Below are 230,686 nucleotides of genomic sequence, written 5' to 3' on the forward strand. Positions count from 1 at the left end.
CCCGGATAATTTCCTTGGCGGCGAGGTTAAGCTATATCCGGAAAGAGCCTATGAAGCATTGAAGAAGCAGGTCGCCGATCCGCTCGGATTATCTGTTGAAGACGCAGCATACGGTGTTATCGATCTGCTTGAGTCGCAACTGCGCAATTACCTTGAATCTATGATCCTTGGAAAAGGGTATTCGCCATCTCAATATGTATGCTTCTCTTATGGAGGCGGTGGTCCGCTTCATACTGCCGGCTACACAAAAGGTCTTGGCTTTGAAGATGTTCTAGTACCGGCGTGGGCAGCTGGATTTTCTGCTTTTGGCTGCGGTGCGGCAGACTTTGAATACCGCTATGATAAAACACTTGATATCAATGTAAACAACGGAGATGAAGACAGCAGTAAGCTGAAGGCAGGTAAAGAATTGCAGGATGCTTGGGATGAACTAATCGAAAAAGTGGCAGCTGAATTTGAGAAAAATAACTTTAAACGACAAGATGTGAGTTTCCGTCTTTATTTCCGCATGCAGTACCAAGGTCAGTTAAACGACCTTGAAATTGAATCGCCGATTCAAAAGTTTAAGGATATTAACGACTGGGAAGAGCTTGTCAAAGCATTCGAAGAAACGTATGCGAGAATTTACGCAAAAGCGGCCAAATCGCCTGAACTCGGTTACAGCATCACAGGAGCAATCGTACGCGGTATTGTTGAAGTGGCAAAGCCGAAAATTCCTGAGGAGCCTTTATCTGGAGAAACTCCGCCGTCAGAAGCGTTTCTTGGCCAGCGTGATGTGTATTGGAAGGGCGAGTGGATCAAAGCAAACATTTGGGAAATGGAAAAATTGAAGCCAGGGAACAAAATCGGTGCATTTTCAATTTTAGAATCACCAGCCACAACGTTTGTGATTCCACCTGGTTTTGAAACATATCTTGATGAGCATCGCATTTTCCACTTAAAAGAACTTTAAGGAAAAAGGAGGGTATTTTTTCATGACGATTACTGAAAAAACAATACAAAGCCAGAAAAATATTGGTTGGCACGGAAAAACACTCAAGCAAATGCGCAAAGAAATTGATGAAATCAGCCGAGAGACAGGACATTACGCAGGTTTAAAAACATTGCCATTAAAAGAGTCATATCCAATCCGCTATGAAAAGATCTTTTCAAAATTACGGGGAGGAGTTGTGCATGCAAGGGAAACGGCCAAAAGAGTGGCGGCCTCCCCGATTGTTGAGCAAGAAGGGGAATTATGCTTTACTTTATACACTCCGGAAGGAGATTCGATTGTAACTTCTACTGGAATTATCATTCACGTCGGGACGATGGGCGCAGCGATTAAATACATGATTAAAAACGATTATGAAGAGAATCCGGGAATTGAAGACGGAGATATTTTCTGTAACAATGATTGCCAGATCGGAAATGTGCACCCATGTGACGTTCATACAATTGTTCCAATCTTTTACGAGGGCGAGCTGATAGGCTGGGTTGGCGGAGTTACCCACGTAATTGATGTTGGGGCGACTGCACCAGGAAGTATGACCGTTGGACCAGTTAGCCGTTACGATGACGGTTATCAAGTGGCCTGCCGTAAAATCGGTAAAAACGATACGCTCTTAAAAGATTGGCTTATTGAAAGCCAGCGTTCTGTTCGAACAACAAAGTACTGGCTTCTTGATGAACGGACTCGCGTTGCCGGCTGCCATATGATCAGAGATCTTGTCCTTGATATTGTAAAGGAGGAAGGTGTCGACACTTATAAACAATTTATTCGCGAGGTAATTGAGGATGGACGGCGCGGTTTTGTCAATCAAGTAAAAACGTTGCTGATTCCGGGTAAATACCGCCAAGTTTCATTTGTGGACGTACCATATAAAAACCTTGATGTTCCTCCTTACGCTCGTGTAAACACGATTATGCATGCCCCAACAGAACTGACTGTTCACAAAGATGGCAAGTTCCAAATCGACTTTGAAGGCGTTAACAGATGGGGATGGCACAGCTACAATGCTACACCTGTTTCGATTACGAGCGGAATATGGGTCATGATGTCGCAAACGCTCATCCCGAACGATCGGGTTAATGATGGCGCTTATTATGCGAGCCAGTTCGACTTGCCTTACGGTTCATGGCTAAATCCGGACGATATTCGGACCGCTCACAGCTATGCATGGCACTTCCTTGTATCTGCATGGAGTCCGTTATGGCGTGCACTTAGCCGCAACTACTTTGCACGCGGGTATTTAGAAGAAGTTAACGCCGGAAATGCCAACACTTCTAACTGGCTGCAAGGAGGAGGATATAACCAATTTAACGAAAATCATGCCGTTAACAGCTTCGAATCAGCAGCCGAAGGGGTCGGAGCAAGTGCGGTAAGAGACGGTATTAACCATGCGGCAGCCATCTGGAACCCTGAAGGTGATATGGGAGATATGGAAATTTGGGAGCTCGCAGAACCGCTTCTTTATTTGGGACGAAGCATAAAACCAAATACAGCAGGGTATGGAAAATACCGGGGAGGCAGCGGCTACGAGACTTTGCGGATGGTATATGGTGCAAAAGACTGGACGATGTTCTTTATGGGAAATGGCTTTATGTCAAGTGACTGCGGTTTAATGGGAGGCTATCCAGCAGCATCAGGATACCGTTTTGAAGCACATGGAACGAATTTGAAAGAACGGATCGAAAAAAGACTGCCTATTCCTACAGGGGGAGACAGTGATCCAGATAATCCAGAATACGATACTTTAATGGAAGCAAAGGAAATTATCCGTGATAAGCAATCCATTACAACAGAAACAATTTTTGAAAATTACGATCTGTATTTAAATTACCTTCGTGGGGGTCCTGGTTTTGGGGATCCGCTTGAGCGCAAGCCGAAAATGATTGAGGATGATTTAAATGAAGGACTGCTGCTGCCGCGTTATGCAGAAAGCGTTTACGGAGCAGTTGTCAGCAAAAATGAAAAAGGCAAGTATATCGTTGATGAAAAAGCGACAGAAAAACGCCGCAAAAAAATAAGAAAAGAGCGTCTAAAGCGCGGGGTTCCTGTAAAAGAATGGATGGAGCAGGAGAGACAAAAAATTCTAAACAAAGAAGCGGCTGTGCAGGTTCGTCATATGTATGCCGGCAGCTTTGCCTTAAGTGAAAAATTTGCGAATGAGTTTAAACAGTTCTGGAATCTGCCGACAGAATGGCATTTATCAGAAGATGAGTTAGGTGTACCAACCTTTGGAGCAAAAATAAATCATCAGAAAAAAACGGGGTGAGAACATGGCACAATATGATCGTAAGACGATTGAAGAGCTGATCGACGGAACAATTGATTTTTACAAATTAAAAGAAATGCTTTCAAATTTTAAGGATACTGACCGATTTGATAAATATATCAGCATTTTGCAGGAAAGAGTTCCATGGGATGATCCAATTCTATTGCCGGCTGGACTTCACCTTTATATCGTTTTGAAGCCAGATGGCAAACGAGTCGTAAAGTGTGATTGCGGACATGAATTTTGTGAGGCAAGTGACAACTGGAAACTTCATGCGCTTATATACGTTCGTGATACAGAGGAAAAAATGGTGGAGCTGTATCCGAAACTGCTTGCTCCAGATCCGGAGTGGCAGGTTATACGTGAATACTATTGCCCAAATTGTGCAAGTCAACTGGAGGTAGAAGCTGTAACACCTTGGTATCCAATCTTAAAAGATTTTGAACCAGATATTGATGCATTTTACAATGAATGGCTGAAGCGTCCGATACCTCAAGTGAAATAAATCATCAATCAGGAGTTCGTTTCTGACTAAAGGCTGACACAATCGAACAGCAAGTGGATAACCTAGTGTTTTCATCACAAAGGTTATCCACTTTTATTTAAAGCAGTTTTAAAAAAACTATAGAAAGTTGACACATTATTTCATTTTTAGAGAGAATACCATAAAGAAACAGAATTTTTTACGACAAGCAGTTCAAAACGTATTGCTCAAAATTAATCTGTCGCATGCACACTTGAGCAAATGCGTTAAACATTTGACATCGTTTTGATAAAGCGTTGGTGAACGCATGAATTTGATTCAAAAGATTAAAAATGCGAATCTAGACACTTGATATCTTCGAGTAAATACGTTAATAATTGTGGTAACACTTGTCACTTCCTTGCTTATCATCACTGGTGTGTAATTCCTTAAGAACTACGGGGGTGGTAAGTTTTTTGCTTTTAAAGCCCCCGAATAAAGTATTTTTATAATTTATTTTCGAAAAATTTTGATAATATGTTCAAGAGGAGGGGGGAGTACATGGGCAATCCATATATATCTATTTTCTCTACGCACAACTTGCCAGATAAAAAAAGAGATTTGGAAACTTTATGGGAAATGTTTGTGGAAAGATCGTGGGAAGATAAAATATCGGGCAAAATACGAAAAAATGTTTTAGATTCTTGGAGCCGCTGTCAGGAAACTGGAGTTGACCCGATGCAATTGCAAACGAAGGCAGCTTTAACAGAATACGAATTAAATCATCTGTTAAAAGGATCTGAGCTATATCAAATTGCGAAACCGATTATTGATAATTTATTTTATAAGTTGAAAGGTACTCGGTATCTTATCACGCTGACAGATGAAAACGGTTGCATAATTTATTTAAAAGGTGAACCGTATGTTTTGCGGGAAGCGGAAAAAATGAATTTCACAGTTGGCATGGACTGGAGCGAAAATGCAGCAGGTACAAATGCGATTGGAACGTGTATCGTCACCCAAAATCCCATTCAAATTTTTTCTGCAGAACACTTTTGTCAAGGATGTCATCCATGGACATGTTCTTCAGCTCCTATCATTCATCCCTTCACAAAAGAGGTCATCGGTGTCATCGATTTTACAGGATTTTGGGAAGATGCTCAGCCTCATACACTTGGTTTAGCTGTATCCACTGCACAAGTGATTGAAAAACAGCTTGCATACGTCTATATGAAAGTGAACAACTATTTAATAGATTATTTTTTTCAATGTGCAAATAAATGGAAAAACGATCATATTCTAGTACTGAACCATGCCTTTTATGTTGTGAAGAGCAGTGAAAAGCTAATGGAATTATTTAACCTGAAACATGCAGGAGATTTGACGGTAAATCCTGATTTTCATCCTTTAATAAATGAGATGAAAAGAATGTCCAAATTCTCTGCGAAAAACGATATTTCCAGCGATTTGCTAGTTCGAGATTTCAAGGTTTTAGCAATCGAGCCGATTCATTTTAAAGGGGAAGTTGCTGGATATATGGTCGTGTTGAAGGATAACAAAAAGGTATTCCGTACCACTGCGCGATACATTCTCAAGGATGAGCCATGGAACGATATTATTGGGACATCGGATGCATTGTTAACAGCACTAAACAAATGTTATAAGGCTGCTCCTTCAAATGTTCCGATTCTTCTGTTGGGAGAAAGCGGTACAGGAAAGGAAAAAATTGCAAAATCAATACATCAATCCAGTCAGAGAAGAGATAAACCTTTTTTAGCAATAAACTGTGGCGCAATTCCGAAAGAATTGATTGGAAGTGAACTGTTCGGTTACGAAAGCGGAACTTTTACCGGAGGTTCGAAAGAAGGGAAGAAAGGAAAATTTGAGGAAGCAAACGAAGGAACCTTGTTTTTAGATGAAATCGGCGAGATGCCGCTAGATCTGCAAGTCCATTTGCTTAGGGTGCTGCAAGAAAAGGAGATTATGAGGCTGGGTTCATCTCAAACGATTCCAATCAATGTGAGAATTATTGCTGCAACGAATAAGAACTTATATGCCTTGTGTAAACAAGGGCTTTTTCGCGAAGACTTATTTTTTAGACTTAACGTTGTTACGGTTAATATTCCTCCTCTTCGTGAGCGAAGGGAAGATATTCCTCTGATTGCTGATTATTTCTTAAAAAAATTTGCAAAAAAGTATGCGAGAGAATCCCTTTCCATTGCGCAAGAAACTTTAAATTACTTTTTAGAATATTCGTGGCCCGGCAACATAAGAGAAATGCAAAATGTCATTGAGTATGCCGTCATATTTAGTGATTCTCCTGTTATTAGGATAGAAGACTTACCGGCATACTTTATTGAAAACAGAATGAGCCTCTCCATCAATAACCAGCTTAAAGATTTATCTTTAATTGAAATCGAAGAGCAAAAAGTGCTTGTCAGGCTTTTAGAGGAAACAGGCTGGAATTTATCAGCTGTCGCCAAAAAAATGAATATTGCCAGGTCCACTCTTTATCGGAAGTTAAAAAAATATCAGCTAAAACAAACATAAGCCGATTTTCTCGCGTAAATCCAATCATATTCACTAAACTCTTCACATGTCATCACATCTCAAATTTTTTAAAACAAAAAAATGCCTAGGCAAGGCGCTTTTTTTACGGTGTCATAGTTAATAGAAGCTAGTGTGTTGAAAAATAAAAAGATCCTCAAGCAAAATGAGCTATCATACCTTATCCATTCCTTCCATACAATTGAAATGAACGACGATCATGGGAGGATGGATGATGCAATTTTATTACGGTCAGCAAATGCCGCTTCGCATATTGGATGAAGCGGAGTTTTGGAAGCATCAAGAGGAAGAGCATACTGTTGTGATCCGAGAGCTTGTGGCAAATTTAGAGCAAAACTATGTAGATGCTTTGTTAAATTGGGAAGAAGAATTGTCGAAGACGCATCAAAAGGTTGTGCGCTATATTGAGTCTGTCATACGCTCCCCTTACTATATTCCAGCAAAGCTTTATCAACGAGTATTGAATTTGGTGTCATTTTGCTTAAAGCAAAGTCTCGATTTTATTAAATTATGCCGGCAAATTAAAACGGAAAGCGCTGCTGTTCGAAAAAATCCGACCGCCAAAGTTGTTTTGGACCATATTATTCGTGAATCAGAATATTTTGTCGGCATAGCGCAAGTGCTGTTGTATGGCAGCAAGTAAATTTTCAAGGGAATTCCTTTTTTGAAGGAGTTTCCTTTTTGTTTTCCTGGATTTTATTATTATATCTACGATGTGTAATTTAGAGAGTATGAGAATATTTTTACATACTCTAAGGAGTATGGAATACTAGTAAGAAAAAATTTTATTTATAAAAACCGCTGGAATATTGATTTTATACGGTTTTTACATTAACTAATTAGATATAGGAATAGTTATTGTTAGTTATAGGATTTAGTTAAAGACATCGGTTAGATTAAACCGGTGTCTTTAATTATAGAGGTTGTTATTTAGAAATGTTGGATTCTAAAATCACAGGGTAATTATTTTGGAGAGAATAAGGGAGAAGTTCAGTATTTTAATTAATTGGTACATGATTTGAGAAATGTCCGACATTTCTTTTGAAAAGCCGTTGACATTCTTTTATAGTTTCAGTAGGTTGATAGTAGATTACAAAGGGTGGGATGTCAGTGAAGGCTTTTTTATTCAGAGTGTTCGTTTTTGCTGTTTTATGGACGTACTTTTTATTTTCAGCTTTTTTGGATCATTCAGCACATCTCACCTTATTGGTATTTTTAAGTGCTTGTACAATTGGCTGCTATTTTTTTCTGCCTGTTGTCAAAAATACTCTTCTGTTGTACATCATCGTGGATCTTTTCATTTTGTCAGCGGGATGGCTTCAGTCTGCTGCAGGCAATCATGCCTCTCTTTTATTAATTTTATATCTTTATGTCGAAGCAATTTTTCAGCTAAAAAAACAGCCCTTTCGTCTGTTTGCCGTCATTCATGTTTCTGTTTCGATCCTGATCGCCTTATTCCTTCCTAATCCTTTTGAATGGCTGACGGTGTTTGCTATATTTACTTTCATTTCTGTTGTTTTAAATGAATATATCTTTGAAAGGAAGGAACAAAGGGAGCTGTATGAACAACTATTAGGAGAATATAGAGGATTAAAGCGTATCAGCTATGAAAACGAGCGGTCGGCCAGATTGGAAGAACGAACGAGAATTGCCCGTGATATTCATGATTCTGTCGGGCATAAATTAACGGCATTGCTGATGCAGCTTGAGATGCTTTCGATCAAAGAGAAAAGGAAGGAATATGAAGAATTAAAATCTTTAGTTCGCGAAAGTTTAGAGGAAACGAGACATGCAGTTAGGGCGCTAAAAATGGATGAAAGTGAAGGGATTTCGTCAGTGCTTCAGCTCATTCGTAAGCTGGAATCGGAAAGTCATATTATGGTGCATTTTACGACGAAGCAAGGGGTTTTGTCGGCCCGTCTTACTAATCAGCAAAATGTCGTTTTGTACCGAGTCATCCAAGAGGCGCTAACGAATGCGATGCGGCATGCGCAATCAAGGGAAGTGTATATCATATTAGGAAAAAATGCGATCGGTGACTTGGAATTTACGATAAAAAACCGGATATCGGATGCCAAACCGTTTCAAAAAGGCTTCGGTTTAACGAATATGAAAGAGCGTGTGAAAGAAGCTGGAGGAAGCTTGAACATATTTCAAACAAATGATGAGTTTGTTGTTCATGGGACTTTGCCAATAAAGGAGTATGAATGATGACCATCCGTATTTTACTTGTTGAAGATCAAGCCATTGTCCGCCAAGGCTTGAAAATGATGATCGAACAGGACGAGCAATTAAAAGTAGTCGCTGAAGCTGAGCATGGGTTAAAAGCAATCGAAATAATGGAAAAGACAATTGTAGACCTGATATTAATGGATATTCGCATGCCAGTTATGAACGGAGTGGAAGCGACTAAAAAAATAAAAGAGCGGTGGCCTGATGCGAAAATTCTTATTTTAACAACGTTTAATGATGAGGAATATGCCGTACAGACGTTGAAGGACGGGGCGAGCGGTTTTTTGCTGAAGACATCTGAACCGGCAAAGCTGATTGATGCGATACATAGCTGCATGAAAGGTGGGATGTCCATTCATGAAGATGTAGCGGCAAAAATGGTACCGAAGCTGCTGGAAAAGCCAAAAAAAGAGATGGTGAACGTGCCTTTAACACCGCGTGAGCTGGCGATTGTGAAGCTTGTCGGCGAAGGAAAAACGAACAAAGAAATTGCGTCTGACCTTCATTTGTCCATCGGAACTGTCAAAAACCACATGACGCAAATTTTAAATAAGCTTGGGCTGCGGGACAGAACACAGCTCGCCATTTATGCCATTAAACATGATATTTGCTAGCGGTTTGATTAGGATCGGCTATTTAGGCCGGTCTTTTTTTGTATTGAAATAATGCCGTGAAATTTCAAAAGCAGTATGTTAATGAAGCATTCACAATTGAAAAATGTTTGTTTCGACTCGGAATGTTTGCTGATTTTCAACGTTATTCCTAGAGACTTTGTAAATGTATGACCTAAGTCATAGTTTTTCAGTAAAAAGAGTGACTGCAGATAGTATGTGAGAAAGTGTGGACGCTGTAATATACAAATAGAACGTTGAGAGGGAGGATAAAAAATGCTGGAAGCTGTTGAAATAACGAAAAGGTTTAAACAAACGCATGCTGTAAACGGTGTGAATTTATTTTTGGAAAGAGGGGAAATCATCGGGCTTTTGGGGCCAAACGGCGCCGGCAAATCGACCACCATTTCAATTATTTCTACTCTGATTCCGCCGACAAGCGGTGATGTTCGTTTGCATAACGAAAGTGTCATCAAGAGGCCGGAAAAGCTCAGAAAAATTTTAGGGGTTGTACCGCAAGAAATTGCATTATATCCCGATTTATCAGCGCGGGAAAATTTGCTGTTTTTCGGCAAAATTTATCGGCTGTCAGGTTCGCAATTAAAACAGAAGGTAGAGGAAGTTTTGGAAATGATCGGTTTAACGGATCGCCAGCATGATCTTGTCAAAAATTTTTCAGGCGGAATGAAGAGAAGATTGAACATCGGTGCTGCCTTGCTGCACGAACCTGAATTGATCATTATGGATGAACCGACAGTCGGCATTGATCCGCAATCAAGAAATTATATTTTGGAAACGGTCAAAAGGTTAAATAAGGAGAAAAAAATGACCGTATTGTACACGAGCCATTATATGGAGGAAGTCGAATTTTTATGCAATCGCATTTACATTATGGATAAAGGGAATATTTTGGCGGCCGGTACTAAAGAGGAGATAAAAAATATTTTATCGGCAGAAAACACAATCCAAATTACTGTCGAGCGCGTGAACGATTCATTTATTCAAGCGCTGCGTGATCATCCGGTTGTCAATCGCGTGACTGTGCAAGATCGGGTAATTACCGTATTAACGCCAAAGGAAGCGAATGCTTTTTCCATATTGTTCAAAATTGCTGAGGAAACAAACACAATGTTGACATCTATCGAGATTAAAACACCTACTTTGGAAGATGTGTTTCTTCATTTAACTGGAAGAGCATTACGAAATTAAAAGGGTGATGATCATGATTGGACAATTTATTAAGAAACAATTTTTAATAATGATCCGCAATAAGCAGGAATTGCTTCTTCTATTAGTAATGCCGTTCACTCTTATATCTATTTTAGGTTTTGCGCTTACAAGTGTAATGGACAGCAAAAAAATGGATATTCAAGCGAAAGTAGCGATTGTCGAACATGGCAATGAACAAGAGGACTTCGAAAAATTTGCCAACGACGTAAAAAACGTGCAAATGCCGGATGAGGAAAAGGAATTTCTATTAAAACAAGTGGAAAAAATGATGCCTATTTCCATTTTAAAACAAGAAATTTTAGGCTCAAAAGAGCTGGAACCGTATATACAAATGGCAGAGTTTCAGCCTTCTGAATTGGAGGAAATCCGTGAAAATGACAAATATACAGTCATTGTTGAAGTGCCGGAGTATTTTTCATACACGTTGTTAAACCATTTAATATTTGGTGAGAAAACGAAGCCGAAGCTTAGTATATATGTCAACGAAGGCAAAGAAATTACAGCCCAATTTGTTCAAGAGCTCATCACTGAATTTCAAGAGCAATATTCTTTGATTTCTAAACTGGATCAGGCTGGCTTAAACGAATCACTTGAACTGCCTGTCGCAAAAGTAAAGGGAGAAATGGAAACCGTGACAAAACGGGAGCCAGTTAATTCTTTTACTTATTATACAGTCGGCATAAGCGTTATGTTTGTGTTGTATCTGGCCTCGTATATTTCGTCTCATGCTTTGCAAGAAAAACAGTCGAACGCATTCCATCGTTTGTTGCTTGCCAATGTACCGAAAAATTTATACATGGCTGCTATTTTCATAACTTCCTTGATCATTGCCTTTTTTCAGCTCTCCTTGTTATATGCTTTAGCAGCCGTTTTTTACAGTGTCAAGTGGCCGGATCTCGTCTCGTTTATCATTGTTACGCTTGCTCTTTGTGTGGCAGTCGGAGGAATAGGAACCTTTTTAACATCATTGAGCTATCGAATAAATTCAGATAATGTTTCCATTTTCTTCTCAAGCGGAGTCGTTTCTATTTTGGCTTTTCTTGGCGGCAGCTATTTCCCGGTTTCGCAAATGTCGGAATTTATGCACAAATTGGGGGATATGACGCCAAATGGAGCCGGCATGACAGCTTATTTAAAAATTTTGCAAGGCTATGATCTGTCGCAATTTATTTGGCCTGTCATATACTTATGTCTTTTCGGTTTTGTTATGTTTGTATTGAGCTTGCTAGTTTTCCCAAAAAGGGGTGAAATGGCGTGATCGGAGTTTTGACAGCAAAGCTGCGTCTTTTTATCCGGAAGCCTTGGCTATTTTTAATGGTGTCGATCCTTTCTGTCGTTTTTGCTATGCTCATCAGTTCCGTAAACAAACAGACTATAGTTGTTCCAGTATACAGCGCGCTGCCTGAAAGTGAAGTGAAGGAAATCATTCGCTCTCTTGAGCAGTATAATCTATTTTCGTTTAAAAGGATGAAAAAAGAGGAAGTTGAAAAGCTGGTTGGCGAAGGTAAGGCGGAAGCAGGTGTGGAGCTTAAAAAGGACGATTTCCGCATAATCGTTGCTTCCAATACCCCCAATAGCTATTTGGTTCAGCAAACGGTTCAAAAAGTTTACGCAAAAGCATTACAATCCAAGTCGATCATCGATCAGGTGAAGGAAAAACAAGGAGAATCAAGCGCAAAGCAAGTGGCAAAATCGCTTGCGGAAGCGAAAAACGATCCGGTGTTTACCATAGAGACAAAACATTTCCGTGCGGATGAAACTGTTATCATCAACAGCAAAATGCAATCGATTTTCGGCAGTGTCTTATTTTTTGTCATTTATACGATTGCGTACAACGTTTTTAATATATTAATGGAAAAGCGAAACGGCATTTGGGATCGAATGATTTTGTCGCCGGTCAAAAAATGGGAGATGTATGCCGGAAATTTAATTTACAGTTTTGCAACCGGCTATATTCAGGTGGCGCTTATTTTTGCAGTCTTTCACTTTGTGTTTGATGTAGATTTCAGCGATAAATTTTGGTTTGTGCTCGTATTGCTCATCCCTTATGTACTGGCAATTGTCGCAATATCAATTTTTATAGTAGGAATTGTCAATAATGAGCAGCAGTTTCATGCGGTGCTTCCGCTTGTTTCTGTCAGCATGGCGATGCTCGGAGGAGCTTATTGGCCGCTGGAAATTGTTTCTTCGGATGCACTTCTCTTGCTTTCAAAATTTGTCCCCGTTACGTATGGAATGGACCTGTTAAAAGGGGCGGTAGTTTACGGCTACTCATTCAGCGATTTGCTCTATCCGATGAGCATCCTATTCTTGATGGCTGTTGTGTTCATGGGGTTAGGGATCAACATTATGGAGCGGAAACGGGCTTAAGCGGTCAGCTTCCATTTGTAAATTATATGCGGCTCCCGCCTTAATCGTTGGCGGGAGCAAAATTTTGCATTTGTCGGCTGACAAGCTTTTGATACAACGGATGGGACTGCAACAGCTCATTATGTGTTCCCTGACCGGTAATTTTACCATTTTCGAGGACGATGATTAAATCTGCATTAATAATAGTTGAAAGTCGATGGGCGATGACAAATGTTGTACGATTTTTCATAAGATGAAGGAGAGCGTTTTGCACTTTTTGCTCGGAGTTGCTGTCTAAATTGGATGTAGCTTCATCCAGCAGAAGAATTTTTGGATTTCTCAACAGTGCCCTCGCGATGGCAATGCGCTGACGCTGCCCACCGGATAGTTTGATCCCTCTTTCGCCGACTTCCGTTTCATAGCCGTCTTGCATTTGTTCGATGAATTCATCTACATTGGCCAATTGCGCTGCTTTTCTCACTTCTTCTTCGCTGACTGTACGATTTAGGCCGTAGCAAATATTTTCACGAATCGTGCCAGACATAATCGGGCTTTCTTGAGAAACGTAACCGATCTGTTGGCGCCACTCAAAAAGCGGAAATTCGCGAATGTCGGTATTCCCTAATTTTATTGCCCCGTTTGTTGGCTGATAGAACCGTTCAATAAGGGAAAAAATAGTTGTTTTACCAGCACCGCTTGGTCCGACGATCGCGACGGTTTGGCCGGGCTTCACTTCAAAATGAACGTTTTGCAAAATCGTTTTTCCTTTTTCATAAGCAAACGAGATGTTTTGAAACACGATTGGTTTATGAACATCAATTCTTGTATTTCCATTATTATGTTCTGTTTCTGTATTCAAAAGCTGCTGAATTCGTTCTGTCGCACCCATTGCCTTTTGGAAAGCTGTAAAAAATCCTGCCATTTGGCTAAAAGGTACAATAATTTGCACCATATATATTATGATGGCAACGAGCGAACCTGCGGATAATTCCCCTCTGGCAACACGAATTCCTCCATAGCCGATAATGACGACTAACACCGCCATAATAATCGTTGTCATTAAAGGTGAAATAATCGCTTGGATTTTTGCTTCCTTCAAGCCGAATCGGAACAACTGCTGAATTTTTTGATTTCCGTTTTGTTTTTCGACAGGTTCGGCAATGTTTGATTTTACCAACCGGATATCGCTCAGCACGCGGCCTAGATTGCCGCTGAAAGTGGCCATTTCGTCTTGGGTTTGCATGGAAATTTTATAGATTTTCTGTCCAAGTGGAAGAACCAATACGATAGCAAGCGGTACAAAAATAAACAGAATGAGCGTCATTTTCCAATCAATGATAATTAAAATAGCGACAGCCCCTAAGACCGTAACAATTCCTGAAACGAAATTAGCTAAATGCTCGGTCACGAGCGACTTTACTGTATAAGTGTCCTGTGTTATGCGGCTCATCAATTCTCCAGATTCATGGCGGTCAAAATAAGGTATCGGCAAATACAGCACATGGTTCCAAAGCTTTAAACGGATTTTTGCCACAATATATTCGCCAATATAAGACATAAGATAATAGGAGAAGCCTGATGTGGCTGACTGAAGAATAAAAACTGCAATCAATAAAAAGATTAAATGAGTTTCAATACTTGAAGTTGAAAAACGATCAATCAAATCCCGTGTAAAGATCGGAACGACTAATCCTGTAGCTGCTTCCAAAAGACTTAATGCGATTGCCGCAACAAAAATCCAGAAAGGAGGGTTAGCCATTTTTATCAGCTTTTTAAAATTTTGCCAGGAAGTTTGATTTTTTTCAAAATTATCCACAATGAATCTCTCCTTTACGTTCGGGCCATTTTGAATCAGGATTGCTGGATAGCTTCTCTCCTTCTTAGTTTTATCTTAAAACCTGACGTAACGTTAGAATCAATATATTTTTTGAAAAAATGATTTAAATTTTGAAATTGTATGGAAAGGAAGAATTGCGGCTGTCTAAGTGGAACAGATTTGACGTCTCAGTCCTTTTCATATCGTTAAAACGGTTACATGAAGCCCGCCTCTAAGCAAGTGGGAGGGGGTAGTTCATCGAAATATTTTAAAGAAAGAATTAATGAATCACTAAGTGCAAGAGAGAAGAGTTTGGCTTTGTGTTGCGCCGGCTAGTATCCAGCAAGCCCGGCCAAACAACGAAAAGCGAGCGCGAATCTTGACCTTTGATTATTTTTTCAATTTGAAAGGGTTTTGCTTCTTGGTTGTCAAAATATATTTTTGTATCAATCATAGATGGGGAAGGAGAATTCATCATGAAAACTGCTGATTTATGCGATCAATATTTAGAAAAGCTTCAAGTTTGTAAATTGCCGCTTATCAGTTATGGGGGACAAAAGGAATTTTCAGGTCCAATTGCAACGGTTGAAGTGTTTGAAGATAATGTGCTAGTTCGTCAGGCTCTAGAAACGATCCCAAAAGGTTCAGTTCTAGTTGTGGATGGAAAAGGTTCACGAAACTGCGCGCTTTTAGGAGATCGTTTAGCTCAGATTGCATGTGAACGTGAATTATCTGGCGTGATTATAAATGGATGTATACGCGACTCCGCTGAAATTGCGACGATGCCGATTGGGGTAAAGGCACTCGGCACCTGTCCGGTTAAAAGTAAAAAAGAAGGGAAAGGAAGCCGTGATGTCGTACTTGAATTTGGTGAAGTGCACTGGATCCCAAATGCGTATGTGTATGCTGACAGTGATGGCATTGTTGTTTCGGAGGAGTCCCTAAATATCGATTCATTTGATTGATTCGCATACCGTCATTATGTAGGAATCATAGTAAAGGTACGCATAAGTGATAAGCAGTCAAATGATACAGAATACAAATTGAAAAAAATGTTTTTTTCTAAATACATGCGTGTACAGCAGCATACATAATAACAACAGTTCAGCAATGTAAGATTTATGGATATAAGTCAGATTTTTGAACACAAATTTTTTCATGAAGTTCCTGTCCGTATAAGTGTGGTAAGGCAGTGACACTCGACAATGAGCCTCTGCGGGCGTGATTCTTCTGTCAAGAAGGAGATGTGTAAAACATCGGCAGGCAATCATGTCCGTTGCTCCAGTAAAGTTGCTGTAATCTCCATTCTATTTAATGTATATTAAATGTACGTTTTTTATTGGTATTGACGATTTAAAAAAGAAATAAAAGATTTTCGGGTCGTTTTTACTGTAGAAGCGGAAAAACAAATTGACAAAAAATTCAATGTAACTAAGACATTTTCCATAAAAAGGGGTGTGATATACAAAATTACTCCTCAGAGCTGAAGGATTTCTACTTCACTTGATATGACGGGTACTAGCCCGTTCGCAACTTTATTATAGAGAGTAAAGGCATATATCCTTATTTGGTAAGCCCAAAATGCTTCAAATAGTCGAGAAGAGAATACTGGTGAGATGGCACATACATTCTAAAAAGAACATTGTAATTACTGTTTGAGGAAAGAATATACAAACTAGGGGGAAACAGAAGAAATTGAAACCATTTATGTACTTTTCGTAGTAGATTAATAGGGTAACTTGACAAGCTCTTTTATCGATTGTTACAGTTTATTCATAAAATATCAAAGCAGTGTGCTAGTAATTTTACTTTTTACTGTAGATGGGCAAATGAACTACATAATCTGTAGGTGAGCAAATTATCTAACAAATATTTACATCCAAATAAGAAAATAGGCATGCCCCCGCCTCCTTGGTTAAAATAGATGTGCCAACAAACCATTTATACAAGAAGGTTCATGTCTTATGAATAGATTAGCACATTGGCACTTTATTTATTAAAAACCTATCATGAAGCATTCCGTTCATCTTGAAGATGCGATGATTATGAAAGGCTTTCTAAAACATTTACTGATCACTACCTGGGAACTTTCACCGAATCATCGCTCGACACTTAGCCATTTTTCTCAAAAAAACCTGGAATGAAGAGACATTACTTCGCAAACTCAGTATCAGTAGGGGATGCTTCATCGCATTGAACGCATTGCTAAACATGAAAATCAATCCATTTTTGTTTCGCTCGACGATACAATTTGGCAAAAAAAAAACAAATCCTTCGTCACGGACAAAGCATATCATTCAAGGATGTTGATTGGAATGATTCTCACGCCGATAAATAGTTAATCTGGGTACATTCTCTCGCTTGGCTCACGGTTCATGTGATGACTCAAGACTTTCTCTTTCGTGTTTCGCCCCTACGACAATACGGCTGGGGAAAAAAGTGGAAACTTGCGGTTGAAATGCCTTCTTCTTTGGATGTGAACCGTCCCGTTTATGTGCTAATGGACTCTTGGTATCAATCTCAAACGCTCATGGAAGCTTGCTTGAAAAAAAGATTCCACGTGATTGCAACGCTCAAGACCAATCGTTTTTTATCCAAAAGACATGGCGGTTCAGGCAAAGGAGTTTGACCACTCTCTTTGAAAGACACTCATCTCGTCCATGGTGGGAGAAGAACGTTATCGCGTTGACCGCTACGAAGGGGCGCACAAAAGTATCAGATATGCCGTGGTGCTACTCTGCTTAAAAAGACGATCAACCATGACGCTTGACAATCTTCATTGCGTTTTGAGTACCGATCGAAAGCTATGTAACAAAGACATCTTTGCGCTACTATGTCGACGTTGGTCGATCGATTCTTTTTCCATCAAGCGAAAGACCACTAAGCCCGATGGGTACCGTATTAGCAGGCGTTGGGCGGTGAAACGGTATTGGATTCTAGTTTTATTAGTTTATGTGTACAGTATGACGAGAAATCCAACAGCGACTTTAACTAGAAGGGACGCATCTTTGTCGAGTTTATTTATCAGAAAACAAAGCAAGATACTCCCAAAAAAACAGTTTCATATAGCAAAAGGGATACTTGTTTGTTGTTTTTTTTAGATGACAATTGTTGTGTAATTTACATGGCGTAACTATAGTTATTTATTGTATTTTTAAAGTAAGGGAGTGACTTATTTGAAAGAAAAAGCATCTAGCCAAACATGGGCAATGATATTATTTACAATTGGCGTGTTTATGGCTGCTTTAGATAATGGAATCATTAGTGCTGCACTGACAACGATTAACAATTCGTTCGAAGTTTCTGCTAATTGGGGGGCATGGGGAGTTACCCTTTATACATTAGGATTAGCTATCAGTGTCCCGATCATCGGAAAAATATCGGATCGATATGGACGAAAAAAATTATTTATTGTTGAAATTGCTTTGTTTGGTTTGGGATCTTTACTTGTTGCTTTAAGCCCAAATTTTATTTTTTATTTAAGTGCTCGATTCTTACAGGCTCTTGGTGGAGGGGGAATCTTCATTATCGGTAGTTCACATGTACTAAGTACGATGCCGGTTGAAAAACAAGGAAAAGCCCTTGGAATGTTGGGTGGAATGAATGGGATTGCCGCCGTTTTGGGACCGAATATTGGCAGCATGTTATTAGATTTAACAGGTAAATGGCATGTATTATTTTTTATCAATGTCCCGATAGCGATATTTTTAATTATCTTTGGATGGGTAAAATTAGAAGAAACGAAAGACCCGGAAACTGGGCGTCTCGATTTGTTCGGAACGGTTTTACTATCTCTTTCCGTTTTAGGAATCATGTATGGATTGACGAATATCGAAGGTGTCGAATTTGTAGACAGCTTGTTGAGCCCAAATGTGTATGGTTTTATTTTATCGGGGATTGTTCTTTTCATTGCTTTGATTTTTCATGAAAGCAAACTCGAAAGAAATGGCGGCGACCCTGTTCTTCCTTATCGTTTGTTAAAACAACCTACGTACCTTTTAACTTTATTAATAGGGACTTTCTCTGGGGCGTTGCTGGCAGCCATGATTTTTATCCCGGCATTTACAGAACAAGTGCTCGGGATTGCGTCAGAAAATTCCGGGTATTGGTTAACACCCCTTGCAATAATGGCGGGAATCGGTGCATCTATGGGTGGAGCATTCGTTGATAAAAGAGGACCAATTTCAGCGGTGATATTATCGGGAATCATAACTTCCATCGGTTTTCTCTTGTTCCCGACATGGATTGATTCAAAATGGCAGTTCATTATTTCTTCGTCGGTTGCAGGTTTGGGAATGGGAATACTTCTCGGTGCCCCGTTAAATATTTTAGCGACAGAAACGCTGAAGTCGGATAAAGGTTCCGCACTTTCTACCTTATCGTTAAGCCGACAAATCGGTATGACCCTCGCTCCAACGATCTACGCAGGTTTCATCGCTAGGGGATTCAATCACATTCCCGAGTTATTTAAATCCCATTTTCCTATTATACTAAAGGAAAAGATAGGAGGGACGAGTTTAAGTTCGGAAGCCATGAAGGAGTTTTACCAACTATCTCAACAATTTGGTACGTCATCTGGGGAATTTTCCGAAAATCAGATGCTGGGAATCATCAATCAAGTCAAAGATCCAGGGTTAAAAGAAGTGATCCAATCGAGTGTCGATCAAATCACCTTAATGGCAGCACAAGATGGTTACAATGGACTCTTTTATTCTGCCGTAACCTTAGCGATCATGACAATTTTCGTTACTTTGATCCTAATTCCCATTCGCAAAAGAAAACTTGGGGAGACAAAGCAAGTTCATTCTTCATAAGCAGTTGATCATGTTTAAAGATGTTCACTTTTCATAAAGAATGAAGATCACCGGGAGGAGAAATGAAATTCGGTTAGTTAAGATGGTTTACATTTATCCGTTGGCTTTTACCTCCTAAATTCTTGCAAAAGAGAAATAACCTACAAAAATGTATATGACATTACCCATGGTGCTAGTTGAGCGTCAACGCTCAACTAGCCCAAGAACAACGAGCGAATAGGCCAATAAAATGGCATCAAGCGCCGTTTCAAATCCAGAGATCGAATTGGCGCGAATTTTCGTGATCCGAAATGAATCCACTAAAACCGAGAACGCGGTTTCGACGATTTTGCGTTTTCACTTCATCCATTGTTTCCATTCTTTTGATTGCACCACACGTTGATTTTTTCGGGCAGGCGTCCAAAAAGCGATCTTGTATTCATCGTACAGCTTCTTTTGCAGGGCTTGGCTCACATATCCTTTGTCGCCAAGTGTATACGGATGAGGAAGTTGAGTCATCACTGTTTCCGCAGCTGTCCGATCGTGGCAGGATGCCTCGGTCAGGACATATCCCATCGGAAGCGCTTGGTCGGTAATCTGAAGATGAAGCTTAAACCCATAGTAAACCATCTTTTTGGATGCACAATACCCAATATCTGCGATTCCTTGAAATCGTTTGACGCGATACATTCGTGCGTGGTGGCAGAGTTCAATGGGTAAGCTGTCCACTACCGCATAAGCGTGATGTTGTCCACGTTTGGCGAGTTGGTGACGAATCCATTTGATCGCCCAACGCAAAGAACGGCATCGACGGTTGTATCGAGAGCGCTCTAGGAACTTTTCCTTGGTGAACAGGTTTCCAATGACAAATCGATGCCAAGCCCGTTCCGAAGTAAAACCCAGCAATTTTCCAAGAACGTGAATGGCGATGATAACCTCATCCTCTTGCTTCAACAAATGACGATTTCGACGTTGCAAATACATCTGAATACAAGACAGTTGTGCTGATACAACGAATAAGATCGCGGTATATTGCTTTTGAATTTTTGCTTGGTTTATTGTAAAATGAAAGTGCTCTTGCATGGAACTTCTCCTTTTGAATGTTTGTTCGCACTTTCATTTTAAAGGAGATCCTCATGCAAGGGCTGTTTTTATGTCTCGAGATTTTATCTAGCACCACGGGTATATGACATTATCATTGTACACACATTTTAGCCGATTGTATCAATCGGCTTTTTTTTTGTATGTCATGTAAAGCCTGATTCAAAAGGTCAAGATGTTTTATGTTTTTATCTAAAATTTGTTGAACAAGTCTGTAGCTTTGGTCATCTAAAGTTCCATTTACAATGTTCTGTGATATTTCAATACCACGTTTTTCACCAGCTAGTGCATCTTTTACTATATGGTCCGGTTCATTGTTGTGGTCTGTTAACATTTTAAATATCTCCATACTTTTCCCTTTGATTCCAGGATGATCAACTGGTTTTCCGCCAAGATCTTGTATTCTTTTCGTTATCTCCATCGCATGTTGCTGATGATTTTGCTGTAACTGTTGTAACAGTAATTTAAGTTCCGGTTGCTTAGCACGATTTATATATTCATTATAAGCGTGAATTGCCATATAATTTCCTTTTAAAAATTCATTTAAACTGTTTATAGCACGTCTCACTTCATGTCCTCCGCAATTTATTTTTAAAAGTATTTATAGTTTGATTTGTGTGGTAAAAAAATATGCAAGCTTTATTGTAACAGTTGGTCTTATATGTATTTTCCGATTTATATTTGTTATGATAAGACAAAGAAGAAATGGTTGTATGATGTCAATATGAAAACTCCTAAAGGTCGCACAATTGAGACATCATTGAATTGTTCAAATTCGTTCAAAAAACGATCGTGGATATAACACAATAAGGTTTAAAGTATCGTCTAATAGGGTTTCCGTAACTAGGAGCTGACTGTCAGTATACAAATTCATATTTGTATAAAAACGGAGGTTGATATTAATGAAAATCGTTATTAACGATACTGAATTGGAGGTAATAAAAGGCGATATTACAAAGTGTACTGTTGACGCGATTGTTAATGCGGCTAACAACGGACTTTTGGGAGGCGGGGGTGTCGACGGCGCGATCCATAGAGCAGGCGGGCCGGAGATTATGGAGGAATGCAAAAAGATCAGGGAAAGAACAGGAGGATGTCCGACCGGGGAAGCAGTTATTACTACTGCAGGAAATTTGCCCGCCAAATACGTTATTCATACTGTCGGACCAATATGGAAGGGAGGAGCCTATCAAGAAAGGGAGCTGCTAAGAAATTGCTACATAAACTCCTTAAAGCTTGCGGAAGAGCATTTCGTGAAAACGATCGCATTTCCAAATATCAGTACTGGTGTTTATCGTTTTCCAAAGCATGAAGCGGCCCAAATTGCTTTAGAGACCGTTAAGGAGTGTATTCAAAATCAATTCATCCGAAGCATTCAATCAATATTGTTCGTTTGTTTTGATGACGAAAATTATCATATTTACAAGACGATGATCAGATAGGAAAAAACTCTTTTTTCGAATCAATGTCCACAATACAAAAAGCATTTATTCGTTGGCGAGCTTTAATAGTAAACAATAAGTTTTTGCGACATATTTATCAAAAACTAAGAAAATATGCAGCGTTGAGACGAAAATATCCATCGCCCGTTTCGTTTATAATGAAACTTTTTCAATGAATGCAGAAATTTGGAAGTCGGAATACAACATTTGATGATTTTCAAAGCGATCAACTTCAAAGGTCGCAATATTCCAAAAAATTTTTTCCATAAAACATCAAGCAATCGGCAGTTGTTTATTTTATGTGAAATGTGCACAGTGAATATGAAAATACGAACGACTTTGGAGATGAATTCAATGTATTTGAAAAGCCTCGAAATTTTAAGAAATAAAGAAATTGATTTAAATAGCTACCCGTTTTCGATTCCTGCAATAAAAAATTTAAAATCCATTTCGTTTCGTTCCAATATTACTTTTTTTGTCGGGGAAAACGGTTCCGGAAAATCAACGCTCCTTGAGGCAATAGCTTATCAGTGTGGCTTTAATACAGCCGGAGGAGGCAAAAACAATAATTTTCATGTAGATGCTTCCGATGCGGCCCTTGGGGAATACATACGGCTGTCATGGATGCCAAAAGTGACGAACGGGTTTTTTTTGCGAGCTGAGACCTTTTATCATTTTGCGTCGTATCTCGATACAATTCCTGAAAGTCTCCCTTATTATGGAGGCCGTTCTCTTCACAAACAGTCGCACGGGGAAGCTTTTCTCTCACTTTTAACAAATCGTTTTGGAAAAAAAGCGATCTATCTGTTGGATGAGCCTGAAGCAGCACTTTCACCTGCTAGACAGCTGACTTTATTAAGGATCATAAAAGATTTGGAAAACGATGCGCAGTTTATTATTTCTACTCATTCTCCCATTTTACTCGGCTATCCAAATGCCCAAATCTTAAATTTTGATGAACATCCGCTAAAGGAAGTAAAATATGAAGAAACTATGCATTATATTATTACTAGGCGGTTTCTCGAAAATAGAAAAAAGGTGTTAAGTGAACTGTTTAACGATTGAGACACAACAGCCTGTGTTGGGGATGCCGTCCATTTATATTTTTCATCACATCACTCATCCTAAAATATTCTGCTTTTGGAGAGGTATAAACAATGAACACAAAAACAAACGCAATGCGAATTCTTGATAAAGAAAAAATACATTACAACGTGATTACTTACGATGTCCAAAAGGGGAAGGTTGATGGGATTTCTGTTGCACAAATGATTGGCAGAAGCCCTGAATCAGTATATAAAACATTAGTTGCTAAGAGCAGCGCCGGCAACATTTATGTATTTGTCATCCCTGTTGAGGCAGAATTAGATTTAAAAAAAGCTGCGAAAATAACAGGAGAGAAAAAAATCGAAATGCTGCCAGTAAAAGATTTACAAAAATGGACAGGCTATATCCGCGGAGGCTGTTCGCCGATCGGCATGAAGAAACATTACCCGACGATTATCGATTCAACTGCATTGGAACACGAGCATATTATTGTCAGCGGGGGCAAAATCGGCGTGCAAATGGAGCTCAGCGTCAAAGATTTGCAGCAAGTAACAGAAGCGAAGCTGGAAGATGTGACGAAATAACAAAAATAGCCGAATTTTATAAGATGTGGCTGTTGTTTTACACTTCGAAAAGAAAGTGAAGGAATTTTACTGAATAAAATAGAAGATTAAGGTGATAACAAGGATAAAGCCTCGTGTTGAAATTCGAAAGAAATGGAGGGCAAGCATAATGGATTTATTCAAAAAGGGATTGGCGTTCGGACTTGGTTTAGCTGTAGCAAGCAAAGAACAAGTGAAAAAATTTGTAGATGAACTCGTGAAAAAAGGCGAGATATCGATTGAAGAATCAAAAGAAGTTTTTAACCAGCTAATCAAGCGCGGTGAAGAAGAAAAAACTGAACTGCAGCGTCTTGTTCGAGAGCAAGTGGCTCAGGTGATCAACAAACTAGATATAGCAACGAAGGAGGATATCCGAGAACTGGAAGAAAAGATTCGCAAATTGGAAAAGGAAGATGAGTAAAAGAGGACCTGTTAAAAGGTCCTTTGTTGTTGAGGAGGCGGTAAAGTGGTTGGAAAAAGGATGCGGCATATTGGCCGTTATCGGGATATCGCGTCTGCTTTAATTCGCAATGGATTTGGATTCGTCGTAGAGGAAATGGGTATTTCGCAATTTCTTTCTTTGCCGCAAAAAGCTTTTTTTGGCAGAAAAACTGAGCATCATTCCAAAACGATAGGTGAACGGGTAAGGCTTGTATTGGAAGAATTAGGCCCGACATTTATAAAATTAGGTCAAATTGCGAGCACCCGTCCTGATTTGCTGCCGGAGGAGATTATTAGTGAATTGGAAAAATTGCAGGATCGAGTTCCGCCTTTTTCTTTTGATGAGGTGCGTGAGATTGTTCAATCAGAATTGGGCGGTGAAATAGAAAAAATTTTTCGGCACTTTGATCATGCTCCGTTAGCTGCTGCTTCAATAGGACAAGTTCATCAAGCCGTTTTGCATTCGGGTGAAAAAGTGGCTATAAAAATTCAACGCCCTCATATTTCGAATGTGATTGAAACGGACTTAGAAATTCTTCAAGATTTAGCGGTATTAGCGGAGCATAGGCTAAAATGGGCTGCAAAGTATCAGGTCAGGGACATGATTGAAGAGTTTTCAAAGGCTCTTCGTGCTGAGCTCGATTATACCATTGAAGCCCGAAATGCAGACAAATTTTCTAAACAGAGTGCAAATGAACAAGCTGTCTACATTCCGAAAGTGTTTTGGGAGTACTCGACGAAAAGAGTATTAACAATGGAATATGTAGAAGGAATTAAACTAAATGAGATTGAAAAACTAAAAACAAATGGATACCATTTGGATCATATTACAGAAATTTTATCAAAAGAAATTTTCCGGCAAATATTTATGGATGGTTTTTTTCATGCCGATCCCCATCCTGGAAATGTCATCATTAAGCAGGGCGGAATCATTGCCTTCATTGATTTCGGAATGACCGGCCGGCTTACATCGGACATGAAGCATCATTTCTCATCATTAGTGATTTCTTTAATGAGACAGAGTACGGATGGCGTCATGAAAGCCATTTTGCGCATGGGCATCGTTCCTGAAGATATCGATTTAAAGCAATTGAGAGCGGACATCGAAGATTTACGGGAAAAGTATTACGGTGTTCCGTTACACCAAGTCAGCATCGGTGAAGCTGTGAACGACCTTTTTCGAGCAGCTTTCAAACATTCCATCAAAATCCCTTCTGATTTAACACTATTAGGAAAAACGCTTTTGACGGTTGAAGGCGTGGTCGAAAAATTGAATCCAGATTTTAGAATTATCGATGTTGCTGAGCCTTTTGGTCGCCGGCTGGCAAAGGAGCGCTTGCATCCGAAGTATATCGCTGAAAATGCATGGAAACACGTAACAGATTATACAGAACTGCTAATGGATTTTCCAGCTTATGTAGCAGAGATCGCTTCTTTAATGAAGCGGGGCAGACTCCGCCATGAGATCACGATTCCGGAATTAGATCTTTTTCTGAAAAAACTTGACCGCATCAGCAATCGGTTATCGTTCAGCATCGTGTTATTGGCATTCAGTATTATTATGGTAGGGATTATTATTGGTTCTTCAATGGGAAGGCAATCAACACTGCTTTGGAAAATTCCAGCGATTGAAATCGGTTTTGGCGTAGCAACGCTCATGTTTTTGTGGCTGTTATTTTCCATTTTTAAGTCAGGACGGTTTTAGTCAAAAAAGAGCCGTCCAGAAAGTCAAATCCCCATTGAAAACAAAAAATCATTAACGTCGATATTTCAACGTTTTCTAAAACATTAATTCATATCTCCAAAAGAATTTAAAAAAGTACTTGACTGAATGTAAGAAAGGGGTGTCAATAAGCCGAAAAAACGACTTATTAGACAAGCCCCTTTTATTAAAGCGGAGATGTGATGATAAATGTTTTTTGCCGCTCTTTATAGTATTTCGTACTTTTTATAAAAAGCTCCCAGCTCTCCTTTATAGTTTTTTTGCCAAGGCTTGTCTTTCCCGCAATAATGAATAAAAACAGTATTCTCTTTTATCCACTCCATCCCATGCTTTGCATTTGGAAGCAATTTAATAATTTCATAATATCTTGCATCATAATTGTATCGATAACAATCAACAGGTTTAATTTTATCCCAGTATAGAGCATTGAGCACATCTTGATCAGGAAGGACAAGCTTTAAACGGTTTTCATTAATAAATGCATATATATCTTCCAATTTTACTTCTTTTCGAATCCGTTCCAAATTCATAAGCAAAACGCCTGTATTAAAATATCCTTTCGCATTCGGGGTTTTAAGCCTTAATTTATTAAAAAGGTTGGCAACTTTTGTAGAGTGTGTATGTTCAGAAGCAATAAACAAGCAATTTTCAAAATCACTATAGTAAAAATCTTTGATGGGATTGATTACAACGATGTCGGGATCAAGGTACAGAATTCGGTCCAAATCGTCTGGCAAAAATTGATGGGAAGCTAATCGATAATACATTTCTGATGTATAATGGCGAAAAACGGGTGCATCTTCAAAGAGCTTAGGGTCTACGTATATTGGATATAAACTTTGGTTATGACGTTTTACAAATTGATCCAATTCGTGTAAATCTTGATCGGAAATATTTGAATACATGATATATATCGAAAATTTTTCTTCAATATTATTTTGGAATAATGAATTTAACATAACTTTCAGCGGGGGAATATAATTTGAATTCAGTGTGACAAGAATATTGATCATTTGTACCATCCTCGCAAAAGATCGTAGCAAAATTTTTAAAAGCGTGGATAAAGCCACAGCTATTTAACAAATTACCATCAACGTTTTCATTTTTCAAATAAAATTTGTACGCAGCATTTGTTTTTGTTTAAATTGAATTATAGCATGTTTTTCATTTTTTGAAATATTGACACAAGCTTCTTCAAAAAGGAGGAGTCCTCTTTGACAGAATCAAAACGGGAAAAATTAATGAGAAAGATTGAAAATCATTTGCGAAAAACGGCTAGACATCTAGTGAAAATTGATACGGAGGAAGAGGCATTGCAATTTTTGGCTGATTCCTTCCGCTCCCAGTTTTCATGTGATTTTGTCGGCATCATTTTACAAGAGGGAGAGGAGCTGAGTTTGAAAGTTTGGAGCGGAGATTTGCAGAAAATAACGGAATCCTTTCCGCTGCAGGTTCAAAACTGTTCGCCGAATCTCCTTCACCAAAGCTTAACATATGATAAAGCAGAGCAAGCAGGCGACTGTCAGTTTACCAATTTAATGAAAAAAGAAAAAGTAAAAACGTGGTTTACAGTTCCTCTCAAAGACGATATGAGCAGCTTGGGCTTTTGCATTATTGCCTATCTTGACTACGTACCTCTGTTGGATATGAAGGCACATTTTGATGAATTCGGCAAAGATGTAGCTGTTGCAATTGCAATGGCAAAACAAAAAGAAGCACAAATTAAAAAAATCGAAGGGATCGAGTGGATCAGCAAAAATTTGTCGCTTGATGTGCCGCTTGAAAAAAATATTGAAACACTTGTGGAACGCGCCGGAAAAGGAACTAATGCAAGGATGGCTTGTATTTATTTATATAACGAAAAAGAAAATCATTTTATTTTTCAGCCTCCATCCTATGGTCCATTTGAAAAACCGGAACGGATTAATATTGAAACAAATTATGTTTTAAAGGAATACTTTCCGTTTTTGGATACTCCAGGCGGGTCTGAACTGACCGTTCCATTAATATTTGATTTGAAAACAATCGGTGTGCTTCATGTAGAAGAGAAACAAAAGGGAGTTTTTAATGAAGATGATTTGGAGATATTAAAGCTGCTTTCCAATCATATTGCCGCTATTTTGGAAAATGCCCGTTTATATAAAAACGAAAAGGAGCATAAAGAACGTCTTTACTTTCTGCTTGATTATCAGCACGCCCTCGTGAAAGAAACAGTTGAACATGACAATTTTGACGGTATTACGTCTGCTTTAAGAAGTCTTTTTTCCAAATCCGTCCTTTTGTTCGACCGTTTTATGAGGCCGATTTCTTGTTCCTTCCATCATTATGATTTATCAAATAAAGATGTAGAAAGGCTGATGGGCAGCGGAAATAAAGAGAGATTGATAGAAAACGGAAGGAAACTCCACATCCAATTGGATGACGGGGAAGAGCTTCATTTCCGGCTGTGGAAGGTGAACGGCGGAGGAAATTTGCTTGGGTTTTTGGCTGTCGAAATTGGCGAAAATGACATGGATGAATTTGATCAGCTGACAATTGATTTGGCAAGAAATATTTGTTCGATCCAATTTATCAAGCAGAAGCTTGTTTTGGATACAAAAGAGCAGGTAAAGGATAGTTTTGTCAGCAAATTGCTTGTGGAACGTATAGAGGATCAAGAGCGGATTTTACAATATGCGAATTTATTCCAATGGAACTTATTTCATCAGCACCGATTAGCGGTGTTGTCGATTTTATTAGATGAGAAGGAAACGGAAAACAGTAATTTGCTTGTTCAACAATCTAAAAAAACATTGATTTGGGACCAGTTGAAAACACAAATTTCCCGTTTCAGCAAAGAAATTATCATGGCGACAAACGATGGAAACTATATATTGATTGTTCCGGTAAAAGAAGAAGGCAAGCATCCAAAAAACTATTGGAAAGTATTTTATAGAAATATAAAAAATTGGGTTCGAGAAGGCAATATTGAATGCCAAGTATTCATGGGGATCGGCGGTAAAACTGAAAATTTAAATGATTATTATATTAGCTATCAGCAGGCTATCCAAGCTTTGAATGTCGTGTTTCACAGGTTTCGCCACAAAGGGTTTGCTTTGTTTGAGGAATTGGGTGCTTACACTATTTTACATCATTTAGATAATAAAGAAGCGGTGGAATTTTTCATCAAAAGGCATCTTGAACCGTTATTGAATTATTCGGAAGGGAAAAGTATGGATTTATTCCATACGCTGCGAGCGTTCCTTTATAACAACGGAAATATTAAAAATTCGGCAGAAGAGCTGTTTATTCATCGAAGCTCCCTTCTTTATCGTCTTGAAAAGATTGAATCGCTGCTGGAAATTGATTTAAATGATGCTGATCATCGATTTAATATGATGATGGCTTATAAGCTTTATGACCTGTATTATTCAAAAACAACTGAAAGAATATAAAAGCGCCACAGCGTTTTTTCCACAAAATTGTTGATAGAAGAGAAGCTTTTTCCGTATTTTGTAGGTGTTTATTTCATTTTATATTTTCTATAATAATTTACAGAATATTAATAAAGTTATGTTTTTAAAAGGAGTTGTGACTATGACGATATCTAAAGTCGGGGTAGTTGGAGCAGGCTCGATGGGAAGCGGCATCGCCAATTTGGCCGCCATTTCAGGATTTCAAGTTATCTTGCATGATGTCGAACAAAAATTTCTTGATAACGGCTTATCAAGAATAAATAAATTTATGGAAAAAAGCGTTGCAAAAGGAAAAATGACCGAAGAGCAAAAAAAGGAAGTTTTGGAACGAATTCAAGTTACGACAAATTTGGAGGATTTTAAACAGGCTGATATTGTGATTGAAGCTGTTATAGAAGATTTGGAAGTGAAAAAAAGCGTTTTCGCGAAATTGGATCAAATTACATCTGACCATGTGATTTTGGCAACAAATACTTCTTCCATGTCCATAACAGAGATTGCGTCTGCAACGAACAGGCCGGAACGCGTCGCAGGAATGCATTTCTTCAATCCTGCGCAGATCATGAAATTAGTGGAAGTTGTTCGAGGATATAAAACAAGCGATGAAACAGTAGTAGAACTGAAGGAATTTGCGAAAAAGCTGAATAAAGAGCCGGTGGAAGTGAAAAAAGACACTCCAGGATTTATTGTCAACCGTATTATGATTCCGCAATTTATTGAAGCGATTAAGCTGCTCGAAGAAGGGGTAGCTACAGCGGAAGATATTGATAAAGCGGTTACGCTCGGGCTGAACTATCCTATGGGGCCGTTCACACTTCAAGATTTTGCCGGTGTTGATATCGGCTACTACGTAATGGAATATATGAAAAATGAGTTTAATGATAATCGTTTCGCACCTCCAATGCTTCTAAAGCAATTAGTAAGAGCAGGAAGACTTGGAAGGAAAACAGGAGCCGGTTTTTACGACTATGACTAATCATGAGAATGGAGGACTGAAGATGAGCTTGGAATTTTTAACATGCGATATTGAACAGCATGTAGCAGTTGTCACCATCAACCGCCCGCCTGTCAACCCGCTGAATTCAAAAGTATTTAAAGAGCTTGTAACCGTTTTTAACGAGCTGGAAGAAAACAGCCAAGTAAGAGTCATTATTTTAACAGGCAGCGGTGAAAAAGCATTTGTTGCCGGAGCAGATATTAACGAAATGGCTGATCTCGATCTTGTTGGCATGATGAATATGAACCGTGTGTCAAGGGAAGCTTTTTCAAAAATTGAAAACGCATCCAAACCTGTCATTGCTGCCATTAACGGTCTTGCTTTAGGCGGAGGCTTAGAGCTTGCATTGGCTTGTGATCTGCGGATTTGCTCGGAAAAAGCTAAATTTGCTTTCCCTGAAGTCGGTCTTGGCATTATTCCTGGCGGCGGAGGCACCCAGCGTCTGCAAAAAATTGTCGGTCAAGGCATTGCTAAAGAATTACTTTATTTTGGCGACATGTTTGATGCTAACAGAGCGTTGGAGCTTCATATAGTGAACAAAGTTGTACCTGGCGAAGAACTGCTGGCAACTGCCAAACAATGGGCAGAAAAGCTAGCCCAAAAACCGCCTGTAGCTCTTCGTATGCTGAAAATAGCTGTCAATGCTGGCAGCAATGCTGATCTGGAAACAGGATTGACCCTTGAAGCATCTAGTTTTGCCAATGCCTTTTCAACAGAAGATCGAAAAGAAGGATTGAAAGCGTTTGTAGAAAAGCGCAAGCCGGTTTACGTTGGAAAATAATAAAAGCGATACAACCGACTTCATGTTGAAAAGGTTATTTTATATAGAAAAAGTCATCGAACAAATCATGTAATTTCACGAAGTGTCCGATATGAAATGACTCAGGATGCTTCGTGTCTTACATGTTTTGAATATTTGCGTAAGAGGAGATGGCGAAGCAATGAACAATTATTTGTTTTCGGTGTACGAGTTGGTAGAACATACGGTGAAAGCCTATAAAGATAAAGAAGTGCTCTATGACCTGAAAAACAGATTGACCTATGGCGAATTTTTTCAAGAAGCTAACCGGCTGGCTGCGGGTTTGAAAAAGCTGGGGATCAACAAGGGAGATCGAGTCGCTGTTTGCTTGCCAAACTGGAACGAAACAGCCGTTATTTTTGTAGCAGCGGCCAAAATAGGTGCAATTCTAGTTCCGTTTAATCCGAAGTATAAGCATCACGAAGTGGAATACATTCTCAAAAATTCGGAGCCAAAAGTGTTGTTTGTAACGGAACAGTTTGATGAAAACATTGGATTTAAGCAAGCGTTCCAAGTTGTAAAAACTTTGATTTCTGTTCGTTTTGAACATCCTGATCTATTATCCTATCAAGAAGTAGCGTCTTCCGCGTCAGAAGATGCTCCAGCTGAAAAGCTTGATGTCAACAACGATTTGTTTTGTTTATTGTATACATCAGGAACGACAGGCATTCCGAAAGGTGTAATGATTAGCCATCGCGCCATTGTTCAATCAGCTAATATTATGGCTAAAACGATTAGATGTACTGAAAAAGATGTGTTTATCGTTCCTGCTCCTTTATTCCATATTTTTGGAATGGCCGTCAATTTGTTTTGTGCGATCTCTTGCGGCGCAAGAATCATTTTGCAAGAGAAATATCATCCGAAGGAAACATTAAAATTAATTGAACAGGAAAAAGTGACGATCAAACAAGGAGTTCCCGCCATGTTTATAAAAGAATTAGAACAAGAAGATTTTGAAGATTATGACCTTTCTTCATTGCGAGCGGGTATTGTCGGGGCATCACCTATTCCACCAAACAAAGTGAAAGAAATTCGGGAGCGGATGGGAATAAACTTGTGCCAATCATACGGAATTACCGAAACAGGATCTGTTACTGCGACTGACTATGATGAACAGGATGAACGAGTGATATTGGAAACTGTAGGAAAACCGATCGAAGGTGTAAAGCTGAAAATTGTAGACGAAAATCGGCAGGAGCTCCCTCCAGGCGAAGTTGGTGAAATTGCCATCCACAGCTTTGGCACCATGAAAGGGTATTACAAAATGAAGGAACAAACAGAGCAGGTTTTGGATAAAGAAGGATGGTTTTATACGGGAGATCTCGGAGTGTTGGATGAAAAAGGAAACCTTCGTTTCGTCGGGCGAAAAAAAGAAATGATCATTCGTGGAGGCTTCAACATTTATCCGCAGGAAGTCGAGGCAGTTTTAACTAAACACCCTCAAGTTGTCGAAGCAGCTGTCATAGGCTTGCCTGATGAAGTAATGGGCGAATCAGTTTGTGCTGTTATAAAGCTGAAAAAAGGCGCAGCTTGCACAGAGGAAGAATTAAAAGAGTTTGTTAAAGCGCAAATGGCATCATACAAAGTTCCAAACAAAATTATTTTCACAGAAGATTTTCCTGTCACAGCGAGCGGTAAAATTCAAAAGGTAAGACTGAAAGACCAAGTGATGGAAAAATTTAATTTCAATGCGTAAATGGTTCGATGAAAAGAAGAGTTTAAGAACAGCTTATCGGCTGAAACATTGAAACTCCGGCGATGATTTGGAAAATATCGGGATATCTTATGAAGTAAGCATCAATTCCATATAATGTTTCCTGTTGGTTTCTTTACACTGCCGGCCGGCATTATTTATGTAACTCGTCGTAACGGACAGTTTTGCCATGGTATTGAAGTCATTCATGCGTTTGATGTTCATGTGCGATTTGGAAGCTGGTTTATTGACTGAATAATTGAGTTAGAATTTCCGAAAATTCAGATAAAATAACAATATCTCAAATCTATTATTTTTACTTCCAATCTTTTGAAATTTGAAAACGATTGCAAAAAATGTTCATAAGCGTTTGATGATTGTGCATGCTCATTTGATTTCATTTGCGAGATCCGGATTTTCTTAATCTTTTGGCGGCTCCCTGCTTCTATTCTTGTCTTTTTTCGATATTGCAGCAGCAATTACTTACCTTCCATATAATTTGTCGTCTCTTGATGAGCTTTTCAGCCGTTATTTCGGCTGACTCCGCCTCTTTTTTTGGACGCAAAGGAAAATTGATGTATGATTTGGAATTTCCCGCTATTCTTTCGTGCCTTTAGCTTTTGTTCTTTCCATTATGTATGTGATGCCATTATGTTTTGCGCTTCCATTCAGCAAGCTTATACAGATGCCGGTGGTTATGGGGACTGTTTTCAGCTTATTGGTGCAAATGCACTTTTCTTGTTTTTGCTCTAATAACAGGTGAAGCAGCTTTGGGAGAAAATGAATGGTAAAAAACAGAGGTGTTATAAAATGGAACAATTTTCAAGCAACCCTTTTTTGAAAAAAGTGATTTCTTTAGATGATATATTTACACCGGAGAATTTTACTGAAGAACATCGCATGATAGCTAGCACTGCATCAGCCTATGTGGAACAAGAAGTTTTGCCTGTTTTGCCGGAAATAGAAAAACAACAATTTGATCAATCGATTGAGCTCTTAAGAAAAGCAGGAGAATTAGGTCTATTAGGATCAGATGTGCCTGAAGAATACGGAGGGCTTGATTTAGACAAAATCAGCTCGGTTATCATCATGGAGGAAATTGGAAAGACGAGATCTTTTTCAACAACATTTGGAGGGCAAATTGGAATTGGCTCCCTTCCGATTGTGTATTATGGAACAGACGAACAAAAGGAAAAATATTTGCCTTACGTAGTTAGCGGCGAAAAAATTGGTGCGTATGCATTGACAGAACCGTCGGCAGGAACGGATGCCTTAAGTATCAAAACGTCAGCACGATTGTCTGATGACGGCAAATACTATTTAATTAATGGCGAAAAACAATTTATTACTAATGCATCTTTTGCAGATTTCTTTATTTTGTACGCGAAAGTGGACGGTGAGAAGTTCACCGCCTTTATTGTCGATAAAAACAGTGAAGGGATTACAATAGGACCGGAAGAAAAGAAAATGGGTTTAAAAGGCTCTTCAACAACACCGGTCATTTTGGAGGATGTAAAAGTTCCGGTTGAAAATGTATTAGGGGAAATTGGCAGGGGACATTTGATTGCGTTTAACATTTTGAATAACGGCCGCCATAAAATATCAGCGGCAAGCCTCGGCATGGCAAAAAGAGCATTGGAGCTCGCCGTTCAGCATGTAACAGAGCGGAAACAATTTAATCGGCTGCTGTCGCAATTTCCGTTAATTCAAGAAAAAATAGCCGACATAGCTGCAAAAATATTTACGATTGAAAGCATGGTATATCGTTCTGCCGGCGAGTTGGATCGGGGATATCAGTACTGTAAAGAAAATAATATTCCGTATAGAGATATTTTAAAGCAATTTGCAGTGGAAGCTTCGATCAACAAGGTGTTTGCCTCCGAAGCGCTGGATATCATTGTGGATGAAGCGCTGCAAATGCATGGCGGATACGGTTATATTTCCGAATATGAAGTGGAGCACCTTTACCGCGATTCAAGGATTAACAGAATATTTGAAGGAACAAACGAGATTAACCGGATGATTATTGCCCAAACACTGCTGCAATCAAAAGCGGAATGGACGGATTTCAGAAAGCTGGATGAAGGTCCATCTGAAGAAATGGCGCAGGAGTGGGAGCTGCTGTCCAACTTGAGAAGGCTCGCGGGACAAGCGATGGAAATGATTTTACAGTCATCTGAAAATTATAAGGAAGAACAAGAAATTTTAGCATGGTTGGCAAATTTGGCTATTTCGATTTATGCAATTGAAAGCAATTTATTTCGAGTGGAAAAATTACTTGCAAATAAAGCTCAGAAAAAAATAAAAGAAAAGAAACTATTGGCAAAAATTTTCGCATATGAGGCATCTAGTAAAATTGTGTCGGAAATGTTCAAGTTCAGTGTGTTACACGATGAACAAATAAAGCAGCAAAAAGAAAAATTATTTAAAACGATTCAATCAAGCAACAATGATTTTGTTCATGATAAACGATTGATAGCATCTGCCGTTATATCTGCCGGAAATTATTCAGGCATTCACAAGCTATAATCGATTTTTTCTTACGTGGAAGTCCGATAAGTTCCAAAAATAATTCAAGTAGGGCTGTTCAGGAAGTCAATTCTCCATTGAAAACAAAAATCATAAGATCATATATAACGTTTCTAAAACATTTAAGGGGGCGTCATAAGCCGAAAAAACGACTTATTTGACAGCCCCCTTAATATATTTCGATTTTTGTTTGAAGGGGCTGTCCAAAAAGTCAGGGTTAACTGACTTTTTGGAGCCCCTTTATTTTAGGGACTTATCGGACAGACCATTTTTTCTATCTTGTTTATATCCTTCAGATGTCTTATGAAGGACTTTTCTTATGCTCTCTTTTTTAATTACGTTCTCCAAACGTTTTATGACGGACATTCAGCACATACAATTGCTTCTTGTTGAACTTCATTACCTATATGAAGGACATTTGCAAATTTTATTCGATTATTTTGTCCTTCACGGTAGTATTTCTCCCAAATCCTTCATTTTAGAAATTCATCGGACAGCCCCTTTCAGCATGTATGAGCTGATGCCGCAATCCCAAACTCAACATATACCTTATCGAGCTCCCGCAAAGAAAATCTGGCACCTTGCAGACGCGAGGGGCATTCAATTTAAAAAAATAGCAAAGGTATTTTATTTGTCCCGCATAGAGGAACAAATGAGTGACGAATAAAGAAAAAATGCCATTATAATAGAATCATAGTAAGCGTTTCCATCAATCAATCAATCCATCCATTTCATTTATGTAAAGGAGAGATATGTCATGAGCAACAAGCGTACAGTTGTCGTTGTAGGCGCCGGTCCAGTTGGCCTTGTAGCAGGATTGGCACTTAAAAAAAGAGGAATTTCTTCTGTCGTGATTGAAGCAGAGCCGAAAGGGCGGCCAAGACCTGGAAGCCGAGCAATTTATATTCATAACGCAACGTTGAAGCTGCTTGAAAGCATTGATGAAGGACTTGGTTTTGAAATTGCGAGAAATGGTGTTGTCTGGCCGATAAAACGCACGATTTATAAAGGGAAAGAAGTGTACGTAAGAAATTACGGTGTGACGGATACTAGTGATCCGACAAAGCTTCCGCCATTTACGTCATTACATCAAAATCATATTGAATCGATTATATATGATTATTGTGAAAAAGCCGGCGTTGAATTTGTATGGGATACCCCTGTGAAAGAAGTGATTTCAGAAGAAGACGGCATTAAAGTGGTGACAGAAAAAGGGGATGTTTGGGAAGCGGAATATGTGATTGGTTGTGACGGCGCTCGTTCTGTCGTCCGTGAAACAGCAGGATTAAAATTTGAAGGGCCAAGAACAAAAGATACATTTCTTGTCGTTGATGTTGAAGAAGATGAAAACGATCCGCTGCCGCTTGAAAGGGTTTTCCACTATCAGCATCCGGCAATGGGCGGGCGGAATGTGATGTTTGTACCGTTCAAAGGCGGGTGGAGAATCGACCTTCAACTGCTGGAAGACGATAATCCAGATGAATATTCGGAAGTGGAAGGAGTAAAAAAATGGCTTCCGAAAGTTATGGATCCTAAATATGCAGAACGGATTACGTGGGTATCATCATACAGATTTCATCAAGTTGTCGCCAATTCATATACAGACGAAAAACGAAGAGTTCTGTTGGCAGGAGAAGCTGCCCACTTATTTGCACCATTTGGTGCTAGAGGGCTGAATTCGGGGGTTCCTGATGCTTTAATTGCTGTTAAAGGAATTGAAAAGGCTCTTGATGCTTCAAGCGAAGAGAAAAGACGCGAAGCGATTGAAAAAGCGGCAAATGAACGGAGAATTGCAGGCTTGTGGAATCGCAACAGCTCTTCGACTGCATTGCATCACCTGCAAGGAAATTCTCCAGAAATGAATTTAAAAAGGGAAATTGCAGCATCTTTAACAGCCATTGTGCCGAAATTAGGAAGATGGCTTGATGAAGGTCCTTATGGCCCAAAATTTGGTCCGCCTGAATTAACAACAAAATATTAATCGCTTTTGATTTTATATAAAGGGGTGGAAAACATGTCAATTACGCTCATTGAGAACCATGCTTCATATGATTTCAAGCATGAACGAGTCAATCAAATGGCGGATCGTCTGCTAAACATTAACTGGTACCAGCATGTCGGAACAATTCATGATGACGTCCAGAATAAAGCAGAAAAATTTTTGCAATCACTGAATATAGAAAATTGCGAAATTAAGTGGATTTCAAAAGATGAAATTGGAAATATATACGATACCATTCGGTTAACTAACAGCTCTTTATGGGAAGCATTGAAGGTGCTGCCTGACAGGCTGAAAGAGAAAATTGATCAATCCGGACAAGAGGAAATTTTGAACGAAATCGTCTATCACTTGCCGGAAGCTGTATTTCATGAAGTCTATAAAGGTGCCTTCAAAACATTTTCAGATGAATCATTCATTCGATTTTTAGTTGGCCATGCCATGTACATCAGCGTGTTGGCATGCGCATGGGAATTGGCTGCAAATATAAACGGATGGGGAGAAAATCCATTTGCCTATTTAGTTGATATTTTAGAAATGGGACATATTCCATTAGGTTCAAACAACCAAACATTTTATATCATGTAGGGGTTCCATATGTGTGCGGCAGCCATATTTTCGTGCGAAAAGCATGTAAAGGAATCGCTGAAGCTGTTAGATGCACCGCATGTCATTATATTAAGTCATTACACGAAAAAGAAATGCAAGTTTTGTCAGAAAAAAGCCGTTTTTAAGTTTGAAGAATAAAATTATGCAAAATAGCAGCCTTGTCTTCTTACAGATGAAGCAAGGCTGCTTTATTTTTTGGAGATAAGAAAATCTTCATCCTTTTCTAGTTATGCGGAAAACGTTTTCAAAAATATATATGTGTTTATCTTTTTTTTCGATTGTCCACAACCCTTCTCGCTTTCATTGTAAAGCGAGGCAGCTCGTTGTCTGGAACTTTTTCAACTTGAATTCTTAAACCGACTCGTTCTCTTAATTTTGTTGCGAGGATAGGGACGATTTGTTCAGAATCGGATTCAATTTCCACTTTGATTTGATCCATCTCATTTTCTGTGTAGTACACGATGCGAAATTCTTTCACTTCTTTGAATTCTCGAATAATGGATTCGATGGAAGACGGGTAAATGTTAATGCCCCGTATTATGACCATATCGTCTGCGCGGCCGAGAATTCCTCCAGGGAAAAATTGATAGGAATTGCCGCATTCACATTGCTGATCAGACCGGATCACGATATCGCCTGTCCGATAGCGAATAACCGGATAGCTTTCTCTTCCTAAATTGGTTAATACTAATTCTCCTTTTTCACCAACTTCCACCGGCTCCAACGTGTTAGGATTGATCACTTCTACGATAAACTCCGATTCATTGACATGAATCCCTTTTTGTTCTGAACAAGAATAACCGTATGCTCCCATCTCTGTCATGCCTACTTGGTCATATAAAACGGCTCCCCACAAACTTTCAATTTGCTTTCGTGTAGAAGGGACAGAGGCTCCAGGTTCACCAGCCGTAATGATTTTTTGGACAGGGCCATTTTTTATATCAATGTCGTTTTCTTCCGCTACTTCCGCCAGATGTAAAGCGTAGCTTGGAGTACAGACTAGTACTGTTGCTCTGTTTTCTATCATGCTTCTCAATCGCTCAATCGAAGTTTGGCTGCCGGATGAAATCGAAAGGGCACCTAATCGTTTTGCTCCTTCAAATGCAGCCCAAAATCCAATAAAAGGACCGAACGAAAAGGCGAAAAATACTCTGTCTTTTTTCGTAACTCCGCTGGAGCGATAAACTTCCAGCCAGCATGTTTCCCACCATTCAAAGCTTTTTTTTGTATCTAAAATTTTCAGCGGTTTCCCTGAAGTGCCGGAAGTTTGATGGTATCTTACATATTCCTCTAAAGGGTATGAATGGTTTTTGCCGTATGGAGGATGATTGTTTTGATCGTCGACCAATTCCTTTTTCATTGTGAAAGGAAGCTTTTTCATTTCTTCCAAAGATTGCAGCGGAAGCTTTAAACCGGCAAGTTTTTCTTTATAAAATTCATTATGATTCAAAACAAAATGTAACAATCGATTCAGTTTTTGCAATTGCAGCGACCTAAGTTCATTTTCTTGTGTTTGTACTGTATGAACCATGAATATTCCTCCCTTTTAGACTTGTAGCTAGTTTCTTATCATAGTCAGAAAAGAAAGAAAAAGGAATATTCTAGTTCTTTTATACAAAACAAAAAATTCAAAATTTTAAAAAATGTACTCATTTTCCGTCGATATACCCTAAATGCTCTGATATGCTTTTAGCTGCTTGCGTAATATGTTCAATAAAGACTGGAAACCGATCATCTGTCATTCTGGCAGTTGAGCCAATCATGGACAGTGAAGACACCACTTTGCCGGAATAATCGCGAATTGGTGCTGCGATCCCGACATACCCGACATAAAATTGGTCTTTTGATATGGCAAATCCTTGTTTTTTAATTTTTTTTAACTCATTTTTTAAAATGTCTGGATCGGTGATCGTATAGGGAGTGTATGCATATAATTTTTTCGACAAAACTTTTTCAATTGTTCGTTTGTTTTGATAAGCCAGAATGCATAACCCTTCACTTGTGCAATGAATCGGATTTTTCCGCCCTATATATGTTAACAGCCGATCGGGCTGGCTGCTTTCAATTCGGAACAAATACACTACTTGATCCTCTTCCAAAAGACAAATATGGGCGGATTCATTTAATGTGTGAACAAGCTTTTTTACAATAGGCAGCGCTTCTTTGTATAACTCATGATTGCTGAAAATCACGCCTCCTAATGTTAGAATCGAAAGGCCTAATCGATACTTGTTTGTCCGGGGATTTTTTGATAAAAATCCTTCCTTTACAAGCAATGAAACAAGGCGATGGGCGCTGCTTTTGGAAATATTTAATTTTTTTGATATTTCGGTAATCCCTAGCTCTTTTTGTTTATGTGTAAAAAGACGCAGAATTTTCATTGCGTTCTTCACAGATGACAGCAAATATTTTTCGCTCATGTTAGTCCTCCAGTCTAGTCGTCATTTCCGAACAATTGCTTCGTTTTTCTCTGTTTTATTAATTCAGAAATTCTTTCTCCCGCATTCACCACTTTTTTTATAAGCTGCTTGATGTTAATGGAATTGATTCGCTTCGTAGAGCCGGTAATGTTCACTGCTGCAACCACTTTGTTATGTTCATTAAAAATGGGCGCACCGATTCCGATGATCCCTTTTTGGAACTCTTGATTGCAAACGGCGTAGCCTTCTTTTTTTATTTTCAAAAGTTTTTCTTTTAATTGCTCGGGTGAAGTGATCGTGTTCGGACCGTATTTTTTGAAGGGCTGCGAGCAAATTTTCTCGATTACTTCTTCGTCTTCAAAGGCTAAAATGGCTTGACCGGGACTTGTGCAGTAGACAGGATTCCTTCTGCCGATATGGGTATATTCTTTTTTTGAAGGATACGTGCATTCAATTTTTTGCAAATAAATAATTTCGGTGCCTTCTAATATGGAAATGTGCGAATTTTCGCCTGTCTCCTCTGTTAAAACATTTAGAACCGGCGTCGCCTCATTTAAAATTTTCAATTGGGAGCTAACGATGCTTGTTAATGTCAAGATCGAAGCACCTAAACTGTAATGATTTGTGTTTATATCTTTGTATACAAATCCTTCGCTGGCTAAGCTTGTTAAAAGTCTGTGGGCAGTGCTTTTTCCGATATTTAGCTTTTCGGCTATTTCTGACACACCCAGTTCCGGTTCGTCCATTGAAAAGCTTTTTAAAATTTTTAAAGCGTTTTCAACAGAAGAAATTCTTTTTTTATTTTGAGAAGTCATCCATATCACCTGTAAAAAATTTTTTGATTGATGAGGAAATCCATTTTTGTTCTGTATATAAGAAAAATAATGTATTTTTAGATTTTTTTCAATATTAAGATGGTAACAAGACCATAATCAATGAAAGGGGTTTCAATAGTGAAACTGATCACGTTTACAGAACAAGGCGTCACACGCATCGGTGCAATTGAGGATGGAAAAGTGATTGATCTGCATGCCGCATTTGAAAAAAAGCTGGAATCGGAAGGGAAATTGCGCTTCAAACAAATTGCTGAGGCGTATGTGCCGGCAGATATGAACGGATTTTTACAAGGCGGAAAGGAAAGCTTGGACTATGCAAAAGAAGCAGTTGCATTTGCTTTAAAACATGAAAAATATAAAGGAAAGCAGCTTGTGTTTTCCAAAGAAGATGTAAAAGTGGAAGCACCAGTGCCATCGCCGGGGAAAATGATTTGCGTAGGCCATAACTACAGGGAGCATATTTTGGAAATGGGAAGAGAGATTCCTCCATATCCTGTAGTTTTTGCGAAATTCGCGAATACTGTCATCGGACCGGAGGATGACATTCCTCATTATCCAATTTCCGATCAGCTGGATTATGAAGCTGAGTTTGCTTTTGTGATTGGAAAACGGGCGCGCAATGTTTCCCAAGCAGAAGCATTGGATTATGTTGCAGGCTATACAATTGTGAATGATGTGACTTACCGGGATCTTCAACGCCGTACGCTGCAATGGCTTCAAGGCAAGACAGTGGATGGAAGCGCTCCGATGGGACCGTGGTTAGTAACAACCGATGAGCTGTCAGATCCTTCTGGGCTGGAAGTAGTCTTAACGGTTAACGGTGAAGAACGTCAGCGTTCTAACACGAAAAATCTTGTCTTTTCCGTACAGTACTTGGTTGAATTTCTATCTGGACTTATGACCCTTGAGCCGGGAGATGTCATTTTGACAGGAACTCCAGGAGGTGTTGGTGTAGCGAGAGACCCTAAAGTATTTTTAAAAGATGGAGATGTTGTCCGCATCGAGATAGACGGCATCGGTGCATTAGAAAATAAAGTGAAAAAAGTGACGGGGGAGATCAGCGAATGACTAATATGAACGAAGCGATTGAAAGCATAAAACAATCCATTGACCAAATGATTGAAACTACAAAAAGTCTTTCAGAAGAGACCATTCGTTGGAATCCATCAGAAGAAGAATGGTCCATCATGCAAATTCTTTGCCATGTTGAAGAAGCGATTCCATACTGGTTAAACGAAATTGAGCGGCTGCTTGAGTCGCCGGGTGCAGAATGGGGAAGAGGACTTACGGATGAAAACAGGCTTGCTGCTGTTGCTAATACAGAAAAACGTGAAGTTTCAGACGTGCTAAACAAGCTTGAAAACGTAAAAGATCAAGTGGAAAAAGTGTTGAGCAAGCTGTCAGAAGAAGATTTAAAATCAGAGGCTCCGAGCCGCAATCCTCGTTTCGGAACAAAACCGATGTCTTTTATTGTCGACCACCTGCTTGTCGAACATGCAAGCAAGCATTATAGCCAAATTCAACGTAATTTATCAAAACTTTAAAAGAATAGAGGAGGTTAGTTCATCATGGCGGAAAAAAATGAGTTTTTTAAAAGTAAAATTGTCCGAGATTTCACAAAAGATATTGAGCAATACCATCTAGGACCGCTTTGGGATGCTATTCCAGATTTAATGCATCGCCAGCCAACTCCGCAAGCTGAAGCGTATCTTTGGAAATGGAAAACCCTTTATAAAAAATTGATGGAAGCAACTGAAATTTTTACTCCTGAGCGCGGCGGAGAAAGACGGGCGATTTATTTTCAAAATCCTGGATTGACTTATCGAAAGCCTTGGGGATGGGCATCAACAACACAAACGCTTTATGCTGCCGTACAATTAATTCTTCCCGGTGAAGTAGCGCCTTCGCATCGCCATTCGCAAAGTGCGCTGCGCTTTATCAGTCAAGGAAAAGGCGCTTATACAATTGTGCAAGGCGAGCGGATTTTTATGGAGGAAGGCGATTATCTCATTACTCCGAAAGGGCTTTGGCATGGTCATGGACATCCGGGTGATGAGCCGATGATTTGGATGGACTGTCTTGATATTCCAACTATCTATTCGATTGGCGGCACGTTCTTTGATCCTTATCCAGACGGAATTGAACAACCGAAAGTTCCTGATAATTACTCATCGCAAAGATATGAAGGTGGCATGGTTCGTCCAATTTCTGACCGTGAACCAAAAATCGCTCCGTTAGGGTCTTATAAATGGAAGCAGACTGAAGCAGCTATTCAAGGTTTAAAACGCTTTGATCCAGATCCGTACGATGGATATGCGGTTGAATATATCAATCCTTCAACAGGCAAACAAGCCAATCCGACGATTTCCGCTTGGATGCAATTGCTTCCAAAAGGGTTTCATTCAAAAGCTCACCGTCATACGCACTCAACTATTTACCATGTCTATAAGGGATCTGGGTACAGTATTATCAACGGTGTGCGCTTTGATTGGGAAAGCGGCGATTTCTTCGTTGTTCCGAATTGGGCGTGGCATGAGCATGTTGCCGAAAAAGATTCTTACCTGTTCTCTGCGAATGATTTGCCGATTATGGAAAGATTTGATGTGGAACGTGAAGAAGCTTATGAAGAAAATAATGGATTCCAACAAGTGACCGATGAATTTCAACCTGTATTCGTTTAAACTTAGCAAGCATAATGGAGCAGTTGACGGTCCAAATTAAAACTGAACCTTTTGACGAGGTTTTCAAAACCCCTTTTTCACAAAGCTATTGTTGAAAAAGGGGTTTTGTTTTTTAGCGCGCCCAGCTAAGGTGTAATGGAAGATGGACAGTTTCATAACACCGAAAAGGGTACCCCGCAGGGCGGAGTCATTTCGCCTCTTTTAGCGAACAGCTACCTGCATTATATGGACACGATATGAAAGAAGAAGTTCCTACACTTAGGAGAACTGGTGCGATACGCAGATGATTTCGTGATCATGTGCCGCACGAAAAACGAGGCGCTGGAGAGCATTCAAGTACTAAAAGCCATCATGAAGAAACTCGACCTTGAAATCAACACAGAGAAATCCAAACTGGTCAGCCTATGGGACGACACAAACGGATTTGACTTTCTAGATCTACACCATCGGAAATTTCCTGTGATGAACAAGGGTGGCTCGAAAGTTTATGTCATGTCTCACATTTCCAAGTAAGAAAGCCATGAAGAAAATGAAAATGAATTTAAGGAATATACGAGTCCAAGGAACAAGCTATTTATGGACATCAAAGAACTGGTGAAAGGGCTCAATCGAATTTTACAAGGATTTAAGAATTACTACAGTATTTCGTCCATCGCCAAGAAGTGGCTAAATAAAGTGGACTGGTATGTATTAGAAAGACTTACTCTGTACTGGAATAAGAAGAAGAACCAAAGGAAGAAACATGCGAGAATGAAAGAAGTTATAAAATTAACACAAGGCTTATTAGTGAAATTAGCAAGTTAGACAAGAACGAAAGCCAAAGGAAGAACGTCGGAAAGCCGTATGAGGGAAAACCTCACGTACGGTTTGATGAGGGGAAGCTGAGAGCAAAAGAGACAGCATAGGCTGTCCCTTTGAAAACAGTTCTACTCTACTAGTAAATTGGAAGGCTTACCCATCTTAAACGACCTAAGCTTTTAGAAGAATAAAAAATGGTTGTGTGGATTTTAAGCAGCCCTTCAGCTTACCGATTTCATAAACTCAATATTTTAAAAATTAAGAAATCATTTCAATAAAGTTATGAATGTTTTGTCAAAAGATGCTAAAACAAGGCAATTTTTTACCGATAAATAAAATAGCAAGAATTCCTCGGAGGAGAAGGAATATGGGAATACAAAAGATAACCGGTGTTAATAATAATGCTTTTTTGCAGGATATGCAAGGAAAAGAGGAAAAATTGTCAATGCCTGAAAACCAGCAGCCTGTCCAAGAAGAAGAAAAAAAAGCTAAAGTTACGCTGGAGGAAGCAATTGAGGATTTGAACAATTTTTTGAAGCCGATTAAAACATCGATTCAATTTGTACTTCATGAAGAACTGAAAGAATATTTTGTACAAGTTGTCAATGTAGAGACGAACGAAGTCATCAGGGAAATTCCTCCGAAAAAAATGCTTGATATATATGCGGCAATGGCAGAGCTGATGGGATTAATCGTGGATCGGAAAATTTAACTAGGGGTGGAAACAATGCGAATTGTCGGTTTGGCAAGCGGAATGGACATTGACGCTCTCGTAAAAGATTTAATGAAGGCGGAAAGAATTCCGCTCGATAAAATGGTCCAACAAAAGCAAATTTTTGAATGGCAGCGCGACAGCTACAGGGAAATCAACAAGCTGTTGGACGAATTGGACAGATTGATTTTTGACGGCGTATACAGACTGTCGAATTTCCGGCAAAAAAAAGTGACGAGCTCTGATGAGTCAGCTGTTGTGGCAAAGGCAATCAACGCTTCAGCTAATACGTCAACAGCGATTGAAGTCCAACAATTGGCTAAGGCTGCCACATATAGTGCAGCAACGTTAAATAATTTTACATCTGGTGCAAGAACGCTAAAATTTGAAGTGACCGATCCAGGTTCAACAGAAACGAGAGAAGTGACGATTAATATTGGTGAAAATGATACGCTTGATGATGTTATCTACAAAATCAACAGCTCAAATCTAGGCGTTACGGGGATGAAATTAAAGGATTCATCTGGTGAGGAAAGGCTCGTTTTAACGAATAATAAAACAGGTGAAGGCGGAACGATTAAAGCTGCCGATAATGAAACATTTGTTTTTTTGCAAAGCCTAGGTTTTTCACTTGAAACGTTTAACCTAATCCCCAAAACTGCGGGTCAAAATGCAAAAGTTAAAATCAACGGCTACGAAACTGTCCAAACATCTAATACATTTACGATTGCGGGGATTGAATATACAATTAAAAATGTAACGACAAGTCCTGTTACGATTTCTACATCAACAGATGTTGATGCAATTCTCGATACTATTGTAAAATTTGTTAATAAATATAATGAAGTGATTGAAAAGATTAATGGCAAATTAACAGAAGAGCGCTTCCGGAATTTTCCTCCCCTAACGGATGAACAAAAAGAGGAAATGACGGAAAAGCAAATCGAGCTGTGGGAAGAAAAAGCGAAAAGCGGCCTTCTTCGCGGCGATGCGATTTTAACAAGCGGTCTTAATCAAATGCGGTTGGATTTATATTCTCCTGTCGCCGGAGATGCTTTGAAAGGGTTTAAGCAGCTTACGGATATTGGGATTTCAACAACAGCCAATTATTTGGACCGAGGCAAACTTACAATTGATGAAAATAAACTCCGGGAAAAAATTCAGGAAAATCCAGAAGCGATCTATAAACTATTTATGTCTGACGGCGAATCTTACAATGATAAAGGGATTGCCCGCCGTCTCCGCGATTCTTTGAAAGGTATGATGACAAAAATCAAAGACAAAGCGGGAACGTCTTTGTCTACAAATGACCAGTTTACGATTGGAAAAAACTTAAAAGATTTGGATAATCGAATCAATGCCTTTCAAGATCGGCTTATACAAATCGAATCAAGATATTATCGGCAATTTACGGCAATGGAACAGGCGATTCAGCGGGCGAACCAACAGTCAGCATATTTGATGCAATTATTTGGAGGCGGCGCTTAATCGTCTGCCTTTACTATTTACTTTTTAATGGATATGATATCTGAGGAGTGTCTTAAATGGCAATGAACAATCCTTATCAATCTTATTTGGAAAACAGCGTACAAACTGCATCACCGGGTGAACTCACGTTAATGCTTTATAACGGGTGTTTAAAATTTTTAAAGCTTGCGAAAAAAGCAATAGAAGAAAAATCTATCCAACAAAAAAACGAAAATTTGCAAAAAGCACAAAGAATCATTTGTGAACTAATGGCCACGCTAAATATGGATATTGAGATTTCTAAAAATATGTACGCACTGTATGAGTACATGAATCGACGGCTTGTTGAGGCCAATTTTAAAAACGATGTCACCATTATTGAAGAAGTGGAAGGATATGTGACAGAGTTCAGAGATACGTGGAAAGAAGTAATCCAAATCAACCGGAAACAGCGGCATAGTGAAGGCGGACAAGCGTAATGGACGAAGTGGAAAAATTGTTGGAAATAACGGAAGAGTTAGTGGAATTGACAAAACGGTCTAAAGATCAACATCGCGACCGTGATCAAGTGATACAAAAAATAGAAGACTTGCTAGCAAAACGGGAGGAGTTAACAAAAAGCATGAATCCTCCCTTCACGCCCAAGGAGAAAGAAGCAGGAAGAAAAATTATCCAATTGAATCAAATTCTTGTTGAGCAGCTTAAACTAATAAAACAAGAGATACAACATGATATCGTCAAGATGAAAGCCCAGAAAGAGATGACAAAAAAATATATGAACTCTTATGCGAATGCCACTATTGATGGCATTTTTTATGATAAGAAAAAATAGCAATATATGTACAAAAAGACACGATCATGTAGCGATGGATGAAAGTGTGAAAATCGTTTTCCCCGCTCATCAGCATTCATAAAATGTTCACGATTTTTTTTATTTTGTGAAAGGAAAAACGAACGAAATATCGAACTATATATATATCCCTTAATAAAAGGAGGAGCTCAATATGAAATACAACATTAGAGGGGAAAACATTGAAGTAACTCCAGCATTAAGAGAATATGTACAAAAAAAATTATCTAAACTTGAACGTTATTTTGATAATGGAGTACAAGCCGATGCAAATGTGAATTTAAAATATTATAATGACAAAGAATCTAAAATTGAAGTAACGATTCCAATGACGCATTTAGTGATGCGTGCTGAGGAATATCATGAAGATATGTATGCTGCGATTGATCTTGTCGTTGATAAGCTTGAACGTCAGATCCGCAAGCATAAAACAAGAGTAAACCGGAAGCTTCGTGAACAACAAGTTGATGCTAAATATTTCATCAATGCGGAAACGAATGATGACACTGATGTGAATGAAGAGGATATCGAACTTGTAAGAACAAAACGGTTCAATTTAAAGCCGATGGATACTGAGGAAGCTATTTTGCAAATGAACATGCTCGGCCATAACTTCTTTGTTTTTACGAACTCTGATACAAATAGAACAAATGTTGTCTACCGCAGAAAAGACGGCCGCTATGGATTAATTGAACCAAATGAGTAAAATTTATTATATATAAAAAAGTGCAGCCTACCTTGGCTGTACTTTTTTTACCTTCAAGCAAATAAAATGTAGACAAATGGGACGGGTTTATGGAAAGACTTTCACACAGCAAAAGTTGTACGCTTGGAAAAGCAGTGATAAAATTTAAAAGAAACTAAAATAATAAAATAAATTAAGGAGCGTTAAAGATGCTTGGACTTTTAAATAAAGTGTTTGATCCGAATAAACGCACTTTAGCTCGTTATGAAAAAATAGCTGAAAAAATAAATGCTCTCGGTCCTGATATGAGAAAGCTTTCTGATTTGGAATTGAGGTCAAAAACAGCTGAGTTTGCGGAACGGCTTGAAAAGGGAGAAACACTCGATGATCTGCTTGTGGAAGCCTATGCAGTTGTAAGAGAAGCCGCTCACAGAGTGCTCGGCCTGTATCCATATAAAGTACAGCTTATGGGAGCTATTGCCCTTCACGAAGGCAATATTGCGGAAATGAAGACAGGTGAAGGGAAAACATTAACCTCAACGATGCCTGTTTACTTAAATGCGTTGACGCGGAAAGGCGTTCACGTCGTTACCGTCAATGAATATTTGGCAAGCCGGGACGCAAAAGAAATGGGCAAAATTTTTGAATTTCTCGGCATGACTGTTGGTTTAAATTTAAACGGTATGTCAAAAGAGGAGAAAAAGGCTGCTTACGAAGCTGATATCACCTATTCAACAAATAACGAACTTGGGTTTGATTATTTGCGCGACAATATGGTTTTATACAAGGAACAAAAAGTGCAGCGCCCTCTGCATTTTGCGGTAATCGATGAGGTAGACTCCATTTTAATTGATGAAGCAAGAACTCCGCTTATTATTTCTGGACAAGCACAAAAATCCACCAAACTGTATATTCAGGCAAATGCTTTTGTCAGAACGCTTCAAAAGGATAAAGATTATACTTATGATGAAAAAACGAAATCCGTTCAACTTACAGAAGAAGGGATTGAAAAAGCGGAGCGTGCTTTCCATATTGATAATTTGTTTGATTTAAAAAACGTCACACTAAACCATCATATCAGCAATGCGCTGAAAGCCCACGTCGTCATGCATAAAGACGTTGATTATGTCGTTGAAGACGGACAAGTGATCATTGTAGACCAATTTACCGGACGGTTAATGAAAGGCCGCCGTTACAGCGACGGTTTGCATCAGGCAATCGAAGCGAAAGAAGGCCTTGAAATTCAAAATGAAAGCATGACGTTGGCAACGATCACGTTCCAAAACTATTTCCGAATGTATGAAAAGCTGGCGGGAATGACAGGGACTGCGAAAACAGAAGAAGAAGAATTTCGCAACATTTATAACATGCAGGTTATTACCATCCCGACAAACAAGCCGGTTATCCGCGAAGATCGTCCGGACCTCGTTTACCGTACAATGGAGGGGAAATTTAAAGCGGTTGTAGAAGACATCGTTCAGCGGCACATGATTGGTCAGCCTGTTCTAGTAGGTACAGTCGCGGTTGAAACATCTGAATTGCTTTCTAATATGCTTAAGAAGCGGGGAATTCCGCACAATGTGTTGAATGCAAAAAACCATGCAAAGGAAGCAGAAATTATTGAACAAGCCGGACAAAAGAATGCTGTGACGATCGCGACAAATATGGCCGGACGGGGAACGGATATAAAGCTCGGCGAAGGTGTAAAAGAGTTGGGTGGATTAGCCGTCATCGGCACAGAACGCCATGAATCCCGAAGAATTGACAATCAGCTGAGAGGACGTTCTGGACGTCAAGGAGACCCGGGTGTTACGCAGTTTTATTTGTCAATGGAAGATGAACTGATGCGCCGATTCGGTTCAGAAAGTATGATGAGCATGATGGATCGGCTTGGAATGGACGATTCCCAGCCGATTCAAAGCAAAATGATTACCCGTGCTGTGGAATCGGCGCAAAAACGGGTGGAAGGAAACAACTTTGATGCGCGGAAGCAGCTTCTTCAATATGATGATGTGCTCCGTCAGCAGCGTGAAATTATTTATAAACAAAGAGATGAAGTGCTTGAATCTGAAAATCTGCGAGAAAATGTTGAAGACATGATTCAACAAACGATTACCCGTGTTGTACAGTCATTTACGCCTGAAGAAGAGCTTCCGGAAGACTGGAACCTTGAAGGATTAGTCGACTGGGTAAAAGCCAATATTTTGGATGAAGCAGATGACTTTAATGTAAATGACCTTCGCGGAAAAGAATCGGATGAAATCATTGATATCATTTGGGAAAAAGCGAAGAAGCGTTATGATGAGAAGGAAGCTGCTTTTGGCGAGGAAAACATGCGTGAATTTGAACGAGTCATTGTACTCCGCGCCGTTGATACAAAATGGATGGATCACATCGATGCAATGGATCATCTTCGCCAAGGTATTCATTTACGTGCATACGGACAAACCGATCCGCTTCGTGAATATCAATTGGAAGGCTACACAATGTTTGAAAATATGATTGCGTCCATCCAAGAAGAGGTTACAAAATATATAATGAAAGCTGAAATTCAAAACAATTTGGAACGTCAGGAAGTGGCGGTCGGCGAAGCCGTGCAGCCGAAAGAAGGAGACGCCCAGACGAAAAAGAAACCTGTCAGAAAAGCAAAAGAGGTTGGCCGCAACGAGCCATGTCCGTGCGGAAGCGGCAAAAAATACAAACATTGTTGCGGAAGATAACGATTTTAAATAGAATGGGTGTGGCGAGATGTCAGTCTCGCCTGTCCCATAAATTTTTTAACTAATGTATAAGTGGACAAAGCGAATCTGCAAAAATATAGTATACTGTGCAAAAAATTTTTAGAGGTGATGGACTAATGGATTTAGTAGAAATTCGGAATGAACTGGAGAAAATGGCTAAACGATTAGCGGATTTTAGGGGGTCTCTTTGACTTAGAAGAGAAGGAAGCACGCATAAAAAAATTAGAGGAGCAAATGGCTGCGCCAAATTTTTGGGATGACCAGCAAGCAGCTCAGAAGGTAATTAATGAAGCAAACGCCTTAAAAGATCTTGTCGGAGAATTTAACCATTTAAATGAATCATATGAAAATCTTCAAGTAACTTACGAGCTTATTAAAGAAGAGCCGGATGATGATTTGCAAAGAGAGCTTGAATCCGAATTGAAAAAATTAACGAAGGAATTGAATAATTTTGAATTACAGCTTCTTTTAAATGAGCCTTACGATAAAAACAACGCGATTTTAGAGCTTCATCCGGGAGCAGGAGGGACGGAATCTCAGGACTGGGCATCTATGCTCCTGCGAATGTATACGAGATGGGCGGAAAAGAAAGGATTTAAAGTTGAAACGATCGATTATCTTCCGGGTGATGAAGCAGGAATAAAAAGTGTAACGCTGTTAATTAAAGGACACAATGCATACGGCTATTTAAAAGCGGAAAAAGGAGTCCATCGGTTAGTGCGCATTTCTCCTTTTGATGCATCAGGCCGCCGCCATACTTCCTTTGTTTCCTGCGAAGTGATGCCAGAATTTAATGATGAAATCGATATTGAAATTAGAAGCGAGGATTTGAAAATTGACACGTACCGTTCAAGCGGTGCGGGGGGACAGCACGTAAATACGACCGACTCGGCGGTACGGATTACACACTTGCCAACTGGAATTGTCGTCACATGTCAAACGGAGCGCTCTCAAATTAAAAACAGAGAACGAGCAATGAAAATGTTAAAATCTAAGCTATACCAATTAAAAATTGAAGAGCAGGAAAAAGAATTAGCGGAAATTCGAGGAGAACAAAAGGAAATTGGCTGGGGAAGCCAAATCCGTTCTTATGTCTTCCATCCATATTCATTGGTGAAAGATCACCGGACAAATGTCGAAATCGGCAACGTCCAAGCTGTAATGGACGGTGAAATTGATGCATTTATTGATGCATATTTAAGAGCAAAATTGTCTTAAGGCTGTTATGAAAAGGACGATGACTCGTTACAAAAGATGAGCGAATAGAAATGTGATGACGGAAAAATGACGAAGAAAAACTGCCCTAAATTCCATTTGATTAGAGAACTTGTGGGGCTGTCCGGAAAGTCAAAATCCATTGAAACGAAACATCATAAACATTGATATATCAACATTTAAAACATTAAAGGGGCGTCTATAAGGCGTAAAAACGACTTATTAGACACCCTTTTTCTTTTTTATCAATATTCAAGTTATTTTCACAGGATTGTCAAATGTTGGTCAATTTGTTTCAGATTGAAACCTCAATAATTAGGTTATAATATCTTCGAGACTAATTGGCGAAGGGGGATTTCGCAGTGAAAAAGTTCTTGATCTTAGTATTTGGTCTTTCACTCGTATTAGCTGCATGCGGGGGCGGCGGGAATGACCAAGAAAGCGGAACAAATGGCGGAACAGATCAAGCTGAGAATACTGCATCTGCAGAAGATCTGATAAAACAAAATTGTACAAGCTGCCATGGACAAAATCTTGAAGGTGCTTCCGGTCCGAGTTTACAGAAAGTTGGAAGCAAATATAGCAAAGATGAAATAAAAGATATTATTTTAAACGGCAAAGGCGCTATGCCAAAAGGTTTATTGAACGATAGCGAAGCAGATGTTGTCGCTGAGTGGCTTGCAGGACAAAAGTAACATAAGAAGCGAGGGGACATGATCACCCTCGCTTTTTTATGCTATAGAAAAAAATAGCAGATAATAGAAAATTTTGTAGTTTTTTTTACAAGAATTTTAAAAATTTTCCCTCGAAATATGATATTGAAACAAAAATGTAATATGAAAAAGTCTATTTTTGACGAAAAATGATGTTATAATGTTTTTTGTGGGAAGGATGTAAGATTTGTTTTCTGCTTCATAATTAATAGACGAATAGAAAATAACATTAGTTTCAAGTTATAAAAATTTTTTTGACTAAGTACTGAAATAATTCAATGACTTCAGGTGATAGCATGATCGAAATGAAGGATGTTTATAAAACCTATTCGAATGGTGTTTTGGCCATTAACGGTATTTCAATAAAAATCAATCAAGGCGAATTTGTATACATCGTAGGTCCTAGCGGTGCTGGAAAATCGACATTTATCAAATTGATGTATCGGGAAGAAAAGCCTACAAAAGGCAGTATTGTCATAAACGGTATACAACTAGAAAACCTTAAAGAAAAAGAAGTGCCGTATTTGCGGAGAAATATCGGGGTTGTCTTTCAAGATTTTAAATTATTGCCGAAATTGACTGTTTATGAGAATGTTGCCTTCGCTTTGGAAGTGATCGGGGAAAATCCGAAGAACATTAAAAAGAGAGTGTTAAATGTGCTCGATCTTGTGCAATTGAAGCATAAGGCACGTTTCTTCCCTGACGAATTGTCTGGCGGTGAACAGCAGCGCGTATCAATTGCTAGATCCATTGTAAACAATCCGCCTGTTGTAATAGCTGACGAGCCGACAGGAAATTTGGACCCTGAAACCTCTTGGGAGATTATGAGATTGCTAGAGGAGATCAACAATCGGGGCACAACGGTGTTAATGGCAACACACAATAAAGTGATTGTGAACACGATTCGAAAGCGGGTTATCGCTATTGAGGACGGCAAAATTGTGCGTGATGAGGCGAGAGGGGAGTATGGTCTTTATGAATAAAACTCTCGGTCGTCATTTGCGGGAGGCGATAAAAAGTCTTGGGCGAAACGCTTGGATGTCCATAGCCTCTATATCAGCCGTAACAGTGACCCTTCTTTTGGTCGGTACGTTTTTGGTTATTATGATGAATTTAAATAATATTGCCAGCAACATTGAAGAAGATGTTGAAATAACCGTGCTAATTGACAGGACAGCAGATCAAAACGCTCAAAACCAACTTGAATCGAAACTAAAAAATCTAGAAAAAGTGGAGAACGTCCAATTTTCTTCCAAAGACCAGGAGCTGGAAAAATTAATTAAAAGCTTCGGTGAAAAAGGAAAGTCATTCAAGCTATTTGAACAGGATAATCCTTTAAACGATGTTTTCATCGTCAAAACGAAAGTTCCCGAAGATACTCCAGTTGTAGCGGAAGAAATTAAAAAAATGCGCTTTGTCGAAGATGTTCAATATGCAGAAGACACTGTAAAAAAATTGTTTGAAGTTCTCAACGTTTCAAGAAATATCGGTATAGTGTTGATCATCGGGCTTGTGTTTACTGCGATGTTTTTAATCTCAAACACTATAAAAATCACTATATTTGCCCGCAGACGAGAAATAGAAATTATGAAACTTGTTGGTGCAACAAACTGGTTTATACGCTGGCCGTTCTTTTTAGAAGGTTTGTTTTTAGGAGCGCTGGGAGCTGTCATACCAATTACAGTTTTAGTTGTCAGCTACAATAGCTTAGTAAATATTGCCGTTCCTTATATTCAAGGTTCTTTTGTTGAGTTGTTGCCATTTTCTCCTTTTGTTTTTCAAATATCGGCTATCTTATTGTTAATCGGCGTCTTAATCGGCATATGGGGAAGCTTAATGTCTGTTCGAAAGTTTTTGAAAGTGTAGTTTATCTTAGGCAGCTCTTGCCATACCAGATCGAATTGATTGAAAACATGAATTAAGAGGAGGAACCGGATTGTGAAAAAGAGAATAGTGACATTAAGTCTTACAGCTATATTGGGGACAAGCGGGGTATTTGTACCGCTGAGCAAAAGCGCTTATGCGTCATCCTTTGAGGAGAAAAAAGCAAGAATTCAAAATGAGCGGTCAAATGTTCAGTCGAATATAGAAAGCAAGAAAAGTGAAGTAAAAGAATTAGAGACAAAACAAAATCAACTTAATCAAGAGATTAAAAAGTTAGATGAAAAATTGCTGGATACTGGTGAAAAAATCGAAGAGAAAGAGAATGAAATCAAGAAAACTAAAGCTGAAATTGAACAGTTGAAAAAACAAATTGCTGAAGTAAAAAAACGGATTGAAAAGCGGAATGAACTGTTAAAAGAACGGGCAAAATCCTTGCAGGAAGCCGGAGGTACAATCAGCTATCTCGACGTTATCTTAGGTGCGAAAAGCTTCAATGATTTTGTAACTCGTATAAGCGCTGTTACAACGATCGTTGATGCGGATCAAAAAATTATTGAAGAGCATGAAAGAGATATGAAACTGAAAGAGGAAGCGGAGGCTAAATTAAACAAACAGCTGTCCTCTTTGGAAGAAGCTTTATCTGAATTGGCTTCATTGAAACAAGAGCTAGATAAGCAAATTGATGAAAAAGATAAATTGTTGGGGCAATTGGAAGCGGAACATGGCCAGGCAATGGATCAATTAGAAGATTTGGTACATCAAGATGCTATGCTGGCAAAGCAGCAAAAAATGATTGAACAACAGCAGCAAGAATATTTAAAAAGACTAGAAGAAGAAAAGGCTAGACAGGCTCAAGCTTCACAATCTGCTTCTAAATCAAGCGATAAAACTGCTGCTTCAAGTGATAAAACTGCTGCTTCAAGCGATGGCGGATCTTCACCAGAACCATCTGTATCATCAGCTGCAGGAAGCGGATCTTTTATCTGGCCGGCTTCAGGTGTTCTTACCTCTAAAATGGGGATGAGATGGGGCAGGTTACATGCAGGAATTGATATTGCAAAACGAGGAACGGTTCCAGTTTACGCTTCTGCTGGCGGCACGGTTAGTTATGCTGGACAAATGAGCGGCTACGGTAATGTGATTATGATCATCCATAATATTAACGGTAAAACGTATACTACACTTTACGGGCATTTGAGAAGCATTAACGTTTCAAATGGTCAAAAAGTGAGCCAAGGTCAGTTTATTGGATATATGGGAAATTCAGGAAATGTGTATCCGAAACCAACTAAGAATAACCCACAGGCAGGCCAACATTTACATTTTGAAGTACATAACGGAACATGGCGAGGCAAATCCAGCGCGATCAATCCTTTAAGCGTTCTTCCATAAAAATTTATTAACAATGCACAATAAGCTCTCAAGGGAAGAAGAGTTTGTTGTGCATTGTTATTTTTTTTATAAATTGCAAAACAGTTTTCTTCTGATCGTGTTTCATCGATGCAAAAAATAGAGGAAACGGGAGATTACATCAAGCTTCAATGGATTGATTTTCACAATAATTCTTTTTCATGTAGTGATAGATAATTACAAAAAATATAGTTACTCCTCCCGTATGATTATGCCGGTGTAGGCAGTTTGCTTGACTAAAGAAAAGGAAAGCGTTTTTATGAGAACAAAACACCTTACCCATTTTCAAAGCAAAGATGATCGTTGGCTGATTTTTTCTGTTTTCTTGATGGAACTTGACTAGAAGCGGTCAAATTCTTGTCAAAGGGCGGTATATTAAGTTTTTTGAATTGCTTTTCCTTTTCCTGTAATCCGCACATGATTTGTACAAGCTTTGCATACGCTATAAATAATTCGGATTGTTGGAAAGGAAGGCAAAAACATATGAAACAAATAATAAAATTGATTACAGTGTTTTGGATCGTGACCAGTTCCATCGTCGTTTTGGATGTGCACGGTCATGCTGAAAATAATGAATCGCTGGAAAATAAAACAATTGCTGCATCTGCGCAAAGTTCAGATGAAACCATTCCAGGATTGGAGAAATTTATAAAAACGTATGAATTAATTTCTGAAAAATATGTCCATCCAGTCGACAAAAAACGTCTCCTAGAAGGTGCCATTCAAGGGATGCTATCTTCTTTAGGCGATCCATACTCAGTCTATATGGATAAGGAAACTGTTAGACAATTTACAGAGTCCCTTGATTCTTCATTTGAAGGAATCGGTGCCGAAATCGGTATGAACAACGGCAAAATAACCATTATTTCACCATTTAAAAATTCGCCGGCGGAAAAAGCGGGCTTAAAGCCAAATGATGAAATTGTGAAAATTGATGGTAAAACAGTTTCCAGTTCAGATCTTCATGAAGCAGTACTGAAAATCAGAGGAGAAAAAGGAACAATCGTCAAACTTACGATACGCCGCCCTGGAAGTAAAGATTTATTGTTTTTTGAAGTAAAGCGGGATGAGATTCCGATTGAAACAGTGTTCAGCTCCGAAATCAATAAAAATGGGAAGCGGTTAGGTGTCTTGCATATTACTTCATTTTCTGAAAGGACAGCTGATGACTTTAAACAAAAGCTAAAAATGTTAGAAAAAAAGAAAATTAACGGTTTAGTCATCGATGTTCGCGGCAATCCGGGGGGATATTTGCAGGCTGTAGAGCAAATTTTGCATCAGCTCGTTCCTAATCATGCACCATATATTCAAATAGAAAAGAGAGACGGAAAAAGGGAGATGTATTATTCAACATTAAAAGAAAAGAAGCATTATCCTATTGCCGTCTTAATTGACAACGGCAGCGCATCTGCTTCGGAAATTTTGGCAGCTGCGTTGAAAGAAGCGGGGGGTTATACCATTGTCGGCGAAAAATCCTTTGGAAAGGGAACAGTTCAGCAAACAATACCGCTGGATGATGGAAGCAACATAAAGCTGACGTTATACAAATGGTTGACTCCTAAGGGAAATTGGATTCATGAAAAAGGTGTGGAACCAACGGTAAAAATATCGCAGCCGGATTATTTTAAAGCTGGACCGCTCGATATTTATCAGCCATTAAAGAAAGAGATGAATAATGAACAAGTTCGCATTGCACAAATATTATTATCAGGATTAGGTTATGATCCTGGGAGAAAAGACGGTTATTTCAGTTTAGAAACCGAGCTGGCTGTAAAGGCGTTTCAAAAAATGAACGGTTTATCCGTGACGGGGAAAGTGGATCAAAAAACAGCTATAAAAATGAATGAATTGATCACAAAAGAAACTCGTTCAAAACAAAATGACTTGCAGCTGCAAACTGCCATTTCACTATTAGCACGATCTTCTTAAGTATTGAAAAAATACGGCAGTTTTTCTGTTGCATTTTGTTTAAGGGGCTGTCTAATAAGTCGTTTTTACGGCTTATTGACGCTCGCTTTAATGTTTTAGAAACGTTGATATATCGATGTTTATGATTTTTTGTTTTCAATAGGGATTTCACTTTATGGACAGCCTCTAAATGAGATTTCGCTTCCTTGTGCAGGCTTTTCAGTTGAGAAAATTTCTGCTTTCATATCGTAGTGAAATTTACAATTATTTATGCATACAGAGGATGGACGCAGCTTTATGACAATATGGCTGCGTTTTCTTGTGCGCCCGGCATGGGTGTAATCTATAGGGTGAAAGTCCCGAGCTGCGAAGGCAGAAGTAGCAGTTAGCTTAACGCAAGGGTGTCCGTGGTGACGCGGAATCTGAAGGAAGCGAGCGGCAAACTTCCGGTCTGAGGAACACGAACTTCATATGAGGCTAGGTATCACTGGGTGAGTTTGCAAGACAAAACAAAGCCCTTTCTGCCGAAGGTGATACAGAGTAAATGAAGCAGATGGATGGAAGGAAAGATTACACTCTTACCCGGGGAGGTCTGGCTGGCACGCCAAGTAACCTTGGTAACCTATCTAGTGATAGATAGCTGAACCGTCAGAAGTCAGCAGAGGTCATAGTATTAGTTGGTCTAGAACAACTAAGAAGGACCGAACAATTAAGAGAGAATAGCCCTTGGCATTCAGTGAGTCATGATGAACACAGAAAACGTAGTACCTCACTTGAGGGAGGAAGCGGTGAATCCCGTGGGAGATCTCTTGGAGGGTGGAGTGACCACTGGCATAAAGAGAACAGCTATTCACGGAAGTTATAAAGACTTGCGTCAATTATCTTAATTGAACCGCCGTATACGGAACCGTACGTACGGTGGTGTGAGAGGACGGGGGTTAGTCACCCCCTCCTACTCGATTTAAATCATTGGGAAGTGACAGAGCGGCATTGTTAAGTGGCTGTTTCCTTGCTCAATTTTTTGATCAATTTGCTGCAAGTTTGATTCATTCAGCTTTTTAGAAAAAAGCGGTATGAAGCCAAAAAAGCCGCTGCTCCATGAATTTGGTCAATCGGCCTTTTTGCCTATTTCCGGTTTTTTATATGACGTTCTAGCTTCTTTTTTAACGGATTTCCGAAAGAAGTCTCCCATCCTCAAGGAATGTGCAGGGCGTAGCCCAATGAGTAGGTGGGAGATGAATTTCGGTTGGCTTTAGCCAAAGGTTTTGATATAATCAGTCTTATATATAAAAAAGGATTGATATATCAATGAAATTGGATAGTAATAATCATTCAGTGTTCCTATTACATTATCATCTTGTATTAGTTGTAAAGTATCGCAGAGAAGTGTTCACCGATGAAATATCTGATTTTGCAAAAGATATGTTCATTGAGATCGGAAAAAAATACAACATTACTTTGACAGAGTGGAATCATGATAAGGATCATATCCACATCCTATTCAAAGCACATCCTAATTCTGAATTATCGAAGTTCATCAATACTTATAAGAGTGCAAGTTCTCGACTGATAAAGAAAAACTTTCCTCATATCCGAAAAAGACTATGGAAAGAGATGTTTTGGTCAAGAAGCTTTTGCCTGCTTACAACAGGCGGTGCACCAATAGAAGTCATAAAAAAATACATTGAAAATCAAGGTCAGAAGTGAGGTGATTTGATATGGCCAAACAAAACAAAGCCTTCAAATTTCGTTTGTATCCGAATAAAGAACAGAAAATCCAATTAGCCAAAACATTTGGTTGTGTTCGCTTTGTCTACAATAAGATGCTGGAAGAACGTAAGGAAACGTATGAGAAATTCAAAAACGATAAAGAAACGCTTAAACAACAAGCATTCCCGACACCAGCGAAATACAAAGATGAATTTCCATTCCTAAAAGAAGTGGATTCTTTAGCTTTAGCAAACGCACAGATCAATTTGCAAAATGCTTATAAGAACTTTTTTGAAGGTCGTGCGGAGTTTCCTAAATTCAAAAGCAAGAAAAATAAACAATCTTACACAACCAATATGGTCAACGGCAATATTAAGCTAGAAAATGGTCATATCAAACTACCAAAAATCAAAAAGCCAATGAAAATGAACCGACATAGAGAAATACCTGCTGATTATAAAATCAAATCTTGTACTATTTCTAAAACAAAGACAGGTAAATATTATATTTCGATTTTGACAGAATACGAGAAAGATATTCAGTCAGTAAAGATTCAAAAAGTAGTTGGCTTAGATTTTGCTATGGACGGTCTATATGTCGAGAGTGAACAGGGTGAGAAAGCCAATTACCCACGGTACTATCGACAAGCATTAGACAAACTGGCAAAAGCACAACGAATTCTTTCTCGCAGAAAAAAAGGTTCTGCACGTTGGGAAAAACAACGTTTGAAAGTAGCAAAGTTACAAGAGAAAATTGCCAATCAACGCAAGAATTTTCTTCACCATAAATCAAAAGAATTAGCATCAACCTATGACGCAGTTATCATTGAGGACTTAGACATGAAAGGAATGTCTCAAGCCCTCAATTTTGGAAAAAGTGTTCATGATAATGGCTGGGGTATGTTCACTACTTTCTTAGAATACAAGCTAAAAGAACAAGGGAAACAACTTGTAAAAATCGATAAGTGGTTCCCTTCTACTAAGAAATGTTCTTGTTGTGGCAAGGAAAAAGAAATGCCATTATCTAAACGTGTATATGAATGTTCTTGCGGTTTTGTATTAGATCGTGATCACAATTCAGCAATCAATATCAAAAATGAAGGATTACGCATATTAGCATAAAGAATAATAACTTTCGGAACGAGAGGGTAAGCTCGGTCAATTTCTTATCGTTAGATAGGATTACCCGAGAAGCCCCCACTTCAAGCGACCCGCAAGGGTGGTAAGTGGAGGGTAGTTCACAAGATTTGATAAAATAGAGGAAAGTCTCATATGATTCGTAAAAGGGGTGGGCCGTTTGGTTGGACAATGGCTTTTAGAATTGCTTTTCAGCATAGGCCGTTTTTTCTTGCATCCGCTTTTGTATTTCTTTCTCATTTTTTCCTTTTTAAATGGATATTGGCGGGTTAGAAGAGAACGAAAATCTTTTCATGTGCGCGTATATGATGTGTTTGACGATATTCGTTTTACTTATACGAAGGGAATTATCGCTGGCCTTATCCTTTCTGTTCTTTTCATGCTTCTAGGACTGTGGATTCCATTCGGAACACTCGTTTTATTGACTATTTGGCTGCTGGCTGTTAGTTTAACTTTTCAGCCGCGTTTTTTGTCATCAAGTATCTCATTGGGCGGAACGATTTTTTTAACAGCTTTATTAAATGGAGTGGCAGATCAATCTCCTTGGATCGATGAATTTTTTGTGAGCCTTGATAAAACAAACTACAGCGTCTTGTCGCTATTTTTGAGCTTTTTGCTTATTTGTGAAGGGATTCTCATCTATCGAACAGCACATTACCATACATCCCCATTTATCATAAAAAGCAAGAGAGGAATGCCGATTGGGAATCATGTAGCGAACAGAACATGGATGATTCCGTTAATGCTTTTAGTTCCAGGCGGTTCATTGGAATCTCCTTTTTCTTGGTGGCCAATTATTTCTTTAAATGGTGAACCATTTATGCTCGTGATGATTCCGTATTTTGTCGGTTTTTATCAAAGAATTCAAGGGTCTTTGCCAAAGGAAAGCATTCAAGTAACAGGCCGGCGCATTTCGATTCTTGGAATTATTTCTCTTGTTGTTGCTGCTGCTTCGTTGTGGGCTCCATTTCTGTCGTTTGTTGCCGCGGCTCTTGCATTGATAGGAAAGGGATTAATAACTGTAAAACAAAGGATGAATGATAATTCGGCCGCTTTTTATTTCTCGAAACAAGATTATGGACTGGTCGTATTAGGCACGCTTCCTCAATCCCCGGGAGAGAAAATGGGAATAAAAGCGGGAGAAGTTATAACAAAGGTGAATGGAAAAAATGTAAAAACAACGTACGAATTTTACGAAGCGCTGCAGATAAGCAGGACGCATTGTAAGTTGGAGGTACTAGGACATAACAAAGAAATCCGTTTTGTCCAACGCGCCTTATACGAAGGGGAGCATCATGAACTCGGCTTGCTCTTTGTGCAAGGTGAGAAGTGGAAGTCAGAAGCCTCTTAACCGGTATGAATGGTTCATAATCAACCGGAATAGCGACATAATTTTTAGGGATAGGCCATAATTCTTCGGAATGAGTTTCATTTTTTTTCCGGAACGATAAAGGTATATTTTCTCTATCACATCAAACCACTTAGTCAATGATTGGCTAAGTGTTTTTTACGTCAAAAAATGTTATAGCTAGCAGAATTAGGCTCGAGAAATTATTGTACAAAGGAACTGACATTGTTCAATAATATTTGAAGCCTTTCAGTAAATATGTCTAATCATGAAAATAGCCGCGGCTAGAAAAACTCTAGCTAAACATTGCAAGCACCTTCAATGGTTTAAAATATCATTTATCAAGTACTCTGCATCGGCGCCCACCCCTCCGATAAGAGCGGAGCCTCTCCGATATTGCCAAGGCAATCCTAAGAAGTACAATCCTTTCACAGGAGTAACCCCTCTTTGGTGAACGGGCTTTCCTCTATGATCTAAAACATTAGGAATTTGTATCCAGCTGTAATCAAAATAAAATCCGGTTGCCCAAATGACATTTTGAACTTGAATTTGACTGTTATCTGCAAAAGAGATAACATCTCCTGAAACACTCTCTGTTTTAGGCTTCATTTTTATTTTGCCTTCTTGTAGTAAATGTTTCAGCTCTCTACCGAAAATAGGATCGCTTTGTTTACTGATCAACCTGCCTAACGGGCTATTGATATGGACGTCTAATAAACCTATTTTTTGAAACCACCAGAAAATACTTTTCCCCATAATTTCAAGTGGAAGAAATCTCATTTTATGACCTACTGATAAATAAACTTCTCTGTCTTCGGACAATTCAACTGCAATTTGCGCTCCAGAATTTCCTGCACCGACTACTAAAACAGAGCCATCTTGCAATTGAGATGGATTCAAATAGGCGGATGTATGCACTTGATACACTTGATCGTATAAGCTTTCGGCAAATGGTGGAAGATAAGGCTTTTGAAAAGGCCCTGTTGCTATAACCACTTTATTTGCCATATATCTCCTATGGTTGGTTGTCACTTTAAAAATCTCATTTTCTTTTTGAAGAGAAATGACTTCTGTATTCAGATGAATAGGCAATTCGAATTTTTGAGCATAATCCTCTAAATAATCGGCTATTTCATCCTTAGTTGGATATCCGTTCGGGTCACCCTTTAAGACCATTCCTGGCAAGGAGCTAAACGATCGAGGGGTAAAAAGCACTAAAGAATCGTAACGATTTCTCCAAACATCTCCGATTCGATTTTCCTTGCCGACAATGGCAAATAATATATCGTGTTGCTTTAGATAATACCCCATCGCTAATCCTGCTTGGCCAGCACCGATTACAAGAACATCAACATTTTGTTCCATTTCAATCAACTCCGAAAAAAGCTAGACTTTCATTTTTCCATGATGGATTTGAGAGGTTTCAATTTGAATGGTTGTATGCAAAATCTTAAATTTTTCTTCAATCATGTGAATGGCAGCTTGTAACACCTTTTGACTGTCATGATGATCTTCAATTAAAATATGGCAGCTTAGTGAATCTAAACCTGATGTAATCGTCCAAATATGCAGGTCGTGAACATCCTTCACACCTTCAATACTTTTTAAGGCTTTCTTCACTTCATTTTGATCAATGGTAACGGGCGTTCCTTCCATCAAAATGTGTATGCTATGCTTCAAAACTCCCCAAGCGCCTTTTAATATTAATAAAGCAACTAAAATGGAAATAATAGGGTCTGCTATATACCAGTCAAAGAGCCACATGATGAATCCTGCAGCAATGGCTCCGACAGAGCCTAATGCATCGCCGATAACGTGAAGATAAGCGCTGCGAACATTGACATTATGTTTCACATCACCTTTTCTCATTAACACCCAGGCACTTAAAAGATTAGCAAGAAGACCAATAGACGCAATCAACATCATCGAGCCGCTTGCTACAGTCGGCGGATTGAAAAAACGCTGAACAGCTTCCCAAATGATAAATCCAGCGATAACAAACAAGGTAACTCCATTAAACAAAGCGGCTAAAATTTCAAAACGATAAAAGCCATACGTTTTATTTGGGGAGGCTGGTTTGGCCGCAAACCATATAGCAATTAGGCTAAGAGCAAGCGAACTGGCGTCACTAAGCATATGTCCAGAGTCAGAAAGAAGGGCCAGACTGTTTGTCATTAACCCCCCGAAAAACTCTAACAGCAAAATTCCAACAGTAATGAGCAATGCAATTATAAGTCCTTTTTTATTGTTTTCCCTGTTAAAGTCGTGATGGTCGTGAGAGTGGTGATGGCTGTTCATGGTCCAATGCCTCCTTACTGATGTTCAGAATGATTAATGGCTTGTTTTAATAATGAAAAAACGTGTTCGTCATTACAGGAGTAAATCAGTGTTTTTCCTTCACGGCGATACTTAATAAGTCTAAGATTTCGCAATATACTAAGCTGATGGGAAACTGCTGATTGAGACATTTCCAACACTTCGGCAATATGATTTACGCTGCACTCTTCTTGTGATAACAAATAAAGAATTTTAATTCGAGTAGGATCGGCTAACACCTTAAATATTTGCGATATATGTTCAATTGTTTCAGGTTTTAAGAAAGAATGATCTTCCGTCTTCATTCATAATTCCCTCGTTCTTTTATTATATATGAGCATATGTTCATATTTTATTATATTTTGCATTCTGTTTTTTGTCAAGTTTAGGAAATCTGTTTAACAGTACATAATGAGGAGGGAACCTTTCAGATTGGAAATACGGTCAACTAGTTCTGAGGCATTTTCAGCGGGCTTAAGAAATCTAAGAGCTCTTTAAAAGTGACATTAGCAATGAGATAAATGAAGCAGTTTTTAAAAGATGATTGCCTCAAAGTAGATTGCAGCTGGAGAGAATTTCTAAATTGATCGTATAAAGACATTTCAGGGTACTTGCGAGCAATCATTGAGAAGTCGATTCAGTTATCTTTTTGAGAAGCTGCCAAGCATGGAAATTGAGCATTTCAATATGTTTATTTTAATCATTGACTAGCAGAAGATAACCTCTCGTTCTTGAACAGCCTTGCCTAAACGTTAACTTGGTTAATTCACGCTGTCGACTAGCCTTCATACAGGAACGGGTGAAGCCGGGCATGAATAGCAGCTTCTGCCAGATCAGACAATGTCGGAAAAGGGCATACTTTGTCCGGTTTAGCCGTAAGGAATCCCTCTTATGGTAGACAGGTCTACATAAGAGGGATCATATCAAATGAAACCTGAAGGACCTTTGTGTCAGCAGATCTAATTTTACAAGAACAAGCCGCCAATGGCGCCCGTTAAGACGATGATCCATGGAGCTATCTTCCAATAAGCGAGCATACTGAATAAAATTGCAGCAAAAGCAAAATCAATCGGACGATTAATGGAGCTTATCCAGATCGGATCATAAAAAGCGGCAATTAAAATTCCGACGACAGCAGCTTGTATGCCCATTAACGCACCATTAATCTTGGAATTGCTTCGAAGCTTTCCCCAAAACGGTAATGTACCAAAAATGAGCAGAATTGCCGGAAGAAAGATGGCGCAAGTTGCAACGAATCCCCCAGCCCATCCATTCATGACCGCTCCAATATAAGAAGCAAATGTAAACAAAGGACCAGGAACTGCCTGTGCTGCTCCGTAACCTGCCAAAAATTCTTTTTCTGTCAACATTCCTGTTGGAACAAATTCCTGTTCAAGCAGCGGGAGCACTACATGTCCGCCTCCAAATACGAGAGATCCAGAGCGGTAAAAGCTGTCGAACAAGCCGATCCAGTAAGAAGAAGTCCACACTTTTAATAAAGGAAGGAAAAGGAGAAGCCCGAAAAATAACAATAAACAGCTTGCGGCAAATCGTGTTGAAATCGGCACCTGCAACGAAGTCTGGGTGTCTTCTTCTACTTTTTTATATAATAAAAATCCAATAAAAGCCGCTAGCAACATGACGACGACTTGGGAAAAAGCATGTTGCCATAATAAAGTAACGACTAGCGCGCCTAATGCGATGGCTTTTCTCCCTAGGTCAGGGGCAAGTTTTTGTGCCATTCCAATAACAGCATGGGCGACTACAACAGCAGCAACAATCTTTAAGCCGTGAATCCAGCCGGCATCAACAATATGTAACTCTTTAAGAATAAGAGCAAAGATCATCAGTGCGATAGCAGACGGAAACGTAAAGCCGATAAAGGCGCAAAGTCCGCCTAATATTCCTCCCCGCATGAGACCGATGCCGATCCCGGCTTGGCTGCTGGCAGGTCCGGGTAAAAAATGGCATAAAGCAACCAAATCTGCATAGCTCTTTTCATCCAACCATTTTCTTCTCCGAATATATTCTTCATGAAAATATCCTAAATGGGCGATTGGCCCCCCAAATGAGGTCAATCCAAGCTTTGTGGAAATGGCAAATATCTCAAACAGCGTTTTCCATTTTGATTCCTTCATGTTATCCCCCACCTTCATTATGTATTTCTTTAAAAAGCTCGTACGCTTTCGTCCGGGCTTCTTTCAGAACGGCTTTCCCTTTCTGTGTAGTTGTATAATATTTTCGTATTTTTCCTTCTACATTTTGTTCTGTTTTTTCCAACAGTCCGTCCTTTTCCATTGCGTGGAGAATCGGATAAAGAGTCCCTGCACTTATGTTGTAGCCATGACTTTTCAGTTCCTCAAGCATCCACAAGCCGAATATAGGATGTTCGCTTGCATGATGTAAAATATGAATATGTATAAAACCGAGAAAAAGCTTGCGCAACACTTTATCTTCCATTTTTACCCCCCATTTTGAGAATCGATATCGAATTTCGATAACATTAATATTGTAAGGTTATTCATATGTACATGTCAAAATTATATTTACGAAAATATTTGACAATTGAATTGCCTTTTCATAAAATGGACATATAAAATATGAACACTTATTCATATAAACACATATACTGTATACTGCAATGTGTACTCTATTTCATTGGGGGATTAGAGAATGATTCAGTATCGGGTAAAGGGATTGTCTTGTGCAAATTGCGCAAAGAATCTGGAAGAGGAAATCCAAAAGCTTGAATATGGGGAAAATGCAAAATTAAATTTTCAATCTAGCAAACTGTATGTCAATGAAGAAATTAATATTGCTAAAGTCAAAAAAATTTTAGCATCAGATGGGGCCTATATTGAGGAAGAAAACAAACATGAAGATACACATTCTTATTTATTGTGGCTCGTTTTGCTCTCGGTTTTAGCTTTTATAGCTGCTGTTGTGTTCGAGAAAACATTATCACAATCCGCCGCTGTTACAATGTATATAATTGCTACGGTGATCAGCGGATATAAAACATTTTTGAAAGGGGCCAAAAACCTCGTTCGATTGAAATTTAACATTGACACCCTTATGACAATTGCTTTGATTGGAGCTTTTGGCATCGGAGAGTGGAAGGAAGGTGCTGTTGTTGCCATTTTATTTGGAGTGAACGAATATTTAGAGGGCTTGGGAATGGAAAAGGCCCGTCGTTCTATCGAATCGCTTTTAGAAGTTGCGCCGAATGAAGCTACGATTGTTATAGATGGTCAGGAAAAGAAAGTTTCCATTCATGACATCAAGGCAGGGGATATTGTTCTTGTCAAAGCCGGTGAAAAAATTCCATCGGATGGGATAGTGGTGGAAGGAAAAAGCTCAGTTAATGAAGCGGCCATTACTGGAGAATCTCTCCCTGTTGAAAAAGAAGCAAAAGATGAAGTGTTTGGCGGAAGCATTAATAATGAAGGAATTTTGAAAGTTCGGATAACAAAGCCATACGAAGAATCGTCTCTAGCGAAAATTTTGCATTTAGTTGAAGAAGCGCAGGAAACAAAAACGCCGACTGAGCAATTCATTAATAAGTTTGCGAAATATTATACTCCTTTGATCATGCTTATCTCTCTTGTCGTTATTTTTATTCCGTCGCTTTTCTTAGGAGTTGATTGGAGAACATCTTTATATCAAGGATTGGCAGTGTTAATTGTCGGCTGTCCATGTGCATTAGTTTTATCCTCTCCCATTGCTATCGTTTCAGGAATCACGAGAAATGCACGCAAAGGCATTCTTGTAAAAGGCGGGGTTTATTTAGAGCAATTAGGGAAAATTGGAATAATAGCTTTTGATAAAACAGGTACACTGACAAAAGGGGAGCCTTATGTAGAGAAGTTTGTAGAATATGATCCTTCTTTTTGGAGCATCATCGGATCAATTGAAAAATCCTCTACTCATCCGATCGCTAAAGCCATTATGAAAAAAATAGATGAGTTAAACGTTTCCCTTTTGGAGGCTTGCTCCGTTGTTGCAACATCAGGTGAGGGAATAAAAGCGGAGATAGACGGGAAGGAATACCGTGTCGGCAATGAAAAAACGATTCAACATCTTTCACTCAGCGAAAATGTAAAGGAAGACATAAAGGCCTTTAAACAGGAAGGACTAACAATCGTTTTGGTTTCAGATGACAAAAACGTTCTTGGTATGGTCGGTATAGCGGATGAAATTCGACAGGAAAGCAGCCAGGTGATCCGCATGCTTCACCGAACAGGTGTGAAGAGGACTGTCATGTTGACAGGAGACCACGAAAAAACTGCTGAAAAAGTGGCGAAAAAGGTTGGTTTAAGTGAATATTTTGCAAACCTTCTGCCGGAAGAAAAGGTGGAAAAGGTAAAAGAGCTGTCTCTCTCAGGAAAAACGGCAATGATCGGAGATGGTATTAATGATGCACCTGCGCTCGCAGCTGCTGATTTAGGCATTGCAATGGGAAAAGGAACAGACAGCGCAATTGAAACGGCTGATATCGTTTTAATGCAAGATCATTTAGGAAAGCTGCCTGAAGCTGTTTCAACCGCCAAAAAGGTGAACAGAATCATCAAGTTAAACATCGGGATTGCTCTAGGTTTAAAAGCCGCTGCACTGCTGCTGACGATTCCAGGCTGGCTTACGCTTTGGATAGCCATTCTGTCTGATATGGGGGCGACTGTTTTAGTGACCCTCATTAGTTTAACGATTTTATGGGAACGAAATAAAAAACTTCTAAATGAGGCTTTCAGCTAATGGCTGATCGCCTTTTTTTCTTGCATTTTTTAATATTTCTCTTCCATAAACATATGACATTTATTATAATCTTATTAATTTGACAACCTGCCGCTAATGAAAAATTGGACATAACATTATGGACAAAATCATGGGAGGAATTGTGCATGCTTTTAGGTGCAATTGAAGCGGGCGGAACAAAATTTGTCTGTGGAATTGGAGATGAAAACGGAAATATCATCGAGCGGACTTCTTTTCCGACGACAACGCCTGATGAAGTACTTGAACAAGTGGTCAAATTTTTTCGGGATAAAGATATTAAAGCGCTTGGAATTGGCTCATTCGGTCCGATTGATTTAGATCGCACAAGCGAAACATTCGGATACATAACATCTACTCCGAAGCTACAGTGGGCGAATATAAATCTTGTCGGAACGATAAAAAAAGAATTCCCTATTCCAATTGGCTTTGATACCGACGTCAATGCAGCAGCGCTGGGGGAAATGAAATGGGGGGCTGCGAAAGGTCTGAATAGCTGCATTTATATGACGATCGGTACCGGGATCGGAGTCGGTGCCATCTCTGAAGGACATCTAGTACACGGGCTAATCCATCCGGAAATGGGGCATATGCTTGTTCGGCGCCATCCTGAAGATTCGTTTGCCGGCAATTGTCCGTATCACAAAGATTGCTTGGAAGGAATGGCATCCGGTCCAGCAATAGAAAAACGCTGGGGAAAAAAGGGGCAAGAATTAGAAAAAAATGAGAAAGTATGGGATTTGGAAGCGTACTATATTGCACAAGGAATTGCCAACCTTATACTCGTTTTATCGCCTAAAAAAATAATAATTGGCGGCGGAGTCGCCAAACAAAAGCAATTGTTCCCCCTTATACATCAAAATGTTCAAGCTTTATTAAACGGTTATGTTCGCCATGAAGTGGTGCTAGAAAACATTGCAGATTATATTGTTCCGCCCGGATTAGGGGATAATGCGGGACTTTGCGGAGCAATCGGTTTAGCATATGAGGCGTTTTTGGAGAATAATCAAAAATAAAGCATTCATAGTGAAAGAACATTGATTGCCATTATTGTTCAAAAAGCATCGGTATGTGGTTTTGCTTGAAAGCTTTTTGAGGGCTTCAATATAATAAATGTATAACCGTTGACGAAAAGAGGTTTTTTTATGATCAAGCTTGTGTTTGCCGCATTCGCCCCTTTTTTGCTTGTCTTATTTTTCACAAGAGTTACATATAGTCATGTCGTTGGGACATTGTTGACGGCTGGTTTATTAATTGCCTCTTATTTTGCAGGTCATATGGATACTATTTATATCGCCATTTTGGATGTAGCCAGCTTAGCAGCTGGTTTTATCGCTGCCAGAAGCATGAAAAAGGATAAGAAAACATCTACTTAAACCTGTTCAACACGATTGACAGGTTTTTATTGTCTATGAAAATCAAACGTCAGTTCGTATTTTTGGTGATTCAGCCTGATTATATGTTAAAATAAAATATAAGTTTCTGAATTGGAGGATGTTCCATGGATCGGTTTGAATTAGTTTCAAATTACCAGCCTCAAGGAGATCAGCCGAAAGCTATCAAAGAGCTGGTGGAGGGAATCAGGCAAGGAAAAAAACATCAGACATTGTTAGGTGCAACTGGAACTGGCAAAACGTTTACGATATCCAATGTGATTAAAGAAGTGAACAAACCGACGCTGGTCATTGCCCATAATAAAACGCTTGCCGGACAGCTGTATAGCGAGTTTAAAGAATTTTTCCCGAACAATGCAGTTGAATATTTTGTCAGCTATTATGACTATTATCAGCCGGAAGCGTATGTTCCGCAAACAGATACGTATATTGAAAAAGATGCGAGCATTAATGATGAAATTGATAAATTAAGACATTCGGCCACCTCTGCATTGTTTGAACGGAAAGATGTTATTATTATCGCAAGCGTTTCTTGCATATATGGTTTAGGTTCGCCAGAAGAATATCGTGAGCTGGTCGTTAGTCTTCGCACAGGAATGGAAATCGAGCGCAATGACTTGCTGCGCCGTTTAGTGGATGTGCAGTATGAAAGAAATGATGTAGATTTTCGCAGGGGAACTTTTCGCGTGCGCGGGGATGTAGTGGAAATTTTCCCTGCTTCGCGCGATGAACATTGTATCCGCGTGGAATTTTTCGGAGATGAAATCGACCGTATCCGTGAAGTTGATGCGCTGACAGGCGAAATTATTGGAGAGCGGGAGCATGTAGCGATTTTCCCGGCATCACACTTTGTGACAAGAGAAGAAAAAATGAAAATTGCCATTGCTAATATTGAAAAGGAGCTTGAGGAACGGCTGCATGAACTGCGGGAGAATGGAAAGCTTTTGGAAGCGCAACGGCTCGAGCAACGGACAAGATATGATTTAGAAATGATGCGGGAGATGGGCTTTTGCTCCGGGATTGAAAACTACTCCCGTCATCTTACATTAAGACCGCCCGGTTCGACTCCTTATACGCTTTTAGATTATTTTGGAGATGATTTTTTGATCGTCATTGACGAGTCGCATGTGACGATTCCGCAAATCCGTGGGATGTACAACGGCGACCAGGCGAGAAAACAAGTGCTTGTCGATCATGGATTCCGTTTGCCTTCAGCACTTGACAACCGTCCGTTAAAATTTGAGGAATTTGAAAAGCATATGAAACATGTCATTTATGTTTCTGCCACCCCTGGGCCGTATGAGCTGGAGCATACGCCGGTTGTTGTTGAACAGATTATCCGCCCGACTGGACTTTTAGATCCAACCATTGACGTCCGACCTGTTGAAGGGCAAATAGACGATTTAATCGGCGAAATTCAAAAGCGGGTTAAACGGAATGAGCGGGTGCTTGTGACCACATTAACGAAAAAAATGGCGGAAGATTTAACGGATTATTTGCGGGAAATCGGGATTAAGGTGACATATCTCCATTCCGAAATTAAAACGCTCGAGCGCATTGAAATTATCCGCGACCTGCGCCTTGGCAAACATGAAGTGTTGGTCGGGATCAATTTGCTCAGGGAAGGGCTTGATATTCCGGAGGTCTCTCTCGTTGCAATTTTGGATGCAGATAAAGAAGGATTTCTTCGTTCGGAACGTTCTCTTATTCAAACAATCGGACGGGCGGCTCGGAACGCAAACGGGCATGTCATTATGTATGCTGATACAATCACAAAATCGATGGAAATCGCCATAAACGAAACAAAACGGCGTCGTGCGATTCAAGAGGAATATAACCGTCAACATGGCATTACGCCAAAAACGATTCAAAAAGATATTCGCGATGTAATTAGGGCGACATATGCAGCGGAAGAGGAAGCAGAATATAAAACGGAAAAGGCTGTGAAGCTGAACAAAATGTCGAAAAAAGATCGAGAACAACTGATAGCCCGTATGGAAAAAGAAATGAAAGAAGCTGCAAAAGCATTAGATTTCGAAAGAGCTGCTGAACTGCGCGATCTAATTTTGGAGATGAAAGCGGAAGGATGATTGGATATGGCAATGGATAAAATTGTTGTAAAAGGTGCACGCGCTCATAATTTAAAAAACATTGATGTCACGATTCCAAGAGACAAGCTTGTCGTTGTAACAGGTTTATCGGGATCGGGCAAATCTTCTTTAGCATTTGATACAATTTATGCAGAGGGACAGCGGCGATATGTGGAGTCTTTATCTGCCTATGCCCGCCAATTTTTAGGACAAATGGATAAACCTGATGTCGATGCGATCGAAGGCTTATCGCCGGCCATTTCGATTGATCAAAAAACGACAAGCAGAAATCCGCGTTCAACGGTCGGAACGGTGACAGAAATTTATGACTACCTACGGCTTCTTTTTGCCCGTGTCGGGCGGCCGACATGTCCGGTGCATGGGATAGAAATTTCTTCGCAAACAATCGAACAGATGGTTGACCGGATTATGGAGTATCCGGAACGGACAAGACTGCAGGTTCTTGCTCCTATTGTGTCTGGAAAAAAAGGAATGCATGTGAAAACATTGGAGGAAATAAAAAAGCAAGGGTTTGTCCGCGTGCGGATTGACGGAGAAATGATGGAGCTTACCGATGATATTTCTCTTGAAAAAAATAAAAAACATTCCATCGATGTCGTTGTGGATCGGCTGATCGTGAAAGAGGGGATTATAAGCCGGTTGACCGATTCGATTGAAACAGCTTTAAAATTAGGTGATGGAAAAGTCATAATTGACATCATCGATGGCGAAGAGCTGCTTTTCAGTGAACATCATGCCTGCCCGATTTGCGGTTTTTCGATTGGAGAGCTTGAACCGCGGATGTTTTCCTTTAACAGCCCATACGGAGCTTGTCATGCTTGTGACGGCTTAGGTTCAAAACTAGAGGTGGATTTGGATCTCGTTATTCCAAATAAAAACTTGACATTAAAGGAACACGCAATTGCACCGTGGGAGCCGACAAGCTCTCAATATTATCCGCAGCTTCTTCAAGCGGTTTGCAACCATTACGGTATTGATATGGACATTCCGGTTAAAGATATACCGAAACATCTGCTCGATAAAATTTTATTTGGAAGCGGCGGGGAAAAAATTTATTTTCGCTATGAGAACGATTTCGGGCAAATCCGGGAAGGCTATGTAGAATTTGAAGGTGTGGTCCGCAATATAGAACGGCGCTATAAAGAAACGACATCTGATTTCATACGCGAACAAATGGAAAAATATATGACGAATCAGCCGTGCCCGACATGCAAAGGGCATCGACTGAAAAAGGAAAGTCTGGCTGTTCTTATTAACGGACGCCATATCGGACAAGTCACTCAATTGTCTATTCGTGAAGCCTATCAGTTTTTTGACCAATTGGCATTGACAGAAAAAGAAATGAAAATTGCCAATTTGATTTTAAGAGAAATAAAAGAACGGCTGAATTTTTTAATTGAGGTAGGTCTTGATTATTTAACATTAAGCAGATCAGCCGGTACGCTCTCTGGTGGAGAAGCTCAAAGAATCCGTCTTGCCACGCAAATCGGATCAAGACTGACTGGAGTACTTTATATATTGGACGAGCCGTCTATCGGTTTGCATCAACGGGACAATGACAGGCTGATCCGTGCTCTCCAAAATATGCGGGATATCGGCAATACATTGATTGTAGTTGAACATGATGAAGATACGATGCTTGCAGCTGATTATTTGATCGATATTGGGCCGGGAGCTGGCGTGCACGGCGGTCAAGTTGTAGCTGCGGGTACACCAAAAGAAGTGATGAATGATGACCGTTCGCTTACAGGACAATATTTGTCAGGGAAAAAGTTCATTCCATTGCCGGTCGAAAGAAGAAAACCGGATGGTAGGTATATTGAAATAAAAGGAGCAAGCGAGAACAATTTAAAAAATGTAAATGTCAAATTTCCTTTAGGTGTATTTTTGGCAGTAACAGGTGTATCTGGTTCGGGGAAAAGTACGTTAGTCAATGAAATATTGCAAAAAGGCTTGGCGCAAAAGCTGAATAACAGTAAAACAAAACCTGGTGCCTATAAAGAAATGAAAGGGATTGAACATCTCGATAAGGTCATCAGCATTGACCAATCTCCGATTGGAAGAACGCCGCGTTCAAATCCAGCTACGTATACCGGCGTATTTGACGATATTCGCGATGTGTTTGCAGCGACGAATGAAGCGAAAGTAAGAGGCTATAAAAAAGGACGCTTCAGTTTTAATGTGAAGGGCGGCCGCTGTGAAGCATGCCGAGGCGATGGAATCATTAAAATTGAAATGCATTTTCTTCCAGATGTATATGTTCCGTGTGAAGTATGCCACGGAAAAAGATATAACCGGGAAACTCTTGAAGTCACATATAAAGGAAAAAATATTGCGGATATTTTAGAAATGACTGTGGAAGACGCACTTCAGTTCTTTGAAAATATTCCAAAAATCAAACGGAAGCTGCAAACCATTTACGATGTAGGACTTGGTTATATGAAACTTGGTCAGCCGGCTACGACAATGTCCGGAGGGGAAGCACAACGGATAAAGCTTGCTTCAGAGCTGCATCGCAGATCTACTGGAAGATCGCTGTATATTTTAGATGAACCGACAACAGGGCTGCATGTTGACGATATTGCAAGGCTCTTGAAGGTTTTGCATCGGCTTGTTGAAAACGGAGATACGGTTCTTGTAATTGAGCATAACCTAGATGTGATTAAATCCGCTGACTATATCATCGACCTTGGACCAGAAGGCGGGGACGGCGGAGGAACAATCATTGCAACGGGTACCCCTGAAGAAGTGGCAGAAGCGAAACAGTCTTATACAGGAAAATATTTAAAACCGATTTTGGATCGGGATCGGGAGAGAATGAAAAATTTAATTTTGAAAAAAGAGGCAGCGGCAAACAGTTAAATAGGCTGTTGCCAGTCTCTTTTAAATGACGAAGAATGTTCCTGAAACGGATGGTTTTATTCCGTCGGTTTTCAGGAGATGAGTTGTAGATTTTTACTAGCCCTTTCAGCGAAAAATCGAGGAAATACTGATTTTCTTTGATATATGAACATACTTTCCCCTTTTCGCATAAAACAGAGTTGAGCCCTTTGTGTGACAAAGGGCTCTTTTTTTATAAACTGATGTTTCTCCTTTCATTCATTCAAATTCATAATTTTGAAGACTCTATGAATCGGATTTTCTGGCGTCTTAGTTATTGTGCTCACGATGTCTACAATTACCGAATATATTGAATATCTTTGATGCATTGCTAATTCATAAAAAAGCTGACCCAAAAAACCATATTTGACGGCCTTGGATCATTTTTTTTAAAATCAGTCCCTGTGAAAAGAAGGCATTATATAAATTATTTATTTTCCATTTCTTGAATGGCTGTTTGAGCCAATTTAGAAATCGTCATATCATCCATTGGCGGATTGTGAAGCCCTGCTCTCACATCACGATAATATCGCTGCAGCGGATTAGACAGTTGAAGGCTTTTTGCTCCAACTAGTCTCATCGCTTTATCGACAATGTTGATGGCTGAGTTCGTCACAATATGCTTCGCAACACTAAGCTCGTTTGTAATGTATGGACGGCGTGCTTCATCATCGTAAATTTCCGCTACGCTATACAAGAAATGTCTAGCTTTCATTAATTCTAAGTCAATCTGACCGATTAAATTTTGTACATTTGGCAATTGGCTAATGGTTCCGCTTATACTATTTGGAGAATATTCTGTCGCAAATTTCACTGCATAATCACGCGCCGCCTGTGCAATACCTAAATAACAAGCGGGAATATGCAGAATCCAACCATTTATTGTATTTCCTCTCGGTCCATGGTTTAGCTCTACAAAATTTTCTTCTGCTACTTCAACGTTATCTAACACAAGATCGTGACTTTCTGTTCCTCTCATGGCGATAACGTCCCAATTTTTTTCAATTGATAATCCCTTTGCTTCTCGTTCAATTAAGAAAAATCCAATTCCTTCCTTTTCTTCAACCCATGCAGATACAAGAAAATGTGTCAGCACAGGTGACATAGTAGTATATGTCTTTCTGCCCGAAATAATCCACTTGCCATCTCTTTTCACTGCTTCCGTTTCAGGGCGCCCGCCGCGGGTTGGACTGCCTGTTTTTGCTTCACTAACTGCTCTGTTCACCAAAGCGCCGTTTAAAATTTCTTTTGCAAAAGAGGCAAGCTTTTCTTCCCTCCAAAGTTTTTTCTCATACAACTCCCCAACGACGCCCAGATGCCAACCGATGGCTAGGCCTGTAGCACCATCAAAGCTAGCAATGGTTTCTTGGAATAGAACTAGATCTGTGACACCAATGCCGCCGCCTCCATATTCTTTTGGCAGCGAGAGCTTCGTATACCCCATATTGACAAGCGCTTGGATATTTTCTTTTGGAAACTTTGTCTTTTCATCGCTTTCCCTAGAATGACTTTTAAACGACTTTTCATGCTTTAACAGCTTTTCGATCCACAATCTTTGCGCATCCGTTTTCACAAATAATTTTTTTGACACGTTCCACACTTCCTTAAGCAAACTCTGTTCAGATTAATATTTTAATAGGTTCAATGAACTATTAAATTTACGAACATTTTCCATTATAACAATTTAATTCACACTTTACAACTAGGAATAGTTGTGTTATAGTTTAGATTATTCAATTAACCCAATGTTTTGATATTTTTGATAATAAAGAGAGGTGATTCGTATAATCGAATTAAAGGACATTCAAAAAGCTTTAAAAAAATTCAATTCTTAAAGGAATTGATTTAAAAGTAAACAAAGGGGATGTCCTAGTTATTATCGATTCAAGCGGATCTGGGAGAATCACCCTTCTTCGATGTATGAATGATTTAGAAAGACCTGACGGAGGTACTATTACTATTGATGGGTTTTCCGTCGAAGGAAAACATGCGTCAAAAAAAGACATTTAACGCTAAGACGAAAGACCGCAATGGTTTTTCAGCATTATAATTTATTTAAAAATAAGACGGTGCTGGAAAACGTAATGGAAGGTCTTATCGTTGCAAAGAAAATGAAAGCTGCCGAAGCGCGTAAAATTGGCATTGATTTACTTAAAAAAGTTGGCCTGGAAGAGAAAATGAATGACTATCCTAGCCAGCTGTCCGGCGGTCAACAGCAGCGTGTTGGTATAGCGCGACACTTGCTTTAAACCCTTCCGTCATTTTATTTGATGAACCTACTTCTTGCGCTCGATCCTGAGATGGTTGGAGAGGTTCTGTCGATTATTAAAAAAATTGCCGATGAAGGCAAAACAATGGTGATCGTAACTCATGAGGTAGCGAATCGTGCTGTGTTCATGGCGGGCGGCGCCATTATTGAACAGGGACCGCCTCAAGAAATATTAGTTCATCCAAAGCATGAGCGTACAAAACTATTTTAAAAAAGGCTTCTTATAGTGCCTGAATATACTATTTTAAAATTTACATGGGGGGGAAAATTACTGCATGAAACGTAAACGTATTTGGACAAAATTCTTTTTATTCATTTTATCTATTTTCGTCATCGCTGGTTGTTCGAACAGTGAAAGTAAAGAAACTGATGACGGCAAAAAAGTGATTAAAGTGGCATTAAGTGATGAAGTAAATCCACCATTTTTATATACGGATGATCAAAATAAACCTATCGGTTATGATATGGATTATTTAGCGGAAATTGAAAAGAAATTGCCAGAATACAAGTTTGAGTATACGTTTGGAGAAGAAGAATCGAATTTAATCGGGGTTGACACAGGAAAATTCGATTTTGCGATTAACTGGTTTTTCAAAAATCCGGAAAGAGAACAGAAATTCCTTTATCCAGAACATGAGTATGGATACTCTTTAACTGTATTAGTAACGAAATCAGATCGAAATGATATTAAATCGTTAGATGATATGGTTGATAAAAAACTCGCTCCAATGGCGCCAAGCGGTGGACTTCGTGCTATTTTAAACGGGTACAATGAAAAGAATCCAGATAATCCGATCGAGATTGAAAGTATGGAAAATCCATCAGCAGCAGATAACTTAAAACGTGTTGCTGAAGGAAAAGCAGATGCTGTATTTTTGAACAAAACTACATTTGATGCTCTTCAAAAAGAGCTTAAGTTGGATTTGAAAATAGGTGGTATCGTTTCGAAAGAGCCGGTTTATATTGTTTATAACAAAAAACATAAAGAACTAGCTGAGAAAATTGACAAAGCAACTGCTGAATTGATTGAAGACGGTACGCTTCCGAAACTTGCTGAGAAATGGTTTGGTGTAGACTTTTTCAAAGACCTTGACTATATTAAAAAAGAAGGATTCCAATACGAGAAATAATCAAAAACCGTATTGAATGATTAATTAATCATTCAATACGGTATATTTAAATTCGTATATATTTCTTAATGAAGGTGGTGAGCAAAATTAACACGAGTTTACAAGATTGGGCAGATTTATTTTTGAAAGTGTTAGATAAGCTCCCTCTAACATTGTTCATGCTGGTCACATCTTTATTTTTCGCTTTAATTTTAGGTGTTATTATCGCGATTATTCGAATCCAAAAACCGCCTATCCTTTATGGAATTGCAACATTTTACTTGTCATTCACACGTTGTACTCCGTTATTAGTTCAGCTGTTTCTTGTCTATTTCGGACTGCCTCAATTATTGCTAGTTTTTAATATTGATATTAATAGTTGGAACAGACTTGTTTTTGTTATTATTACATTCTCATTTCATACAGCAGCCTATTTATCAGAAGTTATCCGTTCAGCTTACTTAGCTGTCGGCACGGAGCAATTAGAAGCAGCATACAGCGTTGGCATGACGTATACACAAGCTCTAAGGAGAATTATTTTGCCCCAAGCTTTTGTCATTTCATTGCCTAATTTAGGCAATAATATTATTGAATTGTTAAAAGATACATCACTTGCCTTTTCGATCGGTATTATTGATATTATGGGGCAAGTTCGAATTATTTTAGGGAATAATCATGGTATGGGAATGTTTGAGATTTATGTCGTGATCTCTCTTGTATATTGGGGTACTTGTATCCTCATTGAAGGTATTATCGGCTATGCCGAAAAAGTGTTTAAAAAAGGTCGAGTTAGTTTATCTAAGTAATTTTTTGCTAAGGATCGTGATAACTCGTGGCAACAACTATTGATTTTAAATTTGCTTTAGAGCAAGTGCCTGAAGTGTTAAAAGGTGTGCCAGTGACATTGACGATTGCCATTGTTGCGATGGTGCTTGGACTTGTATTCGGGCTGCTTATTGCTCTTTGCAGAATATATAAAGTTCCTGTACTAAATCAATTGTCCATTGTTTATATTTCTTTTATTCGGGGAACACCGTTAGTTGTCCAATTGTACGTCTTTTTCTACGGTGTTCCGGTATTGTTTGATTTTCTTAATCGTCATTTCGGATTGAATTTAAATGCGGATGAAGTTCCGACGATGATTTATGCATTAATTGCTTATACAATCAATACAGCTGCTTATGAGGCAGAAATATTCCGCGCATCGATCAATGCAGTAAACGCTGGACAAATGGAAGCTGCGTACTCAGTTGGCATGACAACTGCACAAGGATTATATCGAATCGTCCTGCCTCAAGCATTCGTTGTGGCTTTTCCGAATTTAGGCAATACGTTTATTGGACTGATCAAAGCAACATCTTTAGCTTTTGCTGTAAAAGTCGTAGAAATTTTAGCCATTACAAGAATTATAGCAAATAATGGATATAAATTTTTAGAAATGTATTTAGTTGCATCGATCATCTACTGGATTATTTGTTGGGTATGTGAAGTCATATTTGCCAAACTCGAAAAGAAAATGAGCCGTTATGAAAAACGGATGGATCTAAAAACAACTGCATAATTGGATGGAATTTTCCTAATTTACGGAAATATTAAAAAAACACCAAATGACATTGAACCAATTGAAAAAAAGAAGCCCCACATGTGTAAATATTGCACGTTGTGGGGTCTTTTTACAAAAAAATTAGGTCGAGATAATTAATTGTTTTAAATTTATCCATTGATCGCTTCATGGCTTTTCGGACTAGTTGCCACACTATTTAAATTTTCGGTTGTCCTTCAGTTTCTTTTATAGATGAAGATACGATTTGGTGAAATTTTTCCTATATAAAGTCATGAATTGTGCTACGAACAAAGTGTGGACTAATATGATACAGCAGTGCGCGTTTCGTGATAATTGCTTGGTGGACAAATGAAAAATTCGCAGCTTTTGTACAAAAGCTGCGTTCATTGCAAATGCCAGTTTCCACCTAATTGCACACAATTTGTGCTAATGAATAAATGAAAACATATTTCTCTAGCAAAAAATTAAATTTATTTAGCATGAAAAAATGCCCTGACATCGTTCGAGAAAGGAGAACGGCCTTTTTCTTACATTGTGTCATAACGTATGAAGGGCTGTCCATAAGTCAGTTTTCTGCTTATGTAACAACCCCTTTCAGAAAAAATTATATAAACGATCATGAAACATCCATTCCAATTCAAGAAAAATTCGTTTTACAAAATAACGAAAAAATGGTATAATTTTCTCCGTGAGTTTAATTTTATTGTACATTTATGTTAGGAGAGGAAAGGACAATTCCTCTTCTAACAATTTCTTCTTCTAATAAAACGATAAACTCTTCACTAGCCTCGATTTGAATGGCTTCATAATAGGCTTTCATTAACAGGTAATCAGATAAAAGATACAATGAGTTCATTTGAACTGCTGCCCCTCCTTTCTGTTAAAATAAACAAACGTTTACGTCAGGACAGAAAGACGAGTCGTCTAGGGCAAGCAAAATATGAAAATTCAGAAAATATAAAGCCTATCAACTCCTTTCCCATTTGTGTAAAGAATGTTACCAGAATAGTGAAAAAATGTCAATCTGTTTCATACTTTCACATAGAAAGTGTTATAATAATTTGTAAATAGAAAGTGAAAAGGACGAATTTCGATGTTTATTAGATGGTTGACAAGCATTTTATTAAATGCACTGATTTTGATTGTTGTAGCTGGGTTCTTTGATTCGTTTTATTTAAGCGGAGTTGGAGCGGCTATTGTAGCTAGTATGATTTTGTCAGTGTTAAATGTTTTTGTGAAGCCGTTTCTAATATTATTGACATTGCCGATTACGGTTTTTACTCTCGGAACATTTTTATTTGTCATCAATGCAGTTACGTTGATGATTGCCCAGGCAATAATGGGAGATGCCTTTAATATTGATGGCTTTGGAACTGCCCTCCTCGCCTCCATCTTCATTTCATTTTTGAATCTGCTCATTCAATTGGTGTTTATGAACCGTTTTAAAGACTAATGAAAAAGATTTTTTCATTCATATCTCCTATCGTTTCGGGAATGATACGAATAGGTGATATAAATGAAAAAAATCTTTCCTCTTATTATTTTTGTTTTCATGATTTTATCTCCCGCATTTCCTAGCTTTGAGCTTGCAGCTTCGCCAAATGATTCAAACGTCTACACGATCGTATGGCTTTCAGACACTCAATACTATTCGGAAAAATACCCTCATATTTTTCGTAATCAAATGGACTGGATTGTGCAAAATCGTGATAATTGGAATATACAATATGTTGTTCATACCGGTGATATTGTCAACCGTGCGGAAAAGAAACAGCAGTGGGTTCAAGCAGACCGCATGTTCCGAAAACTGGAACAGGTGTCTATTCCTTATGGAGTGCTTGCGGGCAATCACGATTTAGTAAAAGGAAAATCATATAAAATGTTTCATCAATATTTTGGAAAAGATCGTTTTTTCACGAAGCCTTATTACGGTGGGGGATATCGGAATAATCGAGGGCATTACGATTTAATTACGCTCGGACATCAACATTTTCTTTTTTTGTATATCGGCTGGCATGTTGACAAAGACAGCATCAGCTGGATGAACGAAGTCTTAAAACGTCATTCAGACCGAACAGCAATCATAGCTGTCCATAAATATTTGCATAAAAATGGAAAACGAACGCTGGTTGGAAATCGTATATTTCGCAATATCGTCAAAAAGAATCCAAATGTAAAAATCGTTTTGAGCGGCCATTATGATGACAGTGAGTTATTAAAAACAAAAATTGATGATGATCATGATGGGACTCCTGATCGGATTGTTTATGAATTATTGGCGGACTATCAGGGGGCTCCTGAAGGAGGAGAAGGCTTTTTACGCTTGCTCCATTATTTTCCGAGTCGCTCCAAATTTTATGTCCGTGCATATTCACCTTATTCCAACAAGCATTTTTTTTTCCCTCCTAAAAAAGAAGAGTTTTGGATTGAATAGCCGTATCTTTCGCTCCGATGCCCTTGTCTCTGCTTTTAAGCAATGAATGTCTTTGATGAAAGATGTTTGTTGCCAAAAAGAAAAGTGCTACAATAAAAAGATGAAAAAAGTTTTTTAAGTCTAAGGAGGAAAGACTTCGTGTCGAAAGTACGTACAAAAGATATTATCGAAAAATTCCAACTTGAATTGATCAGCGGAGAAGAGGGAATCAGCCGGCCCATTATTACAAGTGATCTTTCCAGACCTGGTCTTGAAATGGCTGGTTATTTTACATATTATCCGAAAGAGCGTATACAGCTGCTGGGAAGAACGGAGCTTACGTTTTTTGCAAAATTGACGCCTGAAGAAAAGAAAAGTCGGATGGAACAGCTATGTACGGATGTAACACCGGCAATCATTGTGTCAAGAGAGATGGAGGCTCCGCCGGAATTAATTGAGGCATCTGAAAAATCAAATGTTCCAGTGCTGCGCTCACCATTAAAAACGACCCGCTTGTCAAGCCGCTTAACCAATTTTTTGGAAAGCAAGCTTGCTCCAACGACAGCTGTACATGGAGTGCTTGTTGATATTTACGGGGTGGGTGTTTTAATTACAGGAAAAAGCGGGGTCGGCAAAAGTGAAACTGCTCTTGAACTGGTGAAAAGAGGACATCGCTTGATTGCAGATGACTGTGTTGAAATTCGTCAGGAGGATCGGGATACATTAGTCGGCAGTGCGCCGGAATTGATCCGCCATCTTTTAGAGATCCGCGGTCTTGGAATCATTGATGTGATGACATTGTTTGGTGCAGGAGCCGTCCGCAGTCATAAGCGAATTTCTCTTGTTATCGATTTGGAATTATGGGATCCGAACAAACAATACGACCGTTTAGGACTCGATGAAGAGAAAATGAAAATTTTGGATGCGGAACTGACAAAATTAACAATTCCTGTCCGTCCTGGAAGAAACTTGGCTGTTATTATTGAAGTTGCGGCAATGAATTTCCGGTTAAAAAGAATGGGATTCAATGCGGCGGAACAATTTACAAATAAATTGGCGGATGTTATCGAAGATGGAGATCACGATGATTTTTAATTGATGAAATAGGAGAGATGAGAGAATGAAAGAGGCAATTCAGCCCATTGATCCAATCGCATTTCAGCTAGGGCCATTACAAGTTCATTGGTACGGGATCATTATAGGAATCGGCGCATTGCTCGGCCTATATTTGGCGATGCGTGAAGGGGAGAGAAGAGGTCTTCATAAAGATATATTTGTCGATCTTGCATTATTTGCTATTCCTATTGCGATTATATGTGCCAGAACTTATTATGTCATTTTTCAATGGGAATATTATTCTGAAAATCTTTCGGAAATCCCTAAAATTTGGCATGGTGGCCTTGCCATTCACGGCGGGTTAATCGGTGCTGTGGCAACCGGGATTGTGTATGCAAAAGTAAAAAAACTATCTTTCTGGCAACTGGCTGATATAGCTGCACCGAGTATTATTTTAGGGCAGGCGATCGGCAGATGGGGGAATTTTATTAACCAGGAAGCTCATGGAGGACCTGTTTCAAGAGAATTTTTGGAAAATCTCCACTTGCCTGAATTTATCATTAATCAAATGTATATAAATGGACAATATTATCACCCGACTTTTTTATATGAATCCATTTGGAATCTCGCTGGGTTCATCATTTTAATTTTGCTAAGAAGGTTTAATTTGCGGCGTGGAGAGCTGTTTTTATCATATGTTATTTGGTATTCGATCGGGCGATTTTTTATCGAAGTCATGAGAACTGATAGTTTGATGCTTACGGAAACGGTAAAAATGGCACGGGTCATTTCGATTTTACTTATTCTTAGTGCAATTGCTCTTATAATTTACCGGAGACTAAAAAAAGTAGAAAGATATTTAGATGAATATTGATAAATTGCTGGAATGAAGGTGAAAGTTTGAAACAAACATTGAAAAAAGGATTACAAACAGGATTGGAAACAACGTGGACTCTCGGTAAAGTCATTTTCCCTGTAACGTTGATTGTTTCATTTTTACAACATACTCCTTTGATTGATTGGATGGTTCATTTTATAACGCCGGTCATGAAGGTGATCGGGTTAAATGGAGATGCTGCTATCCCCCTTGTGATTGGGAATTTTCTTAACTTGTATGCGGCGATTGGAGCCATTTTGTCCATTGATTTTACGGTAAAAGAAGTTTTTATTTTGGCAGTCATGCTGTCATTTTCCCACAACTTATTAATCGAAACGACTGTAGCAAGCAAAGTCGGTGTGAAACTGTGGATCATCTTGTCCGTCCGGCTCGGACTGGCATTTTTTTCGGCTTTTATCATCAATCTTTTTTGGGACGGCGGTGGAGAAAAAGCTCAATACGGATTTATATCTCAACAAGATGCCGTGCCTTCAGACTGGGGAATGATTTTACTTGAAGGGCTTGAAAAAGCGGCAATGGGAGTCATTCAGCTTGCGGCCATCGTCATCCCGCTAATGATTGCTATTCAATTTATGAAAGATTTAGGCTGGGTCGACGCTTTCTCAAAAAAGATGGAGCCGGTAACCGAAATGCTGGGAATGAAGAAGAACACTTCGACAACGCTTGCGGCAGGATTAATTTTCGGGCTTGCCTACGGGGCTGGCGTGATGCTGCAAGCAGTAAAAGAAGATGGAGTGGAGCATCGCGATTTAACGCTGGCGTTTATATTCCTCGTTGCCTGCCATGCTGTGATAGAAGACACATTGATTTTTGTTCCGATCGTCGGTTCAGTTTGGCCGCTTTTACTCATCCGGCTGTTCGCAGCCATTCTTTTAACGATGATTATCGGTTTTGTCTGGAAAAAACAAGCACATATCGGGAAAAGGGGAACGGTTTATGAACATTGACACCGTATTGTTTGACTTGGACGGCACGTTAATAAACACAAATGAATTAATTATTGAATCGTTTTTACATACGCTGAACTATTATTATCCGGGCAAATATCAACGGGAAGATATACTTCCTTTCATCGGGCCTCCGCTTATTGACACATTTCAACGTATTAACCCTGAAAAAGCGGAGGAAATGGTCCGAAGATATCGGGAGTTTAATCATGCCCAGCATGATCTGCTTGTGAAGGAATATGATCATGTGCACGAAACGGTTCGAGCTTTAAAAGAAAAGGGATTGAAACTGGGCATTGTGACAACGAAAATTCGCGACACTGTTATGATGGGGCTGAAATTAACGGAAATGGATTCATTTTTTGACGCAATTATCACACTGGATGATGTACAGCATGCGAAGCCTCATCCTGAGCCTGTCTTGTCCGCTCTTAAATTGCTCGGTTCCGATCCGTCTAATGCATTAATGGTGGGAGATAACCTTCATGATATAGAGGCGGGAAAAAATGCAGGAACATTAACGGCAGGAGTTGCTTGGAGCATAAAAGGGAGAGAGTATATAGAATCGTTAAAGCCAGATTTTGTGCTGGACAAAATGAGTGATTTATTGAACATTGTGATGGAGTGAAGATTGTGAGAAGAACGGATAAATTTCCTGTTGAAGGCGCAAACTCCCTTTGGCAGGTGTACAAGACGGTTTCTTTTTGGAAAGTTGTCAAAAATGTCATCGTGATTCTTATCGCGCGCTACACTCCATTTATGTCTATCAAAAACTGGCTTTACCGCACATTTCTTGGCATGAAAATCGGACAGCAAACATCGTTTGCATTTATGGTTATGGTAGATATTTTGTTCCCGGAAAAAATTAAAGTTGGGCGCAATTCTATTATCGGATACAACACGACGATTTTAGCACATGAATATTTAATCGATGAATATCGCATCGGCGAAGTGGAAATTGGAGATGAAGTCATGATCGGAGCAAACACGACTATTTTGCCTGGTGTGAAAATTGGAAATCGAGCTATCGTTTCTGCCGGCACTGTAGTTCATAAAGATGTTCCGGAAGGCTCTTTTGCAGGAGGAAATCCAATGCAAATCATCTACACAAAAGAAGAAATGGAAAAAAGAAAGCGGTAAGCGTCATCAATTTTTTCGCTTACCGCTTTTTGATTAAGCAGGATTGAGCGAAAGTGAAATAAAGGCGCTTTGTGAAAGAAGTTTACATCAAAAACTTATTGATTATAAATCTTTATTTTGGTAGTATGGTAACATATTAGCGGATTAAAGTGAATGCGCCATGGAGGTGTCAGTGAGTGTTTATGTTTGAAAAGCCCTTAGGAATGCGGGATACATTGCCGGGCTTATATGTCATAAAAGAAAGCGTTCGTAAAAAAATGATGAATGTGATTGAAAGCTGGGGTTATCAATTTTTGGAGACTCCAACGTTGGAATTTTATGAAACGGTAGGAGTTCAGTCGGCGATACAAGAGCAGCAATTATTTAAACTTCTTGACAGGCAGGGGCATACGCTCGTTTTAAGACCAGATATGACAGCTCCCATTGCACGAATTGCGGCTTCCAAGCTGATGAAAGAAAGCTTGCCGTTAAGGCTCGCTTATTCTGCAAATGTGTTTCGTGCACAGCAGCATGAAGGCGGCAGACCGGCAGAATTTGAACAAATTGGCATTGAGCTGATTGGCGATGGAACGATTAGCGCTGATGCGGAAGCGATCGCTCTAATGATATATGCCTTAAAAAATACTGGCCTTAAAGATTTTAAAATTTCCATTGGGCATATCGGATTTATCAATGCTTTGTTCGGAGAAATTTTAGGGAAGGAAGAACGGGCGGAGAAGCTGCGCCGCTATTTATATGAAAAGAACTTTGTCGGATACCGCGAGCATGTGAGAAGATTATCTCTCTCTACCATTGACAAAGAACGCCTTTTAAGAGTCATTGATTTAAAAGGAGGAATTGAGAAGGCAGATGAAGCTTCAAGCCTTGTTGCTTGTGACAGCGGGAAGAAAGCGCTGGAAGATTTAAAACAGCTCCTTATCCAATTAAGAGCTTATGAAGTGGATCAATATATCAAATTGGAACTGAATATCGTCAGCCACATGAGTTATTACACAAGCGTGATTTTTGAATTATATGCGAACGGTGTTGGACTTCCGATCGGAAACGGCGGGCGCTATGACCATCTTTTAGAAAAATTTGAACGTCCTGCCCCGGCGACAGGCTTTGGCATACGGTTAGATAATTTGCTGGAAGCTCTGGGGGATTTAAATTTGAATAAAGATCGCTATTGCATCATATTCAGCAGAGAGAATCGACAAGAAGCTTTTCGGTATGCCAATAAGCTGCGAAAAGAAGGAAAACAGGTTGTCATGCAAGATATTTCCGGTATCGATCAAATCGACAGGTTTACAGGTCAATTTACAGATATTTATTATTTCCTCGGAAAACCAGGAAAGGTGAGAGAGTGATGAGCATGTTAACGATTGCGATGCCGAAAGGGCGAATTTTTTCAGAAGCTGTCGAACTATTAAGAAAATCAGGCTACAAGCTGCCAGACGAATTTGATGAATCAAGAAAACTAATTTTGACCGTGCCGGAAGAAAATATTCGCTTTATTTTAGCGAAGCCGATGGATGTCGGAACATATGTAGAGCATGGTGTTGCAGATGTTGGGATCGCCGGAAAGGATGTCATGATGGAAGAAGAGCGGGATGTTTTTGAAGTGCTTGATTTGAAAATTAGCAAATGTCATCTGGCTGTAGCCGGACTGCCTGATACGAAAATGAATGACATCGCTCCAAAGGTGGCGACAAAATATCCAAATGTGGCTTCTAAATATTTTCGAGAGCAAGGGGAGCAGGTCGAAATCATTCATTTGAATGGATCGATCGAGCTGGCGCCATTGATTGGACTGGCTGACAGAATTGTCGATATTGTTTCGACGGGAAGAACGTTAAAAGAAAACGGATTAGTAGAATTTGAACATATTGCTGATATCACTTCAAGACTCATTGTCAATCCCGTCAGCTATCGGATGAAGGACAAGCCGATCGACATGCTTGTGGAGCGGCTTGCCAAAACAGTGGAAGAAGGAAAGGAGGATTCGGATTGAAAATTATTCACATCACTAAGGATCAAAAGCTTTCCTTGAAAAGATCGATTGACGCTGGAACAGAGGAGCAGCGCAAAATTGTGAAGGAAATTATTGAACGAGTCAAAAAGGAAGGCGATCAGGCGCTATACGAATATACGAAACGTTTTGATGGGGCAGATCTTCAATCTTTGCGCGTATCAAAAGAAGAAATTAGTCGAGCGTACGAAGCGGTAGATAAAGAATTCATTGACATTGTTCAAGAAGCAGCAGAAAATATCTTTCATTTTCATGAAAAACAAAAGAAAGAATCATGGTTTTATTTCGATGAAAAAGGAACAATGCTCGGTCAGAAATTAACGCCGCTAGATGCTGTCGGCGTTTATGTTCCCGGGGGCACAGCTGCCTATCCTTCTTCTGTTTTAATGAATATCATGCCGGCTAAAGTGGCTGGTGTAGGCAGAATCGTGCTCGTTTCTCCTCCAGATCAAAATGGGAGCCTGCCGGCGGAAGTGCTGGTGGCAGCCAATGAAGCTGGCGTATCGGAAATATATAAAGCTGGCGGTGCCCAAGCAATTGCCGCTCTAGCTTACGGTACAGAAACAATCGAACCGGTCGACAAAATTGTCGGTCCTGGCAATATATTCGTCGCTCTTGCAAAGCGGGAGGTATTTGGAACAGTTGATATCGATATGATCGCCGGGCCAAGTGAAATTGTCGTCTTAGCTGATGAAACGGCTGTTCCGCATGAAGTTGCGGCCGATTTATTATCGCAAGCAGAGCATGACAGGCTGGCAACCAGCATCCTTGTTACGCCTTCTATAAAATTAGCAAAGGAAGTTCAAAAGGAAGTTGCGGCACAATTGGCCGAATTGCCGCGAAAAGATATCGCCGCTGCTTCGATCGAACAGTTCGGTGCTATTTATATAACGGATTCAATCGAGGAAGCGGTTGGGATAGTCAACCAACTGGCACCTGAGCATTTGGAGGTATTAACGGAAAACCCGACGGGTGTTCTGCCAAAAATTAAACATGCAGGAGCCATCTTTTTAGGGAGATATAGCAGTGAACCTGTAGGCGATTATTTCGCAGGTCCCAATCACGTTTTGCCGACAAACGGAACAGCGCGTTTTTCCAGCCCGCTTAACGTGGATGACTTTATGAAAAAGTCAAGCATCATTTCATACAGTGAAGAAGCATTCCGTGCACATGCTTCAAAAATTGCAAAGTTTGCAAGATATGAAGGATTAGAGGCGCATGCAAGAGCAATTGAAGCTCGACTAGAAAAAAGAGGAAGTGATCGAAATGAATAGAACCGCCACAATATCTCGAAAAACGAACGAAACGAATATTCAGCTGTCATTTTCAATAGATGGTGAAGGCCGTGCAGATCTAAAAACTGGAGTTCCTTTTTTAACTCATATGCTTGATCTGTTCACAAGGCATGGCCATTTTGATTTAAAGATTGAGGCAGAAGGCGACATTGACATTGATGATCACCATACGACAGAGGATATTGGCATTTGTTTGGGACAGGCGATTCAACAAGCACTAGGCGATAAAAAAGGAATTAAACGGTACGGTCATGCCTTTGTCCCAATGGATGACTCTTTAGCGCAGGTTGTTATTGATTTAAGCAACCGACCGCATTTTGAAATGCGTGGAGAATTGCCGAAGGGGAAAGTAGGAACATTTGATACGGAGCTTGTTCATGAATTTTTATGGAAGCTGGCGCTTGAAGCACGGATGAACCTGCATGTAATCATTCACTATGGAATGAATACCCATCATATGATTGAAGCTGTATTTAAAGCGTTGGGGAGAGCTCTTGATGAAGCGACTATGATCGACCCCAGAGTCAAAGGGGTCCCATCAACGAAGGGGATGTTGTAAAAATGATTGGCGTGATCGACTATGGCATGGGGAATTTATACAGCGTCTCGAAAGCCTTGGAACGCATGAATGCGGAATATTTTGTATCAAGTGATTTAAACGAGCTTGAAAAGGCAACAGCTTATATATTGCCAGGAGTAGGCGCATTCAAAGACGCGATGGCTATTTTAACGGAAACAAAAACAGATAAATTTTTGAAGGACGAAGTGCAAAAGGGAAAGGCTTTATTAGGTATTTGTCTTGGCATGCAGCTTTTGTTCAACGAAAGCGAAGAACACGGCTGGACTGAAGGACTCGGCTTTTTAAACGGCCAAGTAAAAAGAATTCCAGGAGAAAATGTAAAAGTCCCGCATATGGGATGGAATAAGCTGGCTTTTCAACGAGATCATCCTCTTATAACTGGTCTTCAAGAAGATTACGTATACTTTGTCCATTCTTATTATGCGGTCGTAAACGATCCGGACGTTGTGGTCGCCAGCGCTTCATACGGTGTGACGGTTCCGGCTATTGTAGGAAGTGGAAATGTATTCGGCTGCCAGTTTCATCCGGAAAAAAGCGGCAAGCTGGGACTAGCCATCTTGAAAAACTATTTAACTTTTGTATCAAGGATGTGAGCTAATGATGAGTTTTACTATTTTTCCCGCCATTGATTTGCGCGGAGGGAAATGCGTCCGGCTGCTTCAAGGCGATTACAATAAAGAAACGGTTTACGGAGATTCACCGTTTGCTGTCGCCGAGTCGTTTGTAAAGGAAGGTGCTGACTGGATTCATATGGTAGATTTGGATGGGGCAAAAGAAGGAGTCCGCGTGAACCATCAACATGTTTTGAAAGTGGCAAAAGAGCTAAAAGTAAAGGTACAAGTTGGCGGCGGCATTCGCACAGAAAAAGATGTATACGAATATTTGGAAAACGGCATTTCCAGGGTTATTTTAGGCAGTTCTGCCGTTTCAAACAGGTCATTTGTTGAAAAAATGCTGGCTGAATACGGCGGCCGAATCGCAATCGGTATCGATGCGAAAAATGGCTATGTATCAACAGAAGGCTGGCTGAATACGTCCGAAGTTAAAGCGGTTGATCTTGGAAAAGAACTGGCGAAAAGCGGTGCAGAAACATTTATTTTTACTGATATTGCAACAGATGGAATGCTCTCGGGACCAAATGTCAAGGCGATTGTGGAAATGGCAAAAGCAACTGGAAAATCAGTCATCGCTTCCGGAGGGGTAAGCTCCATTGATGATTTGAAAAAGTTAAAGCAATATGAACAGGATGGAGTGAAAGGCGCTATTGTCGGAAAAGCGCTTTATACGAAAAAGTTCAGCCTCCGCGATGCTATCCATGAGGTGAATGGGCTATGATTACGAAACGCATCATTCCTTGTCTAGATGTTAAGGACGGACGTGTCGTCAAAGGCGTGCAATTTGTCCAGTTGAAAGATGCGGGCGATCCAGTGGAGCTAGCGAAATTTTATGATGAAGAAGGAGCAGATGAGCTTGTCTTCTTAGATATTTCCGCATCTCATGAAGGCAGAAAAACGATGATTGATGTTGTCGAACGAGTAGCAGCAACATTAGCCATTCCCTTTACGGTCGGAGGCGGAATCAACTCTTTGGAAGATATGAAAAAAATTTTGCGTGCTGGTGCGGATAAAGTTTCCATTAACACTTCTGCTGTATTAAACCCTTCGCTGATTATGGAGGGAGCTGATTACTTTGGCAGCCAGTGCATTGTGGTAGCGATTGACGCAAAATACGATCCGCAGCTCGGAAGCCACCGCGTCTATACGCACGGGGGACGAAAAGCGACCGAATGGGAAGTCGTGGCATGGGCAAAGGAAGCTGTAAAAAGAGGTGCTGGCGAGATTTTGCTGACTAGCATGGATCAGGACGGAGAAAAATCCGGCTTTGACATTGACTTAACCAAAAAAGTAAGCGAGGCAGTTCCCGTCCCAGTCATTGCATCCGGCGGCGCCGGTAATGCTGAGCATTTTCTTGAAGTTTTTCGCGATGCCCGAGCGGATGCAGCGCTGGCAGCTTCCATTTTCCATTACAAAGAAACATCAGTCAAAGAAGTAAAAAGATTTTTGCAAAAAGAAGGGGTGAATATACGGTGAACATAGCAGAACTCAAATTCGATGAAAATGGACTTATTCCTGCGGTTGTTCAAGATGCTGTTAGCAAAGAAGTGTTAACAGTAGCTTATATGAACGAAGAGTCGCTAAAAAAAACTCTGGAAACGAAGGAAACATGGTTTTACAGCCGTTCGCGCCAAAAACTTTGGCATAAAGGAGAAACGTCCGGCAATACACAAACTGTTCAAGAGATACGCTATGACTGTGACAAGGACGCGCTTGTCGTGCTGGTAATCCCGAATGGTCCGGCCTGCCATACAGGACAATACAGCTGTTTTTCAAAAGAAAATGGCGGCCAGGTGAACGGTAGCCGTTTTGATATTATTAACAAGCTGGAGGCCGTCATTGCTGAGCGTGAAGCTGAGCGTCCGGAAGGCTCTTATACTACCTATTTGTTTGAAAAAGGCTTGGACAAAATTTTAAAAAAGGTTGGAGAAGAAGCTTCAGAGGTCATTATTGCAGCAAAAAACCGCAGCCATGATGAGCTGAAATGGGAAGCCGCGGATTTATTATTTCATTTGCTTGTTCTGCTGCGCGAGCAAAAGCTTCCGCTCGATGAAGTATTGAAAGTTTTAAAAGAAAGACATGAAACATAATCGCGAGTAAAAATAGGTTTTTCCTATTTATAAGATATGGTATACTATCCCTCGGCAAGTAAAGTGAAATGGAGGGTTTGAGTGGGAAACCGTAAAGTAAAAAAAGACGAAGATTCAAAAATTGTTTCGTTTTTCCAAGACAGTGCAACGTTTTATCGCTGGGGATTAAAGGCTTATCAAAAAGGCGATTTGCAGTCGGCTTCAAAATTCGTCAAGCGGGCAGTAGATCTGGATCCGTATAACGAAGAAATGATTTGCAGGCTGGCCAGCATTTATACCGAATTAGGAAAGTTTCAAAAATCAAACGAACTATTAACATATATTATTGAACATATTCACCCTCATTCGGTAGAATGCTATTATTTTCTTGCAAATAATTATGCTCATCTCGGCTTGTTTCACGAAGCTTATAAACATGCAATGATATATAAGGAAAAGGCGCCGCAAGGCATATTTTCCGTAGAAAACAGCGATCTTCTTGAAATGATCGAAATGGAAGAAGAGGCTGAGCATTCGGATGATCTAATCGTGAAGCAAGAAAAAGCGCGCTCTTTGCTTGAAAATGGACAGTTTCAAGAATCTATTTCCATTTTAAAAGAGATTATAACTGATTACCCAGAGTTTTGGTCCGCTTATAATAATTTGGCGCTTGCCTATTTTTACCTTGGGGAAGTGGAAAAAGCGAAGGACATGATTTCCCTCGTGCTCCGGAAAAATCCAGGGAATTTGCATGCTTTATGCAATTTGCTTGTATTTTTTTATTATGAAGGTGATGAAGCGAGCATAAGCATGCTAGTTGAAAAACTAAAAAGGGTTTATCCGCTTGTTTCGGAGCACCAATATAAACTGGGGGCGACGTTTGCACTCATCGGCTTTTATCCTCATGCATTCAAGAGGCTCCATGCCTTGTATCGAAAGGGATTTGAGGGGGATGACACGTTTTATTATTGGCTCGCATACTCTTCTTATTTTATAGGACACTATGACTTTGCTAAAAAAATATGGAAGAAGGTTCTGTATTTAAATCCGCGGAAGGAAGGCTCTGAACCGTGGAATATGAAAGGGCTAAACGAAATGGAAAATCAAGTCCCGGAGCGGCTGCTCTCTATCTATTTCGCAATGAAAATGGATGAACGAGCATATTTAGTAAATGAACAGGAGTTTGAAACTCGTCTTGAAAGAGAAGCTGTTCAATATGCTTTAAGCGTTTTAAATGGCAAAAGGCCGACAGGTTTTCATGCTGTTCATTTCGCTTTCCATGTGGCCGATAGTTTAATGGACAAAACGTTAGAAGGAAAAGAATTGGTTTTATTTTGGTTTCGGCTTTTCAAAAATGCCTTTAAGTTCGACATAAAATTTCGCAATGTCAACGCATGGTCAGCAGCTGTCTATTATTTATGGATGAAACAGATAGGAAAAAACATCACACAAGATGGTGCGGCCAATCACTTTAACATCAGCAAAGCTACGCTGTCTAAATACGTGCGCGTCGCAAAAAAATTGAAAATGTGAGCAAATAAATAGCACGAGACATTTATTTTATATAGGATATGTTGTAGGGAATAATAATTTTGTATTATTTATTGGATCATATGATGAGGAGTGAGTCTCGTGTCTGAAGAAAAAATTTATGATTGTATCATTGCCGGAGCAGGACCTGCAGGATTGACAGCTGCTGTTTACACATCCCGCGCCAACCTTTCTACTTTAATGATAGAAAGAGGCGTGCCTGGAGGGCAAATGGCCAATACGGAAGATGTTGAAAACTATCCTGGATTTGATCATATTTTAGGTCCAGAGCTATCAAATAAAATGTTTGAACATGCTAAAAAATTTGGTGCTGAATACGAATATGGAGATGTGAAGGAAATTGTCGATGAAGGCGAATATAAAATCGTCAAAACAGGCAACAAAGAATATAAAGCAAGAGCAGTGATTATCGCTACAGGGGCCGAATATAAAAAGCTCGGCGTGCCTGGAGAGAAAGAACTGGGCGGACGAGGCGTCTCTTATTGTGCTGTATGCGACGGAGCATTCTTTAAAGGAAAAGATTTGATTGTTGTCGGCGGCGGAGACTCTGCTGTCGAGGAAGGAGTTTATTTAACCCGCTTTGCGAACAGTGTGACAATCGTTCATCGCCGCGACCAATTGCGCGCCCAAAAAATATTGCAGCAGCGCGCCTTTGATAATGAAAAGATTGATTTTATTTGGAATCATACAGTAAAAGAAATTCATGAAGTCGACGGGAAGGTTGGCAAAGTCACGCTCGTAAATACGATAACAAATGAAGAAACAGAAAAAGAGATAGACGGTGTATTTGTATACATTGGCATGGTGCCGCTGTCCAAACCTTTTGAAAATCTCGGAATTACAAATGAAGCAGGATATATTGAAACAAATGAAAACATGGAAACGAAAATTCCCGGCATCTTTGCGGCAGGAGATATTCGGGAAAAATCTTTGCGGCAAATTGTAACTGCAACTGGCGACGGAAGCATTGCTGCCCAAAGTGCTCAACATTATATTGAAGAATTAAAAGAGAAATTAAAAAATGCCTAAAATTGTTAACAAAATCGTAACTATGATTTAATTGTGCTGTAACATCAATGAAATAAAATTCAGTTACTATAAAAGTAGTAATTGACCCCCTTTTATAATATATACTTTTGAGCATGGGCAACCCTTCCCATGCTCCTTTTTTTGTTGCACCTTTTCTTTTGAAACCTTTAAAAGAGAAAAAACGTATGATAAAGTAGGAAAGCATGCGCATTGAGACACTATAGCATTTAATTGTATAATAAAAGGAATAAATATTTTTTATGTACCGCAACCTAGGGGTGAACTTGCTTTGCAAAGGGTTACAAATTGTGTTCTTGTTCATGAAGGTCAGCTGCTCTTGCTTCAAAAACCGCGCCGGAATTGGTGGGTAGCCCCTGGAGGGAAAATGGAGCAAGGGGAATCGATAAAAGAATCTGTTGTAAGAGAATTTAGAGAAGAAACTGGAATTTATTTAATAAATCCAAAAATTAAAGGGATTTTCACGATCATTGTCAAAGATGGAGATAAGGTTGTTCAAGAATGGATGATGTTTACATTTTTCGCAACACAATTTAACGGGGAAAATGTTTTGGAAACTGAGGAAGGAAAGCTGAAATGGCACTCGATTGATGAAATTAAACAGTTGCCGATGGCTGCGGGCGACTACCACATTATTGAATATATGATTAAAGGGTCAGGAATCATGTATGGAACATTCATCTATACACCTGATTATGAGCTTTTGTCTTATCGGCTCGATCCACAATAAAGAAAACTTCAGCTGCAAGAAAATCGAAGCCAAGGTTCAGAGAAGAGGATATACATGCCAGTTTCAAAATTTCCGCTAAATAAATTTATGATTTGACTCTTCTCATCCTTGATCAAAAAGCTATCAGATTAAAAAAATAAATCCCGATATTTCCTATTCAACATCTGTTACTGAATATTTTTCTTTTGAAAAAACGGGGGGCTTTGAATGATGAGTGAAACTTCAAATATTAAGATGGTTATTATTACGGGGATGTCCGGGGCAGGTAAGACGGTTGCGATTCAAAGCTTTGAAGATCTTGGATATTTTTGCGTCGATAATCTTCCACCTACTCTTTTGTCCAAGTTTCTAGAGCTTATGAAAGAATCGAGAACGAAAATGAACAAAGTAGCTGTAGTTATGGATTTGAGGGGAAGGGAATTTTTTGAATCTTTCCATCAGGCAATTGAAGAAATCAATGATATCCCGTGGATCGCACCGCAAATTTTGTTTCTTGATGCACATGATCAAGTATTAGTTAACCGGTATAAAGAGACGAGAAGAACCCATCCATTAGCTCCAAAAGGTCTTCCGCTTGAGGGGATCCGCCTTGAACGGGAAATGCTGGAGGAATTAAAGGGACGTGCGCAAATTGTATATGATACATCCAACTTAAAGCCAAGAGAATTAAGAGAAAAAATTTTAAAACAGTTCGCAGAAAATGGCGATCAAACCTTTACGTTGAACGTTTTATCATTTGGATTTAAATATGGTTTGCCGATCGACGCGGACTTAGTGTTTGACGTGAGATTTTTGCCCAACCCGTATTATATTGATCATATGCGCCCTAAGACGGGGCTTGACGAAGAAGTTTCATCATATGTTTTAAAATGGACAGAGACATCTAAATTTTTAGAGAAGCTGACAGATTTACTCTCATTTATGATCCCTCATTTTCAAAGAGAAGGAAAAAGTCAAGTGGTCATTGCAATCGGTTGCACTGGCGGACAGCATCGCTCGGTGACTCTGGCTGAATATTTAGGGGATTTTTTCCGCAAAAACTACAAAGTGCATGTATCCCATCGTGATATTGAAAGGAGAAACTATCGATAACTATGGATAAAAAGAAAATCGTCATTATTGGAGGAGGAACCGGATTATCTGTTCTGCTTCGAGGCTTAAAGCTGCTCCCTTTTGATATCACGGCCATTGTAACAGTTGCAGATGATGGCGGCAGCTCCGGTAGACTTCGTGATGAACTGAACATTCCCCCGCCGGGCGACATTCGCAACGTGTTAGCTGCTCTTTCCGATGTGGAACCGCTAATCGAGGAACTTTTCCAGCATCGTTTTAAAAAAGGGAACGATTTGACTGGCCATTCTCTCGGCAATTTAATACTTGCAGCGATGACCAATATCACCGGCGACTTTATGCACGCCATTCGGGAAATGAGTAAAGTATTAAATGTTCGCGGTACTGTTTTGCCTGCAGCGAACCAGAGCGTTGTATTAAATGCGGAGATGGAAGATGGATCTGTTGTGAAAGGGGAATCGAAAATCCCTTTTTCAGGAAAAAAAATTAAAAAGGTGTTTTTAACCCCGAAAAATGTAAAACCTCTTCAAGAAACGATCGATGTCATCAGACAGGCACATATGATTATTTTAGGGCCTGGAAGTCTTTATACAAGCATTTTACCGAATTTGCTCGTTCCGAAAATTGGCGAGGAGGTTTGCAAGTCCTCGGCCAAAAAAATATATATATGCAATGTCATGACTCAGCCAGGGGAGACGCTAAACTATACAGCGAGCGATCATGTGAAGGCTCTTTACGATCATTTAAACTGTCCGTTTATTGATGTGATCCTCGTGAACAACGGATCTATTCCCGAATACATACAAAAACGCTACGCGAAAGAATCAGCTTTTCCTGTCCAAGTCGATGCAGAGGCGCTAAAAGATATGGGACTTCGAGTAGTGCAGGACAACATGGTCTCCTTCGATCAACATGTTATTCGACATGATACGAATAAAGTGGCAAACATCTTAAAAAATTTGCTTCTGGAAGAAACGTAATCGGAAAGGGCGGTAATGGAAACATGTCGTTTGCTTCAGAGACGAAAAAAGAATTGACAACACTGGAAGTAAAACAATGTTGTTTAAAAGCAGAGTTGTCCGCGCTCATCCGAATGAACGGAACTGTGTCATTTTCCAACCGGGAATTGCTTTTGGATGTGCAGACGGAAAACGCAGCGATTGCAAGACGCATTTACATGCTGATCAAAAAAAAATATGACGTTCCGATCAAGCTGCTTGTACGAAAAAAGATGCGATTAAAAAAGAATAACGTCTATATTGTTAGAATGAATGAACAAGTAAAAGAGATTTTGGAGGATTTGCGAATTTTAGGCAAGGATTTTATGTATAACCATCAAATCTCTTTAGACCTTGTGAAAAAAAAGTGCTGCAAGCGGTCGTATATGCGTGGTGCGTTTTTAGCGGGCGGATCTGTCAACAACCCGGAAACTTCTTCATACCATTTGGAAATCTCGTCGTTATATAAGGAACATAACGATTCGCTATGCAGTTTGATGAATACGTTTTATTTAAATGCAAAAACACTGGAACGGAAAAAAGGATATATTACATACTTAAAGGAAGCTGAAAAAATTGGGGAATTTTTGACATTGATCGGTGCCCATCAAGCTCTACTGCGTTTTGAAGATGTCCGAATCGTTCGTGATATGAGAAATTCAGTGAACCGCCTTGTCAATTGCGAAACAGCAAATTTAAATAAAACCATTGGAGCTGCTTTACGGCAGGTAGAAAATATAAAATTCATTGATGAAAAGATCGGATTAAGCGCCTTACCTGAAAAGCTGAGGGAAATTGCAGAATTACGGGTTATGTATCAAGATGTGACATTGAAGGAACTAGGTGAAATGGTGTCCAGCGGGAAAATCAGCAAATCGGGAATCAACCACCGATTAAGAAAAATCGATGAAATCGCTGAAAAATTGCGGGCTGGCAAAACGATTTCATTTAAATAAATTTTTAAGAAGAGAGGGATTAATATGGTTGAGAAAAAAGTGGAAGTTCGGTTAAAAACCGGTTTGCAGGCACGACCGGCTGCATTGTTTGTTCAGGAAGCCAACAGGTTTTCATCTGACATTTTTATCGAAAAAGACGGAAAGAAAGTAAACGCCAAAAGCATCATGGGGTTGATGAGCTTAGCTATTAACAGCGGCTCTGAGATCACATTGATCGCAGAAGGAAACGATGAGGAAGAAGCATTAGAAGCGCTTATCAACTACATTCAAAACGAAAATTAATGTGAACACACAAAAAAATTGCCACAAAATTCATCAATGGATGGATATTGCCTCTCTTGTGGGAGAAAGCAGGAAACAACCGCTGTCAGCCACAAGAGGGCTTTATTTTTGCTAAAACTGATATGAAGACGAAATGGCTTCGGGTGCTGATCCATTCGTTCATAGAAAAGTTATGATAAATCTTATGTTGGGAGAGAGCTTCGTGAAGGTTCTTAACTGGAACTTTTGGATTTCAAATTATTGCGAAAGAGCGGGGCGAATCCGAGCAATATATTTGGTGTAAATACTATTTTTTCATAAATCTGCGATCAACATTCAAGAAAAAACAAACGTGCTTTGATATGGTTCGAATGACTTACAGCTGAATGGATAAAGAGAGATTCTAGCCCTTTTATAACATGAAAAAATCGATTATAACACTTGTTTTTGCCAGCAGGTGTCCAGAAAAAAACTTCAGCAAAATACGGTTTACACAGGCTCTCCGAAAGCATATTTAATCCTTCATCCGGCTCGATCCGCATTTTGGGCTTAGATTAAAGCAATATCGGCAGTTAACGGCTTTTCGAAAACGTAAAGCTGACGATTCCGGCCAAAAAGTTGAATGAGGAGCTGCTGTCAAGATCATTCTTGACATTTGCTCCTCATTCAAATGTGTGAAGGTATGAAGCAGCGGTTTATTTTTATACTGTCTGCTTGATATGTTTAAATTTTTTTTGTCTTCCTATTTGAGGCAGCTTTTATTTTGTTAAAACTTTGTCAATCAACCCATATTCTTTTGCACGTTCAGCTGACATGAAATTGTCGCGGTCCGTATCACGTTCAATTACTTCAAGAGGCTGGCCAGTGTTTTCAGATAAAATTCTGTTCAATTTATCTCTTAAAGAGAGAATTCGTCTAGCTGCAATATCAATGTCAGTTGCCTGACCTTGCGCGCCTCCTAACGGTTGATGGATCATTACTTCACTATTCGGAAGGGCAAAACGTTTTCCTTTTGCACCTGCCGCCAATAAGAATGCTCCCATGGAAGCAGCCATTCCTATACACATCGTGGATACATCAGGTTTAATAAATTGCATCGTATCATAAATCGCCATGCCAGCAGTAATTGATCCGCCCGGGCTGTTAATGTAAAGGGAAATATCTTTTTCAGGATCCTCCGCTGCCAAGAAAAGAAGCTGAGCAACGATGGAGTTTGCAACATGATCATCAATTGGCGTACCAAGGATAATAATGCGGTCTTTTAACAATCTTGAATAAATATCGTAAGCACGTTCACCACGGTTTGTCTGTTCAATAACAGTCGGTATTAAATTCATTATGTTTCCTCCCTCACATCAAAGTTAAAGTCATTTCTATTCCATCATACATAAAAGGTCAATAAAGGTCAAACAAAAAACTTTTATATATAATTATTTATAAGATCAATACATGTACCATCATACCCTCATTTTTCATTTTTCAAACAACGATGAAAAATGAATTTTTCAAATCAATTTTGACACGATGGATAATTAAGCAAAATTTATTCTTGCATATACTGTTCGGTTCGATTATAATATAATTCGTGACATTTGAAAAATGCGCTCGTAGCTCAGTTGGATAGAGCGGTGGTTTCCGGTACCACGTCCGTCGGGGGTTCGAGTCCCTCCGAGCGCGTAAGCCTAGAGCAACAAGGGTTTGAGCGATTTAGAAGTCGTTCAACGGACGGAAACTACCGAAAAACGGACAACGTATTTTCGCAAGGTTTCCGTCCCACTGAATCAAAGAGACCGCGTGCCTCCAAAATGAAAAATTTTGGAGGTTTTTATTATGCGAAAAAGGCTAGAAAGGTAGTTTCAAGACATCTGATTGTAGATGTAATCTCGATTATATGACGGTTGCAGAAGGATTAAAATACGCTAAGATCATTTACAAAACGGAAGCTATCCAGGACGAACGAGTACCGATTATTGAAGTTCTTGAAAAAATTTTATAGATGTTGTCGGTTTTAGAGATCTTACTACTGACCAAATTAGACGGTACATTTAATACGTCATCTGTAACCGTGGATATTCTTTTCGGTGCTATTAAATCGATTTTTAGAAAGCTACATAAATACGGTATTATTTGAAGAAAGTCTCGTCAAAAAAAATGCCAAAATTAATAAGGATAAACAACGAATCTTTGTGCCTACAGACACGCAAGTAAAGAGGCTATGAAACGTCAAAGATATAGGTATTTACGGGATTTCGTGACTATGGTGCTATTAAACTAATGTTAGAGTGAGAACAAAGGGCAAACTAAGTTGAATAGTCAGAAATTTCGGGTATTTTTTATCGTAAACTATTTGAAAAAGGTGACGATATTAGTCGCACTCGATAAGAACTATGCCAAAAAGGGTGAAAAAAGATGTAAAATAATAATATCTTGCAAGATTTATAGATCACGAAGGGTGTTGAAGAATGGAACGTATTTCAGTAGTTTCCATTTTAGACGTTATTGGTGAATTGTTTTCTGATGAAGTTTCGATTGCTGTTTCCAATACAAAGGAATATATCTATTACCGGCCGAGCAAACGGATTGATTTGAAAATCAGACCGGGAGACTTGGTAAGAAAAGGAACGATTGCGTATAAAGCTTTGCACACCAAACAAAAGGTTTCTGAGTTTATTAACCGCGATGTGTTTGGCGTTCCTTATCACGGGATGGCTGTGCCGTTTTTTTGGGAAGGAAAGCTTGAGGGATGCGTCACTGCGATTTTTCCTGCTTTGACGGATGGAAAATCTGTTGTGACCGTCAAAACTGATGACGGATGGGTTCCTATTCCTTTTTCGAAAGTTGCGTATTTAGAAGCAAAAGATAAAAAGACCTATGTGTACACTGAAGGATGCTCAGGAACGCATAAATACTCTCTCCAGGAATTTGAATACTTGCTTCCAAAGGACTATTTTATTCGCTGTCATCGGGCTTTTATTGTGAATGTCAACCATATTAAGGAAATCTACCCTGATGCGCATTCAACTTTTTTGCTGTTGATGAATAACGGTGATAAAATTCCTGTCAGTCAGTCTTACTCCAGTTATTTTCGAAAATTGCTTGGATTTTAAAAAATCGTTCTGTTTTAGTATGGAAATTGAGTTGTTTATCTGAATTTTCGGTCACTTATCCCCAAAACCTTGCCCCATTAACTTTTATCGGTAAAATAAATTTTAAATTCATTAAAGGGGAGATGATGGGGAAATGGACAATAAATTGGAAAGGATTGAAGATTTGCGTTTGCGCGATCGAATAGTCACAGCTGATGAAGCCGCATCATGGATCAAAGACGGGATGACTTTAGGGTTAAGCGGATTTACACGCGCGGGTGATGCGAAAGCGGTTCCATATGCGTTGGTAAAACGTGCAGAGCGAGAATCGTTTAAAGTAAATGTGTATACAGGAGCCTCTTTAGGTTCTGATATCGATAAAATGTTCACTGAAGCTGGCATTTTAGGCAAGAGGCTTCCTTTTCAGGCAGATCCTACGATGAGAAAAGGAATCAATCGGGGAGAATTTTTATTTGTCGATCAGCATTTGTCCCATACTGCTGAATTAGTGCGCTCAAATGTTATGGATCCAATCGATTTTGCAATTTTGGAAGCGGTTTCTATTACAAGAGATGGAATGGTTATTCCGACAACCTCCATTGGAAACTCGTTGACATTTGCCCAGCACGCAAAATCGATCATTATAGAGATTAATATGGCACAGCCTGCAGACTTAGTAGGAATGCATGATTTGTATGAACCGGAGAAACAAGGGGAAAGAAAACCGATTCCGCTGACAAAATCGAATGATCGAATCGGTACGATCGGAATACCGATTGATATCGAGAAGGTAAAAGGAATTGTATTTACCAATCAGCTGGATTCTCCGTCGACAATTGTGCCTCCGGATGAAGAAACAGTCATTATGGCGCAGCATTTGATAGAGTTTTTGCGTAAAGAAATTAAAGCCGGCCGGTTAACGGAACGTTTGGCCCCGCTGCAGTCAGGCATCGGTTCCGTCGCCAATGCAGTTCTTCATGGCTTGCTGGATTCAGAATTTGAGGATTTAGAGGTGTATTCTGAAGTATTGCAGGATGCAGTCTTTGATTTGATAGATGCGGGCAAAGTCCGTTTTGCCTCTTGTTGTTCGATTACCCTTTCAGAGCCGAAAATGAAGGAGGTTTTCTCGAATTTTAAGAAATACCGCGACCGTTTAGTGCTGAGACCGCAGGAAATTTCCAACCATCCTGAAATTATTCGCCGGCTCGGTTTGATTTCCATTAACACAGCATTGGAAGTGGACATCTACGGCAATGTCAATTCAACCCACGTACTTGGAACGAAAATGATGAACGGCATTGGCGGATCAGGTGATTTTGCAAGAAATGCCCGACTGGCGATTTTTGTGACAAAATCAATAGCGAAAGACGGAAACATATCAAGCATTGTTCCTTTTGTCTCCCATGTTGACCATACGGAGCATGACGTCGATGTCATCGTCACCGAGCAAGGGTATGCGGATCTCCGGGGCTTGGCGCCAAGAGAGCGTGTGGAACTGATTATCGAACGCTGCGCCCATCCGATGTATCGCGACCAGCTTCGTGAATATTATCAGGAAGCTCTTGCAAGAGGAGGGCATACACCACATGTTTTAGAAAAAGCTCTTTCATGGCATATAAATTTTACTAAAAACGGAACGATGCGTGAAGAGATTGCACATAGCGTTTAATCGGATGACAATTTATTCGTGCATTTTCTAGACATGCGAAGAGATCGGCACAGCTTGATCAAAGAAGGAATTTATCAACTAGAAATCAATTTTGTGGATATCACACAACAAATGTTTTCACCCCCCTTAGCGTTAAAAGCACTAAACGAATGGACTTATTAATTGATACTGTACTGAAAAATTTAATAAAACATAAATTCGAGTTGAAGGCAGAAAACGATTGTTTTTGCGAAAATCATCATACAGAACGGATAGTGAGCGCTTTGATCAACTGTTTTCTGAGAATAAGGACGGATTTGCAAGGGTTATTGATTACAGCGTCAACTGGTATCTAATGTTAATTGATCATTTTTCTGACGCAAATTGCTGTATCACCCGATAAACTTGATACTGAAGTCGATATTCCGGAAGTCGTCAATCTCGTGTTTTTTCAAGAAAGGACGTTCGACATCAAAGTTTTGGCAAATAATTCGGTTCAGAACACGCTTATATAAAGACTTACTAGGATTGGAGAAGTTAATACGCATTCACCTTTTTGGCAATTTTGGTAATTTTGAGTTTTTCTGCGAAAATCCAAAAGGAATGGAAGGAAATAGTTTAACGGAACGGTTGTTTAACATCGAAGTCGAAATCATTAAAGAACTTTAGCATTTGCAGCACCAAGAAGAAAAGTATATGGGTTAAAAACGGAGTTATGGAATAAAAGTTGAAAGAACCGTTTAAAAGTGCAGGAAGCATTATAGACTTGTTTAAAGACAACATGGATGATCGTGAGGAAAATGATCTGTATTCGATAATTTAACACAAAATTGTGAAGATATTGTCGGTGCTTAATGGAATACATCTATTATTTCTTTTACCTTCATTACAAAAGAGGCATCTTAGATGTTGAACAAGATCTTAGATGCCTCTCTAATGTGGAATTTTGGAGATTTGCCGGTCAATCTTCTAGATAAAATTGAGATGGAATAAGGGGTAAGTTATTTTTGCAGTATTCAACATAAACATCTGAAAAAAATTTCCCCATCTGGATTATAAAAGCGAAAACCTGGATCCGATTATATCTTCAAAGAGTGAATAAGATGCATCACTTGCTTCGTCTGGTTGTACAATAGCTGTTTTGCCTGATCCATACATTCCTCAATCGTCAATGGTTTAGTAATAATCGAAAAGCATCCGTGAAATTTGCTGCGGAGCACATCCAAATTGCCTGCAAGCGAGCCGGATATTAATATCGTTGGAACTCCGTATATTTGAGCGAGATCAGCGATATAGCCGGGCGCTTTTCCGTATAATGTTTGTTCATCGCTTTGTCCTTCTCCTGTAATGACAAGATCCGCCTGCTCTATTGCTTCCTTCAAGTTCGAAGCTTCTGCTACAAGCTCAGCACCGGATATAAGCTTTGCGCCTAGTACAAGGAATGCAAATCCCAAGCCTCCTGCTGCCCCTGCACCTTTCACGTTATTGAAGACTTTTCCTTGCTGCTTCTCAATAAGAGCAGCAAATCGGGCCAATGCTTCGTCGTAAATCGGTATTTGTTTGCTGCTGGCACCTTTTTGCGGTCCGTAAACTGCGCTGGCACCTTTTTCACCACATAGCGGATTGTCCACATCACAAGCAACCTTTATTGTAATATGTTCCAATCTCGGATCCAAACGGTCGAAACTTACTTGATTGACCTCCAATAAATCTTTTCCGAAAATCCCCGCTTCTTTTCCTTCTTTATCCCAAGCTTTCATGCCAAGCGCCTGTAAAAAGCCAAGGCCCCCATCATTTGTAGCACTGCCGCCAAGCCCGATAATAAACGATTTACAGCCTTTATCCAATGCATCTTTCATCACTTCGCCAAGTCCGAAAGTAGTGGTCACATCCGGGTTTCGTTGTGAAGGAGGCACTTGGACAAGCCCAGCGATATTGGCAACTTCAATAGCAGCTGTATTGTTTTCGAGGATGGCATAATATGTTTTTATTTTTTTGCCCAAGGGGCCTGTACAGGTTACCTCAATGCGATCCCCGGCTGAAGAGGCTAACAATGCATCGACTGTTCCTTCTCCGCCGTCAGCCATTGGTTTTGTTCTTACTGTATCACCATAATGAAGGTCAAGTATTGCTTGTTTCATAATATTTGCTGCTTGAGAAGAGGTCAGACTCCCTTTAAAAGAATCAGGTGCTACGACAATATTCATTTTAGCTGCCTCCTTTGTTTGTCTGATATCCTTCCGAATTTTTAAAAACGATAGAGTAAACGAGATAAATGGAATTAATTACACTCAGCATATTGATTTCTTCCAAAATAGGTGATTTAAAGGATTCTAGTTTGCAGCTGCTCACTTTGATGATTTGTTTCGCATGCTGTGCTAAATAGCCTTTTTCATTGCCTGTAATCGCAACGATAGGAATACCTCTCTTCTTTAATACCTTTACTAGCTGAACGATAAATCTTGTTTCTCCGGAAAAAGAAATGACAACGGCTAAATCTCTGGGCGTAAGTGATTCTGCTTCGGAAATTTGATTTTCATGGTTGCTGTACGCAGTAGCATATTTGCCCAGACGAATAAATTTGAATTGTGCATTTCTTGCAATGAGATGCGAAAATGTTACCCCAAAAAAAGCAACTTTTTTTGAGTGATGAATTTCGTGAACAACTTGAATGATTTCCTTTGAGCGGAGAAATTGCTCTGTTTGCTTCAGAGAAGCATGTAATTCGTCATAATATTCGTTTATTTGTTTTAGATTAAATTTCGTTTTAAGGTTTTGATAGTCTACTTCGGTATCATTAAATTCAATAAATGATCTGGCATATTCTTTAAGCTCTTTAAACGTAATATTTTCAAAGCGCTGGCAAAATCGAGTGATCGTTGCAGGTGATGTATGGCACGCTTCAGCTAATTCATAAATGGACATTTTCGGGATTTTTTCCACATTCCTCAAAATATATTCGGCAATAATGATTTCTGATTTTGTTTGGTCTGTTGAAGATTCAATGAAGTTTAATAATTTAGCCATAAAGTTGTACATCGAATCACTCCGGATTTCATATTTATTGTACGCTCTATTATAAATGACCATGAAAAAAGTTTCATAAAATGAAATTTTTCCTGTCTTTGTTTTTTCGTTCGTTAAGATATCGGTAGAAGCAGTTACATGAAAAATTACTACCAGGAGCTGAAACACAATGAAAAAATTCAATGTACTTATTGTTGGCGGGGGGAGTACTTGGACGCCAGGGCTTTTAAAAGCAATTTGCTCGCGTCAAGATACTTTCCCGATCAACCGATTGGTCATGTATGATATCAATTACGAACGCCAAAAAATAATTGGCGAATTTGCGAAAGTGCTCTTTAAAGAAGAGTACCCTGACATTCATTTTAGCTATACAACAGATAAAGAGGAAGCATTCACGGAAGATATCGATTTTGTTTTTGTGCAAATGCGTACTGGCGGCTATGAAATGCGTGAAAAAGACGAAAAGATCCCGTTGAAACTAGGGGTTATCGGTCAGGAAACATGCGGGCCGGGCGGTTTTGCTTACGGTATGAGATCGATCCGCGATATGATTCAATTGGTCAAGGATGTCAGAAGCAAAACGAAAGACGCATGGATTTTAAACTACACAAATCCTGCTGCTATCGTTGCGATTGCGTTACAGCAAATGTTTCCTGATGATAAAAGAATCCTCAATATTTGCGACCAGCCTGAAAACTTGCTTCGTTCGTACGGCCGTTTATTAAATATGAATGAACGTGATTTTGATCCTGTATACTTCGGATTAAATCACTTTGGCTGGTTTACTCATTTATATGATCCGCAAGGCAATGACAAATTGCCTGAGTTAAGGGAAATGATTTTGAAAAACGGCTTCCGTCCGGCTGACTACGAGCAAAGGGATAAATCATGGCTCGAAACGTATGCCATGGTGCAGCAAATGGTGCGAGATTTTCCGGACTATTTGCCGAATACGTATTTACAGTATTATTTATATCCAGATAAAGTGCTGAAAAAATTGAATCCGGATTTTACGCGTGCAAATGAAGTACAAGCCGGAAGAGAGAAACGCGTATTTGAAGATTGTGTGCGCGTTGCTGAAACAGGAACTGCAAAAGATTCCAACGTAGTAGCAAATGATGCACATGGCGAGTTTATCTTAATTGTTGCAGAATCCATTGCATACAACAAAGGCGACAATTTTATTGTCATTTTGAAAAATGATGGAATCATCAGCAATTTGCCGGATGATGCGATGGTTGAAGTGGCTGCAAGTATAACCTCAAACGGGCCTAGACCATACGCAGTTGGAGAAATTCCAACATTCTATAAAGGATTGATTGAAGGGCAATATGCGTATGAAAAACTTACTGTGGAAGCATATATGGAAGGCTCATACGCCAAAGCGCTGCAAGCTTTAACTTTAAATCGTACAGTGGTATCTGCAGCAAAAGCAAGAGAGGTATTGGATGCCTTAATCGAAGCCAATAAAGAATACTGGCCGGAATTGCGATAATAACTTGTCCGTGCAGGGAGCCGTTATGACTCCCTGCTTGAAAAATAGCTGGAATGTATCCGTTTTCTATATATTATCTAGAAGGGGAGCTATGAAATGAAGAAGGTATTTAACTTTGATTTCTTTCAGAGAATTGGCAAAACTTTTATGGTTATAATTTCTTTGCTTCCTGCAGCCGGTTTATTGCTGGGAATCGGTACAACGTTACAATCTCCGTATTTAATCGAATATTTGCCTTTTTTAGATTCAGGATTTTGGAAAACGATTTCTGATTTAATGAAGGGTGCAGGAAAAGCGATATTTGGAAACTTAGGTGTTTTGTTCGCTATCGGTATAGCGGGGAGCTGGACCGGTGGAAAAGCGGCAGCCTCCTTATCAGCACTTGTTGGTTATTTAGTTATGCATACCGTTATCGGGATTGTCCTTGGAATCACGCCGGAAAACGTATCGGAGCCAGGGCGTGTACTTGAGTTAGGGATCCCGACACTTCAAATCGGTGTTTTTGGCGGTATCATCATCGGGTTTGTAGCAGCAGTTCTTTATGAAAAATATCATGATTTCAAAATGCCGGAAATGCTGTCCTTTTTCGGCGGTTCACGATTTGTTCCTATTATAACAGCAGGTTATTCAATCATTATTGCACTGATTTTGGCCTTTGTTTGGCCGCATGTACAAGACGGCATTTATGCACTTGGAGCTGCCTTATCTGGAGAAAATACGCCGCCGCTTTACATGTTCATTTATGGACTAGTAGAACGTGCCCTTATTCCGTTTGGATTGCATCATATTTTCTATATTCCAATTCGTTTTTCGGAAGTTGGCGGAACGTATACAACACTTGCTGGATCTGTCGTTTCCGGGGATACGGCAATGTATATGGCTCAGCTTGCGGATAAACAAGTAAATGATGCCGTTGAAATAACAGCAGGAAGATTTATGGCAGGGAAATTCCCGTTCGTCCTGTTTGGTCAGCCAGCGGTAGCGTTAGCAATGTATCACATGGCAAAACCGAAAAACAAAAAAGCTGTAGCAGGCTTATTGTTGACTGCTGCGGGAACAGCATTTTTTACAGGAATTACAGAGCCGCTTGAATTCACGTTCTTGTTCGTAGCGCCATTATTATACGTTTTCCACACATTAATGGCAGGGCTGTCATTTATGCTGATGTATGTTTTAGATGTGAATGTTGGATATGCCGGCGGATCCGGAATCATTGATTTTATCTTATTTGGTATATTACCTGGTGTTGGAGAGCCATGGTGGTATGTCATTATCGTTGGTCTGGCAATGGCTGTTGTTTACTACGTTGTATTCAGATGGGCTATTAAAAAGTGGGATCTTCTTACACCAGGACGCGGAGATGAAGATTCGAACAGACTTTATACTAGAAAAGATTACGAAGAAAAAACAAATAGAAAAAGTGATGAATCTGTTGTCAATCAAAAAGCGTATGAAGTATTAGCAGCACTTGGCGGAAAAGAAAATATCAATAATCTTGATGCATGTATTACACGTTTAAGAGTAGGTGTAAAAAACAAAGGCGCTGTTAATAAAGAAAAACTGAAAGCCCTTGGTGCTTCAGGCGTATTGGAGGTAGGAAATGGAGTTCAAGCAATATTTGGACCTACTTCAGACACGTTAAAAAATCAAATTTTAGATATCATGAATCAGGAAACAAACGAATATAAAGAAGAATCAACTATTAGTGTCGTAGCGCCATTATCAGGAAAGGTTGTTGCATTGGAAGAAGTGCCTGATGAAGTTTTCTCTCAAAAAATGATGGGCGACGGCATTGCTGTTCAACCAACAAGCGGAGATGTCTATTCTCCGGTTGACGGTGAAATCGTCGATGTATTCCCAACCAAGCATGCCATTACACTTCGTTCAGATGAAGGAGCAGAGCTGTTGATTCATTTGGGACTAGAAACAGTGAACTTAAAAGGAGAAGGCTTTGAAATAAAAGTTTCACCTAAAGACATTAGCATTGCATAAATATAGTTAGAATTTTCTGTTAATTAATTTTTGTGAATTTGTGCCAAAAAGACAAAACCTAAAGAAAGGTGGCACTGCCTATTTGGTAAATATATACAGTTAAACCAGAGCGACAACGACAAAAGGGAGATTATGGACTGGCTCGCCCATCAAATTTTCGCAACCAAACATAAGCTGGTTTCCACAGAGCTCTCTTTAACCAACGAGTAATTCGAAGTAGGGATTTCTTACTTTTCATCTCCAATTGAATGAGAACATGTAAGCAATACGTGATAAGGGCTAAGAAAATTTGATTTTGAATAGCTGTTTCACTCATTCCATAAAAGTGCTTAATTTCTACGTGTTGCTTGAGCCATTTGAAAAAGAGTTCAATAGCCCAGCGAGATCGGTAAATATCACTTATCTCTTCTGGTTTTAAATCAAATCGGTTGGTGATGAAACGAAGTAAGTTCCCTTTTGTGTCCATAACTTCTAGTAGACGAAAGACATTTTCAGTACGATTTTGTGTGGTACCAATGTAGACCATTTTATCGGATAGAACGTGACAATCATCAGGAAGTGAAAATGTATAGACTTCACGAATGACTGCGTTTTTCTTCAGTCTTGAAACGAAGAAATAGCCATCATCTGTCATCCGATCAAAACGTTCATAGTCCACATAACCGCGGTCAAACACATACATGGCTTCTTGATCATCCACTAGGACTTCGAGTTGATTTCGGTCATGTTCTTTTGCTGTCGTAATCACTGCTTTTTCAGGATAGACGGTGTCTTTATCCATGAAAACGAGCCGTAAGTGTAGCTTTACACCAGCTTTTGTTTTCCGGAATTTTGCCCATTTATAATTGGTCAAGTTCAACGGGAGTGTACTTGAATCAATGATTTTCAGTGGCATATTCTTTCCGTTTTTATAATGGTACCGTTGAATTTTCCAAACAAGATCCAAGAACAAATTTGCAAGAATTAGTGGGTGGATCTGATTGTTTTTTCGGGATAGCTGAGAGGCACTTATCGATTCAAATCCGAGTGCTTTTTGAAGATCTTCGTCTACAAGTGCATCACTCATTTCCTCTAAGCTCTTAAATTCGAGCAGCTGGGCTACCAATAAAAGTTTAATATAGGCTTCTGTTGTCAGCTTTTTTGTGTAATAGTCCTGTTTCAATTCTTTGACTTGTTCGCTAAGTTTTTGAATATTTATGGGTGAAACCCATTTACCAAATGATGAAATTAGTGTATTCTTGTCCATAACGCTTATCCTTTACGATTGGATTTGGACAGGAACCACCTGTACTTCCATTGTAAAGGATTTTTTTGTTTCGAAATCAATAAAAAATTGAACATTCTTAGTATTTTGAATCATCAGATTTAATTACTGCAATGCTAGTGATGTCGACTATATCAATTATAGAAGAGGGAAATGGTGTAAGGAAAATATCGAAATAATTTACTTACATGAAGAAATAAAAACATCCATGAGTAATTTTACTCCCCACCCATGCATGAAAATCCATCATTCCTTCCCATAATGGATATGAACGCAAACAGTTTTGAAAGACGTTCTCTTTAATGGTGGTTCGACCCTGTAATAAAAACTGTTTGAGTCCATTTGGTGTTCCACCCATTGTCAGCCCTTTTCGTGTGAAAAGGTGACTACGAACAGAAAAATGCCTAACGTGCAAATGGACTCCCTGTTTGCGAATTTATCGATGGAAGGAGTAAGAATCATGGATGTTCTTTATCATCGTTGTGCAGGATTAGATATCCATGCCGAAACAATTGTCGTTTGTGCTCTTCTTGGAGAGGAAGAACACGTTCAAAAGGAAGTTGAAACATTTCCTACTTTCACGAAAGACTTGTTTCGTCTTCTGAAATGGTTAGAAGATCGTGGTGTCACTCATATTGCGATGGAGAGTACGGGCGTTTACTGGAAACCTGTGTTCAATATTTTGGAAGATTACTTTGACATTACACTTGCCAACGCTCAGCGAATCAAAAATGTACCGGGGAGAAAAACCGATGTTTCCGATGCAGAATGGATCGCCAAATTGTTGCGTTACGGATTGATCGAGAAGAGTTTCGTACCTCCTGAGAACATTCGAGAATTACGGGATTTAACTCGCTTGCGCAAAAAATGGATCGGGCAGTTAACCGCGGAGAAAAACCGCATTCAAAAAGTGTTGGAATGTTCCAATATCAAGTTAAGTTCCGTGATTTCGGATGTATTTGGTGTATCTGGGCGAAAGCTACTGGAACGTTTAATGAAACAGGGATACATCGAAGAAACCGAAGTCGATGCTTGCATTCACAGGAGTATGAAGAGGAAAAAACAACAAATTCAGGATTCTCTCTTTGGTACATTGACCAACCATCAACTGTTCATGATTCGCCAATCGTGGAAGCACATCGAATCGTTGGAAAGTTTACTTCGAGACATCGAAGAACGAATCGACCAACTCTTACAAGTATACAAACAAGAGATGGAGCTTCTTGTGACCATACCGGGGGTCAAGAAGGAAACCGCTGCCGTGATTATCGCTGAAATCGGAGTCGATATGGGACAATTTCCAACGTCTCAACACCTCGCTTCATGGGCGGGAGTCGCGCCGGGAAATCATGAAAGTGCTGGAAAACGAAAAAGTACCCGAACGACGAAGGGGAATCCGCATATCAAATCGGCGTTATGTGAGGCGGCTTGGGCTTTGTCTCGATGTAGGAATCAACGTTTGGCAGCGAAATATTGGTCATTGGCGGCACGCAGGGGAAAGAAAAAAGCACTCGTTGCGATCGCGCACCGAATGCTTACCATCATTTACTGCATCATTTCTCGAAAAGAACCGTTTCGAGAGCAGTAAATAAATTAGTATAACCAAAAAGGTTCAGAAATATACGAGATACCTAAAAATAAGGTAGCTCTGCTTTCCTATTTCCTTTTTTTGGTCGTTAATAGGGTATCCAATTTGATTGTGGGGTATACCGCTTCAGCCATGGTTAATTGATTTTCACAGAAAAAGGATGATTGATATTTAGAAGACATTAAGCCAGTTTAGGAAATTATTTGTATTTTTGAACAAAATGTTAAATTATACAAAAAATATTGAAATAAAAGATGGTATTGGTAGAATTTAAATGGATTGTAAAAATTTATATTCCTCTTTAAAGGAGGTGCAGACGGTGATAAAAACGATTTACACCCTTGGAAATAAGTATTTAATCGAAGAAAAACCAGCTGTTATTCAAGCAATAACGCTGCCTATTGCAAGATCATATGATTCAACTAAATATGTAATCATTGTCGACTTTTCTATTAAAGATAAAAAAGTCAAAATAACGCCAAAAGAAATAAGCGAATCTACCTCATTAGAGTTGCTATGGATTGGTACAGCGGATGGAGCAGCGAGCCCACAATGGTTTGGAACGGTGAGCAATGTCGAATATTTGCTTAGTCAAACAATTACAAATCTTCTCGAACGTTGGAATCAAGAGGATTCCTATTATTCTCTTTTAAAGAGAGCACAAGATGTTTTTTTCTTGGATCTTGGCGCGGCCAAAAAATCAGATGAACGATACCGCTATGTTTTTAATCCAGCATATGTTGGCGGCGAATTGACGGAAAAAGAGGCGAAAAAAGCGGTTAAGGAAGCAGCGAAGCAGTTTCAAGCTTTTATTGAAAAAGAAGCCAATGTTAGCATCAAAGATGTCCTCTTGTATTCCCTTGCCATTAACGGACAGCTCGCAGTTTCGCAGCCAGAATATGAACGGCTTGTTATTGCAGAGAAACTAAGTGTATTTGAAGAGTCGAAAAAGGGAGTATGCGCCCTTACAAACAAAGAAGACTTTGTGACAGGAGAAACGACAAAACTGAAATTTAACTACTACATAAACGATAAAATCAGCTTTGCGAGCGACCTTGAGAAAAAATCATTCGTTAAAAACTTATCCATCAGCAAAGATGCCTATCAAGCGATTATGGCAGGAGAAGCGTACATTCTCCGCAACTTCAATACTCGTTTCAGCGGCCTTCCTTGTTATATCATCCCAGACTTTTTATATGATGTGCCGTTTGAAGATGCTCCGCTTCAAGATATTAGCAAACGCATTAACCAGTTTGTTCGAACTGTAAAAACAGTCGAAACGGCAGAAGCATTGCATCGAGACGTAGAAGACTACAAAGAATTTGAAGATCAAATGGACAACCATATTTCGCTACATTTTCTTTTTTACACAAAAGCGCAGTCAGCTTTAAAGGTGAATAAACTGTTATCCGATGTTCCTCTCACTCATTTGCGCCGACTAGGTTACGAGATGCGAAAAGCAGGGGAAATAGGACAACACTTTTTTGGCAATGAAAAATTCAATCTCGGCTTGGAATCGATCTATTACTTAATTCCGATGCGGGTTCAACGTGGGGAAAACTTTGAAAAACGTAAAATTTTGCAAGTATATGAGTCGCTATTAATAAATAAAACGCTTTCATACCAATGGTTGATCACGCAATTTGTGCAGCTTGCCAAAGTGCATATGTATGCTAACTATAACCTTTATCAATATAGTAACGACAAGGAAGAATCCAATGATTTTCGATTAGTGAATGCGATGGTGCGAGCGCAATTGTTCTTAAAAATGCTGCAAAACCTTAACTTAATTAAGGAGGAAAGGGAGATGACAAAGGTTGCATATGATTTGCCTGATGCCCACATGGTCGAATATATGGAAACCATGAATTATAACGTCGCGCAAAGTTCTTTATTTTTACTTGGGTATTTAATTGCAAAAATTGGAACTGAACAAGTTCGGAGAGCAAAAGAACGTGCAGAAGCGTTTGGACAAGTCCGAAGCGGCAAAACAGTAAATAAGCCGATTTTATCGAAGATTAATTATCATGGTATGAATAGGCAAAAACTGATCATGCTTTCAAACGAAGTATTTGAAAAGCTGAGACAACTGAAAATTGCTTCTTTGCAAATTGAAGCTGTTTATGTGGAACATAAACGTCTCTTTGATTCAGCATTGCAGGGAAAATGGAATTTAAGTGATCGCGAAAACGTTTTTTATTTGCTTTCAGGCTACGCATATGGTACAAAGCGGATTTTAAACAGCAGCAAAAAGGATAATTCCGACCCTGTTTTTGAAAATGAAAAATAAAGTATTACGAATGGAAAGGAAGAAGAGATTCCCCAAATACTGCGAAAAGTCCAATCCTGTATAAGATGAGGGGAGTTCTTCCTTCCAAATAGTAAACAATTGGTCAAGGCATTTGGATAAACTGCAAAATCTCTTAAAAAATCATTTCTAACATTAATTATACACGAGGAGGAATGAAAAAAATGAATAATAGCGATATTTTATTCCTTTATGATGCAAAGTTAACAAACCCGAACGGCGATATTGATGAAGAAAACCGCCCGCGCATGGATTATGAACGTTCATTAAACTTAGTGAGTGATGTGCGTTTAAAACGATATATTCGCGATTATTTGGAACAGCTCGGAAACGAAATTTTTGTAGGCAAAGTCGATGGAGAAACGGTCAATGCGACAGAACGCATTAAGCGTTTATTTGAGAAAAAGTATGATGGAAAAGTGAACCTTAATAAACTATCAAAAGAGGAACAAAACTGGATGCTTGAGCAATTTACTGATGTCCGCATGTTCGGTGCGACAATGCCGATTAAATCGGAGGATAAAGGAAGCTCCATGACGTTTACTGGTCCGATTCAGTTTAACTGGGGCTACTCGTTAAATAAAGTCACGCTTGTCGAATCGGCAAGTATTACCTCACATTTCGGTTCCGATGATAAAAATGACGGCGGTACTATCGGCAAAGACTATCGTGTCTATTATTCATTTTTGGCGTTTCATGGCATCATAAGCGGTCATCGCGCGGTGCATACGAGATTGACCGAAGAAGATGTCCGTTTATTTGATCAAGCGGTTGTTAAAGCGATTCCATTGAGCGCAACACGAAGCAAAGTCGGACAATACCCTCGTCTTTACTTACGTGTAGAATATCATTCTCCTGAATTTATTGCCGGAGATTTGCGAGATTTGGTGAGTTTAGAGGAAACAGAAGGGCTGCGCAGCATTTCCGAAGTTAATTTGCATGTTGATGCACTTGTGAATAAACTTTTGGAAGTAAATGGTGAAATTGCCCGCATCCATTACTGGCAAGATTCTAATTTATTGTTGAATTATGAAGGACAAAAAGGGATGCTAACAGCTCTTCTTCCATCCGAGTTGGCGGATAAACTCGTTCCTGTATTGTAAAAAAGGGTGACGTTTATGAAGATACTTATTTTTGACCTTATCGGGAAGATGGGACATTTCCGAAAAATCGATACGAACTCATCTTCGCTTTCGTACTCCTTTCCGCCGCGAACAACGATTGTTGGCATACTCGCTGGTATTTTAGGAATGGAGCGCGACAGTTATTATGAAGTGTTTTCACCGAATCAATGCCAAATTGCGCTATCTGTTCGCACGCCGATTCGCAAAGTGATGCAAACAGTCAATTATATGTTTGTAAAGTCAAAAGCCCATTTAAACAATAGCGGAGGACATACGCAAATTCCCCTTGAGTTAGTGCTTCCCGGGGGAGAAGAAGCCAATGTGCGGTACCGCATTTATTTTTCCCACTCTGACCGATCTATCTATGAAAGCGTGAGGGGAAGAATCCAATCAAGCCGATGTGTTTATCCGCCGTATTTAGGGCTTTCTGAATTACTTGGACAGTTAAACTGGGTTGCCGAAGCAGAGGGAACGGTAATGGAAAGTCGTGATGCGGTGCCGATCCATTCTGTTGTGCGAATTCCTAATTTGCGTGAGCGATCGATCCAATTTTCAAAGGAAACTCGCTTTTTAAAAGAATTTATGACACGCCAGTTTACAAATGAGCGGATGATTCAAGAAACAGACTATTACTTGTTTGAACAATCACGGCAATTCATCGCGATTCCGGCTGTACCATATGTATCCGTTGCTTATGGGGGAGAAAAAGAAAACATTTTATGGATGTAAGGCAGCGGTGACCTCATCGCTGCTTTATTTCTAGGGGGGAAGCATATGTATTTGTCTCATAATCATCCAGAGAAAAAATTGACTGTACATTTAAAGGAAGTATACGAATATTTGCAAGATATGCTTAAGCATGTGCCGTTGTCTAAGGGAGATCGGGCGACGCTTGAATATATAGGCAAAATTGTTGCGGTGTCACACGATTTCGGTAAATATTTATCATACTTTCAGGATTATTTGCAAACAGGTGAAGCAAGGGGAGATTTACATCATCATTCCTTTATTTCTGCCGTGTTTGCCGCCCATCTTTTGCGCCATCCGGTGAACTTAAATGCTTCTTGGTTTGAATTTGCCCCGCTATTAGGCTACTTCGTCGTTATGCACCATCATGGGAATTTGCGCGATATTTCTTTAGATGTAACAAAATCGCGCCATATTGCAGAAAATACCGTACAAGATTCATTATATTACCGAGTCATTACATTAAAACAGCAAATCGATGATATAAAGAACCATGCTTCTGCGATTTTGGAAGATTTATCTCCTTTATGGGATGAACTGTCCATTCCATTGTCCCTTTCTGAAGAACTGCACAATTTCCTTCAAGACTATGAAAAAACGTTCGATGAGGTATACCGCCAATATTATTTGATCGATAAACGAAGAAAACAAGAATTGACGAGGGAGCTTTACTATTATGTGTTGTTGTTATATTCCGTGCTTATTGATGCCGATAAACTATCGGCCGCAAATATTGAGCGAAAGCCGCGTGTTTATATTCCAGCTCATCTTGTTGACCGGTATCGAGAAGCGAATTTTGATGTGAACGTGACAGAAGGGACGAACGGGTGGCGCAATCGGATGTACAACGTAGTGATGGAACGAATAGAGGGGCTTTTTAAAACAAAACCAGAACAGCGATTATTCACATTAACGGCGCCGACTGGAGCGGGAAAAACGTTGCTATCGCTTTCGGTTGCTTTAAAATGGCGTGAGCAAGCAGAAAGGCAGTATGGCTATTCACCAAAAATTATTTACGCTCTGCCGTTTACAAGCGTTATCGATCAAAATGAAAAAGTAATCCGTGATTTGTTAAGCCAGTTGGATGATTTTCATGCAAATGAACAGCGGTATTTAGTTAAGCATCACCACTTATCTGCGTTTCAATACAAAACTGAAAATGACGAACTGCCTCTCCGCAAAGCATTGTTGCTGACGGAAAGCTGGGAGGCAGAGCTGATTGTCACGACATTTGTACAATTGTTTCATACACTGATTGGCTATGAAAACCGCGCGTTAAAAAAATTCCATCAAATTGCCGGAAGCATTATCATTCTCGACGAAATTCAAAACGTGCCGATTGAGTATTGGCCTTTGTTGCGTTCCGTGTTGTACAAAATGGCAGAATTGTTTTCCTGTAAAATTTTGTTGTTAACAGCAACGCAGCCGCTTATTTTCCCCAAAGGTGAAACGGTTGAACTTTTGGAATCGGTAATGGTAAAGCCAATTGACTTTTTTAAAGAAATGGAACGGGTCGAGCTTCATTGGCTAGGAGGGGATAAAGGCGCATACAGTCCCGCAGAATGGATGGAACTGTTTCAAAACCGTTTTGAAGATGGAAAAACTTATTTGGCGATTTTTAACACAATTAAAACATCGATTGAAATTTATGAAGGGATAAAAGAATGGCTAAAAGAACGCAGTTATGACGTAATCTACCTTTCTACAAATATTGTGCCTTGTGAGCGGAAATGCCGCATTGAACAAATAAGACAGCTTTTAAAAGAGAAGAAGAAAGTTGTTGTTATTTCAACGCAAGTTGTCGAAGCAGGAGTCGATGTTGATTTTGACGTGGTGTATCGCGACTTAGGACCTATTGATTCCATTGTCCAAGCGGCGGGACGCTGCAATCGTAACGGAAAGTTACATGGACTTGGCAAGGTTTATATAACGCCAATTGAGCGAGATGGAAAGTTAGAATCACAATATGTGTATAAGGGTGTTCATACAAATATAGCGAAGGAAGTGCTACCGAAAACACCGGTATCTGAGCATCAATTTTTTGATATCATTATGCAATATTTTACTGAAGTGCGCGGCAAAAAATCGTTCGATGCTTCCGATGGGATTATAAGTGCGATTGAAGAACTAAAATTTGATGCAAAAGATAAGTCGGGAAGCAAAAATAAGCCCAAATATGTATCGGAATTTCAATTGATTGAAAACGCGCATCAAGCAGTGGATGTGTTTGTCGAAGTAGATGACCAAGCGATGGACATTTGGCAGCAATATATTCAGCAGGTGATTGAGGAGAAAGACTTAGAAACTCGGTTTGAAAACTATTTGCGTTTGAAAAAAGACGTGCGCCAATATGTCATTTCCGCTCCGATTAAACTTGTAAAGAATCTGGATCGGGATTTATACGAAAAAACGAAAATGATTCATTTATCCAACGATATACTAAACCAATATTACAACAGCGAATATGGACTGATTCGCTCAAGCGAGATGGTGAATGCATGGACTATGTAATGGATGTAAATGGAACACATATTTGGTACTACTTCATCTGCAAGCGCGAGGTTTGGCTGATTACACATCAGATCGCCGCCGACCAAGAGGATGATAACCTCGAAATTGGCCGTTTTATCTCGGAAACAAGCTATCAGCGTCAGAAGAAAGAAATGCTGATCGGCAATATTAAAGTGGACCGCATTCGCCGCGAAGGGGATACGCTTGTTGTCGGTGAAGTAAAAAAATCATCCACATACGAAAAAAGTGCCTATTACCAATTATTGTTTTATCTTGACACATTGCGAAAAATGGGAATTGAGGCAAAAGGGGAGCTTTTATTTCCAAAAGAAAAGAAAGTAACGAAAGTGGAATGGACAGAAGAAGGAAAACGGGTATTGGAAGAGGCGATAGCTGAAATTCGCCGCATCGCCCGTTTGCCTGTACCGCCAGAGCCAAAGAAAATGGGATTTTGCCGAAGCTGTGCCTATCGTGAATATTGTTTTGCGGAGGAATCATGATGAAAAAGACGCTCTATATTTTTCAAAGCGGCGAACTAAGTCGCGAAGACAACAGTATTTGTTTTGAGACAACTGAGCGTAAACGGAAGCTTCCTGTTGAAGATATCAATGATATTTATATTTTTGGAGAAGTGAATGCAACGAAGAAGTTTTTAGAACTGATGGCACAAAAAAATATCTGCATTCACTATTTTAATCATTACGGCTATTACACGGGAACGTTTTATCCGCGCGAGCATTTAAATGCGGGTCACGTCATTTTAAAACAGGCCGAAGCGTATTTGAATCCAGAAAAACGTCTTGCTTTAGCGCGAAAATTCATTGAAGGTTCGATCGGGCAAATGATACAAGTGCTGAAATATTATCAAAACCGTGTTAAAACCAATAACGAGAAGTTTAAGGAGATGATTTTGGATTTCCAATCAAGCCGGGCGAAACTGGAACAATGGACAAGCGTCGAGGAAATGATGTCAACAGAAGGGCATGTACGCGAGAAATATTACAGCATGTTTGATGATATTTTAAATCATAACCGAGACTTTTTGTTTGAAAAGCGCTCGAAGCGGCCGCCGCTCAATCGTTTAAACGCAATGATTAGTTTCGGGAATCAGATTTGCTATACAACGGTGCTAAGTGAAATCTACAAAACGTATTTAGACCCGCGTATCGGGTTTTTGCACGCGACTAATTTTAGAAGATTTTCTTTAAACCTAGATGTTGCGGAAATTTTTAAACCGATTATGGTCGATCGCCTCATTTTTACTCTTGTAAATAAAAAGATGATTACGAAAAAAGATTTTGACAAACATATGGAAGGAATTTTGTTATCGGAGGAGGGGCGGAGAAAATTTATCGAGGAATTGGACAAGCGCATGAAAACAACAGTCAATCACAGGCATCTTGGTAAGTCTGTCTCATACCGTCGTCTCATTCGTCTCGAGCTTTATAAAATTCAAAAGCATCTTCTCGGCGAAAAAGAATATGAGCCGTATCGCTCGTTATGGTAGGTGTTGCTATGTTTGTGATACTAGTCTATGATTTTGATAAAAAACGTGTCGCGAAAGCGTTAAAGATCGCAAGGAAATATTTATATTGGGTGCAAAACTCGGTGTTGGAAGGGGAAATTTCCGAAGCAAACTATGTAAAGTTAAAAATGGAGCTGGCGAACATCATGGATCCCGATACAGATTCTGTAGTGTTTTATACGTTTCGCACGCAAAAATATTCGAAGCGGGAAGAGATGGGATTACGCAAAGGTGGAGAAGACAACATTTTATAGGAGGAACAGATGAGGCTTACGATTCGATTTAGACCAAAAAATGGAACCCTTATATTACCTATCAACTATGAAGAAGTGTTGCAAGGATTTTTATACCGCTCCATTCAAGATTTTGACCTTGCGGATTTTTTGCATAACGTTGGATATAAGAAGGAAAAGCGGCGGTTTAAAATGTTTACATTTAGCCGTTTGTATGGAACATACCGCATTCATCGTCATGAGAAAAAAATCGAGTTTTTTGACCAAGTAACATGGTATGTTTCTTCTATGTTAGATTCGCTTATTGTGGATTTAGCGAGAAACTATTTATTGAAAGAACAATTCATGTTAAACGGACAGCCGATTCATATCGAGGAGACAGTGGTAAAACCATTAAAGATCGCGGAAAAACATACTTATCAAATTCGTATGCTATCGCCACTTACGGTTTATAGCACTTATGAAAACCGATACGGTGAAAAGCGAACGCATTTTTTCTCGCCGTTTGATCTTGTTTTTTCAGATATGGTAGAGAAAAATTTTTGCAATAAGTTTCAAGCCTATTTTCAAGAACAGCCAACAGAGAGAGTAACTATTAAGCCGATAAAAGTAACGGAAAAAGATAAAGTTGTTACAGTGTTTAAAGAGTTTCGTATCAATGCATGGAATGGAACTTACGAAATTCAAGCTCCGCCTTCTTATTTGAAATTTATGTATGACGTCGGCATCGGGGCCAAAAATTCACAAGGATTCGGTATGTTTGAAATCATAGAATAGTTTTCTTTCTTTGTCGTCGATCCTCAATAGCGCACTAATCCCAGGGGATCGACGACACTTCATTTTTCAGAGTAACGATATAAAAAATACAGAAAATACAAGGAAAACAAAGAATTGATAAAATTGACTGTTTACGCTAAAATGAAAATAACAAAATTTCCATTATTATCAAAACCTTGCACCATCAATGATTTTTGGGGTTTTTATCTTAACTATGAGGGATTGAAACTGGCTCAAATGAGCTCCAAAACTCAGCAGGTATGGAGTTTTTATCTTAACTATGAGGGATTGAAACTTGGATGAAACAGGGGACATCATCGGAAAAATAGCGTGTTTTTATCTTAACTATGAGGGATTGAAACATCGATGAAACAGGCGAATACCCGTGGACATGGAACGTTTTTATCTTAACTATGAGGGATTGAAACATGATATTCGGATTGATTTGAAGGCGAATGAACGACGTTTTTATCTTAACTATGAGGGATTGAAACTTGAATCAACTGGTTACGCATTTCAGCCGAAGGATTACGGTTTTTATCTTAACTATGAGGGATTGAAACCTCATTCAGCCTCCATCTATTGAGGCAAGCGTGGCATTGTTTTTATCTTAACTATGAGGGATTGAAACCGAAAAATCTCGCACAAATTGCGGTGCACTTTGGGGTTTTTATCTTAACTATGAGGGATTGAAACACGGTTCGGCAACGTATGATAAGTCACAATATGTATGTTTTTATCTTAACTATGAGGGATTGAAACGCGGAATAGCACAAACGCTAGGACAGCTAGTGCCGTCGTTTTTATCTTAACTATGAGGGATTGAAACATTAAAGAAATTGTTGTTGTGGATGCTGAAACAGTTGTTTTTATCTTAACTATGAGGGATTGAAACCGCAAAGAAGGCGTCTATATCCGCCTGTGTCGCCATTCGTTTTTATCTTAACTATGAGGGATTGAAACAAGAAATCCTTGATGAAGGATTTGAAAAAGTTAGCACGTTTTTATCTTAACTATGAGGGATTGAAACCAGAAAAACCAGATCAGGCCCGCAAATTAGCTGCACCGTTTGTTTTTATCTTAACTATGAGGGATTGAAACGAAAAAGTACCGGGTTTGGAGCATGAAAAGATAAGAGTTTTTATCTTAACTATGAGGGATTGAAACAATGATCGGCCACTTCAGAAGTGGTCATAATGTAACCGTTTTTATCTTAACTATGAGGGATTGAAACTAGCAATCCGGGCACATTTTCGAGAATTCACGTTCCGTTTTTATCTTAACTATGAGGGATTGAAACTAGCCGTTCTTTTTGATTGATCGTTCTTGTGTATGAACGTTTTTATCTTAACTATGAGGGATTGAAACAGTATTTTGAGAAATCATAAGTAGTTTTTGAAATTTGTTTTTATCTTAACTATGAGGGATTGAAACAAACGTAAGTTGGCGGAAATCGAAAAAGAGCGCGATGAGTTTTTATCTTAACTATGAGGGATTGAAACTATTTTTTGCCTTTTGTGTTTTGCAATTCGTCTAACGTTTTTATCTTAACTATGAGGGATTGAAACAAGGCGTGGATCTCGTTCAAGCAATTCAACGTCGTATCGGTTTTTATCTTAACTATGAGGGATTGAAACTGTTCTGGGAGATAGCCCCAATCTAAAAGGCCATCATGTTTTTATCTTAACTATGAGGGATTGAAACTAATAAAAGCACATACAAAACGAAAGGATGATTTCAGTTTTTATCTTAACTATGAGGAATTAAAACTGTATCAGACCGCAAGAAAGGCTGAAGCAACTCTTCGTTTTTATCTAACCCATAAGATTTGAAACAATAATCGATATCACACGATAAAAGAGTAAGAAAAGCTCATAGACAAATAGATGGAAAGTTTTTTGTACAGTAAATAATCCACCTGCAGGAGGGCTTCCTGGTAATCCATATGGTTGTAGGTACGTTACGATACCCAGCATTTGATGATGAAGAATTAAGCGAAAAAGTTGAATGTAAACCGTTTAATAGCATTGTTGAAGTGAAAGAATTTTTCCAAATCAGTTTATTAGGGCGAAGAAGAAATATTTTTGGATAAGAAGCGACTTTTAAAATAAAGCAGATTATAGTGATCACAATTTTTTATGTGAGATGGTCAAGAAAATGAAAGAGGATAGTAAAGAACCTATTGTTATTAATAAAAATAAACCTGTTGATGATCAAAAAGAAAAACAAAATGAAGATACAAGATCTGATCGTTTTTCATGGAAGATAGATGATGTTGAATTCCATTAATTTTTCAAAAATTGGCGCTCCTTTTAGGAGTGCTTTTTATTTTACCTGAGAGAGGGTGTAATGTATAAGAGAAAAACGCATACAAGATTACGACGAAGACACAAGGGTATCTGACTATTACGGCACCGATCATTCGTCCTAGCGTATTCCCTTATATGTGATCGGATAAAACGGTTCTGATGGAAGCCGAGTTTGCAGGAGGAAATCTTTTCGGACAAAACAATTCAGGCAAAGCCGGTTCCTGATGACGGCCATCCGAATGAACCAGTCACATTGCAAAATTTCAACCGGCATGCAAAAGGGATTTCACTACGGATGAAGAGTACAAGATTTAAATCTGGTCATCTCTTTTACTGTCACATTCGGATTCATTCAACATTGCCTGTTCGTTTGGAAGTCCCCTATATATAACGGTTGCCGAAAAATTTTTATTTAGCTCAGTTGAAAAACTGGGCTTTTTATTTCCTAAATATGGAAACAAATCCACTCCCCCATATACCGCTCCTCTTAAAAAAACGTCATTTATGTCAGAATATATAACATAAATACGTAATTTTTTTGGTTGAAATACACAAAATCACATTAAAAATTGTGAATATTCGCTAATGTTAAATAGCTGAAAAGAATATATAATAAATACACATTACGTATTGTGTTATAAAAATTAACATAAAAGGGATTGATCGTATTATAAAGGGGTGAATGAATGAAGACGTTGTTCATAAAAAATGCCAAAAATATTATTACTATGGATGAAAATCGAACGGAATACCCAGGCGGCAGCATGTATGTTGTCGGTCAAGAGATTAAAGCGATTGGCTATGATTTACCTTGTGAGTCAGCGGATATTGTCATTGATGCGCGCGGAAAAATTGTTTATCCGGGGTTAATCAATACGCATCATCATTTGTATCAGACTTTCACCCGCAATATCCCTTGGGTGCAAAATGTTGAGCTGTTTGATTGGCTAATCGCTTTGTACGATATTTGGCGCCATCTAAGGCCGGAAGATGTGTATTTAAGTGCTGTTGTCGGATTAGGTGAGTTACTTAAAAGCGGTTGTACGGCATCAGCTGACCATTTTTACGTTTTTCCGAATGGAGTCAGCTGTGAATTAATTGATGAGGAAATACGGGCAGCACGTGAGATCGGAATTCGTTTTTACCCAACTAGAGGCTCTATGAGTTTAGGACGATCAAAAGGGGGATTGCCGCCAGATGAAATCGTTCAGCCGGAGGATGTTATTATTCGAGATACCATGAGAATTATTGAAACCTATCATGATCCTAGTAAATTTTCGATGCTGCGGGTAGGTGTTGCACCTTGTTCACCATTTTCGGTTAGCAAAGACTTGCTGCGTGAATCAGCGGATTTAGCACGCAGTTATGGCGTTCGGATGCATACCCATTTGGCGGAAACGATCGATGAAGAGGATTTTTGCAGAGAAAAGTTTGGCATGCGTCCTTTCGAACTAATGGAAGAAACAGGTTGGGTCAGCGAAGACGTGTGGTATGCGCATGGAATCTGGTTTGATGACAAAGAAATTGCCAAGCTGGGTGCTTGTGGCTGCGGAGTTGCTCATTGTCCGAGCAGCAATATGAAAATGGCTTCCGGAACGATGCGAATTATGGACATGCTGCAGGCAGGGGTAAAAGTGGGATTTGGTGTTGATGGTTCAGCTTCTAATGATTCCTCCAATCTATTATTAGATTTAAAAATTATGAACCTGCTCCATAATCTTCAGCATGGAACGACAGCGCTAAGTGCTGAAGATTGTTTGTCGATTGCGACGAGAGGTTCAGCTAAAGTGCTTGGCTGGGAAGATGCCATTGGTTCATTGGAAGTCGGCAAGGCTGCTGATATGTTTATGATTGATACGAATCGATTAGAATTTGCTGGTGCGCTTTTCAACGATACGGCACTTCCGATTCTAGCGGGCACACCGACAGTCGATATGACTATCGTTGGCGGACAGATTGTTGTAGATAAAGGGCGTCTTGTCAATATCGATGAAGAATCATTTGCCATGCGGGCGCAAAAAGCTGCTGAAAGAATGCTGGAAACGGCTCTTGAGCATACAAAAGTCAATTATAAAAAACCAAGAATAAGAAACTCAGCTATTCTAACTTAGATAAGGGGGGATAAGCAGTGGAAGCAATTCGAAACGAGATTGTCGCATTTCATCATGTTAGTAAGATTTACAATACCGGCACAGTCGCTTTAAGCCAATTCCATTTTTCCATCACAGAAGGGGAATTTATAAGCTTCCTCGGCCCGTCTGGCTGCGGGAAATCAACGGCATTAAGAATGGTGGCAGGTTTAGGCGAAGCTACTGAGGGCAAGGTAGAGGTATTTGGGCAAAACCCGAAAGAAGTTATAAAAAATACAAATGATGTTGCTTTTGTATTCCAAGATGCCAATTTGCTTCCATGGAGAACGGTGCTGGAAAATGTGATGCTGCCTTTAGAATTAAGGGGTTCGGATAAAAAAAGCCGCAAAGAGGATGCGATCAAAGTATTGGAGATGGTTGGACTAAAGGATCATATAAAGTCATATCCTAGGCAGTTGTCAGGCGGAATGAGAATGAGGGTGTCTATAGCTCGAGCGTTGGCTGCAAAACCTAAATTGCTGTTAATGGATGAACCGTTTGCTGCATTAGACGAGATTACAAGACAGACCTTGCAGACGGAGCTGCTTGAAATATGGAAAAGGGAGAAAATGACAATTTTGTTCGTTACTCATAATGTATTTGAAGCTGTCTATCTTTCTACTAGAATTGCAGTGTTGTCAGCTCGGCCCGGACGATTATCATCTATCATCGATGTCGATCTTCCTTATCCGAGGGAGCGGACAGATGAACGGTTTACAGAATATGTCGATATTTCCTCGCAAAGTCTTGAGAATAGTTCAACCCGAAGGGAGTTGGTATAAATGTCTGTACAAACAGCAACCACTCAAACGAAGGAAATTGTCGCTCAATCAAATAATACTGGCAAACTGAAAATATGGAGCAAATCAAAATGGAAGATTATTGGTCCGATTGCTGCGCTTGTTGTTTTTCTTTCTTTATGGCAGTTTGTACCGATTATGGTTGGCGTGCAGCCGTTTATACTTCCAAAACCGACGGACGTCCTTCAAGCGGCGGTTGAAGATTGGGAGTTATTATGGCCAGCCATACAAATAACGGTGGCTGAATCTGTGATCGGATTTGTAATAAGCGCCATCATTGGAATTGGCTTTGCGGTTTTATTAGCAAGCTCAAAAATTTTAGAAATAAGCATTTACCCGTATGCGGTTATTTTACAAACGATACCGGTTGTAGCTGTTGCACCGATCGTTGTTATCTGGTTCGGCTCGGGCTTCAATTCGATTGTGATGATTTCATTTTTAATCGGATTTTTTCCGATTATTTCAAATACGTTAATGGGATTGAATTCAGTCGATAAAAATATGAGCGAATTATTTACTTTATATAATGCGTCAAAATGGCAAAAAATGTGGAAGCTCCGAATTCCGGCTGCTATGCCTTACATGATGACCGGCTTAAAAATATCCAGCACGCTATCGATCGTTGGAGCTATTACGGGTGAATATATAGCTGGAATTGGCGGAGGAAAAGGCGGTTTAGGGTATGCCATTACGGTAGCAGCCGTTCAATTAAAAACACCATATTTATTTGCTTGTGGAATTGCCGCTGCTATTTTTGGGATTGTCTTTTACTTACTCGTAAGTTTGTTTTCTCATTTCATGCTGAGATCATGGCACGAATCCGCGATGAAGGGAGAAAAATAAAAAATTTGATCAAAAATTAAGTTGACATAATCACTATTGCTTACAAGAGCTGAATTTATTTGCTAATTTTTTTTGCATAAAAATGGTTTGCTGCGTTAGGGAACGAGCTTTATTGAGTTTCAAAAAAAGTGCAAAAAGGGGGAAAAAGAATTGAAAGCATGGCGCAAAGCGAGTTTTCTATTAATCGGGATTATATTCATGTTCTTCCTCACCGCCTGCGGCGGACAAGAGTCGAGCAGCTCAACAAACGAGGGAGACAGCGCTTCGAATGAAGAGAAAAAAGACTTAAAAGATGTAAAAATTGTATTAAATTGGTTTCCGAAGGCGCAGCATGGCGGTTTGTATGCAGCACAAGAAAACGGATTGTTTGAAAAAAACGGTTTAAAAGTCACGATCGAACCGGGTGGGCCGCAAGTCTCGTCTATTCAAATGGTTGCATCTGGAAGTGCTGACTTTGGGCTTGCACATGCTGACCAAATGGTTATTGCTAGAAATCAAGGAATTGAATTAGTCGCTGTAGCTGCTGCCATGCAAGGAAGCCCGCAGGCATTAATGTTCCATAAAGGAAAGGGAATTGACGATTTTGATGAATTAAATGGAAGAAAAGTATATATACAGCCTGGTATTACGTATTGGGACTTTTTGAAATCTAAATATAATTTAAGTAATGTACAAGAATTGGCTTATACAGGACAGCATTCGAATTTTATTAGCGATCCCAATTCTGTAAGCCAAGCCTTTGTGACTTCAGAGCCGTTTTTCTTAAAAAAAGATGGAGTAGATGTAGAAACGAAGCTCATATCTGATGCAGGTTATAATCCTTATAACGTTGTGTTATATGTTACAAAAGACTATTTAGAAAAAAATAAAGAAACTGTCAAAGCATTTGTGGATGCTTTTGTCGAAGGATGGTATTTATACAAAGATTCTTACGAAGAGATTAATAAAGTGATTCAGAAAGACAACGCTGATATGGAATTAGAATCATTAAAATTTGAAGCCGAAACACAAGTGGATTTTGTATATGGAGGAGATAGAGCAGAGCATGGAGTCGGATATATGACGGAAGAACGCTGGGCAACATTAATTAAACAATTGCACGATCTCGGTTTATTAGAAAAAACATTTGATGCAAAGGAAATTTTTACGACAGAATATTTGCCAAAACATGAATCGAAATAAAAACGAAAACGAAAGCTGGGCAGCTTATATTTGCTCAGTTTTTTGTTTTAACCAAAAGCTTTACTGTAAAAAAAAGAAATCGGCTTATATGCCGACTTCAAAAACTGATCTCATACATTAAAATTTAAAAGTCCTTTTACTCCTCGTTTTTCACTTGATTATATGCTTGATCAAGATTTTGCAGTCTTTTCAATATTTCAGCATTTTTGGTTAGCTGGTCGTAAATTAAAGTTGAGACGACAGATCGGTAGTAGCTGTTCATGGCATCAATCTTTGAAGATTTTTCTTTATTCATTTCAATGTACTGTTTAAAGTTTTCTTTAAAATAGGAAACAGAAAAAAGCTGTGTCATGTTCGTTCCTCCAAAATTTTAGATTCTTTTTTTAAATTCTTCATGTAAAATAGAACTAAAGGGGGGGAGTTCTGATGCATATAAAAATGGACTTAGTCCAAAACCAATCCTTGAGATTGGCGATGACGAAAGAGCTGAAGCAAGCCATTGGGCTTTTGCAATATTCTACAATCGATTTAGTATCTTACTTGAGGGAAATTACGCTTGAAAACCCCTTTGTGGAATTGGAAGAATCCCATCCACCGATATTTTATCATAATCAAAGAAAGCAGCAGAGGGCTAGCAAGGAGGATGGCCGCTGGATCGAAAATATGCCGAAAAAAGGGATGGGGCTAAAAGATCATTTGCGAAATCAGCTCGTAGAATTTCGTTTTACCGAAAACGAACGGCGTGCTATTCATATTTTAATCGATGCAGTGGACTCAAATGGTTATATGTCAGAAGACTTATCCCGCCTATCGGAAAAGTTCCAAATTTCGATCGATCTTTTGGAAAAACAGCTGTCTGTGCTGCAATCATTAGATCCAATTGGCGTCGGGGCACGTTCGCTTCAAGAATGCTTGCTTTTGCAGGCTAAAGAAATCGAGGAAAAACCTGAAGGCTCCGAGTTCGTGTTAAAAGAGCATTTTCATCTGTTTGCCACAAAAGCTTGGAAGGATCTTTCCAAAAAGACAGGTCTGTCGCTGAATGCTCTTCAGCAAATTTTCGATTTTGTTCAAACATTGAATCCAAGACCTGGTCTGCAATTTGATGAGGAAACCCCGAATTATATCATCCCTGATTTAATGATTGAAGAGCGAAATGGAGATTGGATTGTATATTATAATGAAGATCTTTTGCCGCAAATTAAAATCAATCGGGACTACGAACCGATTGTACAAACAGAAAAAGAAGTAAAATCTTACGTACAGACTAAACTCCATCAAGGACGCTGGCTGTTAAAATCGCTTGAGCAGCGGAAGGAAACGCTTGTCAAAGTTATGCAGGAAATTATACGATTTCAGAAAGACTTTTTCTATTTGAAAAACAACATTTTGAAACCGTTAACATTAAAAGATATCGCTGATTCTCTTAACATTCACGAGTCGACTGTAAGCAGAGCGGTCAATGATAAATTTGTTCAAACTCCTTTCGGTTTATATGAGTTGAAATATTTTTTCACTAACAAAGTGGGAGAAGAAGATACATCAAGTGCGAATGTTAAACAGGTCATTCAGCAATTAATTGATCAAGAAAATAAGCAAAGACCGCTTTCAGATCAAAAAATTGCCAACCTGTTGAAAGAGAATTATAATATGAATGTTTCGAGAAGAACAGTGGCCAAATACCGCGATCAGCTCAATATCCCTTCGTCCAATTTGCGAAAAAGATATAATTAGAAAGGAATTGGATTCGTGAATCAAGTGGTTCTTTATACGAAGCAAACATGTCCATTATGTGATGAAGCAAAGGAATTGCTGTATAAGCTGCAAGCTGAAATACCCTTTGATCTGAAAGAAAAAGATATTTATCAAGATGACCGGCTGCTGGAAAAATATCAACTAATGATTCCAGTGATTGAAGTGAATGGAAAGATTGTTATTTTTGGGAAAATTGAAGAAAATTCTTTAAGAAAACGTTTGCTGGAACTTGTTTCTGTTGATTAACATTTGCGCTCCTGCTAAAATAATATATGTAGCAAGGGGTGAATTTTTTTGCTATAATTGGGACATAATTTGTCTTATAGGGACAAAAAAAGTCCCGGAAAGAAAGAGCTGAAGGGTCTTGAAAATGCAATCATTAATTGAAGCTCAAAAAAAATTATTGCCTGATCTTCTCCAAACTATGCAAAAGCGCTATCAAATTTTGCAGTCCATTCGACTGATGCAGCCTGTAGGAAGACGAAGCTTGTCAAACAATTTAGGCATCAGTGAAAGAATTCTGCGTGGAGAAGTGCAATTTTTAAAAGAACAAAATTTAATTCATATTCACCCCTCGGGAATGACCTTAACGAAAGAAGGGGATGATCTTCTTTCATCATTGGAAGAAATGATGAAAGATGTTTTAGGTTTAACTTTTTTGGAAACTACATTAAAAGAGAAGCTTCATTTAGATGAAGTGATTGTTGTTTCAGGTGACAGCGACCATTCGCCCCTCGTGAAAAAAGAAATGGGAAGAGCTTGTGCACAATGCATTATGAATCATTTGCAGGATGACGAGGTTGTTGCTGTGGCAGGCGGCACAACGCTGGCAGCTGTTGCTGAAATGATGATTCCGTTAGGTCATCGCCGAAATGTTTTATTTGTCCCTGCAAGAGGCGGACTAGGGGAAAATGTTGAAAACCAGGCGAATACGATTTGCGCCAAAATAGCTGAACGTGCACATGGGAAATACAGGCTGCTCCATGTTCCTGACCAGCTAAGCAAGGAAGCATATGAATCCATTATCGAAGAACCGGAAATAAAAGACCTTTTAAAAATTATACGTTCAGCGAAAATGCTTGTTCATGGCATCGGGGATGCTCAAACAATGGCGGAGCGAAGAAAGACTCCGAAGGAAGATTTCGAAAAAATTAAAAAAGGAAAAGCAGTAGGCGAAGCTTTCGGTTATTACTTCAACCAAAAAGGTGAAGTCGTCCATAAAGTTCAAACGGTTGGAATGCAGCTGGAGGACTTAAAAAACATACGAAATGTGATCGCGGTTGCTGGAGGAGCCTCTAAAGCAAAAGCGATCAAAGCGTATATGAATCAATCATTAGCCACGATTTTAGTAACTGACGAAGTGGCAGCTAAAGAGTTATTAAGGGAACTGTAAAGCTCCCTCAATATAAACATCATTCCTAAAATTGAAGGAGGACTTAAAGATGGCAGTGAAAATTGGTATTAATGGTTTTGGTCGTATTGGACGCAATGTATTCCGCGCAGCATTAAAAAATCCTGAAGTAGAAGTAGTAGCAGTAAATGATTTAACAGATGCAAACATGCTTGCACATCTTTTACAATACGATTCCGTTCATGGAAAACTCGATGTGGAAGTCGGGGTAAACGGAAATAACTTGGTCGTGGATGGAAAAGAAATTCAAGTATTATCCGAGCGCGATCCAGCTCAATTAGGCTGGGGAGACCTTGGCGTTGACATTGTAGTAGAATCTACTGGTCGCTTCACAAACCGTCAAGATGCAGCAAAACACCTTGAAGCAGGTGCGAAAAAAGTAATCATTTCTGCGCCGGCTAAAGAAGAAGATATCACAATTGTTATGGGCGTAAACGAAGACAAATATGATCCAAGCAATCATCATGTCATTTCCAACGCTTCATGTACAACAAACTGCTTAGCTCCGTTTGCAAAAGTTTTACATGAAAAATTTGGCATTGTTCGAGGCATGATGACAACTGTGCATGCTTATACAAATGACCAACAAATTTTAGACTTGCCTCACAAAGATTACCGCCGCGCTCGCGCTGCAGCAGAATCTATTATTCCGACGACAACTGGTGCGGCTAAAGCAGTTGCGCTCGTATTGCCTGAATTAAAAGGAAAACTTAACGGTATGGCAATGCGTGTTCCGACACCAAATGTGTCCATCGTTGACTTAGTTGCAGAGCTTGAAAAAGACGTAACAGTGGAAGAAGTAAATGCGGCGCTTAAAGAAGCAGCTGAAGGAGAATTGAAAGGTATTTTAGCGTACAGCGAGGAGCCGCTTGTATCCAGAGACTATAATGGTGATACTCATTCTTCTACGATTGATGCGCTTTCTACTATGGTGCTTGAAAACCGCATGGTGAAAGTTATTTCTTGGTACGATAACGAAACAGGATACTCAAACCGTGTGGTAGATTTGGCGGCTTACATTGCAAAACAAGGTTTATAATCTTTAAATACGGACTTGTGGCTTGCCTGTTTAAAAAGCTATAATGAAAAGCGGGAAGGGGAAGGGGACGTTTACATTCCCCTTTCCCTTTCAACATGTAGGAAGAATTTTTTCCTGATCGTTATTGTGAAGGAGGAGCTTGAGCCATGAACAAGAAAACGATAAAAGATGTCGATGTGAAAGGGAAAACGGTATTTTGCCGAGTTGACTTTAATGTACCGATGCAGGATGGCAAAATAACCGATGATACACGCATTCGAGCTGCACTCCCAACGATCCAATACTTGGCGGATCAAGGAGCGAAAGTATTGCTTGCCAGCCACCTTGGCAGACCAAAAGGACAGGTTGTGGAAGAGCTTCGATTGACGCCTGTAGCGAAGCGTTTAGAAGAACTGTTAGGCAAAAAGGTGGTCAAAGTAGATGAAGCTTACGGTGCGGCTGTAAAAGCGGAAGTAGACAAGTTAAACAATGGCGACATTCTCGTTCTGGAAAATGTACGCTTTTATCCTGGCGAAGAAAAAAATGATCCTGAGCTTGCTAAAGCTTTTGCTGAATTGGCGGATCTATATGTTAACGATGCCTTTGGCGCCGCTCACCGCGCACATGCATCCACCGCAGGCATTGCGGAATATTTACCATCTGTTGCAGGATTTTTAATGGAAAAAGAAATCAATGTTTTATCTAAAGCGCTTGATAATCCTGACCGCCCATTTACAGCGATTATCGGGGGTGCAAAAGTAAAAGATAAAATCGGAGTTATCGAAAATTTATTGGAACGTGTAGATAATTTGATTATCGGCGGAGGACTTGCTTATACGTTTGTAAAAGCGCTGGGTCACGAAATCGGCAAGTCTTTGCTTGAAGAAGATAAAATAGAACTGGCAAAATCGTTTATGGAACGTGCCAAAGAAAAGGGCGTTCGCTTTTATATGCCTGTAGATGTTGTGGTAGCAGATGATTTTTCAAATGATGCCAATACAAAAGTAGTGGATATTGACAGTATTCCGGCTGATTGGGAAGCACTTGACATTGGACCTAAAACGGCTGAAATTTATGCGGATGTCATTCAACAATCAAAGCTTGTTGTTTGGAACGGACCGATGGGCGTTTTTGAAATGGATGCTTTTGCAAAGGGAACAAAAGCTGTAGCGGAAAGCTTGGCGAAAGCAGAACATACTTATACGGTCATCGGCGGCGGTGATTCAGCAGCAGCAGTAGAAAAATTCGGCCTTGCGGATAAAATGAACCACATCTCAACCGGAGGCGGAGCATCTTTAGAGTTCATGGAAGGGAAGAAACTTCCGGGAGTTCAAATATTGGAAGACAAATAACCACAACCATTTCCGTAAAAAGGAAGGTGTAAAGATGAGAAAGCCGATTATTGCAGGGAATTGGAAAATGCATAAGACGTTGGAAGAAGCAAAAAGCTTTGTAAAGGAAGTCAAATCACTCGTTCCCCCACAGGATAAAGTTGATTCCGTTATATGTGCACCTGCCTTATTTTTAGGTCAGCTTGTGGAATTGGCTGAAGGCTCTGAACTAAAAATTGGCGCTCAAAATATGCATTTTGAAGAAAGCGGAGCTTATACAGGGGAAATCAGCCCTGTTGCATTGGCGGATATCGGTGTTGATTATGTGATCATTGGACACTCCGAACGCCGGGAAATGTTTGCCGAAACAGACGAAACCGTGAACAAAAAAGTATTGGCTGCTTTCAAACACGAATTAACTCCGATCGTATGTGTAGGCGAATCATTAGCTGAGCGTGAAGCTGGAAAAACGAATGAAATTGTTGGCGATCAAGTCAAAAAAGCGTTGGCTGGAGTCGATGCTTCGGCTGTGAAAAACATAGTGATTGCTTATGAGCCGATTTGGGCGATTGGCACAGGAAAATCGTCTTCTCCTGAGGATGCCAATGAAGTATGTGCCCATATTCGGGGTGTAATTGCCGATATTTATTCCGATGATGTTGCAAACGAAGTTCGCATTCAATATGGCGGCAGTGTTAAACCGGAAAATATTAAAGATTTTCTAAACCAGCCGGAAGTTGACGGAGCATTAGTCGGAGGCGCAAGCCTAGAACCACGCTCTTTCTTGCAGCTATTGGAGGCAGGCCAAAATGAGTAAAAAGCCAGTAGCGTTAATTATATTAGACGGTTTTGCTCTGCGTGACGAAGTGAAAGGAAATGCTGTGGCTCAAGCGAACAAGCCGAATTTTGATCGATTTTGGAATACATACCCGCATGCAACGTTAAAAGCATGTGGAGAAGCTGTCGGCTTGCCGGAAGGTCAAATGGGAAATTCTGAAGTTGGACATTTAAACATCGGTGCAGGCAGAATTGTATACCAAAGTTTGACACGCGTTAACATAGCGATTCGTGAAGGCGAATTTTTTGAAAATGAAACATTTCTTTCAGCTATGAACCACGTGAAAGAAAAAGGAACGAACCTTCACATTTTCGGCTTATTATCGGATGGCGGTGTTCACAGCCACATTAACCACTTATTCGCCTTGTTAAAATTGGCGAAAGATCAGCAAGTGAAAAATGTGTTCATTCATGGATTTTTGGACGGACGCGATGTTGGTCCGCAAACGGCGAAGCAATATATTGATGAGCTGAATGAAAAAATCAATGAATACGGAGTAGGACAGATCGCAACGATTTCAGGCCGCTATTACTCGATGGACAGAGATAAAAGATGGGATCGAGTAGAAAAAGCATACAGAGCGATGGTGTATGGCGAAGGACCAGCTTATAAAAACGCATACGAATGTATTGAAGATTCTTATGCACACGGGATTTATGATGAGTTTGTCATCCCTTCTGTTATGACAAAAGAAGACGGCAGTCCTGTTGCAACCATTCAAGATGATGACGCGGTCATTTTCTATAATTTCCGTCCGGATCGCGCTATTCAAATTTCGAATACATTCACAAATGAAGATTTCCGTTCCTTTGATAGGGGACCGAAACATCCAAAACGTTTATTCTTCGTTTGTTTGACGCATTTTAGCGAAACGGTGAAAGGATATGTTGCCTTCAAGCCGGTTAACTTGGACAACACAATTGGCGAAGTCATTTCCCAAGCCGGATTGAGGCAGCTGCGCATAGCAGAAACAGAAAAATATCCGCATGTTACGTTCTTTATGAGCGGAGGCCGGGAAGAGAAGTTTCCTGGCGAAGAACGGATTTTAATTAATTCACCGAAGGTAGCCACGTATGATTTAAAACCGGAAATGAGCGCATATGAAGTAACTGATGCGCTTTTAAAAGAAATTGAGGCTGACAAGCATGATGCGATCATATTGAATTTTGCCAATCCGGACATGGTCGGCCACTCCGGCAAACTTGAGCCAACGATAAAGGCAGTCGAAGCGGTTGATGAATGTCTCGGAAAAGTGGTGGATTTGATTCTCGAAAAAGGCGGAACAGCTATTATAACTGCTGACCACGGAAATGCGGACGAAGTCGTCACACTTGACGGAAAACCGCAAACCGCACATACGACAAATCCAGTGCCGGTTATTATAACGAAAAAAGGAATCGAATTAAGAGAAGACGGAATTTTAGGCGATTTAGCACCAACGATGCTCGAGCTGCTCGGGCTGGAAAAACCGAAAGAAATGACAGGGAAAAGTCTTATTAAATCATAAATAAAGGAGATGAAGCAACATGCCAGCTATTACTGATGTTTATGCACGTGAAGTGCTTGATTCAAGAGGAAATCCGACAGTTGAAGTAGAGGTGTATACAGAATCAGGTGCATTTGGACGGGCGCTTGTACCTAGCGGTGCATCCACAGGTGAGTACGAGGCTGTTGAATTGCGTGACGGTGATAAAGAACGCTACCTTGGAAAAGGGGTTTTAACAGCAGTTAAAAACGTGAACGAAATTATTGCCCCAGAACTGTTAGGCTTTGATGTGACGGAACAAAATGCCATCGATCAATTATTAATTGAACTTGACGGAACAGAAAATAAAGGAAAGCTGGGAGCAAACGCAATTTTAGGTGTTTCTATGGCCGTTGCTCGTGCTGCAGCTGATTATTTAGGTGTTCCGCTGTATCAATATCTCGGCGGCTTCAATGCGAAAACTCTTCCTGTGCCGATGATGAACATTTTAAACGGCGGCGCTCATGCAGACAACAATGTTGATATTCAAGAATTCATGATTATGCCGGTCGGCGCGGAAAGCTTCCGGGAAGCACTGCGGATGGGAGCGGAAATTTTCCATTCATTAAAATCTGTATTAAAAGGAAAAGGATATAATACAGCTGTTGGTGATGAAGGTGGATTCGCTCCAAATTTACAATCAAATGAAGAAGCTTTGCAAACTATTATCGAAGCAATTGAAAAAGCCGGCTACAAACCTGGCGAACAAGTTAAGCTTGCGATGGATGTTGCTTCTTCTGAACTGTTTAATAAAGAAGACGGCAAGTACCACCTAGAAGGAGAAGGCGTTGTAAAAACGTCGGAAGAAATGGTGCAATGGTATGAAGAGCTTGTCTCCAAATATCCGATCATTTCGATTGAAGACGGACTTGATGAGAACGACTGGGAAGGCCATAAACTGTTAACAGAACGTTTAGGCGGAAAAGTTCAGCTTGTCGGAGACGATTTATTTGTAACAAATACAAAAAAATTAGCGGAAGGCATTGAAAAAGGAGTCGGCAACTCTATTCTGATTAAAGTTAACCAAATCGGAACGTTAACAGAAACGTTTGATGCGATCGAAATGGCAAAACGCGCCGGCTATACAGCGGTCATCTCCCATCGCTCAGGCGAGACGGAAGACAGCACCATTGCAGACATTGCTGTTGCAACAAACGCAGGCCAAATTAAAACAGGCGCACCTTCCCGCACGGACCGCGTTGCGAAATACAATCAATTGCTTCGCATCGAAGATCAACTTGGCGATACTGCAGTTTACCAAGGAATTAAATCTTTCTATAACTTGAAAAAATAACACTATCTATGAAAAGGTCTAACCGAGTTATTTGGTTAGACCTTTTTTAATTAAAGCTCAAAGCACACAAAATCATAACCTAGACGGTGTGTAAATACTTTCTTATTACCAATAAACAACTTATAATAAAAACATAGACAGCGTAAAAACACAGTCCCGGTTGGTAGTCCGGGCGCACTCCGAAAGAGTGTCAGTATCCTTCCCCTCCTTGGGATGTCCATCGCTGTCGTTACTTTTTACAAGGAGGGACCTTTCATGAAGTTGACGGTTTTTTACGATGGACAATTCTGGATCGGTGTGGTTGAGCAAAAGGAAGGTGAAGCTATAAAAGCGGTTCGCTACGTATTTGGTTCAGAGCCAAAAGATGATGAAGTTTTGGCATTTGTGAATGGTCCGATGCTATCGTTACTGCACAAGTGCCGCACAACAACCGCCGTGCCGCTTGAAATGAAAAAGCGCAAAAATCCGAAGCGACTGCAACGTGAAGCTGCAAAGGAAATGAAAACAAGGCCGCTTTCCACATATGCACAAACAGCCCTTCAGCTAGAATTGGAGCATCGTAAAAAAGAGAGAAAAGTTTTGCGCAAGGAGCTGCGCGAAGCTCTCATCAAGCGAAAAAGAGAGTTAAAGCGTTTAAAAGCGAAGGCAAAACATCGTGGAAGGTAATACAGAGTTGGATGTCTTGCTTCAAGACATCCGCTTTCGTATTTTCTGAATGGATACGCTATTGTGTAATGAGCCAATTTATGATACATTAAAACTATTGTAATGTGCGTTTTTTTAGGAGGTGGAGTGGACATGCATACTCTGCTTGTCATACTATTAGCAATTGTATCTATTGCGCTGATCGCTGTGGTGATACTGCAGTCTGGAAAAAGTGCTGGATTATCTGGAGCCATTTCCGGCGGTGCTGAACAGCTTTTTGGGAAGCAAAAAGCGCGTGGAATAGATTTAATCTTACATCGTATTACAATCGTTCTTTCTGTGTTATTTTTTGTTTTAGCAATTGCTGTTTCATGGTTTGGATTATAATAGCTAGAAAGGTCTGTCAAACAGGCCTTTTTTCTATGGGAAAATAAAGCTGTTGAATGAATAATGTTTTTGGTATATAATGGAATTTAAACTTTTTTCATACTACAATTCGTTGTAAAAAATAAAGAATTTAAAAAGAGAAGGAGATTTTAAAATGAAAGTTTTACCGCCAAAACCTTTTACGTTTGAAGGTGGGAATCGTGCTGTACTGCTGCTTCACGGCTTTACTGGAAATTCAGCAGATGTGCGGATACTTGGGCGTTTTTTGCAAGATAAAGGGTATACTTGTCATGCCCCTCAATATAAAGGCCATGGGGTTCCTCCGGAAGAATTGGTTCATACCGGTCCCGATGACTGGTGGCAAGATGTGATGGGCGGCTACGAACATCTGAAAGACTTAGGTTTTAAAGAAATTGCAGTTGCCGGTTTGTCTCTTGGAGGAGTTTTTTCTTTAAAACTGGGATACACTGTACCTGTAAAAGGAATTATTCCAATGTGCGCCCCGATGTATATTAAAAGCGAAGAAACGATGTATAAAGGGATTTTAAAATATGCCCGCAAATATAAACAATTTGAAGGAAAGCCGGAAGAACAGATTGAGGCGGAAATGGAAGAGTTTCAAAAAACACCAATGAAAACGTTGAAAGCTCTGCAGCGTTTGATTTCTGATGTGAGAGAAAATGTCGATATGATTTATGCCCCGACATTTGTGGTTCAGGCGCGGCACGATGAAATGATCAATCCGGATAGTGCAAATATTATTTATAACGAAGTAAGCTCAAATATAAAAAAAATCAAATGGTATGAAGAATCGTCGCATGTTATTACGCTTGACAAGCAGCGAGATGAACTGCATCAGGACGTCTATGAATTTTTAGAGAGCCTTGATTGGCAGGAGTAAAAGGAGGTTATCGTATTGGCAGAACCCGATATGCAATTAGCTGAAAGGCTTCTTTCTTTTATGAAGGAAGAGGCTTATAAACCTTTGACTGTGGAGGAATTAGAAGAAGCTTTTCAGCTAGAGGACGCAGACGAATTTAAAAAGCTGATTATTACTTTAAATAAGATGGAAGAAAAAGGCCTCATTGTGCGGACGAGAGCAAATCGATACGGTGTTCCAGAAAAAATGAATTTGATCCGCGGAACACTGGTCGGACATGCCCGCGGATTTGCTTTCGTTGAACCGGATGAACCAGGTTTTGATGACGTGTTCATTCCGCCCGGCGAGCTGAATCATGCGATGCATGGAGACAAAGTTCTTGTGCGGCTAAGCCCGAAAACAAGCGGGGCGAGACAGGAAGGCACGGTCATACGCATTTTGGAAAGAGGAATAACGGAAATTGTCGGAACATATACGGAAAGCAAAAACTTCGGATTTGTCATACCTGACGACAAAAAGATTGTCAACGACATTTTTATTCCGAAAAATGCATCAAATGGGGCGGTTGAAGGTCATAAAGTAATTGTCCGACTCACGTCATATCCTGAAGGACGAATGAGTGCAGAAGGAGAAGTCGTACAAATTTTAGGCCATAAAAATGATCCTGGCGTCGATATTTTATCAATCATTCATAAGCATCAGCTGCCATTGAGCTTTCCGGATGATGTATTAAAGCAAGCAAACGAAACACCTGATGAGATTAAGAGCGAGGAAATCAAGAACAGACGAGACCTTCGCAACGAATTAATCATTACTATTGATGGTGAAGATGCAAAAGATTTGGATGATGCCGTAACAGTAACAAAGTTAAATAACGGCTGCTATAAGCTTGGCGTGCATATCGCAGATGTCAGTTATTATGTAAAAGAAGGAACTCCGATTGACAGAGAGGCATTTGCACGCGGGACAAGTGTATATTTAGTTGATCGCGTCATTCCGATGATACCGCATCGTTTATCAAACGGAATTTGTTCACTGAATCCGAAGGTGGATCGTCTGACATTATCGTGCGAAATGATTGTGGATGAATATGGGAACGTAGTTCAGCATGATATTTTTCAAAGTATTATTCGCTCCGCTGAGCGGATGACTTATTCAAATGTCAATAAAATTTTGATTGAAAAGGATGAACAGCTTCGGGAAAAATATCAAGAAATTGTCCCCATGCTGGAGGATATGGCTGAGCTTGCGGCGATTTTACGGAAAAAAAGAATGCTGCGCGGAGCTATCGATTTTGATTTTAAGGAAGCGAAAGTTTTGGTGGATGAGAAAGGCAAACCGTATGATGTCATTATTCGGGAACGATCTGTAGCGGAACGGTTAATTGAAGAATTTATGCTGCTTGCAAATGAAACAGTAGCAGAACATTTTCACTGGTTAAATGTACCGTTTATATATCGAATTCACGAAAAACCGAATGAGGAAAAACTAAGACGTTTCTTGGAATTTATTACAAATTTCGGTTATGTCGTGAAGGGAACAGGAAACAATATTCATCCGCGCGCTTTGCAGCAAATTTTAGATGAAGTACGGGGAAAACCTGAAGAAATGGTGATTTCAACTGTCATGCTTCGGTCTATGAAGCAAGCGAAATATCATCCGGAAAGCGTCGGGCATTTCGGATTGTCGACCGAATTTTACACCCATTTTACTTCCCCGATTCGCCGTTATCCCGATTTGATAGTTCATCGACTCATTCGAAAATATTTGCTTGAAGGGAAAATAGACGAAAAGACACAGATGAAATGGGCATCAATTTTGCCGGAAATTGCAGAACATTCTTCCAATATGGAACGGCGGGCTGTTGATGCGGAGCGTGAAACGGATGATTTGAAAAAAGCAGAATTTATGCTGGATAAGATTGGGGAAGAATTTGATGGAATCATCAGTTCTGTCACAAACTTCGGCATGTTTGTCGAGCTCCCGAATACTGTTGAAGGTCTCGTTCATGTAAGCTATATGACGGATGATTACTACCATTATGATGAACGTCATTATGCGATGATCGGCGAAAGAACGGGAAATGTTTACCGCATCGGCGATGAAATTACCGTCCGCGTTGTGAATGTTGATAAAGAGGAACGATCCATCGATTTTGAAATTGTCGGCATGAGAAAAAAACGAAAAAAATCAACACGGCCTGAAACGGTGAAGGTGATTAAGAGCAAACATCAGGAAGAAGAGGAAGAATGGTCAACGAGACCGCCGAAATCAAAAAAGAAAAAGTTTTATAAAAACGTATCGAAAAAGAAGCGGAAGAAGAAAAAGCGTTAAAGCGAGGCCAGATGTCTAAAAAAACAAACTCATTGAAACAGCAAAATTTCATTTAGAAAGAATCTTGATTGAGGCGAAAATGTTCATTTGCTATAATTATCTTTACCCCTAATTTTCACGAAAGGGTGACAGAGAATGTCAAAGGGAGAAGGGAAACTGATTGCCCAAAATAAAAAGGCGCACCACGACTATTTTATTGAAGAAACGTATGAAGCTGGGATCGTCCTGCAGGGAACAGAAATTAAATCGATTCGCGCCGGCCGCGCCAATTTAAAAGATGCGTTCGCAAGAGTGGAAAAAGGGGAAGTTTTTCTTCATAACATGCATATCAGCCCGTATGAGCAGGGAAATCGATACAACCATGAGCCGTTAAGAACGAGAAAGCTTCTTTTGCATCGAAGAGAAATCAATAAGCTGATCGGGGCCACAAAAGAACAGGGCTATTCATTAGTTCCGCTGAAGCTTTACATTAAAAATGGATTTGCGAAAGTGCTTATCGGGCTAGGAAAAGGGAAAAAGAAATACGATAAGCGGGAGGATTTAAAACGAAAAGAAGCGAAAAGAGAAATTGAACGGGCATTTCAACAAAAACAAAAAGGGATCTATTAATGATAACAATAAATGACAATTGAAAAATATATTGTTTTTGTTATAATAATATATGTCGTTGCCAGTTGAATATATTTCTCAAGCACTAGCTCGAATAAAACGGGGACGTTTTGGATTCGACAGGGATAGATCGAGCTTAAGCTGCGAGCCGGAGGGATCGTCTCCGTCATCAACGTCGCCTAAAGATAACTGGCAAACAAAACAACTACGCTTTAGCTGCTTAATGCTAAAGGCTCCTTTCTTCCATCGCCCATGTGGAGGAAAAGGGGTTCAACTTAAGTGGGCTACGCCCGATTCCGCCGTCTGAGGAAGAGGGAAGAGACGAATCAGACTAGCTGTCCGGATGCCTGCCGACAGGCTAAGGAACAGTGAAATGTTAAATATGTCGGATACGCTCGTAGATGCTTAAGTGGCGATATCTCTGGACGTGGGTTCGATTAGGAAATAGTCGCCTTGTGTGGCAACACACAAGTGAAAATCCGGCTTAATCGGTGAAACCTAAGTCGTTTCTGCGATATGGCAACACCGAGCGGTATGTGGAGCAATCCAACAGCCGTGTATCGACTCATAGGCTGCCTTCAAGGTAGTACTAGGATGCGAAATTCTGCCGTACGGCAAATCTAAATTTCGCATAACACGCCGGAGGACCTGTTTAGGTTCAAGATATAGTCAGTGCCATTGCGAAAGCATGGATCAGCACGTCCCACCGTCTCCATTATAGAAAGACGTTTCCCGTGATTTTTATAAAATTAACAATGAAATAAAAGAAATCGGCAAACATGCCGGTTTCTTTTATTTACATGCTTTGCTAAAGGAAAGGGTTTCAGTTCAAAGCTGAGGTCCTTTTTTCTTATTATTGTGCAGCTTTCAATACTTTTTGAGCGAGAAAATAGGCTGTTGTAGCAATAAGCAATGATATAAGCAATGGTATGGAAGAAGGCTCGCCGAACACTACCTCTTGACTAAGACTGCCCGTTTTGGCAGAAAAATCTGGCGTGTAAAAAGCAGTTAAAACAGTACCCGATAGTATTTGAAATACCGTATAGAGCAATAGAAAACGAATGATAAAAACAAAATATTTTTTCAAAAATGATCCCGCATTTTTTGTATTTAAGTATACCATCATTTTCTTTTTTGCCACATCCTTGTTAATTGAATTTATCAATAGAGCTCTTATTGAAAAAAAGCGCACATGCTGTGAAAAGCAAGTGCGCTTTTTGATTAAAAGACAATCGTTTTGTTTCCATGGACAATCACGCGGTCTTCCAAATGCAATTGTACAGCGCGGGCGAGAACGTCGCGTTCAATCGTTCTTCCGACCCTTTTTAAATCTTCAACATTGTACCGATGGCTGACCTCTTTAACCCCTTGTTCAATAATTGGTCCTTCGTCCAAATCTTCCGTCACATAATGGGAAGTGGCTCCAATAATTTTGACTCCGCGTTCATATGCGCGCTCATACGGTCTTGCACCGACAAATGCAGGCAAGAACGAATGATGAATATTAATAATTCGATGCCTGTAATGCTTGATGAAATCTGGAGATAAAATTTGCATATAACGGGCGAGAACGACGAAATCAATATTATATTTCTTCAACAGTTCAAGCTGCTGCTTTTCCGCTTCCGGCTTATTGTCTTTATTGACCGGTATGTAATAATACGGAATTCCAAGCGATTCAACTGGTTCACGCAAATCTGGATGGTTGCTGATTACCAAAGGTATTTCGCAAAAAAAATCGCCTGATTGATAACGCCAAAGAAGATCGAGAAGGCAATGATCTTGTTTCGATACGAAAATCGCCATTCGCTTTAATTGGTTCATATATGAAAATTGCCATTTCATTTGCAATTCTTTTCCGATCGGCTCAAAGTCTTTTTCAAGCTCGCCTTTTTTACGTTCTATATCCGGTAATTCAAATTCAACGCGCATAAAAAAAGTGCCGCCTGAAGGATCTGTTGAATATTGATCTGATTGGACGATATTGGCGCCGTGTTCATATAAAACTTTAGAAATTTTTGCAACAATTCCTGGCTGGTCGTTGCATGTAATAAGAAGACGTGCGCGATCTTTATATTGATGTAAAAAAGATTCAAGATTCGTTTGTTTCGTATGTAACATAAACCTTTCCTCCAACCCAAATGTGATCTGTACAAAGGATACTAATAGTTTGCTTTCTTGTCAATTTGAACAAGGAAAAAAATATTTATAAGTATTCAATGTAAGAAAATCTTACAACAAAAATTAAAAAATACGAAAAAAAATTGTATAATAAAGTTAATGGTTGAAAATGTTATAAATTTTAACGTAATAACGTTATAAAAGGAGGTATAACAATGTCAGAATCATATAAGGATAAAAAAGTCATTACGATCGGTATCGTTAGTGAACTAACAGGGCTATCACCAAGAAAAATACGATATTATGAAGAAAGAAAATTAATTTTTCCCGAAAGAACGAAACAAGGAACGAGAAAATATTCCTTTTCAGATATTGAAACATTAATGGAAATTGCAGATAAAATCGAAGACGGCGTTCAAACGTTTGAAATTAGAAAAGAAATGCTGAAAAAAGAAAGAGATAAAATGCTCGAAGATAAGAAAAAAATGATTCAAGGCCAGCTGAATGCACACTTCAAAATAAGAAAACAATAGTTCAGGGCGGTTAAAACCGCTTTTTTTTATGATTTAATAAAGTTCTTCATTTTTATAAAAAATTATCAGAGTTTTTTTGCTTTTAACAAAATATTAGAGGTATATTTAAAATAGATGATTATTTAAAAAGGAGGAAGAAGAAAATGGACTATCGTATAGAAAGAGATACGCTGGGAGAAGTAAAAGTTCCCAAAGACCGCTACTGGGGTGCACAGACGGAACGGAGCAGAAACAATTTTAAAATCGGTACTGAAACGATGCCGATTGAAGTCATTCGTGCATTTGCCATTTTAAAAAGAGGTGCAGCGATCGTTAATGAAAAATTAGGAAAGCTGCCAAAAGAGAAAAAAGATGCGATCGTTCATGTTTGCGATGAAATTATAGAAGGGAAGCTTGATGAGCATTTCCCGCTCGTAGTATGGCAAACCGGAAGCGGAACGCAGTCGAACATGAATGTCAATGAAGTGATTTCGTTTAAAGGAAATGAATACTTGAAAGAAAATGGGTTTGAATCATTAAAAATTCATCCAAATGATGATGTGAATATGGGACAAAGCTCAAACGACACATTCCCTACAGCAATGCATATTGCTGGTGTCATAGCGATAAAAAACAAGCTGTTGCCGGCAATTGATTTGTTGACAGAGACGCTCGATAAGAAATCTAAGCAGTTTGAGAATCTTGTGAAAATTGGCCGCACCCACTTGCAGGATGCAACACCGCTCACGCTTGGACAGGAAATCAGCGGATGGGTACATATGCTGAGAAAAAGCAGAAAAATGATTGTCGAAGCAATGGATAACTTGAGAGATTTGGCGATCGGCGGAACAGCAGTCGGAACAGGAATTAATACGGATCCTCAGTTTGGACAGCTTGTTGCAGATGAAATAAGCAAGCAAACGAATGAATCATTCCGTTCCTCTGAAAACAAATTCCATGCGCTAACTAGCCATGATGAAATCGTTCATGCACACGGAGCGCTAAAAGCCTTGGCAGCTGATCTTATGAAAATTGCAAATGATGTTAGATGGCTGGCAAGCGGTCCAAGATGCGGAATTGGCGAGATCACGATACCAGCAAATGAGCCCGGAAGCTCCATTATGCCGGGAAAAGTGAATCCGACGCAAAGCGAAGCATTAACGATGGTAGCAGTCCAAGTCATGGGAAATGATGCAGCGATCGGTTTTGCTGCAAGCCAAGGAAATTTTGAATTAAATGTTTTCAAACCGGTTATTATTTATAACTTTTTACAATCGATCCGGCTTTTATCGGATAGTATAATTTCCTTCAACGACCGCTGTGCTGTGGGAATTGAAGCAAACAAAGAAGTGATTGATAAATATGTACAAGACTCGCTCATGCTCGTAACTGCTTTAAATCCTCATATTGGATACGAAAATGCAGCGAAAATTGCAAAGCTTGCATATGAAAAACGATTGACTTTAAAGGAGGCAGCTGTTCAACTGAACCTTCTGTCAGCCGAAGAATTTGACCGCATTGTCCAGCCGGAGAAAATGGTGTAACAGAAAACATTGAATTTTTGCTGGGAGATGAAAATATATACCGATACTCACTACTTGATACGATCCCTCTTGTCTAGATAGAAAGAAAAAAACCTATACTGTCTATGAACTGCACCCCTTAAAGTAGATGTTGAAAAATCCCTATTTGGTCAACACTGCTTTAAGAGGTGATTTTTTATGGCAAGAAAAGGACAAAAGTTCATAAACTATTCAGTTGAGTTTAAACTCTTAGCAGTTAAAAAATATCTTCGAAGACAGTGCTTCTTTCTTCAGCTTACAGACCTACTGAGTTATATGGGGAGGAATTGTCAGATGATTTCTTTAACAGTGATTCCTTCTACAACTATTCTGTAAGCCGCTGAATAAGGGGGAATTTTTAATACTGTCTATTTGATCTTTGATCGGGATATGTTCAATTTGTGCGTCCGGTTTTCTTATTTATATTCAATGCTGCCAGGTGCAAAAACCATTATCCTCCACATAAAAATTTCATGAATCCTACACAAAATATTCACCTTTGCAATGTTGCAATATGTATGTATTAAATTTATTCTTTATTTAATAGTTCTCAATTAATTTTTATTGAGGAAAGGAGATTTATTGTGAAAAAAATCATTATATTGCTTGCCGCCGTTTTCCTTCTTGCAGCTTGCGGTCAAAATGAAACGAAACAAGAGAACAGCGGAGAAAGTGCCGAAGTTCATCCGCTCGAAGTCAATTTGAAAGTGCCAGACCATGCGAATATTCATGAAAAAGTTTCGTTGACTGCTGAAGTGAGCTACGGAGGAGAAGCGGTTGAAGATGCTGATGAAGTAAAATTTGAAATATGGAAAGAAGGAGAAAAAGAAGAAAGTAAAATGATAGAAGCAAAACATGAAAAAGACGGCCAATATACGATTGAACACACATTTGATGAAAATGGAGTTTTTTTTGTTCAATCACACGTTACGGCGAAAAATCAGCATAATATGCCCAAAAAACAAATTGTGATTGGTGAACTACATAAAGGTGGAGCTTCAACGGGAGAAAACGAAGAAACCGCAAATCATACTCATGAACATTCTCAAGGATCTGTAGACATCCAATTGGAGCTGCCGACAAATGTAAAGGCGAATGCGGAAACATTGATTCAAACAAAAATTCAAGCAGAAAACGCTCCGTTGCTAAACGCAAACGTCCGTTATGAAATTTGGAAGGACGGTTCTGATAAGCATGATTGGGTAGATGCTGCAGGAGACGAGAAAGGTACTTATGAAGCGAAATATACATTTTCTTCCTCAGGAACTTATCAAATCCAAGTTCATGTCAACAATGATGAAGGACTACATGAGCATGTCACGAAGAAGGTAACGGTTCAAAAATAAAGATCGGAATGGATATTGTTTATGGTAGAAAAGAATTGAGAAAGAATCGCTGAAAAAGTGTATATGTATGGACAAAAATAAGAGCGGGGAAAGAAATCAATTAAGTCGTGGCGAACTAATTGAACGGCAGGAACCAGATATGTTCGAAGCACGTAACGTCGATACGTATGAATAGATTAATTAAAAACATGAAAAGCCGCCCTTCCCTTAAAAAGAGAATGTATGGCAAAAGAATTTTAAACGAAATAATTGATTGGCATTGAATACGAAAAAGAATTCCTTTTTATAAATGAATGAAGATTCGTCCAGTATAACTTGTTCGAACATAAGTTAAATAACAAATGCAAAGTAGTCTTATAAACCAAAATAAAGCGAAAATTTAGTTAAACGAAACAAAAGTGCATAAAAGCTGAACAACCTTACTCCAATGAATTTTGAAGTAAGGTTGCTTTGGCTTTATTCATATTGCTTATTTTCAAGGTAAGAAAAAATTATCTTTTCGACCATCTCAATTTTATTGAGTTAACAATTTTTCTAAGTCGTCCAGCATATGGTTTGCAGCAAGCACACCGCCGGCTGTGTTCCAAATAGCGTCGTCAACTTTGTAAGCTTTTCCGTTTTTAACAGCATTTAAGTTTTTCCAAAGTGGATCGTTTGTCCATTCTTTTTCTGCTTGCAAAGCTTCTTTGTCTCCTTGCGGTGCATAGGTGAAATAGAAGATGATGTCACCGTCCATTTCCGGAATTTGTTCTTTTCCGACTTCAACTGCCAAATCTCCTAATTTATTTGCATCTGTAAACAATTTTTCTTGCTGAGCAGGACGTTTAAATCCAATTTGATCGAAAATCACACCAGAAAATGAATCTTTCCAATATATTCTCGTTACACCAGCCATGAAACGAACAACTGAAACTTCTTGATTCACTTGATCTCCTAATTTTTGTTTTACTTCTTCTACATGATTATTAAAATCATCTAATACTTTTTGTCCTTCTTCTTCACGATCGATGGCTTTTGCATATAGCTTAAAGTTTTCCTGCCAGTCGCCTCTTAATGTTTCCGAAAAAACTGTTGGCGCTATTTGATTGAGCTTGTCGTAGATTGCTTCTTGGCGAAGCTTATTGCCTATAATCAAGTCAGGCTGAAGAGCTGCAATTTTTTCAACATTGACTTCACTTTCTGTACCAACGACTTCAACGTCTTTCATTTCATCTTTAATATGATCGTACCAAGGATCGCCAAGCCAAGATTGAACGGCTCCGACTGGTTTTAATCCCATTGCTAAAAGCGCTTCGGTTCCTTCATTCGTTAATACGACGACACGTTCAGGTTTTTTTGGAATTTCAGCTGTTCCCATTGCATGCTCAACTTTGTATGATTGACTTTCAGTTGAGCTTTCTTTCTTTTCTTTTGAAGCTTCTTTACTGTCCCCGTTGCCGCAAGCAGCAATTACTGCCAGCATGAGTATGGCAACGATGGAAAATAATAATTTTGATATTTTTTTCATTATGTAACCCCCTAAAATGTAGTTGAAAATGATTTTCAATTCCTTAATAATAGTAATCAGTGAGAAATAAAAAGTCAATAATTAATTGAAAATGATTTTCACATTCAAAATGATTTGGTACAATTGGTTCAGAAGTTCGACTTGTTAGGAGAGACGTGAAGTTGTCATTATCTAGTAATCGTAAAGCAATCTTACTTTTTCTTTCCTTTTTGCTTCTATTATTCTGCATGTGTGCAAGTATTGTATATGGATATACGGATACAAGCTGGAAGATGGCTTGGGATGCTTTTTTTCATTTTAATGGTTCCAATGAACATATTATTATACAAAATGTTCGACTTCCTCGATCCGTCATAGCGAGTGTAGTCGGCGCTTGTCTTGCTTTATCCGGTGCATTGATGCAAGCTATTACGAAAAATCCTCTTGCATCGCCAAGCGTTTTTGGCATCAATGCCGGTGCAGGATTTTTTATTGTTCTAGCTTTTTCCTTATTTTCTGTAAACAGCTTACAAGCGTTTACTTGGATTGCTTTTGCAGGCGCAGCTTTTGCTGCCATGCTTGTGTACATGATCAGCTCATTGGGTAGTGATGGATTGACGCCTGTAAAGCTTACTTTGGCAGGAGCGGCCGTTGCGGCACTTTTTTCTTCCCTTACGCAAGGTTTGTTAGTTTTAAATGAAGCAGCGTTGGATCAAGTATTATTTTGGCTTGCAGGATCTGTGCAAGGCCGCAAAATGGAGGTAATGACAGCTGTTCTTCCATATATTTTGATTGGATTAGTTATTTGTACATTTATCGCCTCTAAATTAAACGTCTTAGTAATGGGAGAAGAAGTGGCGAAAAGTTTAGGACTAAAAGTAGGAACAGTGAAGTTTTTTGCAGCCTGTGCTGTCATATTTTTTGCGGGCGGTGCAGTTGCGGCGGCTGGTCCTATTGCATTCATCGGCGTAGTCGTGCCCCATATTGCAAAGTATGTGGCCGGAAATGATTACAGATGGATTTTGCCGTTCTGTGCAGTATTTGGTGGGATTTTGCTAGTTGCAGCAGATATTGGCGCCCGTTTCATTGTCATGCCTGAAGAAGTCCCTGTAGGGGTCATGACGGCGATAATTGGAACCCCATTTTTTGTTTATATTGCAAGGAAGGGGGTTCGTGCATCATGAAAAAATATGTTTCGCTTCGGATCGGAAATGTCATTTCATTTTTAATTGATAAAAAAGCCTTTTTCCTTTCGTTCGTTTTCTTTCTTGCGGCGTTTTTCGTAATCCTTGTCAGTGCAAGTGTAGGCGAAGTGATGATCAGCCCTGCCCAAGTTTTTCAAACAATTTTTGGAATAGGGGATGGAACGAACGAGCTTGTTATTAAACAATTTAGGCTTCCGAGAATTCTTATTTCCCTTTTGGTCGGCATGTGTTTGGCTGTTGCGGGCGGAATTTTGCAAAATTTAGTTCGAAACCCTTTAGCATCCCCTGACATTATCGGAATTACCGGCGGTGCTTCGGCAGCGGTTGTACTATTTTTAATGCTGTTTTCCGATAAGAATCATTCTTTAACTGTAAGCATTCATTGGATGCCTTTGGCAGCTTTCATAGGAGCAGCCGTTACAGGCATTTGTGTTTATTTATTGTCGTGGAAAAACGGTGTGACTGCAATCAGGCTTGTGTTGGTCGGCATTGGAATCTCCTTTTTAACTAAAGCATTAACGACTTTGTTAATGATAAAAGGGCCTATTTACCAAGCATCCCAAGCAAATATTTGGATAACCGGCTCAGTTTATGCGGCAAACTGGTCTCAAGTAAAGATTTTGTTTCCAGCAACTATCATTCTTCTCTTGATAACGGTTGTTACTGTAAGAACGATCAATATTCAAAGTTTTGGCGATGAGATCGCAATCGGTATGGGAAACCGAGTACAATTAACCCGCTTTTTCCTCTTATTTCTAGGAACCGCTTTGACTGCTGTTGCTGTCGCTTTTGGAGGAGGGATAGGGTTTGTAGGTCTTATTGCTCCTCACATTGCAAGAAAGCTTGTCGGTTCAAGCTTTGGTTTGATGCTGCCGATTTCAGCCTTTGTCGGGGCACTCATTGTTATGCTTTCTGATTTATTGGGAAAAACAATCTTTTTGCCGCATGAAATTCCAGCTGGTGTGTTTACTTCAGCGATCGGGGCTCCTTATTTTATTTACTTGTTAATGAAGCACAGAAATATTTAGGAGGTGATGGCATGCATAGATTGTATACTCATGAGTTAACTTTTGCTTATGGACAGAATATGATTATTGAAGATCTTAATCTTACTATTCCAACGGGAGAAATTACTGTATTAATTGGAAGCAACGGTTGCGGAAAGTCGACCTTATTAAAATCTTTGGCAAGAATTTTAAAGCCAGCAGGCGGTTCGGTACTCTTGGAAGGAAAGGACATTGCCGAGCTACCGACAAAGGAAGTGGCAAAAAAACTGGCTATACTTCCGCAAGGGCCTGAAGCCCCAGAAGGATTAACTGTTTTGCAGCTTGTTAAACAAGGACGGTATCCTTATCAAAATTGGCTGAACCAATGGTCCAAGGAAGATGAAGAATTAGTTTTTCGAGCGCTTGAAGCAACTAGAATGAGTGAATTGGCAGAACGAACAGTGGACTCTTTATCAGGAGGACAAAAACAGCGTGCATGGATCGCCATGACTTTGGCGCAAAATACAGATATTATTCTTTTCGACGAGCCAACAACTTATTTAGATATAACACATCAAATTGAAATACTCGATTTATTATTTGAATTGAATATGAAAGAGAAAAGAACGATCATCATGGTTCTTCACGATTTAAATTTAGCCTGCCGTTATGCTCATCATATCGTCGTATTAAAGGATAAAAACATTTATAAACAAGGAAAACCGGAAGATGTAATGAATGTACAACTGGTCAAAGATGTATTTGAAATGGATTGCAAAATTATTCGCGATCCGATTTTTGGAACACCGCTATGTATTCCGTTCGGAAAAGGGAGAAATATTAATAAAGTAGGGATGCAGGCATGGGAAAGTTGACGTTCGATGAAATAAAGGTGCTGTCAAAATTTCGATATTCAGAAGCAAAACGTGCAACCGATTCATCAATTGACATGGAGGAACTGCTAAAACCGGAAAAACTGCAGCTGTTTTTAAAAAATATTCAGCCTAAATTTAATGCACCTCTTTATGTAGCCGGGTCAATGTTTATTAAAAGATATGCTTTTTTAGCCGCTTTAGCTCTTTATACCATGACAATGTTTGATAAAGCTTTAAAAGTGGATATAAAAAATCTTGTCCTGATCACTGATGACGAAGATCCGCTTTGGCTGCCGGGCTTTTATTTCAAATCGAACGAAGTCACAATCGCTCCCCAAGAAAGAAAAAAATGGCGGGATGAAATGTTAACCTTATTATTTAAAGAAAACATCACCCGTCTTTTACAGGTTGTCTCAACAGAGGCAAAAATTTCAAAATGGATTCTTTGGGAAAATGTTGCGATCTATATATTTTGGATGTATGAAACATTGCTCAATGAAAAGCAGCATGAAGATAAACATGAAAAAATAAAAGAAGATTTTATTTATTGCGTGAAGGAAGCAAAAGGTGAATTGTTTGGGGATTTTAATCGGAACCCTTTAAAAAAATTTTTTGGTCCTAAGACATATTCTGATCAATATGATGATTATATTCGAAAAAGAAAAACATGCTGCCTGTTTTATTTGACAGACGATGAAGGGAAAAAGTGCAGAACATGCCCGAATGTTAGTGAATGTACAATAAAAAAGTAATTGGAGAGATTAAAAATGGATAACCAGTTTCAAGCTCAGATTGATGCGCTTGTTGAAAAGTATACCGAACTCTTGCTTGGAAAATCGTCTCCTGAATTAAAAGAAAAAGTGAAAATTTGGGTGTTGTATACGTACATGGCAAAATCGATGCCGCCGCTAGTGAAACATTGGAATGAAAAATTTCCAGAAGCAAAAGAACAAATGAAAGCTATTATTAATGAAATAAAAGAATTAAATGAACAGCATAGAAATAATAAAAAACGTTGATCTAAATTTGAAGTTGTCCTCCTTATAAGTAGCAGGAGGATTTTTTATGCGGACAGAATAGTATCATTCAAAATAACTTTAAGGTTTCATAGCATTGACGTTGGACGAAACAATGGAATGCTGATAAAGGTTAAAATTTTTTTGTGCTAAAGCAAAATGCTTCTTACTTTAAAAACAGCAGATAAATAGTTATCATATAGAACGGAATGAGCATTCGATCGCCTATTCAGTAATCGATTGGGAATAACATTTCAACCCGTAAAGAAATAAAACCTTACTCCGCTTGTTTACCGGAATAAGGCTGCTTTAACTCTTTATTTGCTGTCTGCTCGAATGGGGTCAGACACTTTTAAGTTCATTTTTATTGAATGTTTTGATTGTAAGGAGATTGCTGTTGCAAATAATTAGCAAATTGCTGATAGCTTTGTTGTATTTTTTGGTTGTCGCACGCCTCAAGGGAATACCATCCATTTTTAAACATGACATTAAATAACTGCCGCTGGCATTTTTGCGTTTCGTCGCAAATCATTTGAATATTTTCGTATAAAACGGTGTGGCTAAGCTCATTCAAAGCTGTGCTATAACCTTGTGTCATATATTTTTCAGTTGCAAGCAAATCATTTATAAAGTCGCGGTCGTTCATTTGCGGGCTTTTTTGAACTGTTGTTTCCGGATTGCTGATTTTCGTGTTGTTTGATTGCTGGGCTTGCATAATAAATCTCCTTTCTACTGCATTTGTGGATTGCCATTTAATTGATTTAATATCTGCTGATAGTGGCGATGATGCATTTCTCCTACCTTTTCCAACTCAGCTTTAATTTCAGGAATTTGGCATTGTGAAGCAAAAAAATGTGCTTTTTTCATCGCAATTAAATTCCATGACATCATATCTGTTAAATATAGTTGATCTTTTACAGAAATAATTTGCGGCGGTTCGTTATAAATTTGATTTTGCTGCATATTTTGCATATTGGTTGGCATTTGATTCATCATAAAAGCCCCCTTTTTCAAAAATGTACAAATTTAATATCCCACAATTTTTAAAGAGTTATGCAAAAATTTTTTAACAGGAATATTGAACAAAAATTTTAAATATTTTATACTTTAGTAAAACAGAAAAAATGAATGAATGTTCATTCAAATGAAAGGGGATTTGAAATTGTGCGTCAAATAAAAAAAGCTGCAGTACTCGGATCAGGAGTGATGGGATCCCAAATTGCAGCACATTTAGCGAATGTCGGGATTCATGTATTACTCCTGGATATTGTACCGACAGAACTAACGGCAGAAGAAAAACAGCAAGGATTGACGCTGAAAGATCCAATCGTTCGAAACCGTTATGCTCAAAAGGCCGTGCAAAGACTGCAGAAGCAGACCCCTGCTCCATTGACTGCAAAAGAAAATATAGAGCGAATTGAGATCGGGAATTTTGATGATGACATTGAGAAAATTGCTGAAGCTGATTGGGTGATTGAAGCAGTTGTGGAAAGGCTCGATATTAAACAGAAAGTTTTTGAAAAAGTGGACAAATGGCGGCGGCCAGGCAGCATTATCAGCACAAACACGTCTGGAGTTTCCGTTCATTCGATGTCAGAAAACCGCTCAGAAGATTTCCGCAAACATTTTTTAGGCACTCACTTTTTTAACCCGCCACGCTATTTGAAGCTGCTCGAAATTATTCCAACAAAAGATACTGACGAACAAGTTGTAGCATTTATGAAGAGATTTGGTGAAGATGTTCTTGGCAAAGGGGTTGTTTGCGCAAAGGATACACCGAATTTCATTGCCAATCGCATTGGAACATATGGTTTTCTTGTAACCGTACGTGAAATGCTGAAAGGGAATTATTCTGTCGGAGAAGTTGATTCCGTGACAGGGCCTTTGATCGGCAGACCAAAAAGCGCCACATTCCACACACTTGATGTAGTCGGTTTAGACACGTTTTTTCATGTCGTAAACAACGTATATGAAAGAGTGGATGGCGAAGAAAAAGAAATTTTTAGTGTCCCGGATTTTATGAAGAAAATGCATGAAAACGGCTGGATTGGGTCAAAAGCCGGGCAAGGATTCTACAAAAAAACGGGCAAAGAAATTTTAGAATTAAATGTAAATACGATGGAATATGAAAATAGAAAAAAACTGCGTGCCGATTCTATCGAAATAGCGAGACGTGAAAAAGGCACCGGGGAGAAGTTAAAAGCAGTTGTTTATTCGAACGACCGTGCAGGCACTCTTATTTGGAAAATTCTTATTCCAACGCTTCTTTATTCCGCAGAACAGCTGGACAGCATTGCCGAAACGATCGTTGACATTGACCAAGCGATGAAGTGGGGATTTGGCTGGGAGCTTGGACCGTTTGAAATGTGGGATGCAATCGGGATAAAACGATCGGTTGAAACCATTGAACAGCAGGGCGGAACAGTGCCAGCATGGGTCAAGCAAATGCTGAAGGATGGAAATGAAACGTTTTATAAGCAAAGCGAAGGCACCACTTATTTTTATCATCGGGGCGAGTACAGACTGCTGCAAACAAATATGAAACAAATTCATGTGCAATCGTTGAAAAATGAAAAATCAATCATTAAAGAAAATAACGGGGCAAGCTTAATCGATATCGGCGATGATATCGCACTGCTCGAGTTTCATTCGAAAAACAATGCGATCGGCTATGATATTGTGCAAATGATCGATTTTGCCATCGACGAAGTTGATAAAAATTATAAAGGGCTAGTCATCGGCAATGAAGGAAAACACTTTTGTGTAGGCGCAAACCTTGCGTTTATGTTAATGGAGGCGCAGGATGAAAATTATTTTGAAATTGAGCTGATGATAAGAAAGTTCCAGCAAGCGATGATGAAAATTAAATATAGTCCGAAGCCGGTTGTAGCGGCCCCTTTTCATATGACATTGGGAGGCGGCGCGGAAGTATGTTTGCCTGCCTCAAGCATTCAAGCAGCTATGGAAACTTACATTGGCCTAGTTGAAACAGGTGTTGGACTGATCCCGGGCGGGGGAGGAAACAAAGAACTGTATATAAAAATTCTTGACCAAATCGGCAATGATATTGAAATTGATTTGCAAAAGGTCGCAAATAAAACATTTGAAACGATCGCCATGGCTAAGGTGTCCAAATCCGCACAGGAAGCGCAGCAAAACGGGTTTCTTCAACCGACAGACGCCATAACCATCAATAAAGATCACCTGCTGTATGATGCGAAGCAAAAAGCGCTGTTTTTATATGAAAGCGGATACCGTCCTCCTGTCCGCAAAAAAATTCCGGTAGTTGGCGAGACCGGATATGCCGCCATGATATTAGGGGCACAAAATCTTTATTTATCGGGATACGCTTCGGAGCACGATGTAAAGATTGCTAAAAAATTAGCCTATGTGATTGCGGGAGGCAAGCTTCCATACAGGACAAAGGTAGATGAACAATATTTGCTCGATTTGGAACGGGAAGCATTTTTAAGTTTAATAGGTGAACCGAAAACACAAGCCAGGATGCAGCACATGCTGTTAAAAGGAAAACCGCTGCGCAACTGACAGAAAGGAGTTAGAAAAATGAGGGAAGCTGTCATTGTCGCTGGTGCTAGGACACCGGTTGGAAAAGCAAAAAAAGGGGCATTAGCCAACATACGACCGGATGATTTAGGAGCATTAGTAGTAAAGGAAACATTGAAGCGGGCCGGAAGCTATGACGGACATATTGATGATGTCATTATTGGTTGTGCTATGCCTGAGGCAGAACAAGGCTTAAACATTGCAAGAAATATCGCGGCGCTGGCAGGGCTCCCCTATACAGTGCCGGGAATAACCATTAACAGGTTTTGTTCTTCAGGGCTGCAGGCTATTGCTTATGCAGCTGAACGGATCATGCTTGGGCATGCGGAAGTCATTATCGCAGGAGGAACAGAATCAATGAGTCTTGTTCCAATGACTGGAAATGTATTGCGGCCAAATGCAAAGCTTGCCGAGGAAGCGCCTGAATATTACATGAGCATGGGACATACAGCCGAGCAGGTCGCACAAAAATACAATATCAGTCGAGAGGAACAAGATGAATTTGCTGTGCGGAGCCACCAAAAAGCAGCATTAGCAATTCAAAACGAAGCATTTGCTGAAGAAATCGTTCCTGTAGAAATCACGAACCGAACAGTTGATGCTAATAACAAGCTGCAGGAGAAAAAAACAATATTTCGCAAAGATGAAGGGGTTCGACCAGAAACAACAAAAGAGGTTCTTTCATCTTTAAAACCGGTATTTGCAGTAAACGGATCTGTAACGGCGGGAAATTCTTCGCAAATGAGCGACGGAGCGGCTGCCGTTATGGTAATGGATCGAAAAAAAGCGGAAGAGCTTCAGCTAAAGCCGCTGGCCAAATTCCGTTCTTTTGCTGTAGGAGGAGTGCCGCCTGAAGTGATGGGAATAGGCCCTGTCGTTGCGGTGCCAAAAGCGCTTGAATTAGCGGGTCTTGAACTTTCCGATATTGGACTCATTGAATTAAACGAAGCATTTGCTTCACAAGCGATTCAAGTAATTAGAGAACTCAAATTAGACGAAGAGAAAGTAAACGTAAACGGAGGTGCCATAGCTCTTGGACATCCTCTTGGATGTACAGGTGCAAAATTGACATTAACTCTTATCCACGAAATGAGAAGAAGAAATGAACAATTTGGATTGGTGACGATGTGTATCGGCGGCGGAATGGGTGCAGCGGGAGTTTTCGAGCTTCTATAAAAAACCAAAAGGTTAGGTTTTCTAAACATGATGGAAAATGACATGGAGTCTTCGAACTTATTTATGAATCCAAAAGGGGGAATATTGGGTGGCAAACAAAACAGAGGCCTATATAAAGGGCGGAAGCTTCATCATGGAAGAAATTCCTTTTGATCGGATCTTCACGCCGGAAGACTGTACAGAAGAACATAAAATGATTGCGAAAACAGCTGAAGATTTTGTCCTGAACGAGGTTGTTCCTTTTATTGACCGTCTTGAAAACCATGAATTTGATATTTCGGTGAAATTGCTGAAGCAAGCTGGCGAACTTGGTCTGCTCGCAGCAGATATTCCAGAAGAATATTCCGGACTAGGTCTTGATAAAGTAAGCTCTGCTCTTATTGCAGAACAATTTTCCCGCGCAGGGGGCTTCTCAATTACATTTGGAGCCCATGTAGGCATTGGCTCGCTTCCAATTGTATTGTTTGGAAATGAAGAACAGAAGAAAAAATATTTGCCCAGCCTTGCAGTCGGTGAAAAAATCGCTGCATATGCATTAACGGAACCAGGATCAGGATCAGATGCTCTTGGTGCAAAAACTACAGCGAAGCTAAATGAGGCAGGAACACATTATATTTTAAACGGAGAAAAACAATGGATCACAAATTCAGCTTTTGCAGATGTTTTTATCGTGTATGCAAAGGTGGACGGCAAACATTTCACAGCATTTATTGTTGAAAGAGATTTTCCGGGTGTTTCAACAGGTCCTGAGGAAAAGAAAATGGGGATCAAAAGCTCTTCAACAAGGACATTGATCTTAGACAACGTTTTAGTGCCAAAAGAAAATGTTTTAGGGGAAATCGGCAAAGGGCATAAAATTGCCTTCAATATTTTAAATATCGGACGATACAAATTAGCCGTCGGGGCAATCGGAGCCTGCAAGCGCATCATCGAATTGTCGGTCAAATATGCGGTGCAAAGGAAACAATTTGGACGGCCGATAGCCCAATTTCCGTTAATCCAAGAAAAGTTGGCCAATATGGCGCTGAAGCTTTATGCAATGGAAAGCTCAGTCTATCGAACGGTTGGATTGTTTGATGACCGGATGAGTTATTTAACACCTGAAGAGCAAAAGGATGGAAATGCTGTTGCCCAATCGATTGCTGAATATGCGATCGAATGCTCATTAAACAAAGTATTCGGTTCTGAAACGCTTGATTATATAGCGGATGAAGGAGTTCAAATTCATGGCGGATACGGATACATGGCGGAATATGAAGTGGAAAGGGCCTATCGCGACTCCAGAATTAACCGCATTTTTGAAGGAACGAATGAAATCAACCGCTTGCTTGTTCCGGGAATGTTTTTGAAAAAAGCAATGAAAGGGGAGCTACCTCTTCTTCAAAAAGCACAAAGCCTTCAAAAAGAACTGTTGACATGGATGCCGGAAGAAATCGGCGATGGCGTATTGGAGCAAGAAAAATATTTGTTGAAACAAGCGAAAAGAGTGACGCTTTTGCTGGCAGGTGCTGCAGCTCAAAAATTTGGCCAATCCTTGCAGCAGGAACAAGAGATTCTTGCAAATATCGCGGATGCGGTAAATAACGTTTATGCGATGGAATCCGCTATTTTGCGCACAGAAAAGGCCATTGTGAACTCAGGAGAAGAAAAGAATAAACAGAAGCTTCTTTATACACAAGTGTTTGTGCAAGAAGCGTTTCAGGAATTAGAGGCGAATGCAAAAGAAACGATTGTTGCGATCGAGGAAGGAGACGACTTGCGGATTCTTCTCTCTGCTCTAAAAAAATTGATGCGACAAATCCCTGTAAATGTCATTAAGAAAAAACGCCAAATTGCAGCTAGAGTGATTGAAGAGGAAAAATATATAGTATAACTGCGGGACTTAGGGGTGTCTAATAAGTCGTTTTTACGGCTAATTGACGCCCCCTTTAATGTTTTAGAAACGTTGATATATTGGTGTTTATAATTTTTTGTTTTCAATGGGAATTTGACTTTCTGGACAGCTCCAAAAATTTATTGATCAAGTTATTATGTTTGTCCAAATCGGATATGATAAAATATTATTGGTGTTGTATGAAGGAGGTGAGAAGGAATGGCTTTAACAATGTACTGGTATCCGAAGTGCGGAACTTGCAGAAAAGCGAAAAAATGGCTGGAAGATCACGGAATTGATTTTCGTGAAATACATATCGTGGAAAATCCTCCTTCTAAAGAAGAGTTAAAATCCTTTTATGAAAAGAGCGGATTGGAGTTAAAAAAGTTTTTTAACACGAGCGGTCAAAAATATCGTCAATTAGGTTTAAAAGAAAAAGTAAAAACAGCAACAGATGAGGAGCTCTTTGATTTGCTCGCATCAGACGGTATGCTCATTAAGCGGCCGATTGTTACCGATGGGGAAAAGGTGACCGTTGGCTTTAAAGAAGAGGAATTTGAGAAGATTTGGGGAAATTAAATTTAGAAAAGATTCTATTTAAATAGAATTCTTATATAAAAATGATAATTGGAGGGAATGACATTGAATACACCAAAAGAATTGCGTTATTCTGAAGAGCATGAATGGGTAAAGGTGGAAGGTGACAAAGTAAGAATTGGGATCACTGATTTTGCGCAGTCTGAACTCGGTGACATCGTATTTGTTGAACTTCCAGAAGTTGGAGATGAAATAGTCGCTGACGAACCTTTCGGTAGCGTTGAATCAGTGAAAACAGTTTCTGAGCTTTATGCCCCTATCAGCGGAAAAGTTGTTGAAGTGAATGAGGAATTGGATGACAATCCTGAATATGTAAATGAATCTCCTTATGAAAAGGCTTGGATGATTGTTGTTGAACCAAATGACATTCAAGATGTTGAAAAATTAATGACAGCTGAAGAATATGAAGAAATGGTAAAAGAAGACTAATATGAAACCCCCGTCTCCCTTTGAGAAGGGGGTTTCCTTTTCTTTATAAATGGAAAAGTGCGGACAATCAAAGTGTTTTGTGTGAAGGAATCAACCACTTCATTTAGAATAAGTATATATCAAAAAGCATCTATAAGCAGGTGATAACAATGGCACTGATAGAAATTGAGAAAGTTATCATTGTTGAAGGAAAGTCTGATAAGAAAAAAGTAGAGAAAATTATTAATGAACCTGCTGAGATTATTTGTACAAATGGCACGTTAAGCTTGTCCAAGCTCGATGAATTGGCGGAAAGCTTATTTTTCAAGGATGTTTATATTTTAGTCGATGCGGATGAAGCAGGAGAAAAATTGAGAAAACAAATTAAGCGGGAGCTTCCGGAAGCCAACCATTTATATATAGACAAAATGTACCGTCAAGTTGCATCCGCACCTGAACAGCATATTGCCGCCGTTTTGCTGAGAGCAAATATTGATGTACATGCAAGATATTTATCATAAATGTGGAGTGTGTTCAATGATTGAAATAACAAAAGAGCAATTAGATGCGATTAGCGATGAAGAGCAAACCATTATATTTTTATATACACCTTTTTGCGGGACGTGTAAATTAGCTAAAAGCATGCTGGAAATTGTAGAAAAAATCATTCCTTCCATAAACATATATACGAAAGATTTGAATTATATCCCTGAATTTGCTGAAAAATGGAAAATTGAAAGTGTTCCATGTTTATTGATCTTTGAAAAAGGACAAATTGCCGAAAAAATATATGCGTTTCATTCTATTGACTATTTATATCAAAAGTTAAAAAGTTTTTCTACCATATAATTATATTTCCTGAGAAATATGTCAGTTTTTTCTAGAAAGCGTCGACAACTCCCAGCAGGAAGAAGGAAAGCTAGAAAGAATGAGTAAAATAAAATATTTGCTGGGGGGTTGTCAATGTTTGATTTTTTATTAGAAAAGGCAAATGATCATCATTTTTTAAAGCCTTTATTTCCGGCACATCCTATGTTTATTGCTTTTGAGTTTGGCCAAAGCATTTATTGTTATCAATTGGATTTGGAAGGATTAAGACGAGTTGATGGAAATATCGAATCCATTGATGTAAAAATTATAGGAAATGAAGAGCAAATGGAAGAGCTCATTACAGGCCAGCTAAAGCTCCAACAACTAATGAAATTGAAAGCAGTAAAAGTTGAGGGGAGATTTCGGGATATTTTAAGATTGGAATCTGTCTTGTCTTTATTGGCCTAACAGGTTAAAATAGAGTAAATATATCGGAAAAGAATATATTGACACAATGTTTGTTGAATGGTACAATCTCTCCCAGTTAGTTTGTATTGTTTAAAATAATGTTTTAATAGAAAAATAGCGGGTGCACATGTACAATAAAGCTTTGTCTACAATTGCGTTGAAAAAAAGGAAGGTCAATTGAATGTAATCGTGCCTTTCTGCAGCTGTGCAGGAAGGCTTTTAGTATTAAACCGAAGCTGCTGCATGTGTGAAAGAAGGTGTAAACATGATTTCTCTCAACGGTGTTACAAAAATTTATCATACGAATCATAGCCAAGTAAAAGCTGTCGATCAAGTTGATCTTCAAATCCAGAGCGGAGAAATTTTTGGGATCATCGGATACAGCGGTGCTGGGAAGAGTACATTAATACGCTTGTTAAATGGTCTTGAAAAGCCAACAAATGGGACAGTTGAAGTGGCGGGAAAAAGAATAGACCAAATTAAAGGAAAAGAACTGAGATCCGCCAGAAAAGAGATTAGTATGATCTTTCAGCATTTTAATCTATTGTGGTCAAGAACAGTGCGGGAGAACATCGCTTTTCCATTAGAAATTGCCGGCATGAAGAAAAGCGATCGGCTCAAAAGAGTTGATGAACTTATTAAACTAGTAGGTTTAGAAGGAAAAGAAGATGCATATCCCTCGCAATTGAGCGGAGGACAAAAACAAAGAGTCGGCATTGCAAGAGCTCTTGCGAACAATCCGAAAGTTCTTTTGTGCGATGAGGCGACTTCTGCTTTAGATCCTCAAACGACTGATTCCATCCTAGATTTGCTTGTAGATATTAACAAGCGATTAGGTTTAACGATTGTTTTGATCACCCATGAAATGCATGTAATTCGAAAAATTTGTCATAGAGTGGCTGTGATGGAAAACGGGAAGATTGTTGAACATGGTGATGTGTTGACGGTTTTCCGAAATCCGAAGGCTAACATTACAAAACGATTTGTTAAACAAGTTACAGAACCTGATGAAACAATGGAAACGATTGATTACCTGCTTGAAAAGTACAAGCATGGAAAGGTTGTCAAACTTACCTTTGTAGGAGACAGAGCGGAGCAGCCTATGATTTCAAAAATCATTAAAGAGTTCGATGTAGAGGTTAATATTTTGCAAGGGAAAATTTCACAAACTCAAAGTGGATCCTACGGAACGTTAATCATCCATTTTGATGGAGATGAAACTACAGTTGAACAAGCCATTGAATTTATTCGCAATCAACAAGTGGAGCTGGAGGTGATTGCGAATGTTTGAGACATTGTTGCCAAATGTAAAATGGGACAAAGTCATTGATGCAACTTATGAAACGGTTTATATGACAGCTGTTTCTGTATTTGCTACATTTTTTCTCGGAATTATTTTAGGTCTTTTATTGTTTTTAACGTCAAAGGGGAACATGTGGGAAAATCGGTTTATCCACTCGTTTGTTGCAGCAGTTGTCAATGTATTCCGTTCAATTCCTTTCATTATTTTGATCATTTTGCTGCTTCCTTTTACAAAAGCAATCGTTGGTACCATTTTAGGTGCTAATGCTGCACTTCCTGCACTCATCATTGGTGCTGCGCCTTTTTATGGAAGGATGGTGGAAATTGCACTGAGGGAAGTTGACAAGGGGGTGATTGAAGCTGCAAAATCGATGGGAGCTACAATGAGCACAATTATTTTCAAGGTACTGCTTCCAGAATCGATGCCTGCTTTAGTTTCAGGAATAACTGTCACAGCAATTGCGTTGGTAGGTTATACAGCCATGGCAGGCGCCATTGGTGCCGGTGGTCTTGGAAACCTTGCCTATTTAGAAGGATTTCAGCGTAATCATAGTGATGTAACATTTGTTGCAACTGTACTCATATTGATTATTGTATTTATCATCCAATTGATCGGCGATATGATTACAAGAGCAATTGATAAGCGTTAAACGAAGGAGGAGAATAATATGAAAAAATGGCTTTTAGCGACTGTTTTAGGTGCGACGATGATATTTGCTTCTGCTTGCGGAGGTGGAAGTAATCAGGGAGGCAGCTCCGGCGGCTCTGACAATGAGAAAAATGAAGTAATTAAAGTTGGCGCATCTCCTGTTCCACATGCAGAAATTTTAGAAGAAGCAAAACCGCTTCTTGAGAAAAAAGGATATAAATTGGAAATTGAAGAATTCACTGATTATGTATTGCCGAATAAAGCTTTAGCGGAAAAGGATATTGATGCAAACTACTTCCAGCATATCCCTTACCTTGAAGCACAGAAACAAGAACATGGATATGATTTTGTCAATGCCGGCGGAATTCATATTGAGCCAATTGGCGTATATTCAAAAAAATATAAATCTTTAGAGGAGCTTCCGGATGGAGCTACTATTATCATGAGTAACTCAGTTGCTGACCATGGACGCATGCTGTCAATGCTGGAGGAAAAAGGTTTAATTAAGCTGAAAGATGGCGTTGATAAAACGAAAGCGACAGTTGATGACATAGCAGAAAACAAAAAGAATTTGAAATTCAAAACAGACATCGAAGCGCCAATGTTGACGAAAGCTTATGAAAACAATGAAGGCGACGCTGTATTAATTAACGGGAACTTTGCTCTGGATGCAGGACTTGACCCATCAAAAGATGCCATTGCTCTTGAATCGCCAAAAGACAATCCGTATGTAAACGTCATTGCTGTCCGCAGTGAAGATAAAGACTCTGAAAAAATTAAAGCTCTTGTAGAAGTGTTACAATCAGATGAAATTAAAGAATTTATTCAAACAAATTATCAAGGCTCCGTTATTCCTGCTGAATAATCAATTGGGAAGCTGTGCATATTTACGCGCAGCTTCTTTTTTTGGACCAAGCTGAGCTGGTATTGTTTGGACAAAATTTCATTTGAGAAAATGTACGAACTTAGGTGAAATTTATGCCGCCAAAAAAGCAAATAGAAAGTGCTGTTCATTTCAATTAAGCGCTTCAGCAGAACATAAGAAAGGGAATGGGGCATTTACTCAACATAATTTTACAATTGCTTGTTTCAAAAAGGTTGAGCTATCAATAGCATGAAAGATCAGTGTCAAATGCAAGATGAATATTGTATTTTTTCTCTCCAGCGGGAATGCAGCCGAAAGGAAATATATGAAGCAGCAGGATTTGCACCATCTTTCGAAGAAGGACTTGTGATGAGCTTAGCGGCCGCATTTAGAACGGAATGTTTTGCATGAAAAACAAATAAAGATGTAATTTTCAGTATTTTTGAGCATTTGTAAGATTGAACCTTTAATCCTTTCTCATTGGCTTAAAATGGGTTTTAAGCTGTTTTAATCAGCGATACAGCAGGTTGCTTTCAAGTTGCAATCATTGCTAACATTAAATTGTATAAAAAATGAAAGGATTGGTTCATTATTTATTTAAACCAAGAAATGATAGACATTAAATTTACGTCTGAAATGGAAAAAGCAATGCATCAATTTCACGGAATGGGATATAACGAATATAGGAGAACACATAAGAAGCGAATGAAGGTTGAAAGAAAAAGAGAACGAAATTACCGCAGCAGCCAAATTGTAACAGCTAATCTGAAAGGGAAATTGTTTTTGTCTACGCTAAACTAAATCAGCCAGTCGGCAAAGACTGGTTTTTCTTTTTATTGAATACATACAACAAGTTTGTTTGAATGATACTAAGATGACTATATACTTTGTTCCTAAAAATTTGGTAATATGAATAATGTTGTGAGATATTAAAAGGTTGTATTCACTTTTAATTTGTTATAAAATAATAATGAGAATAAATTGAGAATGATATTAATATTTGACCTATAGATTAATGGAGGTATTGGTTATGTCAGGATCTACATTAACGATTAAAGATTTGCATGTTTCCGTAGAAGGGAAAGAAATTTTAAAAGGTGTGAACCTTGAAATAAAAGGCGGAGAAATTCATGCGATCATGGGGCCGAACGGAACAGGAAAATCAACTCTTTCCTCCGCGATCATGGGACATCCAAAATATGAAGTGACACAAGGATCCATAACCCTCGACGGACAAGATGTGCTTGAGATGGAAGTAGATGAGCGTGCGCGTGCAGGACTTTTTCTTGCCATGCAATATCCAAGTGAGATCAGCGGAGTCACAAATGCTGATTTCTTGCGTTCAGCTATCAACGCCCGCCGAGGCGAAGGCAACGAAATTTCTTTAATGAAATTTATTCGCAAAATGGATGAAAAAATGGAATTTCTTGAAATGGATCAAGGGATGGCGCAGCGATATTTAAATGAAGGATTCTCGGGCGGTGAGAAAAAACGGAATGAAATACTTCAATTAATGATGCTTGAGCCTAAGATTGCCATCTTGGACGAAATCGATTCAGGCTTAGATATTGATGCGTTGAAAATTGTTTCCAAAGGTATCAACGAAATGCGGAGCCCTGAGTTTGGCTGCCTGATTATTACACACTATCAACGTCTGTTAAACTATATTACACCAGATTTTGTTCATGTTATGATGCAAGGAAGAATCGTGAAATCCGGCGGAGCAGAACTAGCTCAGCGTCTTGAAGCAGAAGGATATGACTGGATTAAAAAGGAATTAGGCATCGAAGACGAAACAGTAGGGCAAGAAGCGTAAGCGTTAGGAGGATCAAAATGACTGTAGAAACGAAACTACCGTTTGACCAGAAATATATAGAAAATTTCTCCAAACAGTTAGGAGAACCGGACTGGCTGAAAGATCTTCGCTTGCTTGCTCTTGCAAAAGCTGAAGAGCTTCCATTGCCAAAGCCGGATAAAACCAAAATCGACAAATGGAATTTCTCACAGTTTTCTAAACATGTCGTTTCCAGCAGCACTCTATCTTCTCTTGATGAGCTGCCGGAAGAAGTAAAAACGCTTATTGAGGCAGATGAAGAACATAAAAATCTCTATATACAACGTGACAATACGCCTGCTTTTTTGACAGTCTCTGAAGATTTGAAAGAAAAAGGAGTTATTTTTACTGACATTCACACGGCTGCAAAGGAACACGGAGACTTGCTTCAGCAATATTTTATGAAAGATGGAGTAAAAATTGATGAACATCGGCTGACAGCTTTGCACGCAGCCTATTTGAACGGCGGGGTCTTTGTGTATGTGCCGAAAAATGTAGAAGTGGAAAAGCCTCTTCAGGCGGTTTTTATACATGAAAACCCTGAAGCCAATTTGTTTAATCATGTGATCATCGTTGCGGATGATAATAGTTCTGTTACGTATGTCGAAAACTACATCTCGACCACCGAAACAGAGGGTGCTGTGTTTAATTTAATTACCGAAGTTATCGCCAATACTAATGCGAAAGTTTCCTACGGTGCGGTTGACAATCTGACTGAAAACATCACAACATATGTGAACCGCCGCGGGGTTGCTGGACGCGATGCAAAAATTCTTTGGGCATTAGGATTAATGAATGACGGCAATACGATTTCTGAAAACACAACAAATCTTGTCGGAGACGGTTCTATAGGCGATACAAAAACAGTTGTTGTTGGGAGAGGAAGCCAAATTCAAAACTTTACGACGAAGGTCGTTCACTTTGGCAAACATACCGAAGGCAACATTTTAAAACATGGTGTTATGAAAGACAGTGCGACGTCCATTTTTAACGGCATCGGCAAAATTGAGCACGGTGCATCGAAATCAAATGCTGAGCAGGAATCCCGCGTTTTAATGTTAAGTGAAAAGGCAAGAGGAGACGCAAATCCGATTTTGCTTATTGATGAAGATGATGTTGTCGCCGGCCATGCCGCATCTGTGGGACGTGTTGACCCGATTCAGCTCTATTATTTAATGAGCAGAGGAATTTCAAAATCGGAGGCTGAGCGATTAATTATTCATGGATTTTTAGATCCTGTTGTAAGACAAATGCCGATTGAAAGTGTAAAAAACCAATTGACAGAGGTTATTGAAAGGAAAGTTCGGTAATGGATATTAAAGAAATTCGCAAACAGTTCCCGATCCTTAGTCAAAAGGTCAACGGCCGCGATTTAGTTTATTTGGATAATGCTGCAACATCGCAAAAGCCAAATGTCGTCATTGATGCAATCACAAAATACTACCGCGAGTACAATTCAAATGTGCATCGCGGTGTTCATACACTTGGTACAAAAGCTACAGATGCCTATGAAGGTTCACGGGAAAGAGTTCGTCAATTTATTAACGCAAAATCCGTCCAGGAAATTATTTTTACACGGGGAACAACAACAGGACTAAATATGGTGGCACAGAGCTATGGAAAGGCCAATTTAAATGAAGGCGATGAAATTGTCATTACGTACATGGAGCATCATGCCAATTTAATTCCATGGCAGCAAGTTGCAAAAGAAACAGGAGCTACGTTAAAATATATACCACTAAAAGAAGACGGAACTATCTCGTTAAGTGATGTTCGAAATACGATTACAGCCAATACGAAAATTGTTTCGATTGCGCTCGTATCCAATGTTCTTGGCACGATCAATCCAGTAAAAGAAATAGGCGAAATTGCTCATCAAAACGGAGCTGTTCTTGTCGTAGATGCTGCTCAAGGAGCACCACATATGAAAATTGATGTTCAAGATTTAAATTGTGATTTTCTTGCTTTCTCGGGACATAAAATGTGTGCTCCGACAGGAATCGGTGTTCTATACGGAAAAAAAGAGCTGCTCGAAAATATGGAACCGGTTGAAACCGGCGGAGAGATGATTGATTTTGTCGGTTTATATGAATCTACATGGAAGGAGCTCCCATGGAAATTTGAAGCTGGTACACCAATTATTGCCGGAGCAGTTGGATTAGCTGCAGCAATTGACTTTTTAGAAGAAATTGGGCTTGAGAATATTTTCAATCATGAACATAGACTTGCCCAATATGCATTGGAACAATGCTCAAATATTGAAGGCATGACAATTTACGGACCGAAAGAACGGGCTGGGCTCGTTACCTTCAACCTCGAAGGCATTCATCCTCACGATGTGGCAACTGTTCTGGATGCGGAAGGTATTGCGATCCGAGCCGGGCACCATTGCGCCCAGCCATTGATGAAATGCTTAGAAGTATCAGCGACAGCACGGGCGAGCTTTTATCTATATAATACTGAAGAAGAAATTGATTTATTCATTCGCGCAATTCAAAAAACAAAGGAGTATTTCGGCAATGTCATTTGATAATCTTGACACATTGTATCGTCAAGTCATTATGGATCACTATAAAAATCCTAGAAATAAAGGCTCTCTTCAAGACAGCGTTACGGTTGACATGAACAATCCAACCTGCGGTGATAGAATTCATCTGACAATGAAAATTGAGGATGGAAAAGTCATCGATGCGAAGTTTGAAGGGGAAGGCTGCTCCATTTCGATGTCATCGGCATCCATGATGACCGAAGCGATCAAAGGACAAACGATTGAAAATGCTCTTAAGCTTTCTAAAATCTTCTCCGATATGATGCAAGGCAAGGAATACGATGATGATATTGATTTAGGAGATATTGAAGCATTGCAAGGCGTTTCAAAATTTCCAGCTCGAATCAAATGTGCAACGCTTGCCTGGAAAGCGATGGAAAAAGGTGTGCGATCTGAAGTCGAGTGATAAAATTTAAATTAGATTGGAGTGAGAAAGTATGGCGAAAAAAATGCCTGAAATAGGCGATTATAAGTATGGCTTTGTCGATAAAGACGTTTCTATATACCGAGCAGAACGCGGATTGACAAGAGAAATTGTTGAACAAATTTCGAAAATGAAAAATGAGCCTGAGTGGATGCTGCAATTCCGCTTGAAAGCTTTAGACCATTTTTATAAAATGCCAATGCCTCAATGGGGCGGCGATTTGTCTGCTTTAGATTTCGATGAAATTACTTATTACGTAAAACCTTCTGAACACTCAGGACGTTCTTGGGATGAAGTTCCAGAAGAAATTAAACGCACTTTTGATAAGCTCGGAATTCCTGAAGCGGAACAAAAATATTTAGCAGGTGTTTCTGCCCAATACGAATCAGAAGTTGTGTATCACAATATGAAAGAAGACCTTGAAAAAATGGGCATCATTTTTAAAGATACAGACAGCGCCTTAAAAGAAAACGAGGACATCTTTAAAAAATATTGGGCGACGGTCGTTCCGCCGACTGATAACAAATTTGCCGCTTTAAACTCTGCAGTTTGGTCAGGGGGTTCATTTATTTACGTTCCGCCTGGAGTAAAAGTTGATACGCCTTTGCAAGCATATTTCCGAATTAATTCAGAAAACATGGGACAATTTGAACGGACGTTAATTATAGTTGATGAAGGTGCCCACGTTCATTATGTTGAAGGATGTACGGCGCCTGTCTACACAACTAACTCGCTGCACAGTGCTGTTGTAGAAATCATTGTGAAAAAGGGAGCCTATTGCCGCTATACAACAATTCAAAACTGGGCAAACAATGTGTATAACTTAGTAACGAAACGTGCGGTTTGTGAAGAAAATGCAACAATGGAATGGATTGACGGAAACATCGGTTCGAAATTAACTATGAAATATCCTGCAGTCGTTTTGAAAGGTGAAGGTGCACGCGGCATGACATTGTCCATTGCCCTTGCCGGTAAAGGTCAACATCAAGATGCAGGAGCGAAAATGCTTCATTTAGCGCCGAATACTTCATCTACGATTGTTTCGAAATCGATCTCGAAACAAGGTGGAAAAGTAACGTACCGAGGTATAGTCCATTTTGGTCGGAAAGCAGACGGAGCACGTGCAAACATTGAATGCGACACATTAATCATGGATAACCAATCAACTTCCGACACGATTCCATATAATGAAATCCTAAACGATAATATATCTTTGGAACATGAAGCAAAAGTATCGAAAGTATCTGAAGAGCAGCTGTTTTATCTCATGAGCCGCGGCATTTCTGAAGAGGAAGCAACCGAAATGATCGTTATGGGATTCATTGAACCATTCACAAAAGAGCTGCCAATGGAATACGCCGTTGAAATGAACCGCCTCATCAAGTTTGAAATGGAAGGAAGTATTGGATAATCCTTATAATACTAAACATACTAACATTAGTAGTACAGACCTAGGCCAAGGTTTGTGCTACTATTTTTTTATAGTAGAAGTGAAGGAAGGTCGAACATCCCCTGGGACCAAATAGAGTCCGTATTAAAAACAGACCAACTTCACATCCTTATTTGAATCAGTTTAGTATGTTGGGTCCGAAGAGACCGTGTATAAGAAAATGGAATCAATAAGGCAATGTGAAGAACTTCTATGTTTGGCTAAAAAGGAGAGGCAGAAAATATGAAACACGTAGTGGCATTTGATGTCAGTATGGGGAAAAGTACAATGGTCATTTATGACCGTTATCGTCAATGCGAATATGAGGGTGAAATAACCCATAACCGCTACTCTTTCGAGAAATTAAACGAAACCCTTATATCTTTAACACAAAAAGATGCACAGGCACCTGATATTGTCTTTGAAGCAACAGGCGTATATTCAAAACCACTAGAACGATTCTTAGGTGATCAAGGTTATATGTATTATCGAGTTAACCCACTCGAAGCGAATATTCAAATGGCTTCAATGAGGAGACAAAAAACAGATAAAAGCGACGCTCATGAACTTGCGAAAACTCACTTTAGAGTTGAACGTGAACAAACTTATCAAGAAGGGGAATATTATAAACAAATGCGTGCAATGACGAGATATTATGATGAATTAAGTAGTGAAATGACGCATTTATATAGTCGTTTACATGCGATTCTACAATTGAGTTTTCCCGAGTTAGAAAAGCTATTCAGTAAACGTTCTGCTTTATTTTTGAATGTCGTTCAATTATACCCTCATCCGGATCATGTGTTAGTTTGTTCAAAAACAGTGATTCGTAATCGTTTAAAAGCCAACACAAGAAAAAACTTATCATTGGCACGTGCTGAAGAAAAAGGGATCGCTTTAATCGAAGCAGCAAAAGAAGCGTATCCAGCAATTTCAAAAGATGATATTCGCTGTGAACAAGTGCGGGATTATGCCAAACGGATTGCAGACTTGAAGGAGAAAAGAGATCAACTTGTCCAAAAGATGGTTAAATTATCGAAAGATAAACAAGAGTATCAGATTTTAATTTCATTTCCAGGAATCGGAGAAACGACTGCAGTTCGTTTAATTGGAGAATTAGGAGATATTCGACGATTCAAAAACCATAAACAACTGAATGCTTACGTCGGTATTGATATTATGAGATATCAATCTGGGAATACCTTTTATAAAGACAAGATTAATAAAAGAGGAAATAACAAACTTAGAAAGATTCTATTTTACATGATCCAGACCATGATCCAACTACGGAAAAACACACAAAATCATATTGTAGATTATTATGATAAATTAAAAACGCAACCCCAGAGGAAACCTCATAAAGTTGCGTCCATAGCATGCGTGAATAAGTTCTTGAAATCGGCTTATCACCTTATCACACATAATCTGAAATACGATTACGAAAAGGCAACAATGCATCAGTAATCGTAAGTAAGATTATATCACAAAGACCTGACGAAAAAAATGGAAATCGTGAGGTCTATTTGTCATGCGAAAATTTATTTTGGAAGGAAGGGGTCCCCCTTCCTTCCAAAATAAAATCTATATTAACCAAATTATTTAATAAAAAATACTTGACTAGAGGTAAGAAGGGGGTGTCTAATAAGTCGTTTTTACGGCTTATTGACGCCCCCATTATTTTAGAAAAGTTGATATATCGGTGTTTATAATTTTTTATTTTCAATGGGGATTTGACTTTCGGACAGTCCCACAATTCACCCACAAAAATTAGATATTCATGTTTGTATACCGTTAATACAACTCCAGTGCTTCATCCTCGATTTTTTTAGTCACATGGAGATATGTGTCAGCGGTATTTTTATGCTTTAGTATCTTAATCTTTTGCTCCAGCTAAAGGAGAGCATCATGTAAAGAAAGAACAAGGAGTTTGCATGTTTGCACACTTCTGTGGCGGTCACAAGCAGGAAACGTCACTCACCGGACTATTATTGCATAACAGCTTTTCCCCAATGCCAATAGTGGCTGAGAGAAAGAAGCATCAGAAAGCTTTAAAATTTCGCTTGCCCCTCTCCTCTAGAACACCATAAATGATGGCTTACGTTTTTCTATGAGGCTTGAACATCTTCTCATACAAAAATAAAACCGAGCCGCAAATTACTGCAAGGAGAATAAAAGATAACAAGAAAAATAATGGATTGATAAAACCAAATGCTATATTATTTGCAGTAATTTCATCTCCTGATAAAAATTCATCATATTAGGAGTATAAGATTTTGGCCAAATTTAACTGTTCCTAAAATATATAATTATGGAGTGCAAGAGAAACAATCACGGCTTCTTTCACGATCTTCAACACAACCACCGCAATACATATGTATTGCGCGTCATTTTCTGAAGCCTCATCCTTTTTAATGAGATCCTTTCATAAAGAAGAAGCAGACTCATTTATACGATCAAAATATATTTAGCCCTAAGCGATAATTTACCTATTAAAATCCCATATCCATTCCCAAAACTTACTACCTTGGGCTACTATAAAGTAATCAAACCATTTTTCAAAAGTCAGGTTTAGAAACCCAAACGGATCGTCCAAACTTCCGCCGTTGTCAAGCCAATAAAGATATCCTTTTCTTTCGGGAGCTAAAGCTATAATGAGCCGGCAGCCATCGTAGCCATATCCAATAGGAAACCAATCTGGAGGATAATCAATATATTGATAATCCTCTAGTATCTCTTCGACAGATAATAATTGCAGTCCACCTCCGTTTTCAGGATCATCAAATAATGTAGCACCATTACATATTTTCAGAAAGTCTTCATAGTCACTAGGAATATTAAAAGGCAGCTTCTTGATTTCTTCTTCTGTTGCAGGGGGATTGAAACGAAATTGTAGTTTTCCTAAAAATCCTTCTTCATTTTGAACAACCAGCATATTCTTTTCATCTAGTCTTTTATTCAAAGCATCTAAAGTCATTTTGATTCGTACTGACATGTTGTGGCTATCACTCCTTTTATCATTCATCCAGCAAGGACTAACAATCTTTCTGTGGAAATCCTTTTACAGTTGTATGAGGTTACTAAAATTGTAGAATACGGTGTATTTTATCATTTGGCCAAACTGTGCTCTTATATGTTTATTATACCATTTTCTGTAATTTTTCTATCTGAAGTAGTCCAATTGGCAGCATCAGCTTTTTCAAGTTGTAAATGATGAATCTGTGAATTATTTCCTGATCATAGATCCTTATAACATCTTTACTTTACCTGTTTCTTCGATCAGCAACTGTACAGGATGAGATATTTGAACTTTTTTGTTGCAAAACTCTTTATTTTTATTGTTGTTATAAATACAATGTCCAAAAATACTGCCAGCCTTTTATAACAAAAAAGTGCTTAAATCGTGAATCTTTTTCGATGCTGTATTATGATGAGTATATAAAGACTACATTGATAGGAGTAAGAAATGATTTACATAGGCTTGACAGGTTGGGGAGATCATGATTCTCTCTATCCATCCGGAACATCATCGAATGATAAATTAACGATTTATGCAGGACATTTTCCTGTTGTTGAGGTCGATTCCACTTTTTATTCGATACAGCCTGAGAAAAACGTTCGAAAATGGGTGAACGAGACGCCCAAAAATTTTCAATTCATTGTAAAGGCGTATAAAGGAATGACTGGACACGAAACAGGCTTAGGATCTTTCGAAAGCCGCTCAGAAATGTTCGCTGCTTTTTATAAAATGATTCAGCCCTTTCAAGAAGCGAATAAATTGGCAATGGTTCTTTTTCAATTTCCCCCTTGGTTTCACTGCAAAAGAGAAAATGTTGATTTCTTGCGATGGTGCAAAGAGCAAATGAAGGATGCCCCTTGTGCACTAGAATTTCGCCACCGCTCCTGGTTCCTTCCTACATATTATGAAAAAACGCTTCAATTCATGGAGAAGGAAGGGTGGATTCACACCATTTGTGATGAGCCGCAGGCAGGGGAAAATTCAGTTCCGACCGTATTATATTGCACGAATAGAGAAAAGACCTTGGTAAGATTTCATGGACGAAATGTTCATGGATGGCTGAGGCCAAAAGAAGGGAATTGGCGTGAAGTACGATATTTATATAGATATAATGAACAAGAGCTTGATGAATGGAAAGGACACATAAAAATGCTGAAAAAGCAAACTAAAGATCTCTATCTCATTTTCAACAACAACTCGGGCGGAGACGCGGCGGACAATGGAAAAGAACTGATGAAAAAGTTAGGAATTACATATCATGATTTAGCGCCAAGGCAGCTTGATTTATTTGAGTGTTTTGAAAAGTATCCCACTGAAGGAGAGAGCGACTTTGATTGAGACGGTTCATATATATCATACGAATGATCTGCACAGTCATTTTGAAAATTGGCCGAAAATCGTTCATTATCTAAAAACAAAAAAACATATTCATAAAAGTAAAAACGAAACTGTTTTTTTATTCGATATCGGCGATCACGTCGATCGCTTTCATCCAATTACTGAAGCGACCGGGGGAGTCGCAAATGTTGAGCTGCTGAATCATTTAACTCCAGATGCAATAACGATTGGAAATAATGAAGGAATTACTCTTCCTTTTGAAGCATTGGATCGGCTGTATAATCATGCACAATTCCCGGTCATTGTGTCTAATTTATTTTACTTAGACGGTACTAGACCAAAATGGGCAAAGCCTTATGTGATTAAACATTTACAAAATGGAGTCCGAATCGGTATTTTAGGCGTAACGGTTTGCTTTGAGCAATTTTACCGTCAGTTAGGGTGGATGATAACAGAACCGATGGCAAATATAAAAGAAACATTGGAGGAAATCCGGGGCAAAGCAGATGTTATCATTCTTTTATCACACCTTGGAATATCCGATGATGAATGGATTGCTCAACAATTTCCTGATATCGATGTTATATTAGGAGCCCATACACATCATGTGCTTGATCGTGGAAAGCTTGTAGGCAATACGCTTTTGGCGGGAGCAGGAAAGTTTGGACAGTGGCTTGGACATATTGAACTTAAGATCGACTCTGCTCAAAAGAAGCTGGTAAATAAAAAAGCGGAGATTATTGAAACGAAAACGATTGAAAAAGAAGATGTTTTTACCATAAAGTGGCTTGATCAAAAAAAAGCTGAAAGTGCTCAAAAACTTAACGAAGTTGTTGTGGAATTAAAAGAAGAATTACGGATTGATTGGTTTTCAGATTCACCATTTGCAAAGCTGTTGGCTTCCGCTTTAAAAGAATGGTGCGATGGGGAAGTTTCCATGGTGAATGCCGGAGTATTGCTTGAATCGCTTCCGAAAGGACTCGTCACAAAAGGCGATTTGCACCGGATTTGTCCTCATCCGATTAATCCTTGTAAAATCATGGTTCAAGGCGATCAATTAAAAGAAGTTATTTTACAAGCACGGACAAAAGAAATGGAGCAATTGAAGCTTAAAGGATTAGGCTTCAGAGGCAAAGTAATGGGGCGTATGGTTTTTGACGGCATTGAAACGGTCATGGAAACGTTGGAAGATGGCAAGGAACATGTGAAAAAGATCTTTGTAAATGGAAAACATCTTGATCAAAATCATGTGTATGCAGTGGCAACTATTGATATGTTTACATTAGGTCCATTATATCCGCAATTAAGCCGTGTAAAGAATAAAATATACTTCATGCCTGAATTGCTAAGAGATGTACTTGCTTGGAAATTATCGAAACAGTTCCTGCAAATCCATCAATAAATTTTTGTCAACATCTCCTTTCCTTTCATAAAGTGAAGTAGGGAAGGAGGGTATTTTATGGTATCTGTATCGCCGGTTAAAATTGGTGATCATCAATTTACCGCCATTACCATTCAGCTGCCAAAAACGAATTTCATGGCTGTTACAGCCGAAAAAGGTTATATTATGTGCGGTGCGCTTGATGTAGCCTTATTGAATGAAAAATTAAAAGAGAGAAAAATTATTGCCGGCCGCGCTGTCGGAGTGAGGACAATTGAGCAGCTTCTTGAAGCCCCATTGGAATCAGTCACAACAGAAGCGGAGGCAATTGGCATTAAAGCAGGGATGACAGGCAAAGAAGCACTATTGAAAATGGTAGAAAAATAAAAAACAACCATTATCTTTTTATAAAAGAATGATTATTGCTCATCTATAGTGTACAGATGAAAGAAGTTTCCAAAACGTACCATCTATGAATTTAAATAAGATGTATTCCTTAATGGATTTTTCAACAGACATGAAAAAGTATTTTCTATCATTTGATCAGCGATATAGTCGCAAGTAATTGCCATTCAGTCGAGTAAAAAACATAAAATTGATTCATAAAGAGCCCGTTCCTGAGTTGGTGCGGGCTCTTTATTTTTTTTCTTTTTGCCATTCAAGCCGTTCCCATAGTTTTAAATGCGGATAAGGGTCAAAAGACCACTCGGTTTTACCATTGTCTTTATACATCCCGTAATGCAAGTGCGGCGGGAATTTGCCAGATGTTCCTGGAGGTCCGTAGCCGCTGCTTCCGACAGAACCGATGATTTGCCCCGGTTTTACGATTTGTCCAACGTGAATGTCTTTGGCAAAGCCGTTTAAATGTGCAAAATAATGGTACGTATTCTGAATGTCCCGAATACCGATTCTCCAGCCCCCATAGCGATTCCAGCCTTTCATTTCGACAATTCCGTAGCAAGTGGAACGAACCGGTACGCCATAATGTGCAAATATATCTGTGCCTTCATGAATTCTCCGGCCGCCCCAGCCGCGCGCATCTCCCCATGTATCACGGTAGCTGTAATCAGTTCTGACGGGAAGAGGAAAAGCATGCTCGTTTAATTGCAGATGCCCGAAATGTTTGAACAATTTCATATGACCTAAAATAATTCCGACCGTTTTATCACGGTGATAATAAGACCATAAACCAATTTTTAAATTTTCTATATCATTACCATATTTTGATAAAAAATGTGCAAAACTATATAAGACATCTTCATCATGATCCATTTGCGCTTTGCCGTCGCCGTTTCCATCCATTCCGATTCCCCCGAATAGCTGAATGCTAACCGGATTTTGATCGTTCAGATTCGGATTAGCTGTCCCAGCCCATTTATCAGGAGGAATGTAAATGCCAATAACTCCTTTTTGTTTTGGGATATCATTTTTTATTTTTCTGACGTTTCGTTCGTATTGGTCGCACGCAGCCAATACATACCAAGGAATCTGGGTGATGGCTTCCACCTTTTTATACAGGCTCATTCGCAAATGATTTATTTGTTGTTCAGTTAATTGACTGGACGCATTGGCATGGCTGGAAAATAAAGATAAAAGTGCAGCCAATAATAACATTTTTCTGAGAACCACAATTGATAAACTCCTTTCCATCATGTCATGTCTTAGTGTAAGAAAAAAGTAAAGTTTCAATGGCTGGAAATTGAAGGAATATAAAATTCCTTTTTCTTGTCCAATATCTTTCATTATGTTAAATTGACTATAGTGTATCATCTTTATTTTTTTAATGATTACATATTGGAGATGATGAAAAATGGCTCAAAAAGAAGAAAGTTTACGAAAACCTGAATGGCTTAAAATAAAATTAAATACAAACGAGAATTACACAGGGTTAAAAAAATTGATGCGCGAGCAAAAGCTTCATACGGTTTGTGAAGAAGCGAAATGCCCCAATATTCATGAATGCTGGGCAGTGAGAAGAACGGCAACATTTATGATTTTAGGAAGCGTTTGTACACGCGCATGCCGCTTCTGTGCAGTGAAAACAGGACTGCCAACCGAGCTTGATTGGCAAGAGCCGGAGCGTGTAGCGGATTCCGTCCGCATTATGAACTTAAAGCATGTTGTCATCACTGCAGTTGCCCGTGATGATTTGAAAGATGGCGGAGCAGCCGTTTTTGCTGAAACGGTTCGTGCTGTGCGCAAAAAAAATCCATTTACTACAATAGAAGTTCTTCCATCTGACATGGGCGGAGTGTACGAAAATTTAAAAACATTAATGGATGCTAAACCTGATATTTTAAACCATAATATTGAAACTGTTCGGCGCTTAACCCCAAGGGTTCGCGCTCGTGCAACCTATGAACGTTCTTTGGAGTTTTTGCGGAGAGCAAAAGAAATCAATCCGGATATTCCGACAAAATCAAGCATTATGATCGGGCTTGGGGAAACGAAAGAAGAAATTATCGAAGCGATGGACGACCTTCGTGCAAATCATGTTGACATCATCACAATCGGACAATATTTGCAGCCTACGAAAAAACATTTAAAAGTTCAAAAATTTTACCATCCAGATGAATTTGCAGAATTAAAAGAAATTGCTTTGTCAAAAGGATTCAGCCATTGCGAGGCAGGTCCGTTAGTCCGTTCGTCTTATCATGCTGATGAACAAGTAAATGAGGCAGCCAAACAGCGGCAGGCAAAAGCTTAAAGCCACAGAGCCGTCAAGAATTTCTTGACGGCCCGTTTTAATAAAAATAGGTAAATAACCTCTAAAAAATTCACCTATGCATCAACGTTTATTTCATTGATCTTTTATGTCGTGATCAATACTTTCGTTCATTTCTCCGAATCCTTCGCCATTTGCATTTTCACCAGCATTCAATTTTCTTCCTTGGGGAGACTTTAACATGCGCTGAATGGTCTGGTTTAAATTGCGGTTAATATTTGGAGACTCTCCATCAAGAGTGCTGTATGATTCGATTTCTTTAAACAGATTAGGATTATCGGTTACATAAATATGAAAATAACGCGGAACAATGGATGCAGCTGTCTTTTTCACTTGGTCAGCTGTTTCAAATTTGTTGTTTGAATCGGTTTTATACGCTATAAGAACTTCTTCATCTGTTACGAGCGTAGCAGCATCATGAACATTTGGAAGCTGGACGGCAAGCCTTCCGATTACGTCTGCTAATTGTTCCCGATTGATGACAGGAGTTTTTACTGTGGCTTTCTCTATTCCGGCTGTTGGACTTTTTTGATGCCGGACATATCCAAAGCTGTCTGAATCTTTATTGCTGTTATAATTATCATTTCTTGCTGCCACGTTTACCGTATTCCCGTTTTCATTATATAGACCTTTTCCTTCTTGATCATATTGGCACCCGCTGGCTGCAAGCGCAGCTATGATAAAAGGAGTAAAAAGCCTTTTTTTCATTTCAGCACCTCCTTATAATTTTAGGATTGCCGCTTTTAAAAAATTGTTGTCAGGCAATTGATGGAGGGAAATCATTTGTTTATGATAAACATATGGAAGAGGGTGAATTTGTAAATGATCACAATTTTTAATCAAACATACGAGCTTATAAAAGATTTTAAAAATGGTTTTAATGAAGAGGCTTTTAAAGCAAGGTACAGTGAAATTTTAAACAAATATGATTATATTGTCGGCGATTGGGGATATAGCCAATTGCGGCTGAGAGGATTTTTTGATGATCAAAACCAAAAAGCAACACATGATACGAAAATCAGCTCATTAGATGAATATTTGTATGAATATTGCAATTTCGGCTGTGCTTATTTTGTATTAAAGAAAATAAAAAAATAAACGCCAGATGCAAAAACATCTGGGTGTGAAAAAGTAATCAGGACGGCATACAGCCGTCCTGATTACTTTATTTCATACGGGTCTTCTTCATTTTTATCAGGTTCATCATGAGGAGGATGACTGCCCGGAAATTGTCTCGGCAAATTCTGATGCAAGGATTTGAATTCATAGTTAAAACTGCTATATGGACGCTGACCTTCTTCCCAAGGTGTGCTTTTATTCTCCACAGGTTCATCCTTTCCCCGCGGAGCTCCGTAGGCGCCTTCCGGCATATCCTCCGGGATAATATAGTTTCGCATTGTTTCCACTACTGAAAAATCAGTATATTCATTTTGTTTGTCCATTTTGTTCACCTGTCCATGATTTTACCATTATCGTTCCTCATGGAAGGTAATTTATACATTAGACGATCTCATATAAAAACTCCCGAAGCTCTTTTGCGTCTTCATCATTTAATTGATAAACATCTTCTAAATACCCCGGTTCTTTAAGATCATCTTCCCCAATGATCGCAAACCGGTTGCTTTGCAAATTTAGTACAAGATATTTTCCGTAATAGCGGTCCGATTGAATAATGGCTAAATCAAAGCGTTGATTTTCTCCCATAAAGCTAACAAATCTTGTTTTTGTCTCGACGGTTTCATCATACAAAAAAAAGCGTTCGGCCATGGTTCATTACCTCCGTTTCTTATAATTGCATTGTAGCATAAGATGATGCATTCACAACGATTTATCGCAAATTTGTGAGAAAACTTACCTCTGTTTCGATTCGCATAGCGATTTTTCTGTTGAAATAGAAGCAAAATAACACAATTTTTTTATCAGCCCGCACATCTGCTGCCAATCAGCCATGATTTCTGTATCGAATGGGAAGTTAATTGGAGAAACATATCATGAATCGGCACGAAAGTCATATTCAAAATCCTCCTCTGCTTGTCATGAAAAATCGTCATCTGTAAAAGCAATTTTTTGTGCGCGTTTAGGAATTTCTTTACGAAATTGAAAAAATCTAAGCGGATTCTACCCGGCATGCAAGATGTATCAAACCGCGGAAAGCTTACGCCTGCTCAATCACGAAATCCAAATTTTAGAAACATCAGCTCTGTTTGCCAAAATCGATCCGTCTAACGAGAGGATTTAGTGTCTCTGCTTTAAAAAACTCAAAAGTGTGTAAAGTAGTAGGTAGTTCAAATGGTCGAGTATGGTAAAATAAAAAACGGATACAAAAACCTTAAGAAAGGAAAGAAATCATATGTATTTTGTGGACAGAAAAAAGATTGAAGATACTGTAAAATTTGTAGAAGATCTTGTATCCATGTTTGAAGGCCATCAACAGTGGGAGTCTGATGTTGAAAAAAAAGCGTTGGAGCGGATTGCCCAATTGTTGATTGAGGCGATTTTAGATATCGGAAACGGAATTATTGACGGTTTTATTATGCGGGACCCGGGCAGCTATGAAGACATTATTGACATTTTAGAAGATGAATCTGTCGTTGACAGCAGGGATGCGGAAGGATTAAAAAAATTAATTTCCTACAGAAAAATGCTCGTTCAAGATTATTTAAACATACGGCATGAAGAACTGTATGATTCAATATCAACCCATTTACAAGTTTTGAGAAATTTTTGCCATCGTGTTCGAACCTACTTGGAAGATGAACTTGGACCAGTTACAGCTTTTAAGCCGTAATGGATTGATTGAAGGAGTGAAAAAAAATTGAAGAAATATAAAGGATATTTCATCGATTTAGACGGCACCATGTATCGGGGTACAGAAAAAATTGAAGAAGCTGAAGAATTTGTTAAAAAACTGAAGGAAAAAGGAATTTCGTACTTATTTATGACAAACAATTCTTCTAAAACCCCGAAGCAAGTAGCTGAAAAACTAATCAGTCTCGGCATTCCGGCGGAAGAGCATCAAATTTTAACTTCAAGCATTGCCACAGCCAACTTTATTTGGGAAAGAAAACAAAATGCTTCTATATATGTAATCGGTGAAGAGGGGCTGCGAAAGGCCTTGGAGGAAAAAGGTTTTCGCTTCGTCGATGAAAATCCGGATTTTGTCGTTGTGGGTATTGACCGAAACATCAATTATGAAAAGCTTGCCAAGGCCTGTTTAGCGGTTCGCGCAGGTGCAACATTTATTTCAACAAACGGGGATACTGCTCTGCCGACTGAGCGAGGACTGCTTCCAGGCAATGGCGCCATTACATCGGTCATTTCAGTATCTACAAATGTTCAGCCGATTTTTATCGGAAAACCTGAAAAAATTATTGTAGAGCAAGGGCTGAAAATGCTGAAAACGAAAAAAGAAGAAACGCTTCTTGTCGGAGATAATTACGAGACGGATATTAAGGCAGGTATCCAATCAGGGATGGACACCCTTCTTGTGCATACAGGCGTAACAACGAAAGAACACTTAAAAGATAAAGAAATACAACCGACTTATACAGTGAATAACCTTTCGGAATGGCATGTGCTATGATGAAGCCTTTTTCTTTTCCAGCTGATTTCACAATAGGTGCTCCGCTGCCCCTACTGTGAATCAGTGGATCGATGGGCGAGCCGGCTTGAAGCTGCCGCTGCAATGGCTCCGACAATATCATCTAGAAAAGTATGACACTTACCTGTGCTTTTATCGTTTAAATGAGCAAGTATACCAGGCTTTTGTTTATCGATATAGCCATAGTTCGTAAACCCGATTGATCCGTAAATATTCACAATGGAAAATGCAAGAATTTCATCAATTCCATATAATCCTTCATCCGATTGGATGATCGATTGAAGAGGCTCCTGTAAACCCCCCTTTTCTGCTAGAACATCTAATTGAATTCCGGTTAAAATGGCATTTTGAACCTCTCTTTTCGAAAGAACTCTTTCCACGTTTTGCAAACAGTCTTCTTTTGTTAAGTTTGGATAATATTGCTGCTGTAAAAAATAGACGAGCTCTGCGATGTCATCCGGTGTAACTCCTCTATCTTTCAGCCATTTTCTTGCAGTTTGCTCTATTTTATCCATGTCGTTCACCCTATCTTTTACAAGTATATGAAAGTGCTGAAATCGGCTGTGACGCCGATTTCAATAAATTCTTGCTTAAATTTTCAAAAAGCATCAACATCTTTTTTATATTGTATACACAAAAGCTTTTCTACATGTTATAGTTTATGGCATTTTTTCATTATTTATATTGGGGTGTTTTTTTGAAAAATGGATTTATAGGGGGAATTAGGAATGAAAGAGCTTTTAAAAAAGCATTATGGAATAGATGTACTCGACTTTTTTTCAATTGGGCAATGGCAGGGGTTTAAAACAAAAAGAAATATCGGTTTTATTGCTGCTGTTTCACATATTGACCATAAGGAGCTTTATGAACTGTATGAAATGAGTCGTTATCTCCTTATGACAAACGAGAGAAAAGCTGCTTCGTTTTTATTAACTGTAAATGGGGATCTTACGGCAGAACATAATGGAACGCGCTACGCTGTGTTTCAAATACCTCAACAAACAAAGCGGCTTAATATAACTTCTCTCGGAAAAGAGCTGTCATTTTTTCACGAAGTTGGCAGAAGGCTGCCTTTTACTCCCATTCATTCGAATCGAATTGGGCAATGGAGAAATTTATGGGCAAGGCGGATCGATCAAATGGAGCAATTTTGGAGTATTCAAATTGCTTCAAAGCCTCATCACGCCTTTGACAAGCTATTTATTGAATCCTTTCCATATTATTTAGGCTTAGGCGAAAATGCCATCCAATATTTAGCGGATACTGAGCTTGATGATCGACCATTGCCGGTTGATTCCGGCACCATATGTCATCAACGTTTTACGAGAGAAACATGGGAAAACGCATTTTCATTGCCTGTTGATTTCGTTTTTGATCATGGAGGAAGAGATATTGCTGAATGTTTAAGGTATGATTTTCTGACAGGAAGGCAAACAATTGATGAGCTTTTTTTGGCAGAATACGACCGAGCGTCTCCGTTATCCTCTTTTTTTTGGCGGTTAGTTTTTAGCAGGCTTTTGTTTCCTGTTCATTATTTTGAATGTGTTGAAAACTATTATCTTGCAGAGGAAGAAGAAAGGGATTCTCTACAATTTCAAATGGAAAAAATTTTGCAAACATCTTCGCAATATGAGCAATTTTTATCTTCGTTTTCATCTATGATATATTTGAGGAAAAAGCAAATTGTATTGCCGGCTTTGACATGGTTATAAAAGGTTCATTTGCATTTTGTTGTGGTATCATAAAAAAGAAAGCAGCTAAAATCTTGCTGCTGTTTCGAACAAAGCATCGATTTTGTCATATCAATTCAAAACAATAGCCATTTATTAGAAGAAGGAGAAGATGAATCAGTGACCCAATATATTTTTGTAACAAGAAAGCTGCCAGAAAACCTATTGGATCCTCTTCGTTCCATCGGAGTTGTCGACATGTGGGAGCAGGATTCTCCATGTCCGAGGGCTGTATTATTGGAAAAGGCAAAAAAAGCTGATGCTCTGCTTACAATGCTGTCAGACCGGGTGGATGAAGAACTGCTTCAAAAAGCCAAAAAATTAAAAATCGTTGCTAATTTAGCAGTCGGGTATGACAATATCGATCTCGAAGCGTCGAAAAAGTACGGCGTGACTGTAACTAATACACCGGATGTACTAACAGATACGACTGCCGATTTAACCTTTGCTTTGTTAATGGCAGCGGCAAGAAGATTGGTTGAAGCTGCGGAGTATGTAAAAGAAGGAAAATGGACAGGGTGGTCTCCATTTTTGTTGGCAGGAAGCGATATCCATCATAAAACGATTGGGATCGTTGGGATGGGGAAAATTGGAGAAGCTGTTGCGAGACGGGCAAAAGGATTTGATATGGAAATTTTGTATCATAATCGTTCAAAGAAACCGGATGTGGAAAAAGAGCTTGGAGCGAAATACTGCACATTTGATGAATTGCTAGAGAAAGCCGATTTTGTCGTTAATTTAACACCATTAACAAATGAAACGAAAAACTTGTTTGACGAGGAAGCCTTTAAAAAAATGAAAACAAGTGCAATATTTGTTAATGCTGGCAGAGGAGCATCTGTTGATGAAAACGCTTTGTATAATGCTCTAAAAACTGGTGAAATCGCTGGTTGTGGATTGGATGTGTTTAAAGAAGAACCGATTGATTCCAATCATCCGCTTTTATCATTGAAACAAGTTGTAGCACTTCCGCATATCGGCAGCGCGAGTCGGGAAACCCGCATAAAAATGATCGAACTTTGCGTCGAAAATATTCAACGTGTGTTAACGGGTGAGAAACCGAAAACAGCCGTTGTTTAAACGCCCAAAAAGCGTTTACATATGCGGATGATGAAAATTTCTCTTGTAAAATCAGTCATTGAAATTTATAATGTCTTATAAAACAGTTAATGTCTTTTTACGGCAGACAATTGTCTATTATAAATAAACATAAGGGAGATGAATTGGTTGGAATCAATCTCAGTAGGACTGCTCGGTTTAGGCACCGTTGGTAGCGGAGTAGTAAAAATCATTGAAGACCACCAGGATAAGCTCATTCATTTAATCGGGTGCCCGGTGAAAGTAAAAAAAATTCTTGTTCAAAATACAAATAAAAAAAGAGACGTTCATGTAGAACCTTCCCAATTAACGACAAATGTTCATGAGGTAATAGAAGATCCGGATATTGACGTCATTATTGAGGTCATGGGGGGAATTGAGCAGACACGGGAATATTTACTTGAAGCATTAAATCGGAAGAAGCATGTTGTGACGGCAAATAAAGATTTGATGGCCGTGTACGGAACTGAGTTGCTCAAAAAAGCGACGGATAACGGCTGCGATCTTTTTTATGAAGCAAGTGTCGCAGGCGGCATCCCGATTCTGCGTACATTGGTAGATGGATTGGCGTCAGACCGGATTACAAAAATGATGGGGATTGTTAACGGAACGACAAACTTTATTTTAACGAAAATGTCAAAATACGGAACCCCTTATGAAGAAGTGCTGAAGGAAGCGCAAAGATTAGGATATGCAGAAGCTGATCCGACTTCTGATGTAGAAGGCTTGGATGCAGCGAGAAAGATGGCGATTTTGGCAAGACTTGGATTTTCTATGGAAGTAGATTTAGAAGATGTGGAAGTAAAAGGGATAACGGATATTACACAAGAGGATATTGATTACAGTAAACGGCTCGGCTATACGATGAAATTAATCGGCATCGCCCATCGAAGCGGTGATAAAATTGAAGTTAGTGTACAGCCTGCACTGCTGCCCGATCATCATCCGTTAGCTTCCGTCCAAGATGAATATAATGCGGTTTATGTGTACGGCGAAGCGGTAGGGGAAACAATGTTTTACGGTCCTGGCGCAGGAAGCTTGCCAACTGCAACCGCTGTTGTTTCGGATTTAGTAGGCGTATTGAAAAACATGCGTCTAGGTGTAAATGGAAGAAGCGCCGTAGCCCCGCAATATCAGAAACAATTGAAGGCACCTGAAGAAATTTTTGCCCAATACTTTTTACGAATTCACGTAGAAGATCAAGTTGGAGCTTTTTCAAAAATTACATCCCTCTTTTCAGACAGAGGTGTAAGCTTTGAGAAAATTCTCCAATTACCTCTGAAAAATAAAGATTTAGCGGAAATTGTCATCGTTACCCATAAAGCATCGAAAAAAGATTTTGAGGAAATTTTAATGGAGCTCCGAGATTTGCAGGTTGTTAAGGAAGTTAAAAGTACGTATCGAGTAGAAGGGAACGGCTTATTATGAAATGGAATGGACTAATTGCAAAATATAAAGAATTTTTGCCAGTAACGGACAAAACACCGATGCTGACATTGAACGAAGGTAATACTCCTCTCATTCATTTAGAAAAATTATCTGAAAAATTAGGCGTTGAGCTGTATGTGAAAACAGAAGGAGCGAATCCTACCGGTTCATTTAAAGACCGCGGTATGGTGATGGCAGTTGCAAAAGCGGTGGAAGAAGGAAGCACAACTATAATGTGCGCTTCAACTGGAAATACGTCTGCAGCTGCTTCCGCATATGCGGCACGTGCAGGATTGCGTTCCATTGTTGTTATACCGAACGGAAAAATCGCTTTTGGAAAGCTTGCCCAAGCAGTTATGTACGGCGCAGAAATTTTTGCAATTGAAGGAAACTTCGATGATGCCTTAAAAATGGTTCGTGAAATTTGTGAAGAGCTGCCAATTACTCTTGTCAATTCTGTAAATCCTTACCGAATTGAAGGGCAAAAAACAGCGGCGTTTGAAATTTGTGAACAGCTGGGAAAAGCTCCGGATTATTTGGCGATTCCGGTTGGAAATGCTGGAAACATTACAGCATATTGGAAAGGATTTAAAGAGTTTAATGAGCGGCACCAAACAGGGCTTCCAAAAATGCACGGTTTTGAAGCGGAAGGCGCCGCAGCCATTGTAAAAAATCAAGTGATTGAAAATCCGGAAACAGTGGCAACTGCCATTCGAATTGGAAACCCAGCAAGCTGGGAATTTGCTGTCAATGCTGCCAATGAATCAGGCGGAAAGATCGATATGGTAACAGATGAAGAAATTTTGGATGCTTATCAATTAATTGCAAGAACGGAAGGCGTTTTTGCTGAACCTGCTTCAAGTGCATCTATTGCAGGAGTGATGAAAGATGTAAATTCGGGGAAAATCCCGAAAGGAAGCACAGTTGTAGCAGTATTGACCGGCAACGGATTAAAAGATCCGAATACTGCGATCGATGTGTCATCCATCCAGCCGATCGTGCTGCCTAATGAAAAGAAAGCTGTGATGGACCATCTCAAGGGAGATGGGCATGTATGAAAGAAGGAGACATGTTAAAAATTCAAGTTCCCGGAAGTACAGCCAATCTTGGCCCCGGTTTTGATTCTGTAGGGCTCGCTTTAAACCGCTATTTAACACTAGCCGTTACATTTGCGGAAAATTGGACATTTAAGCCGGTAAGTGAAGAAGTAGCAAACGTACCGGAAGGGAAAGAGAATTTAATTTATAAAGTCGCTTCCAAGCTAGCAGAAAAACATAGTGTTAATCTTCCTGCATGTTATGTGGAAATTTCAAGTGATATTCCGATGACAAGAGGACTCGGAAGCAGCGCGGCCGCCATTGCAGCAGGGATTGAGCTTTGCGATCGTGTTTGTAAACTGAATTTGAGCGATGAAGAAAAAATTCATTTTGCCAGCAAGTTTGAGGGACATCCGGATAATGCCGGAGCTTCTATAGTAGGCGGTCTAGTGGTCGGCTATTTAACAGATGACCACACATATTTTGTAAAAGTGGATAATCTGGATGTGGATATTATCGCGGTTATTCCGCCATATTATTTATATACGAAGGATTCTAGAGGCGTTTTGCCGAAGACATTTAAATTTCAGCAGTCGGTGAAAGCCAGTGCGATCAGCAATGTGCTTGTTGGGAGCATCATGAATAATAATTGGGAATTGGCAGGCCAAATGATGGAAATGGACATATTCCATCAACCGTATAGGGAAAGTCTAGTTCCTGAACTGTCAGCTGTTCGAAAGATAGGAAAAGAGCACGGTGTGTACGGGACTGTATTGAGCGGTGCAGGTCCAACGATATTGTGTTTTGCTCCAAAAGGCATGAGACACTCATTGCGTCCTAAACTAAAAGAGGCTTTTCCTCATTGTGAAGTAACACAGCTAGAAATTGATTATGAAGGGACAAAGTCTTGGTTTACTCATATTGAAAGCTTGATATAAAGAAACAAACCGGCTTTTCGCCGGTTTGTTTCATTAAAATACTTGTTCTACTTCTACGATGCCTGGAACTTCTTCCAGCAGAGCCCGCTCAATACCTGCTTTCAAAGTAATGGTAGAACTTGGGCAGCTCCCGCACGCACCTAAAAGGCGCAATTTCACAATGCCCTCTTCAACATCAACTAATTCGCAGTCTCCGCCGTCACGAAGCAAAAACGGGCGCAGCTTATCTAAAACTTCCTGTACTTGTTCTTTTATTTGAACATCTGACATACTATCGACTCCTTTCTTATCCATCATTATATTCAAAATGAGCGATAAAATCTATTTGTAAGTTTCAAATTCATTGTATCACATTTTTTTTAAATCTAATATGGATAATCTAGGAGATCATCATTTTATTAAATAGGAGAGAACAAACATGAGAAAACCGGTAGAAATTTGCGTTTATGGTGCAGAAAACTTATGTCCAAGCTGTGTAAATTCGCCTTCAGCAAAAGATACATTTGAATGGCTGGAAGCAGCACTGACTAGAAAATATCCAGATCAGCCATTTGACATCACATATATTGATATATATTGTCCTCCGGAAGATGAAGAGAAAAAGAAAATAGCCGATCAAATCGTGAAGGAAGAATATTTTTATCCCCTTGTTGTCATAAATGGAGTGGTAGTAGGAGAAGGAAATCCAAAGATAAAAAGGATTTTTCAAGAGATGGAAAAACATGGTTACCAACCTGTGTAAGAAAGAGTTTACTCGTCATCCAGAACTGTGAAAGAAAAAGTGCATTGTCGATTTCTTCAAGCCAAAAGAACAGATTCGCTAAAAAAAAAAAAACGCTGCTTCGTTTTTTTGCATGCAAAATAATAGACAACTGTATTTCTCTTGATTTATATTTTCCAGTGAAAGAGTTCCGGAAAAAGAGAAGCCGGACGTACAAATGAACGCCCGGTTTTCTCATGCTCCACTATGATATTTATAAATCCAAAGAATTCCTGATTTTAAAAGACGTGGCACACGTCCAGTGAGTGCGCGATCTCCTACCATCCCAAAACCTGATTTTTTTCCGAGAGAACCGAGAACGCCTTTTAATTTGAACGGCGGCAGTTCCTCTGGAAGAGGTTCGTTGTTCCATTTTTTGAGCAATACTTGTACAATTTGTTCAGCCTGCGCTTCGGCAAGTTGAGCACTTGGTGCGTAAGGAAGGCTTGCACAGTCTCCAACAACAAACACATGTTCATCTTGAGGAAGATGATGGTATTTTGTTAAAATAACCCGTCCTTGCCGGTCTTTTTCAACATTCAATTTCCTTACGACATAATTCGGTTGAATTCCTGCGGTCCAAACGACAACATCACAAGGAATCGGTTCATCATGGTTATAAACCATATTTGGCTCAACTTTTGTAATATTGGCGCTGTTGATTACTTCAACCCCGTGCTCTTCAAACCATGTTTGGACATATTTGCTTAATCGTTCCGGGAAGTTTGATAAGATCACTTTTCCGCGGTCAAACAGCTTGATTTTTAAATCGGATCTGCTTTCACGCAGTTCGCTTGCCAATTCAACGCCGCTCAATCCGGCTCCAACTATGCAGACTGTTGCACCTGCTCCTAAATTGTTCAGCTTTTGATACGTTTCACGTGATTGATCGATTGTTTGAATGCTGCAAGTATATTTGTCAGCACCCGGAACATTATGATATTTGTCTTCACATCCTAATCCGATGATAAGATCATCATACGTGATTGGAGATTGATCTTTTAAATGTACAAGCTTTTGTTCAAGGTCAATGTCCGTGACTTCACCGTAATGAACGTTCAATTTCGGGTGTTCTGGAAAGGCCACGCGCACGTGCTGATCTGAAATCGTTCCCGCAGCCAGCGCATAGTATTCCGTTTTTAAACAATGATAAGGGTTTTTATCCACTAATGTTATTTCGACACCATCCGGCAAGTTATTGGGAAGCAGCTTGTGAAGAATTCTCATGCCGCCATAGCCGCCTCCGAGGAGCAGTAACTTTCTCATCGCGATTCCCCTTTTCCCTGCAAATGTTTACCCCAAAACTGTGACAATCGTAACAAATGCCACTAAAAGTATAACGAATTTATGTATAAATCACAACATACTTAAGGAAAAATAGCACAATTGTTATGGCAAAATGTTAAATGAGCCTTGAAGTTCAATGCTTTGACAATGAAGAAAAAAAGCATTATGATAGGCTACTGAGTATAGAAGGAGGACAATTCACGTGAAACCAATTATAGAGTTTTGTGTCAGCAACTTAGCAAACGGTTCACAAAAAGCATTAGAACAATTAGAAAAAGATCCTAATTTAGATATAGTTGAATACAGCTGCCTAGGGTATTGCGGCCAATGCTACGAATCGCTTTTTGCCCTCGTAAACGGAGAAGCGGTAGAAGGGGAAACGGCAGAAGAGCTAGTGAAAAATATTTATCAATTTTTAGAAGAAAATCCAATGTTTTAATAGAAAATAAAAGTGAATGATAAAATTAAAAGGGAGACAAGCTTTTGATTCTCCTTATTTTGATCCTGTCTCTAAATATTTCATTCGAGGTATGAGAGCATATTATAAAATGTAAGTATGAATCTCAATATTGTTTCTCAGTACGACGCTTGCCTTTGCGGATGAGTCTTTTTTTTACGTATGAGCAAGGTGTTTGAAGCGGCAGGCTGATGATATAAAAAATAAAAGCCCCTCTTATATTTCCCGAGGAGCTTTTATTTATATATGAAAACGGGGGATATTTTTATTGTCAACAAATTTTGAACGTTTTATACTTATAAAAACAAATTTTTTGTTGTTTTGGAGGAAAAGATGGAAACTTTTCAATTTACAAAAATGCATGGATTAGGAAACAGTTATATTTATGTAAATGGATTCGAAGAAACGCTTCCGGAGCATCTCCTGCCAGATATTGCGCGAAAAGTTGCGAACGTTCATACCGGCATCGGTTCAGATGGGCTAATATTAATTCTTCCATCTGAACGTGCGAATGTGAAAATGAGAATTTTCAACAGTGACGGTTCAGAAGGAAAAAACTGTGGAAACGGTTTGCGCTGTGTCGCAAAATATGTTTATGAGCATAACATAGTAAAAGAGAAAAAGTTTTTGATCGAAACACTTTCTGGCTTGGTTGAAGCCGAAGTCCATGAGGAAAATGGACGAGTATCAAGCGTCACAATTGATATGGGTCACCCTAAGCTGTTAAAAAAGGAAATACCGATGGCCGGAAACGGAGATGAAACAGCTATTGGTGAAATCATGGAATTTAACGGCTCGAAATATGAAGTCACAGCGGTTTCGATGGGAAATCCACACATCATCTTTTTTGTAGACGATATTGAGAAAGCTCCATTAACAACATTGGGACCGATTGTCGAAAAAGATGCAAGATTTCCAGAAGGGGTAAATGTAGAATTTGTCGAAATCGTCAACGACCATGAGCTTCATTTTCGAGTATGGGAAAGAGGTTCAGGTGTCACACAAGCTTGCGGCACCGGAGCATGTGCGGCAGTGGTCGCATCCGTATTAAACGAGCAAACAACAAGAGGCAAAGAAACAGTTGTCCATCTTGCCGGCGGCGATTTATTTATTAAATGGACTGACGAGGGGAACATTTTGATGAAAGGACCTGCTGAAACGGTTTGCACGGGGACCTATTATTATGAATCCGGTTCAGAAATTTGAGAGTTTTTTTCTGAAAAGGTATACTAAAAGTGACTCAAAAATTAATGAAAAGGAGGATGGGTCATGTCTGAAATTGTTATGCTTACCGAAGCGGCAGCTTTTCAAATAAAAGATATGATGAGAGAAAATGAAGAAGAAGGCGCCTATTTGCGTATTGGTGTGAAAGGCGGCGGCTGCACTGGACTTTCATACGGCATCGGGTTTGAACAAGAAAAACAAGAAGATGATCACGAATTTGAACAATTCGGCATTCGGATTTTAGTGGATAAAGACAGCGCCCCTATATTAAAGGGAACAAAGATTGATTATAAACAATCGATGCTTGGTGGAGGATTCACGATAGACAACCCTAATGCGATTGCGTCTTGCGGCTGCGGCGCCTCCTTTAGAACTGCAACACACGCTGGAACACCGGAAGAGTGCTAAAAAAGATTCTTTCCTGAAGCCAAGCATAATGATCGCTTTATTCCTTAACTTTTTCTATACTCACAATAAAATATATCCTAATAAAGTGGAATCCAAAAAGAAAAAGTCTGCTTTATTAGGATATTTTTATGGGAAAAACGGCTAAATGCAACTTATTAAAAGTGATAGAGAATTAAATGAGGATATTTACAGATCACAGATTTTCATCATGGAAGACTGTGCGAAAGACGATATGAATTACCGATGAAAGTTGAAAAAAGATAGGGCTGTCCGATGAGTTTCTAAAATGAAGGATTTTGGAGCTACTGTAAAGGACAAAAATAAAGGAATCAAGTTTGTAAATGTCCTTCATAGAGGCAATGAAGTCCAACAAAAGCAATTGTATGTGCTGAATGTCCGTCATAAAACTTTTGAAGACTAATTCAGAAAGAGAGCATAAGAAAAGTCCTTCATAAAACTTCTGAAGGATGTAAACAAAGGAAAAATAGTCTGTCCGATTGATGCAGTCTGGTTTCTTTAGAAAAGTACTTGACAAAAAGGCTGTCTCAAAAGGTCATAAAAAATGACCTTTTACGAGACAGCCTTTATTCTTGTGCGCCCGGCATGGGTGTAATCTATAGGGTGAAAGTCCCGAGCTGCGAAGGCAGAAGTAGCAGTTAGCTTAACGCAAGGGTGTCCGTGGTGACGCGGAATCTGAAGGAAGCGAGCGGCAAACTTTGGGTCTCTCGGAACACGAACTTCATATGAGGCTAGGTATCACTGGGTGAGTTTGCAAGACAAAACAAAGCCCTTTCTGCCGAAGGTGATACAGAGTAAATGAAGCAGATGGATGGAAGGAAAGATTACACTCTTACCCGGGGAGGTCTGGCTGGCACGCCAAGTAACCTTGGTAACCTATCTAGTGATAGATAGCTGAACAGTCAGAAGTCAGCAGAGGTCATAGTATTAGTTGGTCTAGAACAACTAAGAAGGACCGAACAATTAAGAGAGAATAGCCCTTGGCATTCAGTGAGTCATGATGAACACAGAAAACGTAGTACCTCACTTGAGGGAGGAAGCGGTGAATCCCGTGGGAGATCTCTTGGAGGGTGGAGTGACCACTGGCATAAAGAGAACAGCTATTCACGGAAGTTATAAAGACTTGCGTCAATTATCTTAATTGAACCGCCGTATACGGAACCGTACGTACGGTGGTGTGAGAGGACGGGAGTTAATCGCTCCCTCCTACTCGATTCCAATAAAATTTACTTTTGCTTATTATTCCCGCTGTAAGGGGGCTGTTCAGAAAGGCAGATCCCCATTGAAAAACAAAAAATCATAAGTCCTGGTATTTCAACGTTTCTAAAACATGAAAGAGGGTGTCAAAAAGCCGAAAAAACGACTTATTAGACACCCACATCTTTTTCATCAATTAAACATACTTGTGCTGTGCATTGGCTGAACTTTTGCGCTTGGGTCAATATAGGCTTTGGCATTGTTTACAGCTGTTGGACCTTCGCCAAACCCAGTCGCAATTAATTTTATTTTTCCTTCATAAGTACAGATGTCTCCGGCAGCATAAATTCCCGGAATATTTGTTTCCATTTTTGAGTTAACAACAATCGAATTTTTCTCAATTTCCAGCCCCCAGTTTTTGATAGGGCCTAAAGAGGAAACGAAGCCAAAATTGACAATTACTTCATCTACATCAATAATCTCTTTCCGATCTCCTTTTGCTTCTTCGACTACGACTTGTTCAATTCGATCCTTGCCGATAAGCTCAACAGGAACAAAAGGTGTTAATATATTTGCTTTAGAATTTTTTAATTGATTTACGCTATGCTCGTGCGCGCGAAATTTATCTCTTCGATGGACAACCGTTACTTTTTCTGCAATAGGCTCAAGCATTAACGCCCAGTCAACAGCTGAGTCGCCGCCTCCAAACAGGACGACCTTTTTGCCTGCAAAATAGTTTAAATCTTCTACAAAATAGTGCAGGTTTTTCCCTTCAAATTGCTCAGCATTTTCCAGCTGAAGTTTACGTGGTTGAAATGCGCCGTTTCCGGCAGTGATGATAATCGTTTTTGAATAATGTATTTCTGAATTTGTCGTTAACTTAAATGTCCCGTCACTTTGTTTTTCAACTTCCTGAACTTCCTGTTCAAGGCAGACGGTTGGATTGAATAAGGCAATTTGTTCTTTTAAATTATTGACTAATTCTTGAGCTCTAATTTTTGGAAACCCCGCTACATCATATATGTATTTTTCAGGATAAAGCGCTGTCAATTGCCCTCCTAATTGTGGAAGGCTTTCAATAATTTTAACGGAAGCCTGCCTCATTCCTCCGTAAAAAGCTGTGAACATCCCGACAGGTCCCCCGCCAATAATCGTTATATCGTAGACTTTGCTGTCCTCTTTCACAGACGATTCCCCCTCTTGTTAATCTTTATTAATCATATCATAAAAAAAAGATTGTAAAAATACAAAAATTCTGTCATTTAAAGATTTATAAAGTTGATCATTTAGCTTAAAAATAAACTTGAAAAGTTGGACACAAACGGATATCATGACTATAGGTAAAAAGATGTTAAATTTTATTGACAATTTTGCCCTTATAATTTTTTGTCCAATAACGTGAATATTTTCACAAATTATGTGAAAAGTGAGTCTAGAATTGACCGCTTTAAAAATTACGGAAAAGGTTGGTGTGTCTTGTGAGAAATCCTAAAGTTGTTATTTTAGGTGCCGGTTATGGAGGATTAATGACCGTAACACGTCTACAAAAAATGGTGAGTGTGAACGAGGCTGATATTACACTTGTCAATAAGCATGATTATCATTATGAAACAACATGGCTGCATGAAGCATCTGCAGGCACCCTTCATCATGACCGATGCCGCTATCCAATTAAAGATGTAATTGATACAAACAAAGTAAACTTTGTGCAAGATTCTGTAAAATTAATTAAAACAGATGAGAAAAAAGTCATTCTTGAAAATGGCGAGCTTAACTATGATTACTTAGTAGTCGCTCTTGGGGCTCATCCGGAAACGTTTGGAATCCAAGGGTTAAAAGAATACGCTTTCACAATTTCCAACATTAATTCTGCTAGACAAATTAGAGAGCATATTGAATATCAATTTGCTACATACAATACAGAAGAAGAAAAAGATGATACACGTCTAACCATTGTAGTCGGAGGTGCAGGATTCACTGGAATTGAGTTTTTAGGCGAACTTGCCAACCGTGTTCCTGAGCTTTGCCGAGAGTATGATATTGACCCTAAAAAAGTCCGTATTATTTGTGTGGAAGCAGCACCGACAGCACTTCCAGGTTTCGATCCTGAACTTGTGGAGTACGCAGTCAATCAACTGCAGCGCAAAGGTGTTGAGTTTAGAATCGGCACAGCGATAAAAGAATGTACTGAACAAGGAATTATTGTTGGGAAAGACGATCAAACGGAAGAAATAAAAGCAGGCACTGTTATTTGGGCGGCTGGTGTGCGCGGAAACAGTGTAATTGAAGAATCTGGTTTTGAGGCAATGCGGGGCCGCGTAAAAGTAGAGAAAGACTTGCGCGCACCAGGACATGATGATGTGTTTATTATTGGAGACTGTTCATTAATTATTAATGAGGAAATCAATCGTCCATATCCGCCGACAGCGCAAATTGCAATGCAGCAGGGAGAAGTTTGTGCGAGAAATTTAGCTGCATTAATTCGCGGTAAAAAAGAACTCGAACCATTTAAGCCAGATATTAAAGGAACTGTTGCTTCTCTAGGAGAAGATGATGCAGTAGGTATTGCGTTAGGCAAAAAAATGGTCGGTACAAAAGCATCCTTCATGAAGAAAATGATTGATAACCGCGCGCTATATATGGTTGGCGGAGCAGGTCTCGTGTTGAAAAAAGGAAAATTCAAATTTTTTTAAGCTGAAGAAAAGAGCAAAGGCTTAAGGGCTTTTGCTCTTTTAAAATAATGTTTTATAAACATGAACAGCTTTTGTAATTTCTTTTAAAGCAGGAAAGTAAAATGTTTTGGAGAAGGAGCCGCTCTGTATTTATTGAATTTTCGTAGTAATAAGTTTTTAAACAAATTAAATTAAAGAGCTCGCTATGCTGATTGCGATTAGAGGGTTCGATTCAGCATAAAATCGCCATGCTGATCTGCAATTATATAGTAGCCTGATGTATTTGGTCTGTCGGACAGCTATACCCGATATTTCCTTCAAAGTTCTTCGTTTTATTCTCAAGTTCTTGTGCTTCTTTTGTTTGTTTACACCGTCTTTTTTGTGCTTGAAGGAATGAAAGTTCTCTCTTAAATGTTGAAGCCAAATCCCTCCTTTTATGGTACAAGCACAAAAGCATCTCACATGAGTAAAAAACAGACAAAGCACTGTACATTAGGACAATCTTTCTTATAGGTAATTTTTGTCACTTTAAAACATTTGGGGAAACTTCCAGTTTTTTTGTATAAATTTTGAACTGCTCAAAGGTTGGAGAGCCTACTGAGAACCTTTTTGTGTGCATGTCAAACTTGCTTTGCTGATTTATGCCGATTAAATTAAATCTTGTACTTGATATATTGGAATAAATAGGTTAATAATTAAGGTAACAATTTATCGATTTGCTGCTTTAAAGATTTGGCACATGTAAGAAGATCTGGCAAATTAACAAAGGCTGGTCAAGTTTTTTCCTTATTTAAACCACATAAAAACTTTTAATAATAATACGACAGTTTTCTGAGGGTGAGGACACGATGATGAACATACCGGTGCTGTTGATTTCCATGCTGCTGTTCTTAGTTTTATTTTTTGGAATCGGTTTTTTATTAAATATGCTTTTAAGAATGTCATGGATAATGGCGATACTTTATCCGTTAGTATGTATTTTTTTAATTGATGAAGTGAATTTTTTTGATTATTTCAAATCACCTAGCCGCTCATTTTCTCTGTTGGGTGAAAAAATCGCCTCTCTTGCCGTAGCAGACATTCTCATTTTAGGAAGCGGGATGGTAGGTGCGATTCTATCAGGGATTGTCATTCGAATGCTTCGAGCAAGAGGATATCAAATGTTTTAAGCTTTTCCGTATAATCGGAAGGCTTTTTTTTATGTAAAAAAAAAACGCTTTTTTGTTAAAACAATGTTATTTGAGTGCCTACATTTTATTTTTAATTTATTGGAAAATTTATACATGTCGGAATGTATTGAAAAATACACTCCTTTCAAAAGCTCCTCCAACGTATATTTTGTTTACGATTTGGAAACAAATAGACGGTGAGAGGAGTGAAATTAGAAAAAATGAAGAGTATAAAAATGTGGACTAGAAGAATTATGATGAGTCTGTTGTTTATTGGGGCGTTTTTAACAACTTTTGAAACCATTTCAGGTGTGAAAGCAGATGAACTGACAAAATGGGTGATCAAACAATATAATCAAAGAGAAAATTCTCAACAAGCCGTTGCAAAAAATATTAATCATGCAAATCAAGGACAGACGATGGAAAAATCCATTGATTTATCAAAGTATCCAAAAAAAACAGTTGTGGCTACCGGATATACAGCCGGATATGAGTCGACAGGAAAACATCCTGGCCACCCTGAATATGGAATTACTTATTCAGGTGTTAAAGTAAAAAGGGATCATTTTTCCACTATAGCAGCAGATTTAAACGTTTTTCCGATCGGAACGATACTTTATGTACCCGGATATGGCTACGGAGTTGTTGCAGATAAAGGTGCTGCGATTAAAGGCAATCGGCTTGATTTGTATTATGAAACAGTAGAAGATGTTTACAATCAGTGGGGAAAGAAAAAAGTGGATGTTTATTTAGTTAAAAAAGGAAACGGAACGTTAACAGAAGAGGAATTAAAAAAATTAAACGAAAATAAAACGATGGAAGTTTTTAGACAACGGTAGCTTATCCCACAGGGATGGGCTTTATTTTTTGGTTTGAAAATAAAGCAAAGTTCTATTCGACCTCGTATAATAATTGAAGGAGGTGGAAAAATGTTTAAAGTACTAGACGGTTTAGAAGGGGAAAGTTTAATTGTTGGCCTTTTTAAGCAAAACGGAAATTTATCAAAAGCTTTGCAGGAGCTGGATAAAAAATTGAACAATCAACTCACCAAGCTTATAAAATCAGGTGAAATTTCTTCTGCGAAAAACAGTGTCGCAAAACTATATACATTTGATGCCGAAAACGTAAAACGAATTTATTTTGTCGGGCTTGGGAAAGAAAAAGAATTCACGTTCCAAAAGGCAATGGAAGCTTTTGGGCATGCGTTTCAAGCTGTTCAACAAGATCAGAAGAAAATCGTAAGCGTACAGCTTTCTACCTTTATTGGAGGAGATGTGGAAGAGATAGATGCAGCTCATGCACTAGCGGAAGCGTTTGCCCTTTCTACATACAAAATAAAAAACTATAAACAACGATCAAACAGCAGCGAATCAAGCATTGAAGCTGTTCATGTTTTGACAGATGCAGATAAAGCGAAAATAAACGCAGCCTTAACTGCCGGTTATGTTTATGGAAGAGGAACAAATTCGGCAAGAACTCTTGTGAACATGCCTTCAAATTTATTAACTGCGACAGAACTCGCGAATTATTCCATCGAACTGGCCAAAAAATATTCTTTTGAGATCGAAATCCTTGAAAAAAAGGATATGGAGGAAATGGGTATGGGGGGGATATTGGCGGTAAATAAAGGCTCCAGTGAACCCCCTAAAATGATTGTGTTGAAATACCAAGGAAAAAAGATTTGGGACGATGCGATTGGTTTAGTCGGCAAGGGAATTACTTACGATACTGGGGGCTACTCGTTAAAACCTAGAGATGGGTTAGTAAACATGAAGACTGATATGGCAGGAGCAGCAGCCGTTTTAGGAGCGATGGAAATTATCGGTGAAATAAAACCGAAACAAAATGTTGTAGCCGTTATTCCGGCTACTGACAACATGATTGGCAGCGGAGCGATGAAACCGGATGATGTCATCGTGTCATTAAGCGGGAAAACAATTGAAATTTTAAATACAGATGCTGAAGGGCGTTTAGCCCTTGCAGATGGAATCACTTATGCAAAGCAGCATGGAGCGAAATACATTATCGATGTTGCCACTTTAACCGGTGGAGTTATTGTTGCTCTCGGAAAGCACACAACAGGTGCGATGACGAACAATGAAAAACTGTATGATCAGCTTTGGAAAGCATCTGTTGAATGTAATGAAAGAATATGGAGATTGCCAATTTTTGAAGATGACCGCGAGCGGGTAAAAAACAGTAAAATGGCGGATTTGAATAATTCCCCTGGCCGGGAAGGACATGCGATAATGGGCGGTGCTTTTTTAGCAGAATTTGCTGAAGATACGCCATGGGTTCATTTAGACATTGCCGGGACATCCACTACTTCTAAGAAAGGCCCTCTAGGACCTGAAGGAGCAACTGGTGTGATGACTCGAACATTGGCGGCCTTTGTGGAAAAATTCGTGCCGATTAAATCATGATGGAGTCATCCATCATTAGGTTGAACTATTGCAGATTTGGCTTTATGTCAGAAATGTTATTGCTGTTTCAGTTTTTCGGCAGGAGCCGCAATTCAATATAGGAGAGAGACGGAATCTATTTTGTAAAAAAGATGACCCATTCAGTATGCTTGAAAATCGTGGATTGATTTCTTTCTGACATGTATGTTGTCGGAAGCAACACCAAATTAGGATAATGTGTCGGCACATTCTGACTTAACAAATTGCTGCACATTTATCCTGATTTGGTCTGTATTGTGCACGATTAGCCCAGTACTTAACATGTCTATAAGTGCGCATTTTTTATTGCTTTTCAAAAGAGAGCGAAGGCTTTTTTTGCATTTTTGATAATAGATTCGCGGAGAACTGTTTTCCTTCTTGTAAGGTAAGTCGAAAATATATGTGTATTATGTGGCAGAATTCATATTTGCGAACTCTTTTTCAAAAACTTTTTCTACAGGAACATAATTGTACCCAAGATCGCGGGCGACTGCCTCATACGTTATTTCTTTGTTGGCAACGTTGACACCTAATTTGATCGCTTCGTTTTTGGCGATTACTTCTACTAACCCTTTGTTGGCTATTTGCAATGCATATGGAATGGTCGAATTAGTAAGGGCGAACGTAGATGTTCTCGGAACTGCTCCCGGCATATTCGCAACTGCGTAATGAAGGACTCCGTGCTTTGCATATGTCGGATTGTCATGAGTGGTGACATGATCACTCGTTTCAAAAATCCCGCCCTGGTCAATGGCAACATCAACGATGACTGATCCAGGTTTCATCGATTTTACCATTTCTTCAGTCACAAGCTTTGGCGCTTTTGCACCGGGGATTAAGACAGCACCGATGACTAAATCCGCTTCTTTTACTGCTTCGAAAATATTATAGGAGTTAGACATGAGCGTTTGAATGTCGTTGCCAAAAAGATCATCTAATTCCCGAAGACGCTTAGGACTTACGTCAAGGATCGTTACATGAGCTCCTAAACCGATAGCCATTTTTGCAGCATTTGTACCGACTACCCCGCCGCCGATGATGACGACCTTGCCGCGTTCAACGCTTGGAACACCGGATAATAGAATACCTTTTCCGCCGTACGGTTTTTGTAAAAATTGCGTTCCAACCAGTGTTGCCATACGACCGGCCACTTCGCTCATCGGTGTTAACAGGGGTAACGAATGACCGTTAGAAACTGTTTCGTAAGCGACCGCAATCACACCGGATTCCTTCAACTCTTTTGTCAGTTCAGGATTAGCTGCAAGGTGCAAGTAAGTAAACAGAATAAGACCATCACGGAAATATTTATATTCTTCTTGAAGCGGCTCCTTGACCTTCAACACCATATCTGCTTCCCAAACCTTGCTTGTATCATGAAGAATTTCGGCGCCTGCTTGAATATATTCTTCATCATGAATTCCGCTTCCAAGACCTGCACTTTCTTCTACGAGTACACGGTGACCTGCCTTGACTAATGAAACAACTCCAGCTGGTGTAATGGCTACACGATTTTCGTTATTTTTAATTTCCCGCGGTACACCAATTAGCATTGCAATCCCTCCTGTATAATATAATTTCGTTTTAATATTCCATATGTACCAACAATGAGTCGGAATTTTCATGTACCTGTCCATTTTATTGTTTCTTTTCCTGCTGGCAATCATTCATTGAATTTTTTGTTTTTATATCATATGCAAATCGGTGTATGTTTGTCTGCAGCTTTCAGCGAAACCGCCAGTATATTTGCATAAATTTATAAAATCCACTTCCGTTGCGAAAATTTCGAACATATGGTATCTTATACAGAAATATTTAGGAGGGATGAGCTGTGAAAAGGGTCACTTTAATGGAAATATTCACTCATCCAATTACACAAAAATATTTAAAACGATCTGGCATTGCTCACGCGATTAAAACGGCTGATCATGCTTTTCGTCTTGCGATAGCATTCAATGTAAATCCCGATCTTGCGACAAAGGCGGCTCTATTGCATGATATTGGCCATTATGAATGGTACACGGACGGTAAATGGGATTATGAAAAATATCAAAAAAATGATATTCATGCAATAAAAGGAGCGAACAGAGCGCATAAACTGCTGATAAGGCTTGGGGAAAAGCCTGAAGCAGCCAAGCAAATTGCTTTAGCTATTCTCCTTCATACGGATTCGTATTTGCCTGATGGTAATTTAAAGCAAAATCCTCTTCAGCGCATAGTTCGGCTTGCTGATGAATTGGATGAAGAACCAGGCGGAATGCATCATTACCGTCAAATTGACGAAAAGCTGGCTTTAAAGAAAATTAGGACTCTAGATAAAAAAGTTGAAAAGTACTATTCTCAGTTAAAATCCATTGTATAAGCGAACAATTTAGGCGTTTGATCATACAATACTATAAACAAACAATGGAAGTGGTGGTTTCGTTTGCCTTCTTTTGTAGGTCCAATTGAGATTAATGAAGTCGACTCAGGAATCATAAAAGTGGGTGACAGCTTTTCTATTTCTCCTAAGGCGAGTTTAAAATCTGCGCTTGGTTCAGGAGCTTTAAATGTTGGAGACTATGTAAAAACATTTGACGTTCGCAGCAAAACGAATGAACATTCGAAAAGTTTCTTTGATCAACCGATAATAGGGAATAGGTAAAATATTTTGCAAAACCTGAGATTGATTTTTCTTTCAACTCAGGTATTTTTTTATATAGAGGGAAAAAAGGAGTGAAACAATGAAAGTACGAAAGGCAAATATAATACATAACGATGAAGAGATCAGAAACGTCTATATTTATGAAAACAAAAAAGAGGAGTATATATTAGTTGCTGTACCGCAGCTTGAATGGTCCAAGATCATTAAATATGAAGAAATCAATGACAAAACAAGAGAACATTTACAAAATTCTATTGCAAAAAGATCGAATGAGAACATTGCCATTTCACTTTCTTCGAAAATTACTCAATGGATACAAGAAATGTAAATTTTCAAGAGGATTTGAGAAACATGTAACCTCTGCTGTCAGACGGAGGTTACATTAGATTGCTTTCTTTTCTCTCTACTAATTCTATGACATCATGTATGTCGACTTGTAATACGGAGCAAATTTTTGCAAGCTTATCTAGAGGAAGGCGCTTCGTTTTGTTGTGGCACATTTCCCATACAAGCGTATGGCGAATATCAGCTTGACGGGCAAGTTCTCGTTTGGTCATTCTTTTTTGTTTCAATAAATTGTCCAATTTAATATGTATAACATATTCTTTTTTTTCCACTATGTTCACCCTTATTTGTCATATCTTCTCGGGATTTAGAAAATATTCTATCAATGTTCTTTCGTTCATTCAACCCTCTTTTATCAAAATTTTCCTTCTTTTTTATATGAATTTAACAAATGGGGGAAAGAAGGAGTCCTTCTGTTATAAAAATCATGATCATGCAATCTTTATAACAAGTTTGCCATACATCGCAAAAAAGACACATACAATCACATTGCGTGTTTTTCGGTATCACGCATAAAACTTCAAATTAGTTTTTCGGTGAAAAATGATCGAAAATTCTATAAAATAAATATGAAAGATCGAAAAAAGGATCTTTTCAAGGGAGTGTGATACTTTGAATCATCAAGAAATCGAAAAAATCAACAAGATCTTCTTAATGCTTGAAAGGGAGTTAGACGAAACGAAAAAGGCGCTTGATAATATCAATAAGAGCATTGACAAATACGATAAATATCAATATACGAAAATTGTATAATGAGGTGACGACCAAATTTGGTCGCCTTTTTTATGATAATATATATAATTTATAGTATAATAATTGTAAAACATCCATAGATTTCAAGCTGAATATAAATCAGATCAAAAGGAGGGGATGGCATTAAAAAGTGAGTTATTATTAAACAAAGTTCAAGTGGCAATGTTTATGAAGGATGCGGTCGAAAGGTCTGTAGACTGGCTTTATTTGCGGAATCTTTTGCATCGTTTTATCGAATCTAAACAAACATTTCCTTTTGCAGAGCTTTGTTATTTGCATGCGAACGTATTCAACAGCGAAAATGATGAGGAAGAATTGTACAAGCTTATGGCAGCTGTTGAATTGCTCGTCCTAGCTTTTGATATGTTTGATGATTTGGAGGATCTGGACAACTTTACAGAACCGTGGATGGATATTGATAGAGGGGAAGCGATTAACAGCTCATCCTTTCTTTATACGTTAAGTTTATCGCATATCCATTCGCTGTCATCACCTTATCGTTCTGAGATCCTTGGTTTGTTTCTTGAATATGCTTTGCAGGCTATGAAAGGCCAGCATATTGATTTGGCAAATGCCGTGAAGACAGAAAAAGAATGTTTGCAAATGATGAGATGGAAATCAGGTTCCCTTACAGCTCTTGCAGCTGAAGCGGGTGTCATGTTTGCATGCGGGAAAAGATACGAGGAAGTTAAGGAATACGGGCACCAAGTAGGGATTGCCGGCCAGATTGAGAATGATTATAAAGGATTGTTTACTCCGCATAAACAGGACAGGAAGTTTTTGAAGCCGTCACTGGCATTACTTTATTTGCAAAGGAAATTTAATCAAACAAGCGTGGATATTTTACAATATGTGCACAGCGGAAAAGACTTCGACGAATACTTTGGAAGCATTGTAGCTTTTAAAGAAAAGCTGTTGGAAGCGGGAGTCACCCAATATTTAAATGTGATGAAACACATCGCGCTTAAGAAGGCTGAAACTTATATAAAAAAACTTCCGCTGCCTGCTGAAAAATTGGATGAACTATTAACAAATTTAATCAAAAAATAAAAAAGGAGAGATCAATATGCAAGAAATCGTAAATTTCTTAATCGAAAACCCTGATGTTTTGGAGAAAGTCGTGAATGGACAAGCTAGTTTGATTGGAGTTAAAGATTCTGATGAACTTTTAGGCATTATTACTGGACTTACAGACGGTTTAAAATTGTTGCCGCCTGCTGGATTTTGGAAATAGTTTAAAGGGTGAAAATATTTGGTTTTTAATAAGATAAAAATCGTTGATTTTGGATATAAACTTGCAGTATTTATAAGCTCACTGTTTTTCATTGTTTATATTTTTCAAATCAACCTCTCGTATCCTTATTTAGGAACAAACATTGAAAAAAAATCAAAGGGTCAATATTATATTAGAAATATTGACCCGAAAGCTTGGGCTGATCGAGCAGGACTAAAAATTGGGGATCAAGTATTAGAATTAAATGGAGTGCCTACTGAAAAGTTTTTTAGAGAGAGCAGTTTTTTTGTTTATCAAGAAGTAAAGAATTTAACAATCAAACGGGCAGATGGCAGTATATTTAAAATAAACGTTGAGGAAACATCATTAGATTTTCAAACATTTTTCATGATGATAATACCAATTATTCTTTTTCTTCTATCTATGTATTGCAGTTTTTTTGTCTATAGATTAAGTAAAAAATTAAAAATTTTATCCCCATATTTATTGAAATTTTTTCTATTATGTGTATCTCTTGCCTATTTATTTGCAACCAGTTCTGCCCGGGGAGACACTTTTTCCCAATATATGGTTGTTTTATTTTTTACTTTGACTCCAGTTATATATCTGCATTTTTTGTATCACTATTTTTATGAACATGGACAAGAATTATTTAATAAAAAAGTAATTATTTTTGGATATTTTCTTGTAATTGTAAACTTTTTAATTGAATACATAAATAAACAACCGATAGATTTAGATATTAATTATAATTCGAAAGTGTTGAATCTAATCACCTTTCTCTTTTTATTGTTAATATCGTTTATAGTGAAAATAAAAGGAATGAGAAAACTTAAACTTTCCGAGATATCTTTTACGATTAGAAATTTAATTATTACAAATGTACTTGCTTTTGCACCTTTTGTCCTATTATATGTCATTCCGTCTATCATTTTAAAAGATGCTTTGTTCTCACCAGTGTTCCTGTCTTCCTTTATGCTGTTAATACCTTTCGCCCTTGTGTATCAGTTTCTATCATCAAAGATATATGATATTGAGTTTATTCTAGGCAGAGTTAAATATTATGCTCTCCTTTCCATTTTGCCGACTATCTTTTTAGTGGCTTTTATCATACTGCTAAAAGAACATAATCCCAAAATTTACCCTATTCAACTTTCAATTATTATATATATATTAATGATATTTGTTTTTTATTTTAAAGAAATTGTTGACTTCCGCTTCCGGTTTAAGCGGTTTTCGGAAAAATATAATTATCAGGACAGCATTTTGAAGTATACGTCAAGGATCCGGAAAGCAGGCAGTTTAAAACAGATGATGGCTGAGTTAAAATCGACCATTTTAGAGGTTTTGAAGGTCAGCCGTGCATACTGCCTTGTTGTTCATGAGGGTGGACGGATCGAAATGGTTGATGATGATGGGGATGGCGGTCTTTTAGAAATTGCCCCATACGAAAAAGATATTTTAAATGCTGTAACAGAAATAGGGAAAATTGTAGAATTTGATAAAGGGTTTGTGTTAACTGTCGGTGAAACGAATAGAAGGAAATATGTTATTATTTGCCTTTCTGTCATTAAAACGCCTAAACTGACTCGTGATGAAATTTCTTGGCTGAATTCCCTTGCTTTTTATACGAATGTAACTGTAGAAAACTTTTTGAAAATAGAAGAATTGATGGAAAGGCTTGAAAAAGCGGAAGAGGGAAACAGCAATCCTGCATGGCTCAAAAAACTGCTGTTTGCAATTGAAGAAAAGCAGCGCTCCAATTTGGCGAAAGATTTGCATGATTCTGTGCTGCAAGATTTGATTTCGTTAAAAAGGCAATGCGAATTGGTTCTGGAGGAATCTGGACAATATCCTGCTGCTACGATCGAAAAAATTCAGAGCATGAATCAAAACATTCTTGATATCATTCATATGACGAGGGAAACGTGTCAAGAGCTGCGTCCGCAAATTTTATATGACTTGGGACTCGTCAAGGCGGTATCAAAGCTAGTAGCGCAATACGAAGAACAGTGTAATTTTCAAATCCGCTTTAATACGGGGAATTTTAACAAGCAGCTTGATATAAACATGCAGCTTAATTTGTACCGGATCATTCAGGAGCTTTTATCAAATGCGCGCAAGCATTCGAACGCGAAGCAAATATTAATTATGCTCGTCAATATAAGAGAAAAAATTGTATTGCACTATGAAGATGATGGCGTAGGCATCGATGAAGAACTGTTGTATGCGAAAACAGAAAGCATGGGATTGTCCGGAATTAGAGAGAGGGTAAAAGCTTTGGATGGTGAAATGAAGATTGAGACTTCTCCGGGAAATGGATTTCGGGTCTTAATTGAAATTTAATCACATTCTTGACTTGGCTTTTGCCAAGTCATTTTACTGTAGATTTTGTCTAAAGAGGTGGAAAACATGATTCGTATTTTAGTGATTGACGATCATCCTGCTGTGAGAGAAGGGACAAAAGCGATATTGGAAACGGATTCTGAAGTTGAAGTGGATTGTCTGGAGCCTCCTTATACGGCTGAACTTATGAAGAAAATCGATTTTTTGCAATATGATGCAGTTCTTATGGATATGAATTTAGGTGACGTCAACGGGATTGAACTGGCAAAGCAAATAACATCCCAAGAACACCAATGCAAAGTCCTTCTTTATACTGGATATGATGTCAATGATTATATGGAAGAAGCGATTTCCTTAGGCATTCATGGAGTAATCAGCAAGACGGAGTCAAAAGAGAAAATATTATCTCACATTCGCCATGCGTTGCTTGGTGAGATTATTCTATCATTTGATTACGTAAAAAAATTGATTGAACGACAGACATTAAAGTCGCCATCTATGAAAGAAGCAAATGAGCCTTTAACAGATAGGGAAAAAATGATTTTAATGGAAGTCGAAAGAGGGTTAACAAATCAAGAAATAGCAGATAAGCTGCATTTAAGCAAAAGATCGATTGAATATAGTCTGACTTCCATTTTTAATAAGCTGCACGTCAGCTCTCGGACAGAAGCCGTATTAATTGCGAAGTCAGAAGGCATTCTTTAAATAAGGAGTCCCGTCCAATTTGATTGCTAAAAAAGATAAGGCTCATGAATGAACCTTATCCTTTGCTTTCTTTTTTTCTTTTAACTCATCAATTTTGCTGTTTTCCCATAGTTTCACTTTTGTATAGTAAGCTGCGCGGCTGATTAAATGTCCTGCTACAGGCGATGTTAAAAATATAAACAGGATTCCCAGCAAAACTCTTCCATTCATATGGTTTTCAAGCACCCAAAAATATAAGAACACCCCTAGTAAAATAGAGAGCACACCTAATGTCGCGCTTTTGGAAGCCGCATGGTTTCTCGTATATACATCTGGTAGCCTCAACACACCAATGGCGGAAATTAGGCTGAAAAAGGCTCCTTGGAGAATGAGATATCCGATCACAAACTTACTGATTGTTTCGATCATTTTCGATAATTTCTCCTTTCTCCAAGAATTTAGCAATCGATACCGTGCCGATAAAAGCTAAAATTCCAATTAATAAAATAATGTCCAAAAAAGCGCTTGTATCTAAAACAATCGACATGATCGCTGTGATCCCGACTAAGTTAATGCCGATCGCATCTAATGATATGGCGCGGTCTGGAACGGATGGGCCTTTGATGAGCCGAATCATCAATAAGAGAGAGGAAGCAGCGATAAGAGCCAAAGAAATCCAAATAATAAATTCAAACATTAACGGCTCACCTCCTTAATAGCTTTCTCAAAACTGCTTTTTATATCTTTTCTTGCTTGTTCGACATTCGCTATATCCACAGAATGGATATAAAGCGTTTTATTATCATCGGAAATATCAATAACAAATGTTCCTGGTGTTAAAGTAATGAGATTGGATAGAATCGTAATTTCCCAATCTTTTTCCAATTCTGTTTCAAAGGCAAAAATTCCAGGCTCCATTTTCAATTTTGGCGACAAAACGATTTTTAAAACAGCAATATTTGCAAGGACAAGCTCATTCAAAAAGATGAATATGAGCTTTATGACAGCGGCAATATTGTACAGATAAAATCGTCTTGGAAAAAAACGGCGCAGCGCGAAAAGAATGATAATACCTAAAAGATATCCGATAAAAAATGTGATGAATGAGTAGTCATCCTGCAAAAGCATCCATGTAATGGCAATCATAAAATTTAACAGTATTTGAAAGGCCATGTGATCTACTCCTTTAATACGGCTTCAATATAAAGATCAGGAGAAAGAAGAACCTGTTCCGCCTGTTTGATGTATGAAGAGATAAATTCTGTGCCAAGACCGTAAAATAATGAGAGAGCAAGCAAGAAAGCAGCCGGAACGTAAAGACTTTTTACTTGACTGGTTTCCAGAACTTGCGGAATTTTTTCCTCTCCCCAAAAACCGTTAATAAATATTTTCATCACAGAATATAGGACTAAAAGGCTTGAAAGCAAGACTGCGAAAGCTAATACAAATTCACCTTGCTCAAATCCCCCTTGGACTATTTTCAGTTTCCCGATAAAACCGCTTAATGGTGGAATGCCGGCTAAAGCTAATGCGGCGATAAAAAACATCCACCCAAGTGTTGGGTATTTTTTTATTAGTCCACTGAATTTATCAAGGTTTGTTGTTCCAGTGATCGAAAAGACGATTCCGACCAAATGGAACAGCAACCCTTTAATAATCATATCGTGGATCATGTAATAAACAGATCCTTCTAAACCTGATTCGGTCATTGTGGACACTCCGAATAAAATGACACCAACGCCTGTCAAAATGTTGTATATCACGATCTGTTTAATATCCGAGAAGCTAATGGCGCCAATAACGCCAAATATGATCGTAAGCACCGCCAGCCATGCGATAAACGTATGAGTAAATGCAATGTCCTGCAAAAAAATAAGCGTAAACACTCTTGTGATCGAATAGACGCCAACTTTTGTCAAAAGAGCACCAAATAGAGCCGTAACAGCTGCTGGCGGAGCCTGATAGGAGCCGGGCATCCAGAAAAAAAGCGGGAAAATGGCTCCTTTTAATCCGAATACAATTAAATACATGATGGAGATGGCCGCGATGATGCCGGATGAGCCTAATTCTGCGACTCGCAGGCTCAAGTCAGCCATGTTTAATGTACCTGTTACAGCATATAGAAATGCAACGGATATGACAAATAAAGCGGATGAAATAACATTTACTAAAATGTATTTAATAGTTTCTCTTAATTGCGGCTTTGAATTTCCGTGAACAATTAAAAAATAAGAAGACATGAGCATAACTTCATAGAACACAAACAGATTGAAAAGATCTCCTGTCAGAAAAGCACCGGACACTCCGGTCAATAAAAACATGACGCCGGAATAGTAGAAAAATTTGCTTCGATTATAATCTACTATTTTGTAGGAAAATAGCAAACAGGCAAAAACAATAATGTTTGCCGTTAAAACAAGCAGAATCGCGTACATATCGGCTACAAGAACAATCCCAAACGGCGCTTTCCAATCCCCGACTTCAAGGGAAATGATTCCGTTTGTATGAACATAGTGAACAAGGAAAACGGAAATGCCGATATTTATAACGGAAGAAACAGCGCTTAAATATTTTTGCACTTTTTCTTGTTTATTGAAAAAAATAAGCAATACTGCAGTTATCATAGGAATAATAATCGGTAAAATAATGATATTGTTATTCATTTCTGATCATTTCCCCTCAATTGATCCATATCGTCTGTTCCAAGTTCTTGATAAGATCTGTAGGCTAACACTAAAAAGAAGGCTGTTACTCCAAAGCTAATGACAATTGCAGTTAATATAAGTGCTTGCGGCAAAGGGTCTACATAAGAAGCTGCGTGTTCATCTAGCAGCGGAACAGTTCCTTTTTTCAGTCCCCCCATCGTTAAAATGAGGAGATGAGCTCCGTGACTCAAAAGACCTGTTCCAATAATGATCCGCAATAAACTTTTTGAAAGCATTAAATATGTAGCTGTCATAAACAAAATTCCTGCAACAATGGAAGTTACAATCTCCATTATTCCGTCTCTCCAATCGTTTGAATAATCGTCATTGTCACGCCAACAACAACAAAATATACACCGAGATCAAAAATGACAGCAGTCGCAAGATGTGTATCGCCTAAAACCGGGATGTGAACGTGGCCATGTGTATGAGAAAGGAATGGAACTCCGAAAAGAAAGGAGCCGATCCCCGATAAAATCGCAATCAATAATCCGAACGCCGCCACTTTAACATAATTAATGGGCAAAATCGCTTTCACGGTTTTGACATCAAAAGCGATCAATAATAAAACGATTGCTCCTGATGTGATGAGCCCGCCGATAAACCCGCCTCCAGGGGCATTATGGCCAGCGAAAAATAAATGGAACGAAAAAATGATCACGATAAAAAGCACGATTTTTGTAATTGTTTGCAAAATAAGATCATTCGTTTTTAAACCCGTTTTCTTCAACGTCTTTCCCTCCTGTGCGAAGGCGAATCATACTGTAGACAGCAAGCGCTGCGATTGCCAAAACAGTTATTTCAAACAGCGTGTCAAAGCCGCGGAAATCGACTAGTATAACGTTGACGACATTGTATCCGCCGCCCAAGCTATAGCTCGTTTCCAGAAAGTATTCCGCGATCGTTTTTCCAGTGCGTTCGCTGCTTGCGGAAATGGCCAGCAGCGTTACAATCCCCCCGACGCCTGCTGAAATTATAAAATTCACCAGGCGGAATCCTCGAGTTTTATCTTTTTTCTGCAGCTCAGGTAAGAAATAAAAAGCAAGCAAAAACAAGGCAGTTGATACCGTTTCAATAACTAGCTGCGTTAAAGCTAAATCCGGCGCTCTAAATAAAACGAAAAACAGTGCGAGTGAATACCCGACGGAGCTAAGTGCAATAATGGCTGTCAATCTGGATCTTGCCAAAACAGCTGTGATTGAACCGGCTATCATAACAATCGACAGGATCAATTCATAAATTCCGACAGGTGCAGCATCATCAGCAGCAAAAGAGATTGATTGCTTGATGATCATTGTCGCTCCAACTGCCATGATCATAAATGCAAAAATATAGACAAGATAGTCGCGAATAAATCCAGTCATATAAAAGCTTGTCAGCCGGTTGGAAGTTTTGCCTACCGTTTTTAAAGAATGATCATATAATTGATTGAGCGTCATCCTTTTCGGCTGCAGATCGTAAACTCTTTTCCATTTTGACGCTGTCAAGTATAGGAATATTCCAAGTATCACTACGCCAACTGTCATCCAAAATTCCGCAGTAAAGCCGTGCCAATGTGAAATATGGATGTGAAAATGTTCTCCATCCTTCAACACGCTAGGCATGACAGATTTCATTGCCGGTTCGATTAAGCTGTAAGCAAGCAAGTTTGGAAAAAATCCAAAAATAACAACAAGGGATGCCAGCACAATAGGCGGAATCAGCATTCCGATCGGCGCCTCGTGGGGTTTTTTAGGCAGATTTTCCAGCTGCAATTTTCCAGCAAATGTTTTAAAAACAAACATCATGCTGTAAATAAATGTAAAAACACTGCCGATCCATGCGAGCACTGGAAGTAAAAACCCCCATGTTTCTGTTTGAAATACATCCATGTTCAATACTCGAATCATACCGGTAAAAAACATTTCCTTGCTTAAAAATCCATTAAATGGTGGAAGACCTGCCATAGAAAACGCGCCGATTAAACCGATCGTAAAGGTAATGGGCATAAGGGACATGAGTCCGCCAAGCTTTCTAATATCTCGAGTACCTGTCTCATGATCAACAATGCCTGCAACCATAAATAGGCTGCCTTTAAATGTCGCATGGTTAATCAAATGGAAAATCGCTGCTAAAATCGCAACTGAATAAAATTCAAAATGATCAAACAAGAGGGCGGCGGAGCCGACCCCTAAAAGGGACATAATCATGCCGAGCTGGCTGACAGTTGAAAAGGCTAACATCGCTTTTAAATCTGTTTGTTTCACCGCATGGAAGGATCCCCAGAATAAGGTGAAAATTCCGAAAAGTGAAACGATCCAAAACCATTCGGCACTTCCTGCAAATACAGGTGTGAAACGAGCAACTAAATAAATGCCTGCTTTCACCATCGTTGCTGAGTGGAGATAGGCACTGACTGGCGTTGGCGCTTCCATCGCATCAGGCAGCCAAATGTAAAAAGGAAATTGGGCGGATTTTGTAAATGCTCCCAATAAGAGCAGAATAAGGGCTGGGATAAATAATCCATTGTAGGCGATACTGCTGCTTTGGGCAATTGTTTCACGAATGCTGAATGTTCCAGTCATGATGTAGAGCAAGATAAATCCGCCAAGCATGGAAAGCCCGCCAAAAACAGTAATAAGCATCGATTTTAGCGCCCCGTAACGTGATCTTTCCCGATAATGCCAATAGCCAATTAATAGAAAAGAAGAAAAGCTGGTAATTTCCCAAAAAGTATATAAAACAATAGTATTATCAGTTAAGACTACTCCAAGCATTGACCCCATAAACATCAACAAATAAACGTAAAACGCATTCAGCTGTTCTTTTTCCTTCGACAAATAGTAGATCGAATAAAGAACAACGAGTGAGCCGATACCGGTAATGAGCAAAGCAAACAGAAGGTTGAGTCCGTCCACATAAACAGCAAAATCAATTCCTAATGATGGAATCCATTTAACAGTTTGTACGATACCTTCTTTATGCTTAACTCCCGGCAAAAATTGAAGAAAAAATATGAATAAACATATAGGAAGGGGAAGCACAAACCATCCAGTATGTATTTTCCGAAATGTCTTATATAGGAATGGTACAATGAAAGCAAATAGAAATGGAAATAATATAGCCCAATGCAGAAATGTCATGTAAACCCTCCTTATCCAATGTTTTGGACTAGCTGTATTTTATTGTTCTCAATATTTTTTGCATATATAGCTTTTTAAATTTCAAGTTCATAAGACCACAAATATCGTATCAAAAAAATCATAAAATGTATATTTTTTTGTGAAATTTCCCACCTTGAAAATGAGGTGGTATGATGACAAAAAAGGTAATGACAGCCATTTTAATTTTTATCTTATTATTCAGCATTTCATGGTATTTGCATGAACAAACGAAACAGACGTATGTACATCCATCATATGAGTGGACGCCAATCAATACTTTTTCCAAAAATATGAAGGGAGAAACGTTTGCACCAAGAGAATACATTCGTGTCATCAATTACTTAGAATGAAATGCCAAAAACATTAAAGAAAATACAAGTAAAATCGAGTTTTTTAAAAGAAATTGGCGATTGTCCAGTTTCTTTCTTTCTTTACAGAAAGGAAAATTTATGAGATGAACAGGAAGTTTTAAAATTTCCTCGGATTATTGTAAAAAACGTTTTTTTATGTTTTCACTAGGAAGGATGCATTTGTTTTTTTGACCGAACCATTTATATCGGTTTTTAGCAATGATCTGATAAAAAAAATCGCGAATTGGTTTCGGGATGATGATGAATCCGTAAAATATTTTCAAAAGCCCGCTTAAGTGTTTGGCGATATGTAAAGCAGCAGTGGATTTTGTATAATAACGATTCCCATCCGATAATACGAGCGAGTCAAAAGATTCAGTCGAAAGGCCGAATTGCTGTAATAATTCCTTTCCCTTGCTTGATTGCAGCGGTGCGAATATAAAAATTTCATCTGGATCGTGCGAAATGATGAAATTTACGGTCGAATCGCAAAAATTGCACATGCCGTCGAAAAGAATGATTTTTTTTGTCTTCATCGATATTCACTCCTTTCTTCTATTTTATAATAAAAAATTCATAAAAAATTTTTTATTTTCCGAAATGGAAGATATTTATTCTTGTTAAATGATATAATGAAGTAACGGTGTTTTCGGAGCAGTGATTCATAAGGGGGGAGGATAACGTGGAGGCCAAGAAGCAGTTATTTATTGATTTTGAATTTACAATGGCTGAGAACAAAATGAATCCGGAAGGCTTTTTTCCGGAAATTATCGAAGCGGGTGTCGTAAAGGTAGAAAGGGGAAAAATTAAAGAGACGTTTTCCACATTTGTAAAACCTAGATTTTTTCCAAAATTAACAGAACGATGTAAGCGTTTTTTGGAAATTACCCAAGAACAAGTTGATAACGGTCTATCGTTTTCCGAATTGGTTCATCTTCTTCGCAAGCTTTCTTTTGGGGAAGAAACAATGATCGTGACATGGGGCAACATGGACATGAAAGTTCTTCGCCATAATTGCAAAGAGCATGGACTGCCATTTCCAATAGCAGGTACGGAGATCGATTTATCAATGGAATATAAAAAATTTTTTGGCGACCGCAATCAAACAGGATTGTGGAAAGCTGTGGAGGAATACGGCAAAAAAGGAATCGGCAAGCATCATCGTGCACTTGACGATGCGTTAACAACTTTTAATATTTTTAAGCTGATTGAAAAAGATAAGCAATATCTTTTGAAACCAAAGCCGCTGACAATTGGTGAACGAATAGATTTAACAAAATTATGGCAAAAGCAAGCGACATGAAAAGGCCAGCTGCAATTTGTAGTGGCCTTTTCATAATGCTTTAAAATATTCTCTCGGATTAAACCTCGAATTGCTAAAGGAATGGAACCATCTTTTCATAATGCTTTAAAATATTCTCTCTCTAATCGATTCAAGTTTTCAAGAGAACGCAATGCCCAATCGCTTCCATCTTCCTCAAGCTCCTTCTTTAAAGCAGCGGAAGCTTCTTTAAGAGAAGTTTCGTAATCAGGAATTTCCCCGTTATAATGGTGAACCATTTTTTTTGGAATATTTGCTTGTTCATTGAAGGAAAGTGCTTTGCGTTCATGAAAGAACGGAACATCAGCTTGTTTCGGCTGGTGCAAATCCCCTTGCATCGGATGTTTTAAAACCGCTTTTACTCTTACTAAATAATGATTCTCCCGAATTTCGGTAACTTCCCCGATATATTTACCGGTTTTATAAATGCCTGTAACGATATCCCCGACTTTTATGTCCAAAGTTTTCCCCTCCAGCAATTGTAATGTTTTCACCTATTGTACACTTTTATTTTCAGAGCAGATGGCATGATAAAGCAAAATTTTGCTATAGTAAAAGATAGAATGGATTTGAAAGGTCGTGATGATCATGGAATGGCTTCTAAATTTTATTCTATATTTTCCGGAAAATAAAATTGAATATTTATATGGTTTTTTGCAAATGGTTCCGTTTATCATTTTAGCTGTAGTTGCGATCATTTTTTTTAAAAAAATATCCCGCAAGGAAGAAGAAAAAGCGAATGAGCTGCTGAAAAAGCTTTCAGAAAATGAGAAAAAAAGAAGCTGAAACCGGGAGGCGATGCCTCCCAACGAATGTTAAGAAAGAGCCGTTTTTAGTCTCTTTAATCCATCTAGGACCATCTGCCGCGGACAGCCGATATTCATCCGCACAAAACCTTCTCCAGCCTTGCCGTATTTACTGCCCAGTTCCAATGCTAATTTTCCTTTTTCAAGCAGCTGTTTTTTTAATTGTTGTTCAGTCATATTTAATGAACGGCAATCAAGCCAAATTAAATACGTAGAATCAGGATGGATTACGTTTATACTTTTTAAATGCTCCCCAATATATTGTTCGACAAGTTTTACGTTTTCTTCAAGGTAAAGGAGAAGTGAATCCAGCCATTCATGTCCGTTATTGTAGGCTGCTTCCATTGCCGTAATGCCAAAAATATTTAAAGAAAAATGCCCCTGCTTTCTTTTCACTTGTTTAAATTTACCTAATATTTTCTTATCAGGAATGATCACTGCTGAAGCTTGAAGGCCGGCAAGATTAAATGTTTTGCTTGGCGCAATAGCTGTAATGGAATTTTGAGCAAATGATTCACTGATGGAAGCAAAAGGAGTGTGCTTATTGCCGAACAGCAAAATATCTGAATGAATTTCATCTGAAAAAACAAACACGCCGTTTTCTAAGCACAATTCGCCGATTTTTGCAAGCTCCTCTTTTGTCCATACTCTTCCGCTCGGGTTTTGCGGGTTGCAAAGAATCAGCATTTTGACGGATGGATCTGCCAGCTTTTCCGCCAAATCTTCAAAATCGATAGAATAACGCCCGTCTTTTAAAACTAATTCATTCTCCACAACAATGCGTTTATTATACTTCACCATGTCAAAAAAAGGCTTGTATACCGGGGGCTGAATCACAATCCGATCCCCCTCTTCCGTTAATGCTTGGATGGCTATGCTCATTGCTTCCACTACGCCTGAACAAAAATCAAGTGAATCGGCTGAAATTTCCCATCCATGTCTTGTTTTTAGCCAATTTTGAACCGATTTTTTTGTTTTGGAGGCGACGCCAGTATAGCCGTACACACCGTGTTCGACTCGTTCTTTCAAAGCCGCTATGACCGCATCGGGAGATTTGAAATCCATATCAGCTACCCACATTGGCAAAACATCTTCATGTCCGAACAATTCTTTTGTGAAATCCCATTTGTAAGATTGTGTTCCTTTTCTTTTTATTACTTGATCAAAATCACTCATCTTCTCACCTCAATACCAATGTATATGTGCTAAAATACAATTGCAAACATTTTGTACCAATTTGGGGGAAGCGATATGGAACAAAAAGAGGCAAATTTATTTATGATTGAACTGTTAAGTGAATGGGATCCGCTCCAACTGGGCAATGATGCTTACGAACTGGAAATAGTTGATTGCATTCAAGCCGTTCATACAATTGATCACCCTTTACAGTTGGCTAGGAAGATTCAGTCAATTTACGAATTCTCTTTTGAAGAGGTTATACCTTTAAAGGAATGTGAAAAAATCGCCAAAAAACTATTGGCGATTAAAAAAATGCGTCATGCCAATTATTGTAAAAACACTTACCTATTTAGCCGAAACAAAAATCAAAAATGTGATTACTAACATGATATGGCCGCTCTTCAGGCACTAAATGGCCTGTTTGTTTGAAGGAGACAAAACGAGAGATGGGCAAATCTTTCTGAAGCTGGTATCCGACTTCGATTGGAACGATTTTATCTTCTTCCCCCCATACTAATAAGCATGGAATTTCAATCGTTTTTAAGTCTTGTGAGGAAAGATCTCCTTCACGTTCACGAATCATTCGGGTCAATGCTCTGAAAATTTTATCGTCATAAAACGGTTCGCTATATCCGTATATCATGTCTTCGTTAATGAGCGATTGGTCGTGCACGACACTGCATAAGCTTTTCCATACGCCTTGCCTGATAAATTGTCTTTTAACGTAAAGGTAAAAATACGGGAGATATGAACAAAATATGAGAGAGGAAGGCATCTTTTGCATATAACCAGAGCTGCAAATGAGCACAATTTTTTTAAACAAATCAGGTTTTTGCTTAGCTGCATATAAAGAAATTTGTCCGCCCATGGAATGGCCGACAATTACAGCCTGTTTGATTTGCAAACGTTCTAAAAGCTCTATAACCGCTTTTGCCATGTTGTGATAGGAATAGAAAAACTTCGTTGCTTTTTCGGATTTCCCAAATGGGGGAAGATCAATGGCTATAATGGAAAAGTGCTTTTTTAATAAAGGGATTAATTTTCTGTAGCTGAAGGTGGAGGATAAAAATCCATGAATCAGCACGATCGTATCTGTTTGTTGTGGATGATGATAATATTCGTAATATATATTTGTTCCTAATATTTTCATCTTGTGATGGATTTCCTTTAGCAATGCTTATTTCTCCTTTCAGTAATTTTGTACCGTTAGTTTATCCATCAATTTAAAAAATTTTCTGGCATAGTGATGTAAAAATTCTGGAACGTGATATAATTATCTGAAGATTCCATTTTAGGGGGATTTACAAAAATGAAATTGACTGAAAAGGAAACAGAAATTTTAGAAATTTTGGAGGAAGACAGCCGATTAACACCTGAAACAATTGCGAAAATGATTGGACTTTCTGAGGAAGAGACAAAGAAATTGATTTCAGGTTTAGAAGAGAAAAAAATCATCGTGAATTATGCGACAACCATTGATTGGAAAAAGGTAGACGGACATGAAGGCGTAACAGCCATGATCGATGTAAAGGTGGCTCCAAAAAGAGGCGTAGGGTTTGATGAAATTGCCGAACGCATTTATCGATTTAACGAGGTTAAATCGGTTTATTTAATGTCAGGCGCTTATGATCTTTCTGTCGTGATTGAAGGAAAAACAATGAATGATATAGCCCGTTTTGTATCGGAGAAGCTGTCAACGCTTGAATCCGTTTTATCTACAACAACACATTTTATTTTGAAAAAATATAAACATGACGGAATCATTTTTGATCACGAAGATAAAGATAAAAGAATCGTGGTGTCACCATGAAAATGAAGACGTTAAATTCATATTTGTCAGAAACTGTCATAAATATGAAGCCATCAGGCATCCGCAAGTTTTTTGACCTAGCTGCCAATATGGAAGGCGTTATTTCACTTGGTGTAGGAGAGCCTGATTTTGTCACTCCATGGAATGTACGCGAAGCCTGCATTCTTTCCTTGGAACAAGGATTTACGTCTTATACAGCAAACGCTGGATTGTATGAGCTTCGCGAAAAAATCAGCGAGTATTTGTTCAAACGTTTTGATTTACAGTACGATCCGGCTGAAGAAATTATTGTAACAGTTGGTGCGAGTCAAGCGATCGATATAGCTTTCCGGTCTATTATTAATAGCGGGGATGAAGTATTAATAATAGAACCTTGCTTTGTTTCATATGCGCCTCTGGTCACTCTCGCGGGAGGGAAGCCTGTCAGCGTATCTACCTTTGGAGAAGAAGAATTTAAAGTCAATCCGGAAATTTTGGAAAAATATATTACAAGTAAGACAAAAGCCATTATGATTTGTACGCCAAACAACCCGACAGGAACGGTTTTATCGAAGAAAGAGCTGGAAGCAGTTGCACAAATTGCTAAGCGATATGACTTGCTGGTAGTGGCTGATGAGATTTATGCTGAGCTCTGTTATGAAGATGAATATGTAAGCATGCCGAGTATTGAAGGTATGAAGGAACGGACAATTCTTATTTCCGGCTTTTCTAAAGGCTTTGCCATGACAGGGTGGCGGCTTGGGTATATAGCTGCTGACCGAGTTTTTGCGCGTGCAATGTTGAAGGTTCATCAATATTCGATCATGTGCGCGCCGACAATGGCCCAATACGCTGCATTAGAAGCATTGGAAAATGATGAAGATGTTTTATATATGCGGAAAAGCTATCAAAGAAGAAGAAACTACATTGTTCAGTCGTTAAATGAAGCCGGTTTATTTTGCCATATGCCGGGCGGTGCCTTTTATGCTTTTCCAAGCATTAAAAGCACCGGATTGTCTTCCGAGGAATTTGCGGAGAGATTGCTTTTAGAAGAAAAAGTAGCAGTAGTCCCCGGCAATGTTTTTGGCCAAAGCGGCGAAGGATATATTCGTTGTTCATACGCATCATCTATGGAGCAGCTTCAAGAAGCGATGAAAAGGATCAAACGATTTGTACAATCTTTATAATGCTTTTATTGCCTGGCCTAATATGAGGCCAGGTTTTTTTATTTATTTTTGCTCAAATGAGTACATTGTGTTATAATTGATCACCGCATATTCGTTTTAAGCAGAAATTATGAATTAGGAGTGTTTAAATGGCTAATCAATATCCTATCGGGGCTGTTTTAGTTGGTAAAGTGACAGGAATCCAGCCGTACGGTGCATTTGTAGCATTGGATGAAGAAACGCAAGGTCTAGTGCATATTTCGGAAATTGCCCACGGATATGTAAAAGATGTCCGGGATTACTTAAAGATCGGCGATGAAGTAAATGTAAAAATTCTTTCTGTTGATCATGAATCGGGAAAGATCAGCTTATCCATTAAGGCAGTGGAAGAAAAATCAAAACCAATTGCTAAACAAAAAACAGAAAACGAAGCGTCAAGAGGCTTTAACACATTGCGTGAAAAGCTGCAGGAATGGATTGAACAATCAAAACACGAAAATATTATAAAAAAATAAAGACATACGCATCATGGTCATGGCGGAATTTTACGGAAACGTTATTGTAGAACACGAATTTGCTTTTTAATACTTATTCCTGTTACAAAGACTGCTATCGAACTTTGCCCGGACATTCTTTTAAAGATTTATCGAATGTATTTCGGTTATAGAAGTTCGAAAAGCGGCAATCCTTCAAGCTGCGCTAATGAAAAAAACCGGCAATTATGCCGGTTTATTTGAACCCTACTTTTCGGTTCTGTCGATTTTAGAAAAAAATTATAGAAGGTTTTTTTACAGAAAATTATGTCGATTTTTTAAGCTCCGAATTTTGATCTCATTGAAATGCTTGTTGTCTTTATCTTGTTTCCGTCTTAGGCTCATTACGGGCAAATTCTGCATCAGGTTTAAATAAGAGAGCAAGATTAATGAGACCGGCAATACCGACTATACCATAAATGATTCTAGATAAAGCAGCATTTTGGCCGCCAAAAATAGCTGCCACAAGATCAAATTGAAAAAATCCGATAAGACCCCAGTTCAGGGCTCCGATTATTGTAAAAAGCAGTGCAATCCGCTGTAAAGTGCTCATGTTGCTACCTCCTTTAAGTTGAATTTTTCCTTATTAACTTGTATCAAAATGAAAAATTTATACATCTGATAGCAGGAATAATGAGCCTGTTCTGTTTATTGTTTTCTTGATTTCGACAAATATTTTCGATAAAGTGGAAGACATGGCAGATAAATTTTTAGAGATGGAGGAATTGGCTTATGGCACATGTACGTTTTGATTACTCTAAAGCTTTATCTTTTTTTAGTGAGCAAGAATTTACATATTATCAAGATTTTGTAAAGGTTGCCCATCATTCCTTGCATGAAAAATCAGGTCAAGGAAGTGATTTTTTAGGCTGGATCGATTTGCCGCAAGATTATGACAAGGAGGAATTTGCACGGATTCAACAATGTGCCGAAAAAATCCGTTCGGATTCTGATGTATTGCTTGTCATCGGAATCGGAGGTTCTTATTTAGGTGCTCGAGCTGCAATTGAAATGTTGAACCATTCATTTTTTAATGCTCTTTCAAAAAGCCAAAGAAAAGCGCCGCAAATTATTTTTGTCGGAAACAATATAAGTTCTACATATATCCAAGATGTTATTGATTTTATAAAAGAAAAAGATTTTTCCATTAATGTCATTTCTAAATCTGGAACAACGACAGAACCAGCGATAGCGTTCCGAATTTTCCGTAAATTATTAGAGGATAAATATGGAAGAGAAGAAGCGAAAAAACGTATTTATGCTACGACAGATAAAGCGCGCGGAGCCCTCAAAACACTCGCAAATGAAGAAGGATATGAATCATTTATTATCCCGGATGATGTCGGCGGACGATATTCTGTTCTAACTGCTGTCGGGCTTCTTCCGATTGCGGTAAGCGGAGTGGATATTGAAGAGATTATGAAGGGCGCTCAAGATGCAAGAAGAGATTTTTCTTCTTCCGAGCTAATGGAGAATCCAGCTTACCAGTATGCCGTTGCGCGCAATATTCTTTATAATAAAGGGAAAACAATTGAAATGCTCATCAATTATGAGCCGGCTCTTCAATATTTTGCGGAATGGTGGAAGCAGCTTTTCGGGGAAAGTGAAGGAAAAGATTTGAAAGGTATTTTCCCTGCTTCAGCCAACTTTTCGACAGATCTGCATTCGTTAGGACAATATGTGCAAGAAGGGCGCCGGGACATATTTGAAACGATCTTACATGTAGAGAAGGTACGGCATGACATAACGATTGAAGAAGATGAAAGCAACCTGGACGGATTAAATTATTTAGCCGGAAAATCTGTTGATTTTGTCAATAAAAAAGCATTTGAAGGGACTCTCTTAGCTCATACTGACGGGGGCGTACCGAACCTCATTGTTTCCATTCCTGAATTAAACGCTTATACATTCGGATATCTCGTTTATTTCTTTGAAAAAGCTTGTGCAATGAGCGGTTATTTACTTGGCGTTAACCCGTTTGACCAGCCAGGCGTAGAAGCATACAAAATCAACATGTTCGCTCTTTTAGGCAAACCGGGCTTTGAAGAGAAAAAAGCTGAGCTTGAAAAACGCTTGAAATAAAAGGGAATCATGTAAAAAAGAACGGCAATTGCTGAATTTTCCTTTGCCAAGCAGACAGAATTTGATTAAGCAGCAGCTGTAGCTATTTCTAGCTACAGCTGTTTTATTTTTGTCTATCTGCTGCCCGCTTCCGACAATTGGAATGCAATGTTGCTCTTTTATTCCTTTATTTAGAAAAATAAATACACAATTTGCTCTTCATCGCAATATTTTTGACTGTCACGTTATATCCCTTCCATTAACAGAAGCCCTTTAACTTTTATCTGTCTGCTGTAAGAGCGTGGAGAATATTATTGGGAAGAGGGATCCGCATAGTTAGAGCAAAATTCGAAATAAAAAACCAATTTTTTAACTTAAAATAATGACTTTCCATCAAACGAAAAATTCGCTCGAATATTTGCCGAATGCAAAAATCGCCATTTTCCATAAAGCTTGAAGAGCATCTTTCATGACTACTTTTTCACCATTGGGTAAACATAATAAAAAATGAGCAGGAAGGTGTTTAAGTAATGATTGAAATTTCTTCATCTTTGGAAGGAAAACAATATCCTTTATACGATTTAGAACTGGAATTAAAACAGTTAGGATACACAATTGGAGGGAATTGGGATTATGATCACGGTTATTTTGATTATCTGATGGATGATGACGACGGATACCACTTTTTAAGAATACCGTTTCGTGCTGTCGACGGGCAATTGGATGCACATAATGCAACGGTAAGACTCGGCCGGCCTTTTATTTTAACCCACAAATATAAAGAGGGACTTGACGATCATGCGGCAATTGGAAACTTCCAAGCCTCCTTTAATCAGTTTTCCGAACCGGCGGAAAAAGATGCCGATGTTTTAGAGCCTTATGTTCAATTAGGAGAGACACTAATTCAAGAGCTTGAAAGAAGATTAAATTAGTTTTTTAAAGCTATTAAACAATCGTGTTGAACGACTGTAAAATTGTGGGGAGGGTTTAGAAAAATCTCTTCCCCTCTTTTGATGCCAAAAAGAATGATGCCATTGGAAAACAGGTCATTATGTAATTGCTGAAAATTTTTCCCGATGTCCTGGTCTGTTGGAGATTCAATTGTTAAGCGGGCGCCGTATGCTTTCCCGAGCTCTAATATAACATTCGAAAATCCATTCTGAAATAAGAAGCTATTTAAAAAGACTTGACCAACCACCTGGAAAGATTGAATAATCTCATCAGCTCCCGCCCGTTTGGCATTCAATGTTTGTGTTTTTGTCATCATTTCGCAAATGGTGTACACGGACGGATTTGACGCTTTTACCGTAATTAATACTAAAATCGTGAGCATGTCGGCTTCCAATTCGTTTCTATGTTGATCAGCTGTTATGAAGACAGCTTTTGCCTCTTTAATGTTTGCTTTATTTAAAATTTGATCATCGGCAGGATTTCCTTTAATAAAGTGTATGTTTTCATCAATATAAGGTGCCTCAGATAATGTTTGGTCGATAAGAACAATAGGGCAGTAAAATTTTATAATACGCAGTGTTTCAATAATCTCCTTTGTTTTTTCATTCCAGCCAATTAATAAAAAATGGTTTTTCCCTTTGAAAGGAATTTCCCCGTCAATATAGGCATTTTGCCTTTTTACAGCAGCAGCTGATAAATTCGTAAAATAGGATGTTAAAAATGCTACTCCGGTCAAAATTAGTATCATTCCGAATGTACGTCCCAAAAAAGTTTTTGGAACGAAATCGCCATAACCGGTTGTAGACATTGTTACAAGAGCCCACCATATGCCTTCAAAAGGTGTAGGAAACTCCTTCGGTTCTATGTAAGAAATCATCGTGCCAAACAAAATTAAAATCATTAACACAATAACAGACATTCGGATAAAAACCGGCCACCTTAAATATTGAATCCAAAGCTTTGTCGATTTCATGATTTACTTCCTTTCGTTTCGGCAAGAAAAGAGAAAATTTCTGTAATAATTGTATTGATTTTTTTGGAAACGGCCTCTTTTCCGTATGCATCGACCGCGCGTTTAATCGCCTTGATGGTTTGATCTTCAAATTCTATAATGCTTACATCTTCTTCTGATTCATTGTACAGCTCGATAAATACATCTAACGCATCGTTCATGTTATCAATTGCGGTACTCAGTTGTTTTTTCTCTTCATTATTAAGTTTCATCTCAACACCCCTGTATTAGTATGTGCAAATTCTTTTTTGAAAATGAAACTTTTCGTATACAAATGCGTATGAATATGTTGGACAGCTGAATTCATAATTATGGGGTGATTTTACAGTAAAGCTGAATGAAATGGTTCATGTCATCGTAGAATAGTAAAGACATGTGTCAGTTCTTTTACGTTGATACAAAATTCTGTACAAATTCCTTCAAAAATTGTTATATTATTGTTAACTATAAAAAATAGAACGGGAGGTTTTTCAAAATGCTTTTTCATCCGATGGACATTCTGGTGTTCATTGCCTTCGGAATATCTATTTGGGCGCAATTCCGTGTGAAAGGGAATTTTGCTAAGTATTCCGATGTGATCGCTTCGAGTCATTTAACAGGGGCAGAAGTTGCGCGGAGAATTTTGGATCAAAACGGACTTTATGACGTTCCAGTCGAGCCTGTTCACGGGCAGCTGACAGACCACTACGATCCAATTCATCGGGTTGTGCGGTTATCAGAGCCGGTTTATTACGGAAATTCGATTGCGGCCGTCTCCGTCGCGGCGCATGAGTGCGGACACGCAATTCAACATAAAGAACGGTATGGTGCTCTTGTGTTAAGACATAAAATGTTTCCAGTTGTCAATCTTACATCGGGAATTGCTCCGATTTTGCTTATTGCCGGGTTTTTATTACAAAGCTTAAACTTGTTAGGGCTTGGGATTATCTTTTTCTCCGCTGCAGTTGCATTTCAGTTGATCACATTGCCTGTTGAGTTTAATGCGAGCTCTAGAGCAAAAGCTATTTTAGTAAGCGACGGCTTTATCCGAAACGAAGAAGAGCACGGAGTCAATAAAGTATTAAATGCAGCGGCTTTAACGTATGTTGCGGCAGCTTTAATATCTCTATTTGAACTTCTGAAATTCGTGATGATTTTCTTCCAATCTCAAGAAGAATAAAAGTTGGACAAGGGGCTTATTCGTATAATAGGCCCCTTGTCATTTTAGAAAAAGCGCAAGGCTAAGAGGCGGTGTTTATCATGTTAAAAAAATTTATATTACAGACGAGCCGGCGTGATGAAATGATTGACATTACAATGTCAATTCAACAGTTTGTACATGAATCAGCCGTTTCAGAAGGGATAGTTGTGGTATACTGTCCGCACACGACAGCAGGCATTACGATCAATGAAAATGCTGATCCTGACGTAAAGCGGGATATGATTCGCCGTTTCGATGAGCTGTACCCATGGGAGAATCCGCTTGACCGGCATTTTGAAGGGAATACTGCTGCTCATATGAAAGCAAGTACTGTCGGAGCATCCCAGCACGTTATCATCTTGGAAGGAAATTTGCTGCTTGGGACATGGCAAGGCATTTATTTTTGCGAGTTTGACGGACCTAGAAAACGGACATATTATGCAAAAATTTTAAAAGGATAGGTTTTAGTTAAAATGTATAAAAAGTTTGCCCGATTCTAGCCGAAATTCGTTTATTTTTATTTTCACGAATATAGTTTTGATAAGTTGATAGGTACTTGTAATTCGGTCTTGTAACT

Annotated in this window: 222 protein-coding genes, 1 tRNA gene, 1 other RNA gene, 3 pseudogenes and 1 CRISPR repeat array (2 of these 228 only partly in view); of the genes and pseudogenes, 177 read left to right on the forward strand and 50 right to left on the reverse strand. The window is 39.0% G+C overall.

The features are described from left to right. From NSQ41_RS03390 to NSQ41_RS03435, 10 genes are all read left to right on the forward strand, one after another. Window positions 1-952: the 3' portion of a hydantoinase/oxoprolinase family protein gene (locus NSQ41_RS03390; RefSeq protein ID WP_063389238.1), read on the forward strand. It extends 1,196 nt beyond the left edge of the window; the window shows 952 of its 2,148 coding nt (coding positions 1,197-2,148); its start codon lies off the left edge, out of view; it ends in the stop codon at window positions 950-952. Between the two features lie 22 nt (window positions 953-974). After that, window positions 975-3,254, forward strand: a complete 2,280-nt coding sequence (locus tag NSQ41_RS03395; protein WP_339198811.1) for a hydantoinase B/oxoprolinase family protein — start codon at window positions 975-977, stop codon at window positions 3,252-3,254. A gap of 4 nt (window positions 3,255-3,258) precedes the next feature. Then, a complete protein-coding gene (locus NSQ41_RS03400) occupies window positions 3,259-3,759 on the forward strand; it encodes an acetone carboxylase subunit gamma (protein ID WP_063389236.1) in 501 nt (166 codons plus the stop codon). A 519-nt stretch (window positions 3,760-4,278) separates the two neighbouring features. Beyond that, complete coding sequence (locus NSQ41_RS03405) at window positions 4,279-6,267, forward strand: sigma-54-dependent Fis family transcriptional regulator (protein WP_339211006.1); 1,989 nt, start codon at window positions 4,279-4,281, stop codon at window positions 6,265-6,267. Between the two features lie 232 nt (window positions 6,268-6,499). Beyond that, window positions 6,500-6,928, forward strand: coding sequence for a DUF2935 domain-containing protein (locus NSQ41_RS03410; protein ID WP_339195668.1), 429 nt, complete (start codon window positions 6,500-6,502; stop codon window positions 6,926-6,928). 467 nt (window positions 6,929-7,395) lie between these two features. Continuing rightward, window positions 7,396-8,496 carry a sensor histidine kinase gene (locus tag NSQ41_RS03415; protein WP_066246778.1) on the forward strand — a complete coding sequence of 367 codons (1,101 nt, stop codon included), beginning with the start codon at window positions 7,396-7,398 and terminating at the stop codon, window positions 8,494-8,496. After that, window positions 8,496-9,131 carry a response regulator transcription factor gene (locus tag NSQ41_RS03420; RefSeq protein WP_044895620.1) on the forward strand — a complete coding sequence of 212 codons (636 nt, stop codon included), beginning with the start codon at window positions 8,496-8,498 and terminating at the stop codon, window positions 9,129-9,131. The genes NSQ41_RS03415 and NSQ41_RS03420 overlap by 1 nt, the downstream gene beginning before the upstream one ends. A gap of 273 nt (window positions 9,132-9,404) precedes the next feature. Beyond that, the gene (locus NSQ41_RS03425; RefSeq protein ID WP_327848465.1) at window positions 9,405-10,337 is read left to right on the forward strand and encodes an ABC transporter ATP-binding protein; all 933 of its coding nucleotides are present in this window, start codon (window positions 9,405-9,407) and stop codon (window positions 10,335-10,337) included. A 13-nt stretch (window positions 10,338-10,350) separates the two neighbouring features. Beyond that, complete coding sequence (locus NSQ41_RS03430; RefSeq protein ID WP_339211008.1) at window positions 10,351-11,616, forward strand: ABC transporter permease; 1,266 nt, start codon at window positions 10,351-10,353, stop codon at window positions 11,614-11,616. Beyond that, complete coding sequence (locus NSQ41_RS03435) at window positions 11,613-12,728, forward strand: ABC transporter permease (protein ID WP_094245167.1); 1,116 nt, start codon at window positions 11,613-11,615, stop codon at window positions 12,726-12,728. Before NSQ41_RS03430 ends, NSQ41_RS03435 begins: the two co-directional genes overlap by 4 nt. Window positions 12,729-12,768: 40 nt before the next feature. Here the strand turns inward: NSQ41_RS03435 and NSQ41_RS03440 are convergent, their stop codons facing one another. Then, complete coding sequence (locus tag NSQ41_RS03440) at window positions 12,769-14,466, reverse strand: ABC transporter ATP-binding protein (protein WP_339195670.1); 1,698 nt, start codon at window positions 14,464-14,466, stop codon at window positions 12,769-12,771. Between the two features lie 533 nt (window positions 14,467-14,999). Between NSQ41_RS03440 and rraA the strand changes: the two genes are divergently transcribed. The 3 genes and pseudogenes from rraA (at window position 15,000) to NSQ41_RS03455 (ending at window position 19,337) form a co-directional block, all read left to right on the forward strand. Beyond that, a complete protein-coding gene (gene rraA, locus NSQ41_RS03445; RefSeq protein ID WP_339211010.1) occupies window positions 15,000-15,488 on the forward strand; it encodes a ribonuclease E activity regulator RraA in 489 nt (162 codons plus the stop codon). A gap of 946 nt (window positions 15,489-16,434) precedes the next feature. Then, window positions 16,435-17,656 (forward strand): annotated as a pseudogene (locus tag NSQ41_RS03450) (transposase). 76 nt (window positions 17,657-17,732) lie between these two features. Further along, window positions 17,733-19,337: an MFS transporter gene (locus NSQ41_RS03455; protein ID WP_066248868.1), complete on the forward strand. Its 1,605-nt coding sequence runs from the start codon at window positions 17,733-17,735 to the stop codon at window positions 19,335-19,337. Between the two features lie 183 nt (window positions 19,338-19,520). Here the strand turns inward: NSQ41_RS03455 and NSQ41_RS03460 are convergent. Together NSQ41_RS03460 and NSQ41_RS03465 are read right to left on the reverse strand one after the other, a co-directional pair. After that, window positions 19,521-20,399, reverse strand: a pseudogene (locus tag NSQ41_RS03460) (IS982 family transposase). 112 nt (window positions 20,400-20,511) lie between these two features. Beyond that, entirely contained in the window at window positions 20,512-20,985 is a 474-nt protein-coding gene (locus tag NSQ41_RS03465) for a ferritin-like domain-containing protein (RefSeq protein WP_339211012.1), read from the reverse strand. 334 nt (window positions 20,986-21,319) lie between these two features. On the opposite strand from NSQ41_RS03465, the gene NSQ41_RS03470 reads away from it, so the two are divergent. The 5 genes from NSQ41_RS03470 (at window position 21,320) to NSQ41_RS03490 (ending at window position 25,654) form a co-directional block, all read left to right on the forward strand. Continuing rightward, entirely contained in the window at window positions 21,320-21,859 is a 540-nt protein-coding gene (locus NSQ41_RS03470; RefSeq protein ID WP_066248832.1) for an O-acetyl-ADP-ribose deacetylase, read from the forward strand. Window positions 21,860-22,213: 354 nt separating this feature from the next. Further along, on the forward strand, window positions 22,214-22,924 hold the full coding sequence (locus NSQ41_RS03475) for an AAA family ATPase (protein ID WP_339211014.1): 711 nt from the start codon (window positions 22,214-22,216) through the stop codon (window positions 22,922-22,924). A gap of 92 nt (window positions 22,925-23,016) precedes the next feature. Further along, window positions 23,017-23,490: a Cys-tRNA(Pro) deacylase gene (ybaK, locus tag NSQ41_RS03480; RefSeq protein ID WP_130158380.1), complete on the forward strand. Its 474-nt coding sequence runs from the start codon at window positions 23,017-23,019 to the stop codon at window positions 23,488-23,490. A 148-nt stretch (window positions 23,491-23,638) separates the two neighbouring features. Then, on the forward strand, window positions 23,639-23,929 hold the full coding sequence (locus tag NSQ41_RS03485) for a hypothetical protein (protein ID WP_063389222.1): 291 nt from the start codon (window positions 23,639-23,641) through the stop codon (window positions 23,927-23,929). Between the two features lie 45 nt (window positions 23,930-23,974). Further along, entirely contained in the window at window positions 23,975-25,654 is a 1,680-nt protein-coding gene (locus tag NSQ41_RS03490) for an AarF/UbiB family protein (protein WP_130158382.1), read from the forward strand. A 224-nt stretch (window positions 25,655-25,878) separates the two neighbouring features. Here the strand turns inward: NSQ41_RS03490 and NSQ41_RS03495 are convergent, their stop codons facing one another. Next, window positions 25,879-26,685, reverse strand: a complete 807-nt coding sequence (locus tag NSQ41_RS03495; protein WP_066248838.1) for a glycosyltransferase family 8 protein — start codon at window positions 26,683-26,685, stop codon at window positions 25,879-25,881. A 201-nt stretch (window positions 26,686-26,886) separates the two neighbouring features. On the opposite strand from NSQ41_RS03495, the gene NSQ41_RS03500 reads away from it, so the two are divergent. The 8 genes from NSQ41_RS03500 to NSQ41_RS03535 all read left to right on the forward strand — a co-directional run bounded on the left by NSQ41_RS03500 (window position 26,887) and on the right by NSQ41_RS03535 (window position 37,732). Then, entirely contained in the window at window positions 26,887-29,106 is a 2,220-nt protein-coding gene (locus tag NSQ41_RS03500; RefSeq protein WP_130158384.1) for a helix-turn-helix domain-containing protein, read from the forward strand. Between the two features lie 142 nt (window positions 29,107-29,248). Next, window positions 29,249-30,103, forward strand: a complete 855-nt coding sequence (locus NSQ41_RS03505; protein WP_063389218.1) for a 3-hydroxyacyl-CoA dehydrogenase family protein — start codon at window positions 29,249-29,251, stop codon at window positions 30,101-30,103. A 22-nt stretch (window positions 30,104-30,125) separates the two neighbouring features. Beyond that, a complete protein-coding gene (locus tag NSQ41_RS03510) occupies window positions 30,126-30,905 on the forward strand; it encodes an enoyl-CoA hydratase-related protein (RefSeq protein WP_130158386.1) in 780 nt (259 codons plus the stop codon). 160 nt (window positions 30,906-31,065) lie between these two features. Beyond that, the gene (locus NSQ41_RS03515; protein WP_130158388.1) at window positions 31,066-32,619 is read left to right on the forward strand and encodes a class I adenylate-forming enzyme family protein; all 1,554 of its coding nucleotides are present in this window, start codon (window positions 31,066-31,068) and stop codon (window positions 32,617-32,619) included. An 807-nt stretch (window positions 32,620-33,426) separates the two neighbouring features. Continuing rightward, window positions 33,427-35,145, forward strand: coding sequence for an acyl-CoA dehydrogenase family protein (locus NSQ41_RS03520; RefSeq protein ID WP_327873236.1), 1,719 nt, complete (start codon window positions 33,427-33,429; stop codon window positions 35,143-35,145). A gap of 319 nt (window positions 35,146-35,464) precedes the next feature. After that, window positions 35,465-35,812, forward strand: a complete 348-nt coding sequence (locus tag NSQ41_RS03525) for a hypothetical protein (RefSeq protein ID WP_094245181.1) — start codon at window positions 35,465-35,467, stop codon at window positions 35,810-35,812. Window positions 35,813-35,902: 90 nt separating this feature from the next. Further along, the gene (locus NSQ41_RS03530) at window positions 35,903-37,126 is read left to right on the forward strand and encodes an NAD(P)/FAD-dependent oxidoreductase (protein WP_066248852.1); all 1,224 of its coding nucleotides are present in this window, start codon (window positions 35,903-35,905) and stop codon (window positions 37,124-37,126) included. A 33-nt stretch (window positions 37,127-37,159) separates the two neighbouring features. Next, window positions 37,160-37,732, forward strand: coding sequence for a hypothetical protein (locus NSQ41_RS03535; RefSeq protein ID WP_339211016.1), 573 nt, complete (start codon window positions 37,160-37,162; stop codon window positions 37,730-37,732). A gap of 283 nt (window positions 37,733-38,015) precedes the next feature. On the opposite strand, the gene NSQ41_RS03540 is transcribed toward NSQ41_RS03535, so the two are convergent. From NSQ41_RS03540 to NSQ41_RS03550, 3 genes are all read right to left on the reverse strand, one after another. Continuing rightward, the gene (locus NSQ41_RS03540) at window positions 38,016-39,284 is read right to left on the reverse strand and encodes an AMP-binding protein (RefSeq protein WP_311066887.1); all 1,269 of its coding nucleotides are present in this window, start codon (window positions 39,282-39,284) and stop codon (window positions 38,016-38,018) included. A 118-nt stretch (window positions 39,285-39,402) separates the two neighbouring features. Continuing rightward, entirely contained in the window at window positions 39,403-40,173 is a 771-nt protein-coding gene (locus NSQ41_RS03545) for an IclR family transcriptional regulator (RefSeq protein ID WP_063389210.1), read from the reverse strand. 14 nt (window positions 40,174-40,187) lie between these two features. Further along, a complete protein-coding gene (locus tag NSQ41_RS03550; RefSeq protein WP_066248859.1) occupies window positions 40,188-40,988 on the reverse strand; it encodes an IclR family transcriptional regulator in 801 nt (266 codons plus the stop codon). Between the two features lie 138 nt (window positions 40,989-41,126). Here NSQ41_RS03550 and NSQ41_RS03555 point away from each other — a divergent pair, with 138 nt between their 5' ends. The 20 genes from NSQ41_RS03555 (at window position 41,127) to NSQ41_RS03650 (ending at window position 62,270) form a co-directional block, all read left to right on the forward strand. Then, the gene (locus NSQ41_RS03555) at window positions 41,127-42,077 is read left to right on the forward strand and encodes a fumarylacetoacetate hydrolase family protein (protein ID WP_339211017.1); all 951 of its coding nucleotides are present in this window, start codon (window positions 41,127-41,129) and stop codon (window positions 42,075-42,077) included. Next, window positions 42,074-42,553, forward strand: a complete 480-nt coding sequence (locus tag NSQ41_RS03560; RefSeq protein ID WP_066248864.1) for a DinB family protein — start codon at window positions 42,074-42,076, stop codon at window positions 42,551-42,553. Before NSQ41_RS03555 ends, NSQ41_RS03560 begins: the two co-directional genes overlap by 4 nt. Window positions 42,554-42,577: 24 nt before the next feature. Next, window positions 42,578-43,690, forward strand: a complete 1,113-nt coding sequence (locus tag NSQ41_RS03565) for a cupin domain-containing protein (protein WP_063389206.1) — start codon at window positions 42,578-42,580, stop codon at window positions 43,688-43,690. 270 nt (window positions 43,691-43,960) lie between these two features. Beyond that, on the forward strand, window positions 43,961-44,203 hold the full coding sequence (locus NSQ41_RS03570; RefSeq protein ID WP_066249849.1) for a reverse transcriptase domain-containing protein: 243 nt from the start codon (window positions 43,961-43,963) through the stop codon (window positions 44,201-44,203). 63 nt (window positions 44,204-44,266) lie between these two features. Beyond that, window positions 44,267-44,494, forward strand: coding sequence for a group II intron maturase-specific domain-containing protein (locus tag NSQ41_RS03575; protein WP_066249848.1), 228 nt, complete (start codon window positions 44,267-44,269; stop codon window positions 44,492-44,494). Between the two features lie 361 nt (window positions 44,495-44,855). After that, a complete protein-coding gene (flaG, locus tag NSQ41_RS03580; protein WP_063389205.1) occupies window positions 44,856-45,200 on the forward strand; it encodes a flagellar protein FlaG in 345 nt (114 codons plus the stop codon). Between the two features lie 15 nt (window positions 45,201-45,215). Then, a complete protein-coding gene (locus NSQ41_RS03585; protein WP_339211019.1) occupies window positions 45,216-46,688 on the forward strand; it encodes a flagellar hook-associated protein 2 in 1,473 nt (490 codons plus the stop codon). Window positions 46,689-46,744: 56 nt separating this feature from the next. Next, window positions 46,745-47,146 (forward strand): flagellar export chaperone FliS, encoded by a 402-nt coding sequence (gene fliS / locus NSQ41_RS03590; protein WP_063389203.1) that lies wholly within the window; start codon window positions 46,745-46,747, stop codon window positions 47,144-47,146. Beyond that, window positions 47,146-47,499 carry a hypothetical protein gene (locus tag NSQ41_RS03595; RefSeq protein WP_066249842.1) on the forward strand — a complete coding sequence of 118 codons (354 nt, stop codon included), beginning with the start codon at window positions 47,146-47,148 and terminating at the stop codon, window positions 47,497-47,499. Before fliS ends, NSQ41_RS03595 begins: the two co-directional genes overlap by 1 nt. 172 nt (window positions 47,500-47,671) lie before the next feature. Further along, a complete protein-coding gene (gene raiA, locus NSQ41_RS03600) occupies window positions 47,672-48,223 on the forward strand; it encodes a ribosome-associated translation inhibitor RaiA (protein ID WP_063389201.1) in 552 nt (183 codons plus the stop codon). A gap of 188 nt (window positions 48,224-48,411) precedes the next feature. Continuing rightward, entirely contained in the window at window positions 48,412-50,922 is a 2,511-nt protein-coding gene (gene secA, locus NSQ41_RS03605; protein ID WP_063389200.1) for a preprotein translocase subunit SecA, read from the forward strand. A 137-nt stretch (window positions 50,923-51,059) separates the two neighbouring features. Further along, window positions 51,060-52,161 (forward strand): peptide chain release factor 2 gene (gene prfB, locus NSQ41_RS03610; protein ID WP_130158800.1). Its coding sequence is split into 2 segments (ribosomal slippage): window positions 51,060-51,131 and window positions 51,133-52,161, totalling 1,101 coding nucleotides; the frame shifts between segments, so codons are not numbered across the junction. A 359-nt stretch (window positions 52,162-52,520) separates the two neighbouring features. Continuing rightward, window positions 52,521-52,853, forward strand: a complete 333-nt coding sequence (cccB, locus tag NSQ41_RS03615; protein WP_063389198.1) for a cytochrome c551 — start codon at window positions 52,521-52,523, stop codon at window positions 52,851-52,853. 314 nt (window positions 52,854-53,167) lie between these two features. Next, entirely contained in the window at window positions 53,168-53,854 is a 687-nt protein-coding gene (gene ftsE / locus NSQ41_RS03620; RefSeq protein WP_094245188.1) for a cell division ATP-binding protein FtsE, read from the forward strand. After that, window positions 53,847-54,737, forward strand: a complete 891-nt coding sequence (gene ftsX, locus NSQ41_RS03625; protein WP_339198864.1) for a permease-like cell division protein FtsX — start codon at window positions 53,847-53,849, stop codon at window positions 54,735-54,737. The genes ftsE and ftsX overlap by 8 nt, the downstream gene beginning before the upstream one ends. Window positions 54,738-54,809: 72 nt before the next feature. Then, window positions 54,810-56,147, forward strand: coding sequence for a peptidoglycan DD-metalloendopeptidase family protein (locus NSQ41_RS03630; RefSeq protein WP_339198868.1), 1,338 nt, complete (start codon window positions 54,810-54,812; stop codon window positions 56,145-56,147). A gap of 501 nt (window positions 56,148-56,648) precedes the next feature. Beyond that, entirely contained in the window at window positions 56,649-58,094 is a 1,446-nt protein-coding gene (locus NSQ41_RS03635) for a S41 family peptidase (RefSeq protein ID WP_339198871.1), read from the forward strand. A 1,287-nt stretch (window positions 58,095-59,381) separates the two neighbouring features. Next, window positions 59,382-59,780, forward strand: coding sequence for an IS200/IS605 family transposase (gene tnpA, locus NSQ41_RS03640; RefSeq protein ID WP_094245197.1), 399 nt, complete (start codon window positions 59,382-59,384; stop codon window positions 59,778-59,780). Between the two features lie 11 nt (window positions 59,781-59,791). Further along, the gene (locus NSQ41_RS03645; RefSeq protein ID WP_003353586.1) at window positions 59,792-60,904 is read left to right on the forward strand and encodes an RNA-guided endonuclease TnpB family protein; all 1,113 of its coding nucleotides are present in this window, start codon (window positions 59,792-59,794) and stop codon (window positions 60,902-60,904) included. A gap of 175 nt (window positions 60,905-61,079) precedes the next feature. Next, the gene (locus NSQ41_RS03650) at window positions 61,080-62,270 is read left to right on the forward strand and encodes a PDZ domain-containing protein (protein WP_339211023.1); all 1,191 of its coding nucleotides are present in this window, start codon (window positions 61,080-61,082) and stop codon (window positions 62,268-62,270) included. A gap of 315 nt (window positions 62,271-62,585) precedes the next feature. On the opposite strand, the gene NSQ41_RS03655 is transcribed toward NSQ41_RS03650, so the two are convergent. From NSQ41_RS03655 to NSQ41_RS03675, 5 genes are all read right to left on the reverse strand, one after another. Next, window positions 62,586-63,632, reverse strand: coding sequence for an NAD(P)/FAD-dependent oxidoreductase (locus NSQ41_RS03655; protein WP_339194348.1), 1,047 nt, complete (start codon window positions 63,630-63,632; stop codon window positions 62,586-62,588). 21 nt (window positions 63,633-63,653) lie between these two features. Next, window positions 63,654-64,565, reverse strand: coding sequence for a cation diffusion facilitator family transporter (locus NSQ41_RS03660; RefSeq protein WP_339211025.1), 912 nt, complete (start codon window positions 64,563-64,565; stop codon window positions 63,654-63,656). 14 nt (window positions 64,566-64,579) lie between these two features. Continuing rightward, complete coding sequence (locus tag NSQ41_RS03665; RefSeq protein ID WP_339194350.1) at window positions 64,580-64,888, reverse strand: metalloregulator ArsR/SmtB family transcription factor; 309 nt, start codon at window positions 64,886-64,888, stop codon at window positions 64,580-64,582. Between the two features lie 660 nt (window positions 64,889-65,548). Then, a complete protein-coding gene (gene chrA, locus NSQ41_RS03670; RefSeq protein ID WP_339194351.1) occupies window positions 65,549-66,721 on the reverse strand; it encodes a chromate efflux transporter in 1,173 nt (390 codons plus the stop codon). A gap of 1 nt (window position 66,722) precedes the next feature. Continuing rightward, a complete protein-coding gene (locus NSQ41_RS03675) occupies window positions 66,723-67,043 on the reverse strand; it encodes a PadR family transcriptional regulator (RefSeq protein ID WP_063389188.1) in 321 nt (106 codons plus the stop codon). Between the two features lie 213 nt (window positions 67,044-67,256). Between NSQ41_RS03675 and NSQ41_RS03680 the strand changes: the two genes are divergently transcribed. The 5 genes from NSQ41_RS03680 (at window position 67,257) to uvrA (ending at window position 75,720) form a co-directional block, all read left to right on the forward strand. After that, window positions 67,257-69,335, forward strand: a complete 2,079-nt coding sequence (locus NSQ41_RS03680; RefSeq protein WP_339211026.1) for a heavy metal translocating P-type ATPase — start codon at window positions 67,257-67,259, stop codon at window positions 69,333-69,335. A 146-nt stretch (window positions 69,336-69,481) separates the two neighbouring features. Continuing rightward, on the forward strand, window positions 69,482-70,369 hold the full coding sequence (locus NSQ41_RS03685) for an ROK family protein (RefSeq protein WP_094245198.1): 888 nt from the start codon (window positions 69,482-69,484) through the stop codon (window positions 70,367-70,369). 129 nt (window positions 70,370-70,498) lie between these two features. Further along, window positions 70,499-70,729, forward strand: coding sequence for a DUF2198 family protein (locus tag NSQ41_RS03690; protein ID WP_063389185.1), 231 nt, complete (start codon window positions 70,499-70,501; stop codon window positions 70,727-70,729). A gap of 125 nt (window positions 70,730-70,854) precedes the next feature. After that, window positions 70,855-72,837, forward strand: coding sequence for an excinuclease ABC subunit UvrB (gene uvrB, locus NSQ41_RS03695; protein WP_094245199.1), 1,983 nt, complete (start codon window positions 70,855-70,857; stop codon window positions 72,835-72,837). 6 nt (window positions 72,838-72,843) lie between these two features. Next, window positions 72,844-75,720, forward strand: coding sequence for an excinuclease ABC subunit UvrA (uvrA, locus tag NSQ41_RS03700; protein WP_339211028.1), 2,877 nt, complete (start codon window positions 72,844-72,846; stop codon window positions 75,718-75,720). A 445-nt stretch (window positions 75,721-76,165) separates the two neighbouring features. Here the strand turns inward: uvrA and NSQ41_RS03705 are convergent, their stop codons facing one another. Further along, window positions 76,166-77,329 carry an acyl-CoA dehydrogenase family protein gene (locus NSQ41_RS03705; protein WP_339211029.1) on the reverse strand — a complete coding sequence of 388 codons (1,164 nt, stop codon included), beginning with the start codon at window positions 77,327-77,329 and terminating at the stop codon, window positions 76,166-76,168. Between the two features lie 193 nt (window positions 77,330-77,522). On the opposite strand from NSQ41_RS03705, the pseudogene NSQ41_RS03710 reads away from it, so the two are divergent. From NSQ41_RS03710 to NSQ41_RS03725, 4 genes and pseudogenes are all read left to right on the forward strand, one after another. Continuing rightward, window positions 77,523-78,218, forward strand: a pseudogene (locus NSQ41_RS03710) (amino acid ABC transporter ATP-binding protein). 64 nt (window positions 78,219-78,282) lie between these two features. Then, on the forward strand, window positions 78,283-79,137 hold the full coding sequence (locus tag NSQ41_RS03715; protein WP_094245202.1) for an amino acid ABC transporter substrate-binding protein: 855 nt from the start codon (window positions 78,283-78,285) through the stop codon (window positions 79,135-79,137). An 86-nt stretch (window positions 79,138-79,223) separates the two neighbouring features. Further along, window positions 79,224-79,922, forward strand: a complete 699-nt coding sequence (locus NSQ41_RS03720) for an amino acid ABC transporter permease (protein ID WP_235600504.1) — start codon at window positions 79,224-79,226, stop codon at window positions 79,920-79,922. 26 nt (window positions 79,923-79,948) lie between these two features. After that, window positions 79,949-80,677, forward strand: coding sequence for an amino acid ABC transporter permease (locus NSQ41_RS03725; protein ID WP_339194356.1), 729 nt, complete (start codon window positions 79,949-79,951; stop codon window positions 80,675-80,677). Window positions 80,678-81,380: 703 nt separating this feature from the next. On the opposite strand, the gene sda is transcribed toward NSQ41_RS03725, so the two are convergent. Next, entirely contained in the window at window positions 81,381-81,536 is a 156-nt protein-coding gene (gene sda, locus NSQ41_RS03730; protein ID WP_094245206.1) for a sporulation histidine kinase inhibitor Sda, read from the reverse strand. 237 nt (window positions 81,537-81,773) lie between these two features. On the opposite strand from sda, the gene NSQ41_RS03735 reads away from it, so the two are divergent. From NSQ41_RS03735 to NSQ41_RS03840, 22 genes are all read left to right on the forward strand, one after another. Then, complete coding sequence (locus NSQ41_RS03735; protein WP_063389178.1) at window positions 81,774-82,133, forward strand: phage holin family protein; 360 nt, start codon at window positions 81,774-81,776, stop codon at window positions 82,131-82,133. A gap of 63 nt (window positions 82,134-82,196) precedes the next feature. Then, a complete protein-coding gene (locus NSQ41_RS03740; protein WP_066249048.1) occupies window positions 82,197-83,114 on the forward strand; it encodes a metallophosphoesterase in 918 nt (305 codons plus the stop codon). A gap of 138 nt (window positions 83,115-83,252) precedes the next feature. Continuing rightward, entirely contained in the window at window positions 83,253-84,188 is a 936-nt protein-coding gene (hprK, locus tag NSQ41_RS03745) for an HPr(Ser) kinase/phosphatase (RefSeq protein WP_066249051.1), read from the forward strand. A 25-nt stretch (window positions 84,189-84,213) separates the two neighbouring features. After that, window positions 84,214-85,023, forward strand: a complete 810-nt coding sequence (lgt, locus tag NSQ41_RS03750) for a prolipoprotein diacylglyceryl transferase (RefSeq protein ID WP_339194359.1) — start codon at window positions 84,214-84,216, stop codon at window positions 85,021-85,023. 26 nt (window positions 85,024-85,049) lie between these two features. Further along, on the forward strand, window positions 85,050-85,994 hold the full coding sequence (locus NSQ41_RS03755; RefSeq protein WP_066249277.1) for a nucleoside recognition domain-containing protein: 945 nt from the start codon (window positions 85,050-85,052) through the stop codon (window positions 85,992-85,994). Further along, complete coding sequence (ppaX, locus tag NSQ41_RS03760; protein ID WP_339194361.1) at window positions 85,984-86,622, forward strand: pyrophosphatase PpaX; 639 nt, start codon at window positions 85,984-85,986, stop codon at window positions 86,620-86,622. Before NSQ41_RS03755 ends, ppaX begins: the two co-directional genes overlap by 11 nt. A 5-nt stretch (window positions 86,623-86,627) precedes the next feature. Next, window positions 86,628-87,134 carry an acyltransferase gene (locus NSQ41_RS03765; protein WP_066249061.1) on the forward strand — a complete coding sequence of 169 codons (507 nt, stop codon included), beginning with the start codon at window positions 86,628-86,630 and terminating at the stop codon, window positions 87,132-87,134. 176 nt (window positions 87,135-87,310) lie between these two features. Next, window positions 87,311-88,483, forward strand: coding sequence for an ATP phosphoribosyltransferase regulatory subunit (locus NSQ41_RS03770; protein ID WP_339211031.1), 1,173 nt, complete (start codon window positions 87,311-87,313; stop codon window positions 88,481-88,483). Beyond that, window positions 88,480-89,127 carry an ATP phosphoribosyltransferase gene (hisG, locus tag NSQ41_RS03775; RefSeq protein WP_186439300.1) on the forward strand — a complete coding sequence of 216 codons (648 nt, stop codon included), beginning with the start codon at window positions 88,480-88,482 and terminating at the stop codon, window positions 89,125-89,127. The genes NSQ41_RS03770 and hisG overlap by 4 nt, the downstream gene beginning before the upstream one ends. Then, window positions 89,124-90,419, forward strand: a complete 1,296-nt coding sequence (hisD, locus tag NSQ41_RS03780; protein WP_339198893.1) for a histidinol dehydrogenase — start codon at window positions 89,124-89,126, stop codon at window positions 90,417-90,419. The genes hisG and hisD overlap by 4 nt, the downstream gene beginning before the upstream one ends. After that, entirely contained in the window at window positions 90,412-90,999 is a 588-nt protein-coding gene (gene hisB, locus NSQ41_RS03785) for an imidazoleglycerol-phosphate dehydratase HisB (protein ID WP_063389171.1), read from the forward strand. Before hisD ends, hisB begins: the two co-directional genes overlap by 8 nt. A gap of 2 nt (window positions 91,000-91,001) precedes the next feature. Continuing rightward, a complete protein-coding gene (gene hisH / locus NSQ41_RS03790) occupies window positions 91,002-91,613 on the forward strand; it encodes an imidazole glycerol phosphate synthase subunit HisH (RefSeq protein ID WP_063389170.1) in 612 nt (203 codons plus the stop codon). Between the two features lie 4 nt (window positions 91,614-91,617). Continuing rightward, window positions 91,618-92,355 carry a 1-(5-phosphoribosyl)-5-[(5-phosphoribosylamino)methylideneamino]imidazole-4-carboxamide isomerase gene (gene hisA / locus NSQ41_RS03795; protein WP_339211032.1) on the forward strand — a complete coding sequence of 246 codons (738 nt, stop codon included), beginning with the start codon at window positions 91,618-91,620 and terminating at the stop codon, window positions 92,353-92,355. After that, window positions 92,352-93,110 (forward strand): imidazole glycerol phosphate synthase subunit HisF, encoded by a 759-nt coding sequence (gene hisF, locus NSQ41_RS03800; protein WP_063389168.1) that lies wholly within the window; start codon window positions 92,352-92,354, stop codon window positions 93,108-93,110. Before hisA ends, hisF begins: the two co-directional genes overlap by 4 nt. Then, on the forward strand, window positions 93,107-93,724 hold the full coding sequence (gene hisIE / locus NSQ41_RS03805; RefSeq protein ID WP_339211033.1) for a bifunctional phosphoribosyl-AMP cyclohydrolase/phosphoribosyl-ATP diphosphatase HisIE: 618 nt from the start codon (window positions 93,107-93,109) through the stop codon (window positions 93,722-93,724). Before hisF ends, hisIE begins: the two co-directional genes overlap by 4 nt. Window positions 93,725-93,805: 81 nt before the next feature. Next, window positions 93,806-95,236, forward strand: a complete 1,431-nt coding sequence (locus tag NSQ41_RS03810; protein WP_327847915.1) for a tetratricopeptide repeat protein — start codon at window positions 93,806-93,808, stop codon at window positions 95,234-95,236. A 99-nt stretch (window positions 95,237-95,335) separates the two neighbouring features. Then, window positions 95,336-96,283 carry a thioredoxin-disulfide reductase gene (gene trxB / locus NSQ41_RS03815; RefSeq protein ID WP_063389165.1) on the forward strand — a complete coding sequence of 316 codons (948 nt, stop codon included), beginning with the start codon at window positions 95,336-95,338 and terminating at the stop codon, window positions 96,281-96,283. A 289-nt stretch (window positions 96,284-96,572) separates the two neighbouring features. Then, window positions 96,573-97,031 (forward strand): 8-oxo-dGTP diphosphatase, encoded by a 459-nt coding sequence (locus NSQ41_RS03820; protein WP_063389164.1) that lies wholly within the window; start codon window positions 96,573-96,575, stop codon window positions 97,029-97,031. A 207-nt stretch (window positions 97,032-97,238) separates the two neighbouring features. Then, window positions 97,239-98,123, forward strand: a complete 885-nt coding sequence (gene rapZ / locus NSQ41_RS03825; RefSeq protein ID WP_186439301.1) for an RNase adapter RapZ — start codon at window positions 97,239-97,241, stop codon at window positions 98,121-98,123. Between the two features lie 2 nt (window positions 98,124-98,125). Continuing rightward, a complete protein-coding gene (locus NSQ41_RS03830) occupies window positions 98,126-99,082 on the forward strand; it encodes a YvcK family protein (RefSeq protein WP_063389163.1) in 957 nt (318 codons plus the stop codon). Between the two features lie 23 nt (window positions 99,083-99,105). Beyond that, window positions 99,106-100,056 (forward strand): DNA-binding protein WhiA, encoded by a 951-nt coding sequence (gene whiA, locus NSQ41_RS03835; RefSeq protein WP_063389162.1) that lies wholly within the window; start codon window positions 99,106-99,108, stop codon window positions 100,054-100,056. A gap of 24 nt (window positions 100,057-100,080) precedes the next feature. Beyond that, window positions 100,081-100,338, forward strand: coding sequence for an HPr family phosphocarrier protein (locus NSQ41_RS03840; protein ID WP_063389161.1), 258 nt, complete (start codon window positions 100,081-100,083; stop codon window positions 100,336-100,338). Between the two features lie 737 nt (window positions 100,339-101,075). Here NSQ41_RS03840 and clpP read toward each other — a convergent pair. Beyond that, window positions 101,076-101,654 carry an ATP-dependent Clp endopeptidase proteolytic subunit ClpP gene (gene clpP / locus NSQ41_RS03845; protein WP_063389160.1) on the reverse strand — a complete coding sequence of 193 codons (579 nt, stop codon included), beginning with the start codon at window positions 101,652-101,654 and terminating at the stop codon, window positions 101,076-101,078. Between the two features lie 264 nt (window positions 101,655-101,918). Here clpP and NSQ41_RS03850 point away from each other — a divergent pair. The 3 genes from NSQ41_RS03850 (at window position 101,919) to NSQ41_RS03860 (ending at window position 105,072) form a co-directional block, all read left to right on the forward strand. After that, a tRNA-Arg gene (locus NSQ41_RS03850) sits at window positions 101,919-101,994 on the forward strand. Window positions 101,995-102,779: 785 nt separating this feature from the next. Then, on the forward strand, window positions 102,780-103,424 hold the full coding sequence (locus NSQ41_RS03855; protein ID WP_066249117.1) for a LytTR family DNA-binding domain-containing protein: 645 nt from the start codon (window positions 102,780-102,782) through the stop codon (window positions 103,422-103,424). A gap of 133 nt (window positions 103,425-103,557) precedes the next feature. Next, entirely contained in the window at window positions 103,558-105,072 is a 1,515-nt protein-coding gene (locus NSQ41_RS03860; RefSeq protein ID WP_339211034.1) for an acetyl-CoA hydrolase/transferase family protein, read from the forward strand. A gap of 1,058 nt (window positions 105,073-106,130) precedes the next feature. Here NSQ41_RS03860 and NSQ41_RS03865 read toward each other — a convergent pair. Both NSQ41_RS03865 and NSQ41_RS03870 read right to left on the reverse strand, forming a co-directional pair. Next, entirely contained in the window at window positions 106,131-107,258 is a 1,128-nt protein-coding gene (locus NSQ41_RS03865) for a glycerate kinase (protein WP_094245217.1), read from the reverse strand. 1 nt (window position 107,259) lies between these two features. Then, window positions 107,260-108,090, reverse strand: coding sequence for a MurR/RpiR family transcriptional regulator (locus tag NSQ41_RS03870; RefSeq protein ID WP_339211035.1), 831 nt, complete (start codon window positions 108,088-108,090; stop codon window positions 107,260-107,262). Between the two features lie 157 nt (window positions 108,091-108,247). Between NSQ41_RS03870 and NSQ41_RS03875 the strand changes: the two genes are divergently transcribed. After that, window positions 108,248-109,573 (forward strand): 6-phospho-alpha-glucosidase, encoded by a 1,326-nt coding sequence (locus NSQ41_RS03875; protein ID WP_063388732.1) that lies wholly within the window; start codon window positions 108,248-108,250, stop codon window positions 109,571-109,573. A 96-nt stretch (window positions 109,574-109,669) separates the two neighbouring features. Further along, window positions 109,670-111,565 (forward strand): glucose-specific PTS transporter subunit IIBC, encoded by a 1,896-nt coding sequence (ptsG, locus tag NSQ41_RS03880; RefSeq protein ID WP_339211037.1) that lies wholly within the window; start codon window positions 109,670-109,672, stop codon window positions 111,563-111,565. 130 nt (window positions 111,566-111,695) lie between these two features. On the opposite strand, the gene NSQ41_RS03885 is transcribed toward ptsG, so the two are convergent. Continuing rightward, window positions 111,696-112,811: an IS4 family transposase gene (locus NSQ41_RS03885; RefSeq protein WP_339196354.1), complete on the reverse strand. Its 1,116-nt coding sequence runs from the start codon at window positions 112,809-112,811 to the stop codon at window positions 111,696-111,698. A 478-nt stretch (window positions 112,812-113,289) separates the two neighbouring features. On the opposite strand from NSQ41_RS03885, the gene NSQ41_RS03890 reads away from it, so the two are divergent. The 16 genes from NSQ41_RS03890 (at window position 113,290) to NSQ41_RS03965 (ending at window position 130,905) form a co-directional block, all read left to right on the forward strand. After that, window positions 113,290-114,417, forward strand: a complete 1,128-nt coding sequence (locus NSQ41_RS03890; RefSeq protein ID WP_094244858.1) for an IS110 family transposase — start codon at window positions 113,290-113,292, stop codon at window positions 114,415-114,417. Window positions 114,418-114,736: 319 nt separating this feature from the next. Then, window positions 114,737-116,707, forward strand: a complete 1,971-nt coding sequence (locus NSQ41_RS03895) for a TIGR02556 family CRISPR-associated protein (protein ID WP_339211039.1) — start codon at window positions 114,737-114,739, stop codon at window positions 116,705-116,707. 173 nt (window positions 116,708-116,880) lie between these two features. Then, on the forward strand, window positions 116,881-117,828 hold the full coding sequence (gene cas7b, locus NSQ41_RS03900) for a type I-B CRISPR-associated protein Cas7/Csh2 (protein WP_339211041.1): 948 nt from the start codon (window positions 116,881-116,883) through the stop codon (window positions 117,826-117,828). A 15-nt stretch (window positions 117,829-117,843) separates the two neighbouring features. Beyond that, on the forward strand, window positions 117,844-118,578 hold the full coding sequence (cas5b, locus tag NSQ41_RS03905; protein ID WP_339211043.1) for a type I-B CRISPR-associated protein Cas5b: 735 nt from the start codon (window positions 117,844-117,846) through the stop codon (window positions 118,576-118,578). A gap of 45 nt (window positions 118,579-118,623) precedes the next feature. Continuing rightward, window positions 118,624-121,107 carry a CRISPR-associated helicase Cas3' gene (gene cas3 / locus NSQ41_RS03910; RefSeq protein WP_339211044.1) on the forward strand — a complete coding sequence of 828 codons (2,484 nt, stop codon included), beginning with the start codon at window positions 118,624-118,626 and terminating at the stop codon, window positions 121,105-121,107. Continuing rightward, a complete protein-coding gene (gene cas4 / locus NSQ41_RS03915; RefSeq protein ID WP_339211046.1) occupies window positions 121,095-121,607 on the forward strand; it encodes a CRISPR-associated protein Cas4 in 513 nt (170 codons plus the stop codon). The genes cas3 and cas4 overlap by 13 nt, the downstream gene beginning before the upstream one ends. Next, window positions 121,607-122,614 carry a type I-B CRISPR-associated endonuclease Cas1b gene (gene cas1b, locus NSQ41_RS03920; protein WP_339198931.1) on the forward strand — a complete coding sequence of 336 codons (1,008 nt, stop codon included), beginning with the start codon at window positions 121,607-121,609 and terminating at the stop codon, window positions 122,612-122,614. The genes cas4 and cas1b overlap by 1 nt, the downstream gene beginning before the upstream one ends. An 8-nt stretch (window positions 122,615-122,622) precedes the next feature. Continuing rightward, entirely contained in the window at window positions 122,623-122,886 is a 264-nt protein-coding gene (gene cas2 / locus NSQ41_RS03925) for a CRISPR-associated endonuclease Cas2 (RefSeq protein WP_144597293.1), read from the forward strand. A 9-nt stretch (window positions 122,887-122,895) separates the two neighbouring features. After that, on the forward strand, window positions 122,896-123,642 hold the full coding sequence (gene cas6 / locus NSQ41_RS03930; RefSeq protein ID WP_339198934.1) for a CRISPR-associated endoribonuclease Cas6: 747 nt from the start codon (window positions 122,896-122,898) through the stop codon (window positions 123,640-123,642). 199 nt (window positions 123,643-123,841) lie between these two features. Continuing rightward, a CRISPR array of direct repeats spans window positions 123,842-125,478; the repeat unit is 30 nt; unit sequence GTTTTTATCTTAACTATGAGGGATTGAAAC. A 109-nt stretch (window positions 125,479-125,587) separates the two neighbouring features. Continuing rightward, window positions 125,588-125,734 carry a hypothetical protein gene (locus tag NSQ41_RS03935; protein WP_339211047.1) on the forward strand — a complete coding sequence of 49 codons (147 nt, stop codon included), beginning with the start codon at window positions 125,588-125,590 and terminating at the stop codon, window positions 125,732-125,734. Between the two features lie 65 nt (window positions 125,735-125,799). Further along, complete coding sequence (locus NSQ41_RS03940) at window positions 125,800-125,931, forward strand: hypothetical protein (protein ID WP_339211048.1); 132 nt, start codon at window positions 125,800-125,802, stop codon at window positions 125,929-125,931. 192 nt (window positions 125,932-126,123) lie between these two features. After that, window positions 126,124-126,342, forward strand: a complete 219-nt coding sequence (locus NSQ41_RS03945) for a hypothetical protein (RefSeq protein WP_339211050.1) — start codon at window positions 126,124-126,126, stop codon at window positions 126,340-126,342. A gap of 295 nt (window positions 126,343-126,637) precedes the next feature. Then, window positions 126,638-128,062 carry an 8-oxoguanine deaminase gene (locus tag NSQ41_RS03950; protein ID WP_339211052.1) on the forward strand — a complete coding sequence of 475 codons (1,425 nt, stop codon included), beginning with the start codon at window positions 126,638-126,640 and terminating at the stop codon, window positions 128,060-128,062. Between the two features lie 17 nt (window positions 128,063-128,079). Next, window positions 128,080-128,862 carry an ABC transporter ATP-binding protein gene (locus NSQ41_RS03955; protein ID WP_066249138.1) on the forward strand — a complete coding sequence of 261 codons (783 nt, stop codon included), beginning with the start codon at window positions 128,080-128,082 and terminating at the stop codon, window positions 128,860-128,862. Further along, window positions 128,863-129,723, forward strand: a complete 861-nt coding sequence (locus NSQ41_RS03960; RefSeq protein WP_063386965.1) for an ABC transporter permease — start codon at window positions 128,863-128,865, stop codon at window positions 129,721-129,723. A gap of 150 nt (window positions 129,724-129,873) precedes the next feature. Further along, window positions 129,874-130,905 carry an ABC transporter substrate-binding protein gene (locus NSQ41_RS03965; protein WP_063386964.1) on the forward strand — a complete coding sequence of 344 codons (1,032 nt, stop codon included), beginning with the start codon at window positions 129,874-129,876 and terminating at the stop codon, window positions 130,903-130,905. Between the two features lie 136 nt (window positions 130,906-131,041). Here the strand turns inward: NSQ41_RS03965 and yvfG are convergent, their stop codons facing one another. After that, window positions 131,042-131,257, reverse strand: coding sequence for a protein YvfG (yvfG, locus tag NSQ41_RS03970; protein WP_063386963.1), 216 nt, complete (start codon window positions 131,255-131,257; stop codon window positions 131,042-131,044). Window positions 131,258-131,331: 74 nt separating this feature from the next. Between yvfG and rpoN the strand changes: the two genes are divergently transcribed. The 14 genes from rpoN (at window position 131,332) to ssrA (ending at window position 145,369) form a co-directional block, all read left to right on the forward strand. After that, window positions 131,332-132,636: an RNA polymerase factor sigma-54 gene (gene rpoN, locus NSQ41_RS03975; RefSeq protein ID WP_339194458.1), complete on the forward strand. Its 1,305-nt coding sequence runs from the start codon at window positions 131,332-131,334 to the stop codon at window positions 132,634-132,636. A 15-nt stretch (window positions 132,637-132,651) separates the two neighbouring features. Beyond that, the gene (locus NSQ41_RS03980) at window positions 132,652-132,903 is read left to right on the forward strand and encodes a glutaredoxin family protein (protein ID WP_063386962.1); all 252 of its coding nucleotides are present in this window, start codon (window positions 132,652-132,654) and stop codon (window positions 132,901-132,903) included. 124 nt (window positions 132,904-133,027) lie between these two features. Then, complete coding sequence (locus NSQ41_RS03985; RefSeq protein WP_063386961.1) at window positions 133,028-134,050, forward strand: sugar-binding transcriptional regulator; 1,023 nt, start codon at window positions 133,028-133,030, stop codon at window positions 134,048-134,050. A gap of 49 nt (window positions 134,051-134,099) precedes the next feature. Next, entirely contained in the window at window positions 134,100-135,107 is a 1,008-nt protein-coding gene (gap, locus tag NSQ41_RS03990) for a type I glyceraldehyde-3-phosphate dehydrogenase (protein WP_339211053.1), read from the forward strand. Window positions 135,108-135,253: 146 nt separating this feature from the next. Further along, on the forward strand, window positions 135,254-136,438 hold the full coding sequence (locus NSQ41_RS03995; protein WP_130156827.1) for a phosphoglycerate kinase: 1,185 nt from the start codon (window positions 135,254-135,256) through the stop codon (window positions 136,436-136,438). A 34-nt stretch (window positions 136,439-136,472) separates the two neighbouring features. Then, window positions 136,473-137,234, forward strand: a complete 762-nt coding sequence (gene tpiA / locus NSQ41_RS04000) for a triose-phosphate isomerase (protein WP_339194463.1) — start codon at window positions 136,473-136,475, stop codon at window positions 137,232-137,234. Next, window positions 137,227-138,762: a 2,3-bisphosphoglycerate-independent phosphoglycerate mutase gene (gene gpmI / locus NSQ41_RS04005; protein WP_066249157.1), complete on the forward strand. Its 1,536-nt coding sequence runs from the start codon at window positions 137,227-137,229 to the stop codon at window positions 138,760-138,762. Before tpiA ends, gpmI begins: the two co-directional genes overlap by 8 nt. Window positions 138,763-138,781: 19 nt before the next feature. Further along, a complete protein-coding gene (gene eno / locus NSQ41_RS04010) occupies window positions 138,782-140,074 on the forward strand; it encodes a phosphopyruvate hydratase (RefSeq protein WP_066249160.1) in 1,293 nt (430 codons plus the stop codon). Window positions 140,075-140,329: 255 nt separating this feature from the next. Further along, window positions 140,330-140,740, forward strand: a complete 411-nt coding sequence (locus NSQ41_RS04015; protein ID WP_066249163.1) for a YjdF family protein — start codon at window positions 140,330-140,332, stop codon at window positions 140,738-140,740. Between the two features lie 132 nt (window positions 140,741-140,872). Beyond that, the gene (gene secG / locus NSQ41_RS04020; protein WP_063386955.1) at window positions 140,873-141,106 is read left to right on the forward strand and encodes a preprotein translocase subunit SecG; all 234 of its coding nucleotides are present in this window, start codon (window positions 140,873-140,875) and stop codon (window positions 141,104-141,106) included. A 154-nt stretch (window positions 141,107-141,260) separates the two neighbouring features. Next, complete coding sequence (locus NSQ41_RS04025; protein ID WP_066249166.1) at window positions 141,261-142,007, forward strand: carboxylesterase; 747 nt, start codon at window positions 141,261-141,263, stop codon at window positions 142,005-142,007. Window positions 142,008-142,037: 30 nt separating this feature from the next. Then, window positions 142,038-144,320 carry a ribonuclease R gene (gene rnr, locus NSQ41_RS04030; protein ID WP_311067323.1) on the forward strand — a complete coding sequence of 761 codons (2,283 nt, stop codon included), beginning with the start codon at window positions 142,038-142,040 and terminating at the stop codon, window positions 144,318-144,320. Between the two features lie 135 nt (window positions 144,321-144,455). Continuing rightward, window positions 144,456-144,929 (forward strand): SsrA-binding protein SmpB, encoded by a 474-nt coding sequence (gene smpB / locus NSQ41_RS04035; protein WP_063386953.1) that lies wholly within the window; start codon window positions 144,456-144,458, stop codon window positions 144,927-144,929. Window positions 144,930-145,038: 109 nt separating this feature from the next. After that, window positions 145,039-145,369: a transfer-messenger RNA gene (gene ssrA, locus NSQ41_RS04040) on the forward strand. 413 nt (window positions 145,370-145,782) lie between these two features. On the opposite strand, the gene NSQ41_RS04045 is transcribed toward ssrA, so the two are convergent. Beyond that, window positions 145,783-146,055: a hypothetical protein gene (locus tag NSQ41_RS04045; protein ID WP_311066979.1), complete on the reverse strand. Its 273-nt coding sequence runs from the start codon at window positions 146,053-146,055 to the stop codon at window positions 145,783-145,785. A gap of 95 nt (window positions 146,056-146,150) precedes the next feature. Then, window positions 146,151-147,050 carry a formyltetrahydrofolate deformylase gene (purU, locus tag NSQ41_RS04050; RefSeq protein WP_339194467.1) on the reverse strand — a complete coding sequence of 300 codons (900 nt, stop codon included), beginning with the start codon at window positions 147,048-147,050 and terminating at the stop codon, window positions 146,151-146,153. A 215-nt stretch (window positions 147,051-147,265) separates the two neighbouring features. On the opposite strand from purU, the gene NSQ41_RS04055 reads away from it, so the two are divergent. From NSQ41_RS04055 to NSQ41_RS04065, 3 genes are all read left to right on the forward strand, one after another. Further along, window positions 147,266-147,583: a MerR family transcriptional regulator gene (locus tag NSQ41_RS04055; protein ID WP_063386951.1), complete on the forward strand. Its 318-nt coding sequence runs from the start codon at window positions 147,266-147,268 to the stop codon at window positions 147,581-147,583. A 143-nt stretch (window positions 147,584-147,726) separates the two neighbouring features. Further along, window positions 147,727-149,106, forward strand: a complete 1,380-nt coding sequence (gene fumC / locus NSQ41_RS04060; protein WP_130156803.1) for a class II fumarate hydratase — start codon at window positions 147,727-147,729, stop codon at window positions 149,104-149,106. Between the two features lie 602 nt (window positions 149,107-149,708). Further along, on the forward strand, window positions 149,709-150,470 hold the full coding sequence (locus tag NSQ41_RS04065; RefSeq protein WP_130156801.1) for a FixH family protein: 762 nt from the start codon (window positions 149,709-149,711) through the stop codon (window positions 150,468-150,470). Window positions 150,471-150,984: 514 nt separating this feature from the next. Here NSQ41_RS04065 and NSQ41_RS04070 read toward each other — a convergent pair. Beyond that, the gene (locus tag NSQ41_RS04070) at window positions 150,985-151,977 is read right to left on the reverse strand and encodes an iron-siderophore ABC transporter substrate-binding protein (RefSeq protein WP_066249177.1); all 993 of its coding nucleotides are present in this window, start codon (window positions 151,975-151,977) and stop codon (window positions 150,985-150,987) included. Between the two features lie 161 nt (window positions 151,978-152,138). Here NSQ41_RS04070 and NSQ41_RS04075 point away from each other — a divergent pair, with 161 nt between their 5' ends. Genes NSQ41_RS04075 through NSQ41_RS04095 form a run of 5 tightly spaced genes read left to right on the forward strand, consistent with a single transcriptional unit; the run spans window position 152,139 to window position 156,041 of the window. Beyond that, on the forward strand, window positions 152,139-153,140 hold the full coding sequence (locus NSQ41_RS04075; RefSeq protein WP_235600414.1) for an iron ABC transporter permease: 1,002 nt from the start codon (window positions 152,139-152,141) through the stop codon (window positions 153,138-153,140). Then, window positions 153,137-154,189 (forward strand): iron ABC transporter permease, encoded by a 1,053-nt coding sequence (locus tag NSQ41_RS04080; RefSeq protein ID WP_339194470.1) that lies wholly within the window; start codon window positions 153,137-153,139, stop codon window positions 154,187-154,189. The genes NSQ41_RS04075 and NSQ41_RS04080 overlap by 4 nt, the downstream gene beginning before the upstream one ends. Window positions 154,190-154,200: 11 nt before the next feature. Then, window positions 154,201-155,022: an ABC transporter ATP-binding protein gene (locus tag NSQ41_RS04085; protein WP_063386944.1), complete on the forward strand. Its 822-nt coding sequence runs from the start codon at window positions 154,201-154,203 to the stop codon at window positions 155,020-155,022. After that, the gene (locus tag NSQ41_RS04090) at window positions 155,010-155,774 is read left to right on the forward strand and encodes an IucA/IucC family C-terminal-domain containing protein (protein WP_082829501.1); all 765 of its coding nucleotides are present in this window, start codon (window positions 155,010-155,012) and stop codon (window positions 155,772-155,774) included. Before NSQ41_RS04085 ends, NSQ41_RS04090 begins: the two co-directional genes overlap by 13 nt. A gap of 15 nt (window positions 155,775-155,789) precedes the next feature. After that, a complete protein-coding gene (locus NSQ41_RS04095; protein WP_063386943.1) occupies window positions 155,790-156,041 on the forward strand; it encodes a DUF2573 family protein in 252 nt (83 codons plus the stop codon). 361 nt (window positions 156,042-156,402) lie between these two features. Here NSQ41_RS04095 and NSQ41_RS04100 read toward each other — a convergent pair whose 3' ends face one another. Continuing rightward, window positions 156,403-156,753: a spore coat protein gene (locus NSQ41_RS04100; protein WP_144597777.1), complete on the reverse strand. Its 351-nt coding sequence runs from the start codon at window positions 156,751-156,753 to the stop codon at window positions 156,403-156,405. A 14-nt stretch (window positions 156,754-156,767) separates the two neighbouring features. Continuing rightward, window positions 156,768-157,031 carry a hypothetical protein gene (locus tag NSQ41_RS04105; RefSeq protein ID WP_133309146.1) on the reverse strand — a complete coding sequence of 88 codons (264 nt, stop codon included), beginning with the start codon at window positions 157,029-157,031 and terminating at the stop codon, window positions 156,768-156,770. A gap of 171 nt (window positions 157,032-157,202) precedes the next feature. On the opposite strand from NSQ41_RS04105, the gene NSQ41_RS04110 reads away from it, so the two are divergent. From NSQ41_RS04110 to NSQ41_RS04190, 17 genes are all read left to right on the forward strand, one after another. Beyond that, complete coding sequence (locus NSQ41_RS04110) at window positions 157,203-159,584, forward strand: 3-hydroxyacyl-CoA dehydrogenase/enoyl-CoA hydratase family protein (protein WP_186439303.1); 2,382 nt, start codon at window positions 157,203-157,205, stop codon at window positions 159,582-159,584. A gap of 18 nt (window positions 159,585-159,602) precedes the next feature. Further along, on the forward strand, window positions 159,603-160,778 hold the full coding sequence (locus NSQ41_RS04115) for an acetyl-CoA C-acetyltransferase (protein WP_066249187.1): 1,176 nt from the start codon (window positions 159,603-159,605) through the stop codon (window positions 160,776-160,778). Between the two features lie 133 nt (window positions 160,779-160,911). After that, window positions 160,912-162,651 (forward strand): acyl-CoA dehydrogenase family protein, encoded by a 1,740-nt coding sequence (locus NSQ41_RS04120; RefSeq protein WP_063386989.1) that lies wholly within the window; start codon window positions 160,912-160,914, stop codon window positions 162,649-162,651. 219 nt (window positions 162,652-162,870) lie between these two features. Next, entirely contained in the window at window positions 162,871-163,230 is a 360-nt protein-coding gene (locus NSQ41_RS04125; RefSeq protein WP_066249190.1) for an arsenate reductase family protein, read from the forward strand. 63 nt (window positions 163,231-163,293) lie between these two features. Next, window positions 163,294-163,677, forward strand: coding sequence for a glycine cleavage system protein GcvH (gene gcvH / locus NSQ41_RS04130; RefSeq protein WP_063386938.1), 384 nt, complete (start codon window positions 163,294-163,296; stop codon window positions 163,675-163,677). A gap of 149 nt (window positions 163,678-163,826) precedes the next feature. After that, complete coding sequence (locus NSQ41_RS04135; protein WP_063386937.1) at window positions 163,827-164,177, forward strand: toprim domain-containing protein; 351 nt, start codon at window positions 163,827-163,829, stop codon at window positions 164,175-164,177. A 16-nt stretch (window positions 164,178-164,193) separates the two neighbouring features. Further along, entirely contained in the window at window positions 164,194-164,505 is a 312-nt protein-coding gene (locus NSQ41_RS04140) for a thioredoxin family protein (protein ID WP_063386936.1), read from the forward strand. Window positions 164,506-164,619: 114 nt separating this feature from the next. Next, window positions 164,620-164,934, forward strand: coding sequence for an SCP2 sterol-binding domain-containing protein (locus NSQ41_RS04145; protein ID WP_339211058.1), 315 nt, complete (start codon window positions 164,620-164,622; stop codon window positions 164,932-164,934). A 265-nt stretch (window positions 164,935-165,199) separates the two neighbouring features. Next, the gene (locus NSQ41_RS04150) at window positions 165,200-166,225 is read left to right on the forward strand and encodes a methionine ABC transporter ATP-binding protein (RefSeq protein WP_063386934.1); all 1,026 of its coding nucleotides are present in this window, start codon (window positions 165,200-165,202) and stop codon (window positions 166,223-166,225) included. Next, the gene (locus NSQ41_RS04155) at window positions 166,218-166,886 is read left to right on the forward strand and encodes a methionine ABC transporter permease (protein ID WP_066249196.1); all 669 of its coding nucleotides are present in this window, start codon (window positions 166,218-166,220) and stop codon (window positions 166,884-166,886) included. The genes NSQ41_RS04150 and NSQ41_RS04155 overlap by 8 nt, the downstream gene beginning before the upstream one ends. A gap of 18 nt (window positions 166,887-166,904) precedes the next feature. Beyond that, on the forward strand, window positions 166,905-167,750 hold the full coding sequence (locus NSQ41_RS04160; RefSeq protein ID WP_063386932.1) for a MetQ/NlpA family ABC transporter substrate-binding protein: 846 nt from the start codon (window positions 166,905-166,907) through the stop codon (window positions 167,748-167,750). A 1,030-nt stretch (window positions 167,751-168,780) separates the two neighbouring features. Beyond that, window positions 168,781-169,566, forward strand: coding sequence for a Fe-S cluster assembly ATPase SufC (sufC, locus tag NSQ41_RS04165; RefSeq protein ID WP_063386930.1), 786 nt, complete (start codon window positions 168,781-168,783; stop codon window positions 169,564-169,566). Between the two features lie 17 nt (window positions 169,567-169,583). After that, the gene (gene sufD, locus NSQ41_RS04170) at window positions 169,584-170,894 is read left to right on the forward strand and encodes a Fe-S cluster assembly protein SufD (RefSeq protein WP_066249201.1); all 1,311 of its coding nucleotides are present in this window, start codon (window positions 169,584-169,586) and stop codon (window positions 170,892-170,894) included. Beyond that, on the forward strand, window positions 170,894-172,114 hold the full coding sequence (locus NSQ41_RS04175; RefSeq protein ID WP_339194488.1) for a cysteine desulfurase: 1,221 nt from the start codon (window positions 170,894-170,896) through the stop codon (window positions 172,112-172,114). The genes sufD and NSQ41_RS04175 overlap by 1 nt, the downstream gene beginning before the upstream one ends. Beyond that, complete coding sequence (gene sufU / locus NSQ41_RS04180) at window positions 172,104-172,538, forward strand: Fe-S cluster assembly sulfur transfer protein SufU (RefSeq protein ID WP_063386927.1); 435 nt, start codon at window positions 172,104-172,106, stop codon at window positions 172,536-172,538. The genes NSQ41_RS04175 and sufU overlap by 11 nt, the downstream gene beginning before the upstream one ends. Window positions 172,539-172,569: 31 nt before the next feature. After that, window positions 172,570-173,967, forward strand: coding sequence for a Fe-S cluster assembly protein SufB (sufB, locus tag NSQ41_RS04185; RefSeq protein WP_063386926.1), 1,398 nt, complete (start codon window positions 172,570-172,572; stop codon window positions 173,965-173,967). A 261-nt stretch (window positions 173,968-174,228) separates the two neighbouring features. Next, window positions 174,229-175,449, forward strand: a complete 1,221-nt coding sequence (locus NSQ41_RS04190; protein ID WP_063388609.1) for an IS110 family transposase — start codon at window positions 174,229-174,231, stop codon at window positions 175,447-175,449. 1,018 nt (window positions 175,450-176,467) lie between these two features. On the opposite strand, the gene NSQ41_RS04195 is transcribed toward NSQ41_RS04190, so the two are convergent. Beyond that, entirely contained in the window at window positions 176,468-176,977 is a 510-nt protein-coding gene (locus tag NSQ41_RS04195) for an SMI1/KNR4 family protein (protein WP_339211060.1), read from the reverse strand. Window positions 176,978-177,448: 471 nt separating this feature from the next. Between NSQ41_RS04195 and NSQ41_RS04200 the strand changes: the two genes are divergently transcribed. Genes NSQ41_RS04200 through NSQ41_RS04210 form a run of 3 tightly spaced genes read left to right on the forward strand, consistent with a single transcriptional unit; the run spans window position 177,449 to window position 180,107 of the window. Then, window positions 177,449-178,339: a DUF72 domain-containing protein gene (locus tag NSQ41_RS04200; RefSeq protein WP_063387097.1), complete on the forward strand. Its 891-nt coding sequence runs from the start codon at window positions 177,449-177,451 to the stop codon at window positions 178,337-178,339. Next, entirely contained in the window at window positions 178,332-179,741 is a 1,410-nt protein-coding gene (locus NSQ41_RS04205; protein WP_339211061.1) for a bifunctional UDP-sugar hydrolase/5'-nucleotidase, read from the forward strand. Before NSQ41_RS04200 ends, NSQ41_RS04205 begins: the two co-directional genes overlap by 8 nt. A 57-nt stretch (window positions 179,742-179,798) precedes the next feature. Further along, window positions 179,799-180,107: a DUF1805 domain-containing protein gene (locus NSQ41_RS04210; RefSeq protein ID WP_063387095.1), complete on the forward strand. Its 309-nt coding sequence runs from the start codon at window positions 179,799-179,801 to the stop codon at window positions 180,105-180,107. Between the two features lie 249 nt (window positions 180,108-180,356). Here NSQ41_RS04210 and NSQ41_RS04215 read toward each other — a convergent pair whose 3' ends face one another. Then, complete coding sequence (locus tag NSQ41_RS04215; RefSeq protein WP_130157080.1) at window positions 180,357-181,334, reverse strand: M23 family metallopeptidase; 978 nt, start codon at window positions 181,332-181,334, stop codon at window positions 180,357-180,359. 196 nt (window positions 181,335-181,530) lie between these two features. Here NSQ41_RS04215 and lipA point away from each other — a divergent pair, with 196 nt between their 5' ends. After that, window positions 181,531-182,427 (forward strand): lipoyl synthase, encoded by an 897-nt coding sequence (gene lipA, locus NSQ41_RS04220; RefSeq protein ID WP_063387093.1) that lies wholly within the window; start codon window positions 181,531-181,533, stop codon window positions 182,425-182,427. Between the two features lie 93 nt (window positions 182,428-182,520). On the opposite strand, the gene NSQ41_RS04225 is transcribed toward lipA, so the two are convergent. Then, complete coding sequence (locus NSQ41_RS04225; protein ID WP_339211063.1) at window positions 182,521-183,153, reverse strand: YhcN/YlaJ family sporulation lipoprotein; 633 nt, start codon at window positions 183,151-183,153, stop codon at window positions 182,521-182,523. Window positions 183,154-183,267: 114 nt separating this feature from the next. Between NSQ41_RS04225 and NSQ41_RS04230 the strand changes: the two genes are divergently transcribed. Further along, complete coding sequence (locus tag NSQ41_RS04230) at window positions 183,268-183,543, forward strand: YutD family protein (protein ID WP_063387091.1); 276 nt, start codon at window positions 183,268-183,270, stop codon at window positions 183,541-183,543. A gap of 62 nt (window positions 183,544-183,605) precedes the next feature. Here the strand turns inward: NSQ41_RS04230 and NSQ41_RS04235 are convergent, their stop codons facing one another. Both NSQ41_RS04235 and NSQ41_RS04240 read right to left on the reverse strand, forming a co-directional pair. Next, a complete protein-coding gene (locus NSQ41_RS04235; protein ID WP_063387090.1) occupies window positions 183,606-183,887 on the reverse strand; it encodes a hypothetical protein in 282 nt (93 codons plus the stop codon). 58 nt (window positions 183,888-183,945) lie between these two features. Next, window positions 183,946-184,212 carry a DUF3055 domain-containing protein gene (locus NSQ41_RS04240; protein WP_063387089.1) on the reverse strand — a complete coding sequence of 89 codons (267 nt, stop codon included), beginning with the start codon at window positions 184,210-184,212 and terminating at the stop codon, window positions 183,946-183,948. Window positions 184,213-184,795: 583 nt separating this feature from the next. Between NSQ41_RS04240 and NSQ41_RS04245 the strand changes: the two genes are divergently transcribed. Then, complete coding sequence (locus tag NSQ41_RS04245; protein ID WP_094245252.1) at window positions 184,796-185,233, forward strand: DUF86 domain-containing protein; 438 nt, start codon at window positions 184,796-184,798, stop codon at window positions 185,231-185,233. Between the two features lie 27 nt (window positions 185,234-185,260). Next, window positions 185,261-186,028, forward strand: a complete 768-nt coding sequence (locus NSQ41_RS04250; protein WP_094245253.1) for a TIGR01457 family HAD-type hydrolase — start codon at window positions 185,261-185,263, stop codon at window positions 186,026-186,028. Window positions 186,029-186,078: 50 nt separating this feature from the next. On the opposite strand, the gene NSQ41_RS04255 is transcribed toward NSQ41_RS04250, so the two are convergent. Further along, window positions 186,079-186,561 carry a phosphatidylglycerophosphatase A gene (locus NSQ41_RS04255; protein WP_063387086.1) on the reverse strand — a complete coding sequence of 161 codons (483 nt, stop codon included), beginning with the start codon at window positions 186,559-186,561 and terminating at the stop codon, window positions 186,079-186,081. A gap of 213 nt (window positions 186,562-186,774) precedes the next feature. On the opposite strand from NSQ41_RS04255, the gene yutH reads away from it, so the two are divergent. The 5 genes from yutH (at window position 186,775) to thrB (ending at window position 192,277) form a co-directional block, all read left to right on the forward strand. Next, a complete protein-coding gene (yutH, locus tag NSQ41_RS04260; RefSeq protein ID WP_339194496.1) occupies window positions 186,775-187,758 on the forward strand; it encodes a spore coat putative kinase YutH in 984 nt (327 codons plus the stop codon). Between the two features lie 138 nt (window positions 187,759-187,896). Further along, window positions 187,897-188,856 (forward strand): D-glycerate dehydrogenase, encoded by a 960-nt coding sequence (locus NSQ41_RS04265; RefSeq protein ID WP_339211065.1) that lies wholly within the window; start codon window positions 187,897-187,899, stop codon window positions 188,854-188,856. Between the two features lie 147 nt (window positions 188,857-189,003). Next, window positions 189,004-190,302, forward strand: a complete 1,299-nt coding sequence (locus NSQ41_RS04270; RefSeq protein WP_186439305.1) for a homoserine dehydrogenase — start codon at window positions 189,004-189,006, stop codon at window positions 190,300-190,302. Then, window positions 190,299-191,360, forward strand: a complete 1,062-nt coding sequence (thrC, locus tag NSQ41_RS04275) for a threonine synthase (protein WP_063387082.1) — start codon at window positions 190,299-190,301, stop codon at window positions 191,358-191,360. Before NSQ41_RS04270 ends, thrC begins: the two co-directional genes overlap by 4 nt. Further along, a complete protein-coding gene (gene thrB, locus NSQ41_RS04280; protein WP_063387081.1) occupies window positions 191,357-192,277 on the forward strand; it encodes a homoserine kinase in 921 nt (306 codons plus the stop codon). The genes thrC and thrB overlap by 4 nt, the downstream gene beginning before the upstream one ends. A gap of 33 nt (window positions 192,278-192,310) precedes the next feature. On the opposite strand, the gene NSQ41_RS04285 is transcribed toward thrB, so the two are convergent. Beyond that, window positions 192,311-192,571, reverse strand: coding sequence for a NifU family protein (locus NSQ41_RS04285; RefSeq protein ID WP_232515736.1), 261 nt, complete (start codon window positions 192,569-192,571; stop codon window positions 192,311-192,313). Between the two features lie 124 nt (window positions 192,572-192,695). Here NSQ41_RS04285 and NSQ41_RS04290 point away from each other — a divergent pair, with 124 nt between their 5' ends. After that, entirely contained in the window at window positions 192,696-193,019 is a 324-nt protein-coding gene (locus tag NSQ41_RS04290) for a YuzD family protein (RefSeq protein WP_066249224.1), read from the forward strand. 213 nt (window positions 193,020-193,232) lie between these two features. Here the strand turns inward: NSQ41_RS04290 and NSQ41_RS04295 are convergent, their stop codons facing one another. Continuing rightward, window positions 193,233-194,303, reverse strand: coding sequence for an NAD(P)/FAD-dependent oxidoreductase (locus NSQ41_RS04295; RefSeq protein WP_339211066.1), 1,071 nt, complete (start codon window positions 194,301-194,303; stop codon window positions 193,233-193,235). Between the two features lie 223 nt (window positions 194,304-194,526). On the opposite strand from NSQ41_RS04295, the gene NSQ41_RS04300 reads away from it, so the two are divergent. The 4 genes from NSQ41_RS04300 to NSQ41_RS04315 all read left to right on the forward strand — a co-directional run bounded on the left by NSQ41_RS04300 (window position 194,527) and on the right by NSQ41_RS04315 (window position 196,834). Beyond that, window positions 194,527-194,763, forward strand: coding sequence for a YuzB family protein (locus tag NSQ41_RS04300; RefSeq protein ID WP_094245256.1), 237 nt, complete (start codon window positions 194,527-194,529; stop codon window positions 194,761-194,763). A gap of 351 nt (window positions 194,764-195,114) precedes the next feature. Beyond that, window positions 195,115-195,987 carry a diaminopimelate epimerase gene (gene dapF, locus NSQ41_RS04305; protein ID WP_066249227.1) on the forward strand — a complete coding sequence of 291 codons (873 nt, stop codon included), beginning with the start codon at window positions 195,115-195,117 and terminating at the stop codon, window positions 195,985-195,987. 63 nt (window positions 195,988-196,050) lie between these two features. Continuing rightward, window positions 196,051-196,413, forward strand: a complete 363-nt coding sequence (locus NSQ41_RS04310; RefSeq protein WP_063387075.1) for an iron-sulfur cluster assembly accessory protein — start codon at window positions 196,051-196,053, stop codon at window positions 196,411-196,413. 286 nt (window positions 196,414-196,699) lie between these two features. Further along, window positions 196,700-196,834 carry a hypothetical protein gene (locus tag NSQ41_RS04315; protein WP_311066991.1) on the forward strand — a complete coding sequence of 45 codons (135 nt, stop codon included), beginning with the start codon at window positions 196,700-196,702 and terminating at the stop codon, window positions 196,832-196,834. Window positions 196,835-197,820: 986 nt separating this feature from the next. Here NSQ41_RS04315 and NSQ41_RS04320 read toward each other — a convergent pair. Further along, window positions 197,821-198,813 carry an NAD(P)/FAD-dependent oxidoreductase gene (locus tag NSQ41_RS04320; RefSeq protein WP_063387074.1) on the reverse strand — a complete coding sequence of 331 codons (993 nt, stop codon included), beginning with the start codon at window positions 198,811-198,813 and terminating at the stop codon, window positions 197,821-197,823. A gap of 284 nt (window positions 198,814-199,097) precedes the next feature. On the opposite strand from NSQ41_RS04320, the gene NSQ41_RS04325 reads away from it, so the two are divergent. The 4 genes from NSQ41_RS04325 (at window position 199,098) to NSQ41_RS04340 (ending at window position 203,892) form a co-directional block, all read left to right on the forward strand. Beyond that, window positions 199,098-200,321 carry an NAD(P)/FAD-dependent oxidoreductase gene (locus tag NSQ41_RS04325; protein ID WP_186439306.1) on the forward strand — a complete coding sequence of 408 codons (1,224 nt, stop codon included), beginning with the start codon at window positions 199,098-199,100 and terminating at the stop codon, window positions 200,319-200,321. An 830-nt stretch (window positions 200,322-201,151) separates the two neighbouring features. Beyond that, entirely contained in the window at window positions 201,152-201,469 is a 318-nt protein-coding gene (locus NSQ41_RS04330) for a YuiB family protein (RefSeq protein WP_063387105.1), read from the forward strand. 221 nt (window positions 201,470-201,690) lie between these two features. Further along, window positions 201,691-202,308: a 3D domain-containing protein gene (locus NSQ41_RS04335; RefSeq protein ID WP_063387072.1), complete on the forward strand. Its 618-nt coding sequence runs from the start codon at window positions 201,691-201,693 to the stop codon at window positions 202,306-202,308. Window positions 202,309-202,398: 90 nt separating this feature from the next. After that, window positions 202,399-203,892 (forward strand): leucyl aminopeptidase, encoded by a 1,494-nt coding sequence (locus NSQ41_RS04340; protein ID WP_339194504.1) that lies wholly within the window; start codon window positions 202,399-202,401, stop codon window positions 203,890-203,892. Between the two features lie 425 nt (window positions 203,893-204,317). Here NSQ41_RS04340 and ald read toward each other — a convergent pair whose 3' ends face one another. Beyond that, window positions 204,318-205,460 carry an alanine dehydrogenase gene (gene ald / locus NSQ41_RS04345; RefSeq protein WP_339211068.1) on the reverse strand — a complete coding sequence of 381 codons (1,143 nt, stop codon included), beginning with the start codon at window positions 205,458-205,460 and terminating at the stop codon, window positions 204,318-204,320. A gap of 278 nt (window positions 205,461-205,738) precedes the next feature. Between ald and NSQ41_RS04350 the strand changes: the two genes are divergently transcribed. From NSQ41_RS04350 to NSQ41_RS04360, 3 genes are all read left to right on the forward strand, one after another. Next, window positions 205,739-206,269: an HD domain-containing protein gene (locus NSQ41_RS04350; RefSeq protein ID WP_339199005.1), complete on the forward strand. Its 531-nt coding sequence runs from the start codon at window positions 205,739-205,741 to the stop codon at window positions 206,267-206,269. 63 nt (window positions 206,270-206,332) lie between these two features. After that, complete coding sequence (locus NSQ41_RS04355; RefSeq protein ID WP_063387068.1) at window positions 206,333-206,551, forward strand: spore germination protein; 219 nt, start codon at window positions 206,333-206,335, stop codon at window positions 206,549-206,551. A 79-nt stretch (window positions 206,552-206,630) separates the two neighbouring features. Next, window positions 206,631-206,879, forward strand: a complete 249-nt coding sequence (locus NSQ41_RS04360; RefSeq protein ID WP_327873263.1) for a YueH family protein — start codon at window positions 206,631-206,633, stop codon at window positions 206,877-206,879. Window positions 206,880-206,928: 49 nt separating this feature from the next. Here NSQ41_RS04360 and NSQ41_RS04365 read toward each other — a convergent pair whose 3' ends face one another. Then, on the reverse strand, window positions 206,929-207,168 hold the full coding sequence (locus tag NSQ41_RS04365; RefSeq protein WP_232515690.1) for a helix-turn-helix transcriptional regulator: 240 nt from the start codon (window positions 207,166-207,168) through the stop codon (window positions 206,929-206,931). A gap of 340 nt (window positions 207,169-207,508) precedes the next feature. Between NSQ41_RS04365 and NSQ41_RS04370 the strand changes: the two genes are divergently transcribed. From NSQ41_RS04370 to NSQ41_RS04390, 5 genes are all read left to right on the forward strand, one after another. Next, the gene (locus NSQ41_RS04370) at window positions 207,509-207,649 is read left to right on the forward strand and encodes a DegQ family regulator (protein WP_063387066.1); all 141 of its coding nucleotides are present in this window, start codon (window positions 207,509-207,511) and stop codon (window positions 207,647-207,649) included. Between the two features lie 117 nt (window positions 207,650-207,766). Beyond that, window positions 207,767-208,699, forward strand: a complete 933-nt coding sequence (locus tag NSQ41_RS04375; RefSeq protein ID WP_082830254.1) for a polyprenyl synthetase family protein — start codon at window positions 207,767-207,769, stop codon at window positions 208,697-208,699. Between the two features lie 16 nt (window positions 208,700-208,715). Beyond that, window positions 208,716-208,883: a competence pheromone ComX gene (comX, locus tag NSQ41_RS04380; protein WP_082829505.1), complete on the forward strand. Its 168-nt coding sequence runs from the start codon at window positions 208,716-208,718 to the stop codon at window positions 208,881-208,883. Window positions 208,884-208,901: 18 nt separating this feature from the next. After that, on the forward strand, window positions 208,902-211,229 hold the full coding sequence (locus tag NSQ41_RS04385; RefSeq protein WP_339211070.1) for a histidine kinase: 2,328 nt from the start codon (window positions 208,902-208,904) through the stop codon (window positions 211,227-211,229). A 66-nt stretch (window positions 211,230-211,295) separates the two neighbouring features. Continuing rightward, window positions 211,296-211,934 carry a response regulator transcription factor gene (locus tag NSQ41_RS04390; RefSeq protein ID WP_066249242.1) on the forward strand — a complete coding sequence of 213 codons (639 nt, stop codon included), beginning with the start codon at window positions 211,296-211,298 and terminating at the stop codon, window positions 211,932-211,934. A 42-nt stretch (window positions 211,935-211,976) separates the two neighbouring features. Here the strand turns inward: NSQ41_RS04390 and mnhG are convergent, their stop codons facing one another. From mnhG to NSQ41_RS04425, 7 genes are read right to left on the reverse strand one after another with little or no spacing between them, the layout of a single operon-like run. Then, window positions 211,977-212,342, reverse strand: a complete 366-nt coding sequence (gene mnhG / locus NSQ41_RS04395; RefSeq protein ID WP_339211071.1) for a monovalent cation/H(+) antiporter subunit G — start codon at window positions 212,340-212,342, stop codon at window positions 211,977-211,979. Next, entirely contained in the window at window positions 212,323-212,610 is a 288-nt protein-coding gene (locus NSQ41_RS04400; protein WP_066249245.1) for a Na(+)/H(+) antiporter subunit F1, read from the reverse strand. The genes mnhG and NSQ41_RS04400 overlap by 20 nt, the downstream gene beginning before the upstream one ends. After that, window positions 212,610-213,086: a Na+/H+ antiporter subunit E gene (locus tag NSQ41_RS04405; protein ID WP_339211072.1), complete on the reverse strand. Its 477-nt coding sequence runs from the start codon at window positions 213,084-213,086 to the stop codon at window positions 212,610-212,612. Before NSQ41_RS04405 ends, NSQ41_RS04400 begins: the two co-directional genes overlap by 1 nt. A 5-nt stretch (window positions 213,087-213,091) precedes the next feature. After that, complete coding sequence (locus tag NSQ41_RS04410) at window positions 213,092-214,576, reverse strand: Na+/H+ antiporter subunit D (protein WP_339211074.1); 1,485 nt, start codon at window positions 214,574-214,576, stop codon at window positions 213,092-213,094. Then, entirely contained in the window at window positions 214,573-214,911 is a 339-nt protein-coding gene (locus NSQ41_RS04415) for a Na(+)/H(+) antiporter subunit C (RefSeq protein WP_066249252.1), read from the reverse strand. Before NSQ41_RS04415 ends, NSQ41_RS04410 begins: the two co-directional genes overlap by 4 nt. Continuing rightward, the gene (locus NSQ41_RS04420; protein WP_130157063.1) at window positions 214,911-215,348 is read right to left on the reverse strand and encodes a Na(+)/H(+) antiporter subunit B; all 438 of its coding nucleotides are present in this window, start codon (window positions 215,346-215,348) and stop codon (window positions 214,911-214,913) included. Before NSQ41_RS04420 ends, NSQ41_RS04415 begins: the two co-directional genes overlap by 1 nt. Further along, entirely contained in the window at window positions 215,320-217,740 is a 2,421-nt protein-coding gene (locus NSQ41_RS04425; protein ID WP_339211076.1) for a Na+/H+ antiporter subunit A, read from the reverse strand. Before NSQ41_RS04425 ends, NSQ41_RS04420 begins: the two co-directional genes overlap by 29 nt. A gap of 173 nt (window positions 217,741-217,913) precedes the next feature. On the opposite strand from NSQ41_RS04425, the gene NSQ41_RS04430 reads away from it, so the two are divergent. Further along, a complete protein-coding gene (locus NSQ41_RS04430; RefSeq protein ID WP_066249259.1) occupies window positions 217,914-218,111 on the forward strand; it encodes a hypothetical protein in 198 nt (65 codons plus the stop codon). Between the two features lie 134 nt (window positions 218,112-218,245). Here the strand turns inward: NSQ41_RS04430 and NSQ41_RS04435 are convergent, their stop codons facing one another. Then, complete coding sequence (locus NSQ41_RS04435) at window positions 218,246-218,647, reverse strand: thiol-disulfide oxidoreductase DCC family protein (protein WP_339199025.1); 402 nt, start codon at window positions 218,645-218,647, stop codon at window positions 218,246-218,248. A gap of 146 nt (window positions 218,648-218,793) precedes the next feature. Here NSQ41_RS04435 and kapD point away from each other — a divergent pair, with 146 nt between their 5' ends. Then, on the forward strand, window positions 218,794-219,414 hold the full coding sequence (kapD, locus tag NSQ41_RS04440; protein WP_063387101.1) for a 3'-5' exonuclease KapD: 621 nt from the start codon (window positions 218,794-218,796) through the stop codon (window positions 219,412-219,414). A 95-nt stretch (window positions 219,415-219,509) separates the two neighbouring features. On the opposite strand, the gene NSQ41_RS04445 is transcribed toward kapD, so the two are convergent. After that, the gene (locus tag NSQ41_RS04445) at window positions 219,510-219,893 is read right to left on the reverse strand and encodes a kinase-associated lipoprotein B (RefSeq protein WP_063387055.1); all 384 of its coding nucleotides are present in this window, start codon (window positions 219,891-219,893) and stop codon (window positions 219,510-219,512) included. Window positions 219,894-220,020: 127 nt separating this feature from the next. On the opposite strand from NSQ41_RS04445, the gene NSQ41_RS04450 reads away from it, so the two are divergent. Next, the gene (locus tag NSQ41_RS04450; protein WP_063387054.1) at window positions 220,021-220,218 is read left to right on the forward strand and encodes a hypothetical protein; all 198 of its coding nucleotides are present in this window, start codon (window positions 220,021-220,023) and stop codon (window positions 220,216-220,218) included. A 29-nt stretch (window positions 220,219-220,247) separates the two neighbouring features. Here NSQ41_RS04450 and NSQ41_RS04455 read toward each other — a convergent pair whose 3' ends face one another. Next, window positions 220,248-221,414 carry a MalY/PatB family protein gene (locus tag NSQ41_RS04455; protein WP_339211077.1) on the reverse strand — a complete coding sequence of 389 codons (1,167 nt, stop codon included), beginning with the start codon at window positions 221,412-221,414 and terminating at the stop codon, window positions 220,248-220,250. Window positions 221,415-221,489: 75 nt separating this feature from the next. Between NSQ41_RS04455 and NSQ41_RS04460 the strand changes: the two genes are divergently transcribed. Beyond that, a complete protein-coding gene (locus NSQ41_RS04460) occupies window positions 221,490-221,801 on the forward strand; it encodes a DUF1871 family protein (RefSeq protein ID WP_339211078.1) in 312 nt (103 codons plus the stop codon). On the opposite strand, the gene NSQ41_RS04465 is transcribed toward NSQ41_RS04460, so the two are convergent. Next, window positions 221,767-222,567 carry an alpha/beta hydrolase gene (locus NSQ41_RS04465; protein WP_063387100.1) on the reverse strand — a complete coding sequence of 267 codons (801 nt, stop codon included), beginning with the start codon at window positions 222,565-222,567 and terminating at the stop codon, window positions 221,767-221,769. The genes NSQ41_RS04460 and NSQ41_RS04465 overlap by 35 nt on opposite strands. A gap of 159 nt (window positions 222,568-222,726) precedes the next feature. On the opposite strand from NSQ41_RS04465, the gene NSQ41_RS04470 reads away from it, so the two are divergent. The 3 genes from NSQ41_RS04470 (at window position 222,727) to yugI (ending at window position 224,887) form a co-directional block, all read left to right on the forward strand. After that, window positions 222,727-223,227 carry an Lrp/AsnC family transcriptional regulator gene (locus NSQ41_RS04470; RefSeq protein WP_063387051.1) on the forward strand — a complete coding sequence of 167 codons (501 nt, stop codon included), beginning with the start codon at window positions 222,727-222,729 and terminating at the stop codon, window positions 223,225-223,227. Further along, window positions 223,224-224,393 carry an aminotransferase gene (locus NSQ41_RS04475; RefSeq protein WP_186439307.1) on the forward strand — a complete coding sequence of 390 codons (1,170 nt, stop codon included), beginning with the start codon at window positions 223,224-223,226 and terminating at the stop codon, window positions 224,391-224,393. The genes NSQ41_RS04470 and NSQ41_RS04475 overlap by 4 nt, the downstream gene beginning before the upstream one ends. A gap of 128 nt (window positions 224,394-224,521) precedes the next feature. Beyond that, the gene (yugI, locus tag NSQ41_RS04480; protein ID WP_063387050.1) at window positions 224,522-224,887 is read left to right on the forward strand and encodes a S1 domain-containing post-transcriptional regulator GSP13; all 366 of its coding nucleotides are present in this window, start codon (window positions 224,522-224,524) and stop codon (window positions 224,885-224,887) included. Window positions 224,888-225,224: 337 nt separating this feature from the next. On the opposite strand, the gene NSQ41_RS04485 is transcribed toward yugI, so the two are convergent. Further along, on the reverse strand, window positions 225,225-225,458 hold the full coding sequence (locus NSQ41_RS04485; protein WP_063387049.1) for a DUF378 domain-containing protein: 234 nt from the start codon (window positions 225,456-225,458) through the stop codon (window positions 225,225-225,227). A gap of 179 nt (window positions 225,459-225,637) precedes the next feature. On the opposite strand from NSQ41_RS04485, the gene NSQ41_RS04490 reads away from it, so the two are divergent. Together NSQ41_RS04490 and NSQ41_RS04495 are read left to right on the forward strand one after the other, a co-directional pair. Continuing rightward, entirely contained in the window at window positions 225,638-226,987 is a 1,350-nt protein-coding gene (locus tag NSQ41_RS04490) for a glucose-6-phosphate isomerase (RefSeq protein WP_063387048.1), read from the forward strand. 509 nt (window positions 226,988-227,496) lie between these two features. Next, window positions 227,497-227,898, forward strand: coding sequence for a YugN-like family protein (locus NSQ41_RS04495; protein ID WP_063387047.1), 402 nt, complete (start codon window positions 227,497-227,499; stop codon window positions 227,896-227,898). Here NSQ41_RS04495 and NSQ41_RS04500 read toward each other — a convergent pair. Further along, a complete protein-coding gene (locus NSQ41_RS04500) occupies window positions 227,895-228,890 on the reverse strand; it encodes a potassium channel family protein (RefSeq protein ID WP_066249275.1) in 996 nt (331 codons plus the stop codon). The two genes, NSQ41_RS04495 and NSQ41_RS04500, sit on opposite strands and share 4 nt — an antisense overlap. Beyond that, window positions 228,887-229,141, reverse strand: coding sequence for a hypothetical protein (locus tag NSQ41_RS04505; protein WP_063387045.1), 255 nt, complete (start codon window positions 229,139-229,141; stop codon window positions 228,887-228,889). Before NSQ41_RS04505 ends, NSQ41_RS04500 begins: the two co-directional genes overlap by 4 nt. Before the next feature lie 263 nt (window positions 229,142-229,404). On the opposite strand from NSQ41_RS04505, the gene NSQ41_RS04510 reads away from it, so the two are divergent. Together NSQ41_RS04510 and NSQ41_RS04515 are read left to right on the forward strand one after the other, a co-directional pair. Beyond that, entirely contained in the window at window positions 229,405-230,088 is a 684-nt protein-coding gene (locus tag NSQ41_RS04510; RefSeq protein WP_063387044.1) for a zinc metallopeptidase, read from the forward strand. A gap of 80 nt (window positions 230,089-230,168) precedes the next feature. Next, entirely contained in the window at window positions 230,169-230,570 is a 402-nt protein-coding gene (locus tag NSQ41_RS04515) for a secondary thiamine-phosphate synthase enzyme YjbQ (RefSeq protein WP_063387043.1), read from the forward strand. A 7-nt stretch (window positions 230,571-230,577) separates the two neighbouring features. Here the strand turns inward: NSQ41_RS04515 and NSQ41_RS04520 are convergent, their stop codons facing one another. Further along, on the reverse strand, window positions 230,578-230,686 hold the final stretch of the coding sequence (locus NSQ41_RS04520) for a protein-glutamine gamma-glutamyltransferase (protein WP_063387042.1). 695 nt of this gene lie beyond the right edge of the window; only the last 109 of its 804 coding nucleotides appear in the window; its start codon lies off the right edge, out of view; its stop codon occupies window positions 230,578-230,580.

This window comes from Aeribacillus sp. FSL K6-8210 (assembly GCF_037963925.1).
GTDB classification, from domain to species: Bacteria; Bacillota; Bacilli; order Bacillales; family Aeribacillaceae; genus Aeribacillus; species Aeribacillus composti.

Excerpts from the sequence above, each read along its gene's own strand:
- NSQ41_RS03395 (WP_339198811.1), top strand. The coding sequence starts at position 975 with ATGACGATTACTGAAAAAACAATACAAAGCCAGAAAAATATTGGTTGG.
- NSQ41_RS03400 (WP_063389236.1), top strand. The coding sequence starts at position 3,259 with ATGGCACAATATGATCGTAAGACGATTGAAGAGCTGATCGACGGAACA.
- NSQ41_RS03405 (WP_339211006.1), top strand. The coding sequence starts at position 4,279 with ATGGGCAATCCATATATATCTATTTTCTCTACGCACAACTTGCCAGAT.
- NSQ41_RS03410 (WP_339195668.1), top strand. The coding sequence starts at position 6,500 with ATGCAATTTTATTACGGTCAGCAAATGCCGCTTCGCATATTGGATGAA.
- NSQ41_RS03420 (WP_044895620.1), top strand. The coding sequence starts at position 8,496 with ATGACCATCCGTATTTTACTTGTTGAAGATCAAGCCATTGTCCGCCAA.
- NSQ41_RS03425 (WP_327848465.1), top strand. The coding sequence starts at position 9,405 with ATGCTGGAAGCTGTTGAAATAACGAAAAGGTTTAAACAAACGCATGCT.
- NSQ41_RS03430 (WP_339211008.1), top strand. The coding sequence starts at position 10,351 with ATGATTGGACAATTTATTAAGAAACAATTTTTAATAATGATCCGCAAT.
- NSQ41_RS03440 (WP_339195670.1), bottom strand. The coding sequence starts at position 14,466 with ATGGCTAACCCTCCTTTCTGGATTTTTGTTGCGGCAATCGCATTAAGT.
- rraA (WP_339211010.1), top strand. The coding sequence starts at position 15,000 with ATGAAAACTGCTGATTTATGCGATCAATATTTAGAAAAGCTTCAAGTT.
- NSQ41_RS03455 (WP_066248868.1), top strand. The coding sequence starts at position 17,733 with ATGATATTATTTACAATTGGCGTGTTTATGGCTGCTTTAGATAATGGA.
- NSQ41_RS03470 (WP_066248832.1), top strand. The coding sequence starts at position 21,320 with ATGAAAATCGTTATTAACGATACTGAATTGGAGGTAATAAAAGGCGAT.
- NSQ41_RS03475 (WP_339211014.1), top strand. The coding sequence starts at position 22,214 with ATGTATTTGAAAAGCCTCGAAATTTTAAGAAATAAAGAAATTGATTTA.
- ybaK (WP_130158380.1), top strand. The coding sequence starts at position 23,017 with ATGAACACAAAAACAAACGCAATGCGAATTCTTGATAAAGAAAAAATA.
- NSQ41_RS03485 (WP_063389222.1), top strand. The coding sequence starts at position 23,639 with ATGGATTTATTCAAAAAGGGATTGGCGTTCGGACTTGGTTTAGCTGTA.
- NSQ41_RS03495 (WP_066248838.1), bottom strand. The coding sequence starts at position 26,685 with ATGATCAATATTCTTGTCACACTGAATTCAAATTATATTCCCCCGCTG.
- NSQ41_RS03505 (WP_063389218.1), top strand. The coding sequence starts at position 29,249 with ATGACGATATCTAAAGTCGGGGTAGTTGGAGCAGGCTCGATGGGAAGC.
- NSQ41_RS03510 (WP_130158386.1), top strand. The coding sequence starts at position 30,126 with ATGAGCTTGGAATTTTTAACATGCGATATTGAACAGCATGTAGCAGTT.
- NSQ41_RS03515 (WP_130158388.1), top strand. The coding sequence starts at position 31,066 with ATGAACAATTATTTGTTTTCGGTGTACGAGTTGGTAGAACATACGGTG.
- NSQ41_RS03520 (WP_327873236.1), top strand. The coding sequence starts at position 33,427 with ATGGAACAATTTTCAAGCAACCCTTTTTTGAAAAAAGTGATTTCTTTA.
- NSQ41_RS03525 (WP_094245181.1), top strand. The coding sequence starts at position 35,465 with ATGCTCTCTTTTTTAATTACGTTCTCCAAACGTTTTATGACGGACATT.
- NSQ41_RS03530 (WP_066248852.1), top strand. The coding sequence starts at position 35,903 with ATGAGCAACAAGCGTACAGTTGTCGTTGTAGGCGCCGGTCCAGTTGGC.
- NSQ41_RS03535 (WP_339211016.1), top strand. The coding sequence starts at position 37,160 with ATGTCAATTACGCTCATTGAGAACCATGCTTCATATGATTTCAAGCAT.
- NSQ41_RS03540 (WP_311066887.1), bottom strand. The coding sequence starts at position 39,284 with ATGGTTCATACAGTACAAACACAAGAAAATGAACTTAGGTCGCTGCAA.
- NSQ41_RS03545 (WP_063389210.1), bottom strand. The coding sequence starts at position 40,173 with ATGAGCGAAAAATATTTGCTGTCATCTGTGAAGAACGCAATGAAAATT.
- NSQ41_RS03550 (WP_066248859.1), bottom strand. The coding sequence starts at position 40,988 with ATGACTTCTCAAAATAAAAAAAGAATTTCTTCTGTTGAAAACGCTTTA.
- NSQ41_RS03560 (WP_066248864.1), top strand. The coding sequence starts at position 42,074 with ATGACTAATATGAACGAAGCGATTGAAAGCATAAAACAATCCATTGAC.
- NSQ41_RS03565 (WP_063389206.1), top strand. The coding sequence starts at position 42,578 with ATGGCGGAAAAAAATGAGTTTTTTAAAAGTAAAATTGTCCGAGATTTC.
- NSQ41_RS03575 (WP_066249848.1), top strand. The coding sequence starts at position 44,267 with ATGGACATCAAAGAACTGGTGAAAGGGCTCAATCGAATTTTACAAGGA.
- flaG (WP_063389205.1), top strand. The coding sequence starts at position 44,856 with ATGGGAATACAAAAGATAACCGGTGTTAATAATAATGCTTTTTTGCAG.
- NSQ41_RS03585 (WP_339211019.1), top strand. The coding sequence starts at position 45,216 with ATGCGAATTGTCGGTTTGGCAAGCGGAATGGACATTGACGCTCTCGTA.
- fliS (WP_063389203.1), top strand. The coding sequence starts at position 46,745 with ATGGCAATGAACAATCCTTATCAATCTTATTTGGAAAACAGCGTACAA.
- NSQ41_RS03595 (WP_066249842.1), top strand. The coding sequence starts at position 47,146 with ATGGACGAAGTGGAAAAATTGTTGGAAATAACGGAAGAGTTAGTGGAA.
- raiA (WP_063389201.1), top strand. The coding sequence starts at position 47,672 with ATGAAATACAACATTAGAGGGGAAAACATTGAAGTAACTCCAGCATTA.
- secA (WP_063389200.1), top strand. The coding sequence starts at position 48,412 with ATGCTTGGACTTTTAAATAAAGTGTTTGATCCGAATAAACGCACTTTA.
- ftsE (WP_094245188.1), top strand. The coding sequence starts at position 53,168 with ATGATCGAAATGAAGGATGTTTATAAAACCTATTCGAATGGTGTTTTG.
- ftsX (WP_339198864.1), top strand. The coding sequence starts at position 53,847 with ATGAATAAAACTCTCGGTCGTCATTTGCGGGAGGCGATAAAAAGTCTT.
- NSQ41_RS03635 (WP_339198871.1), top strand. The coding sequence starts at position 56,649 with ATGAAACAAATAATAAAATTGATTACAGTGTTTTGGATCGTGACCAGT.
- tnpA (WP_094245197.1), top strand. The coding sequence starts at position 59,382 with ATGAAATTGGATAGTAATAATCATTCAGTGTTCCTATTACATTATCAT.
- NSQ41_RS03645 (WP_003353586.1), top strand. The coding sequence starts at position 59,792 with ATGGCCAAACAAAACAAAGCCTTCAAATTTCGTTTGTATCCGAATAAA.
- NSQ41_RS03655 (WP_339194348.1), bottom strand. The coding sequence starts at position 63,632 with ATGGAACAAAATGTTGATGTTCTTGTAATCGGTGCTGGCCAAGCAGGA.
- NSQ41_RS03660 (WP_339211025.1), bottom strand. The coding sequence starts at position 64,565 with ATGAACAGCCATCACCACTCTCACGACCATCACGACTTTAACAGGGAA.
- NSQ41_RS03665 (WP_339194350.1), bottom strand. The coding sequence starts at position 64,888 with ATGAAGACGGAAGATCATTCTTTCTTAAAACCTGAAACAATTGAACAT.
- chrA (WP_339194351.1), bottom strand. The coding sequence starts at position 66,721 with ATGAAGGAATCAAAATGGAAAACGCTGTTTGAGATATTTGCCATTTCC.
- NSQ41_RS03675 (WP_063389188.1), bottom strand. The coding sequence starts at position 67,043 with ATGGAAGATAAAGTGTTGCGCAAGCTTTTTCTCGGTTTTATACATATT.
- NSQ41_RS03680 (WP_339211026.1), top strand. The coding sequence starts at position 67,257 with ATGATTCAGTATCGGGTAAAGGGATTGTCTTGTGCAAATTGCGCAAAG.
- NSQ41_RS03685 (WP_094245198.1), top strand. The coding sequence starts at position 69,482 with ATGCTTTTAGGTGCAATTGAAGCGGGCGGAACAAAATTTGTCTGTGGA.
- NSQ41_RS03690 (WP_063389185.1), top strand. The coding sequence starts at position 70,499 with ATGATCAAGCTTGTGTTTGCCGCATTCGCCCCTTTTTTGCTTGTCTTA.
- uvrB (WP_094245199.1), top strand. The coding sequence starts at position 70,855 with ATGGATCGGTTTGAATTAGTTTCAAATTACCAGCCTCAAGGAGATCAG.
- uvrA (WP_339211028.1), top strand. The coding sequence starts at position 72,844 with ATGGCAATGGATAAAATTGTTGTAAAAGGTGCACGCGCTCATAATTTA.
- NSQ41_RS03715 (WP_094245202.1), top strand. The coding sequence starts at position 78,283 with ATGAAACGTAAACGTATTTGGACAAAATTCTTTTTATTCATTTTATCT.
- sda (WP_094245206.1), bottom strand. The coding sequence starts at position 81,536 with ATGAACTCATTGTATCTTTTATCTGATTACCTGTTAATGAAAGCCTAT.
- NSQ41_RS03735 (WP_063389178.1), top strand. The coding sequence starts at position 81,774 with ATGTTTATTAGATGGTTGACAAGCATTTTATTAAATGCACTGATTTTG.
- NSQ41_RS03740 (WP_066249048.1), top strand. The coding sequence starts at position 82,197 with ATGAAAAAAATCTTTCCTCTTATTATTTTTGTTTTCATGATTTTATCT.
- lgt (WP_339194359.1), top strand. The coding sequence starts at position 84,214 with ATGAAAGAGGCAATTCAGCCCATTGATCCAATCGCATTTCAGCTAGGG.
- ppaX (WP_339194361.1), top strand. The coding sequence starts at position 85,984 with ATGAACATTGACACCGTATTGTTTGACTTGGACGGCACGTTAATAAAC.
- hisB (WP_063389171.1), top strand. The coding sequence starts at position 90,412 with ATGAATAGAACCGCCACAATATCTCGAAAAACGAACGAAACGAATATT.
- hisH (WP_063389170.1), top strand. The coding sequence starts at position 91,002 with ATGATTGGCGTGATCGACTATGGCATGGGGAATTTATACAGCGTCTCG.
- hisA (WP_339211032.1), top strand. The coding sequence starts at position 91,618 with ATGATGAGTTTTACTATTTTTCCCGCCATTGATTTGCGCGGAGGGAAA.
- hisF (WP_063389168.1), top strand. The coding sequence starts at position 92,352 with ATGATTACGAAACGCATCATTCCTTGTCTAGATGTTAAGGACGGACGT.
- rapZ (WP_186439301.1), top strand. The coding sequence starts at position 97,239 with ATGATGAGTGAAACTTCAAATATTAAGATGGTTATTATTACGGGGATG.
- NSQ41_RS03830 (WP_063389163.1), top strand. The coding sequence starts at position 98,126 with ATGGATAAAAAGAAAATCGTCATTATTGGAGGAGGAACCGGATTATCT.
- whiA (WP_063389162.1), top strand. The coding sequence starts at position 99,106 with ATGTCGTTTGCTTCAGAGACGAAAAAAGAATTGACAACACTGGAAGTA.
- NSQ41_RS03840 (WP_063389161.1), top strand. The coding sequence starts at position 100,081 with ATGGTTGAGAAAAAAGTGGAAGTTCGGTTAAAAACCGGTTTGCAGGCA.
- clpP (WP_063389160.1), bottom strand. The coding sequence starts at position 101,654 with ATGAATTTAATACCGACTGTTATTGAACAGACAAACCGTGGTGAACGT.
- NSQ41_RS03855 (WP_066249117.1), top strand. The coding sequence starts at position 102,780 with ATGGAACGTATTTCAGTAGTTTCCATTTTAGACGTTATTGGTGAATTG.
- NSQ41_RS03860 (WP_339211034.1), top strand. The coding sequence starts at position 103,558 with ATGGACAATAAATTGGAAAGGATTGAAGATTTGCGTTTGCGCGATCGA.
- NSQ41_RS03865 (WP_094245217.1), bottom strand. The coding sequence starts at position 107,258 with ATGAATATTGTCGTAGCACCTGATTCTTTTAAAGGGAGTCTGACCTCT.
- NSQ41_RS03870 (WP_339211035.1), bottom strand. The coding sequence starts at position 108,090 with ATGTACAACTTTATGGCTAAATTATTAAACTTCATTGAATCTTCAACA.
- NSQ41_RS03875 (WP_063388732.1), top strand. The coding sequence starts at position 108,248 with ATGAAAAAATTCAATGTACTTATTGTTGGCGGGGGGAGTACTTGGACG.
- ptsG (WP_339211037.1), top strand. The coding sequence starts at position 109,670 with ATGAAGAAGGTATTTAACTTTGATTTCTTTCAGAGAATTGGCAAAACT.
- NSQ41_RS03885 (WP_339196354.1), bottom strand. The coding sequence starts at position 112,811 with ATGGACAAGAATACACTAATTTCATCATTTGGTAAATGGGTTTCACCC.
- NSQ41_RS03890 (WP_094244858.1), top strand. The coding sequence starts at position 113,290 with ATGGATGTTCTTTATCATCGTTGTGCAGGATTAGATATCCATGCCGAA.
- cas7b (WP_339211041.1), top strand. The coding sequence starts at position 116,881 with ATGAAAAAAATGAATAATAGCGATATTTTATTCCTTTATGATGCAAAG.
- cas5b (WP_339211043.1), top strand. The coding sequence starts at position 117,844 with ATGAAGATACTTATTTTTGACCTTATCGGGAAGATGGGACATTTCCGA.
- cas3 (WP_339211044.1), top strand. The coding sequence starts at position 118,624 with ATGTATTTGTCTCATAATCATCCAGAGAAAAAATTGACTGTACATTTA.
- cas4 (WP_339211046.1), top strand. The coding sequence starts at position 121,095 with ATGGACTATGTAATGGATGTAAATGGAACACATATTTGGTACTACTTC.
- cas1b (WP_339198931.1), top strand. The coding sequence starts at position 121,607 with ATGAAAAAGACGCTCTATATTTTTCAAAGCGGCGAACTAAGTCGCGAA.
- cas2 (WP_144597293.1), top strand. The coding sequence starts at position 122,623 with ATGTTTGTGATACTAGTCTATGATTTTGATAAAAAACGTGTCGCGAAA.
- cas6 (WP_339198934.1), top strand. The coding sequence starts at position 122,896 with ATGAGGCTTACGATTCGATTTAGACCAAAAAATGGAACCCTTATATTA.
- NSQ41_RS03935 (WP_339211047.1), top strand. The coding sequence starts at position 125,588 with ATGGTTGTAGGTACGTTACGATACCCAGCATTTGATGATGAAGAATTA.
- NSQ41_RS03940 (WP_339211048.1), top strand. The coding sequence starts at position 125,800 with ATGAAAGAGGATAGTAAAGAACCTATTGTTATTAATAAAAATAAACCT.
- NSQ41_RS03950 (WP_339211052.1), top strand. The coding sequence starts at position 126,638 with ATGAAGACGTTGTTCATAAAAAATGCCAAAAATATTATTACTATGGAT.
- NSQ41_RS03960 (WP_063386965.1), top strand. The coding sequence starts at position 128,863 with ATGTCTGTACAAACAGCAACCACTCAAACGAAGGAAATTGTCGCTCAA.
- yvfG (WP_063386963.1), bottom strand. The coding sequence starts at position 131,257 with ATGACACAGCTTTTTTCTGTTTCCTATTTTAAAGAAAACTTTAAACAG.
- rpoN (WP_339194458.1), top strand. The coding sequence starts at position 131,332 with ATGCATATAAAAATGGACTTAGTCCAAAACCAATCCTTGAGATTGGCG.
- NSQ41_RS03985 (WP_063386961.1), top strand. The coding sequence starts at position 133,028 with ATGCAATCATTAATTGAAGCTCAAAAAAAATTATTGCCTGATCTTCTC.
- gap (WP_339211053.1), top strand. The coding sequence starts at position 134,100 with ATGGCAGTGAAAATTGGTATTAATGGTTTTGGTCGTATTGGACGCAAT.
- NSQ41_RS03995 (WP_130156827.1), top strand. The coding sequence starts at position 135,254 with ATGAACAAGAAAACGATAAAAGATGTCGATGTGAAAGGGAAAACGGTA.
- tpiA (WP_339194463.1), top strand. The coding sequence starts at position 136,473 with ATGAGAAAGCCGATTATTGCAGGGAATTGGAAAATGCATAAGACGTTG.
- gpmI (WP_066249157.1), top strand. The coding sequence starts at position 137,227 with ATGAGTAAAAAGCCAGTAGCGTTAATTATATTAGACGGTTTTGCTCTG.
- eno (WP_066249160.1), top strand. The coding sequence starts at position 138,782 with ATGCCAGCTATTACTGATGTTTATGCACGTGAAGTGCTTGATTCAAGA.
- NSQ41_RS04015 (WP_066249163.1), top strand. The coding sequence starts at position 140,330 with ATGAAGTTGACGGTTTTTTACGATGGACAATTCTGGATCGGTGTGGTT.
- secG (WP_063386955.1), top strand. The coding sequence starts at position 140,873 with ATGCATACTCTGCTTGTCATACTATTAGCAATTGTATCTATTGCGCTG.
- NSQ41_RS04025 (WP_066249166.1), top strand. The coding sequence starts at position 141,261 with ATGAAAGTTTTACCGCCAAAACCTTTTACGTTTGAAGGTGGGAATCGT.
- rnr (WP_311067323.1), top strand. The coding sequence starts at position 142,038 with ATGCAATTAGCTGAAAGGCTTCTTTCTTTTATGAAGGAAGAGGCTTAT.
- smpB (WP_063386953.1), top strand. The coding sequence starts at position 144,456 with ATGTCAAAGGGAGAAGGGAAACTGATTGCCCAAAATAAAAAGGCGCAC.
- NSQ41_RS04045 (WP_311066979.1), bottom strand. The coding sequence starts at position 146,055 with ATGATGGTATACTTAAATACAAAAAATGCGGGATCATTTTTGAAAAAA.
- purU (WP_339194467.1), bottom strand. The coding sequence starts at position 147,050 with ATGTTACATACGAAACAAACGAATCTTGAATCTTTTTTACATCAATAT.
- NSQ41_RS04055 (WP_063386951.1), top strand. The coding sequence starts at position 147,266 with ATGTCAGAATCATATAAGGATAAAAAAGTCATTACGATCGGTATCGTT.
- fumC (WP_130156803.1), top strand. The coding sequence starts at position 147,727 with ATGGACTATCGTATAGAAAGAGATACGCTGGGAGAAGTAAAAGTTCCC.
- NSQ41_RS04070 (WP_066249177.1), bottom strand. The coding sequence starts at position 151,977 with ATGAAAAAAATATCAAAATTATTATTTTCCATCGTTGCCATACTCATG.
- NSQ41_RS04080 (WP_339194470.1), top strand. The coding sequence starts at position 153,137 with ATGAAAAAATATGTTTCGCTTCGGATCGGAAATGTCATTTCATTTTTA.
- NSQ41_RS04085 (WP_063386944.1), top strand. The coding sequence starts at position 154,201 with ATGCATAGATTGTATACTCATGAGTTAACTTTTGCTTATGGACAGAAT.
- NSQ41_RS04090 (WP_082829501.1), top strand. The coding sequence starts at position 155,010 with ATGGGAAAGTTGACGTTCGATGAAATAAAGGTGCTGTCAAAATTTCGA.
- NSQ41_RS04095 (WP_063386943.1), top strand. The coding sequence starts at position 155,790 with ATGGATAACCAGTTTCAAGCTCAGATTGATGCGCTTGTTGAAAAGTAT.
- NSQ41_RS04100 (WP_144597777.1), bottom strand. The coding sequence starts at position 156,753 with ATGCAAGCCCAGCAATCAAACAACACGAAAATCAGCAATCCGGAAACA.
- NSQ41_RS04105 (WP_133309146.1), bottom strand. The coding sequence starts at position 157,031 with ATGAATCAAATGCCAACCAATATGCAAAATATGCAGCAAAATCAAATT.
- NSQ41_RS04115 (WP_066249187.1), top strand. The coding sequence starts at position 159,603 with ATGAGGGAAGCTGTCATTGTCGCTGGTGCTAGGACACCGGTTGGAAAA.
- NSQ41_RS04120 (WP_063386989.1), top strand. The coding sequence starts at position 160,912 with ATGGAAGAAATTCCTTTTGATCGGATCTTCACGCCGGAAGACTGTACA.
- NSQ41_RS04125 (WP_066249190.1), top strand. The coding sequence starts at position 162,871 with ATGGCTTTAACAATGTACTGGTATCCGAAGTGCGGAACTTGCAGAAAA.
- NSQ41_RS04135 (WP_063386937.1), top strand. The coding sequence starts at position 163,827 with ATGGCACTGATAGAAATTGAGAAAGTTATCATTGTTGAAGGAAAGTCT.
- NSQ41_RS04140 (WP_063386936.1), top strand. The coding sequence starts at position 164,194 with ATGATTGAAATAACAAAAGAGCAATTAGATGCGATTAGCGATGAAGAG.
- NSQ41_RS04145 (WP_339211058.1), top strand. The coding sequence starts at position 164,620 with ATGTTTGATTTTTTATTAGAAAAGGCAAATGATCATCATTTTTTAAAG.
- NSQ41_RS04150 (WP_063386934.1), top strand. The coding sequence starts at position 165,200 with ATGATTTCTCTCAACGGTGTTACAAAAATTTATCATACGAATCATAGC.
- NSQ41_RS04155 (WP_066249196.1), top strand. The coding sequence starts at position 166,218 with ATGTTTGAGACATTGTTGCCAAATGTAAAATGGGACAAAGTCATTGAT.
- NSQ41_RS04160 (WP_063386932.1), top strand. The coding sequence starts at position 166,905 with ATGAAAAAATGGCTTTTAGCGACTGTTTTAGGTGCGACGATGATATTT.
- sufC (WP_063386930.1), top strand. The coding sequence starts at position 168,781 with ATGTCAGGATCTACATTAACGATTAAAGATTTGCATGTTTCCGTAGAA.
- sufD (WP_066249201.1), top strand. The coding sequence starts at position 169,584 with ATGACTGTAGAAACGAAACTACCGTTTGACCAGAAATATATAGAAAAT.
- NSQ41_RS04175 (WP_339194488.1), top strand. The coding sequence starts at position 170,894 with ATGGATATTAAAGAAATTCGCAAACAGTTCCCGATCCTTAGTCAAAAG.
- sufU (WP_063386927.1), top strand. The coding sequence starts at position 172,104 with ATGTCATTTGATAATCTTGACACATTGTATCGTCAAGTCATTATGGAT.
- sufB (WP_063386926.1), top strand. The coding sequence starts at position 172,570 with ATGGCGAAAAAAATGCCTGAAATAGGCGATTATAAGTATGGCTTTGTC.
- NSQ41_RS04190 (WP_063388609.1), top strand. The coding sequence starts at position 174,229 with ATGAAACACGTAGTGGCATTTGATGTCAGTATGGGGAAAAGTACAATG.
- NSQ41_RS04195 (WP_339211060.1), bottom strand. The coding sequence starts at position 176,977 with ATGTCAGTACGAATCAAAATGACTTTAGATGCTTTGAATAAAAGACTA.
- NSQ41_RS04200 (WP_063387097.1), top strand. The coding sequence starts at position 177,449 with ATGATTTACATAGGCTTGACAGGTTGGGGAGATCATGATTCTCTCTAT.
- NSQ41_RS04210 (WP_063387095.1), top strand. The coding sequence starts at position 179,799 with ATGGTATCTGTATCGCCGGTTAAAATTGGTGATCATCAATTTACCGCC.
- NSQ41_RS04215 (WP_130157080.1), bottom strand. The coding sequence starts at position 181,334 with ATGTTATTATTGGCTGCACTTTTATCTTTATTTTCCAGCCATGCCAAT.
- lipA (WP_063387093.1), top strand. The coding sequence starts at position 181,531 with ATGGCTCAAAAAGAAGAAAGTTTACGAAAACCTGAATGGCTTAAAATA.
- NSQ41_RS04225 (WP_339211063.1), bottom strand. The coding sequence starts at position 183,153 with ATGAAAAAAAGGCTTTTTACTCCTTTTATCATAGCTGCGCTTGCAGCC.
- NSQ41_RS04230 (WP_063387091.1), top strand. The coding sequence starts at position 183,268 with ATGATCACAATTTTTAATCAAACATACGAGCTTATAAAAGATTTTAAA.
- NSQ41_RS04235 (WP_063387090.1), bottom strand. The coding sequence starts at position 183,887 with ATGGACAAACAAAATGAATATACTGATTTTTCAGTAGTGGAAACAATG.
- NSQ41_RS04240 (WP_063387089.1), bottom strand. The coding sequence starts at position 184,212 with ATGGCCGAACGCTTTTTTTTGTATGATGAAACCGTCGAGACAAAAACA.
- NSQ41_RS04245 (WP_094245252.1), top strand. The coding sequence starts at position 184,796 with ATGTATTTTGTGGACAGAAAAAAGATTGAAGATACTGTAAAATTTGTA.
- NSQ41_RS04255 (WP_063387086.1), bottom strand. The coding sequence starts at position 186,561 with ATGGATAAAATAGAGCAAACTGCAAGAAAATGGCTGAAAGATAGAGGA.
- yutH (WP_339194496.1), top strand. The coding sequence starts at position 186,775 with ATGAAAGAGCTTTTAAAAAAGCATTATGGAATAGATGTACTCGACTTT.
- thrC (WP_063387082.1), top strand. The coding sequence starts at position 190,299 with ATGAAATGGAATGGACTAATTGCAAAATATAAAGAATTTTTGCCAGTA.
- thrB (WP_063387081.1), top strand. The coding sequence starts at position 191,357 with ATGAAAGAAGGAGACATGTTAAAAATTCAAGTTCCCGGAAGTACAGCC.
- NSQ41_RS04285 (WP_232515736.1), bottom strand. The coding sequence starts at position 192,571 with ATGGATAAGAAAGGAGTCGATAGTATGTCAGATGTTCAAATAAAAGAA.
- NSQ41_RS04290 (WP_066249224.1), top strand. The coding sequence starts at position 192,696 with ATGAGAAAACCGGTAGAAATTTGCGTTTATGGTGCAGAAAACTTATGT.
- NSQ41_RS04295 (WP_339211066.1), bottom strand. The coding sequence starts at position 194,303 with ATGAGAAAGTTACTGCTCCTCGGAGGCGGCTATGGCGGCATGAGAATT.
- dapF (WP_066249227.1), top strand. The coding sequence starts at position 195,115 with ATGGAAACTTTTCAATTTACAAAAATGCATGGATTAGGAAACAGTTAT.
- NSQ41_RS04310 (WP_063387075.1), top strand. The coding sequence starts at position 196,051 with ATGTCTGAAATTGTTATGCTTACCGAAGCGGCAGCTTTTCAAATAAAA.
- NSQ41_RS04315 (WP_311066991.1), top strand. The coding sequence starts at position 196,700 with ATGAAGGATTTTGGAGCTACTGTAAAGGACAAAAATAAAGGAATCAAG.
- NSQ41_RS04330 (WP_063387105.1), top strand. The coding sequence starts at position 201,152 with ATGAACATACCGGTGCTGTTGATTTCCATGCTGCTGTTCTTAGTTTTA.
- NSQ41_RS04335 (WP_063387072.1), top strand. The coding sequence starts at position 201,691 with ATGAAGAGTATAAAAATGTGGACTAGAAGAATTATGATGAGTCTGTTG.
- NSQ41_RS04340 (WP_339194504.1), top strand. The coding sequence starts at position 202,399 with ATGTTTAAAGTACTAGACGGTTTAGAAGGGGAAAGTTTAATTGTTGGC.
- ald (WP_339211068.1), bottom strand. The coding sequence starts at position 205,460 with ATGCTAATTGGTGTACCGCGGGAAATTAAAAATAACGAAAATCGTGTA.
- NSQ41_RS04360 (WP_327873263.1), top strand. The coding sequence starts at position 206,631 with ATGAAAGTACGAAAGGCAAATATAATACATAACGATGAAGAGATCAGA.
- NSQ41_RS04375 (WP_082830254.1), top strand. The coding sequence starts at position 207,767 with ATGGCATTAAAAAGTGAGTTATTATTAAACAAAGTTCAAGTGGCAATG.
- comX (WP_082829505.1), top strand. The coding sequence starts at position 208,716 with ATGCAAGAAATCGTAAATTTCTTAATCGAAAACCCTGATGTTTTGGAG.
- NSQ41_RS04390 (WP_066249242.1), top strand. The coding sequence starts at position 211,296 with ATGATTCGTATTTTAGTGATTGACGATCATCCTGCTGTGAGAGAAGGG.
- mnhG (WP_339211071.1), bottom strand. The coding sequence starts at position 212,342 with ATGATCGAAACAATCAGTAAGTTTGTGATCGGATATCTCATTCTCCAA.
- NSQ41_RS04400 (WP_066249245.1), bottom strand. The coding sequence starts at position 212,610 with ATGTTTGAATTTATTATTTGGATTTCTTTGGCTCTTATCGCTGCTTCC.
- NSQ41_RS04405 (WP_339211072.1), bottom strand. The coding sequence starts at position 213,086 with ATGGCCTTTCAAATACTGTTAAATTTTATGATTGCCATTACATGGATG.
- NSQ41_RS04410 (WP_339211074.1), bottom strand. The coding sequence starts at position 214,576 with ATGAATAACAATATCATTATTTTACCGATTATTATTCCTATGATAACT.
- NSQ41_RS04415 (WP_066249252.1), bottom strand. The coding sequence starts at position 214,911 with ATGGAGATTGTAACTTCCATTGTTGCAGGAATTTTGTTTATGACAGCT.
- NSQ41_RS04425 (WP_339211076.1), bottom strand. The coding sequence starts at position 217,740 with ATGACATTTCTGCATTGGGCTATATTATTTCCATTTCTATTTGCTTTC.
- NSQ41_RS04430 (WP_066249259.1), top strand. The coding sequence starts at position 217,914 with ATGACAAAAAAGGTAATGACAGCCATTTTAATTTTTATCTTATTATTC.
- NSQ41_RS04435 (WP_339199025.1), bottom strand. The coding sequence starts at position 218,647 with ATGAAGACAAAAAAAATCATTCTTTTCGACGGCATGTGCAATTTTTGC.
- NSQ41_RS04450 (WP_063387054.1), top strand. The coding sequence starts at position 220,021 with ATGGAATGGCTTCTAAATTTTATTCTATATTTTCCGGAAAATAAAATT.
- NSQ41_RS04455 (WP_339211077.1), bottom strand. The coding sequence starts at position 221,414 with ATGAGTGATTTTGATCAAGTAATAAAAAGAAAAGGAACACAATCTTAC.
- NSQ41_RS04460 (WP_339211078.1), top strand. The coding sequence starts at position 221,490 with ATGGAACAAAAAGAGGCAAATTTATTTATGATTGAACTGTTAAGTGAA.
- NSQ41_RS04465 (WP_063387100.1), bottom strand. The coding sequence starts at position 222,567 with ATGAAAATATTAGGAACAAATATATATTACGAATATTATCATCATCCA.
- NSQ41_RS04470 (WP_063387051.1), top strand. The coding sequence starts at position 222,727 with ATGAAATTGACTGAAAAGGAAACAGAAATTTTAGAAATTTTGGAGGAA.
- NSQ41_RS04475 (WP_186439307.1), top strand. The coding sequence starts at position 223,224 with ATGAAAATGAAGACGTTAAATTCATATTTGTCAGAAACTGTCATAAAT.
- yugI (WP_063387050.1), top strand. The coding sequence starts at position 224,522 with ATGGCTAATCAATATCCTATCGGGGCTGTTTTAGTTGGTAAAGTGACA.
- NSQ41_RS04485 (WP_063387049.1), bottom strand. The coding sequence starts at position 225,458 with ATGAGCACTTTACAGCGGATTGCACTGCTTTTTACAATAATCGGAGCC.
- NSQ41_RS04490 (WP_063387048.1), top strand. The coding sequence starts at position 225,638 with ATGGCACATGTACGTTTTGATTACTCTAAAGCTTTATCTTTTTTTAGT.
- NSQ41_RS04495 (WP_063387047.1), top strand. The coding sequence starts at position 227,497 with ATGATTGAAATTTCTTCATCTTTGGAAGGAAAACAATATCCTTTATAC.
- NSQ41_RS04500 (WP_066249275.1), bottom strand. The coding sequence starts at position 228,890 with ATGAAATCGACAAAGCTTTGGATTCAATATTTAAGGTGGCCGGTTTTT.
- NSQ41_RS04505 (WP_063387045.1), bottom strand. The coding sequence starts at position 229,141 with ATGAAACTTAATAATGAAGAGAAAAAACAACTGAGTACCGCAATTGAT.
- NSQ41_RS04510 (WP_063387044.1), top strand. The coding sequence starts at position 229,405 with ATGCTTTTTCATCCGATGGACATTCTGGTGTTCATTGCCTTCGGAATA.
- NSQ41_RS04515 (WP_063387043.1), top strand. The coding sequence starts at position 230,169 with ATGTTAAAAAAATTTATATTACAGACGAGCCGGCGTGATGAAATGATT.